Source organism: Leptospira hartskeerlii, from assembly GCF_002811475.1.
Taxonomy (GTDB): Bacteria; Spirochaetota; Leptospiria; order Leptospirales; family Leptospiraceae; genus Leptospira_B; species Leptospira_B hartskeerlii.
The window spans coordinates 1-230,686 of the sequence record NZ_NPDL01000008.1; the positions used below are offsets into that span (position 1 = coordinate 1).

General features: G+C 41.1%; 211 protein-coding genes, 1 tRNA gene, 1 pseudogene and 1 riboswitch (1 of these 214 cut by a window edge). Of the genes and pseudogenes, 94 read left to right on the top strand and 119 right to left on the bottom strand.

The genetic code is table 11. The features are described 5' to 3' along the window. The first annotated feature begins 337 nt into the window (after positions 1 to 337). Complete coding sequence (carA, locus tag CH352_RS14475) at positions 338 to 1,426, top strand: glutamine-hydrolyzing carbamoyl-phosphate synthase small subunit (RefSeq protein ID WP_100706820.1); 1,089 nt, start codon at positions 338 to 340, stop codon at positions 1,424 to 1,426. Positions 1,427 to 1,467: 41 nt separating this feature from the next. Here the strand turns inward: carA and CH352_RS14480 are convergent, their stop codons facing one another. The 15 genes from CH352_RS14480 to CH352_RS14555 all read right to left on the bottom strand — a co-directional run bounded on the left by CH352_RS14480 (position 1,468) and on the right by CH352_RS14555 (position 16,448). Then, entirely contained in the window at positions 1,468 to 1,950 is a 483-nt protein-coding gene (locus tag CH352_RS14480; protein WP_100706819.1) for an SRPBCC family protein, read from the bottom strand. Then, the gene (locus CH352_RS14485) at positions 1,937 to 2,266 is read right to left on the bottom strand and encodes a metalloregulator ArsR/SmtB family transcription factor (RefSeq protein WP_100706818.1); all 330 of its coding nucleotides are present in this window, start codon (positions 2,264 to 2,266) and stop codon (positions 1,937 to 1,939) included. The genes CH352_RS14480 and CH352_RS14485 overlap by 14 nt, the downstream gene beginning before the upstream one ends. A 343-nt stretch (positions 2,267 to 2,609) precedes the next feature. After that, a complete protein-coding gene (locus CH352_RS14490; protein WP_100706817.1) occupies positions 2,610 to 4,844 on the bottom strand; it encodes a GAF domain-containing protein in 2,235 nt (744 codons plus the stop codon). Between the two features lie 2 nt (positions 4,845 to 4,846). Beyond that, positions 4,847 to 7,525, bottom strand: coding sequence for a hypothetical protein (locus CH352_RS14495; RefSeq protein ID WP_100706816.1), 2,679 nt, complete (start codon positions 7,523 to 7,525; stop codon positions 4,847 to 4,849). A 193-nt stretch (positions 7,526 to 7,718) separates the two neighbouring features. Next, positions 7,719 to 8,099, bottom strand: a complete 381-nt coding sequence (atpC, locus tag CH352_RS14500) for an ATP synthase F1 subunit epsilon (RefSeq protein WP_100706815.1) — start codon at positions 8,097 to 8,099, stop codon at positions 7,719 to 7,721. Between the two features lie 3 nt (positions 8,100 to 8,102). Next, the gene (gene atpD / locus CH352_RS14505) at positions 8,103 to 9,506 is read right to left on the bottom strand and encodes a F0F1 ATP synthase subunit beta (RefSeq protein ID WP_100706814.1); all 1,404 of its coding nucleotides are present in this window, start codon (positions 9,504 to 9,506) and stop codon (positions 8,103 to 8,105) included. A gap of 21 nt (positions 9,507 to 9,527) precedes the next feature. Continuing rightward, on the bottom strand, positions 9,528 to 10,388 hold the full coding sequence (gene atpG, locus CH352_RS14510; RefSeq protein WP_100706813.1) for an ATP synthase F1 subunit gamma: 861 nt from the start codon (positions 10,386 to 10,388) through the stop codon (positions 9,528 to 9,530). A 13-nt stretch (positions 10,389 to 10,401) separates the two neighbouring features. Continuing rightward, positions 10,402 to 11,916: a F0F1 ATP synthase subunit alpha gene (atpA, locus tag CH352_RS14515; protein WP_100706812.1), complete on the bottom strand. Its 1,515-nt coding sequence runs from the start codon at positions 11,914 to 11,916 to the stop codon at positions 10,402 to 10,404. Then, positions 11,906 to 12,466, bottom strand: a complete 561-nt coding sequence (atpH, locus tag CH352_RS14520) for an ATP synthase F1 subunit delta (protein WP_100706811.1) — start codon at positions 12,464 to 12,466, stop codon at positions 11,906 to 11,908. The genes atpA and atpH overlap by 11 nt, the downstream gene beginning before the upstream one ends. Before the next feature lie 3 nt (positions 12,467 to 12,469). Beyond that, positions 12,470 to 12,997, bottom strand: coding sequence for a F0F1 ATP synthase subunit B (locus tag CH352_RS14525; protein ID WP_100706810.1), 528 nt, complete (start codon positions 12,995 to 12,997; stop codon positions 12,470 to 12,472). A gap of 2 nt (positions 12,998 to 12,999) precedes the next feature. Further along, positions 13,000 to 13,290: an ATP synthase F0 subunit C gene (gene atpE, locus CH352_RS14530; protein WP_008595212.1), complete on the bottom strand. Its 291-nt coding sequence runs from the start codon at positions 13,288 to 13,290 to the stop codon at positions 13,000 to 13,002. Positions 13,291 to 13,335: 45 nt separating this feature from the next. Next, on the bottom strand, positions 13,336 to 14,385 hold the full coding sequence (atpB, locus tag CH352_RS14535; protein ID WP_100706809.1) for a F0F1 ATP synthase subunit A: 1,050 nt from the start codon (positions 14,383 to 14,385) through the stop codon (positions 13,336 to 13,338). Between the two features lie 482 nt (positions 14,386 to 14,867). Next, the gene (locus CH352_RS14545; protein ID WP_100706807.1) at positions 14,868 to 15,101 is read right to left on the bottom strand and encodes an AtpZ/AtpI family protein; all 234 of its coding nucleotides are present in this window, start codon (positions 15,099 to 15,101) and stop codon (positions 14,868 to 14,870) included. Continuing rightward, on the bottom strand, positions 15,102 to 16,100 hold the full coding sequence (lepB, locus tag CH352_RS14550) for a signal peptidase I (RefSeq protein WP_100706806.1): 999 nt from the start codon (positions 16,098 to 16,100) through the stop codon (positions 15,102 to 15,104). Positions 16,101 to 16,157: 57 nt separating this feature from the next. After that, complete coding sequence (locus CH352_RS14555; RefSeq protein ID WP_100706805.1) at positions 16,158 to 16,448, bottom strand: hypothetical protein; 291 nt, start codon at positions 16,446 to 16,448, stop codon at positions 16,158 to 16,160. Positions 16,449 to 16,633: 185 nt separating this feature from the next. On the opposite strand from CH352_RS14555, the gene CH352_RS14560 reads away from it, so the two are divergent. The 4 genes from CH352_RS14560 to CH352_RS14575 are packed head-to-tail and all read left to right on the top strand — an operon-like array spanning position 16,634 to position 19,746. Further along, positions 16,634 to 17,437, top strand: a complete 804-nt coding sequence (locus tag CH352_RS14560; protein ID WP_100706983.1) for an aldolase/citrate lyase family protein — start codon at positions 16,634 to 16,636, stop codon at positions 17,435 to 17,437. A 3-nt stretch (positions 17,438 to 17,440) separates the two neighbouring features. Then, the gene (locus CH352_RS14565; protein ID WP_100706804.1) at positions 17,441 to 17,992 is read left to right on the top strand and encodes a TetR/AcrR family transcriptional regulator; all 552 of its coding nucleotides are present in this window, start codon (positions 17,441 to 17,443) and stop codon (positions 17,990 to 17,992) included. Between the two features lie 43 nt (positions 17,993 to 18,035). Continuing rightward, positions 18,036 to 19,037: a magnesium/cobalt transporter CorA gene (corA, locus tag CH352_RS14570; protein ID WP_100706803.1), complete on the top strand. Its 1,002-nt coding sequence runs from the start codon at positions 18,036 to 18,038 to the stop codon at positions 19,035 to 19,037. A gap of 10 nt (positions 19,038 to 19,047) precedes the next feature. After that, entirely contained in the window at positions 19,048 to 19,746 is a 699-nt protein-coding gene (locus tag CH352_RS14575; protein WP_100706802.1) for an SDR family NAD(P)-dependent oxidoreductase, read from the top strand. Positions 19,747 to 19,922: 176 nt separating this feature from the next. On the opposite strand, the gene CH352_RS14580 is transcribed toward CH352_RS14575, so the two are convergent. Further along, positions 19,923 to 20,663, bottom strand: coding sequence for a LytR/AlgR family response regulator transcription factor (locus CH352_RS14580; RefSeq protein WP_100706801.1), 741 nt, complete (start codon positions 20,661 to 20,663; stop codon positions 19,923 to 19,925). Beyond that, a complete protein-coding gene (locus tag CH352_RS14585) occupies positions 20,660 to 21,625 on the bottom strand; it encodes a sensor histidine kinase (protein WP_100706982.1) in 966 nt (321 codons plus the stop codon). The genes CH352_RS14580 and CH352_RS14585 overlap by 4 nt, the downstream gene beginning before the upstream one ends. Positions 21,626 to 21,930: 305 nt before the next feature. Between CH352_RS14585 and CH352_RS14595 the strand changes: the two genes are divergently transcribed. Then, a complete protein-coding gene (locus CH352_RS14595; RefSeq protein WP_100706799.1) occupies positions 21,931 to 23,373 on the top strand; it encodes a hypothetical protein in 1,443 nt (480 codons plus the stop codon). Between the two features lie 10 nt (positions 23,374 to 23,383). Continuing rightward, on the top strand, positions 23,384 to 24,118 hold the full coding sequence (locus tag CH352_RS14600) for a FecR family protein (RefSeq protein ID WP_100706798.1): 735 nt from the start codon (positions 23,384 to 23,386) through the stop codon (positions 24,116 to 24,118). Between the two features lie 61 nt (positions 24,119 to 24,179). Here CH352_RS14600 and CH352_RS14605 read toward each other — a convergent pair whose 3' ends face one another. The 7 genes from CH352_RS14605 to CH352_RS14635 form a co-directional block, all read right to left on the bottom strand. After that, positions 24,180 to 27,386 carry an Ig-like domain-containing domain gene (locus tag CH352_RS14605; RefSeq protein WP_100706981.1) on the bottom strand — a complete coding sequence of 1,069 codons (3,207 nt, stop codon included), beginning with the start codon at positions 27,384 to 27,386 and terminating at the stop codon, positions 24,180 to 24,182. Positions 27,387 to 27,612: 226 nt separating this feature from the next. Then, on the bottom strand, positions 27,613 to 30,711 hold the full coding sequence (locus CH352_RS14610; protein ID WP_100706797.1) for an Ig-like domain-containing domain: 3,099 nt from the start codon (positions 30,709 to 30,711) through the stop codon (positions 27,613 to 27,615). Positions 30,712 to 30,743: 32 nt separating this feature from the next. Next, positions 30,744 to 34,382 (bottom strand): hypothetical protein, encoded by a 3,639-nt coding sequence (locus CH352_RS14615; protein ID WP_100706980.1) that lies wholly within the window; start codon positions 34,380 to 34,382, stop codon positions 30,744 to 30,746. Positions 34,383 to 34,843: 461 nt separating this feature from the next. After that, complete coding sequence (locus CH352_RS14620; RefSeq protein WP_100706796.1) at positions 34,844 to 35,422, bottom strand: hypothetical protein; 579 nt, start codon at positions 35,420 to 35,422, stop codon at positions 34,844 to 34,846. A 235-nt stretch (positions 35,423 to 35,657) separates the two neighbouring features. Further along, positions 35,658 to 36,728: a TMEM43 family protein gene (locus CH352_RS14625; RefSeq protein ID WP_100706795.1), complete on the bottom strand. Its 1,071-nt coding sequence runs from the start codon at positions 36,726 to 36,728 to the stop codon at positions 35,658 to 35,660. Positions 36,729 to 36,895: 167 nt separating this feature from the next. Beyond that, positions 36,896 to 37,648 (bottom strand): beta/alpha barrel domain-containing protein, encoded by a 753-nt coding sequence (locus tag CH352_RS14630; protein WP_100706979.1) that lies wholly within the window; start codon positions 37,646 to 37,648, stop codon positions 36,896 to 36,898. 4 nt (positions 37,649 to 37,652) lie between these two features. Then, positions 37,653 to 37,991 (bottom strand): STAS domain-containing protein, encoded by a 339-nt coding sequence (locus tag CH352_RS14635; protein WP_086446186.1) that lies wholly within the window; start codon positions 37,989 to 37,991, stop codon positions 37,653 to 37,655. Positions 37,992 to 38,065: 74 nt separating this feature from the next. Between CH352_RS14635 and murD the strand changes: the two genes are divergently transcribed. After that, positions 38,066 to 39,415, top strand: a complete 1,350-nt coding sequence (gene murD, locus CH352_RS14640) for a UDP-N-acetylmuramoyl-L-alanine--D-glutamate ligase (protein ID WP_100706794.1) — start codon at positions 38,066 to 38,068, stop codon at positions 39,413 to 39,415. A 2-nt stretch (positions 39,416 to 39,417) separates the two neighbouring features. Here murD and CH352_RS14645 read toward each other — a convergent pair whose 3' ends face one another. From CH352_RS14645 to CH352_RS14670, 6 genes are all read right to left on the bottom strand, one after another. Then, entirely contained in the window at positions 39,418 to 41,400 is a 1,983-nt protein-coding gene (locus CH352_RS14645) for an HD family phosphohydrolase (RefSeq protein ID WP_100706793.1), read from the bottom strand. 102 nt (positions 41,401 to 41,502) lie between these two features. Then, positions 41,503 to 43,857, bottom strand: coding sequence for a patatin-like phospholipase family protein (locus tag CH352_RS14650; RefSeq protein ID WP_100706792.1), 2,355 nt, complete (start codon positions 43,855 to 43,857; stop codon positions 41,503 to 41,505). 145 nt (positions 43,858 to 44,002) lie between these two features. Next, entirely contained in the window at positions 44,003 to 45,397 is a 1,395-nt protein-coding gene (flgE, locus tag CH352_RS14655) for a flagellar hook protein FlgE (RefSeq protein ID WP_100706791.1), read from the bottom strand. Positions 45,398 to 45,427: 30 nt separating this feature from the next. Further along, positions 45,428 to 46,147 (bottom strand): flagellar hook capping FlgD N-terminal domain-containing protein, encoded by a 720-nt coding sequence (locus CH352_RS14660; RefSeq protein WP_100706790.1) that lies wholly within the window; start codon positions 46,145 to 46,147, stop codon positions 45,428 to 45,430. A gap of 10 nt (positions 46,148 to 46,157) precedes the next feature. Beyond that, on the bottom strand, positions 46,158 to 47,627 hold the full coding sequence (locus CH352_RS14665) for a flagellar hook-length control protein FliK (protein ID WP_100706789.1): 1,470 nt from the start codon (positions 47,625 to 47,627) through the stop codon (positions 46,158 to 46,160). 122 nt (positions 47,628 to 47,749) lie between these two features. Beyond that, positions 47,750 to 47,947, bottom strand: coding sequence for a hypothetical protein (locus CH352_RS14670; RefSeq protein ID WP_100706788.1), 198 nt, complete (start codon positions 47,945 to 47,947; stop codon positions 47,750 to 47,752). A gap of 246 nt (positions 47,948 to 48,193) precedes the next feature. On the opposite strand from CH352_RS14670, the gene CH352_RS14675 reads away from it, so the two are divergent. Both CH352_RS14675 and CH352_RS14680 read left to right on the top strand, forming a co-directional pair. Then, positions 48,194 to 48,439, top strand: coding sequence for a DUF4160 domain-containing protein (locus CH352_RS14675; protein ID WP_100706787.1), 246 nt, complete (start codon positions 48,194 to 48,196; stop codon positions 48,437 to 48,439). Next, on the top strand, positions 48,420 to 48,686 hold the full coding sequence (locus CH352_RS14680) for a DUF2442 domain-containing protein (protein WP_100706786.1): 267 nt from the start codon (positions 48,420 to 48,422) through the stop codon (positions 48,684 to 48,686). The genes CH352_RS14675 and CH352_RS14680 overlap by 20 nt, the downstream gene beginning before the upstream one ends. Positions 48,687 to 48,741: 55 nt before the next feature. Here the strand turns inward: CH352_RS14680 and carB are convergent, their stop codons facing one another. The 5 genes from carB to CH352_RS14705 all read right to left on the bottom strand — a co-directional run bounded on the left by carB (position 48,742) and on the right by CH352_RS14705 (position 55,719). Next, positions 48,742 to 52,053: a carbamoyl-phosphate synthase large subunit gene (gene carB / locus CH352_RS14685; protein ID WP_100706785.1), complete on the bottom strand. Its 3,312-nt coding sequence runs from the start codon at positions 52,051 to 52,053 to the stop codon at positions 48,742 to 48,744. Between the two features lie 70 nt (positions 52,054 to 52,123). Beyond that, positions 52,124 to 54,385, bottom strand: a complete 2,262-nt coding sequence (locus CH352_RS14690) for a sulfatase family protein (protein WP_100706784.1) — start codon at positions 54,383 to 54,385, stop codon at positions 52,124 to 52,126. Further along, positions 54,366 to 54,959, bottom strand: a complete 594-nt coding sequence (locus CH352_RS14695; protein ID WP_100706783.1) for an RsmD family RNA methyltransferase — start codon at positions 54,957 to 54,959, stop codon at positions 54,366 to 54,368. The genes CH352_RS14690 and CH352_RS14695 overlap by 20 nt, the downstream gene beginning before the upstream one ends. Then, positions 54,956 to 55,558 (bottom strand): hypothetical protein, encoded by a 603-nt coding sequence (locus CH352_RS14700; RefSeq protein ID WP_165780183.1) that lies wholly within the window; start codon positions 55,556 to 55,558, stop codon positions 54,956 to 54,958. The genes CH352_RS14695 and CH352_RS14700 overlap by 4 nt, the downstream gene beginning before the upstream one ends. Continuing rightward, positions 55,528 to 55,719 (bottom strand): hypothetical protein, encoded by a 192-nt coding sequence (locus tag CH352_RS14705; protein ID WP_100706782.1) that lies wholly within the window; start codon positions 55,717 to 55,719, stop codon positions 55,528 to 55,530. Before CH352_RS14705 ends, CH352_RS14700 begins: the two co-directional genes overlap by 31 nt. Before the next feature lie 106 nt (positions 55,720 to 55,825). On the opposite strand from CH352_RS14705, the gene CH352_RS14710 reads away from it, so the two are divergent. Next, entirely contained in the window at positions 55,826 to 56,818 is a 993-nt protein-coding gene (locus CH352_RS14710) for a hypothetical protein (protein ID WP_100706781.1), read from the top strand. 4 nt (positions 56,819 to 56,822) lie between these two features. Continuing rightward, a complete protein-coding gene (locus tag CH352_RS14715) occupies positions 56,823 to 57,182 on the top strand; it encodes an LIC12806 family lipoprotein (protein ID WP_100706780.1) in 360 nt (119 codons plus the stop codon). Between the two features lie 2 nt (positions 57,183 to 57,184). Here the strand turns inward: CH352_RS14715 and CH352_RS14720 are convergent, their stop codons facing one another. Together CH352_RS14720 and CH352_RS14725 are read right to left on the bottom strand one after the other, a co-directional pair. Further along, entirely contained in the window at positions 57,185 to 57,595 is a 411-nt protein-coding gene (locus CH352_RS14720) for a type II toxin-antitoxin system VapC family toxin (RefSeq protein ID WP_100706779.1), read from the bottom strand. After that, complete coding sequence (locus CH352_RS14725; RefSeq protein ID WP_100706778.1) at positions 57,596 to 57,826, bottom strand: type II toxin-antitoxin system Phd/YefM family antitoxin; 231 nt, start codon at positions 57,824 to 57,826, stop codon at positions 57,596 to 57,598. A 235-nt stretch (positions 57,827 to 58,061) separates the two neighbouring features. Between CH352_RS14725 and CH352_RS14730 the strand changes: the two genes are divergently transcribed. Further along, positions 58,062 to 60,110, top strand: a complete 2,049-nt coding sequence (locus tag CH352_RS14730; protein WP_100706777.1) for an adenylate/guanylate cyclase domain-containing protein — start codon at positions 58,062 to 58,064, stop codon at positions 60,108 to 60,110. Between the two features lie 31 nt (positions 60,111 to 60,141). On the opposite strand, the gene CH352_RS14735 is transcribed toward CH352_RS14730, so the two are convergent. From CH352_RS14735 to CH352_RS14745, 3 genes are read right to left on the bottom strand one after another with little or no spacing between them, the layout of a single operon-like run. Continuing rightward, complete coding sequence (locus CH352_RS14735; protein WP_100706776.1) at positions 60,142 to 61,077, bottom strand: energy transducer TonB; 936 nt, start codon at positions 61,075 to 61,077, stop codon at positions 60,142 to 60,144. Next, positions 61,055 to 62,086 carry a Holliday junction branch migration DNA helicase RuvB gene (ruvB, locus tag CH352_RS14740; RefSeq protein WP_100706775.1) on the bottom strand — a complete coding sequence of 344 codons (1,032 nt, stop codon included), beginning with the start codon at positions 62,084 to 62,086 and terminating at the stop codon, positions 61,055 to 61,057. The genes CH352_RS14735 and ruvB overlap by 23 nt, the downstream gene beginning before the upstream one ends. A 9-nt stretch (positions 62,087 to 62,095) precedes the next feature. Beyond that, complete coding sequence (locus CH352_RS14745) at positions 62,096 to 63,235, bottom strand: S1C family serine protease (RefSeq protein ID WP_165780178.1); 1,140 nt, start codon at positions 63,233 to 63,235, stop codon at positions 62,096 to 62,098. A gap of 93 nt (positions 63,236 to 63,328) precedes the next feature. On the opposite strand from CH352_RS14745, the gene tmk reads away from it, so the two are divergent. Next, the gene (tmk, locus tag CH352_RS14750; RefSeq protein ID WP_100706977.1) at positions 63,329 to 63,922 is read left to right on the top strand and encodes a dTMP kinase; all 594 of its coding nucleotides are present in this window, start codon (positions 63,329 to 63,331) and stop codon (positions 63,920 to 63,922) included. Here tmk and CH352_RS14755 read toward each other — a convergent pair. Together CH352_RS14755 and omp85 are read right to left on the bottom strand one after the other, a co-directional pair. Then, the gene (locus CH352_RS14755) at positions 63,916 to 64,260 is read right to left on the bottom strand and encodes an LIC10421/LIC12816 family protein (RefSeq protein WP_100706773.1); all 345 of its coding nucleotides are present in this window, start codon (positions 64,258 to 64,260) and stop codon (positions 63,916 to 63,918) included. The two genes, tmk and CH352_RS14755, sit on opposite strands and share 7 nt — an antisense overlap. A gap of 110 nt (positions 64,261 to 64,370) precedes the next feature. After that, complete coding sequence (gene omp85, locus CH352_RS14760) at positions 64,371 to 65,813, bottom strand: Omp85 family outer membrane protein (protein WP_100706772.1); 1,443 nt, start codon at positions 65,811 to 65,813, stop codon at positions 64,371 to 64,373. Positions 65,814 to 65,956: 143 nt separating this feature from the next. Here omp85 and CH352_RS14765 point away from each other — a divergent pair. Beyond that, a tRNA-Arg gene (locus CH352_RS14765) sits at positions 65,957 to 66,028 on the top strand. Positions 66,029 to 66,211: 183 nt separating this feature from the next. Here the strand turns inward: CH352_RS14765 and vapC are convergent. After that, positions 66,212 to 66,613, bottom strand: coding sequence for a type II toxin-antitoxin system tRNA(fMet)-specific endonuclease VapC (gene vapC / locus CH352_RS14770; RefSeq protein ID WP_100706771.1), 402 nt, complete (start codon positions 66,611 to 66,613; stop codon positions 66,212 to 66,214). Then, positions 66,610 to 66,840 carry a type II toxin-antitoxin system antitoxin VapB gene (gene vapB / locus CH352_RS14775; RefSeq protein WP_100706976.1) on the bottom strand — a complete coding sequence of 77 codons (231 nt, stop codon included), beginning with the start codon at positions 66,838 to 66,840 and terminating at the stop codon, positions 66,610 to 66,612. Before vapB ends, vapC begins: the two co-directional genes overlap by 4 nt. 274 nt (positions 66,841 to 67,114) lie before the next feature. Here vapB and CH352_RS14780 point away from each other — a divergent pair, with 274 nt between their 5' ends. Genes CH352_RS14780 through CH352_RS14790 form a run of 3 tightly spaced genes read left to right on the top strand, consistent with a single transcriptional unit; the run spans position 67,115 to position 70,853 of the window. Further along, complete coding sequence (locus CH352_RS14780; RefSeq protein ID WP_100706770.1) at positions 67,115 to 68,758, top strand: DUF3556 domain-containing protein; 1,644 nt, start codon at positions 67,115 to 67,117, stop codon at positions 68,756 to 68,758. Next, complete coding sequence (locus CH352_RS14785) at positions 68,758 to 70,209, top strand: phytoene desaturase family protein (protein ID WP_100706769.1); 1,452 nt, start codon at positions 68,758 to 68,760, stop codon at positions 70,207 to 70,209. Before CH352_RS14780 ends, CH352_RS14785 begins: the two co-directional genes overlap by 1 nt. 2 nt (positions 70,210 to 70,211) lie before the next feature. After that, positions 70,212 to 70,853, top strand: a complete 642-nt coding sequence (locus CH352_RS14790) for a TetR/AcrR family transcriptional regulator (protein ID WP_100706768.1) — start codon at positions 70,212 to 70,214, stop codon at positions 70,851 to 70,853. A gap of 5 nt (positions 70,854 to 70,858) precedes the next feature. Here CH352_RS14790 and CH352_RS14795 read toward each other — a convergent pair whose 3' ends face one another. Genes CH352_RS14795 through CH352_RS14805 form a run of 3 tightly spaced genes read right to left on the bottom strand, consistent with a single transcriptional unit; the run spans position 70,859 to position 79,180 of the window. Next, positions 70,859 to 71,296 (bottom strand): TIGR04452 family lipoprotein, encoded by a 438-nt coding sequence (locus CH352_RS14795; protein WP_100706767.1) that lies wholly within the window; start codon positions 71,294 to 71,296, stop codon positions 70,859 to 70,861. Positions 71,297 to 71,339: 43 nt separating this feature from the next. Next, positions 71,340 to 71,987, bottom strand: coding sequence for a hypothetical protein (locus CH352_RS14800; protein ID WP_100706766.1), 648 nt, complete (start codon positions 71,985 to 71,987; stop codon positions 71,340 to 71,342). After that, positions 71,987 to 79,180 (bottom strand): RHS repeat-associated core domain-containing protein, encoded by a 7,194-nt coding sequence (locus CH352_RS14805; RefSeq protein WP_100706765.1) that lies wholly within the window; start codon positions 79,178 to 79,180, stop codon positions 71,987 to 71,989. Before CH352_RS14805 ends, CH352_RS14800 begins: the two co-directional genes overlap by 1 nt. A gap of 436 nt (positions 79,181 to 79,616) precedes the next feature. Here CH352_RS14805 and CH352_RS14810 point away from each other — a divergent pair, with 436 nt between their 5' ends. The 3 genes from CH352_RS14810 to CH352_RS14820 are packed head-to-tail and all read left to right on the top strand — an operon-like array spanning position 79,617 to position 82,446. Beyond that, positions 79,617 to 80,486: an LA_3334 family protein gene (locus tag CH352_RS14810; RefSeq protein ID WP_100706764.1), complete on the top strand. Its 870-nt coding sequence runs from the start codon at positions 79,617 to 79,619 to the stop codon at positions 80,484 to 80,486. Further along, positions 80,483 to 81,844, top strand: a complete 1,362-nt coding sequence (locus CH352_RS14815; protein ID WP_100706763.1) for a Kelch repeat-containing protein — start codon at positions 80,483 to 80,485, stop codon at positions 81,842 to 81,844. Before CH352_RS14810 ends, CH352_RS14815 begins: the two co-directional genes overlap by 4 nt. Continuing rightward, entirely contained in the window at positions 81,841 to 82,446 is a 606-nt protein-coding gene (locus tag CH352_RS14820) for a tetratricopeptide repeat protein (protein ID WP_100706762.1), read from the top strand. The genes CH352_RS14815 and CH352_RS14820 overlap by 4 nt, the downstream gene beginning before the upstream one ends. A gap of 32 nt (positions 82,447 to 82,478) precedes the next feature. Here CH352_RS14820 and CH352_RS14825 read toward each other — a convergent pair whose 3' ends face one another. The 3 genes from CH352_RS14825 to CH352_RS14835 all read right to left on the bottom strand — a co-directional run bounded on the left by CH352_RS14825 (position 82,479) and on the right by CH352_RS14835 (position 86,476). Then, positions 82,479 to 83,108 (bottom strand): ankyrin repeat domain-containing protein, encoded by a 630-nt coding sequence (locus CH352_RS14825; RefSeq protein ID WP_100706761.1) that lies wholly within the window; start codon positions 83,106 to 83,108, stop codon positions 82,479 to 82,481. Positions 83,109 to 83,212: 104 nt separating this feature from the next. Further along, complete coding sequence (locus tag CH352_RS14830) at positions 83,213 to 84,373, bottom strand: YncE family protein (protein ID WP_100706760.1); 1,161 nt, start codon at positions 84,371 to 84,373, stop codon at positions 83,213 to 83,215. Beyond that, positions 84,374 to 86,476 carry a TonB-dependent receptor gene (locus CH352_RS14835; RefSeq protein WP_100706759.1) on the bottom strand — a complete coding sequence of 701 codons (2,103 nt, stop codon included), beginning with the start codon at positions 86,474 to 86,476 and terminating at the stop codon, positions 84,374 to 84,376. It lies immediately after the preceding gene. A gap of 29 nt (positions 86,477 to 86,505) precedes the next feature. Beyond that, positions 86,506 to 86,681, bottom strand: a riboswitch (cobalamin riboswitch). A gap of 177 nt (positions 86,682 to 86,858) precedes the next feature. Between CH352_RS14835 and lsa26 the strand changes: the two genes are divergently transcribed. Continuing rightward, positions 86,859 to 87,599 carry a surface adhesion protein Lsa26 gene (lsa26, locus tag CH352_RS14840; protein ID WP_100706758.1) on the top strand — a complete coding sequence of 247 codons (741 nt, stop codon included), beginning with the start codon at positions 86,859 to 86,861 and terminating at the stop codon, positions 87,597 to 87,599. Positions 87,600 to 87,665: 66 nt separating this feature from the next. On the opposite strand, the gene CH352_RS14845 is transcribed toward lsa26, so the two are convergent. Both CH352_RS14845 and CH352_RS14850 read right to left on the bottom strand, forming a co-directional pair. Next, on the bottom strand, positions 87,666 to 88,712 hold the full coding sequence (locus CH352_RS14845; RefSeq protein ID WP_207766678.1) for a CapA family protein: 1,047 nt from the start codon (positions 88,710 to 88,712) through the stop codon (positions 87,666 to 87,668). A gap of 76 nt (positions 88,713 to 88,788) precedes the next feature. Continuing rightward, on the bottom strand, positions 88,789 to 89,271 hold the full coding sequence (locus CH352_RS14850) for a hypothetical protein (RefSeq protein ID WP_100706757.1): 483 nt from the start codon (positions 89,269 to 89,271) through the stop codon (positions 88,789 to 88,791). A 156-nt stretch (positions 89,272 to 89,427) separates the two neighbouring features. Between CH352_RS14850 and CH352_RS14855 the strand changes: the two genes are divergently transcribed. Beyond that, complete coding sequence (locus CH352_RS14855; RefSeq protein ID WP_100706756.1) at positions 89,428 to 90,297, top strand: class I SAM-dependent methyltransferase; 870 nt, start codon at positions 89,428 to 89,430, stop codon at positions 90,295 to 90,297. 17 nt (positions 90,298 to 90,314) lie between these two features. Here CH352_RS14855 and CH352_RS14860 read toward each other — a convergent pair whose 3' ends face one another. From CH352_RS14860 to CH352_RS14870, 3 genes are all read right to left on the bottom strand, one after another. Further along, positions 90,315 to 90,836, bottom strand: a complete 522-nt coding sequence (locus tag CH352_RS14860) for a hypothetical protein (protein ID WP_100706755.1) — start codon at positions 90,834 to 90,836, stop codon at positions 90,315 to 90,317. Between the two features lie 129 nt (positions 90,837 to 90,965). Beyond that, positions 90,966 to 91,697 (bottom strand): LIC_13076 family protein, encoded by a 732-nt coding sequence (locus CH352_RS14865; protein ID WP_100706754.1) that lies wholly within the window; start codon positions 91,695 to 91,697, stop codon positions 90,966 to 90,968. A 42-nt stretch (positions 91,698 to 91,739) separates the two neighbouring features. Beyond that, positions 91,740 to 92,234, bottom strand: a complete 495-nt coding sequence (locus tag CH352_RS14870) for a hypothetical protein (RefSeq protein ID WP_100706753.1) — start codon at positions 92,232 to 92,234, stop codon at positions 91,740 to 91,742. A gap of 106 nt (positions 92,235 to 92,340) precedes the next feature. On the opposite strand from CH352_RS14870, the gene CH352_RS14875 reads away from it, so the two are divergent. Together CH352_RS14875 and CH352_RS14880 are read left to right on the top strand one after the other, a co-directional pair. Next, positions 92,341 to 93,027, top strand: a complete 687-nt coding sequence (locus tag CH352_RS14875; RefSeq protein WP_100706752.1) for a hypothetical protein — start codon at positions 92,341 to 92,343, stop codon at positions 93,025 to 93,027. Positions 93,028 to 93,029: 2 nt separating this feature from the next. Continuing rightward, on the top strand, positions 93,030 to 93,953 hold the full coding sequence (locus CH352_RS14880) for a DMT family transporter (protein ID WP_100706751.1): 924 nt from the start codon (positions 93,030 to 93,032) through the stop codon (positions 93,951 to 93,953). Positions 93,954 to 93,963: 10 nt separating this feature from the next. On the opposite strand, the gene CH352_RS14885 is transcribed toward CH352_RS14880, so the two are convergent. Then, positions 93,964 to 95,694, bottom strand: a complete 1,731-nt coding sequence (locus CH352_RS14885; RefSeq protein WP_100706750.1) for a GAF domain-containing SpoIIE family protein phosphatase — start codon at positions 95,692 to 95,694, stop codon at positions 93,964 to 93,966. 138 nt (positions 95,695 to 95,832) lie between these two features. Between CH352_RS14885 and CH352_RS19060 the strand changes: the two genes are divergently transcribed. The 4 genes from CH352_RS19060 to CH352_RS14900 all read left to right on the top strand — a co-directional run bounded on the left by CH352_RS19060 (position 95,833) and on the right by CH352_RS14900 (position 98,125). Beyond that, positions 95,833 to 95,970 carry a hypothetical protein gene (locus tag CH352_RS19060; protein WP_165780177.1) on the top strand — a complete coding sequence of 46 codons (138 nt, stop codon included), beginning with the start codon at positions 95,833 to 95,835 and terminating at the stop codon, positions 95,968 to 95,970. A 74-nt stretch (positions 95,971 to 96,044) separates the two neighbouring features. After that, on the top strand, positions 96,045 to 96,656 hold the full coding sequence (locus CH352_RS14890) for a LemA family protein (protein WP_100706749.1): 612 nt from the start codon (positions 96,045 to 96,047) through the stop codon (positions 96,654 to 96,656). 15 nt (positions 96,657 to 96,671) lie between these two features. After that, the gene (locus CH352_RS14895; protein WP_100706748.1) at positions 96,672 to 97,565 is read left to right on the top strand and encodes a TPM domain-containing protein; all 894 of its coding nucleotides are present in this window, start codon (positions 96,672 to 96,674) and stop codon (positions 97,563 to 97,565) included. Between the two features lie 5 nt (positions 97,566 to 97,570). After that, positions 97,571 to 98,125, top strand: coding sequence for a TPM domain-containing protein (locus CH352_RS14900; protein ID WP_100706747.1), 555 nt, complete (start codon positions 97,571 to 97,573; stop codon positions 98,123 to 98,125). 5 nt (positions 98,126 to 98,130) lie between these two features. Here the strand turns inward: CH352_RS14900 and CH352_RS14905 are convergent, their stop codons facing one another. From CH352_RS14905 to CH352_RS14920, 4 genes are all read right to left on the bottom strand, one after another. After that, a complete protein-coding gene (locus CH352_RS14905) occupies positions 98,131 to 98,529 on the bottom strand; it encodes a SufE family protein (protein WP_100706974.1) in 399 nt (132 codons plus the stop codon). Positions 98,530 to 98,610: 81 nt separating this feature from the next. Then, positions 98,611 to 99,513, bottom strand: a complete 903-nt coding sequence (locus tag CH352_RS14910) for a DUF4349 domain-containing protein (protein ID WP_100706746.1) — start codon at positions 99,511 to 99,513, stop codon at positions 98,611 to 98,613. Between the two features lie 128 nt (positions 99,514 to 99,641). After that, the gene (locus tag CH352_RS14915) at positions 99,642 to 101,054 is read right to left on the bottom strand and encodes a jacalin-like lectin (protein ID WP_100706745.1); all 1,413 of its coding nucleotides are present in this window, start codon (positions 101,052 to 101,054) and stop codon (positions 99,642 to 99,644) included. A gap of 95 nt (positions 101,055 to 101,149) precedes the next feature. Beyond that, positions 101,150 to 102,055, bottom strand: a complete 906-nt coding sequence (locus CH352_RS14920; protein WP_100706744.1) for an aldo/keto reductase — start codon at positions 102,053 to 102,055, stop codon at positions 101,150 to 101,152. 134 nt (positions 102,056 to 102,189) lie between these two features. Here CH352_RS14920 and CH352_RS14925 point away from each other — a divergent pair, with 134 nt between their 5' ends. From CH352_RS14925 to CH352_RS14935, 3 genes are all read left to right on the top strand, one after another. Beyond that, positions 102,190 to 103,317, top strand: coding sequence for a TauD/TfdA family dioxygenase (locus tag CH352_RS14925; RefSeq protein WP_100706743.1), 1,128 nt, complete (start codon positions 102,190 to 102,192; stop codon positions 103,315 to 103,317). A 67-nt stretch (positions 103,318 to 103,384) separates the two neighbouring features. Then, positions 103,385 to 104,284: a bile acid:sodium symporter family protein gene (locus CH352_RS14930; RefSeq protein WP_100706742.1), complete on the top strand. Its 900-nt coding sequence runs from the start codon at positions 103,385 to 103,387 to the stop codon at positions 104,282 to 104,284. Further along, positions 104,284 to 104,886, top strand: a complete 603-nt coding sequence (locus CH352_RS14935) for a 2-hydroxychromene-2-carboxylate isomerase (protein WP_100706741.1) — start codon at positions 104,284 to 104,286, stop codon at positions 104,884 to 104,886. The genes CH352_RS14930 and CH352_RS14935 overlap by 1 nt, the downstream gene beginning before the upstream one ends. Here CH352_RS14935 and ygiD read toward each other — a convergent pair. Then, positions 104,883 to 105,650 (bottom strand): 4,5-DOPA-extradiol-dioxygenase, encoded by a 768-nt coding sequence (gene ygiD, locus CH352_RS14940; RefSeq protein WP_100706973.1) that lies wholly within the window; start codon positions 105,648 to 105,650, stop codon positions 104,883 to 104,885. The two genes, CH352_RS14935 and ygiD, sit on opposite strands and share 4 nt — an antisense overlap. A gap of 87 nt (positions 105,651 to 105,737) precedes the next feature. After that, complete coding sequence (gene trhO, locus CH352_RS14945; protein WP_100706740.1) at positions 105,738 to 106,787, bottom strand: oxygen-dependent tRNA uridine(34) hydroxylase TrhO; 1,050 nt, start codon at positions 106,785 to 106,787, stop codon at positions 105,738 to 105,740. 137 nt (positions 106,788 to 106,924) lie between these two features. Between trhO and CH352_RS14950 the strand changes: the two genes are divergently transcribed. The 3 genes from CH352_RS14950 to CH352_RS14960 all read left to right on the top strand — a co-directional run bounded on the left by CH352_RS14950 (position 106,925) and on the right by CH352_RS14960 (position 110,860). Further along, positions 106,925 to 107,683, top strand: coding sequence for a DNA alkylation repair protein (locus CH352_RS14950; RefSeq protein ID WP_100706971.1), 759 nt, complete (start codon positions 106,925 to 106,927; stop codon positions 107,681 to 107,683). Positions 107,684 to 107,851: 168 nt separating this feature from the next. Next, entirely contained in the window at positions 107,852 to 109,396 is a 1,545-nt protein-coding gene (locus CH352_RS14955; RefSeq protein ID WP_100706739.1) for a DEAD/DEAH box helicase, read from the top strand. Positions 109,397 to 109,507: 111 nt separating this feature from the next. Then, positions 109,508 to 110,860, top strand: coding sequence for a DNA recombination protein RmuC (locus tag CH352_RS14960; protein WP_100706738.1), 1,353 nt, complete (start codon positions 109,508 to 109,510; stop codon positions 110,858 to 110,860). 9 nt (positions 110,861 to 110,869) lie between these two features. Here the strand turns inward: CH352_RS14960 and CH352_RS14965 are convergent, their stop codons facing one another. Continuing rightward, positions 110,870 to 112,951, bottom strand: a complete 2,082-nt coding sequence (locus CH352_RS14965; RefSeq protein ID WP_100706737.1) for an adenylate/guanylate cyclase domain-containing protein — start codon at positions 112,949 to 112,951, stop codon at positions 110,870 to 110,872. 95 nt (positions 112,952 to 113,046) lie between these two features. Here CH352_RS14965 and CH352_RS14970 point away from each other — a divergent pair, with 95 nt between their 5' ends. Beyond that, the gene (locus CH352_RS14970; RefSeq protein ID WP_100706736.1) at positions 113,047 to 114,015 is read left to right on the top strand and encodes an LIC12353 family lipoprotein; all 969 of its coding nucleotides are present in this window, start codon (positions 113,047 to 113,049) and stop codon (positions 114,013 to 114,015) included. Between the two features lie 81 nt (positions 114,016 to 114,096). Here the strand turns inward: CH352_RS14970 and CH352_RS14975 are convergent, their stop codons facing one another. The 6 genes from CH352_RS14975 to CH352_RS15000 all read right to left on the bottom strand — a co-directional run bounded on the left by CH352_RS14975 (position 114,097) and on the right by CH352_RS15000 (position 119,698). Continuing rightward, entirely contained in the window at positions 114,097 to 114,546 is a 450-nt protein-coding gene (locus CH352_RS14975) for a MarR family winged helix-turn-helix transcriptional regulator (protein WP_100706735.1), read from the bottom strand. After that, positions 114,515 to 114,961 carry an EVE domain-containing protein gene (locus CH352_RS14980; protein WP_100706734.1) on the bottom strand — a complete coding sequence of 149 codons (447 nt, stop codon included), beginning with the start codon at positions 114,959 to 114,961 and terminating at the stop codon, positions 114,515 to 114,517. The genes CH352_RS14975 and CH352_RS14980 overlap by 32 nt, the downstream gene beginning before the upstream one ends. Continuing rightward, a complete protein-coding gene (locus CH352_RS14985; RefSeq protein WP_100706733.1) occupies positions 114,958 to 115,383 on the bottom strand; it encodes an SRPBCC family protein in 426 nt (141 codons plus the stop codon). Before CH352_RS14985 ends, CH352_RS14980 begins: the two co-directional genes overlap by 4 nt. A gap of 161 nt (positions 115,384 to 115,544) precedes the next feature. After that, the gene (locus tag CH352_RS14990) at positions 115,545 to 116,465 is read right to left on the bottom strand and encodes an esterase/lipase family protein (protein ID WP_100706732.1); all 921 of its coding nucleotides are present in this window, start codon (positions 116,463 to 116,465) and stop codon (positions 115,545 to 115,547) included. A 435-nt stretch (positions 116,466 to 116,900) separates the two neighbouring features. Next, positions 116,901 to 118,715 carry a translational GTPase TypA gene (gene typA / locus CH352_RS14995; protein WP_100706731.1) on the bottom strand — a complete coding sequence of 605 codons (1,815 nt, stop codon included), beginning with the start codon at positions 118,713 to 118,715 and terminating at the stop codon, positions 116,901 to 116,903. Between the two features lie 125 nt (positions 118,716 to 118,840). Next, positions 118,841 to 119,698 carry a pirin family protein gene (locus tag CH352_RS15000; protein WP_100706730.1) on the bottom strand — a complete coding sequence of 286 codons (858 nt, stop codon included), beginning with the start codon at positions 119,696 to 119,698 and terminating at the stop codon, positions 118,841 to 118,843. A 176-nt stretch (positions 119,699 to 119,874) separates the two neighbouring features. Here CH352_RS15000 and rplU point away from each other — a divergent pair, with 176 nt between their 5' ends. From rplU to rsfS, 10 genes are all read left to right on the top strand, one after another. Next, positions 119,875 to 120,186, top strand: a complete 312-nt coding sequence (gene rplU / locus CH352_RS15005; protein ID WP_008593635.1) for a 50S ribosomal protein L21 — start codon at positions 119,875 to 119,877, stop codon at positions 120,184 to 120,186. Then, positions 120,183 to 120,503, top strand: coding sequence for a ribosomal-processing cysteine protease Prp (locus CH352_RS15010; RefSeq protein WP_100706729.1), 321 nt, complete (start codon positions 120,183 to 120,185; stop codon positions 120,501 to 120,503). The genes rplU and CH352_RS15010 overlap by 4 nt, the downstream gene beginning before the upstream one ends. Positions 120,504 to 120,505: 2 nt before the next feature. After that, entirely contained in the window at positions 120,506 to 120,760 is a 255-nt protein-coding gene (gene rpmA / locus CH352_RS15015; protein ID WP_100706728.1) for a 50S ribosomal protein L27, read from the top strand. A 97-nt stretch (positions 120,761 to 120,857) separates the two neighbouring features. Beyond that, a complete protein-coding gene (gene obgE / locus CH352_RS15020; RefSeq protein WP_100706727.1) occupies positions 120,858 to 121,907 on the top strand; it encodes a GTPase ObgE in 1,050 nt (349 codons plus the stop codon). Next, positions 121,894 to 122,760 carry a glutamate 5-kinase gene (proB, locus tag CH352_RS15025; RefSeq protein ID WP_207766686.1) on the top strand — a complete coding sequence of 289 codons (867 nt, stop codon included), beginning with the start codon at positions 121,894 to 121,896 and terminating at the stop codon, positions 122,758 to 122,760. The genes obgE and proB overlap by 14 nt, the downstream gene beginning before the upstream one ends. Continuing rightward, positions 122,757 to 124,019, top strand: a complete 1,263-nt coding sequence (locus CH352_RS15030; protein ID WP_100706725.1) for a glutamate-5-semialdehyde dehydrogenase — start codon at positions 122,757 to 122,759, stop codon at positions 124,017 to 124,019. Before proB ends, CH352_RS15030 begins: the two co-directional genes overlap by 4 nt. Before the next feature lie 17 nt (positions 124,020 to 124,036). Continuing rightward, positions 124,037 to 124,645: a nicotinate-nicotinamide nucleotide adenylyltransferase gene (locus CH352_RS15035; protein WP_100706724.1), complete on the top strand. Its 609-nt coding sequence runs from the start codon at positions 124,037 to 124,039 to the stop codon at positions 124,643 to 124,645. Positions 124,646 to 124,665: 20 nt separating this feature from the next. Then, complete coding sequence (gene yqeK, locus CH352_RS15040; RefSeq protein WP_100706723.1) at positions 124,666 to 125,259, top strand: bis(5'-nucleosyl)-tetraphosphatase (symmetrical) YqeK; 594 nt, start codon at positions 124,666 to 124,668, stop codon at positions 125,257 to 125,259. A 42-nt stretch (positions 125,260 to 125,301) separates the two neighbouring features. Continuing rightward, positions 125,302 to 126,450 (top strand): LCP family protein, encoded by a 1,149-nt coding sequence (locus CH352_RS15045; protein WP_100706722.1) that lies wholly within the window; start codon positions 125,302 to 125,304, stop codon positions 126,448 to 126,450. Between the two features lie 2 nt (positions 126,451 to 126,452). Then, positions 126,453 to 126,830, top strand: a complete 378-nt coding sequence (gene rsfS, locus CH352_RS15050) for a ribosome silencing factor (RefSeq protein ID WP_100706721.1) — start codon at positions 126,453 to 126,455, stop codon at positions 126,828 to 126,830. Here the strand turns inward: rsfS and CH352_RS15055 are convergent. Next, complete coding sequence (locus CH352_RS15055) at positions 126,827 to 128,914, bottom strand: thioredoxin domain-containing protein (protein ID WP_100706720.1); 2,088 nt, start codon at positions 128,912 to 128,914, stop codon at positions 126,827 to 126,829. The genes rsfS and CH352_RS15055 overlap by 4 nt on opposite strands. 95 nt (positions 128,915 to 129,009) lie before the next feature. Here CH352_RS15055 and CH352_RS15060 point away from each other — a divergent pair, with 95 nt between their 5' ends. Then, positions 129,010 to 130,653, top strand: a complete 1,644-nt coding sequence (locus tag CH352_RS15060; protein WP_100706719.1) for a TolC family protein — start codon at positions 129,010 to 129,012, stop codon at positions 130,651 to 130,653. Positions 130,654 to 130,665: 12 nt separating this feature from the next. On the opposite strand, the gene CH352_RS15065 is transcribed toward CH352_RS15060, so the two are convergent. Continuing rightward, entirely contained in the window at positions 130,666 to 131,604 is a 939-nt protein-coding gene (locus CH352_RS15065) for a cytochrome-c peroxidase (RefSeq protein ID WP_100706718.1), read from the bottom strand. Positions 131,605 to 131,758: 154 nt separating this feature from the next. On the opposite strand from CH352_RS15065, the gene CH352_RS15070 reads away from it, so the two are divergent. The 4 genes from CH352_RS15070 to CH352_RS15085 all read left to right on the top strand — a co-directional run bounded on the left by CH352_RS15070 (position 131,759) and on the right by CH352_RS15085 (position 135,597). Further along, positions 131,759 to 132,946 (top strand): NAD(P)/FAD-dependent oxidoreductase, encoded by a 1,188-nt coding sequence (locus tag CH352_RS15070; protein WP_100706717.1) that lies wholly within the window; start codon positions 131,759 to 131,761, stop codon positions 132,944 to 132,946. Next, positions 132,943 to 133,938, top strand: a complete 996-nt coding sequence (gene sigJ / locus CH352_RS15075) for an RNA polymerase sigma factor SigJ (RefSeq protein ID WP_100706716.1) — start codon at positions 132,943 to 132,945, stop codon at positions 133,936 to 133,938. The genes CH352_RS15070 and sigJ overlap by 4 nt, the downstream gene beginning before the upstream one ends. 157 nt (positions 133,939 to 134,095) lie before the next feature. After that, positions 134,096 to 134,932: an alpha/beta fold hydrolase gene (locus CH352_RS15080; protein WP_100706715.1), complete on the top strand. Its 837-nt coding sequence runs from the start codon at positions 134,096 to 134,098 to the stop codon at positions 134,930 to 134,932. Between the two features lie 74 nt (positions 134,933 to 135,006). Continuing rightward, a complete protein-coding gene (locus tag CH352_RS15085; RefSeq protein WP_100706714.1) occupies positions 135,007 to 135,597 on the top strand; it encodes a Crp/Fnr family transcriptional regulator in 591 nt (196 codons plus the stop codon). Between the two features lie 55 nt (positions 135,598 to 135,652). Here the strand turns inward: CH352_RS15085 and CH352_RS15090 are convergent, their stop codons facing one another. The 3 genes from CH352_RS15090 to CH352_RS15100 form a co-directional block, all read right to left on the bottom strand. Further along, positions 135,653 to 136,816, bottom strand: a complete 1,164-nt coding sequence (locus CH352_RS15090) for an acyl-CoA dehydrogenase family protein (RefSeq protein ID WP_100706713.1) — start codon at positions 136,814 to 136,816, stop codon at positions 135,653 to 135,655. Positions 136,817 to 137,019: 203 nt separating this feature from the next. After that, positions 137,020 to 138,549, bottom strand: a complete 1,530-nt coding sequence (locus tag CH352_RS15095) for an FAD-dependent monooxygenase (protein ID WP_100706712.1) — start codon at positions 138,547 to 138,549, stop codon at positions 137,020 to 137,022. Continuing rightward, positions 138,546 to 139,139, bottom strand: a complete 594-nt coding sequence (locus CH352_RS15100; RefSeq protein WP_243396319.1) for a TetR/AcrR family transcriptional regulator — start codon at positions 139,137 to 139,139, stop codon at positions 138,546 to 138,548. The genes CH352_RS15095 and CH352_RS15100 overlap by 4 nt, the downstream gene beginning before the upstream one ends. Positions 139,140 to 139,625: 486 nt before the next feature. Here CH352_RS15100 and CH352_RS15110 point away from each other — a divergent pair, with 486 nt between their 5' ends. After that, positions 139,626 to 140,021: a DUF1761 family protein gene (locus CH352_RS15110; RefSeq protein WP_100706967.1), complete on the top strand. Its 396-nt coding sequence runs from the start codon at positions 139,626 to 139,628 to the stop codon at positions 140,019 to 140,021. Between the two features lie 97 nt (positions 140,022 to 140,118). On the opposite strand, the gene CH352_RS15115 is transcribed toward CH352_RS15110, so the two are convergent. The 4 genes from CH352_RS15115 to CH352_RS15130 all read right to left on the bottom strand — a co-directional run bounded on the left by CH352_RS15115 (position 140,119) and on the right by CH352_RS15130 (position 143,823). Further along, positions 140,119 to 141,060, bottom strand: a complete 942-nt coding sequence (locus CH352_RS15115; RefSeq protein ID WP_100706710.1) for an MBL fold metallo-hydrolase — start codon at positions 141,058 to 141,060, stop codon at positions 140,119 to 140,121. Between the two features lie 63 nt (positions 141,061 to 141,123). Further along, the gene (locus CH352_RS15120) at positions 141,124 to 142,296 is read right to left on the bottom strand and encodes a CaiB/BaiF CoA transferase family protein (RefSeq protein ID WP_100706709.1); all 1,173 of its coding nucleotides are present in this window, start codon (positions 142,294 to 142,296) and stop codon (positions 141,124 to 141,126) included. A gap of 86 nt (positions 142,297 to 142,382) precedes the next feature. Next, on the bottom strand, positions 142,383 to 143,249 hold the full coding sequence (locus tag CH352_RS15125; RefSeq protein ID WP_100706708.1) for a polysaccharide deacetylase family protein: 867 nt from the start codon (positions 143,247 to 143,249) through the stop codon (positions 142,383 to 142,385). A gap of 196 nt (positions 143,250 to 143,445) precedes the next feature. Further along, on the bottom strand, positions 143,446 to 143,823 hold the full coding sequence (locus CH352_RS15130; protein ID WP_100706707.1) for an SMR family transporter: 378 nt from the start codon (positions 143,821 to 143,823) through the stop codon (positions 143,446 to 143,448). Positions 143,824 to 143,967: 144 nt separating this feature from the next. On the opposite strand from CH352_RS15130, the gene CH352_RS15135 reads away from it, so the two are divergent. Continuing rightward, positions 143,968 to 144,795 (top strand): alpha/beta fold hydrolase, encoded by an 828-nt coding sequence (locus CH352_RS15135; RefSeq protein WP_100706706.1) that lies wholly within the window; start codon positions 143,968 to 143,970, stop codon positions 144,793 to 144,795. Between the two features lie 15 nt (positions 144,796 to 144,810). Next, a complete protein-coding gene (locus CH352_RS15140; RefSeq protein ID WP_100706705.1) occupies positions 144,811 to 145,593 on the top strand; it encodes a helix-turn-helix transcriptional regulator in 783 nt (260 codons plus the stop codon). A gap of 59 nt (positions 145,594 to 145,652) precedes the next feature. Here CH352_RS15140 and CH352_RS15145 read toward each other — a convergent pair whose 3' ends face one another. Next, complete coding sequence (locus CH352_RS15145; RefSeq protein ID WP_100706704.1) at positions 145,653 to 146,189, bottom strand: Mpo1 family 2-hydroxy fatty acid dioxygenase; 537 nt, start codon at positions 146,187 to 146,189, stop codon at positions 145,653 to 145,655. 156 nt (positions 146,190 to 146,345) lie between these two features. Between CH352_RS15145 and CH352_RS15150 the strand changes: the two genes are divergently transcribed. The 6 genes from CH352_RS15150 to CH352_RS15175 are packed head-to-tail and all read left to right on the top strand — an operon-like array spanning position 146,346 to position 150,927. After that, positions 146,346 to 146,525: a tautomerase family protein gene (locus CH352_RS15150; RefSeq protein ID WP_100706703.1), complete on the top strand. Its 180-nt coding sequence runs from the start codon at positions 146,346 to 146,348 to the stop codon at positions 146,523 to 146,525. Between the two features lie 2 nt (positions 146,526 to 146,527). After that, positions 146,528 to 147,352, top strand: a complete 825-nt coding sequence (locus CH352_RS15155; RefSeq protein WP_100706702.1) for a YdcF family protein — start codon at positions 146,528 to 146,530, stop codon at positions 147,350 to 147,352. 8 nt (positions 147,353 to 147,360) lie between these two features. After that, entirely contained in the window at positions 147,361 to 147,759 is a 399-nt protein-coding gene (locus CH352_RS15160; RefSeq protein WP_100706701.1) for a cytochrome c maturation protein CcmE domain-containing protein, read from the top strand. After that, on the top strand, positions 147,756 to 149,939 hold the full coding sequence (locus tag CH352_RS15165; protein WP_100706700.1) for a heme lyase CcmF/NrfE family subunit: 2,184 nt from the start codon (positions 147,756 to 147,758) through the stop codon (positions 149,937 to 149,939). The genes CH352_RS15160 and CH352_RS15165 overlap by 4 nt, the downstream gene beginning before the upstream one ends. Continuing rightward, positions 149,936 to 150,520 carry a cytochrome c-type biogenesis protein CcmH gene (locus tag CH352_RS15170; RefSeq protein ID WP_100706699.1) on the top strand — a complete coding sequence of 195 codons (585 nt, stop codon included), beginning with the start codon at positions 149,936 to 149,938 and terminating at the stop codon, positions 150,518 to 150,520. The genes CH352_RS15165 and CH352_RS15170 overlap by 4 nt, the downstream gene beginning before the upstream one ends. Then, positions 150,520 to 150,927, top strand: coding sequence for a zinc ribbon domain-containing protein (locus CH352_RS15175; RefSeq protein WP_100706698.1), 408 nt, complete (start codon positions 150,520 to 150,522; stop codon positions 150,925 to 150,927). Before CH352_RS15170 ends, CH352_RS15175 begins: the two co-directional genes overlap by 1 nt. 8 nt (positions 150,928 to 150,935) lie before the next feature. Here the strand turns inward: CH352_RS15175 and hisE are convergent, their stop codons facing one another. After that, on the bottom strand, positions 150,936 to 151,214 hold the full coding sequence (hisE, locus tag CH352_RS15180) for a phosphoribosyl-ATP diphosphatase (RefSeq protein ID WP_008593771.1): 279 nt from the start codon (positions 151,212 to 151,214) through the stop codon (positions 150,936 to 150,938). A gap of 120 nt (positions 151,215 to 151,334) precedes the next feature. Here hisE and CH352_RS15185 point away from each other — a divergent pair, with 120 nt between their 5' ends. Beyond that, the gene (locus CH352_RS15185; protein ID WP_100706697.1) at positions 151,335 to 152,156 is read left to right on the top strand and encodes a thioredoxin family protein; all 822 of its coding nucleotides are present in this window, start codon (positions 151,335 to 151,337) and stop codon (positions 152,154 to 152,156) included. 70 nt (positions 152,157 to 152,226) lie between these two features. Here CH352_RS15185 and CH352_RS15190 read toward each other — a convergent pair whose 3' ends face one another. The 5 genes from CH352_RS15190 to CH352_RS15210 are packed head-to-tail and all read right to left on the bottom strand — an operon-like array spanning position 152,227 to position 156,486. After that, complete coding sequence (locus CH352_RS15190; protein ID WP_100706696.1) at positions 152,227 to 153,537, bottom strand: UDP-glucose dehydrogenase family protein; 1,311 nt, start codon at positions 153,535 to 153,537, stop codon at positions 152,227 to 152,229. Positions 153,538 to 153,579: 42 nt separating this feature from the next. Then, a complete protein-coding gene (locus CH352_RS15195; RefSeq protein ID WP_100706695.1) occupies positions 153,580 to 154,782 on the bottom strand; it encodes an ABC transporter ATP-binding protein in 1,203 nt (400 codons plus the stop codon). Next, positions 154,779 to 155,531, bottom strand: a complete 753-nt coding sequence (locus tag CH352_RS15200) for an ABC transporter permease (RefSeq protein WP_423789701.1) — start codon at positions 155,529 to 155,531, stop codon at positions 154,779 to 154,781. Before CH352_RS15200 ends, CH352_RS15195 begins: the two co-directional genes overlap by 4 nt. A gap of 56 nt (positions 155,532 to 155,587) precedes the next feature. Next, positions 155,588 to 156,259, bottom strand: coding sequence for a JAB domain-containing protein (locus CH352_RS15205; RefSeq protein WP_100706693.1), 672 nt, complete (start codon positions 156,257 to 156,259; stop codon positions 155,588 to 155,590). 2 nt (positions 156,260 to 156,261) lie between these two features. Further along, positions 156,262 to 156,486, bottom strand: a complete 225-nt coding sequence (locus CH352_RS15210; RefSeq protein WP_010515858.1) for an LIC12298 family protein — start codon at positions 156,484 to 156,486, stop codon at positions 156,262 to 156,264. A 289-nt stretch (positions 156,487 to 156,775) separates the two neighbouring features. Here CH352_RS15210 and CH352_RS15215 point away from each other — a divergent pair, with 289 nt between their 5' ends. Then, positions 156,776 to 157,642 carry a hypothetical protein gene (locus CH352_RS15215; RefSeq protein ID WP_100706692.1) on the top strand — a complete coding sequence of 289 codons (867 nt, stop codon included), beginning with the start codon at positions 156,776 to 156,778 and terminating at the stop codon, positions 157,640 to 157,642. Then, entirely contained in the window at positions 157,643 to 158,941 is a 1,299-nt protein-coding gene (locus tag CH352_RS15220; RefSeq protein WP_100706691.1) for a hypothetical protein, read from the top strand. Between the two features lie 82 nt (positions 158,942 to 159,023). Here CH352_RS15220 and pssA read toward each other — a convergent pair whose 3' ends face one another. Genes pssA through lexA form a run of 5 tightly spaced genes read right to left on the bottom strand, consistent with a single transcriptional unit; the run spans position 159,024 to position 163,125 of the window. Next, on the bottom strand, positions 159,024 to 159,782 hold the full coding sequence (gene pssA / locus CH352_RS15225) for a CDP-diacylglycerol--serine O-phosphatidyltransferase (protein ID WP_100706690.1): 759 nt from the start codon (positions 159,780 to 159,782) through the stop codon (positions 159,024 to 159,026). Next, entirely contained in the window at positions 159,779 to 160,795 is a 1,017-nt protein-coding gene (tsaD, locus tag CH352_RS15230; protein WP_100706689.1) for a tRNA (adenosine(37)-N6)-threonylcarbamoyltransferase complex transferase subunit TsaD, read from the bottom strand. Before tsaD ends, pssA begins: the two co-directional genes overlap by 4 nt. Before the next feature lie 2 nt (positions 160,796 to 160,797). After that, positions 160,798 to 162,165 (bottom strand): S41 family peptidase, encoded by a 1,368-nt coding sequence (locus CH352_RS15235; protein ID WP_100706688.1) that lies wholly within the window; start codon positions 162,163 to 162,165, stop codon positions 160,798 to 160,800. Next, entirely contained in the window at positions 162,155 to 162,457 is a 303-nt protein-coding gene (locus CH352_RS15240; RefSeq protein WP_100706687.1) for an LA_1448 family UV-C exposure upregulated protein, read from the bottom strand. The genes CH352_RS15235 and CH352_RS15240 overlap by 11 nt, the downstream gene beginning before the upstream one ends. A 59-nt stretch (positions 162,458 to 162,516) precedes the next feature. Continuing rightward, on the bottom strand, positions 162,517 to 163,125 hold the full coding sequence (gene lexA / locus CH352_RS15245) for a transcriptional repressor LexA (RefSeq protein WP_086446331.1): 609 nt from the start codon (positions 163,123 to 163,125) through the stop codon (positions 162,517 to 162,519). A gap of 225 nt (positions 163,126 to 163,350) precedes the next feature. Here lexA and CH352_RS19175 point away from each other — a divergent pair. Then, positions 163,351 to 163,509 (top strand): annotated as a pseudogene (locus CH352_RS19175) (type II toxin-antitoxin system Phd/YefM family antitoxin); the annotation flags it as partial. 135 nt (positions 163,510 to 163,644) lie between these two features. Here the strand turns inward: CH352_RS19175 and CH352_RS15260 are convergent. The 4 genes from CH352_RS15260 to CH352_RS15275 form a co-directional block, all read right to left on the bottom strand. Then, positions 163,645 to 164,826 (bottom strand): efflux RND transporter periplasmic adaptor subunit, encoded by a 1,182-nt coding sequence (locus CH352_RS15260; protein WP_100706686.1) that lies wholly within the window; start codon positions 164,824 to 164,826, stop codon positions 163,645 to 163,647. A gap of 2 nt (positions 164,827 to 164,828) precedes the next feature. After that, complete coding sequence (locus tag CH352_RS15265; RefSeq protein WP_423789700.1) at positions 164,829 to 166,220, bottom strand: TolC family protein; 1,392 nt, start codon at positions 166,218 to 166,220, stop codon at positions 164,829 to 164,831. 145 nt (positions 166,221 to 166,365) lie between these two features. Next, positions 166,366 to 166,959, bottom strand: coding sequence for a hypothetical protein (locus CH352_RS15270; protein WP_100706685.1), 594 nt, complete (start codon positions 166,957 to 166,959; stop codon positions 166,366 to 166,368). A gap of 33 nt (positions 166,960 to 166,992) precedes the next feature. Next, on the bottom strand, positions 166,993 to 168,555 hold the full coding sequence (locus CH352_RS15275; RefSeq protein WP_100706684.1) for a tetratricopeptide repeat protein: 1,563 nt from the start codon (positions 168,553 to 168,555) through the stop codon (positions 166,993 to 166,995). A 292-nt stretch (positions 168,556 to 168,847) separates the two neighbouring features. On the opposite strand from CH352_RS15275, the gene CH352_RS19180 reads away from it, so the two are divergent. From CH352_RS19180 to CH352_RS15300, 5 genes are read left to right on the top strand one after another with little or no spacing between them, the layout of a single operon-like run. After that, entirely contained in the window at positions 168,848 to 169,150 is a 303-nt protein-coding gene (locus tag CH352_RS19180; RefSeq protein WP_243396318.1) for a hypothetical protein, read from the top strand. After that, positions 169,147 to 169,812 (top strand): ABC transporter ATP-binding protein, encoded by a 666-nt coding sequence (locus CH352_RS15285; protein ID WP_100706682.1) that lies wholly within the window; start codon positions 169,147 to 169,149, stop codon positions 169,810 to 169,812. The genes CH352_RS19180 and CH352_RS15285 overlap by 4 nt, the downstream gene beginning before the upstream one ends. Continuing rightward, on the top strand, positions 169,809 to 170,714 hold the full coding sequence (locus CH352_RS15290; RefSeq protein ID WP_100706681.1) for an ROK family protein: 906 nt from the start codon (positions 169,809 to 169,811) through the stop codon (positions 170,712 to 170,714). The genes CH352_RS15285 and CH352_RS15290 overlap by 4 nt, the downstream gene beginning before the upstream one ends. Continuing rightward, the gene (locus tag CH352_RS15295) at positions 170,711 to 171,058 is read left to right on the top strand and encodes a histidine triad nucleotide-binding protein (RefSeq protein ID WP_100706680.1); all 348 of its coding nucleotides are present in this window, start codon (positions 170,711 to 170,713) and stop codon (positions 171,056 to 171,058) included. The genes CH352_RS15290 and CH352_RS15295 overlap by 4 nt, the downstream gene beginning before the upstream one ends. Positions 171,059 to 171,077: 19 nt before the next feature. Continuing rightward, on the top strand, positions 171,078 to 172,034 hold the full coding sequence (locus tag CH352_RS15300) for a lysylphosphatidylglycerol synthase transmembrane domain-containing protein (RefSeq protein WP_100706679.1): 957 nt from the start codon (positions 171,078 to 171,080) through the stop codon (positions 172,032 to 172,034). Positions 172,035 to 172,051: 17 nt separating this feature from the next. Here the strand turns inward: CH352_RS15300 and CH352_RS15305 are convergent, their stop codons facing one another. After that, entirely contained in the window at positions 172,052 to 172,480 is a 429-nt protein-coding gene (locus CH352_RS15305) for an LA_2478/LA_2722/LA_4182 family protein (RefSeq protein ID WP_100706964.1), read from the bottom strand. Positions 172,481 to 172,695: 215 nt separating this feature from the next. Here CH352_RS15305 and CH352_RS15310 point away from each other — a divergent pair, with 215 nt between their 5' ends. Then, the gene (locus tag CH352_RS15310; RefSeq protein ID WP_100706678.1) at positions 172,696 to 173,982 is read left to right on the top strand and encodes a beta-ketoacyl-[acyl-carrier-protein] synthase family protein; all 1,287 of its coding nucleotides are present in this window, start codon (positions 172,696 to 172,698) and stop codon (positions 173,980 to 173,982) included. Positions 173,983 to 173,989: 7 nt separating this feature from the next. Continuing rightward, entirely contained in the window at positions 173,990 to 174,529 is a 540-nt protein-coding gene (locus tag CH352_RS15315; RefSeq protein WP_100706677.1) for a SiaB family protein kinase, read from the top strand. A 10-nt stretch (positions 174,530 to 174,539) separates the two neighbouring features. On the opposite strand, the gene CH352_RS15320 is transcribed toward CH352_RS15315, so the two are convergent. The 4 genes from CH352_RS15320 to CH352_RS15335 form a co-directional block, all read right to left on the bottom strand. Next, positions 174,540 to 175,304 (bottom strand): PP2C family protein-serine/threonine phosphatase, encoded by a 765-nt coding sequence (locus CH352_RS15320; protein ID WP_100706676.1) that lies wholly within the window; start codon positions 175,302 to 175,304, stop codon positions 174,540 to 174,542. Positions 175,305 to 175,455: 151 nt separating this feature from the next. Beyond that, on the bottom strand, positions 175,456 to 176,217 hold the full coding sequence (locus CH352_RS15325) for an SDR family NAD(P)-dependent oxidoreductase (RefSeq protein ID WP_100706675.1): 762 nt from the start codon (positions 176,215 to 176,217) through the stop codon (positions 175,456 to 175,458). Next, on the bottom strand, positions 176,214 to 177,092 hold the full coding sequence (locus CH352_RS15330; RefSeq protein WP_100706674.1) for a four helix bundle protein: 879 nt from the start codon (positions 177,090 to 177,092) through the stop codon (positions 176,214 to 176,216). Before CH352_RS15330 ends, CH352_RS15325 begins: the two co-directional genes overlap by 4 nt. Beyond that, positions 177,089 to 177,529 carry an acyl-CoA thioesterase gene (locus CH352_RS15335; RefSeq protein WP_100706673.1) on the bottom strand — a complete coding sequence of 147 codons (441 nt, stop codon included), beginning with the start codon at positions 177,527 to 177,529 and terminating at the stop codon, positions 177,089 to 177,091. Before CH352_RS15335 ends, CH352_RS15330 begins: the two co-directional genes overlap by 4 nt. 310 nt (positions 177,530 to 177,839) lie before the next feature. On the opposite strand from CH352_RS15335, the gene CH352_RS15340 reads away from it, so the two are divergent. The 6 genes from CH352_RS15340 (at position 177,840) to CH352_RS15365 (ending at position 188,574) form a co-directional block, all read left to right on the top strand. Next, entirely contained in the window at positions 177,840 to 179,651 is a 1,812-nt protein-coding gene (locus CH352_RS15340) for a CoA-transferase (RefSeq protein ID WP_100706672.1), read from the top strand. Positions 179,652 to 179,723: 72 nt separating this feature from the next. Beyond that, on the top strand, positions 179,724 to 180,701 hold the full coding sequence (locus CH352_RS15345) for a ketoacyl-ACP synthase III (RefSeq protein ID WP_100706671.1): 978 nt from the start codon (positions 179,724 to 179,726) through the stop codon (positions 180,699 to 180,701). 48 nt (positions 180,702 to 180,749) lie between these two features. Further along, on the top strand, positions 180,750 to 186,125 hold the full coding sequence (locus tag CH352_RS15350) for an AAA family ATPase (RefSeq protein WP_100706670.1): 5,376 nt from the start codon (positions 180,750 to 180,752) through the stop codon (positions 186,123 to 186,125). A gap of 32 nt (positions 186,126 to 186,157) precedes the next feature. Further along, on the top strand, positions 186,158 to 186,709 hold the full coding sequence (locus CH352_RS15355) for a SiaB family protein kinase (protein WP_008595640.1): 552 nt from the start codon (positions 186,158 to 186,160) through the stop codon (positions 186,707 to 186,709). Positions 186,710 to 186,711: 2 nt separating this feature from the next. After that, on the top strand, positions 186,712 to 187,086 hold the full coding sequence (locus CH352_RS15360) for a DUF1987 domain-containing protein (RefSeq protein WP_100706669.1): 375 nt from the start codon (positions 186,712 to 186,714) through the stop codon (positions 187,084 to 187,086). Between the two features lie 21 nt (positions 187,087 to 187,107). Continuing rightward, positions 187,108 to 188,574 carry an adenylate/guanylate cyclase domain-containing protein gene (locus CH352_RS15365; RefSeq protein ID WP_100706668.1) on the top strand — a complete coding sequence of 489 codons (1,467 nt, stop codon included), beginning with the start codon at positions 187,108 to 187,110 and terminating at the stop codon, positions 188,572 to 188,574. A 48-nt stretch (positions 188,575 to 188,622) separates the two neighbouring features. Here the strand turns inward: CH352_RS15365 and CH352_RS15370 are convergent, their stop codons facing one another. Both CH352_RS15370 and CH352_RS15375 read right to left on the bottom strand, forming a co-directional pair. Then, a complete protein-coding gene (locus CH352_RS15370; RefSeq protein WP_100706667.1) occupies positions 188,623 to 189,081 on the bottom strand; it encodes a VOC family protein in 459 nt (152 codons plus the stop codon). Between the two features lie 70 nt (positions 189,082 to 189,151). Continuing rightward, a complete protein-coding gene (locus CH352_RS15375) occupies positions 189,152 to 190,237 on the bottom strand; it encodes an endonuclease/exonuclease/phosphatase family protein (RefSeq protein ID WP_100706666.1) in 1,086 nt (361 codons plus the stop codon). Between the two features lie 146 nt (positions 190,238 to 190,383). On the opposite strand from CH352_RS15375, the gene CH352_RS15385 reads away from it, so the two are divergent. Beyond that, positions 190,384 to 191,409 carry a hypothetical protein gene (locus tag CH352_RS15385; RefSeq protein ID WP_207766677.1) on the top strand — a complete coding sequence of 342 codons (1,026 nt, stop codon included), beginning with the start codon at positions 190,384 to 190,386 and terminating at the stop codon, positions 191,407 to 191,409. Between the two features lie 18 nt (positions 191,410 to 191,427). Here CH352_RS15385 and CH352_RS15390 read toward each other — a convergent pair whose 3' ends face one another. After that, positions 191,428 to 192,378 (bottom strand): alpha/beta hydrolase, encoded by a 951-nt coding sequence (locus tag CH352_RS15390; protein ID WP_100706665.1) that lies wholly within the window; start codon positions 192,376 to 192,378, stop codon positions 191,428 to 191,430. Between the two features lie 252 nt (positions 192,379 to 192,630). Here CH352_RS15390 and CH352_RS15395 point away from each other — a divergent pair, with 252 nt between their 5' ends. Both CH352_RS15395 and mtnC read left to right on the top strand, forming a co-directional pair. Then, positions 192,631 to 194,025: an MFS transporter gene (locus tag CH352_RS15395; RefSeq protein WP_100706960.1), complete on the top strand. Its 1,395-nt coding sequence runs from the start codon at positions 192,631 to 192,633 to the stop codon at positions 194,023 to 194,025. Further along, on the top strand, positions 194,026 to 194,730 hold the full coding sequence (mtnC, locus tag CH352_RS15400; RefSeq protein ID WP_100706664.1) for an acireductone synthase: 705 nt from the start codon (positions 194,026 to 194,028) through the stop codon (positions 194,728 to 194,730). A gap of 50 nt (positions 194,731 to 194,780) precedes the next feature. Here the strand turns inward: mtnC and CH352_RS15405 are convergent, their stop codons facing one another. Both CH352_RS15405 and CH352_RS15410 read right to left on the bottom strand, forming a co-directional pair. Next, the gene (locus CH352_RS15405) at positions 194,781 to 195,548 is read right to left on the bottom strand and encodes an ABC transporter permease (RefSeq protein ID WP_100706663.1); all 768 of its coding nucleotides are present in this window, start codon (positions 195,546 to 195,548) and stop codon (positions 194,781 to 194,783) included. Positions 195,549 to 195,552: 4 nt separating this feature from the next. After that, positions 195,553 to 196,353 carry an ABC transporter ATP-binding protein gene (locus CH352_RS15410; RefSeq protein WP_100706662.1) on the bottom strand — a complete coding sequence of 267 codons (801 nt, stop codon included), beginning with the start codon at positions 196,351 to 196,353 and terminating at the stop codon, positions 195,553 to 195,555. Between the two features lie 145 nt (positions 196,354 to 196,498). Here CH352_RS15410 and CH352_RS15415 point away from each other — a divergent pair, with 145 nt between their 5' ends. Next, on the top strand, positions 196,499 to 197,776 hold the full coding sequence (locus CH352_RS15415) for a tetratricopeptide repeat protein (RefSeq protein ID WP_100706661.1): 1,278 nt from the start codon (positions 196,499 to 196,501) through the stop codon (positions 197,774 to 197,776). Positions 197,777 to 197,948: 172 nt separating this feature from the next. Here the strand turns inward: CH352_RS15415 and CH352_RS15420 are convergent, their stop codons facing one another. Further along, entirely contained in the window at positions 197,949 to 199,082 is a 1,134-nt protein-coding gene (locus tag CH352_RS15420; RefSeq protein WP_100706660.1) for a putative glycoside hydrolase, read from the bottom strand. Between the two features lie 93 nt (positions 199,083 to 199,175). Between CH352_RS15420 and CH352_RS15425 the strand changes: the two genes are divergently transcribed. The 6 genes from CH352_RS15425 to CH352_RS15455 all read left to right on the top strand — a co-directional run bounded on the left by CH352_RS15425 (position 199,176) and on the right by CH352_RS15455 (position 208,237). Next, positions 199,176 to 200,102, top strand: a complete 927-nt coding sequence (locus CH352_RS15425; protein WP_100706659.1) for a histone deacetylase family protein — start codon at positions 199,176 to 199,178, stop codon at positions 200,100 to 200,102. Between the two features lie 84 nt (positions 200,103 to 200,186). Beyond that, on the top strand, positions 200,187 to 200,417 hold the full coding sequence (locus CH352_RS15430; RefSeq protein ID WP_207766685.1) for a hypothetical protein: 231 nt from the start codon (positions 200,187 to 200,189) through the stop codon (positions 200,415 to 200,417). A gap of 324 nt (positions 200,418 to 200,741) precedes the next feature. Next, on the top strand, positions 200,742 to 202,781 hold the full coding sequence (locus CH352_RS15435) for a 6-bladed beta-propeller (RefSeq protein WP_100706657.1): 2,040 nt from the start codon (positions 200,742 to 200,744) through the stop codon (positions 202,779 to 202,781). Further along, on the top strand, positions 202,778 to 204,796 hold the full coding sequence (locus tag CH352_RS15440; RefSeq protein WP_100706656.1) for a tetratricopeptide repeat protein: 2,019 nt from the start codon (positions 202,778 to 202,780) through the stop codon (positions 204,794 to 204,796). Before CH352_RS15435 ends, CH352_RS15440 begins: the two co-directional genes overlap by 4 nt. Positions 204,797 to 205,427: 631 nt before the next feature. Beyond that, positions 205,428 to 207,836 (top strand): TonB-dependent receptor, encoded by a 2,409-nt coding sequence (locus CH352_RS15450; protein ID WP_100706654.1) that lies wholly within the window; start codon positions 205,428 to 205,430, stop codon positions 207,834 to 207,836. 8 nt (positions 207,837 to 207,844) lie between these two features. Continuing rightward, positions 207,845 to 208,237 (top strand): hypothetical protein, encoded by a 393-nt coding sequence (locus tag CH352_RS15455; protein WP_100706653.1) that lies wholly within the window; start codon positions 207,845 to 207,847, stop codon positions 208,235 to 208,237. A 1-nt stretch (position 208,238) separates the two neighbouring features. On the opposite strand, the gene CH352_RS15460 is transcribed toward CH352_RS15455, so the two are convergent. Further along, a complete protein-coding gene (locus CH352_RS15460) occupies positions 208,239 to 208,685 on the bottom strand; it encodes a methylglyoxal synthase (RefSeq protein WP_100706652.1) in 447 nt (148 codons plus the stop codon). A gap of 93 nt (positions 208,686 to 208,778) precedes the next feature. Here CH352_RS15460 and CH352_RS15465 point away from each other — a divergent pair, with 93 nt between their 5' ends. Continuing rightward, on the top strand, positions 208,779 to 209,585 hold the full coding sequence (locus CH352_RS15465) for an FcpA-related putative periplasmic flagellar protein (protein ID WP_243396315.1): 807 nt from the start codon (positions 208,779 to 208,781) through the stop codon (positions 209,583 to 209,585). A gap of 35 nt (positions 209,586 to 209,620) precedes the next feature. On the opposite strand, the gene CH352_RS15470 is transcribed toward CH352_RS15465, so the two are convergent. From CH352_RS15470 to miaB, 3 genes are all read right to left on the bottom strand, one after another. Continuing rightward, a complete protein-coding gene (locus CH352_RS15470; RefSeq protein WP_100706650.1) occupies positions 209,621 to 210,457 on the bottom strand; it encodes a hypothetical protein in 837 nt (278 codons plus the stop codon). Between the two features lie 73 nt (positions 210,458 to 210,530). Next, on the bottom strand, positions 210,531 to 212,300 hold the full coding sequence (locus CH352_RS15475; protein ID WP_100706649.1) for an LptF/LptG family permease: 1,770 nt from the start codon (positions 212,298 to 212,300) through the stop codon (positions 210,531 to 210,533). Then, positions 212,297 to 213,646 (bottom strand): tRNA (N6-isopentenyl adenosine(37)-C2)-methylthiotransferase MiaB, encoded by a 1,350-nt coding sequence (gene miaB / locus CH352_RS15480; protein ID WP_100706648.1) that lies wholly within the window; start codon positions 213,644 to 213,646, stop codon positions 212,297 to 212,299. Before miaB ends, CH352_RS15475 begins: the two co-directional genes overlap by 4 nt. A gap of 113 nt (positions 213,647 to 213,759) precedes the next feature. Here miaB and CH352_RS15485 point away from each other — a divergent pair, with 113 nt between their 5' ends. Next, positions 213,760 to 214,404 carry a J domain-containing protein gene (locus CH352_RS15485; RefSeq protein WP_100706647.1) on the top strand — a complete coding sequence of 215 codons (645 nt, stop codon included), beginning with the start codon at positions 213,760 to 213,762 and terminating at the stop codon, positions 214,402 to 214,404. Further along, positions 214,376 to 215,017, top strand: coding sequence for a hypothetical protein (locus CH352_RS15490; RefSeq protein WP_100706646.1), 642 nt, complete (start codon positions 214,376 to 214,378; stop codon positions 215,015 to 215,017). The genes CH352_RS15485 and CH352_RS15490 overlap by 29 nt, the downstream gene beginning before the upstream one ends. Positions 215,018 to 215,051: 34 nt before the next feature. Here CH352_RS15490 and CH352_RS15495 read toward each other — a convergent pair whose 3' ends face one another. From CH352_RS15495 to ribH, 5 genes are read right to left on the bottom strand one after another with little or no spacing between them, the layout of a single operon-like run. Further along, positions 215,052 to 215,690, bottom strand: a complete 639-nt coding sequence (locus tag CH352_RS15495) for a hypothetical protein (RefSeq protein WP_100706645.1) — start codon at positions 215,688 to 215,690, stop codon at positions 215,052 to 215,054. A 51-nt stretch (positions 215,691 to 215,741) separates the two neighbouring features. Further along, positions 215,742 to 217,058, bottom strand: a complete 1,317-nt coding sequence (locus CH352_RS15500; RefSeq protein WP_207766684.1) for a HEAT repeat domain-containing protein — start codon at positions 217,056 to 217,058, stop codon at positions 215,742 to 215,744. 20 nt (positions 217,059 to 217,078) lie between these two features. Continuing rightward, positions 217,079 to 219,151, bottom strand: coding sequence for a tetratricopeptide repeat protein (locus tag CH352_RS15505; RefSeq protein WP_165780176.1), 2,073 nt, complete (start codon positions 219,149 to 219,151; stop codon positions 217,079 to 217,081). Continuing rightward, entirely contained in the window at positions 219,099 to 219,563 is a 465-nt protein-coding gene (gene nusB / locus CH352_RS15510; RefSeq protein ID WP_100706643.1) for a transcription antitermination factor NusB, read from the bottom strand. Before nusB ends, CH352_RS15505 begins: the two co-directional genes overlap by 53 nt. Before the next feature lie 3 nt (positions 219,564 to 219,566). Then, positions 219,567 to 220,028, bottom strand: coding sequence for a 6,7-dimethyl-8-ribityllumazine synthase (gene ribH, locus CH352_RS15515; protein WP_100706642.1), 462 nt, complete (start codon positions 220,026 to 220,028; stop codon positions 219,567 to 219,569). Between the two features lie 47 nt (positions 220,029 to 220,075). Between ribH and CH352_RS15520 the strand changes: the two genes are divergently transcribed. Continuing rightward, a complete protein-coding gene (locus tag CH352_RS15520) occupies positions 220,076 to 220,879 on the top strand; it encodes a tetratricopeptide repeat protein (protein WP_100706641.1) in 804 nt (267 codons plus the stop codon). On the opposite strand, the gene CH352_RS19065 is transcribed toward CH352_RS15520, so the two are convergent. Then, positions 220,876 to 221,043, bottom strand: a complete 168-nt coding sequence (locus CH352_RS19065) for a hypothetical protein (RefSeq protein WP_165780175.1) — start codon at positions 221,041 to 221,043, stop codon at positions 220,876 to 220,878. The two genes, CH352_RS15520 and CH352_RS19065, sit on opposite strands and share 4 nt — an antisense overlap. Positions 221,044 to 221,119: 76 nt before the next feature. Here CH352_RS19065 and CH352_RS15525 point away from each other — a divergent pair, with 76 nt between their 5' ends. Together CH352_RS15525 and CH352_RS15530 are read left to right on the top strand one after the other, a co-directional pair. Then, positions 221,120 to 221,698: a hypothetical protein gene (locus CH352_RS15525; RefSeq protein WP_100706640.1), complete on the top strand. Its 579-nt coding sequence runs from the start codon at positions 221,120 to 221,122 to the stop codon at positions 221,696 to 221,698. After that, a complete protein-coding gene (locus tag CH352_RS15530) occupies positions 221,692 to 223,026 on the top strand; it encodes a peptidoglycan recognition protein family protein (protein ID WP_100706639.1) in 1,335 nt (444 codons plus the stop codon). Before CH352_RS15525 ends, CH352_RS15530 begins: the two co-directional genes overlap by 7 nt. Here the strand turns inward: CH352_RS15530 and CH352_RS15535 are convergent. Continuing rightward, entirely contained in the window at positions 223,007 to 224,218 is a 1,212-nt protein-coding gene (locus tag CH352_RS15535; protein ID WP_100706638.1) for a helix-turn-helix domain-containing protein, read from the bottom strand. The genes CH352_RS15530 and CH352_RS15535 overlap by 20 nt on opposite strands. A gap of 324 nt (positions 224,219 to 224,542) precedes the next feature. Between CH352_RS15535 and CH352_RS15540 the strand changes: the two genes are divergently transcribed. Next, entirely contained in the window at positions 224,543 to 226,846 is a 2,304-nt protein-coding gene (locus CH352_RS15540) for a hypothetical protein (RefSeq protein ID WP_100706637.1), read from the top strand. A gap of 106 nt (positions 226,847 to 226,952) precedes the next feature. On the opposite strand, the gene CH352_RS15545 is transcribed toward CH352_RS15540, so the two are convergent. The 3 genes from CH352_RS15545 to lon form a co-directional block, all read right to left on the bottom strand. After that, positions 226,953 to 227,420, bottom strand: coding sequence for a Dps family protein (locus CH352_RS15545; RefSeq protein ID WP_016543993.1), 468 nt, complete (start codon positions 227,418 to 227,420; stop codon positions 226,953 to 226,955). 177 nt (positions 227,421 to 227,597) lie between these two features. Next, on the bottom strand, positions 227,598 to 228,713 hold the full coding sequence (locus CH352_RS15550; RefSeq protein ID WP_100706636.1) for a DegT/DnrJ/EryC1/StrS aminotransferase family protein: 1,116 nt from the start codon (positions 228,711 to 228,713) through the stop codon (positions 227,598 to 227,600). A 96-nt stretch (positions 228,714 to 228,809) separates the two neighbouring features. Continuing rightward, positions 228,810 to 230,686: the 3' portion of an endopeptidase La gene (lon, locus tag CH352_RS15555; RefSeq protein ID WP_243396312.1), read on the bottom strand. 565 nt of this gene lie beyond the right edge of the window; 1,877 of the gene's 2,442 nt are visible here — the last part of the coding sequence; the start codon falls outside the window, past its right edge; its stop codon occupies positions 228,810 to 228,812.

Consider the following 230,686-nt stretch of genomic DNA (forward strand, 5'->3'; position numbering starts at 1 on the left):
CCGCGTTTCTTCTCTCGCAAAGTCGCTAAGATGCAAAGGGATTCCGTTTGTTTTCCATCTCTGTGTCCTCCGTGCCTCTGTGCGAAACTTTCTAAATTTTTACTTCGCACGGAGGACACAGAGATCACGGAGGTTTTGCATAGCTTCGTCCACCGACTCGCTTCGCGGTCGCTGCGGCAGGGATACGAAGGGCGCAAGTCCCGGTAGGGATGAGCGCGAATGCGCGAACCCGTAGTAGCCCGGTCCAAAGGAGCCGCCCAAATCCTTTGTTGGAGTTCCTACAAAATTCCGGGCGTTTCCACTTGACCCTTGCCTTCGGTGCGAAAGCCTGTCCTTAATGAAAGCGTTCTTGGTTTTAGAAAACGGGGACGTATACGAAGGCGAATCCTTCGGCTACGAAACCCAGTCCGTCGGGGAAATCGTCTTTAATACTTCCATGGCGGGTTACCAGGAAATTCTCACCGATCCTTCCTACGCCAACCAAATCGTAACTCTCACATACCCGATGATCGGGAACTATGGGATCCATCCTGAAAATATGGAATCTGGAAAGATCCAAGCATCGGGAATGATCGTAAAAGAATATGTAGATCGTCCTTCCAACTTCAAAGCGCAAAAGACATTATCTCAATTTTTAAAAGATTATAAAATTCCCGGGATCCAAGGGATCGATACTCGCAAGCTGACCCGTTTCATTCGCACGAACGGAGCTCCAAACGGTGGAATATTTGTAGCAAACGAATATTCCGATTCTTTTTTAGCGGAAGTGAAGAAGTTCCCTGGAATCGCTGACGCGGACCTCGCGAAGGTTGTCACAACCGATAAAAAATATGAGTTCGGAACTGGCGCGGGGAAAAAATACAAACTCGCTGTTTACGATTACGGTGTGAAGACAAACATTCTTAGGCTCTTGGACGCGGCCGGTTTTGCAGTTTCAGTTTATCCTGCTCAAACTCCAGCTTCCGAAATTATGAAAGATGGCGTGGACGCATTCTTTCTTTCCAATGGTCCGGGAGATCCTGCGGCTTGTACTTATGCAATCGATTCCACAAAAGCTATATTAGAAAATAATTATCCTCTTTTCGGCATCTGCTTAGGTCATCAGATCATCGGCCTGACACTAGGGAAGAAAACCGAGAAAATGAAATTCGGTCATAGAGGCGGGAACCAGCCTGTCAAAAGTTTGGAGACAGGAAAAGTGGAGATCACTTCTCAAAACCATGGCTTTGCTGTGGTAGCAGAGTCTTCCGAAAAAGAACCGATTTCTTTTATCAATTTAAATGATGATACCGTAGAAGGTATTTTGAAATCAGGTTATCCTCTTCTGTCAGTTCAATACCATCCGGAAAGTTCTCCAGGTCCGAATGACAGTAGATATTTATTTCAGAAGTTCTACAATTTAGTGGATTCTACTAAGAAGAAGTAAGCTTTGCTTACTTCTTTCCTTTTCGCAAAGCACTCAATATACTATTTTAGCTTTTCCAAATACTTGGCGAGGTTGCCGATATGTTGTTTTCCACCTTCAATCGCACCGTATTTTTCGTTCACTCTTTCTAATTCTTCCTTGCTCGGGAAGATCTGTTCCATTGTAAGATTCGTGCCTTCTCCAACTTCTTCAAATATGATCTTAGATTCGAAATGAACGTCATGATCGCCTTCTCCATCACCGAGATGTTTATAAATAATATAACGGGGTTCTTTGATATCTGTGAATTGGATCTTGTTTTTATAATCATGTCCATCAGGCCCATGCATGATAAATTCCCAAATCCCGCCGTTGGTAAAATCCATATTCTTCGTAGTTAATGTAAATCCGTCCGGACCCCACCATTCGGAAAGATGATCCGGCATTGACCAAACTTCGAAGAGAAGTTCTGCGGGAACATCAAAGTATCTCTTATAAATAACCTTGTTACCTTCGACAATTGTTTCTACGTTATTTTTTAACACGGGCTCTCTCCTTTTTTATCTTCATAACATATCGATCCAGTTTATCCAGACGCCTATTCCATAGATCGATTATATCCAGTATCCAATCTTCCATTTCATTAATACTTGATCCGTTGAGACTATAAATACGCTTTTGAGCTTCCTTCTTCATATTGAGGACTTTAGCGCTCTTTAATACTTTTAAGTGATGAGAAATGGCGGGTGGGGTAATTTTAAAATTTTGTCCGATCTCGGTTGAGGTAAGTTCGCCGTTTTTGGCGACTAATCTCACAATCTCCCTTCTTGTATCGTCTGCAAGTGCAGCAAAAGCATTCATAATCCATTATTTAAACAATTATTTAATTAAGTCAATGTTTAAATAATAAACTTGAAAAATAGATACATTGTTTAAAGAATAAAGGTTGAGAAATGCGTTTTCTGAAAGCAACGCCGGAATTCGAAGGATTGTTGGATTTGAGGTTGTTAGAGGTATTTTAAAGATATCGTCGATGTTGGAATTCCAACATACTGTTGGGAGAAGGGATCTAATTGACAGATTAGGGGATTTGTGATAGGCGTGTAAACGCTCTCCCACGGGCCACTCCCCCCACCCGAACTTGGGCGGGGGCAATCTTATAACCGCTGTAGGAGCTCCTACAGCTCTATCTTGACAAACAAAATCAGGATTCTTCTATCAGTTCCAACATTCTTTCTTTTTCTCTGGTATCTGCAGGATAACAAAGAGTTTGGTTGGCTGTAGAAGTCTGGAAGTCTTTGTTCTTTCTATCCAATTCTACAATTCTATTCCTGATCTTACGAACTACGATCTGCGTTTCTTCTCTATCTTTTCCATCCAGAACTACAACGTATTTTCCTTGGCCGACTCTGTAGCAATAATCCGTTTCTCCCAAATTTTCTTGGATGGATGCTCTGAGCTCTTCGCAATAATGTGCAAAAAATCCAGCTCCTTTTATACGCACCATTCTGGTTGCATTTTGGACTTTGAAAACCGTTAGGCTGAAAGGGGTTCCTATTTTAGAGGCTCTTGAAATAGCCTCATCTATCCTGGATTCCACGGGACTGAATGGATCCCTGAATACCGCATCTCTTTCCTCTAACATTAGTAAATTAGAAAGTACTGGAGAAGCTATTTCAGAAATTCCAACTGCGGTCTCTCGATCCGTATCCGTCCAAGGTCTTTCTGTTTCGTGGATGAATAACATTCCAACAAGCCAGTTCAGATTCAAGAACGGAAGAATGTCGAAATCATGCATAAGTCCGATCTCGTCATTGGATAATTGCGATAATAGTTCCGGGTTCTTTCTGAAATTAGCGATCCGGAATACTCCCGGCACATTAGAAACTATCCCGACTAAGTTAGAATCCAATCCCAATCTAAATTTTCCGGAAGTGTCCGGTGTAAGAAGGTTCGTTCCGAATACTTTGTATTCTTTCCTGGTACTTCGATCTAAAAGAAGGAAACTCCAGCGCCTTAATCCGAGTTCTTTCTTTAATACTTCTACAAGATAATCGTATGCCTCATCCATATCACGGACTCCGGCCAGGTCTCTTGCAGTCGCAAGTATTCTTTCGTTACTTTTGACTACTTGGTTCAGTCGATCGTTTTCCTGGTGGAGCGCCTCCAAATCCATGATCCTTCTCAATACGGATCCGGCCATTTCTCCAACGATCTTCAAGAACTCTAAGTCTTCGATCGTATAGTCTTCGCCCGCTACAGTTTTGCTTAATATTATAATTCCATAAAACTCGTCGTAACTACGGATTGGAACAAGCATCTCCGCTTCCGTTTTTTCCAGGATCTCTTTTTCCTTTTTAGGAGGAGAATGTTTCAAGATCTCTTTTGCATAAACGACGGAAGGAGTTTTCAAGGCAGCTTGGTAACTTTCGTCCCCTACTTCTAAAACCCAATCAGGATCAGCGCCTATTCCTTGAGCCTCCACAACTCTAAGTACGTCGTATTCTCCATTTGTGGACGAGAAGACTACTATGGATTCCGCGCCAATTTGACCTTGGATGGAAAAGCATAAATTCTCGAAGAAGTTAGTAAAATCTTTGGAAGCAGATATCTCTTTAGAAATTTCAAATGCAGATAGATAGTTCTCCAATTTTTTGCGAGACGCAATCTGCAGATCGATAGGCATTGTAGAATAATCGGAATCGTCATCAAATAAGAACTGAGCATTCTCCGTATCTTTTTGCTCCTTGCTAATGGAACGACCTGCTTCTTGACTTGCTTGGTTCTCTGCATCCTTGACCCAATCATCGAATGGATCTTTAATCGCATCCGGTTTGGAAAGCCCCGAAGGAAAATCCTCTTCTTTTGCTTCTTCTGCTTTAGATAATAATCCTTTACTATGAGTTTCTTCCGGAAGTTCCCCAAAGTCTGCACCTAGATCGGAATCTTCTAATCCTAATCCAAGATCGGGATCTACTTCAAAATTGGATTCATCTTCTGAAGAAGAACCGAAGTCTACAGACGAAAGATCGAAATCGCTATTAGTTTCTTCTCCGAAACTTTCCTCGCCAAAAGCGGAATTCGGAAAGGAAACTTCTGCATCGGGATCTTTTCCTCCGAATGTGTTACTCGAAGTGTCTGCTCCGAAATCGATATCTCCAAAATCCGCGGAAGGAGAATCAAAACTAAAATCATCTTCGGAGGAAGTAGTGGCGGTTGCAGGTTCAAAACTGGTTGGATCTTCGTAAGCGGAAGTTGCCTTCTCTTTTCTTCCGCCAAAATCCATAGCCTTTTCCAAAAGACCTTTGGCTCTTACGGCCATGGACTTTTTTAAAAGAGAAGGTTTTTCTCCTCCGGAAACTGCGACCGAAGATGTTTTAGCTCCGGATTCCAAATTCCCGGAACGAATGAGACGAGTGACCTTGTCCAGTAAACCCATCGTCAAACGCCGATTTGTTTCATTAATTTCTTATAAAGTTCGAAATAGTCGGAACGGGAGAAGTCACGGATCATTTCGTCCGGAAGATTTCCGAGTAGCTCATCCAAATAAAGAAGAATTCGTTTCATCTCATCTTGAGTCGGAATTGGCTCGCCGGTTTCCGGTTCTTCTGCGGCGGCTCCTGCTTGGCGGATCTCTTCCAAAGGAGAAAGTTCATCCTCATCTGCATACTCATCCAAGATAAAGTTCAGTTCCGACTCCGGAGCTAATCTTTCTATCGTTGGGACGATTTCCCCACCTATATTTTCTTCAAAATCTAAACCTGAAATTTGAATATCGTCTTCGAAAGAGCCTAACGCATTTAAGTCGTTTGCTTCAGGAGGAGAAGATAATAACGAATCTAAATCCTCAGAATCAACTTCCGGTGGAGTTTCGTCGGAAAGTAGGTTTCCTAATTCATCATTGGATAATGTGATCGGCTCGTCTGCTTCTTCTCCCAGATCCCAATCAGAAGGTGCAGATACTGCGCTCTCTTCTCCGGTTCCAAGATCGTTTAGGTCCGCAACAGGCCCGTCCCAGTCTATATCATACTCGGAAGATACGTCAGGCGTCCCAATATCGTCTAACTCGTTAATTGGAAGCGAGATTGGTTCATCTGAATCTTCCATTAGATCCGAAGCAGCAGTTTCAACTTCAGGCTCTTCTTCCAATAAATGTCCTAATTCATCTTCAGAAAGTGCGATTGGTTCATCAGCTTCCGTATCTAAACTGAAGTCTCCGAATTCTACAGGTGCAGCATCGTCATGTTCTAAAGGTGGAGCATCGGCAAATATATCCGCATCGGAAGATTCTTCTTCTCCGGAAGACAATAGGTCTCCCAATTCATCGTCTGAGAGAGCGATAGGCTCGTCTTCTTCCGAATCTAAAGAGGAAACCGATTCTTCTCCTCCGGAGAGCAAGTTACCTAATTCATCATCTGAAAGCGCAATCGGTTCGTTATCGTCTAAGTCGGAGGAAAGATCTAAAGAAGTTCCGGTATGCTCCGCTTCTTCTTCTGTTCCGGAAGATAATAAGTTTCCAAGCTCATCGTCTGAAAGTGCGATCGGTTCGTCCGGATCGGAAGTCTCGGAAAAGAAATCTTTTTCGGAAGTTTCCGTAGGAGAAAAATCCAATGAATCAGAGTCGGAACTTCCTAAAATATCCTCATCGCTCGCGGAAGTGAAGTCTCCTAAAGATTCTTCGAACGCTTTTTCTTCCGACCTGGCGTTGTCTTCGAAGTCTTCGAGATCTAATCCGGTATCGAGTGGATTTTCTTCTTCCCCTATTCCGAAATTATCAAAATCGGAAACAGGAAGAGAAATGGATTCTTCTTCCCCACCAAATTCGTCTTTAGTTTCCGCCGGCTCGGAATCAAAATTAAAATCACTTAGATCAAGCTCTGAAGAATCCGCGCCTTCTTCCATTCCAAACTCAGACTCTGCTGTAGGAGCTCCTACAGAATCTAGGTCGTCTAGTTGGATGCTTTCAATTTCATCCTCATCTCCTGAGGATAATAAATTACCAAGCTCATCATCTGAGAGCGCGATCGGTTCGTTGGCCTCTTCTTCCATGTCCAAATCGGAAGAAGTATGTTCTTCGGAGACGGAACCAATATCCAGGTCGCCGAAATCTCCCATCTCATCGAAAGAATTTTTATTTTCTAAAGAAGTGCCATCCCCTCCTAAGAGGTGATCCAATTCATCTGTGGAAAGTGCGATGTCTTTTTCTTCTTCGCCTTCGAAATTAATGTCTTCGGTCAATTCGGAAGAAGGCATAGAGATATCGTCTCCGCCCAAGTCCCCGAATCCTTCTTCTTCCATGTTCGGACTGAAGTCCTCTGCCATGATATCGTCTAACTCGTGTTCGGAGAGTGAAATTGGGCCTTCGTCATCGGAAACTATTTCGTCTTCGAATGTTTTAGCACTGGATTCTTCGGGAACGGAAGTTTCTTCCTCGTCCATGGAGAAGTCCGCCAGATTGGAACCTATATCAATATTATGTAATTCATCATCCGAAAGTGAGATCGGTGTCTCATCGTCCAAATCCGCGTCGGAAAGTCCCACTACTTCGTCTTGGTCGGAAGAATCCCCTCCCCAATCGAATGGTTGATCGTCTGAATGAAATGCGGAAGAAGGAACCTCTCCCGGCTGAGAAAAATCTCCCAAGTCTAAAGAACCTAGATCTCCAAATGCTTCCTCATGATTTTCAGAAGAAGTAGGAGATGATTCCTTCCAAGAAGGAGCAGAGGAAGAAGACGTTGGAGGAGAATTCAAATCATCGTCAATGTCTAGAAGTCTATCGATCTCAGCATCGATCATTGGATCTGTGAGTTCGAAATCGAAGTCCTCGTCCAAATGGACCGACTCATCTAACTGGCTTAGGTCGGAACCAAAATCGGTTTCTTCCGGTTCGAAATTAGGAATGTCTTCCGGATAATCGTCTCCGGATGAAGCGAGTAATTCTTCGAAGCCTTCGCTGTCTGGAGAATCTCCCGGAACGGAATCGAAATTAAAATCGGAGGAGTCGCCATCGCTAGCCAAGAGAGAATCTATTTCGTCCAAGCTCATTTCACTCGGATCAAAATCCTCTCCGTTTCCGGCCGGAAACCCCTCTCCCTCATCTATCGTAAAATCGTCCGCCATGCTTCCTACAGTATGCTAAAAATCCGTCTCTCTAATTCGGAGGATCTCCTAAGTTGCAGGAAATACAATCCGAAAAAATTTTGATACAGTCCTCTTATATTAGAAGACCTTCTCTTCTTAAATAGAACACTTCTTCGGGTTTAATCGATAGAAGTGTCCCTTTATAATTTTCGGAATTTGGAACCCCTAAATATTAGCGGGAAGCTGCTAAAATTCGGGTTTTTGCTTTTAGGACGAGAGTATTTTTCTCGTTGGAGGCAGGAAGAGCTTCCGCTTCTTCTAGGGCTTTTTGGGCGGAGGCCAGGTCGATATCTTCTTTTAGGCTACCGTGGTCCGTCAAAATTGTAACTTTATTGTCTCTTACTTCGAAAAACCCGCCTTCGATTGCGGCGATTTTGGTTTTATTTCCTTGTCGGACTTCCAACACGCCGATCCCGAGCAGGGAGACAAGAGAGGTATGGCCCGGATACACTCCGAAAAACCCTTCGCTTCCAGGCACGACGATGCTGTCCGCATCGCCGTGGAAGAGTAGTTTCTCTGGAGAGATTACCGATACGTCTAGCTTGGCTGCCATCGATTACGCTCTCAGGTTTTTGGACTTCTCGATCGCGTCTTCTATGGTTCCTACCATATAGAAGGCCTGCTCTGGAAGGTGGTCGCAATTTCCTGCGATCAATTCTTTGAAAGAGCGAACTGTATCGGCAAGTTTAACGTATTTTCCAGGAGATCCTGTGAATACTTCCGCTACGTGGAAAGGCTGAGAAAGGAATTTCTCGATCTTTCTTGCTCTCGCAACCAGAACCTTATCATCCTCGGAAAGTTCGTCCATACCAAGGATCGCGATAATATCTTGAAGATCTTTATAACGCTGGAGGATCCTTTGAACCTCACGAGCAACACCGTAGTGTTCCGCACCCAGAACTTCTGCGTTCATCACGCGGGAAGTAGAGTCAAGTGGGTCAACCGCAGGATAAATTCCTTTATCGGAGATTGCACGAGAAAGAACCGTAGTTGCATCCAAGTGAGCGAACGCGTTCGCAGGAGCAGGGTCAGTCAAGTCGTCCGCAGGAACGTAAATCGCCTGAACGGAAGTAATGGATCCCTTACGAGTAGAAGTAATACGCTCTTGAAGAGCACCCATCTCCGTAGAAAGAGTTGGTTGGTATCCTACCGCAGAAGGCATACGTCCGAGTAGAGCGGATACTTCAGATCCCGCTTGGGAGAAACGGAAGATATTGTCTACGAAGAGTAATACGTCTGTTCCGATGGAATCACGGAAATGTTCCGCCATTGTAAGAGCAGAAAGAGCAACGCGAAGACGAGCACCAGGCGGCTCGTTCATCTGACCATAACAAAGCACGGTCTTGTTGATAACTCCGGATTCTTTCATCTCTCTCCAGAGGTCGTTTCCTTCTCTGGTTCTTTCACCAACACCAGCGAATACGGAGAATCCACCGTGTTGTTTCGCGATGTTGTTAATTAACTCTTGGATAAGAACTGTCTTACCTACTCCGGCTCCTCCGAAGAGTCCGGTCTTTCCACCCTTGATATAAGGAGCGAGAAGGTCGATAACCTTGATCCCTGTTTCGAATACTTCCGTTTTAGGGGAAAGGTCTTCGTAACTTGGAGCTGCTCTATGGATAGGCTTACGTTCTTTCACTTGAATAGGAGCGCCCTCATCTACCGGCTCTCCAAGAACGTTAAAAATTCTTCCGAGGGTTACGTCCCCAACAGGAACGGAAATAGGAGCTCCCGTATCGGAAACATCCTGTCCTCTTACAAGGCCGTCAGTGGAAGAAAGAGCAATCGCTCTTACTGCACTACCACCAATATGCTGTTGCACTTCGGCGATAATTTTTTCCTTTTTGCCTTCTACGACCGCGTCGATTTCAAGCGCGTTAAAAATTTCGGGCAGATGTCCGGACTCGAATTCGATATCCAAAACGGATCCGATGATTTGTTTTACTTTACCTTTGCTCATCCAAGTACTCCAATACCAGAACTAGTTTAGCGAGTCCGCACCCGCTACGATTTCCGAGATCTCCTGAGTGATCTTCGCCTGACGAATACGGTTGTAACCGCGGGTCAGAAGTTTGATCATCTCGGAGGCCGCGTCCGTTGCGGATTTCATGGCCACGCGCTTTGCGATCTGCTCGGAACAATTTGCTTCCAAGATCGCCTTTAAAAATGCTGTCTTTACAACTAAAGGAAGAAGTGATTCCAAAATATCCGCCGGGCTCGGTTCATATAGAACGTTAGCGCCAACGTTGGATTCTCCTTGTGCTTCAAACGGAAGAACCTTAGTGACCTCAGGTTCTTGGTTTGCGGAAGAATGATAAACAGTAGAAATAATTTCCACAGAATCCACTTCTTCATTTGCAAAAAGAGCTAAGAAGAAGTCCGCGAACTCTTCCGCTTCCTTGTAACCTGACTTGTCGTCGATATGAGTGTAAGATTTTTCTATTTTCTCTTTTGCGAATTGAAAATAGGAAATTCCTTTTTTACCTACAACAAAAAGTCGAACGCTTACGCCCTGGTCTTTCAGTTCTTGGATGCGAGTTCTTGCTAAACGGATTGTCTTGGAGTTATATCCTCCACAAAGACCTCTGTTCGCGGTGATCACAAGAAGTGCTGCCGAGCGAACCGTATTCGGTTTTCTTAAATAAGGACTTTTTACTACGGAAGCCAGGGATGCAAGCGCTCCCACCAATTCCTTAATTTTGTTAGAGAATGGATGAGACGCGTTCACCCGATCACTCAACTTTTTGGATTTAGCCGTAGCGACCATTTCCATAGTTCGAGTGATCTTCCGAGTGTTCTTAACGGAACTAATCCGTTTCTTTATTTCCCGGGGTGTAGCCAAGATTTTTCTCCGCTTACTTCAGGTTCCTAACAAAGTCGGCTGCGATAGAGGCGATCACCTCTCCCAGTTTTCCTTCGTCCGAAATTTTCTTTTCGGTGCGGATTGCATTCAATACTTCAGGTTGTTGGGTTCGAAGAACATTTAATAAATGTGCTCCAAACTCTCTCACCTTAGGAACTGGGACCTTGTCCATATGTCCTCTGGTTACCGCAAAAATTTCTACTACTTGTTCTTCTACAGGATACGGGCTGGAAACAGGTTGTTTCAACATCTCAACGATGCGATATCCTCTGTCCAACTGGGCCTGAGTGATTGGATCCAAATCAGTTCCAAGTTGAGCGAATGCTTCCAACTCTCTGAACTGAGCTAATTCCAGTTTCATTTTTCCTGCGACTTGTTTCATCGCTTTGATCTGAGCTGCGGAACCAACACGAGATACGGAGATACCAACATCCACTGCAGGACGAACCCCTGATGCGAATAAGTTGGATTGCAGGTATATCTGACCGTCAGTGATCGAAATCACGTTAGTCGGAATATAAGCGGAAACCTCACCTTCTTGGGTTTCGATGATAGGAAGCGCGGTTAAGGAACCTGCTCCGTATTTTTCGTCCAATTTAGCGGCTCTCTCTAATAAACGAGAGTGAAGATAGAATACGTCTCCAGGATAAGCTTCGCGGCCCGGAGGTCTACGAAGAAGAAGACACATTTGGCGATAAGCAACCGCTTGTTTTGATAAGTCATCATAAACAACTAAAGTAGCTTTTTTCTCGTTATACATGAAGTATTCCGCGAAAGAACATCCTGAATAAGGAGCGATGTATTGCAGAGGAGCAGGATCAGCAGCAGTTGCAGAAACCACGATGGTATAATCCAGGGCTCCAACCGCTTTTAGTTTTTCCACGATAGTTGCTACTGTGGAAGCTTTTTGTCCGATCGCTACGTAAACGCAGATAACTCCGGAACCTTTTTGGTTGATGATCGTATCCAGAGCAATGGAAGTTTTACCTGTTCCACGGTCTCCGATGATCAACTCCCGTTGGCCACGGCCTATCGGGATCATTGCGTCGATACTTTTGATACCAGTTTGAAGAGGTTCTTCAACCGGTTGTCTTTTAGAAATACCAGGAGCAGGACTTTCTACCGCACGAGTATGTTTAGTATTGATTGGACCTTTTCCGTCAAGAGGCTCACCGAGTGGGTTCACCACACGTCCGAGCATTTCCGGTCCTACCGGAACCTCTAGGATCTTTCCGATCCTTTTTACGGAGAATCCTTCACGGATGTTTTTGTATTCTCCGTAGATGATCACACCCACTGAATTGTCTTCTAAGTTGAATGCCTGACCGCGAACTCCGTTTTGGAATTCCACAAGCTCTCCAGCCATCACGTTTCTGAGACCGAAAACTCGAGCAATACCGTCCCCTACTTCCAGAACAGTTCCGACTTCTTCGACACCCAGATCTTTTTTATAATTTAAAATTTCCTGTTTGAGGACCGACGTAATTTCGTCTGTTTTAATTTTCATACACCACTCCGACCGGTAATTTGCTGTCCAGCAAGGTTTGCCTTACTTTCTTAAGTTGGCTTTTCATGGAAGAGTCGATCGCCAAGTCTTGGAATCTGACCACGAAACCTCCGAGAAGGCTCGGATCTTCACTTGCTTCCAAGATGAACTCCGATTTGAATTTTTCTTTTAATACTTCCCTTAATTTGGAAAGAGAAGCCTCATCCATAGCGGGATAACTTTTGACTTTCGCGCGAACTCTTCCTGCTTTACGATCCAGTTCTTCTTTTAAAGCTTCGTGAATTTCGGAAAGAAATGAAAATCTTCCCCTGCGAAGAAGCACCTGTAAAAAGTTCAGAGTGATTTCCGAAATTTTACCCTGGAAGGTCTTTAATAGGACCGCTTCCTTATCTTCCCTTTTAACGGAAGGGGTATCGAAAAAATCGCGGAATTGTGGTTCTATTCGAAAAATACTTACGATAGAATCCAATTCCTGTTCGGCTTCTTCCGGAGAAGAACTAGCGTCCGCAAAAGCGGCCGCGTATGTTTTTGGGATCGCAGAATAGCTCATTTGTTACGCGCTCAGTTTCTTGATCTTGCCTAACTCGTTCTCGATAAAGGACTTATAATCGTCCGCTTTTAACTGTTTCTCCAGAACCAGAGCCGCGACTTGAACGGTCATGTCTACGATCTGTCCTTGGAGTTCTGCCAATGCTTTGGATTTTGCGAGTTCGATATCTTTCAGTGCAGTATCTTTAAGAGCCTTCACTTCTTTCGAAGCATCATCCAACATTTTGTTTTTCAGGTTAGTAGCGTCCGATTTCGCTTCCGCTACGATTCCGTTAGCTTGGTCTTTTGCTTGTGCGATTCTTTTTTCATAATCTTTCAGCAGAGATTCCGCTTCGGAACGTACGTCAGCAGCCTTACGAATATCGTTTTGGATGGTCTCAGCTCTTTCATCCAGAGCTTTGAGGATCACATCCCAAGCGAAAACTTTAAGGATAATGACGACTATTAGGAAGGTAATCAGGGTCCAAATGATCAGACCCGGATTAACGTCTAGTAGTGCGCCTAATCCCCTGTCAGCTGCCAAGAGAAACAAGATTATTTACCTTCAGCCGGTGCAGAAACTTCAGTTTTAGCAGCAGATGCTTTGCTAACTGCTGTGTTCAAAGTTCCACCTGCGAGGAACGCAATAACGATTGCGAACAGAGCCGCACCTTCGATAAGGGCTGCAGAGATGATCATCGCAGTTTGGATTTTTCCAGCTGCATCAGGTTGACGGCTGATTCCTTCAGCAGCAGAGCCACCGATTCTTCCGATTCCGAGTCCTGCGCCTAAAATAGCGAGTCCAGCTGCGATTCCTACTCCAATGTATCCTAGTCCGAATTCCATTTTATTACTTTCTCCTATTTGAAATCAAAACGCTTTAAATTAAAATTAGTGCCTGTGCATACTCGAGCCCACGAAGAGCGAGGTTAGAAGAGCGAAAACGTAAGCCTGTAAGAAGGCCACGAACAATTCTAAGAAATAGATCGCGGTAGCTCCGAAAATGGAGATCGGCGCAACTCCCCAAGATTGGAACTGGAAGATAAATCCGAGTAACGCTAAGATGATTACGTGTCCAGCGGTCATATTCGCCAAAAGACGCACAGTAAGTGCAAATGCTTTAGCAAGCGGAGAGATGATAAACTCCAATGGCCACATTAGGATGTATAAAAGTGCAGGAACTCCGTTCGGAACAGAGTGGATAATAAACTTCGGTCCTTGGTAAACGAATCCAGTTCCGTAGATCAAAAGTAAAGTGATGAGTGCAAGAGTTACGGTAACAGAAACATCTCCCGTTACTGTAATACCATTCCAAACTTTTGCGATCCAGATCGGTTCGTGGTGGCCAGATGCCGCATGCGCTGCTGCAGTAACTTCTTCGCCTGAGTTAACAGATTCGATCCCAAGTTGGATTACTTCCCCTACCGGAGGAATGAGTCCCATCAAGTTACAGAATAGAATGAAAAAGAATAATGTGAAAATATAATGATAATAAGAATGTCCGTGTCCGTCCGTGTTTGCGTCAACGACATCCTTTTTCAGGAAACTCACGAACGCTTCTACAGCGTTAGCGAATCTACTTTGTATCTTTAAAGGATTTTTTGCGATCAGACGAGCGGCAGGAATAAATACGATTAGAAGAAGGAAGGAAACGATCCACATCATCGTAACACGACGAGTGATATGAAGATCCAAGCCGCCAACAAAGTGAAATCTATGACCCGTAGAATGATCTACAAAAATGTTTTCTGCATGAGGATCAAAACCTTCATGTCCTTCGAAAACTTTTTTTCCGCCCACATTGAAAGGAAACTCAGCGTGGTCCATCAAGTGGTGAACCAAGACCTCATTCAAATCAAAAGGTTTGGAAGCTTCGCCCTCGGAAGCAAATAATGGAAGTGAGAACAATAATAATGCGGTTGCGAAGATTTGTTTCAACATACTTGTAAAAGGGTCCTCTCGTAAACGACAGGAAAGAAGAGTTTTGGGAGCACCACCCAGGGTTCTATTTCCCACAAAGTACCTTTAAAACGTTCTTTGATGCGTTTTAAGGGGTCACCTTGCGAATACCAATATTAAAAGGTTGGCGAAATGGGCAATAAAAAAACCGATCACAAAACCTTCACGTTCGCCTCTCCAGATAAACAGTACTAAAACGGCTAAATGAATAAAAAAAGACAGAACAGTCGTTCCAAATTGGTATAAAAAACCTTCTTTGGAATGTTTCCAAAGTAGATAAAATCTAAAATTGTAAATGAACAGAGATAATAAAAGAGATATTACAATTCCCTTCCAAAAGGCAGGGTCAGGAACCTCGTAGAACCGGAACCATAATCCGAAGATTAGAAGGAGAATAACAAAACCGAAATAATACTTTCTAGGCTGTAATACCCCGTTAGATTCCTTCATCCAAAAGAACCGAATTAGTCCTTTTTGTCGAACTGGGAAACTCTGGTGAGAAGATAATAAATCCCGTAACCGAATCCGAAAATCGCCCCGAACAAGATCCCAAAAGGAGACCAGCCGAAACGCCCATCCAGATATCTTCCTATAAAAACGGAAGCAATGATGATAAAAGCGAACTCTGTCCCTACGCTAGCAAGCTGCCAAGGAGAAGCATCTTTATTTTCAGGAGGTTTTTGATCCGGTTCGCTCATTTATTCTAATACGGTTCCGATACGATACCAACGGACCTGCATTCTAGGAATTCTATAAAATATAGTGCTCTTGAACCAATTCATATTAGAATCAATATCTCCACATTTCGATCTAAATTCTTCCGGATCGTATTTTTGGGCAAAGCGCCCGTTCATTCCAAGGTCCTCTGCATTTTTATAAGCACATACATGGTCTTTCCAGTTGATGGAGAAATAGATCAATGCAGCTTTTCCGAGTATATTCGCCCTAGGAACAAATCCCCAAAATCTGGAATCGGAAGAATTCGTACGATTATCTCCCATCATCATATAATGATCATCCGGGATCACACAACCCGTGGTTTGAAAACATTCACCATCTTTGAATTGGTGAGAAGAATATGAATGAGAATCTCCTTCGATCACATAATGTTCGAAGTCCGGTTTCTTTTCTTTAAAAAGATAAAATTGAACGGCTGCATCGTCGTCCATGTCGTCGAATTGGTTTTTCTTTTCTTCATCCTTAAAATCGTAAGCGGAGAAGTCTGTTTTTCCTTTTTCCATGTATTCTATTCTGCCATAGACCGTAGAAGATCCGTCTCTCTTATGATCAATCTTTACGATACGGATCCTATCTCCAGGAAGACCGATCACTCTTTTTACGAATCTTTTAGGGAACCATCCTTCTTTCTCTTCAGGCGAGACAGCTCCATCCGGAGGAATGAAAGTAACGATATCCCCTCTTTTAGGATCATCATATCTTTTAAGTTCTATATCCGTAAAAGGAAGTCGGAGAGAATATCTCATCTTATTTACGAACAGAAAATCCCCTATCTTCAAAGTGGGGAGCATGGATCCCGAGGGAATATTATTCGCATCCAAGACTGAGGATTTAAAAGCTAAAACTAATAAAACGATAAAAAAGAAGGAGAGAGTGGAATCTACAGATTCTTCTCCAAAGATTTCATGGATCCAAGTAGGAAGTTTTTTTAAAAAGGTACTGCCCTTCGGCTGGCTCATAGGTCTATTGATACGAGATCGGCATTTTCCGTCAATTCGGAAGACTGAGTACCCTCTTTACATACTTCCGGTTTCGGTAACTAGATAAGTTTCAGCAGTTCTATCGAAACAGAATGCCTCCACCCCACCACCTCCAGCAGTAAAATATTGAGGATCATTTTTCGTAATAAAACAATCCTCCCCTTGGGCATCTATGCAGGCTTGAGTGGAAGCTACGCAAACAATATAATTAGCGACCGGATTGAATTCTTCCTTCTTCTTTCCTTTGATCTCGTCTATGTCCTCTCCGGAACATCCGAAAAAAAAGAAGAAGCTTAGAGCCGGCAGCAAAGAAAGTTTTGAAAACACAAGATAGTCAGATCCTCGCGATCATACAATAAGTTCCACACCTCCCCCGCGAAGGATCGAACCGGGGTCAAAAAATCGCTTTTTCGATTTTTTGACCGGAGGTGAGAGCCTGGTCCGAGGACGCGGCCCTTCCCTTTTTTCCTAAAAATCCTTACTGTTTTTTTAAAAAGGACGATATTAGAAACGTGAAAGAGCAGATAGACCGCAAAATTATCGAACTTCGCCGCCACCTGATTTCTCTGAAACAGAGCTATCCTATTGTTGGATTGAAAGGAGGCACGGAAACGGAAGATATGGATTCGGACGAGATCCGAGCGCTTCATATCGTGGCTAAAGATTTGGTTCCGGTCACTGTTAAGATCGGTGGGCCCGAGGCCCGAACCGATATCCGTATGCTTGTTAAGGAAGAGATCGAAGGGATTTCCGCACCTATGATCGAATCTTCTTATGCTCTCAAAAACTTTATTTCTACTCTCAAAAGTATGCTTAGCCCAGTGACTTTTTCCAAAGTTACTAAGGCAATCAACCTGGAGACGATCACAGGTTATAAAAATTTACTAGAGATCGCTGACTCGAGCGCTTTCGAAGATCTGGATCAGGTTACTGCCGCAAGATCGGATCTTTCTTCTTCTATGGGAATGATCCCTGATGATAAAGAAGTGATGAAAGTCACTCGCACTATCATTGCTATATCCAAAGACAGAGGTAAAAAAACTTCCGTCGGTGGAACAATCACTAAACAAAATTTCAGAAAGATCGCTGAAGAGATCCGTCCTGATAAGATCAACTCCAGACATGTTTGTGTGGACGCCATGAAATCTTTGGAAAAATTTCCGGAAGAAGTAGCAGAAGTTATGCTCCAATTCGAGATCGAATTGTACGATCTGTTCTCTCTTTTAAAACCTGAGAAGGCTTACGGTTATAAGAATAGAATGGAAACCAATCGAGAAAGGATCGGATCCAGAAAGGTTCTCTATTCCATTCGGTAAACAATGGCCAAAGATACAAGAGACCTAATCTTAAGAACTTCCCTCAAATTATTTTCAGAACAAGGGTATCACGGCTCTACCATGAGGCAAATCGCCCAGAGAGCCGGTTTATCTTTGGGTCTTGCCTATCGTTATTTTGAATCCAAAGAATCTATTTTAGAAGGGATTATCGAGTCACATGATAAGATCTTAAAAAAATATCTCCCCGAAAAATTGAATTCTACGGAGAATAGAGCGGAACTTATTCAATTCTTAGGCGGGCAGATCATTAAGCTAGTAAAGGAGAATGAAGAATATCTCCGTCTGTATTGGAGTCTTATGCTCCAGCCAAAGATCCATAGATTAAAAAAACGAAATATTCATCTGGTGAATCTGATCTTTTACGAAAACTCCAAAAAGATTATCCTAGCTTTAAAGCCTAATTATACCGAATTCGAAGTGAAAAATCTTACATCTGCTATCATTGGTTATATGATCAATCATTTGACTAATAAGAGAGAATTTACTCTGGAAGATTTCCGTGCATATATAGTTTATGCATTGGAGAATACCTAAAGCTGAAGAAGCTCTCGGAAAAAAATCGTATTAGGACAATTAGATGATACGTTTTCTTTCCTTCCCCACTCCCAAAGAAAAAAATTCTACTACTAAAGCTGTTCCTCATAGAACCGATGCTCCTTTCTTTAAGAACTTCTCCCTCAAGAAGGCATTAAACAAAGAAAAAGTCTGGATCGATGTAGAAAATCCAACCTCGGAAGATCTAATCTTTTTGTCTAGGAATTGCGGATTCCACGATCTCGCGATAGAAGATTGTGTGAACAGAAACCAAAGACCGAAGTTCGAAGATTATGAGGACCATGCGTTTATGGTCCTTCATAGTTTTAGATCGGAAGGAGAACAGTCTTTTTCCACAACCGAAACGCATGTATTTTTCAATCGTAAGTTTATCGTTTCCGTTCATGAACATAAGGAACCTCTGATAGATTCCCTTTGGAACAGAACTCTTACAGAGCAGAATTTTGCCTCCAAGGGAACGGATCATGTTTTGTATTTGTTGTTCGATCTTTTGGTGGATTCCAATTTTCCGATCTTGGATCAGATCTCTGAACAAATCACCGATCTGGAAAATCAGATCCTGATCAGCAATATAGAACCTGACTTCATTACGAATATTTTATATGTGAAAAGAAATTTGGTGAGAATGAGGAGGGTACTTTCTCCCCAAAGAGAAGTGCTCAATTTGATCATGAGGCACGAGGACAAATTTCTCTCGGAAAGAGTTCGTTTCTATTTTAGGGACGTGTATGATCATTTGAGTAGACTTGTCGAAACTATTGATATGGATAGGGATCTGATCGGAAACTCTATGGATGCTTATTTTTCCATTCTATCCCAAAGAACCAACGATATCATCAAACGGTTAACCTTGGTTTCGATGATCTTTATGCCACTCACATTCTTGACCGGGTTTTTCGGGATGAATTTTACCGAACTTCCCTATGAGAGTAGGCTGATCCTGAGCGCTTCTTTAACCACTATGTTAGCCATTCCAGGCGTTATGATCTTATATTTTAAATATAAAAATTGGTTCAAAGATTAGTCCAAGTCTTATGGACAAAAAAATTGCAATCGTTACAGGCGCAAGCCGAGGTATAGGCGAAGAAGTTTCTAAACAACTTTCCAAATCTGGGATCCATATCATCTGTGCTTCCCGCAAAAAAGAAAACTCTGAAAAAACTGCATCCTTCATCCGAAAAGAAGGAGGTTCCGCGGAAAGTTTTGCCTTGGATGTTTCCGATCCGAATTCCATCCAAAATTTCCTGAAAGAAGTTCTCTCTAAATACCCCAAAATCGACATTCTTGTAAATAACGCGGGTGTGTATCTGGATAGCGGTCCAATCGAAAATACCACTTTAGAAATGTTGCAAGGAACCTTGGATACAAATCTGATCGGGCCATTTCTTCTTTCTCAAAAGATATTGGGTGTAATGAAAAAGAACGGCTATGGTAGGATCGTAAACGTAAGTTCCGGTATGGGACAACTTTATGATATGAGTTCAGGATATTCCGCATATCGTATCTCCAAAACTGCATTGAATGCGCTTACGAGGATTCTTCATTCCGAATCTTCCAGCAAAGATATCAAAGTGAATTCTGTTTGTCCAGGTTGGGTCAGAACTGATATGGGCGGTAAATCCGCAACTCGTTCCGTGGAACACGGCGCGGAGACAATTGTATGGGCGGCGCAATTGGATAAGAGCGGTCCTTCGGGAATTTTTCTGAGAGATAAGAAAGAGATCCCTTGGTAGGAATAAGTTCAGTTTGTAGGAATTCCTACAAGGATTTGTGGTGAGGGATTTTGTTGACGGAGGAAGGATTTTGTGATATTGCGTGTAAGCGCTCTCCCACGGGCCACTCCCCCCACCCAATGCAGGGCGGGGGCGGTTTTAAAGCCACTGTAGGAACTCCTACAGTCCCTTCCTCTTCACTTTCCGAATAACCCTTTCACACCATCCACGAATTCTCTTCCGACAGGAAGATTGGTCTCGTCCTCGTCTTTCAGATAAATTGTATAGGCGCCGCCCGCTTGGGATTTCGCTGCGGAGACAAGACTACGATTTACCATATGCTTTCTATGGATCCGTAAAAAATCAGTCTTAGGTAATTCTTTTTCTAAATCGCCGAGCAATTTGGCGGTTTCATAATCTCCGTCCTTAGTATGAAGAACGGAACGTTTTCCATTTGCGGTGAGATAGTATAGATCCGCATACAAAACTCTGTGGATCAGACCTCCATCACGAAAAACGAATACTGGATCAGGCTCGCCACTGGCCCTTGAATTAGAAATGGATTTTAACTGTAGATGATGAAGTGCTCTTTCCATACATGCAGAAAATCTCTTCTTCGTATACGGTTTTAAAAGATAATCGCAGGCTCCGACTTCGAATGCTTTGAGCGTATGTTCTCTGTATGCAGTGGTAAATACTAATACCGGAAGATTTTCACCTATCTCTTCTAAAACCTGTAGTCCTGTTTTTTCAGGTAGATTGATATCCAGAAAGACTAGGTCGAATTTCTCTTTTTTGAGAAGGTCGATTGCCTGGGAACCTGTTCTTGCGATCCCACCTACTTCAAATTGGGGCCAACTTTCCAAAAATTTACGTAGAAGGTCCCTGGCAGGGACCTCGTCCTCTATCACTAAAACCTTATATAGCGAGCTATTCATCTTGATGCGAATTCCAATCTTAATGTGGTGATTCCGAATTTATCTTTTTCTAATTTGAGTTCCGCTTCGCCGAAATTATACTCTAATCTGGATTTTATATTGTTTAATGTACGAGAAAATTCGGATTTCTTATATTCAGGTAACAAATGATGTTCTTGTTTTTCGTTCCCGTTATTTTTAATCTCTATTTTTATTCTTCCGAAACTTTCGGTCGCACTGATCTCTAATATCCCTGCCTCGGAACGATTTTCTAAACCATGCTTAAAACTATTTTCGACTAATGGTTGTAAGGTTAAAGGAGGTATCCTAAGTCTGGAAAAGTCCCCTACTTTCTTGATCTTGATCGTTAAAGAATCCGAAAATCGTATTCTTTGCAATTCCAGATAGTTTACTGTAAAGTCCCATTCTTCTGAGAAAGGAATGGTTTTTTCGAAGATCCTATCGGATAAAAATCTGTATGTTTCGGAAAGCAAAATTAAAGCGTTATCTGCCTTTTGAGGATCTGTTACAAGCAAAGAATGTATTGTATTCAAAGTATTGAACAGATAATGCGGATCCATCCGATTTTGAAAGGTCCTGTATTGGATATCCTTCAGTTCGCTTTCCATCTTCTTCCTTCTTTCTATCAGGATTTGCATGGATTTTTCTAAAAAGGAAATGAATAAGGCAAGTATTAAGCTGCTCAGAAGAATATTGTATGATCCTCCGTGGGGCCTTTCGACTCCTTCTCCGGCTAATAATAATACATGAATGATTCCGCCTGACGCAACTCCCAGGATGGATGCTATCGCAGAAGCGACGACCAAAAAGGCCCCGGTAAAGAATGCGCCTCTATTCAGTCGGTTCAAAAATTCTACGGAAAACTCCACTATGGAACATACACAATGTGTGGTTACCTGGGTGGCTAAGAACACCTTCCAGAAAGGAGCTTTGGAATTATGAGCGACTAACAACGAATTCATTGTGCCGATCACTGTGTTTATGGTTAACCAGAACAATATCTTAAAAGTGCGCATACAAAGAACGATCGAAAAATTTTTTCCGATTCCGACTCCACTGATCCTCTATTCTTTTAACCCGTCGATCCCCTTTTTACAATCTTATTCCAGGGAAAGTATCGTTTATTCCAATCGAATGGAAACTACAGAAATCGGATCGACCCGCTTGTTAAATACAAAGTCTGGTAGACAAGAGAGTAAGGATAGGTTTATCTAAACGAAATTTTTTCTTTACGACTTTTGTCGGCAAGTAATCGAGGGGGACCTCTTTGAAAAAGACATCTATTCGAAAACTGATCACCGCAGCATGTTTTATTATGGGATCTGTACATTTATCCGCAGAGGAAATCGTTACCGCTAAGAAAGACGAACCGGACGGTTTTTACGGTTTGAAGATAGGTGGTATTCTTTCCCCTTCTTATAACCAGAGAATGAGAGACGGTGGTTCCGGTCTTACTAACGCGTATCCGAATGAAGAGCCCGGCTTCTCCACCCCTTGGACACTCTTAACTATTAATAAAGAATTTAAAGAAACAGGGGTCAGCCTGGAATTATGGGGAGAATTATTACGTTCTGCTCAAGTAAGCGCGGACACAAGAATGGATGGAGGAGTTAAATCCAATCCTTATATTTTGGGGATCAGGAGGGCTCTTATCCGCAAAACTTGGGAAACAGGACTTGGAGAATATTCACTAACTTTCGGAATGCAGGAACTACCGCATACATATACCCAATGGAAAAACTATTGGAGATGGAGATATGTGGACAAAGGACCTCTTGAAAGTTTGGGATTTGCGCCTGCTCCCGCCGATATTGGGTTAGGCGGAACTGGAAAATGGGATACTGTATCCGCTCAAGTTATTCTTTCCAATGGAGAAGGTTACAGACAGACACAAAACACAGACTCATCCGGTTTCGATCTTTCTTCCAGAGTTTCTTATGAACCTAAGATAGGTGATGAGAATAGGATCGGTCTTCATTTCTTCTATAGATCGGCTAATTTAACAGGTGCCGCTTCATCCGATTGCAGGGAAGGCACAGCTTGTCTTGCGTCGGATAATAATCCTTCTACCACCCTCAGAAAAGATGTTCGTTCCTTAGAAAGTGACTCTTATGCTGTGGAAGCTAATTTTGATCGTAAAAAAATTCTTAACTTCGGACTAGGATATGTGTTCAGAAAACAAAAAGGCGGAGAAGTCAGAGACGTTTCCAAACCTTTCGGTGCTGTGACCCCGGGTTTGGATTCGACTGGAACAGCTGCTTACGCCTGGTTGTCTTTAGGATGGGGAGATTTTAGGATCGTGGGCAGATTAGAAGGAGGAAGCGGAAGAGACGGAGTGCTCGCCGCAAACCGAACTCAGATAAACCAGGTCATGCCAGGAAGTCCTGAATCGGATTATTGGAATATACAAACCAATACCATTGGACCTCTGGTGAATTCTTCGGGTTATTCCGTTCGTTCCTCGTTTAGAAGAGGTTCTGTATTCGCGGAATGGAATATTACGGATTCCTTACGTGTTTCTATCGGATACACAGAGTCTAGGAACAGGGACAAAGACGGTGACAGAGAACAATCCTATGTGGACGGGTCCGGAAATGAAAGGACCAAAGCGGAGTATTTACAACAATTCCAAGGCGGAGCAAATAACGGGATCGTATCCTATGGCCGCCTGACCAAAGAATTAACTCTTTGGACTACCATCGAATTTTAAGGAGAAGTTTATGAAACTGAAAGTTTGGATGATATTAAGCCTGGTGCTTTCCATCGGTTCCTTGGTTTTAGTTAGCCAAGAGAATAAGGAGAAGGACGCAAGAGTTTCCTTCCTTATTGGAAAAGTACAATTGCAAAAAGGCGGCAAGGGAAGCTGGAACATTCTAAAACAAGGTGACTATGTTTCAGAAGGAGATATTGTTTCTACAGGGAACGCTTCTAAAACAACACTACTCTATAAGGGTTCCGAGTTTAAAGTCCTGCCGAATACAAAATTAAAAATTTCCAGTCTGTATAACGAATCAAAAGACGGTAAACTGGAAGTACAGAGTGGATTTGCTTGGTTCCAACTCGTAAACCTAAAGGGTAAAAAATTCGAGGTCAGCACTCCTACTACTACTGCGGGCGTAAGAGGGACTGCATTCTCCGCATTCCACGACCATAAAACCAAGGATTCTTCCTTCTGCACTTGTGAAGGTAAGGTTTTGATGAATGGGACAGGTGATCCGAAAGACGGGACCATGCAAGAAAAAGGAAATGGCGGTTATTATCCTGGTGGCGGAGAAGAACCGAAAAGAAGCTCTTACGAAGGAATTATAGTAAAATTTAAATCTCTTCCTCCATTCAAGGATCTGATGAAAAAGAATATTTCCTTAAAGAATTGTTTATCCTGCCACACGCCTCAAGGCTGGACTCCGGATGACTCCGTTCCAAGCGATGAGACTTACGGCGGAGGAAAAATGTAAATCTTTTAGGACAATTTTGAAATGTATAAGAGGCTCGGAGTTCCGAGCCTCTTTTTTTATCTTAAGGGCAGACAATCGTAGAAGCAGGATTAGAAGCCGCTGCTCCTTGGAATTGTAATGCACCGAACAGATACGGATAAGGCTCAGAACCTGGGGTTACGTTGAAAGTTCTCAACATAAGATTATCAGTATCCGCCTTTATATTACAGGTAGTATTATTTGTAGGATGATACAAGGAACTGATCGTCAACGTCCTCGGTAAAGGCACTTGTCTTAAAACGTTATTCACCAAAGGAACGATCAAAGAACGTATCAACGGATCCACTACTTGGAATATCCCTTTCGGATCTAAACCGAATGGGTTGAATGAATTTCCTTCTAAGATATCCAGAGTATAGGACATCTTACCGACATCCTTGTTCAATACCAATTTTAGAGCGTTGAGCTTATCGTAAGTAGTGTTCCCGGTAGGATTCACAAATGGTACGAAATCAAAAACTCCGTCCGCCTTGATACTTACTCTTGCTTTATTCAAGAGATAACGACAACTATTCGCGGCAGTATCTGCAGCAGCACTGCTACAAATTACCGGAGCGGCATCTGTTCCTATATTGGTCCCATTTGGCCTTCTTCCGAAAATCCTTAATTCTAGATCCGTAAAGTTAACCACCAATGTAGGCTTCTGAGCCGCGCTCCCTACCCACTTAAATTCGCCATTCGGAGCATGGATTGCATACACATCTATATCCACATCGTCAGTAGAATTCACACTGCGTATAAGCTTAGTAGGATCGGTTGGATTTAATCCATTAAGCGGACGCCCCGGAGAAAGTACGTTCATCAAAGTTCCTACTTTCACTAGCTCCTGAGTCAGTTGGAAGAGAGGATCATCACCTGCATAAGCAACGATCGTATCTATGAATTGACGATTGATCCTTAAGTTCAATGCACCATTCTGCCAAAGACTGAACGCTGCTTGTGTGACAGTGTCTGCAGTTAAGGTGAGAAGTAAGCCCGGATTTGCGGCACTATTATTAAAAGCGTATTCTCCTGTTAGAGCTTGGGTTGTAGGCACAGGCCGAGTACTCACAAAACCCACTGCACCACTTTGGCCGTGATAGTTGGGATTCGTATTAAGAAGTCTGCTTGCTGCAGGAGTTACTAAACCTAGATCAGCTGAGGCAACGACTGCTTTATTCGATCCGCTCATCCTAACAACCGCATCCTGTTCCACTTGTAACTGAAGAGTTAAAGGGAAATTAGCAAGAGGGGCAGGTAAGTAATTCGGAAGTGTGATATCCAAACCTGGAGTTTTTAAAGATTGAACCACAGAATTCAATGCTTTAGGAGCCACACCTTGGATCACATCACCTAACATTGCTTGAGTGATCTTCGGAGCAAGAGCCGCCACCATACTATTCGCCAAATCGGTACCGATCGAAGTGATCAGGTTTGCCAACCAAGAACCGGAACTTCTTTGAACGATATCGTGAGTGGTAAGATTTACCGCCCATTCAGAAACATAAAAATTCCCAGTATCAGGATCCGTAGGAGAAAATGGTGTTTTGATCTGGATCACAAAATTTCCATTACTATCCACGCTGGAAGTAGTGCGTGCTTTTGAAGTGCGAACCGGTTTTACAGTCACATTATAGTTCAGATCGGAAGTCATACTAAAGGAAAATAAGGTTCCTGCACAAGAACCCGCAAGTCCGCAAAGAAAACCTCCAATATCTCCTTGGTTCCTTGCGACTACTATAAGCCCAATGGTTGCAACTTTTCCTCTCAAAGTTACGCCGAGGTCCCCATTTCCGTTCACTTTCAAACACGCTTTGATATTCTCAGTCGCAGTAATATCTAAATTATTACAATCCTTAGTCGTGCTTGCGCCAACAGTTGTAGGAATATTCACACTTGTGATATATACATCCACATCGAAGTTCATACAGTCGCTTAGAGGAGGACATCCGTATCCTGTAAACGCTCCTTGGTTACTTCCCGTTCCATTCGGTCCACAATATCCGTCTTGGAAAGTAGCGATGGTATAGTCACTCGCGTCTCCATAACTTCTAATGAAGTTGAAAGAGTCGTAGTTCATACAATATCCGGATCGTTTTGTACCGGAAGTAGGTGCATTCGAAAAGTTCGCGAAAGTTTTTACCACATTATCAGCCGAATCTTTGATCCTAAAATCCCCTCTAGCAAAACGTTCCAACACTCCGCCAAATAATCTTAATGTCTGGGCCTCGTCCAAGATCGCCGCGGCCCCTTTGGTGAGAATATTATAAGGATTCGAATTTACTTTTCCGTAATTAAAGCCAAAACTTCTTTGGAATAACTTACCTGCAGAATTGGTGATCTCGAACACGTAGGAATTCCCACCTTGAAAAGGTTTTAATCCATCCGAGAGGCCGTTCAGATTCAAAGAAGAAGCAAGAGCATTCGTCATATCGCAAGGAACACTAGGTGCATTACATATATCGTAAGTAACTGAAGACCCCATATGTTTCAGTTTGATAGATTTAATATAATTCGTTCCTGCTACAGGGTTTGTAAAACTTGCTGTCAAGTTCATTGATAAGGTTCCAGGAAGCGCATCCGCAAATGTAAGGTCGTTTACCGTATTACCAGGTCCCACAGATTTTCCGTTCAAACTCATCGTAACATAATAGTCCGGTTCGGTAGTAAACTCTGTAGTATAAGCAGTTAACGTTCCTCCTTCGATCCCTTTGGCATCTGAGGTTAAAGATAATTGGTAGGTGGTATTCGATTTAAGTTCCCTGTACGGATCAAAGATTAACCTCCCGCCTGATTTCCAATAAAAGACTCCCCCCTTACTTTCCGCAGCCGGAGAGCTAGGGCCTGGCAAAGGAGCAAAACTAGAAGGCCCAGTTTTTTCTCTTAAGGAGAAACTGGTAAACACCGTGTTCCGATCCATAGGTTCGGAAAAAACAATCTCCAAACTTTTGTATCTATCCACTTGATCGAATGCTGCAAGATTTAATAAAGCTTGGGGACCGGTAGTACCAAAATCCACAGGCAATGTGGCTGGAGTATCAGTTTCAGTATAATTGATATTATTGACGGTTTTAGGAACGGAACCGCCTCCATCTACTGGGATCCCAATAGAACTAAAGAATGAATCCAGTGCGCTTCCTGCTTTTTCAGATTCTTTACATCCTGAAAGTATAGGAAGGACCGCCAGACAAGTTATAACAACCGTCCGTTTAATAAAAATTCTATCTCTTTCACCAAATCCGGTAACCATCTTTTTTTCTCCAGTCTTCAATCGCATGATATCGTTCGAATTCGGCCGGAATCGGCACTCGTCAGTGCCTATCCAACCTCGGACTGGACCTTCTTCTTTCGTAAATCGGTCCCGCCCTTAAGAGTTTATTTTCAATTTTGGAGAAAACTCTTGGTTTAGGATTTATTCTATTTTTATAATATTAAATATTTATACTATCCTCTTATATTCTTATTTATATAATTCCTTAAGGACATTGGACCACCGTTCCAGGATTAGTAGCAGCCGCTCCTTGGAACTGAAGACCTCCGAACAGATACGGATAAGGCTCCGTATTCGGGATCGGAATAGTGATCAGTTTCAACTTATCCGTAGTGGACTGAAGATTACATACTGCACCCGAAGAATAATTCGTAATCGCAGAAACATTCAGGGACTTAGGTAAAGGCACCTGGCGTAATACGTTATTCACCAAAGGAATGATCAGAGATCGGATCAAAGGATCCACCACTTGGAAAATTCCCTTAGGATCCAAGCCGAATGGATTCACTGAATTTCCTTCCAAAATGTCCAGAGTATAAGCCATGCTGGTCTCATCTTTTTTGATCACAAGACTCATAGCGTTCAAATTATTATACTGAGGTTTTCCGATCGGGTCCGGATTATCGAACGGGATAAAATTGAAAGAACCATCTCCTTTGATACTGACTCGCACAGTGTTCAGAAGATAGCGACAACTGTTGGAAGCTCCATCCGCAGCGGCAGAAGAACAGGTAATCGAACTCAATGTAGGATATCCTATCTGAGTTCCGTTCGGCCTTCTTCCATAAATTCTCAATTCCAAATCCGTAAAGTTCACAACAAGCGCAGGAATAGCACTTGCGCCACCGAACTTGAACTCACCGTTAGGAGCATGGATCGCATACACATCTATATCCACATCATCCATAGATTGTACGTTTTGGATAAGTTTGGAAGAATCGCTCGGATTCAAACCAACTAAAGTTTTTCTACCCGGAGCTAAAATATTGAGAAGAGTCCCAACTTTCACAAGTTCCTGTGTCAACTGGAAGAGAGGATCAGAACCTGCATATGCAGTGATTGAGTCGATAAACTGTTTATTGATCCTTAAATTTAAGGCACCGTTTTGCCAGAGACTATAAGCCGCCTGAGTAACAGTGTCTGCAGTCAGAGTTAAAAGAAGTCCAGGGTTTGTGGAACTTTTCGAGAATGGGAAAGTTTTAGTGAGAGCATCCGCAGAAGGAATAGGACGAGTACTCACAAAACCGGAAGTCAACTGATGCCCGTGATAATTCGGATCAGTATTTATGAGTGGATTTTTAGCCACCAAAGCTACAGAAGCAGAACCAACGAGTCCTTTGTTCGCTCCTGAAACAGTAGGAACCACATCCGTTTGGAATTTTAACTTTAAGGAGAGCGGAAAACTTTGGAGTGGCGCAGGAAGATAATCCGGCAATATAACATCCAACCCAGGATTTGCAAGAGAGGTCACGACTGCGTTCAATGCGTTAGGCGCAACCTTCTGCACGATGTCCTTTAGCATAGACTGAGTGATCGCAGGTTTTAGCGCAGGAACCATACCGTTCGCGATAGATGCAGTTACTGAGGACAGAAGGTCCGCAGCCCAGGAAGTAGAATCCACATAGTCTACTGAATCCAGATCGCCGGCATTATTTTTTACACGCAAGTGGTCAGACCATTCTTTAGTATAAAAATTATCTGAAGTAGTGTTCGCAGGAAGAGCAGCTAATGTTAACGGAGTTTTAATAGCGATATTAAATTCTCCGTTAGTATCAACCACAGTATTCGTGTTTGCAACAGCAGCACGAGGATTCGCAGTTTCATTCAAATTCACTTCCGCGATGGTGGTGAAATAGAACTTACTTCCGGAACCTACCAGTCCAATACCTATGGCGTTTCTATTCCTTGCAATGATGGCAAGATTGATGATAGCTTTGCGACCATTTATGTTTATCTTCAGGTTATTGTTCGCAGGGATACTCAGACCCGCGGTGACCGTAGGGTCCGCTCCTGTAGTTGGAGGAATATTGACCCCCGTGATGTAAACATCCATGTCAAAGTCGGAACAGCCTAAGAAACATCCGTTACCTACGAACGCTCCTGGATTTACCCCTGCTCCACCACAATATCCATCGCCGTTTTCAGGGTCGGTGGAATCTCCGAAACTACGGATAAAATTAATTTCTGAATGATAATCTATACAATAGCTGGTTCTTTTCGCAGTACTCTTAGGAGTATTCGAAAAATCTGAAAAAGATTTACCTGTGATCTTATAATCGTTCTTAGTGAATCTTTCTAAAATTTGACCGAATAATTTTAAAGCTTGTGTCTCGTCTACGATTGCAGCCGCACCATTTGTGATCATCGCATACGGAGTAGTATTTACTTTTCCGTAATTGAATCCGAAAGATCTCCTAAATACCTTACCACTTGTAGTAGTGATCTCAAAGATATAAGCATTTCCGCCTTGGAACGGTTTCAGTCCAGCTTTAGCTCCGGAAAAAGTGTTCAAATTTAAAGAAGAAGCAAGAGCCGCAGTCATATCACAAGGAGGAGCAGCACAGATCACATGTTCTGCAGTAGAACTTAAATGTTTCAGTTTGATTGACTGAATAGAATTCGCACCACTGATCGGAGAAGTAAAACTAGCGTTCAAATTCATCGCGATCGTTCCGGGAGAAGCATCCGAATAAGTTAAATCTTTAGAAGAGTTCGCTGGACCAACTGCTGTTCCGTTTAACGTAGCGTTGATCAGATAATCAGGCTCGGTAGTAAATTCAATAGTATAAGCTTGAAGATCTCCGCCTTCTAAACCTTTAGAAGCGCCGGTTAGAGTGAGTTGGTAAGTAGTATTCGGTTTTAGTTCTTTGTATGGGTCGAAGATCAATCGCCCGCCGGATTTCCAGTAAAAGGATCCGCCCTTTTCGACGGCCGGACCAGGTAATAATGTTCCGGACTTTTCCTTCAAAATAAAATCACCGTTCACTGTAGATTGGGTCATAGGTTCGGAGAAAACAATCTCCAAACTTTTATAACGATCCACTTGATCGGTAGAAGAAAGATTTAATAATGCTTGGGGACCTGCAGTTCCGAAATCCACAGGAAGAGTAGCAGGCTCGTCAGTATCCTTATAAGGAGTTAAAGAGGCACTAGTCGGAATACTTCCACCTGAATCGGAAGCGATCCCGAGACTTGCAAAAATAGAATCGGATAGGCTTCCTTGTTTTTCTCCCCCGCATCCAATGGATACGAAGAGTAAAGCGAAACCGAAAATTAAAAATCCTTTGAATGTTTGCATCTTCATTTGTGTCGGTAGTCCCGTTATATATCTATTTTTCATCTTAGTGAGAATATCGCATTCAGATCGTCCCAGTACGTCGACGTGGGCTGTCCATTATTCCAATTGTCATAGAAGAAGGCATCGGATCCGGAGAAACGACGACCTCTTTCATAAATATCACCGAATAATCCAATCAAAGTTCCCGCAGAATACAGGAACGCCCTGTTATCCATCAGAGAAGTTTGGATCATATCGGATCTCAGAAGTACTTTAGTATTTTCGAATAGTTCTTCCACAGTGTATTGAGAAGACATGTTCGCATTCTTCTCCAAGAAACTGAAGAAGCTTCCCGGTTTACCCAATTGGTAACCTGTTGCATACAAGTTCCTTCCGTAAGGAGCCATAGAATCCAAAACAGGAGGAAGGCTTGTTGTAACAATATCCGAAATAGTATAAGTTCGAGTATCGAGAGCAGAATTGTTCGGATCACTCACATCTCCAACATAGAATAGAGAAGAAAGAAGATCCAAAGTATTCGTAATTTCAGAGGCTGTGAGTTGGATATCCAACAAGAGATCTAATAGGAAATCCAGGGATTTTACCAAAGACCAACCGGAAGATCTGGAAACGTAATCACGAATTCTTCTTACTAAATCGTCCACTTTCACCCAAGAAGGATCGTATAAATCATTACGAGGACGATCGTCGTATTTATCGGCAACACGGAAGACCAGCCAATCAATCCCTTCATCAATTGCAAATTGGTTCGGACAGTTGGTTTGGAAACTCGCTTCTCCACCACAATCCGACCAAAGTTTTGTTTGACCCAAGATCCCGGAGAGACCATCCATCACCTTGTCTCTTGCATCCGTTTTCGCAGGATCCCCGAGATTTGTAGTGAACTTAATCAATCCGGAAAGAATATCAGTTTTACTTAATAGATCCAAAGGACCGTCCGTCATACGATTACGATCGGTGCTTGTCGGAGTAGATGTCCCTTCGATTAAAACACTTAAGAGTGATCTGTAGTTTTTAGAAGGTTTGTATTCTACAGGAGTGGCTTTCGGATTTCGCAAACCGGAACTAATCCCAACAGTTCTGATTTGAACGAAAGAAGGTCCTGGAGAAGGTACTCCGGTTCCTTGGATCGGACTTACGTTAGAGTCATATACTCCATTAGGTCCATAGGTTTGATCCGGGCCATAGTAAACATAAGGACGAGAGAAGATCTCCGCAAGACCAGTAAATAGTTTATAAGGGTTTCTTGGATGCAGCGGGTTGGGATCACTTTTAGCATCATCCCCTAAAGCTTTCGCCAATGACACTATAAACGGAGTCAGACGATTTCTTTTGCTCCAGTTTGTGTTTACCTGAGAAGCAGAAGTATCCGTAGTTCCTAAGAAACCAAGCTGTTTGATCACACCAGCATTTTGGGAAATTACAGGAGGGATCATTCCATACACAGTCGTTGGATCAGGGATCAAAAGAGGGAATAATGCGGAATATACTGCAGTGACTTGGAAACCTTCATTACCTGCTAAACCGTATCCCCAACCTTCTACAAAGAATACCGAATCACCAGGCTCATTCGATAAATCCTGGAGATTTGTATCTAGGACAACCCAAGGACCTGCCTGTGTGCTTGAATCAAAAGATTTAAGTGGTGTTCCCTTTTTCTGCCAAAACCCGTTGAAATTTGTGCAGTCATCTTTTAAAGGACCACAATTCGGACTAAGGTTCATCATCCCCATGATCCCATTTCCGATCGCTGTGATGAATAATGCCTCTTGGTAGGTAACTGTTGCAGCTAACTTAGCCCTTACAGGAAGGACAGCTACGAATCTTTTTTCGTACAATAACCATTGTAAGTTTTTATAAAATGCCTCTTCTGCACTCGCAACTTGTATCGGTGCTGGCATTGTTTCAGTTATTGAATAGAATCCTTTATCCGGTAAAACGGCAGAAGCGGCAGTTTGATCCACTCCTCCGAGATAAATGCGCCTTTCACCGCCAGTTCCCGGATCGATCTGTACATAATATTTGGAAGTATTCCAGCTCGGCTGATATTGCAAAAGACTCCCGTTAGGAGCGATCGGTTGTCCTCCACCATTTGTTTGGCTGTAATAAGGGCCATATCCTTCTAAGGTAACTTTAACGATCCAATCCAACATCCAAGGGACTGTCTTATTATATAATTTATCGAAAGTTGCTTCACTTGCAGGATCTGTAATTTGTTGGGCTTCTCCGCGAGAAGCAGCTTCTAAAATAGATAAAACTCTAGTATTGAAACCTATTTTATAGACCGAACCGTCCCTAAACACCTTGGAACTTGTGCGGCTCAATTCAGTAATATTCTTAAAATTGAATGAGTCACCGGACCCGATAACAGATCCCATACTGAACATTGCATCACCCAGAGTTAACTCTCCTCCTGTAGTGAAAGGTCCTGTATCCGTTAGAGCATTATGAGTGGTTTGAGCCGGATTCCATCTGTAACCGTAATTATCAGCAAGAGTCAAAATAATGAAGAGGGTTTCAAGAGAAGAAACAGGACGGCTCTCCACGTCGGTCTGGCGATTACGTCCATCTCCATCTAATTGCAAAAGGTCCTTAAAAGTCTGGCTGGAACCGGAAGAATTACGCATAAAATCCAGCAAGTATGCATTCTTAGCGGTCTCTTTCAGAACGTTTACAGTTACATCTCCCTGCGCAAAAATTAGTCCCTTAATCGTTACAAACAAGTCTTGCAACATTGTTCTCAATTCAGCAGGTTTTAAAGAGCCTCCCGGAGAATTATAAGCAGTGTTTGTAGAATATTCGTTAGCACTAGGCTCGGCAGGAGAAACGGTATTTGCAGTAAAAAAGTTCTCTGCGTTTATTATAAAATTCTTAAATGAAGTTTGAGGAGTCATTTGATCCTCGAACCCGGCAGCCTTATACATCATCTCGCCGAAATCATAAACAAGGGAGATAAAACCTTCTTTTAAAGTACGATCCGTGAGTAGAGAAGGAGCAAAAAATCCTCCTAACAGATTCTCCACTCCCGTGCGGAATGTAGTGTTTTTACGTAATCCTTTATAAAGAAAATCTTCTATATCATGGAGAGTATCCACAGTATCAGGATCGACCAAAAGATCTGCAGTGTCGTGGATAGATGTGGCGACTTGATTCGCAGTCTTAGTATTGTATTCGATTAAAAGTTGGTTCGCTCCGATAGGCATAAGATTACGAACCACAGGTTTTTTATAATGACGGATCTTTTCGAAGACCGGCTGAATAGAAGAATATGCAGCAGGATTCGAAGTCTGCATCTTTTCGATCATATCCGCAAGACCCAAAGAAAGGGTTTGGACGCTAGTCCTACTCTGCAACATAGCGGATTCTAAAGCGCGAATCGTGCCTAAATTATCTGTTCTTGGTGCTTGAGAGAGTGCGTCCCCTAGCGCTTCATTGAAGCCAACTGGGTCCATAGTGGTGAAAAAGCTCTTCACCACTGGATAAGGATTCAAAAAACTGAATAAAGAAACGCCTTTGTAGTCGTCGGTATTATCTGAGAATTGAGAAATTCCGTTAGCGTCCGTTCCAGCGTGAGAGCAGGCTCCGGATAATGATAATATAAGAGAAATGAAAATTATATTTTTCTTAAAATCCAGGAGGCGAATGTTTCCCCCTGTAGTCTCCCCTATTGGCAGCATCTTCATCCCTTAAACCTCTCTGGGTCCATGTTCGCTTTTTTGAACAATTGTTATTTTTTAGAACCAGAACGGCCTCTATTTATACCGTGGTTCCAAAAAACCTTCAATCTTTTTTTATATCAATTGTTCGGATCGTGTATCGATCGCTATACTCGTACATATTATAACGGTATAGACAAGGACTTTTTTCACTATAATTGATGTTTTTTAGGATAACGTACGTTATTTTTAACTGTCTTATACGTCTCTTATTTTCTCAGAATTTCACTTAAAATCATGTTCTAAAGCATGATTTAATCTGTGTTTGGGAGATGAAGGAGCGCTCGCTTTGGAAAGTTTTTATTGAGTAGATATAAATATTCTGAATATGGCTTTTTAGATTTCATTATTAGTAAATATGAATCGGAAAGTTTTCATTCATTTGGAACTTATGTTCGAAAGTCTTACTCTCCTAATTACGATTAATACGTGCATTGAAATTCAGCTACTTTCGATGTCTCTCCTGGAATTCCATTTAATTTCAACATAAATGATTCATTCTCGAAGATTATCAGCATTCCTATTTCTTTGCCAGATTTAACCGGAAAACAAATGATACCATTAGATGCACATCCTAAACCGTCGAATGGTATCAAAGAGACAGTTTCTTTGAATATTACTTCGAAATTGGACTTTATCGTGTCGATTTTAAGGGTAGCATAATTATTCTCTAACGAACATGTATACTCACGAACAAATTTAGAGTTTAGATATGTTTTTGGATGCACGATCTCATTTAGTTCGATCTTTCCATCTTTGTTTGCGAATATTCTATATTTCTTTTCATTTCGAATATAGCGTAAACTATTAATGGCTTTGTTTTGAGCGAAGGAAATATCGATCAAATCCATATATCTTTCGAAAAGGTTAATCTCGCTGCAAAATGCTTCTTCATAATTGCAATGATAAGCTAGATAAATCTTATCTCCCGGAATAAAGTAAGGGTCTTTAGATTTTACGATTACGACATCCTTTGAATCCGAACTAATTGAAATCTTCATGTATTTCCCACTGTAATTCTTTCCGAATAAACAAATTGGAAAACAAAGCGTTAGAAGGATTATTAATTTGATCCTCAAGTTCATAAATTTCCTATGGAGGGAAAAGCCAGAGGCTCCTATAAAATTACTCTCATAAAATCCATTCGCATTCATACATGAAAGCAAAATTTCTAAAAACAAAAAAGGCCGAGAAAATTTCCCGGCCTTTTCTTTATTACATTTTCAATATGTAAAATTAAGCTGTTGCGGCCTTCTTTTTATAGATAGCGTAACCTATTGCAGCAAGTCCCAGTACCAGCCATATATACCAGAACTTCACAAGAAGAATGGTAATAGCGGTAATCACGAATGCCACAACCCCGAACACAATTGAAAGTGCAGCTTTTCCCAATTCTCCCACAAAAGGAACAAAACTTAAGAGAGAAAGTAAAGGTCCTGCGAGAAGATTAAAACTCACCCACATTGCGATCAAACAACCTGCTCTCATAATCCATTTAGTCGTGTTATCGTCGCTTTGGATATCCTTCATGGTAGTTTGGAAATCACCTACCGAAGCGTTTAAAAATTTATTACCTTCTTCGCTGGTGAATTCTGCTATGGAACTTCCACTCACAGATCCTACAAAAGTCATACTTTCTTCCGGAACTGGGACAAGAGATACACTTACCCTTTCGCAACCTTCAGTTTGATCAGTCGCGCATTTTTGAGATAAGTAGATATAATCTCCTTCAGCAATCCCTTTGGATAAATCACCTGAGCCAGGACTTATCGAAGGCACTGCAGACGTTAGATCCACTTTGCCCAAATTCACAGAGTATGTTTTGCCTTCGTCGGTTTTTACTTTTGCATCTGAAGCGACGGAACTTCTATCGTCTACGGTTGCTTTATAAAAAGGTTTGGACTTACATGCAGGATCTTTAAAATTTTTGGGATTTTTTGGAGAAGAGATCCAATCCAATTCGCAATCATAGACAGTTTTTTTGGTTTTAGAATCTTCTTTGCTAGTTTCTTCCCAAGCGTATACTTCGGAAGATTGAGAATAGGAAATATATTTTCCAGGTTTTACGAACTCACCGCCTAATGTATCGGCGCTCAATTTTCCCGTAACGTAAGATGCAATCCCTGGTTTTGCTTGCGCCGCAGGTAATGCACCTTTGAGAGCTGCACTCGCCTGTTCGCAAGTTTCTACTTGAAATATTAGAAATAAGGAAAGTGGGAATAACACTACCCCGGCCAGCATTCCTTTAAACGAATCGCCAATCGATCCGAATATACTCGAACTTTCTCCTGGTTCCTCAAACGCCATGTAAAAACCTCCCTACCGGCTTTAAAAAAGACGAAAGGGCATTTTACATTCCACACAATTCGTTAGGCAATATCTTTTTTCCAATCGAAAAGGAGAAGATCAGTTCTTCAAACATATGTTTTAGAAAAAGATAGAATGTGTTTTTAAAATAGAAGAGCTCGAAAGTATTAGAACAGTTCCAGCCAGGCCTTACGGATATCCGCCTTTTCCATAAAGTATGTCCCGATAAGTGCAGCGTCCACATGGGATCGAAACTCATCTAGATCGGCTTTGCTCTTGACCCCGGATTCGCCTACTTTCACTATATTGGGCGAAAGTTTAGAAGCAACCTTAGGAACCAGATCTTGATGAATGGTAAAATCATCCAGGTCACGAGTATTGATACCGACTATGTTTGCACCGGCCTTGGTGGCAATTATCGCTTCTTCTTCCGTATGGATCTCTGTCAGAACATCCATATTATATTTTTTGGCTTCTTTAATCAGTTCAGTTAGTTTTTCAGGTGTGAGGATACGGACGATGAGTAGAATTGCCGCCGCTCCGAATTCTCTAGCTTCCGCAATTTGCTTTGTATCCAGTATAAAATCTTTTCTTAATATAGGTATGTTGACCTGAGAGGAAACATTTTTGAGATCCTCTAGCGATCCGCCGAAATATTTTTTATCCGTAAGGACAGAGATCGCAGTGGCTCCACATTCTGAATAAGTTTTGGCGATGGAAACAGCGTCGTATTCTTGCCGGATGATCCCGGAAGAAGGACTCATTTTTTTACATTCTGAAATAATTGAAAATTTGCGGGAACGCAACGATTGCCACAATCCTACTCCAGAATATGGAGCAGGATTATATTCGGGAATGGTTTCGATTTCCCTTTTTTTTTCTTCTACGATTTCTTGGAGAACCCGATGTAATGCCATCATCGGTTTATGCACGAAAGGTTCGAAGCGCCTCGTCTTCCGTTTCGCGGATATCGAATAGAGAGGTAAGTTCGATCACGTCGAAAATTCTTTTAACCGCCGGTTTGATCCCGCAGATTTTAAGACCGCCTTCTTTCGCGTTCAATTTTCTGAGTGTGGAAATGCAAGCCCGGAATCCGGATGAAGACATATAGTCCACGTCCTGCATATTTAGAATAACCTTGGTATGTCCTTGGTTATCGATTAGATCGTTCAGATTTTCTTCCACCTCGTTTGCGATAGAAACGTCCAAACGTCCCTTGAGGTAAACTATGAGAACTCCGTCCTGTACCTTGTGATCGAGCAAAGGAACCTACCCTTAGCGATAATTTAGAGACAATTCTCGATGCAAAAAATAGCCTGTCAACCAAGTTCCCCAAGATGAAGAATTTTCCTACCTCCTTATTAGGCCAAAGAGTCCTGGTTCTCGGCGGGGGAGTTTCCGGCATGGCGGCTCTCCGACTCTTGAAAGAGAGACAGGCGAATGCTGTTCTTTGCAATTCGGAAGCTTTGCCGGATTCGAATGTGATGTTCGTAGGTGAAGATGTAATTTTAGCGGACCTTCTTCCTATCGCACTCATCGTAAAAAGTCCCGGTATTTCTCCTTCTCATCCGGTAATTTCCCAAGCAAATTCTCTCGCCATCCCGGTTGTTTCCGAAGTGGAATTAGCAAGAGCATTCTATTCCGGAAAATTGATCGGAGTCACGGGCACGGACGGAAAATCCACCACCACTTCTCTCACAACTCATTTGGTTTCCGTTGATTTTCCCGGGGCAACTGCGGGAGGAAATATCGGTTTAGCATTCAGCGATTTTTGTCTAAAACCGATTCCACTTTCTGTGTTGGAACTTTCCAGCTATCAATTGGAAGATTCAGGCCCTTTAGAACTTAACGTATCCGTAATATTAAATCTTGCCTCGGATCATTTGGAAAGGCATAAAAGTTTGGATAATTATTTTGCTGCAAAGACCAGGATCGTAGACTCTTCCAATCATAGTCATACTCTTGTGACTAGCTCCAAACTTTTTAAAGAAAGGATCCAAAATTTGGGATGGTCTTGTAAAATTTTAGTCTTCGGTAGAGAAGCAAGTAATGACGCAATCATCTCTGAAGAAGAAAAGACCATCAAAACTGCAAAAGTAATTTACGATGCAAAAAATTTCCCTCTTCCTGGAGGCCATAATTTAGATAATTTGGCGGCTTCCATCTTGGCAGCGGAAGCTATCGGTGCAAAACCGGAGCATATCCAAAGCTTGATCGGAACTTTCAAAGGGCTTCCTCATCGTTTCCAACACGCGGGTAAAGCGGCAGGGATTTCTTTTATAAATGATTCCAAGTCCACAAACCTTCACAGTATGCTTGCAGGTTTAAGCACTTGGAAGGACAAAAAAGGAACTTTTCTTATCTTGGGAGGAAGACCAAAAGCGGAGCCTTTGGAGCCTCTGAAAGAATTCTTAGCCTCGGGAATTGGCTGGGTTCTATTGATCGGAGAAGCAAGAGAAACCTGGACTTCAGTTATCTCTCCTATCTTAGGCTCTCACTTGATCTTAGCGGATAATTTGGAAGAGGGTTTTTCTCAGATCAAAACCGCCGTGCGTTCCGGAAGAGCTAGAGTATCTTCCATAGTATTTTCGCCAGCATGTGCGAGTTTCGATCGATATAAAAACTTTGAGGAAAGAGGAAAACATTTTCTGAAGCTTGTATCCGATTGGACCAAAGAAGAACCTTAAATTTACTTAATATGTCCTTGGTGGTTTAATTTTTCCCAGACCTTGGATTCTACGAATACTTTTAACAGATCTCCGTCCAAATGGTTTTCTTTGGCTTCCATTTCTAAAATGTCTAAAGCTCTATCTACCGGAACCGCTTTCTTGTAAGGTCTATCCTGATCCGTTAACGCATCGAATATATCTGAGATGGTCATGATCCGGGATTGGATCGGAATATCTTCGCCGGAAAGTCCTCTTGGATATCCTGTTCCATTTAATTTTTCATGGTGAGCATGCGCGATCGTAGGGACCATTTTCAGATCGCTTGTCCAGGGGATCTTACTCAAAAATTGGAATGTATGCTCCACATGGGACTCAATCTCTTTTCTTTCATCAAAATCCAAAGAACCTTTTTTGATGGTTAAAAATCCGAACTCATAAGGAGAGATCAGTTCCAGATTATCTCCTTCCGTGGTGATGTATTGCATCTTAGCAATCTCTTCTAAGAACTGAGAATTTGCCTCTTCCAATATAGAAGGTTCGTTACTCTGGCTGATGATCTGGAACATTGAACTGAGTCTTTTGCATTCTTCGTTAAACTCGAATTCTATCGCTTTTTCAAAATCAGGGTATCCCGCATGACCGTGTTTTTTCAAATATTCCACTTTTCTTAAGTTCAATTTGGATTCGAAATCTTTCTTTAAGTAGCGGAATCGCCAGTCGATCAGACTGATCTCAAGTTCTTCTAACTTTTTGGCTTTGACCAAAACCTTTTCTCTTACTCCTACTTTACCAAAATCGTGAAGTAAAGAAGCGTATCTGATCTCTTTGAGCTGTTCTTTAGAAAATTTTGTGTCCTGATATTTTCCAAAGTTCACTCTGTCCAAGGTCTCGGCAAGTCCAACGGTCAATATGGCTACTCGGAAAGAGTGACCGCTAGTGGTCGGGTCCCTGGCTTCGATCGCATTTACGGACGCGGTCACAAATCCTTCGAATAATGTTTCGATCTCTCTCAGAAGATAATTGTTCTGAATTGCCACAGCCGCTTGTCCCGCAACTCCAAGTACTAATTGAGTGGAATAATCGTCGAAAGGTTGGATCTCATCCCCTTTCATCTGTTCTACAGTCAGTTTCTGGTTAAAATTCCTTTTACGGTTGATTAGTTGAAGAACACCTACTACATCTCCCCGATGACCTTTCATCGGAACAACCAGCATGGACTTTGTATGATAAGTTGATAATATATCAAAATTACTATTGAAGGAGAATTCAGCATCCTCCGGTAAATCGTACACGTCTTGAATATTCAGTATTTTTCCGGTTTCCGCAACGTAACCAGCAATACTGGATTTATTGATCGGAAGAATGAACTCTTCCGTATCTATGCTCAATGCTGAAATTTTAAAACGTAAATTTCGAACAAACCCTATATCATCTTGTTCTACCAGATATAAGGAACCGGAATCCGCATTACAAATCTCTCTGGCACTATATAAGATCTCTCTTAACAGTTTATCAAAATCTTTTTCGTTCGCGAGACTGATACCGATCCGAGTCAATCGATTGATCTCGTATTTCGCCGTATTGATCTTATGTAATAGATCGAACTGATCCGTGATCATATGCAGATGTAAGAATCCGTTCGCGAATGTTTTAGAAAGATGTAGGTCGGAAGTAATCTCGGGCAATATCCCAAAGATCAGATCGTCTTCGATCTCGGTATTTTTATAACCTTCGTAACCAAGATCGGCATTCAAGATGAACCTGGCCAAGATCAGAGGATTCATTCTGAGCTGCTCTCTGATCTTAGTATGTTCTGATTCTAATGTTTTGTCGGAGATATAAAATAGAATGTCTACGAATTGAGGAGTATCCCTGATCTCTGCAAACTCGAAAAAGTTTTTTAGGTCGATCAGTTCTGCTTGGATCTTTGTACGGAGGATAGAAAGCCTTCCGGCAAGAGTAGCGGAATCCGTTACTATGTATTGCTTAAACTTGGATTCCATCCCGATTAACCCATCCTAAGCTTCTTTTGAAATCGTGAAAAGGAGTTTTTTTCAAGTTTTTTAGCCTTGGATATTCTTCGAAAAACGACCGTTTCTATAGGCCTAATTCTTCTTCCTTTCTGAATATACTTTATCTTTAATGATCTTTCCCCAATCCTTCACGAATTTTTGAGAATGTTCGTAACCTATCTCATACAATCTTTTATATTCGTCCCAATCGAATGTGGAAAAATCTCTTACTGGTAGCTCTACGAATATATCCGAAGTTTCTTTTGTTTTTAAAAGATTATTACGACTGGATAATAACATAGATCTCATAAACAGCTCTCCAATATGAGGGAATGAATATCTATCCTCCTTTTTCATAAATTGATTTCCCAAAAGTTTTAAGGAAGAAGGTCCTTCTCCTGGAAATCTGGACTCTACTAATAATCCGTAAGTTTGATCCTTATTCGGTTGAGAACCTGCTCCTAAGTCTACCGAGATCAATACATCGGCTCCTTTTCTTCTAACTAAAGAACCGGGAAGATTGTCCCAAAGTCCTCCATCCACATACAAAGCGCCGTCGCTATAGAACGGAGGAAAGATCCCTGGTATAGAAGTACTGGCCCTGATCGCTTTCCACACTTCTCCTTGTTCAAAAACTTTTGGTTTTGAATTCGTAAGATCACATGCTACCGCTAAAAAAGGGATCCATAATGTTTCTATTTTTCTGTTCCCAAAAAATTCTTTGATCGCTTTTGAATATTTTGCACCTTTTAAAATAGAAACAAATGGGAGGGTATAATCTCTTGTAAGTTTTGCTTCTATCCAAACTTCTTTGATGAGTCGTAAAGATTCGTCGAACCCATAACCCATCGCAAATAATCCGGCCATAATAGAACCGGCGCTCGTTCCTCCGATCAGGTCGATAGGGATCCCGGCTTCGCTCAAAGATCTAAGTAGTCCTAAGTGTGCGAAACCTTTTGCACCTCCTCCTGAAAGTGCAATGCCTACGGATCTACTTTCTAATCTTCTCGCGATACGATCGAATTCCCCTTCTCTATTCTTTCTCAAGATAAGCTTTTGGCCCGGCAATTCATGAAGAATATTCTCTAATTCTTCCCAACGAGTATAAGAATCCTCCAAATAGATCACGGATTCTTTCATTGTTTCGCCGAGACTCCCTCCCTGGATCAAGTTCCAAGAATAAGAATTTTCTAATATTGGCCGGCCTGTTTCAGCAAGAAGAAGGATACGATCTGCCTGCCTAAGGCTTGTTTCTGCCCATATTGGATCTCCGGCGGGTTCGACTTCGAATACTACATTGTCGTATTCTTTCTCCAGTCCGCCAAACCAGGACAGAAGGTCAGGTATCCCGAAACGTATTCCATTTTTTTGATGTATCTTCTTCTCTTTTAAGAATTTAGAAAGTTTTCCTTCGTTTACAGATAAAGTAGAACCGAAAGATTTAAGTGATTTAGAAAGTTCGTTAGAAAAGTCCCTTAGAGGAAATCCTTCTGTAACCGGGACCAATGCAATTGTATGGACTTTTCGTCCGAATCGAGAGGATTCCTTATTCCTTTCTCCCAACCGTCTCGCGATTGTTTCAGTCACATGGAATAACGCTTCCGGAGATTCGGAGATAAATTTTCTAAATCCGTTCCTGGAAATTTGGATCACTTGAGAAGATCGGACCGCATACACGGAAGCGGAACGTGGTTCTCCTGTTAACAGAGACATTTCTCCGATGATGTCCCCTTTTGCAAATTCTCCTTCGCCTGTTATATTTCCGTGATCGTCCGAAACCGTGTATCTGAATCTGCCTGATAATATTATAAAAAGTGAATTTCCAGGTTCACCTTGGAGCATCAATCTTTCTCCGCCTGGAACGTATAACCATCTTAAATATGGAGTCAATTCTCCGATCTTTTTTCGATCCACATGAAAGAGTAATTCTAAATTAGAAATGAATCCCAGGATTTCTTTTTCGCTTGGTTCATACGAAGCCATCCTAAAAAATCTTTTGGTCTCTAATCTTTCCTTCCAACGTTTAGAAGTCTCCGGATGTTCCGTTTCCCATTTATGCCAATTTTTAGAACTGATCCTCAAAAGTTTAGAGTCTGTTTCCGTCCTCACTCCAAACTTTCCTTCTTTCCAATGAAAGAATCCTGCCTCTCCAAAATGAGAACCCGGGCCTAAACTACGGATCATTAACTCTTCTCCGGAGGATGCCTTAGTGAATTCTTCACATTTTCCTTCCAAAAGAAAATAGAGCCATTCGGAAGATTTTTCGGGAGATAAAAGAACATTACCGGAATTTACGGATCTATATTCAAAAAGTTTGGTGAATGACTCAGTTTCTTCCTGGCTCCAATCTCTGAACATTTCTCGATTGGACAGAAGTACAAATCCGAACCATCCATCTCTTTCTTCTGCCCCGATCGTCGTTCCGGTCTTTTTCTTTTTTTCTCTCACGGTTTTAGTCTCTAGTATAACGCTATAGATCAGACTCGAAAAAAGTATAAGTATTACAATCTGAAATAATATCCAAAAAGAAAAACGCCCGGAGGAAAAATTCCCGCGGGCGCAAACAAAATGAATAGGAGATCTAAGTTAACGATTATCGTTTCAGACCCAGGACTTCCTGTAACATTTGGTCTGTGGTAGTGATCGTTCTGGAATTCGCTTGAAAACCTCTTTGAGTAACGATCATATCAGTAAACTGATCGGAAAGATCCACATTCGACATTTCTAATAGACCTGCGTTAATCTTTCCTCTACCTGCGATACCTGCTTCTCCGATCAAAGGTTCACCTGAGTTATTGGAGAATGCGAACATTGTATCCCCCGCCTTATCCAAACCGGCTGGGTTATTGAAAACTGCAGTTGCAATTCTTGCTAAAGGTTGCTTGATACCATTGGAATATACACCTGTAACAGTTCCTGAATTATCAATGGAGAAGGACTCCAGATATCCCATAGTATATCCGTCTTGTTTCACTGCTTTAGTAGTAAAGTCGGAAGAGAACTGAGTAATCCCATCTACCATCCCAGCCTCGCCTAGAGCAAGATCAAAACTTTGGACTTGTGGATTGCCAGGAAGTTTGAAAGAAACTTTTGCGTTCAATTTTCCAGTGTTCATCACGTCAGTTCCATCGGAAACATATGTGATCTTTCCATCAGGAGTGAATCCGAACTCAAGCTCGGTAAGTCCAGGCATCTGAGTGTTTTGTCCGCCTGTGGCAGCAACATCCACTGAAAGTTGAGTAGAATCAGTCAAAGACGTTCTTGCTTTCCATGTATTCTCACGTACTTTATAGAATTCCATTTTGAATTCTCTCTCAGCACCTTGGTCATCAAAAACCTTGATAGTAGTTACATGCCCTCTTCTCGCTTTAGGATCCGGATCATTGATCATAGCAGTGATCTCTTCTTGAGTTGCATCAGGCGGAACAGCTTGTACGGAAGAATTCAAGTTGGATCTAAAATCCACTTTGGAAGTAGCTCTTGCAGGCTCTTTAGAATATACCGGAATTATAATGTCTTCGATAGAAGCGGAAGAGTTGATATACTTATTTCCTTTTTCATCTAGGCGGGAGTTCCAACCTTGCACTTTTAAACCGTTTGCAGGGTTTACATAATAACCGTTTTTATCTAAGTTAAATGCACCGGCTCTTGTATAGAACTGTTTATCTCCGTCTTTTACGATAAAGAAACCTTCTCCGGAGATTGCAACGTCGGTATTTTTACCGGTGGTCTGTAAAGCACCTTGGGTCATGATCTTATCGATCGCAGCAATCAACGCTCCAAGACCAACTTGTTGAGGGTTGACCCCTCCAATGTTTTCCTTAGGCTCGGAAGCTCCTCTTAACTCTTGGGAGATCATATCCTGAAAAGTGACACGTTCCGTTTTAAAACCGTGGGTGTTCACGTTGGAAATATTGTTACCGATTACGTCCATCCGCACTTGGTGGTTTTTTAAACCGGAAACTCCTGAATAAAGGGATCTCATCATGGCGCTTATACCTCGAAATTTTCTATTTAATTAATAATTGCTATCGTTCGGTTTTCCGGGAAAACTCCATCCTGGAGCACCGGAACTTGTTTCTTCAAAAGCAGAATCATTCTGATTTTGTAATGTTTCTGGAAATTGTTGAGCCTGCATTGATTGCGATGTTGGAGTTCCTACAGGCGAGTTAAGAGCAGATCCTACGGCACCAATTGGAGCCGCGGCTTTTGGAGCGGGCGCTCCAGTTTGCCCTTCTTGCTGATTAATCACAGCGGGATCAGTGATCAAAGTGATCGCATCAATTTCTACGGTTCTACCGTTGACTCTTACGAAAGACTTACCTTCTCCGTCGAAGAATAATGCGCCTGCGGTTCCTACGACATTCTCTCCGGTCACAAAATCAGGTCCGGAAACAATTTTTCCTACAAGGGAGAAACTTTGGCGATTGGTCATCTTCCCAATTCCTTGGGAGATATTATTCATCTGCTCTAAAGAGGAGAATTGCGCCATCTGTGCGATAAAGTCTTGGTCTTTAACAGGATTTGTAGGGTCTTGAGAAGAAAGTTGAGTGATCAATAGTTTCAGAAAATCATCTTTTCCTAATGCTTTCGCAGTGGAACGAATTTCGATCCCTTGGAGCCCGCTTTTTTCTTCCTTCTCCAATTTATCAAAATGCTTCCTTAAATCGTAACTTCTGTCTCCTTCGAGATAGCGGCTACGTGTAGCTTCATTAGAAACTGCGTTTGCTTCAGGCATGATCCTCTCCTTAAACCAAGATGTTTAAGCGTTTATCAGTATTCTTTTCGGCGAATTCCGGATTTTCTATAGACTCCATTTCTAAAACTTCTTCCGAATCGGAAGAATTCGAAAAACCGGAAGTTTCAAACCCAAAACCTTCTTGGTCAAAAAAGCGGGAAGAATCTTGTCCGTCCCAACTCATGCGTAATGAGTCTTCTGACTCTACGATCAACGACTGAAGATCCAATCCTTGTTCTTTAAAATCTTTGCGTAGCTGTTCCAAATCTCCGGCGAATAATTTTCTCACCTGATCCGACTCTACTAAAATTTTGCCTTGGACCTTATCGTCTTCTACAGTGATGCGCAAGGAAACCCTTCCCAACTCTCTTGGATTCAATCTGAGAGTTGCTTCCGATTTTCCATTCTCAACTATATTCAATTTTGCTGATTGAACCAATCTCTGAAAGTTTTCCTTCATTTGAGAACGATCCATAGAAGATCCCGGATTCGTTTTGGAAGGTTTAGAATTCTGACCAGAAACTTCCTGGCTCTTCTCCACTACTCCAAGTCCTGCTTTTAAGAGAGTAAATGTGGTTTCGTTCCCATTTCTTTGGGAGAAGTCCTGGTTACCGGAACCTTTACCGGAAGTATCTGATTTAGAAGCCTCTTCCACCTGAACCGCTTTCGCTGCTTGGTTTTTGGAAACCATAGAAAGAGTTTCCTGTTTTTTCTCTCTGGTAATTTTCCAGTTCTCTGACTCAGGAATGAAATTTTCTTTATGAGAATCTTTTAATACGGTTAAGATCTTTTCTTCGTTTGCAGGTTTGGAGAATTTACGCGCTTCTTCCAAACTTTTAAGACCTTCATCCAGACTTTCTTTCTCTGGAGTTTTTTTGGCATCTTTAATAGAACGTTTTTCTTCCGGCTGATTCGATTTTAAATTGGAAACATTTCCAGTTTCTTCTTTTTGCTGAGCTTTAGGAGTTTCTTCTTTGGAATGTCTTTGGATTTTTTTGAATGATAGTGATTCTTCTTGGTTTGCGGCACTCGCAACTTCCTTTTCTTTTTTGGCCTCGAGTCCCGCCAAGAACACACTCATCTGTGTGATAAAAGGAGAATCTAATTCTTCCGATTCGAACTCAGTATCGATCTCTTCTTCCTGCTCGGAATCTGCTTCTCCCAGTTCTGCCTTTTGGACCTTCTTCTCGGAAAAACGTGCTAATTTTTCGTTCTCTTCTTCCGAATCAGTCTCTTTTACTTCTTCGTCTTCGGATCTTACGAATAATTCAGGCTCTTTGGACTCTTCCACTTCGGAAGATCTTTCTTCTTTGATCTCGGACTTCTGCCCTTCTTCTAAAACCTTTTGGGAGCGAAGCTGAATTGACTTCATCAGGTCCATAAAACTTACGGAAGGAGCGGAAGCTTTTTCTGAAACGTTAGATACCTTTGGCTCCGCCGAAAGTGAATATCCTTCTTGTCCTTCTGTTCTAATCTGCATAGTTCGCCCCTTGCAGTATAAGGATCGAAAGATCTGTGGATTCCTTGATATAATTATAAGATTATCTTCTTCCTTTATTGGATTATGTCGTATTGAATAAGATCAGGTAGGAACTCATACCCTCAATTATACCCGGCGAGCTCTTCCAAGATCCAAGCATGAGCGTCCTGGACCGTTTTATGTAGGTCCTCCAACTTATGAAGATCCATTTTCAGGGAGCCGTTCTCAAAGTGTAGATGCACATGTCCGCAATTGGCGCATAAATCCACTATAAAGTAGCTTCTTTCGGAGATCCGGATCGGGCGGCAGTATTCTTCCATGATTGTCCTCTTTCCCTCAGGATTTCTTTTTGTTGGAAATTGTAAAATTGATTTTGAGACTCAATTCTAATAGATCCAAATATAGACTAGACTAATGAAATATGGAAAAGATTCTGATAGGCAGTTCACTAATCTTGCTCGGGCTAAAGTTTGAGAATTGAAACGCTAAAGATTTCCCCTAATACAACTATACATATAAATAGTTTATCTATTGCTTTAAATAGTGTATTATTAAGCATTGATTGAATGCCAAAAGTTTTTGAAAGAGATGGTTATAAGTTTTTCTTTTTTGCAAACGAAGGAAATCCTCGAGAACCAATTCACATTCATGTGAGAAGAGGAGAAAAATTAGCAAAATTCTGGCTAAAACCAAGCGTAATGTTAGATGCTAACTACGGATTTAATTCCAAAGAATTAAATTGGATTGAAGGAGAGATTGAGAAAAATTTAATTCTCATAGAAGGCAAATGGAATGATTTCTTCGGTATCTGAAGCAAAAGCTCAAAAAATTTGGTTTGATGAAGATAATCTTTGGTTATCTTTATATGATGGCAGGACTTTATCAGTTCCACTTGCTTATTTTCCTCGATTAAGAAAGGCTAATAAAGAGCAACTTGAAAGATATGAAATTAGCGGAGGTGGTATAGGTCTTCATTGGGATGCTTTAGATGAAGATATTAGTGTTCCTGGTCTCTTGCTAGGAAATGGCGATCTCGCCTCATATAATAAAAAATTATAAATCCTTATGATGCTTCGCTGATTGAGCGGAGAGCGCGGTTCGAGAAGTCGCCAATCTATTTACTAGCATGGATCTCTTGTAGGGAACGAATGGTGAATCCTTTATCGGTCATTTCCACCATTCCTTTGATAAGAGCCTTGGCTGCGCTTGCTGTAGTCAAACAAGGGATCTTATAACGGATCGCTGCTTGGCGGATCGCAAAACTATCATCTCTAGTCACTCTGCTAAGAGGTGTGTTCAGTATAAGATGGATCTTGTTCTCGCGGATATAATCGAGAGCGGTCGGAAATTGGTTATCATATACCTTATTGATCTTAGAAGAAAGTATTCCATTTTCGGATAAGAACTTATGAGTCCCCTCGGTAGCGATCAGGATAAATCCTAAATCAGACAGATCTTTGATATACTTTAATAATTCTTTTTTATCCTTATCGTTTATGGAAACGAATACCGTCCCCTGAGAAGGAAGTTCCTCTCCGGCCATGTATTGGGATTTTAAGAACGCTTCTCCTGCAGTGTCGGCGATTCCCATCACCTCTCCTGTGGATCTCATTTCAGGGCCGAGGATTGTGTCCACTCCAGGAAATTTATTAAAAGGTAATACTGCTTCCTTCACGTTTACGGTCGGAAATGACATTTCTTTCGGAAGAGGAAGTTGTTTTAATGTCTCTCCCATCATGATACGCGTAGCGTATTTTACGATCGGATGGCCAAGTGCTTTGGATACGAAAGGAACTGTTCTAGAAGCTCGAGGGTTTACCTCGATCACATAGACAACTTCTTCTTTAACTGCGTATTGGATATTGATAAGGCCTTTGACTTGTAGTTCTAATGCAAGTGCTCTTGTTGCGCTTCTGATATCATCCAATACTTTTTTGGATAAGGATTGAGGAGGAAGAACACATGCAGAATCTCCGGAATGGATCCCGGCTTCTTCGATATGCTCCATAATACCTGCGATAAATACATCTTTGCCGTCACAAAGTGCGTCTACGTCCACTTCTACTGCGTCTTCTAAGAAGGAATCTATGAGTAGCGGCCTGTCTTCTGAAATTTCCTCAGCCTTCTCCATATACTTATCCAGCTCTTTTTCTTCGCTGATGATAAGCATCGCTCTTCCACCCAATACGTAACTCGGACGAACTAACACCGGATAGGTTATATTATTTGCGATCTTTCTAGCTTCCTCGGCCGAGGTAGCGATCCCGTTATTAGGAGAGATCAATTTCAGTTTTTCTAATACTTCAGCGAAACGTTTTCTGTCTTCCGCTCTATCAATGGAATCTGGGCTTGTTCCTAAGATCGGGACTCCCCTACTTTCTAAATCTTTTGCAAGTTTAAGTGGGGTCTGTCCGCCGAATTGAATGATCACTCCGTCCGGTTTTTCCTTTTTATAGATGTGTATCACATCCTCTAAGGTCAGAGGTTCGAAGTATAACCTGTCGGAAGTATCATAGTCGGTAGAAACTGTTTCCGGGTTAGAATTCACCATAATGGATTCCACTCCCAGATCCTGAAGAGCAAATGATGCGTGGCAGCAGCAATAATCGAACTCGATTCCTTGTCCAATACGGTTCGGCCCGCCACCCAGAATGATTACTGATTTTTTAGAAGTTACGTTTGTTTCGTCTTCTTCATCGTAAGAAGAATAAAAATAAGGAGTATAAGCTTCGAATTCTCCTGCGCAAGTATCGATCCTCTTATAGATAGGCTCTATTTTAGAAGATTCTAATACTTCTTCCAGGTTCTTTTCTTCTCTTTTGAGAATGGAACCTATCTCGGCTTTTTTCTTATCAGGAGTTTGGGAAGAAGAAAGAATTTTTTCTATCTCCGCTTTTTTAGAAAGATAAGCCAGCTGTCTGTTGGCAAATCCCGTTTTTTTCAATTTTCCTAATACAGAATTTCCTTTTTGTATGAATTCTTTTTCTAAATTCTGTAGATCTTCGAATTGATATAAGAACCAAGGATCTATTTTGGAAAGTTCGTGGATCCTCTCTACGCTGTAACCTTCTTCCAATGCTTTTTTAACATAGAAGATCCTTTTATCATTCGGTCTGCGTAAGAATGAATCGATCCTTTCTTTTTTCTGAGGAACGGATAAAGAGTGGAATTCGACTAACTCAGCAAAATTTCCATCTGAACCGAAACCGAATCTATCGATTTCTAGTGAGCGCATTGCTTTTTGGAAACTTTCTTTAAAAGTCCTTCCGATTGCCATGGCTTCACCCACGGCTTTCATCTGGACTCCTAGAGTGTCATCAGTTCCAGGGAACTTCTCGAAAGCAAACCTTGGGATCTTGGTCACCACATAGTCTATAGATGGTTCAAAAGAAGCAGGGGTAACTCTTGTAATATCGTTTTTGATCTCGTCCAAAGAATAACCAATGGAGAGTAACGCAGCGATCTTTGCGATCGGGAATCCTGTGGCCTTAGAAGCAAGTGCGGAAGATCTGGAAACTCGAGGATTCATCTCGATCACGATCACATCGCCGTCTTCCGGATTCACTGCGAATTGGATATTGGATCCACCTGTCTCCACTCCGATCTCCCGGATGATACTGATGGACATATCTCTTAAATTTTGGTATTCCTTATCGGAAAGAGTCTGCTGAGGAGCAACTGTGATGGAATCCCCAGTATGAACTCCCATAGGATCTATATTCTCAATAGAACAAATGATCACTACGTTATCTGCGAGGTCTCTCATGACCTCTAACTCGAATTCTTTCCAACCCAAAACGGATTGTTCTAATAATACCTGGCTAATAGGAGAAGCCTTGAGACCCTTACCAACTACTTCGTCGAAGGTCTCTTCGTCGTAGGCAATCCCGCCTCCGGTTCCACCCAGAGTGAATGCAGGCCTTACGATTAGAGGAAGTCCGATCTGAGCTTTGATCTCTGCCGCTTCTTTTAAATTATTCGCAAGCCCGGAACGAGGGACTTTTACCCCGATCTTCTCCATTGCTCTTTTGAAAAGTTCTCTATCTTCCGCTTTTTTGATGGCGTCTATTTTGGCGCCTATCAGCTCTACATTATATTTTTCTAATACCCCAGCGTTATGACAGGCCAATGCAAGGTTTAACGCTGTTTGACCTCCTACGGTAGGTAGGATCGCATCCGGCTTTTCTTTTTCCAAAATTTTTTGGACGACTGAAACGGTCAAAGGTTCCACGTAAGTGGCGTCCGCAAGATCTGGATCAGTCATGATAGTAGCAGGATTGGAATTGAGAAGAATGACTCGAATTCCTTTTTCACGAAGAGCTTTGGCGGCCTGGGTGCCGGAATAGTCGAATTCACAGGCTTGGCCGATAACGATCGGCCCGGATCCCAGGATCAGAACGGAGCGGAGATCTTCCCTTTTGGGCATATTATTTCCAGGATTTTTATTCTGGTCTGTACTTCAAGTCTTTCCGAAGCAGAAAGAAAAAACAGTTCGATCAAGGATCTGTTTTTGGTAGGAAATAGTCTCCCGCCTTCTTCCATTTTCCAGAACCTACCAGTAGGAGTTCCAACTTACGCTGCAAATCTCCACAATAAGAAGCCGGAAGCGGATTCGTGTTCCATGGATCGGAAATCCGATCGTAACAGACATATAAAACTCCATTTGGACTTGGAACATAGATCAGCTTTTTGGTCCTGGTTTGGAGCATTCTATGTTTGGAAAATAGGACAGTCTCTTTCGCGTAAGGATCGGAAACAGTCACACTATTCCCGTCATTCGGATCGATTGTATGTAGTTCCAAAATATTCGGATAACGGATCCTATCTTTTTGAAAAAAATGATCTCCCCGATCCGAAAACCAAATCCCAGTCTCCGAATAGACTGAGCGATCCTCCGCCCAATTATCTTGTTTAGGGAGTTTGGTTAGGTCCTTTCCCCGGAGAGATAATCCCTCGCCAGTAGGAACTCCCACAATTGACAAGATCGTTGGAAACACGTCTATGGAACTCGTAATTCCTTTAAAATTGCGAATTTCTTTTCTTTCGAACGATTTGGGAAACTTGATGATGAGAGGGATCTTGGTAACACCTTCTCCTCTCAAATGTTCTCCATGGCCGTGACTATGATCCTCTTCAAATAAGGACTCTCCATGATCGGAGGTAAGAATGATAAGTGTATCGTCGTATAAATTTCTACTTTTCAGTTCTTCCAAAATTTTCCCGACTGAAAAATCAAAAGCGGTCAGAGAGGCGGAATAGATAGAACGTATCTGTTCTTGTTCTTTTTTATCAGGCTTCTCCGAATTACTCGGATCCACGAAACGGAAATATTTAGAAGGTCCGTAATAGTGGCGATCAGTATTCTTATAAAAAGGATAAGGTGGACTATAAGGGAAATGAGTTACCGAAGAAAAATACAGAGCAAAAAATGGACGATCCTTTTTATCGAAGACGGAAAATAGATCGGGAAGAACGCGAGAATCGTCGCCCAGGCTCGGAAGAGATCGGATAGAAGAAAGATATTCGCCTCCTCCAAAAAAAGTCCCGGTCAAAACAGGAAGAAAAAAAACCTGAGACTCAATCGTTCTTTGTTGGGTCAATGTCTCCGCGCTGAAATTAGGAGCGTATACATTTTGGAACCCCCAGTTCGCTCTAGGAAAAATATCCCCCGCAAAAGAAGACACAGCAAATGTTCTATGAGATTTTCCTAAAATACCTGGAAGTGTGGGAACGGAATTCCCTAATTTAGAACGATCTTCTTTATCCGGGAACATATCCTGGATCCCATGTTCAAAAGAATATCTTCCACTTAGAAAATCCGCCCAAGAAGGAAATGTTCTAGGAATTGTAGAATGATGATCCAAAAACACAAGAGACTCGGAAGCCAATTGATCTATATTCGGAGTTTTATCTTTCTCACCTGTTACGAAGCCTAACTGGTCCTGGCGGACGCTGTCTGCAGAAATGATAAGCACATTCGTATTGGAAGAATGTTCCAAGGCATCTTTAGATATGGCATCCTTTGGCTGATATCCTGCAAAAAATGAAAATACAAAACCTGAGAGTGCAACAGCCGCAAAGATCAGATCCTTTTTAGAACGAGAAAATCGAATATCTAAAGTATAAAAAGCGGAGGCGCATAAAACACCCCAAGCAGATCCGAAAAGATGAAAGGAGAAGAAGAATATTATAAAAACAGTATATCTGATCGACGATACATAAGATTTGGATTTCCAAAAATACGATCCTGTCCGAGCTACTTGAACGGCTAAAAATAAAAATAGAACTGTTTTAAAGAAAAAGGGAAAAAAATGGTCCGTAATAAAATATAAAAAACCGACCATCCAAGAATGTCTATAATAGAAAAATTCTCCATATACTTGAGGGTATTCAGAAACGGATCCACAAAACAAAAGGAACAATACGGAAAAGAGAATTAAATAAATTTTATATATCTCAATCTTCTTTCCTTTTTTCCATTCCGAAAAATCAGGACCTAAAAATAAAATCGCCACCCCTACAAAAAATGCATAAGAAGAAACGAATACCCCGCCTAAGTCTCTCAGTAATAAAGGGATCAATCCATAGAAAAGAGAAATAAATTCGCTGATATCCACTCCCATTACATGCAAGGAAGTATTGGTAAGAAGACAAAGAAGGGTCAGAACAAACACGAAAATCCCCGAATGGATCCAAGGATTTCCGGAGTTAAACTCTGATCGGATGAGGTTTTTAAATTTAGGCCAGAACTCGGACATTCAAAGTATTCCTGCCGAAAGAACGAGGAGAAAATCCTTCCCAGTTCAAAGGAAGAGGAGACTGCACAATGATAGCCACCACACCTGGTTCGTTTTGGGCGATCTCTTCTACTACTTTTTTCAGTTTTTCAGTCTTCTTATCCCAGAAAGAATAAGGGGGATCCATAAAATACACTTTTGTTTTTTCAGGAATATCGAATCCTGAATAGAATCGAAACGCATCTTTACGTAAAACTAAATGAGGTTTTCCTAATTTATCCAAAACACCTTTCAGACTTTCGAATCTGTCCCAGGCAAGTTCCAAAAATACCGCTCTTGCAAAACCTCTACTCAAGGATTCGATCCCCATTTGCCCGGAACCAGCAAATAGGTCTATAAATGCGGATTCTTCCAAGTTAAAACGACCTTGCAGTTGTAAAGACTCAATGATATCAAATAATGATTTTTTAATGATTGCAGGAGTAAAATTACTCTTACCCTCAGGACTCACCGGAGAAGGAATTAATCTCCCCTTTAATTCCCCGGTTTGGATCCTTAAACCCTTTGAACCTTTTAATTTTTTTCCCGGTTTCATTTTTCCTCTTTTCTCTTTTCCAGACCTATTTCTAGGATCCGGATGCGCTTTCCCAATTTAGAATCCGCGGGCACAGATTTAAGTTTTGTCAAAACGGAACTCGCCGCCTCGTATTCCTGAGAAGAATACAATATACATGCATATGTGTAAACACCTTCGGAGTACCGAACAGAAGACTCTCCCTTATTCAGGAAAATTTTTCCCCAGCGAGTCCCTGATTCATAAGATTCTAAAACCAATGCACGCTCTAAAAATAGAAAAACGGAATTATAAAAAATAGAAGGTTGTTCCTTCGACCTAGAATAAATACTTAAAAGAGTTTTATCTATCTCTTCTAAACTGGATTCAGAAGCAACATATAGTAATAGGATCTTATAATCCAATTCTCCGGATCGAAGACCCGATCTGGAGACTTTTACTAAGGTATCGTAGTTTCCCTTTTTATAATATTCATACACTTGATCGAAATCAACCGAATGAATAGGGATCGCGAATAAAAAGATTACAGTAAGTATTAGGAAAGCGGCCCGAAACGATGCTTTAGAAAAAAAGCCGGACCGCAAAAAGATTAAAGCTCGATTACGTTTGAAGAGCCACACATGGAGCAAATATGATTTTCTGGGCCGTCATAGGATCCTTCCGTATCATCTTCCCAACGATGATCACAGTCCTCGCATACAAAAGTTACGGCGTCCTCGTCGAGGTAATCCTCGTCGCCACCTGTTTCGTAATCCTCGTCAAAATCATAATTATAAGGCATATTTACACGGAATCCAGGAGGGGTCCGAGAGTCAAGCTAGAGTAGGAACTCCTACCCCAAAAAATAAGTGAAAGGTCCGGGCTTTTTTTAGAATCTGACTTTATACATGCTCTACCAAGCCAACCACAGAAGTTACAGAAAAAAAGCGAATTACAAACCGTTAGTGTTCTTTTTGATCCTACTAGGTTTAGCGGGGATCGCATTTTTTTTCAGGCAAGATATCAAAAACCTGTTCGCAGGAGATAGACGTTTACTTCTCGAAAAGGAAAGAAAGCTACTCCAAGAAGGGATCGTAAAAGGTGAGCCAAAAGAAGGAGAGATCAAAGAATTCAAATCTACAGCCAAAGATTTTGTGACTTCTAATCCTAAAGAAGGGATCTCTTATCATTATGCGGCTCTTTCGGGATATTACGAATTTTTACTATTAGGTTTTAGGTTCGATTCGGTTACTCTTTCAAAAATTGCATACACAGGCTTCCAGGAATTTTTAGAGCAAGATAGTTCTTATCTTCCTCTTGTAGAAGATTCATATAGACAGGCATTAAGAGCGCAGGCAATTGATCCTGAATTTTTAGAATCGACAGACAATCGTTATTTAATCGCGTTCGGAGAATCTATCCGACAGAAATTGAGTCGTTCTGCATTAAACAAACTTCTGATCTCTATAGAACCGGAAAAATTGAGTCCTGAATTAAAGTCGGGCTATGCTTGGACCTGCTTGGTAGGAAGCGCACTTTCCGGGAACACGGAATTCTTAAAAAAAATACTCTCTAGGCAGGACATCTCAGGTTCCCTATTACTTTCTGCAAGAGAGTCCGATTTTCTGATCGCATTGTCTGAATTTAGAGCGGGACAATATGTTTCTTCTTTAAATTATCTAAGAAGGGTCAAGAACACTAACGACGATTTTCTAACTGGAAGTTCTAAAATTTTAGAGGCAAGGATATTCTATTACCAAAATCTTTCTCCGAAAGCGATCGTATTATTGGAAGAATATTATCCAAATTCTGGGGACAGAAAGGAAGAAGTTCTGCAACTTGCAAGAGAGATACTTTCCAAAAACCAAACCCTGAAGACCAAATTGCCCATAGAGGATTAAGAAAATGAAATATTCTCTCTCCCTAATATTTTTAGTCGTTTTAGGATGTGGAGTAAAACCGGTTCCGCCTCCTGCGGGAAAATTCTGCGAACCTATGCTCAAAAACACACAATGTGTATTTCTGGACTTCAGAAATTCTAAGGCGATCTTAGAAGATAAGGAATATCCAATGAAGTCCACAAGTACCTTGAATTTTTCCTATAAAGTAGACGAAGTCTTTTATGAAGTGGAAGTCCTGAATGAAAACCGGGTCAAGATCACAGGTACGAACGGATTCCAAAAAACATTATTAAAATTAAAAGATAAAGACGAGAGAAAAAAAGAATACGCTAAACTTTGGAAGGCAATCAAAGACCTTTTCTAAGCTTATATAGAAATTACTTTTAAGTTTCCCTTTTTGCCGTATTTAATGATTTCTTTATCCTTAGTGACAAGCTCTGCATTTAAAACTCTCGCAGTTGCCACGATCATTCTATCCGCTGGATCTCCGTGAAAGGAGTCTGGCAAGTTTACACTTTCTACAATTACTTCAGGACTTAAGCGATAAGGCTGGATGCCGGGAGCATTGTATGCATCTTGCAGCCATCGATTTAATGTTCCGGAGATCTGTATCCTTTTTTTGGAAACAAGCATCCCCACTTCCCAACCGGATATTTCGGAGATGAATATTCCTCTATGAGGAATATGTCTGTATAATTTCCTAAGAATGGGTTCTTTTTCCATTTTAGGATCTCCTTCCATAAGCCAAATCCATGCGTGAGTATCCAAAACGATCATCTATTTAAGATCCGCGTCCCAACGTAAACCTAGGCTCGGAACGATATCTTCGTTCTCTATGATCCGTCCTTTTAGATAACCGAATAAGCGGGCCGCTGTGCTGTCTTTTATAGTCACGAGTTTAGCCACTGGTTTTCCATGTTTAGTGATAATCACTTCTTCCTGGGTTTCCTGGACTCTGTCCATAAGACTCAGGCATTTGGTTTTAAATTCTGCTGCAGAAAGTTGCATGCCTCAAATCATAATATGACCAGTCACAGATGTCCAGTTTTTTTATCCGAATAAGACGGAATCTTTGTTCTCGAGAGAATTTTCAAAAATCTTTTTAGAAAAACCAATTCTGCTCGCACGCTACTCGAATGAGTGATGTCGACATTCTTCTGTGAAATAATTCCAGAAGAACCGACCGGATCGCAAAAAATGCTCGCTGGAACTTCTTTTTTCTCCCCTATTGATTTCTACGTATATGAGTGATTTAGGTCGACGGGCTCGTTTTTTCATTTTAGGGATCCTTATTTGTTTTCTATCCTTCTTCTCCTCCTGCGCCGAAGCAAAGGGCAAAGAAAGACCTAAGGCAGAGAATGGCACCTTAGATCTAAGCTCCTGGGATTTTGAAAAAGACGGAACAGTGGAATTAAACGGTGACTGGAGATATTATTGGAAGGAACTCATTCCTCCTAAAAATTTCCAAGAAGATCTTGTTTCAGATCCAAGCGGATTCATCTCCATTCCGGGTGTATGGAATGGTCATCTTTTAAAAGGAGAACCTTTACCGGCAATAGGATATATCACCTATCATCTAAGATTATACCTTCCTGAACACACTCCCGATCTTGCGATACGAATAGATGACGGCCAAGGTTCTGCATATTCCTTATATTGGAACGGCAAGTTAGTCGCGTATAATGGGCATCCGGGACCTTCTCCGGAAGAAGAACGTCCCGAGTATCTTGCACAAACCAGTTCCGTTCCTCATTCCAAACAAGTGGATCTAGTGATGCATATTTCGAATCATTACCATCGAAACGGCGGTTTTCAAATGCCGATCTTACTTGGAGATTCTTCCGAAATTTTTGCAGCGAGAGACAAGAATAGGATTACGAGTGCGTTTTTGGCCGGTTCTTTACTCATCATGGGCCTATATCATCTGGGTCTATTTCTATTCCGTAAAAAAGAAATGGAAGTGCTTTGGTTTTCTCTTACCAGTCTTGTGATTACTTCCAGAGTACTTACAAGCGGGGAAAGATTTATTGGTGAAATGTTCAGGGATGTTCCTTGGAATTTTATGGTCAGAGTAGAATATCTTTCCTTTTATTTGGGAGTGCCGTTCATGGTGATGTTTGTTAGAGCTTTGTATCCAGCTCAGTTTAGCAAAACCGCTTTGATCGTCATATTTACACTCTCCCTTCCCCCATGCTTATCAATTATAGTTCTTCCTCCGGCACTTTTCAGTTACACACTTCCTTATTATCAGGCACTGATCGTATTCTCCGGAATTTATGGGATGATCATGTTGACCATAGCGATATTCAAAGGTTTACAGGGCGCAAAAATGATGCTCTTAGGTTTAGGAATATTTTTCGCTTGTGTGGTAAATGATTTTATCTTTTACCAATTCCATATAGGACCAGGATATCTTACTCCAGCAGGTCTATTCCTATTGACGTTTGCTGACGCAGCTACATTGGGTAGAAGGATTGCAACCGCATTCAATACAAGCGAAGAATTATCAGTCGATCTGGAAAAGAAGGTTGTAGAAAGAACAAAAGAACTCGCGGAAGAAAGAGATCGCACAGATTTATTATTATTAAATATTCTTCCTAAACCTGTGGCTGAAGAATTAAAATCCAAAGGATCTGTAACTCCTGTATATTACGAATCTGCGAGCATCCTATTTACGGACTTTGTTGGATTTACTAAAATTGCGGCGGAGATGTTACCAAAAGATCTGGTAGAAGATCTGCATAATTGTTTTTCCGAATTCGATTCAATCGTTTCCCGCTTAGGTTTAGAAAAGCTTAAGACAATCGGTGATTCTTATATGTGTGCAGGAGGGATACCAAATACAAACTCCACTCACGCAGTGGACAACTGTTTGGCAGGTTTAGAATTTTTAAAATTCATGAATAAGATTGCAGAGACCAAATCACAATTAGGACTTCCATTCTGGGAACTAAGAGTGGGAGTTCATACTGGACCCGTGACTTCAGGAGTGATAGGCTCTAATAAATTCGCATATGATGTTTGGGGAGATGCAGTCAATCTTGCAAGCAGAATGGAATCCTCCGGTAAACCTGGACATTTAAATATTTCAGGTTCCACCTACGAATTAGTAAAAGATTTTTTTGTATGCGAACATAGAGGAAAGGTCCAAGCAAAAGGAAAAGGAGAAGTGGATATGTATTTCGTAAATTCTATTCGCCCTGAACTTTCCGTGGATGCAAAAGGAATTTCTCCGAACGAAAAATTTGAGACTTTAAGAAAGGAATTAAATCTAAAATTGAGCGCCGTTTGATCTTTGCTATACGGAAGGAATATTAGAGTGATTATCTTCTATAAATACGAGGGAAGATAAAAGTAATTCCGTAAATCATTCCTTGTGCTTTTACATCTTCAGGGACTTTTCCGAAATTTTGTCCTCGAAGTGCATCCACGCAGGATTGGTCTACAAGAGATTGCCCTTGGGAAGAGATTAGTTTTGTGTCGATTACCTGGCCTGCATCGTTTAATAAAAATTGCACTTTCGCTTCCCCGGGTTCGATCGCTTCTCGGATCACAGTTCCCGCTCCATCACGATATCCGAAGTTTCCTCCACCAGGAGGAGAAAAACTCTGTTCGATCTGGCGGAGCATTCTTTTAAAATATTCGTAGCCTACTAACTTTTTAGTAGGAACACTCATAGAAGAACTTCCGTCCCAACGAAATAGCATATCTTGTTGAAAACGATAATTGAACGGGATCTTTGTCATTCTTCCGGTGGCTGGAGTTTGTTCCGGAGTTTGTTCGTTCGGATTCGTAAATTCTACAGGGTCCTGTTTTAGGATAGCAACCTCGTATACTTTTTCTTCTTCCGTTTTCTTTTGAGAATTTTGAGGAGTGGCCTTGGAAGGATTTCTAAAAATATTTCCCATGACGAATTCACGGAAAGGGGAAAGTGTATGAAATCCTTTTTCCTTTGTGATCCCGCCTGAACCTGCGGACTCTACGTTAGACAGTGCTTTGTATTCGTCTTTGATCCTTTTGTCTACGAACTCCTGCTCTAATAGAACTTCGTAAATCTTTTCTCGTTCCGCTCTTTCTTTTACCTGAACGATCGGGTCTTCTCCCAGGATCTTAAATAGAATATTACGTGTGAATAAGTGAGCAACTAAGAATGAAGCAAATGCAAATACGAAAAACGCGGCGAATAGAAGACGACGATCGTCTTCTCCTAAATCTCCTGTGTTATCTATTTCGCTTTTAAAAAAGGCCGGGAGCCGCATCTTCTTCTATTCTTTTGCCGAAAGCCGGAGGGATTTTGTCCATCAGCTTATAAGCCTTCTCCGTGGCTACTCTACCGGATGAGGTTCTATTGATCAAGCCAACTCTTACCATATAGGATTCGTAATGGTCTTCTAGAGTCCTTTCTTCCTCTCCGATCACTGCGGCGATCGGTTTTAGACCTACAGGGCCGCCCTTGTACCGATCGATCATACATTCTAAGATCTGTCGGTCCATTCGATCTAGGCCCAGTTCGTCTATTCCCAGGCGGGAAAATGCCTCTTCGCAGGCTGGAATTTGGATCTTTTTTTCCCCTTTTACTTCCGCAAAGTCCCTCACCCTCTTGAGAAGGTGGTTTGCGATCCTAGGTGTTTTTCGGGACCTTCTTCCTATCTCGAAAGCTGCGTTCTCTTCAATCTCGTAACCCAAAATCTTGGAGGATCTTAGGACGATATCTTTCATTTCCGCATCGTCATAATACTCCAAACGGAAATGGATACCGAATCTACTCTTGAGTGGATCGGAAATGAGCCCACTTCGAGTAGTGGCTCCGATCAAAGTGAACGGTTTTAATTTGATCTGGATGGTTTGAGCGGTGATCCCTTCTCCCACGAGAAGATCGATCATGAAATTTTCCATCGCAGGGTATAAGATCTCTTCTACTTTGCGACCTAAGGAATGTATTTCATCTATAAATAATATATCTCTCTCTTCTAGATCGGTGAGTAATTTTGCAAGATCTGCTCCTCTTGTCAAAACAGGAGCAGAAGTAACTACGATCCGAGTACCAAGCTCTTGGGAAATAATACCTGCAAGTGTAGTCTTGCCTAGACCGGGAGGCCCGGATAAAAGTACATGATCCAGTGCTTGGCCTCTTTTTTTGGCGGCTCCTACAAAGACGCCCAGATTGGACAGGATCTCTTTTTGTCCTATAAACTCGGAGAATAAGGAGGGACGAAGAGATATCTCATCGTCAAATTTATCCTCCGGATTTAAGGTATGCCCTGCCAAAAGATTTTTTCACTCCGCCAGCTTAACGGAAATTTTTAGGATCTGGCCCTTTCTAAATACAACGATGGAGACTCTCTGGCCTACTTTAGAAGCTCTGATCTTAGAGACCACGTCATTCGCGTTCTTGATCTTTGCTCCGTCTATCTCCAGGATTACATCTTCTACATCGATACCTGCTTCTGCAGCGGCACTACCATTCTGCACTTGACGAACAAATGCACCTTCCGGTCCGGAAAGTTTGAGTTCCTTAGCTGTCTCTTCAGTGAGATCGTCTAACGCGACTCCCAATCGAGCACGTTTGACTTTTCCGCCTGATTTTAATTCTTCTACGATTGCCTTAGCTTCGTTGATAGGGATCGCAAAGCCTAAACCGATCGATCCACCGCTTGGAGAAACGATCATACGGTTGATACCAACCACTCTTCCGTTGATGTCTAAAAGTGGTCCTCCTGAATTCCCTTGGTTGATAGCAGCATCTGTCTGGATATAATGAACTCCGGAATTATCGATACCGCCTCTTCCTACTTTGGAAATCACTCCAACTGTCATAGATTGTTCCAAACCGAATGGAGCGCCAATCGCGATCGCCCAATCTCCCACTTTTACTGCGGAAGAATCTCCAATCTCAATAGGTTGAAGATCCTGGTTTGCATCCACTTTCAGAAGTGCAACATCTATCATCGGATCTGTCCCGATCAACTTAGCGGAAACGGGTTCTTTTACATTCTTAAAAACTACTTTAAATTTATCGAAATTACGAACTACGTGATCGTTAGTGAGAATGTATCCTTCTTTGTTTAGGATAAAACCGGAACCTAGTCCGCTCACTTTTCTTTTCTGATTTCTTACTCTACCCTGTGGTCCGTAAAAAAATTCCTGAAACGGATCTGAGTATTGAGGAACATTGACTGTTCCTTCGGTAGCGATCAACACAACGCTTGGAGAAACGTTTTCGTAAACTTCTTCGAATGCTTTTTGGATGGAGACTGCTGCTTTCGCAGATGCACTTGGCTCTCTATCTGATTTCGCGTTTAAAAATAAAGCGCTGTCATTTCCTGTTCCGCAATACAAGATCGGAGAAAGGATCACTCCGGCCATTACGGATATGCCTATCACCAGGAAATTTTTGAATCTGTCGGTTTTTTTCATGGATTCCTGCCCTCGGGAATGGGATTCCGGTAGATGAGCTTTCAGCATTCGAAGCAAAACTACTCATGTCAAGTGGCTTTCCAATCCAAACGCATGGCACAAATACCCGGATTTTACGTTTTTGAAGGTTTGGACGGAAGTGGTAAAAGTACCCTTTCTGTCCGAGTCTTAGACCTTCTCACCTCCAAACATGTTCCAGCAATTTGTTTTGCGGAACCAACTCGGTACGAATCCGGGCTCTACTTGCGAAAATTTTTAAGCGGAGAAGTAGAACTGTCTCCAGAGAAACAGATCGAAGCCTTTTTGGAAGATAGAGAAGTTTCTCTCCAAAGGAATATTTTACCTTCACTCTCCCAAAAAAAGATCGTACTACTCGATCGGTACATGTATTCCACCGCTGCTTACCAGTCGGGGGAATTTTTTTCCGCAAGAGAGATCCTGAAAAAGAATTTAGACAGAGGATTTCCGGAACCTGAAAAAGTTTTTTATCTGGAAATAGCGCCCGAAGAAGCTTTGGCGAGATTGCAGGGAAGAGATACTACAAAGGATAGATTTGAAACGATCAGCGCTTTGACTAAGATCAAAAAAGCTTATGAAGAAATTCTTCCGGAGAATACCGTCCGTTTAGATGCAAAACTCCCAACGGAAGAATTATTAAAATTAGTAACTGAAAAAATCTCTTATTGAACTAAGGATTGCTTCAGAGTTTTTAAGGTCTCTTCGTGGATAGAAGCTTCTTTGTCCAGTTGAGCTGCAAGTTCCACTAACTTCTTCTTTCGAGCCTGGGAAGAATGATGTTTCGGTTCGGTAGAAGCAAGCTCCCTCAGATGGATCGCCTCATTCCTTTTTTTCTTGGAAAGATTAGTCAGGTATTTTTGGAGCGCTTCTTTTTGTTCTTGGGTGGACAAAGTTTCCACCAGTGCCTTTTCGATCAGTTTTGTTTCCTCTTCTGCGGAGAAGGAAGAAACTGCAAATGGAAACAGGGATAGAATTGAAATTAGCCCGACAAGTGATTGGATCTTCATCTTGACTCTCTTTGATTTGTTCTAAGGCCGATCTGTATATTTGGTCCGGCCAAACTCAATTGTTTAGAAAGTACCAATCCTGAATAGCAAATTTCTATGTTCTGAAATTCTTAGAAAATCTGGCCTATATCTATAAATAGTTGGGAATCTTCTCTAGACTTGGCATAATCGATGAGTATAACTGTGGCCTGGTTCCAGATAATTCTCAAACCTGTTCCGTAAGAAAATTTATAACCTTGGGTGCTGATATCATGATATCCGTTCCATACTCTACCGAAATCATAAAATGGAACAAGACTCAAAGTGATCAATTGATCCCAAAATTTGAATGTTCCAAATCTCCAACGGATCTCTAAATTTCCGAAACCGATCATAGGAGCGATAAATCTTTCCTGTCTATAACCGCGTAGAGTTTGTAGACCACCCAATCCGTTGATCGGTCCGTCAATGGACCACATATAACGATATTCTGAAAAAGGAACTTCTCCTTTTGAATAATGAAGACCTGCTCTTCCCGCAACCACAAGTTCTTCGAAAAGTTTCGGAAAAGGCATATAGAAAAATTTGCCTTGAGTAAAAAATTTCTCAAACTCAAAATCCGAACCGGCACGTTTGGAAGAAGAAGAATAATTCATCTCCAATAGAACACCTGAATCAGGATCCGGTTCGAAGTCCCGAGTATCGTAAGCAAGTCCGATGTGGATGTAATTTACATTTCCACCATGATAACCATTGATAAGACCTGCTTGGTAGTCTTTGGTTAGTTTAGAAGTCCCATTCGGATAGGAAGAACCCCAGCCGGTTGAAGGATCTCTTGCTACGGAATAATAATCTCCGTTAGTCGCAATTCTTCCATTCGGATAATCATAAGTGCGAATGATATTCTGAGAAAACTCAGGAGCCACAATCCAGCGAAATGCCCCCCAAAAAGTTTTATCCACCGAAAATGTAGCAGTAGTAGAACGAAATTCGTAAGTATTATACAAAACATTACTTTCATACGGATATATAGATCCTGGAGAAGAAGGTCTGCGATAAGAAAGTGCATCTTCAAGATCGGAGAAGCTGCCTCCATTCTTCAATTCGCCTGTAGGTTGGTTCCGATCCCTATATTGGATTTCGCGTAACGTGTCAGTCCCAATCCCGAAATACTGAGAATTCTTGTTCGTGCTATAAGAAACACTTGTTTTCAATCTATAAGCAGTATCGAAAAGAAAAGGACTATCAAAAGTGAACTCATAATAGTCTGCACCTTTTGTAGTCTTATAAGCCTGAGCGCCGAATCTATATTTGTAAGGTTGGAATTCGAAATAAGGATCGGAACGATTTCCGTTCTGGTATAAAAATCCCCTCGCACCATAGCCTTGTCCTCTTACAGGATCTTCCGAAAAAACGGGAAGGCCAGTCGCATACCAACCGTTCCTTTTTTCTTCCAACTCTTGTTTGGAAAGACGTTTGGATTCGCTCAGATCGATTGCAACCTTCTCCCCTTCCGAAAAAATCGAAATCGGGAACAATATACAGGCTATAAAAAAATGCCGAAGAGAAAACAAATGCAGCCGCCTAAGGGCAAGTTGAATAAGAGCAGTAAAAAGTAAGCTAAAAACCTTTGAAACCCTTCAGACAATTATGCAAAATCCCTCCCCAAGGAATCAGATTGACTGCTTTGGCAAGTCACAAAAACTCACCAACATACGCACCTATAGCTCAACGGATAGAGTACAGGCCTCCGGAGCCTGGGGTCCGGGTTCGAGTCCCGGTAGGTGCAAAATTCCCAACAGACAAATCATTGGACTCGAAGCGAAAGCTGGAAAGCGATCTTAGCGACCCATAGGGAGCGTGAAAAGATCGCGCGCGAAACACAGGATGTGTTGAGCCCAGCTTGAGACGCCGTGGAGCCAAATCGAGCAGGATGCGAGATTGCGTAACGGCGAGTCCCGGTAGTTGCAGTTTATAGCCAATTCTCTATCTTTAACTCTTTAATCCTTTTGAACTCTTTTTCATTATTAGTCACAAGGATATGATCATTGGAAATAGCCTGAGAGGCTATTAATAGATCGAAGGGACCGATCGGTTTTCCCGATTTTTCCAGACTGAAACGTATTTTAGCAGTGATCGCAGATGAATTGCTATCAAAAGGCAAGATATTCAAATATCCAATGAAATCGGTTAACGCTCTTCTATTCTTCTCTTTATGAAGGCTTTTTTCGACGCCAAAATATAATTCAAATTCCGTAATAGAAGAGATATAGAGATTCTCTAAAGCTACTTTCTTAAATTTCTTATAAACCGAATCAGGTCTTTGATTTATGATATAGATGCAAATGTTCGTATCTAAAAGATACTTATTCATATAGGATCGCGCCTATCATAATCCTTAGGCTGATCCCTTTCTATTTTAAAATCCGTGGAAAACTCATTTAGAGAATTCCAAAGTCTATCGACAGCCTCCTGAATAGGAGTCAATATAACGACTTCTCCTTCCTTATGAATATAGACTTCTTTGCCTTTAAATCTATATTCTTTCGGAAGACGAACTGCCTGGCTGTCTCCATTTTTGAATATTTTAGCTCGATTCATATATATATATACTAGAATATATATTTTAGACAATGTCAAGACCTTTCAAAGAGAAGGTATATTCCCAAAAACTATGCGACAGCGATGCGAAGGGCTTTAGTCACGAAGTGACGAGGGCGACTGCCCGAGCCCGCAGCAGCGCGGTCCGAAGGAGTCGCCCAGCCCTTCCCCACTATAAAACACATTCTAAATGTGACCAATTAGTCATTTTTTCTTGACATTTCTCATGACTCTTGTATATCACACTCTCTAAATATAGAACACGGAGAGAAAGATGTTCCTTCCTAAAGCTCCCCCCTATGATGCCTTGGCCTGGGCGAAAATGTCGTTCGCGGACAGGGCCCGTTTGTCCTGCCAAGCCTGGGCAGTCCAAGGTTACGGTTCCCCTCTCGGAGCGTATATCATATATGTTTTAAAGATCGTAGGCTATATCGCGGGTTGGATCTATTTCTGCTCTTTTAGTCCAGGGCTCGGGACATGGGGAACTATCTCTTGGTGGCTTGTTCCGGTAGCTTTTCAAAAAGCAATCGTATGGAGTATGCTATTCGAAGTTTTGGGACTCGGTTGTGGAAGTGGTCCGTTAACCGGAAGATATTTCCCTCCTGTCGGTGGGTTCTTATATTTCTTAAGACCTAAGACCACCAAAATGCCTTTATTCGAAGGCGCTCCTATCATTGGAGGAAGAACTAGAGGAATTCTGGAGATCGTAGCTTACGCTTCAGTTTTGGTTTATTCTATTCTATGTTTGATACATCCTGCTCCAGGTTTCGAACAATTTTTACCTATCATCATTAGCTTAGTCATTGCAGGTATATTAGATAAAACTGTTTTTCTTGCAGCAAGGGCGGAACATTACTGGGTAACGATAGTTGTATTTGCATTCGCTCAGAACTGGATCGCAGGTGCGATGATTGTCCAACTTTCGATCTGGTTATTTGCGGGGTTCTCCAAACTTAATGCACATTTTCCGAGTGTAGTTTGTGTAATGGCAAGTAATAGTCCATTCACTCCTTTCTCTTGGTTCAGAAAGGCTATGTACAAAAATTATCCGGAAGATCTTCGTCCTTCTTCTACCGCTGTTGCAAAAGCGTACATGGGGATCGTTTTAGAGTTAGGAACTCCTATCGTTCTATTTACCGCGATCATGACTGGTTCTCAAACTGTCCTGATCGTTGGATTAACGATGATGGTATTCCTACATACTTATATCACTAGTAACTTCCCGATGGGAGTTCCGATCGAATGGAACTTCTTAGTAGTTTACTCGGGCTTCTTTTTGTTTAGAGCAAATCCAACCATTACTCCTTTCCAATTAGACTCCGCACCTGTGGCAGCGTTCTTATTCGTGTTCTCTTTCTCTCTTCCTTTGATCGGGAATATCAGACCGGATTGGATCTCCTTCCTACTCGCAATGCGTTATTACGCAGGAAATTGGGCGGTTAGTGTGTGGATGTTCAAGGATGATAGTTATAAAAAATTAGAGAAGCTAACCAAAACCTCCGGATGGCTATACGACCAGTTGGATATGTTCTACGAAAGAAAAGTATCCGTAGGATTAGTGAGTAAAGTAATGGCATTCAGACTCATGCACTTGCACGGAAAGGCATTCCAAAAATTAGTGCCAAAGGCAGTTAAGAATTTTGAAAAGTACGAATGGGTAGAAGGTGAACTGATCGCAGGAATGGTAGTAGGCTGGAACTTCGGAGAAGGTCACCTTCATAGCGAACAACTGCTTAGATCCGTACAAGCTCAATGTGGATTCAAGGATGAAGAGCTACGTTGTATCTTCATAGAAGGACAACCATTAGGAAAATCTACTATTAACTATAGGATCCACGACGCAGAAAAAGGTCTGATAGAAGATGGAAAGATTGAAGTTGCCGATTTGAAGGAACTCCAACCTTGGCCGACTAAATAATGGATTTCAGCTCCGAAGAATATGATATTTGTATCATAGGATCCGGCCCGAACGGATTGGCTGCCGCCTCCGTTCTGGCGGGGTCCGGACTTTCAGTTTTAGTACTGGAAGCTTCGGATACGATAGGAGGCGGTTTACGAACTAAAGAGTTAACCTTACCTGGTTTTCATCATGACGTTTGTTCCGCCGCACATCCTATGGGAATTTTATCCCCTTATCTAAAAACACTTCCTTTGGAAAAACATGGACTCAAATGGATAGAACCGGAAGCTTCCGTGGCCCACCCCTTGGACGGAGAATCCGCAGTTCTTTTAAAACTTTCTTTAGAAGAAACCGCGGAGAATTTAGGCTCGGATAAAAAGTCTTACATAAAACTGATCTCTCCATTTCTAAAAAATCCGGAAGGACTTTTGTCTGACGCGTTAGCTCCTCTTGGTATACCAAAACATCCCTTTTTATTGGCGAGATTCGGATTATTAGGTCTCCGATCCGCAAAATCGATCGCAAATTCTTGGTTTAAAGAAGAAAGAGCAAAGGCGTTATTTGCAGGCTGTGCCGGACATTCTATTTTTCCTCTGGAGAAGTTCTTAAGCGGAGCACTCGGACTTTTGTTTTCTTTGACTGGACATGTTCGTTCTTGGCCAGTAGTAGAAGGCGGTTCCGCAATGATCGCAAAATCTTTGGAATCTTACCTAAAAGGGTTCGGAGTGAAGTTCCAAACAAACTATAAAGTTTCCAGTCTATCGCAACTTCCTAAGGCAAAGGCAATTCTTTTTGACACAAGCCCGGACCAATTAGGATCAGTTGCAGGAGATATATTATCTTCTTCTTATATTAACAGGATCTCTTCTTACAAATACGGTCCCGGAGTATTCAAGATGGACTGGGCATTGGATGGACCAATTCCTTGGAAGGACCCTCGCTGCCTGGAAGCATCCACGGTTCATGTAGGCGGAAAACTTTCCGAGATCGCAAAAGCTGAGTCAGAAGTCTGGGCGGGGAAACATCCGGATCGTCCTTATATGTTGGTAGTTCAACAAAGCCAGTTTGATCCTACGAGAGCACCGAAAGGAAAACATACTGGATATGCGTATTGCCACGTGCCTTCCGGCTCAACAAAAGATATGACTGGAATTTTAGAAAACCAGATCGAAAGATTCGCACCCGGATTCAAGGAACGGATATTAGCCAGACATTCTATGAATACAAAGGAATTTCATTCTTATAATTTAAACTATGTGGGTGGAGCGATTACCGGAGGAGCGGCAGATCTTCCCCAAGCTTTTTTTAGACCGATCGCAAAAATGGATCCGTACACCACTCCAAATCCTCATATATATATTTGTTCCGCTTCCACTCCTCCAGGAGGAGGAGTGCACGGGATGTGCGGATATTACGCAGCCAAAACAGTATTAAAAAAAATTCATAAACTAAAATCGATTCGTTATTAAAAATGAAATTAGAAACTTCCGGGTCCAGAAGACAGGACAATAAAACAAAAAATAGGAACGCGATCTTAAACGCAGCCAGAAGGGTTTTCGCGACGATCGGATTCGAAGCATGCTCCACAAGGGAAATTATCCGAGAAAGTGGTCTCGCTCAAGGCACATTCTATAATTATTATAAAGATAAAGAATCCGTAATGCAGGATATTGCGGATGAATTAGCGGAAGGTATCAGAAAAGGGATTAGAGAAGCCAGAGCGAAAGCGGAAACTCCTTTGGCTTTCTTAAGTGACGCTTACTTTGCGGTCTTTCATGTGATGATGCAAGATAGAATTCACTTGGATCTATTGACCAGGAACAGGGATATCATTCGAGGTTATCTTTTCCAAGGCGGTTCCATGACTTACATCTTGGAAGAATTGGATAGCGACTTGAAAAGAATGGTGGAGTTAGGAGGTTTTCCAGCGCACCCAATCCGGATCACTTCAGTAATGATGGTGGCAGCCGGCTTCGAAGCAATGGTACTTTTGGCAAAAGAAGACGGCTACAATCTCAGAAAATTATCCGATTATCTAGGCCTTCTTTTCCAAGGAGGGATTACTAATGTTTCGAGGGTAATCCAGGAAGATAGGGAGTTGCAGGGAGGTTAAGCCGTTCAACTCCCGCTATTCGAACTTTTGCCAATATTCTTATCGAGAAACATATCGTTCGGGCTTAAACGGCAAGTTCGATTGGTCATGTATGTAGTAAAAGAATCATAATCCAATGCAACTCCTAAAAATTGGATCACTTGAGCGCAATTGTCTACGTCCTTCTTTTTATAATATTTGGATTCATCTAAATTAAAGACTGCCTCGTCTATAAAGGAAGCCAATATAACTTGTGTAGCCACAAAAGAATCCAACTGCGATCCTGTATAACCTTGATCAGTAAAATAAGCGTTTGCTGTCAAATAGTCTCCAATTTTTGCTGCGGCTAACAATTTATTCTTAGCAACGTCTCCCTTATAAGCATCAGTTAATCCTAATGTATCTACTGCGACACAGTTCGCGATAGAAAGAATAATCAGCATTGTCATACAGATTCGTTTCATTGTTTTCATTTACCTTTGTTGATTTAAGTTTATTGTTTTTGATTTATTTTACAAACTCGCAACCTGGCTTATCCATCTGCAAAGGAGAAGACTCTATAGAGAATAAAATTCGATCTCCCTTGGTATATTTTATGTACTTATTAGGATCGATTTTTTCTTCCGTTAAAGTTTCAGGATTTCTAAAATGAATGCGAGCGGATTGACCAGGTTGCAGCTCGACAAATTTCGTCATACTCCCGCTGCCAATATTCGAACGATTGCGATTATAGCTAAATATTGAATAGTTATACTTTCCAACAGGAACAGGTATGTAATATTCACAACCTGAAATATAATTGAATCTAGGATCAGATTTAACAATAGGAGGTAAACTTTCCCAATTTGAATAAAACTTTTTCCAATACCATTCTTCAGGTTGTAAACTACGGTTTGGCAACCAATCGTTCTCTAAAAAAATCGTAAGATAATAAGTCTTTTTATCTCTTTCCGAAACAAAGAGACCGGGTGGAAAATATTGAGATTCAGGTCCAAGATCTGGAAAATTAAATCTCAAGTAAGTGCTATCAAAACTTTCTATATCCCAATAATTATAATTTGGACCAATCGGACCGCAGAACGAGCCACTTGCAAAACTCCATATAATTAGGAAGCGAATGAGCATTCGTTCATAATGAAAACCTAAACTACCCATTAGAGACTTCCCCCGCAAGCCCCATGAATAGCTCCACCGGCTGTATAGATTGTACTTAAATATTTTATTCCCGTGTAATAGGAAATCGTATCTAATACGATACTTCTCCAGTCCCCGGTGATTGCACTTTTGGTTGTGCCTGCCATACCGATCCAATACAATGCATCTGCACTGAGAACTTGAGAAATAGCAGGTATTCCCAGAGCAGGTAATCCTGCGTAACCCGCAAATGCGCCAACCGCAGCTACCTGTCCAGCTACGGAATAACAAGCAGCGATCCGAGCATTCTTCTCATCCCAATGTATATTATTAAAACTTGATTTAGAATATCCACCTGCTATATATCCTTGTAGAGTGAAAGGAGATAGTGTAGCACCTGCGAGCCCTAATCCAACCCCAAGCCCTGTGGATGCAAGAATAGGGATAATAGCACTCACAAGTAGAGCAGTTCCGACTGCAACGGCAAGGGCTGTAATTACCAAAACGGACGCGACCGCCAATGCTCCAAGAGCGACAAGCACTGCGGCTCCTGCAGCGGAGGCTGCCGAAGCTGAAACCAAAGAAGCAGCTGCAATCCCTGTAGCAGCAGCCACAGTTGCAACAGTAAATCCTAATGTAACTGCAGCTGCACCGGCCAAAGCTGCCGCTCCGATAGTAGCTCCTGCCAAAGTAGTTGCAGAAATCGATCCTATAGAGGAGGCACCTAAACCTAATCCCATTAAACCTACTGAATTCATTGCGAGGATCGTAGCTACGGCACTTGCCCCCATCCCTGCTCCTAACGCCAATGCAAGCCCGGTAGCAGCTGCAGTTGCCACACCCATAGAAGCCACAGCCCCCGCTCCCAAAGCAGTTCCGATTACTCCCATCGGGTTCAATGCCATGGCAATACCTGCACCCGCATCGCTCCAACGCTGAGAACTTACGTAAAGTGCATTACTGAAGAATGTACTTAAGGAAAGATTAAAGTTCAAGAATCCGAGTCCGTTCCTTTCCAAGAAACTACTCAAGATACTGTTACCGCTTGGATCCGTGTATCTGATAGGATTTCCTTCGGTATACATGTACAGGTCCATTCCCATTGGTCTTGTTGTATCCATGACCGAGTCTGCCTGCAAAAATCTCCCGATAAGAGGATCGTAATATCTTGCTTTGAAATAATAGAGACCTGTTTCTTTATCTTCTTCTTGTCCGTTGTATTTATAACGGAACACGTCCGGTCCGGAGGAATCGTTTCTTTGGATCTCTCCATATGGTTTATAAGAAATATGTGATGCTCCTCCCTGATCTCCGCCGGCAATCCGGTTTCCATTTCCGTCCGTTGCCATCGTGATGGAACCTAAATGATCAGGATGAAGGAATAAGAAACCACCTACAGGAAGTCCTGCTCCAGAGCCAGATCCTCCGGGTTCGTAAGGACTACTCACATTCGGAGTATTTGAATCGAATTGAGGAGGGACTAACCAAGGCGGATTTCCATTACCGCCAGGCATTAGAACGGAACAGTTTGAAAAAGAAACGATCAATACAGGAGAAGTGAACTTTAATACAGATCTCCAAAGTCCTTCTTTAAAAGAAAGAAGTCCGAATCCTAACCCTAATAGGATCGTTATATACAAAAATCCTAAATTAGTTCCGGGAACTAAGAATAGATATTTAATTCCTCGGATAGAATTATCTTTTGCCACCCAGGCTAATGTCTTCCAAGTAGTTTCTAATCCGTATATTCCGGAAGAAATACTTTCTCCTTGGTAACTTACAAGTACAGCATCCGTTCTGGTCCATTGTGCCACCAGATCTCCTGAGTTTCCTCGGAAGTATAATGTATGTTGAGTTGATTTTCCGGGAGAGATCGAAACCTCATACAATCCTCCTAAGCTGATTATCTTACTAGAATCGCTGGATCTAGTTTTTCGGATCCTGGTTCCTGAAAAATCGTAATCGAATCGAATGCTATCCTGGTCTTCAGTTTGGATCTCTTTTAATTTCTGGAAAGGATTGTAATGAAAACTTTCTCCGTTCCTGGAGATGATATTCCCGGAACCATCATACGAATATTGATAAGAATTATTTTGCCCCGTTACCTTTGTGACCGCATTCTTATGAGAAGGATTTTCATAAGAATAGAATAAATTTCCTTTTTGAAGTAATTTTCCGGAATCTGAATATGTATATTCTTCAGTCCCGTAAACTCCGGAAGCTGACACTAACCTATTGACTGAATCGTATTGAAAATTTTGAGTTCTAACCGGGTTCTTTTTATCCAAAATAGAAAGATAATTTCCGAACTGATCGTAATTATATTCGATACTTTGGTAAATTTCAGTATCTTTAACCGAAACAAACCGACTAGGCCTACGCTTTATTAAATCATAATATATGTCCGTTCTAACACCGTTCCCCAATTGTCTTTGGATCTTAAGCTCTCCATCCTCTAAGATAGGGCCTTGGTATTGAACAATAGGAAAATCAGAACCGCTTCCGTCCCCGGGAGTTAAAGTGATCCCGGAAAGAAATCCCGCTTCGGAATATAAATTTTTTGCGATACTTCCATCGGGATAGATAGTCTCTTCTATCTGGTTTTGTTGATTATATTTTTTACGGATTACAAACTCTAGATCTTCCTCCGGTAATTTTTTTACGATTAGGTTCTGGTTCCCCTTTAGATCATATCCAAACTCCGTAGTTCCGAGCGGATCCGTAACCTTGGTCAATCTTCCGATCCCGTTCTCTTTTTCAGGATCATCATATTCATATGTATAATATATCGGCCCGGTTTCGGGAGAATCTCCTTTGACCTGAGAAACTCTGCCTAAGCTATCGTAAATGTATTGGATATTAGAACCGTTTTGATATTTCTGCTTAGATAATTTTCCTGAATTAGGATCGTATTCATATTCTATCTTGCCTGAATCAGGATTGATAACCTTGGTCTTTCTTCCCCCAAAGTCCGTCTCTATCGATGTGGTCCCACTTTCAGGATCTATAATCTCAGAAATCCTTCCTGCGGTATCATATGAATAATGTGTGGTCTTTCCTTGCTGCGTAGAAGAAATTACCTGACCGAGTGTATTTTTCTCTTCAACGGTTTCCTTAATTAGATTTCCGTTAAGAAGTTCCCTGGTTTTGGAGATCAAACCTGTAGTTTCAGATTCGATTACAGTGCCATCGTTTCTTTCACTTTTAGTTTGGTTCCCTTCCTGATCATATGTATAATCCGTCCAGGAAAAAGGATTGGATCCTTCCAGGTATGGGTCGATTTTTCTGATTACCTGGCCTTCCAAATTCCGACGAGTCTCCTCGACCAGAACGGTTCCGTTTACCAGGCTACTTCTTCTTTTAGAGACTTTGGTAATATTATTACTCAAATCTTCCTGCCAAGTCTCTCCATTACTTCTGCGGAAGATTTTTCGGACAAGCTGATTCTCTAGGTCCCCGGTGTTTTCATATTCGATTTTTTCGGACCAGTCGCTTTCCCCCGGTAGATAACTTTTTGACGGCCTTCCTTGAGAATCGTATTCCGTTCTGGAAATTCCCCCGTTTTCGTCAGTGCTGGATAATTCTAAACCGTTCGAAAGATCGTAGGATTTTAAGGCGACCTGACCCAATCCATTGGTCATCTTAAGGGGAAATTTATGTAGAATATTATCATATTCTATAGTGATCAAATTGCCGTTAGACTCTTTTACAAGGCTCGGATTCCCATATGAGTCGTAAGACTGAATTGCCTCAGTTTTCCAAACGCCGGGGTTCATCTCTTCCTTCACCGCAGATATTTGAAAATTAGAATATTCTATTACTCTATGTGAGACTAACTCTCCATTCTTCAAAACTTGAATATCTATAGGTTTTCCGAGTACACCCTCATTCCAATCATTCAGATAGGAGACATTTTCACTGGCCGTGGCACCATTGATACTCGTATCTTTTTGGACAATATTCCCGTAACTATCATAAGTTTTAGTTACTGTAGAAGATTGAAACAATTGTCCTCCACGATATACATTCTCTAAACTATCCGTTTCTAAGATCTGTATTCCACCGTTCGAGGAGAAAGATTTTTGGAAGTTCTTGCAAGATTCCGAAAGTTTGATCCCATTTCTTGATCTTACTTGAGCTGTAGGAATTCCAACAGACTCTAAAAAAGAAGAATCATATTTCGTTTCCGTAATAGAGCTGGAGATCGTATTTTTCTCCTCTATCTTCTGGAACCCCAAATATCCGGAATTTCTAAACCCACCTCTATAAAATCTAGAGTAGAAATACTTATACGAATTTTCCCCAAAGACCGAGGAACCTGCCTTCTGAGAGAGTTTAACTGTGAGAAAATCAGGAAATACTAAAGGAAAAATTTCAGGATGACTTGGATCATATAAACTCAGACCATTTGCAGTCGGGTGATCTTTAGAAAGAGAATATTCCAACTGGACACTTACATTTCCGTCGGAAACATAAGAACCGTTTTCGATCTTAGTCAAAATCCCTGCAGGAACTTCGGAACGAAATCTCAAAAGATGTAATTCTAAATTGGACTCGTAAGGAAACTGACGATAGCCGACTGTATTCACAAATGGAATACTGGAAGCCACTGAATACTGCAGAGGTCTTTTATCTCCATTCAACCCTAACAGCTCAGGCTTACCATCCTCATTGATATCCAAGGGTAAAAGATATCCTCCAGTCACCCAGGATTCGTCCCCGTCAGCGGAATAAAACAGATTTCCATCGGAGTCCGTTTTAGAATATGAGACAATCAACTTAGATTCTGAAGAATCATATCGAACAAAGTCGGATCTTCCGTCGCCATTTAGATCGATGAATTCTTTTCTATTCCTCCAATTAAAATAGGCATTATCCGAGGAACTTCCGGAGATGTTTGTAGAAGGAAGATAATCTTTCAGATCTATGGAAATTTCATAATATGTAATATTTGTAATGTTTACAGAAAAATTCCGAATAGTTACGGTTTGAGGAAGAGAATCCGAATCCTCATTGTCAGGTTCTTCCGTGGTGCTCACGTTTGCTCTGAGAATATCAGGAACTCCGTCTCCGTTCAAATCCTGCGTAAAATCCTGATTCCAATACAAAGAAAAACCGGGAAGATAATCGGAAGCGGAAGTATCGTAAACCTCTATCGTAAAATACGGATTTGAAAGATCAGAATAATTATAAGTAACCTTATCTCTGATCCCATCCCCGGTAAGATCAATTTCAACATATACCTGGCTGGAAGAGGAGGAGTTTTGTTTTTGTTTGGAAGGAAAAGCACCATTCACACTTACCGTTTGAAATGCAGCGCCTCCATTCGTTCTAAACTTTCTTCCATCAAATGGATAATAATGAATGATTCCTTGGCTTGTAGCTCCTGAAAAAAATGCAAAATCAGGATAACCATCTCCATTTAGATCTGAAATGAATTGGTCTCCATCATTTCCGAAAGATGATCTGGAAATTTCGGTTTCCTCCAATTCGATCAAATTTCCATTCTTAAAATCGTAGAATGTTAAGATCAATCTTGGATCGGAGGTCCCGCTGATCCTTAACAAATCAGGGATCCCGTTTTTATCCATGTCCACAAGTCCTTGGAAAGAACTTCCTGGATCTGTAATATTCAATAATTGTGATTTTTGGAAACCCGAACCTGTAGAAAGATATATTTGGATTTTGGTGGAAGTTTTTGCCTGTAAAAAATCAGTCTTACCATCACCATTCACGTCCGCCAAAAAATGCGATGGTTTGCTTTGTTGTAAATTTTCTGCAATCAGTTCGGAATATTCTACCGAGCTTAGATCCGGACCGTAATACACGATACCCTTGGCACCGTTCGATTTCAGAACTAAGAAATCCGTTTTACCATCTCCGTTAAAATCTCCGGGAAAAATCCTTCCCTCAGTGGTGACTCCGATCGGATTTCCTTTCGGCTCTCCGCTCACTGAGATCGGATCTAAGTTTTCAGTATCCCAAGAAGAAAGCTTAGAAACAGAAAATCTTTGGCTGTCCATATTTCCCAAAACGCGGACCATTTCAGGACTTCCGTCTCCATCAACATCCGCAGGAACTGCAAAAGACATTTCCACTCCGTTTGTGCAAATATCCTGATAATTCTCTATTCCAATCTGGCAAAGAGAAGGAGCGCTGTATTTACTTGCAACTATACAACCCCAGTCTGCAGTACAGGCGCAGAATGCAGCAGTAGTCTCGCAGGCGGACTTTACACTCGGATCGGAAGCTCTATAAGAATTTTGGAATGTTTTTCCGGAAGATTGGACATATTGGGCCTGATTGGACCGACTCGAATAAGAAAAAACGATTGGTTTATAATTTTTGCGATGAAAAGAAGAAAGAAACGTCTCTCCACCTACAATATCATAATCAAATTCGTAGACTTCGCTTAAATTTTCCGAACCTGAAGGATCTTTTGCATATACTTCAACTTTTTCTAATCTTTTCTTGCGAGAAAGTGATTTGGTCAGAGAGAAAATTTTCTCTCCGAATCTTTCAGAGTGATCCTCATAGATAAAAAGTATCCTGGCATTTCCTCTGGCATATATGATCTCTTTTGGTAAAACATCTGCAGATTGTAAATTTTCAGGATCGTATACAATATCATAACCATTTCCGAATCTATCCCTTACCTTATCCAAATAAAATGCGATAGGCACTCCATCGCTATCTAATCTGGAATTTGAACCTCCGGAAAAATTTTTGCCGTATTCATAAATAATCCCGTTTTTATCTCGGACCTTCCAAACGGAACCATCGAATTCAGCTTTGGAAAAACTTTCAAACTTGAACTTATAATTCCCATTTGTATCGAAAATCATCTCACCAAATTGAGAAGATGTGTATCCATCAGAAGATACAAAATGAACTCCCAAGTTTGGATTCTTTGAGATCTGAGGAAATCCACCCAAGGACCAACCTTTCCCTAAGATCCCTGAACCCGAACCGGAATATTGTATATTGATCGCAGGAACTATATCGCCGGTTCCTGGAGGAACTTGGATAGAAAGTGAAAACCCCGGTTTACCGTAAGAATTTACGCTAACGTCCGGAAATGGAAGAGGGATCTCGGTCTCTAATCCGAAGAATGTGGAGAAGAAGGAGTAAATCGGGCGCAGGGGATTCCAGGCTAAAAGCAGGATTGCACTACAAAATATAAGAATTACATAATATCTTCCGGTCTTAAACATTAGCTTGCCAAATCCTTCTGTAAATTTTCCGGATTTTTTTCCGGAAGGAATTAGCCGAGCTGTGAGCGATTCACCTAAAGGTGATTTTTATATCTAAGAGCACTTACACGTTTAAAATTTCCAATGTCAAACATAAATATCCCATTTTAGGATATTAAAGTCACAATATTCACATTCTTTTTTCAAATATCCTGAATTTGGATTCACGTTATTTGTATATTTTGGAATCCGGAATCCAGATTCCGCAAGAATTCTATCATTTAAAGAAAAATAAAAGATCACCAAAGGAACATACAATATTTAAAATATACTAAATTGGGATATTTTAATCGAATTCAAAATAATTTTCTTTCTTTTTACTCTAAGAAGTCACATCCCATCCATATAAGGCTCGGTCCTAATCTCTATTTCGACCTTCCTCATTTGAAATCTATTTATGTTTAAAAAGTTTATATTCGTTTTTTACGGGATCTTCTTCTTCCCTTATTATCTTTTCTCCTCAGAAATATTATTCAAGAATGGAGATGCTTTTATCGCGGAAGAAGTCTCGGAAGAAGCGGAATACATTCTTCTTTCCTGGAAGGATAAAAAATACAAAATCCCCAGGTTGGAACTCCAACGAATAGATCCCAGAAAGAAGGGACCTGATTCTTCATATCGATATTCGGAATTCAAACTAACCGACGGAACCCAGCTTAAAGGTATCTTGATCGAAAAGAAGGAGAACAAACTTATCTTAAAAACGGAACTTGGTTTTGTTGAATTAGAGAAAAGTAAAATTCCATCTCAAAATTTTGAGGAAATCTCTTCCGAGTCCCCTATACTCCCGGAGAAATACATATTAGAAACTTCTAAACAAAGAGAATGGAGGATCGGATTTTTCGGTTCCGGATATTATTCCTTGGGTGTATGGGCGCAGGCGTTTCCCCTCACATATGGAGGAGGTGCATTTTTAGAAAGAGATGCAAACTCTAAGTTTTGGTTCTATGGGCTCTCTTCCGAGGCATCTATCGGAAAGGGTAAAAACGGAAACCTAAGTGTATGGAGCCAATCTGCGTATTTTGGAAAATATTACGGAATATCTTCTCCTTATTGGCTGCTCGGATCCGGTTTCAGCAATACAGCCCGGTCCGGAGACGAAAAAACATCTGCGATCAATCCGGATCTAATTTTTGAATTCGGCTGGAATTGGCAGATTGAATCCGGATCTTCCATCCGAATAGGTATCCGTTCTCAATGTAGCATAGAAGAAGGTTCTAATTTTTGCAGATCCGGATTTAAGTTCTCTTGGGGGTTTTCTATATGAGAAGAATATATTCTGTTTTTATAATTTTCTTTCTAACCTTACATTTTTGTCTCTGCACAGCTTCCGGCCTCTCTGAAATTTTAGGAGAAGAATCTGCCAGGGCGGAATTTGCATTTGTAGCTAAATTAAGTCCGAATTCCGCAGTTTTTTCTTGGAATTGCTCGAAAGCCTCAAAAGGTACGATGTATACGAACGATGGGATCTTTCCTAACGTCCACTCTTCAAAAACTCATTTTTCAGAATGGAAAAACTTAAGTCCAAATACATCTTACAAAGTGATTTTAACCTGTGGATCACAAAAGTTAGAAGAAGGTAGTATTTTAGAATTTACCACTTGGATCTCGAATGATCCTCCAAAAACAAGAGGGATTTGGATCTTAGGAGGAATCGGGAATGACGGACTTCCGATCAGAGAAGTGGATCTATTCGATCCCGTGACGGATATTTGGTATTCTTCCATTACATATGTTCCAACTCCTCGGGCATTTGCCTCTATCGTTCATCATAAAAATAAAATATATGTGATCGGAGGAATGGAGAATGTATCCGGAACTTATGTTTCTTCTTCCAAGATAGAAGTGTATGATCCTTATGCGGATCTATGGGAAACAAAGGCTTCTTTGCCTTCCGGTTCTATCGGAGCGGTGGCAGGTTCCGTTGGAGATGAGATCTATATTCTCTCCGGATCTAATTCTACGGATATGACAAATGGCCCGGTATTTAATACAATTCTAAAGTTCTATCCGGAGCTTGGAACAAACGGTCAATGGATCTCTTTTTCTTCCGCATCTACGATATTCAGCAGAGTGGATATGTCAGGTTGCGCGATCAATGGTGTCATTTTTTATACTGGTGGTAGGACTTACAACAGCGGAAGCGCAAACTCAAGCACCGATGGTTTTGCTGCTTCTGCAAATACCACTACTTCTTTCAGCGAGCCTAGTTTGGGAGAATCCAAACATGGGGGAGGAGGAGTTTGTATTTTACCTTCTTCCCAAGATCTTTTTCCCGCAGACGGAGTTTACTTCGCAGTTGTAGGAGGTTCAACAGGTTCAGGAAATGTTTTCCAACCAGCGACTTCTATTATTCCAACAAATCGAACTGAGTTTTACCAATTAGGTTCTGGCTCCTTTTCTCTAGGCCCGAGTCTTCCTGCTTCTCTTTATTTTCCTGCAGCCCAAACTTCTTATGAGACTCGTAAAATTTTCTCTTTCGGCGGAGCTTCTTCCATTAATATTCCTGAAGATACTGTGTACTTTTTAGATTCCGGAAATCCATTGGGTTCTGCTTGGGTAACTCACACTTTGCCTATGCCTAGAAGAAGATATGCTCATAAAGCGGTTCGGATCGACAGATGAGATTACTGTTTTCGGAATCTGCAGTTTTTAGAATATTCGCATTTTGTATTCTTCTACTCTCTCCTTTATTTTTACTTTCAGAAGAAGATTCGTTAGAAGATAGATGGATTCAAGAAGGAAACATTCTATTGGAATCCGAACAATTTGAAGAAGCTGAGCTATTAGCTAATTCCATTTTAGAATCGGATCCCTCCAACTCTAAGGCAGAATTTATACTAACCCGGGCGTGGATCGGAATCGGCAAAGAAGAAAAGAAAAAAGGAGATTTCTTAAAAGCAAAAGAATATTTTGAAAAGGCCTACGAAAAATGGCCTCTGAATGAAAGTATCCGAAAGGAGCTTTCAGAGTTGAATGAGGCTCCTCGTCAGTATAAAAGATCGCTTGCGTCATTTAGAAACAATTCTATCTCACAAAGTGCATCCAATAAAAGCATAGAAGATCTAACGATTAGTATGAACGTTCTACGCTTAGAAATTGAAAAACTAAAAATCGAATTAGAAACAGAAAGATTAGAACGAACGAATGAAAACGGTTGGAATTGGACTTATTTACTTTTAGGAATACAAATCACAGTCTTATTTGCAATATTTAGAAAAATATAATATTCAGACCGGCCGGCGGAACTCTCTAAAATCTAAGCACTAAACGCAATTCCTCTTTCTGCTGCGATCTCTCTAGCAGTTTTACCGTCCTCTGTTTTTAGTTCCGGATCTGCACCTTTGTCCAATAGTAAAGAAACAATCTGTTCATTTCCTTGTCTTGAGGCTGCGATATGGAGCGGAGAAAAGCCGCCATCTTGCGTAAAATTAGGATCCGCACCATTTTCCAAAAGTAATGCAACGGCATCCGCTCTCCAAGAAGCAACAGCAGAATGTAATGCAGTATTACCGATCGATAATTTACTTTTGGATTTAGCGTTTATGTCCGCTCCCTTCTCCAACAAATATTGGATAATAGAAAGTCTTCCGAAGTGAGAAGCGAGATGTAAAGGGGTCCAACCGTCAGGACTATAAGAATGAACGATATTTGGATTGGAATCTACGAGTTCTTTAACACGATCTGAGTCTCCCAAAGCGGCCGCTTCGAATAGATTGAGCGGAATTCCTAAGGTAAGATATGAATTTACTATCTCCTCTTTGCCGTAATAGAGAGCGAATAGTACAGGAGTGATCCCTTCCGGATTTTGTTTAGAAGCAAGATCCGGATTTTCTCTCAATGAATAGATAACTTGGGCTTTATGACCGGTAGCGATCATTTGGAACATATCGGAACTCAAATGTTAGGCCTCCGAAAAACAACGAAGGATCATCCATTCTTTTAAGGCTTTGTCAATCCGGTTTCGACCTTACGTAAAGAATTCTATTGGAATTATTCTTTGAGCTGTATCAAGTCGAAAGGTTGGAGGTCCACGGAGATCGGTGCAGGAGTTAAAAGTCGATTGTCTCTCGTATCGAACATCGTAACGCCAGGCTGAGTGAATTGAGTATTAGAAACGTAAAGTATCTCGTCGTCCGCAAGCAGGATTGTGGTCAAACTCGCATCATAAGAAGAAGGGATAAAAAGTAAACTTGCCAGTTTCTGACCTGTGCTTGGATTAAATACTTGTAATGTTTTATTGAAAGAAGCATCCAGAACGCTTGCATAACCCAATTGTTCGTCTTTGATCTGTACTCCAAGTATATCCCCGCCCGCAGCAGTTTCCGGAAATAAAAAGCCCGAGCGAAAAGTCCGGGTGGAAAGACGAAATGCCACTACCCCACCGTCAATCTGGCTTAAAAAACCCATTCTATTTGCTGCGGCAAAGACCAAATGAGTCTCTCCGAAAAGTTCCAACATCTGCGGTTTGCCCACAGGATTCGGCACCGGAAATGTATAAGTAGAAATAATAGAATCTGTTACAGTATCTATCTCCAACAGAAGCGATCCCCAAGCCCCCGGAGGAAAATATCCGCTCGGATCATTTCGATCCAATCTTTGTAATACTACAAAAAGACTGGTACCTACAATCTGCATTCCGGACATTTCAGGTAGATTATCAGGAATTGCGCTTGGTTCAGAATATCCACCTAAATCGATCTGTCCTAAATTCGCTCCAGTTAAAGGATGAATAATCCTTAATATTCTAGATCCATAAAGTGATACATATGCCTTGTTTTGGCCTACAATCGCAATGTCCGTAGGATTTGTCCCGGCCCCCATGGACCATTCCGCCACTGTTTGGAAACCGAAATCCGGATCCAAAACTTGGATACTATCCCTATTTAAACGATTTAGAATATACACTCTATCATTTCCGAATCTGGCAACAGCATCGGAATGAATAGGTGTCAATCCGGGATAAGAAAGAAGAAGCTCCGGATTTAAGACCTTAAACCTTCCTCCACTCGCAAAATCAGTAGTAACAACTCCGATATTATTCGGAAGATTTGGAGTTAAGAATAGAGTGTATAAAGGTGGTCTTTCAATATCACCGCAGAAGGAAAAGAAGATAATGAAGAAAGGAAGAATGATACGTGTTTCGAATCTCACTTAAAACCTCCCACTCAAGGTGATAAACCAATTTCTTCCCGGCAAAGGATATCCTACAATATCCTCCACTCTCTTATCTCCCATATTCCTAAGATCTATGCTTAAGAGCAGTTCTCTGGGAGTCTTTTCTCCTTTTTTACTAGGATCTTCTTCTTCAGGAGAAGTATATAGTACAAGTGTAAGATATGCGTTCCAAATCTGACGTGCAGGTTGGTAATTTACATATTCGTTTGTCCTATCCTTGAAGACAGCTCCCACATATACACCTTCAAACCCAAGTTCCCAGGTTTTTCCTCTGTATGCGATCGTTCCTGAGATCTCATGTTTTGGTCGAAGAGGAAGATATTTACCGTTCAAATAAGGTGCAGGAGAAGTGTTAATCGCTTCCTGATAAGTATATTCTAATAGAAATTTCCAGCCTTTGTATTCGGTTTTATGGGAAACTTCCGCGCCATCAATTCGTGCAGAGTCCACATTTTCTGGTCTCAAAGTGAATTGAGAATTCGAAATGAATAGGATCATATCCTTGATCCTTTTCCTAAAATAGGAAATTGTAATATTAGATTTAAGCTCTCCGTTTTTATATCTTCCTGTAATACCTGCGTCCCCATTCTCACTTCTTTCAGGTTTAAGAGAATCGTTCGCGATGATCGTTCCGACTTCTCCGAATAATTCTAGGAAACTTGGGATCCTGTATTGCCTTGCGATATTGGATTTGAATTCCAAAGAATAATTTTCTTTTTCCCAAAATCTCCAGAGAAGTCCTGTTTTAGGATTCGAAAACTCGGTGGTTTTTACTGCAGAAGCGAACGGGTCTTGTTTTCTATACCAAGGTTCGTCGGATTGGAATTTATCCCTGTAAGAGTCCCAGGAAACTCCAGGAGTCAGAACTAACTTTCCGTCCAAAAACCGGAATTCGTCCTCTACTTGAAAAGTTGTGTAGGTCCTTGTTTTTCCGGGTTCGTATTTAAGATCTATATTTTGAGGAGTACTTCTGGATCTTTCAAATGTTTCTCTTTCTACCCCTGCATGGAATTTCAAAATTTGATAATATTCTAATAAATAGAAAGTAGGAGTGACCTGGAACCCGGACTGTCCCATATGCGCAGTCGAGTTAGGAGTTCCTTTTGAAAATTCAGATTTTGGATCGAATAGATCGTCGTTCGTAAATGAAGTAAAAGTCCGAGTTTCTAATCTTAATAACCCATCGAATAAACCCTTTGTATCCGTTCCCAAAGAGGATGTATTTCTAAGATATCTACGATGGACTTGCTGGGTTTGGTTACTTGCAGGTCCAGGAATCCCGTGAAATCTATAATTGAGATCATTCCAAAATTTGATCTTGGTAGCTCCGATATCCCCGCTAAGTCCGATCATACCGGAAGTCCTTTCGTACTCCGCATTTCTTCTTTTGTCAATCGTGTCGTCCAGTGGATTGACAAGCACGGTCCCGTGATTATTTAGATAGGAAAAGTTTTGGTCCGATTTTTCTCCCAACAAGAACACGCTAGTCCCGATCCCGCCATAAGTTCCTGTATGCGTTATGCTACCCTTTCCGGTATTAAAACTCCCTGCTCCGATATTAACACGAGTTTTAGGAGGGCCCGATCCCGTTCTTGTGACTAAGTTTACACTTCCACCGATCGCTGAACCGGAAAAGCCGACAGGAGCACCACTTCTATATACTTCTATACTTTGTAGATTATCGAAGGGAAGATCCGCGAGGTTTACTTCTCCTCCTTGCGCATTATTAAAAGGAACTCCATCTATAAAGATCCTGGTTTGGTTCGGGTTCGTTCCTCGAAGAGAAAGAGTAGAATAAGAACCTAATCCTCCATATCTTCTAATCCTAACCCCTGCTTCTCTTTCTAAAACGTCCGGAAGGTTCGTATAACGTGCATTGTATTGGTCCAAATCGATCGAAGTCTGAAAACCTGTTGGGTTTTTTCTGAAATTTTCGGGTTGAGAATTTGAACTGGTCTTCCCCACCACTTTTACTGTGGAAGTTTCGGTCTTCTGGGATTCTTGGGAAAATATTTGGAAGGAAAATAAAAAGAGCCCTAGATGAAGTATCTTACCGAATCGTTTGGGTCTTTTATACATTGAGGCCTTAACTCCCGAAAGCCAGAGAATTGAAAGTAGCTCGGATAGGTTTTCTGACTCACGCCAAGGTTCGGACCCTTCCCGTCTTTCGACAGTGGTCTTGTCCGACCGTTTAGGCGTTTACAGCTGCGGGTACAGTTCCGGGTTTTCACCGGATTCCCTTTTCAGATCTACTTGCAAGACCAGGTTCCCAACCCAAGTCGGAGGGGCAATCTGAAAAAGGAGACTTTGGAGAGGCCAGTGTGTAGGAACTCCTACATTTTCGAATTCTCAAAGAAATATTTTCTTGATGTAAGATAAAAATCGGAAAGGATTCACGAATTCGTGGCCCAAAGGGAATTCCCTTCGGGTCTACCTACATAACAGGGAGCACCGAACTCGAATGAAACGATTTTCATCCTTAAGATTTCTTTTATTAGGGATCTTTCTTTTAACTACCTCATCCTTATCCGCAGCCGGAACTTATTCCGAGGGTTGGACTGTTGCAAAATTGATCCAATTCGAAAGCAGAGGGGTCATCTTTGAATCCTACGAAGGTTTGTTAGAAGTTTATACTATAAACGATTCAGAAGCTTGCGACGAAATGAAAGACGAATGTTTTGTTCCAGCGAAACAAAAAATCGAATTCAGTGTTCGTCCTGAAAACGCAGATGTGGTGAACTTCTTAAGCAAAAGTTTAAACCAAGAAATTTTGGTCCAATACAGGATCCATAGATTCGAACCAATCGCTTTATCTTCGGACTACGAAGTGATCGGAGCACAACTCCAAGAAAGATCACTTCCTAAGGGTCTGCCTGATAAGATCGTAAGCAAAAGCAAATCCGGAGGAAAACGAAATTTTTCCGTTACTGGACGTATTCTAAGTTTGGAATATAAGGGAACCATGGTAGGGACTTGGGAAGGATTATATCTGGATGAGACCAGAAATAAAGTACACCCATTCTCAGTAACAGACGAAGAGATCGCGAACTTCGCTACTAACACTCTTAAATTCGGACTTAGGTACTTCATAGGAGTTTCAGTTGCCTACGTGACCGGTTGGAGAGATTCTCGTTACGATATCTATGAGATCAACTTTAAAGCACCAGCGGGAGCATTGGAACCTACCGGAAAGACCGAATAATTCACATTAACGTTTTATTAAATAGAAAGCCGATGCTGGAGTTGTTCCTGCATCGGCTTTTTTATTCTAAGGGTGGAAATTTCCATCTAACTGGATTTTAGGTCCTTTTCCCGGAAAATCAGATTTAGTTAAAGACTGGATCAGTTCCGTAGTCTTAGCATCCGGATCAGGCGCAGGGATCCCATTTTGGCTTAATTGCAATGGATGGATCTTACCTTTGATAAAATTCCCTTGTTTGTCGAGGTCCGCTTCCAAGACCAAAGAATAACCGCCATATCCTTTCGTGGAGAATACTCTATATCCTAAAAAGTTCCCTAAAGAATATGCTATCAATTTTCCTTTATACAATTCGAATGCTCTTGGTAAGTGAGGACCATGTCCAATGAATAGATCTGCACCTGCATCGATCAAAGCGTGAGAAAGTGCGACTAGGTTTCCTCTATATTCTCCGTAAAATCTTTCCTGCTCATTTTTTACGTGTAAGGCCGGTCCACCTTCCGCTCCGCCATGAACGGATATAAAAACCAATTGAGCTTTTTTCTTGGCTTCTTTTACGAGAGCAACGCCTTCTTCAATTTGGTTCACATGATTATGAGCGCTTTCCATATGACTGAATCCGATCCAAGCCACTGAAATTCCTTTTACGTTCATATATGTGATCGCACCTTTTTTTCCGGTGAATCTAACTCCCGCTTCGGAAAGATTTTTACCTGTATCTTCGAAACCTTGTTGGTGAAAATCTAAACTATGGTTGTTCGCGATGGAAACTATATCGAACCCAACATCCTTTAGGATTTTTGCATATGATGGAGGAGTTCTGAAAGCGAATATAAGAGGGCGATTGATATTTTTAGCACAATGAGGATAATCAGTCAGAGTGCTTTCAAAATTCGCAAATAGTATATCTGCACCTCTTAAACTCGGTTCAACCTGAGAGAACAAAGTGTTTTTAGGATCGGACGGAAGTTTATTCTCCGGATAATTGGTTCCCATTACCAAATCTCCCACCGCTTTGATCTTCAAAGTTTCCGGTTCTACGGATTCGATCGGCTGGCATTGAGAAAATAAAAGAGAGAGTCCCAAAAGAGAGGACAATGCAAGGATTCTATACATAGTGGAAGGATTTTAAAAACCCTATCCCTGGAAAAGCGGTTTTTCTAAGTTCGGGACGGCTTCAATTACCTACATTCTACTGAATCGTCAAAGGAAGAAATCCAGCGTCCGCACCAATTGTCAGACCGGATGTTTGGGAAGTCACTTCTCCACTCACGCTATAACGTATTATGCAAGATCCAGGATTAACCGTACTAAAATTCAAATTACTTATTGGATTATACGGAGGACTAAAAGTAAAAGGCCAAAAATTCGGAGAAGTACCGGAAGGACAAGAAGATACGTCTATATCAAAACCGACTGTCACATCATTGCTTGTCCAATCTGAGGGAACCGTTCTAAGACCTACTTGGTACGTTGCAGTTGCGCCCGCAGTTACGGATAACACCACCGGAGTAAATACGAGTAATGAATTACCTCCTCCTGTTACTAAGGAAAGTAATGCGACTGCTGCCTTCTCAGGATCCTTTTTATCTTCTTCCGAAAGACCTAAGAACTCCTTACCTACATCTGTTCCGGTAAGCACAAGCCCACAACTTATGTTATGGGCAATGAGCATAAGGAATATAAAGCTCGTAATAAATTTATTTCTAAGGCAAAGAGAGATTCGCATGATTTATGTTTAATAATAAATTTATTGAAAAAGCAAGCCTTAAAATCGGATCAGGTTCCCATTTTATGTCGGAAAACCTCGTAAACCACCGATCCTTATAGTATGCAATCTATTCCCTGCAATACTTGTTCTAATTCTGAATTCACTCCGCTCTTCTCCAAAGCCAGTCCCAAAGGAGAGATCTTTCAAATAGTAGAATGCAAAAAATGTAAATTGGTTCAGGTCAATCCTCAACCTAGCTTAGAAGAAGTTTCCAAGTATTATGAAGATTCTTACTTCACCCAAAGAACGGACAGAGGTTACGATAATTATTATTCAGAAGAAACTAAAAAGGAGATCGCAAGAGTATTTAATCTGAATCTGAAAGATCTAGGATTTTTCGATTGGGAAAGAATGTTAGGTTCCGAAAGATCCGCGTTAGATGTAGGATGTGCTGCCGGTTATTTTTTAGATTATCTAAAAAACAGAAACTGGAAAACAAAAGGTTTAGATATCGCAAGCGGACCTGTTCGTTTTGCAAAAGAAACTTTAGGTTTAGATGTGGAGCAAAAAGATTTTCTGACCTGGGACTTGGACGGAAAAGAAAAATTCGATCTGATCACTCTTTGGGCAAGTATAGAACATCTGCATCACCCGAAAGAAACACTTCAAAAAATCCTAAGACATTTAAAGCCAGGAGGAAGAATGATCCTTTCTACCTGTAGATACGGAGTTCTTGCAAAATACCTGGGACCGAAGTGGAGATATTTGAACGTTCCGGAACATCTCTATTATTATAGTTTGCCAGGCATTATTTCTTTAGGAAATGAATTGGGTTATATTCCGCTCGGCCATATCTCTTACGGGAGCGGTCTGACTGCAAAAAAAGGATCCGGGATCTTTTATAAAACTTCTAAGAAGTTTGCAGATTGGGCGGTCAAAAAATTTGACCAGGGTGATATGATGGCAGTTTGTTTCGGAGTGGCGAGGTAATTCTCTTGGAGCCCGGATTATGGGGTTACGGTTACGCTTAAATTTCCGAGGTTAGTTCCTACACTCGGAAGTCCGGATCCGATGGCCGTATCCACAATATGCGATACTTCGCCCGTTCCGGTAATAAAACAGTTAAAAGAAACATCGGCAAAAGTCACAGGGTACTGGTCGTCATTAAATACAGCGAACACTCCTTCTTGTGGAGCGCAAGACATTATCCCATTCCAGACCAGATCGATACGTAACTCCCCTGTGCCTGAACCTGGCCAGTAATGAACAGTAATATCATATGCTGCTTTTCCCGTTGAGGCGGAAAACGTCAAAGGAGAAGGAGAAAAACTAAGTAAACCGCCCGAATTCCCGGTTAACAAACCTAGGGTAACCAACATCGAATTGTTATTATTATCTTGAGATGCCTTAGCAACCTCTTCTTCGGCTTGGTAGCCTAAAGCGAGCCCACAATCCAAAACCAGGATCGCAAACAATAATATTATAAATTTATAAAGTATAGAATTGAATAAAAGACGGCAAGATAACATTTGCGAATTCCCTTAGCAGTATGATAAGCGAATATAAGGTCTATACACAAGTAGGATTTTTGTAACGGTTAAATTTATTGACCGAAAACGAGAAGCAGCATCCCTCGAAGGAGGGATGCTTTCATATTATTAATGTTTTTCTTTGCCGGGTTCCTTTGCTGGAGGAGTATCTTTTACTTTGATAATCTTAGTGGCGAAGATCACCTTATATACTTCCTTTTTTAAAAGAGTAAACTCATGCTTTTGCCCGTTTGAATCTTCCGTTTCCAATTTAAGAGAGTCCACATCTTGTCCCACTACTCTCGCTTCGGTTGTTTTACCGGTTCTCAGAATGATCATACTGTAATTTTTGCCGGCATGTTCCGCTGGACTTGTTTTATCCAAATACTTACGTAGAGCATCTTCTAATTCTCTTTCGGTTTTGGAAAAGAACTCAGCATGAGCCTTCGTTCTTTCTTCCTCGAAGAATTTTTCGTATTGGTCTCTATGAACGAATCTGGTTCCCAAATCACATTCGTTAACTGTTACTTTATAGAATACTATAGTGCTGAAAAAACCAGTAAGCACATTCGCAGCTGCCTGCCACCAATTTACGGAATGTTCTGCGAAGTAGACCTTACCTTCTTTCTTTTCTATTTCTATATCCCTCGAACCGGGGATACGCCAGAGACCATAGACAGCGAACCAACGATTATAATGAGTTAGTTCCTCGCAGGGTTTACTTCCTGTTTCCAGGCCTAGTTTATCTTCTCCAGCGAATTCTATTCTTTTATCTAAAGTACAGTTTTGGAGAAGTAATGCGGTTATACCGATCAGGGTAATAATTTTACAAAAATTCGAATATCGTCTACTTGGAAGCATACGACATGTTCAATACGCTATAATAACGTAATCAAATCTATTTTAATTCTGTCCGATTTTTTTTGGGGAAAGCGTAGAAGTTTTTCTGCTCTTAGGATCTGCGGTTATAGCCACCGGCCATAAGGCCTTCTTCTGAGGTTTGTCCTTGAACAACCTTACGAAAAAGTAAAATGGTACTGCGATTGCCAAAAATAGAAAAAGGTATCTGGGAAGAGTGGATTCTAAAATGGATTCGCGTATTAAGCCTAAGGCACGTCCCTCATTTTCCGGGATCTTATTGCGATAATCGGAGCCGTATTCATAGGCATATACTTTTAACTTCAGGCCTCTCCAAGCCTTTTCGATCGGATTCAATCTATTCTCGTATGCAAATTCCGAACTAACCCGATCTAATTTTAATACGCTACCGAGCATTGCGCTGATCAGAAAAAAGCAGAATGGAATTCCCACCAGAAGCAGGAACAAAGGAGAAGAAGATCTTTTACTTGAAGGGACCTTCTTCACTTGTTTTTTATTCTTCGGATTCACTGAACTCATCACCTAAAACTTTGACTGTGCAGACACACTGTCCTTCTCTATTAGTATCGAACGAAAGTCCTTGCTTTTCCAAGGAGTTTTTCTAAGGTTCTAAAGAATTGCAAACATGCGACATATTCGTTTCCTTCTTCTAATCTTATTAGCCTCCTGCACCACCGTGGGATTCCATAAAACTTCAGTGAGAGATACCTACGAATACGGAAAAATGAAATTTATCCGAGTATGCGTATGGAAAGATGAAAACGTCTCGGCAGAGAGAATGGACTATCTATTCGATTCTTGGAATGAAGAATTAGTCCTCTATAATCTACAGGCAAAGGTCGCTCAAGTAAAAGATTGGAAAAGACCTGGATGGACCGGAAAAGCGATTATGGAAGAACTCTATAAAGCGGAATTGCCGGACGGTTGCGATCGTATCTTGGCATTGGCAGGAGTTAGAGTTTCGGATATCGCATACGAATTTGCCTCTTATATTTTAGCATTATTCTTTATTCCCACATTCGAAGTTTTAGGAGCAGTGGATAGCCCCACAGGAAGCAGAGGATTTGTTCTAGCTCATACTGCATCTCTTGGACATTTGCTCGTAGGTGGCGCCGCGAGCACTATGGTTCACGAAGGATACCATTTACTAGGATGTGGACACGCATTCTATCTTTCAGAATGTTACGGACAGATCCGAGATCTAAAAGCAACTTCCGAAATCGCGGGCGATTCCTTTTTTCCAGTCACATATCCTGGCGGAGGATTTATCACCTCTCGAAAACAATTGAATTATTTCTTTTTAGGACGTTAAACTTGCAGTCAACTCTTGTTTCTAGATTTAGTGAAGAAACCTTAGGGTATCTATACGCTCTGGCAGGAACAGTATTATTCTCCTCTAAAGGAGTGATCGTTAAACTAGTTTATAAATTTGGAATAGACTCAGTCACTGTTTTGGCACTCAGAATGATATTTGCCATTCCATTTTTCGCATTTGTTCTCTACCAAGAATCCACTAAAAATTCGGACAAGCCTATTACTAGAAAAGATTACGGCATTGTAGTTTCACTTGCATTCATAGGTTATTATATGGCCAGCTTTTTCGATTTTTGGGGACTGGAATACTTATCGGCCTCCATGGAAAGACTGGTATTATTTACGTTTCCAGCGCTCGTTCTTCTTTTAGGATCTGTTTTTTTAAAGAAGAAGGTTCACAAGATCGAGATCTACTCTGTGGCGCTCACATACTCAGGCATCTTATTGGCATTTTTACCTGATGCAGAAGCCCAAGGAAGATCTGCTTGGATCGGGGCTGTCTTAGTATTTCTTTCCGCACTGGCCTACGCAGTTTATCTAATAGGAAGCGGACAAATGATCCCTAAACTGGGTTCTCGAAAATTCACCGCACTTTTGATGATCTGGTCCGGAATTTTTGTGCTCATCCATTTCTTTTCTACGAAGAATTATAAAATCCTAATACACCAACCGTGGCAAGTCTATGGCTACGGATTTGCATTGGGATTTTTGACCACAGTCGTGCCTGCATTCTTAACCACCGCAGGGATACAAAGAATAGGTTCGAATAAGGCGTCCATCGCTGGAAGTGTCGGCCCAGTATTTACTTTATTTTTAGCGGCGATTCTTTTGGGAGAGATCATCACCTGGGAGAATATTATCGGAACTGTAGTAGTTCTTTCAGGAGTTTTTCTATTAGGAAGAAAGAAGAAGGTCTTGGAGTAGTTAGGGATCCTCAGCCGTTAATATCGATCACTAACATCGCCATATCGTCTCCGAACACTCCTTCTGAAAATTGAAATACTTCCGAAACAACCTGATCCAAATATTCATCTAAATTCCCAAGATCTCTATGTTGAAGCAGAATGTCCTGGAATCCTGGAAGATCTAATATCCTACCTTCCGCATTGAATACTTCGTACATTCCGTCAGAGTAGAATACTATTCTATCACCTTTTTGTAATTTAATAGATTCGTTAAAATATTCGATAGAATCGAAGATCAAAAGAGGAAGATTCATACCTTTTAGTTCCATCTTCTCTTCTCCCCTAAACAGAACGATAGGAGGATGCCCCGCATAAGAATAGACCAACTTTTTTTCTAAAGGAAAAAATCTAGCCCAGACCGCAGCGATATGATGCTCCACCACCATCGGCTTTAGATCTTTCACAAACTGTTGGATACCTTCCGCTGGAGAAAGACCTGCTTTCGCGTGATGTCTAAATGAAAGTACTGCCATCCCGGAAACCATAGCTGAAGAAATCCCGTGACCGGAAACATCTCCGAACAATATATCTAGCACACCATTCTCATGTTGGATATACGTTATGATATCTCCCCCCACTTTTTCAAAAGGCCGGAAATAACTATCCATTTTATAAAAAGGTGAAGTAGGAAATTCTCTCGAAACCAAGGATCTTTGCGTGAGTCGCGCCAATTCCAAATCGTGATTCATTCTTTCATAAAAATCATTCAGATCGGATTCTCTTTTTTGTCTATCGAATGCCAGGACGATCAGGTCGCCAACTAATCTCAAGATATAAATATCTTCTTCCGTCCAAAGTTTTTGGCCTTTTACCGAATCGAATCCGATAAAACCGAGCTCTTCATCTCTAGAAGAAAGACCTACCACCACCAAGGAACGAGTTCCTCTTCTTTCCAAAAGATTTCTCAAGGAAGCATGTGTAGATGGAACATTATCCAAAGAATCATAAACGACATGGCCTTTGTTGCTAATTGTGTCGTAATCCGATTTAGGAAATGTTTCTATAGGAAGATTTTGTAATAGATGGATCCTATGTTCGATTCCATCCGCGCACCATTCATTTGTGTTAGAGATGGTCAAGCCGGCGTGAGTGTATAAAAATAAAAATGCTCTGTCCGCTCCGCAGAATTTTCCAAGTTCGCCTAACGCATGGTTCACTGCGTCCGTGGTATTCCCAGGTTCTACACTTAAAAAATATCTAGAGAGTTGGGTGAGTAAACTTTCTAACGCAATTGTTCTTTTGAGCCTGGACTCTGCGGCTCGAATGGAGGTTACGTCCTTCTGCACTCCCCAAGCGCGGAGTAAGAATCCATTCTCCACCACTCCCAAAGCTGTGCTTAGAAAATATTTACGTTTTCCTCTTAGATCTATCTCTTCGGATTCACTGTCGTGAATCTTATAACCGGAACGAATGAATTCGTTAATTCCGAATATATTCATCTTGTTAATCGGCCCAACAAGATCTTTTAATAGAATACCTTTGATCTCTTCCGCATTATGATACCCGTAGATCCTGGCCATAGTATCATTGCAATGAGTCAGTCTTGCATTCTCATAGATCAGCCTACACTGTTCCTCAATGGGAAGAGCAATGTCTAGAGGAGAATCCAACTCGTAGGACCAGATCCCTTCCGGGGACCTACGAAAATAACCGTCTACCTTCTCGATCTCATCGAGTCGGGTTTTGTAATCCAATTCCATTCGTGCCAGGTGGCCCTTGCCATTTTTCTATTTATCGGTTGAGGCAGCCGGGGAATTTTCCCGGTTTTTTTATTTTCTGCCCTCCCAATTTGTCCGGGGCCCGCTGTATTTTTATATCCGGACCACAAGGAGGCGCCAATGAAAACCGAATATAGGAACTCGATCAACCAAGAAAAAATATCTGCTCTTGCCGAAATGCTCGCAGACAAACTCATCGAAGAAATCCGCAAAAGAGCCTTGGAAAAACACGAAAATTTCCCAAAAGAGGCGGCATAAAACGGAATGTTGTCAGAAAAAACCGATTGCCAAGGGACATTTTACTTACAGAATTCCGCTGGTCGGAGGTGGGAATGTCCCAAGGCGATTTTTTTCGGATCCGTAAAAGTTTTCTGATCGGTTTTACCGGTCTGACACTGTTTTTCACAAATTCATGCGGCTATAACACGATCCAAGTCCAAGACGAACAGGTAAAAGCTGCCTGGTCAGAAGTAATCAATATGTATCAGAGAAGAGCGGATCTCATCCCGAACCTGGTCAACACAGTCAAAGGATACGCCGCTCAAGAAAAAGAAGTATTGATCGAAGTGACTAGAGCTCGTGCCAGCGTTGGTTCCGTCCAAGCCACACCTGAAGTATTAAATAATCCTGAACTATTTGCAAAATTCAACCAGGCACAAGGGCAAATGACCTCTGCTCTATCCAGATTGATGGTAGTGGTAGAAAAATATCCGGACCTGAAATCGGACAAAAGTTTTATCGGATTACAAGCTCAATTAGAAGGTACTGAAAACAGGATCGCTGTTGCAAGAAACCGCTATATCACTTCTGTCCAAGAGTATAATATCACAGTCAGAACATTTCCGAACGTGATCACCGCTAAAATTTTCGGCTACGACGTAAAACCGAATTTCAGCGTAGAAAACGAAAAAGAAATTTCTAAACCTCCTCAAGTCCAATTTTAAAACCTGGATTTTCAGATGAGAAGGCTGTTCTTTCTTCCAATTTTACTATTCTGCTCCGGGATTTTCGCAGACCAGATCCCTATACCCAAATTGGCCCACAGAGTCACTGACCTGACTTCTACATTAAGCGAAGAAGAAGTTTCGAATTTAGAAAATAAACTAAAAGACTTCGAAAAACGTAAAGGAAGCCAAGTGGTCTTGGTCATTATCCCGACAACCGGAGACGAGACTATAGAGCAATATTCCATCCGCTTAGCTGAGGATTGGAAAATAGGAAGAAAAGGAACAGCCGACGGAGTTATTTTCTTAGTCGCAAAAGACGATCGAAAAATGCGTTTCGAGATCGGACGAGGGTTAGAAGGAGCAATACCTGACGTAACCAGCAAAAGAATACAGGTAGAATACGTTAGGCCCTTATTCAAAGAAGGTAAGTATTTCGAAGGGATTGACCAGGGAATCGAAAAAATACTCGGTCTTATTGAAGGAGAACCTCTACCTGAGCCAAGCTCTACCAGCTACGAATCATCTAGTCCGGGAACCGAAGATGATAATTTCGGACTTTATATAGGCGCATTGGTTGTTATAGGGATCGTAATAGGATTTTTATTCAAAAAATTGTTCAGCCTTCTCCAAGCAGGACTTGCTACATATGTAGGATATTGGGTGGGAGGATTATTAGGTTTTTCTTTAGAAGTAATGCTTCCACTTTTAGTGATCTTCTTTATACTTCTCTGTATCATCTACATTGCAGCCAAAAATCCAGGCTCCGGAGGTGGTGGGGGATGGTCCGGAAGTTCTTGGAGTTCCTATGGTTCCAGCGATTCGGGTTGGAGTTCCTCATCCTCAGGCGATTCTTTCAGCGGCGGTGGAGGAGATTTTAGCGGAGGGGGGTCCTCTTCGGATTGGTAATTCTTATGAGTAAAAATCCTTCTTTAACCGAAAGACTAGTACGCAATATTTTTGCAGGATTCTTGGACCTATTTAGGATAGGGAACGGACCTCTATCAGGTTTCACTTTATTACGAAAATATTTTAGCTCTAAAGATCTGAGAGAGATCACATCTGCCGTTGCTAATTCTGAAAAAACTCATAGAGGAGAATTAAAAGTCGCGGTCGAAACGAAGATCCCATTCTTCCAAATATTCTCCGGTAAAACTGCGAGGGATAGAGCATTAGAAATGTTCTCTTTCTTAAAAGTTTGGGACACGGAAGAAAATACAGGAATACTGATCTATATTCTTCTTTCCGAAAAAAAGATCGTAACCTTGGCGGATCGTGGTATTTATAAAAAGATAGGACAGGAAAGATTAAATCTAATCTCTTCTAAAATAGGAGAAGGTTTCAGGTCCAAGGCTCCGAAAGATGCTATCCTTACAGGGATCAAAGAGCTGACCGAAGAATTAAGCAAACATTTCCCTGCCAGAAAGAAAAATCCGAACGAGATCTCGAACGAACCGTATATAAGTTAAGAATATTAGAAACTTCTAATTTTATTCACCATGGAATAGAGACCGTTCCTCCGGCTCATAGAAAGATGTTTGTCTAAACCGATCTCTTTTAAAAATTCCAAGGATGCGGACTTGATCTCATCTTTTGTTCTTCCCGAGAAAACCCTTAAGAGCAATGCAATCATTCCTTTTGTGATCGCAGAGTCACTGTCCGCTTGGATAAATAATTTTCCTTCCTTTTCTTCCGGGACAACCCAGACCCTGGACTGGCAACCTGGAACCAGTCTATCTTCCGTTTTTAATTCAGGAGCCAAAACAGGAAGCTCGTCCCCTATCTCGATCAGCATCTGGTATCTTTCTTCCCAGTCTGCCGCCTCCGAGAACTCGGCGATAATTTCTTTTTGCGCTTCTTCCAGAGTAGGCATCCTTTTCCCCAGGTTGTTTTCTTCTAGGCTAAAAACCATGGTTTCCCCGGAAACAAAATAATTTGAACGCGAGGCATTCTCTTATTTTAGACGATTCTTCAAATATTTAACCAGATAGAAAATCCCGACAGCAATCAACGCTAAAGGAATAATATAGATCAAAGAAAGTATCAGCTTTAATCCAAGACTTGCGAGATCGATAAACGCATCTCCAAAACTAGGGACTTCTACAGCCTTCGGTTTTTTAGGGCCGTACATATGAATGCTGATCTTTGCCCAGTTGACTCTATCCATAATTTTCCATTTTTCGAATTCGGCAGAATCGGCTGAGTCTTCAGATTGTCCTAATAATTCTTCAATTTCTGCCGCGTTTTTAGGCGTGGATCTGGCTCCAAGATCAGTCCTTCTTGCGATCCTGATCTTCTCTCTTTTGGCATGGATCTGTTCTAAAGTATAATTTTCAGTATGATCTTCTACTTGGATATTTTCAGAAGTAAGTGTACCGATCTTCTCTAATTCCATCAAAACCTGATATAGATCGGAGGACTTTACATGAATGACAGCTGTCATACTCGGCTCAGTATCTCCTCCCCAATTCTGAAGACTTTCACTCTGCACGAATCCATACTTGCCGGAAAGTTCTAATAGGAATTTTCGAGCCGCAATAAAATCTTTGGTCTCGAAATTGAGATCTACCTTATATTCTAAAAGCCGACCTATCTTTAGATTTCCGATCTTTGGAGTTGCAAAGGTTTTGATCTGATCCTCTGGAGCTTCTTCTTCCCTTTCGCCTGCCTTGTCGGAAAGTTTTTTCTCCGTTTCCGGCATTGACTTTCCATCCGCAGAAGCAGAAGGCGTAGGAGCCGATGCGAATCTTGAATTGGAATCTAAATCTGAAAGTTCTCCAGATTGTTTTTGGGAATTTTCGGCCTTACAGACCAAAAGTGAAGATATGATTAAGATTGATATTATAAAGCGAAACATTCATTTCTCCTAATAACCCTATACATCCCGCATCAAAGCTCGGACATACTTAGGAGAAACAAATGGCTCTCTTTATTTTTTTTCGATTTTTATCGAATGTTTGGGCGAAATACTTTCCGGATTATTTATTAAAACGGAGCGTAGATCACTCCTAATTTGTCGACTTCATCGCCGCTTCTTCCATGAAATCCTACGATTCCCCAGCCGCTAGGTGCTGTGTATGTAGTACAGGTAGAAGTTGTAGATCCGCCAGTAAGAAGTCTAGATAGATTCGTATGGAATTGCGCATAAAAAACTCTAGTACGGCCACTTTTTACGCCGCTGCAAAGTTTAACTTGGTCTACATATTCTCCAGATCCCAAGGTCAAAGTTTGTAAAGTTCCACCGGTACCTCCATGGCTTAAAACAGTTCCATTCGTTAATTGTAATGAAACCGCATCAATTCTAGATCCGGATCTTAAGCTTATTTTAGATGTGCGAGGAGAAGAAGCTATCGAATTCACATCATTGAATGGAGTCCCATGCGGCCCACCTATTGAATCACTATACACTAAATTCTTCAAAATAGAATAATTGAATGTAGAAGAAACAGCATAATGGTCAGAAAGCATAACTCCTGTCACAGGATGAACGAATCTTGCTTCTTCGATCAGGTAAGTGCTAGGAGATAAGGAAAGATATGAATTTCCACGGTAGAACATTTTATCCACTACCTCACAGCCAGCGCTTGTTCTATGACCGTCGCAATCCATCAAAGCATCTGCGCCTTGAGTAGGATAAGATCCTCCTCGGATCAATTGGATCCAAACATCTGTAAATCCATGATTGCTAAACTCACGGATATTATCTCCAGATCTGGTGTATCTTGTATTTGTATCACCCATCACAATCACTGCGTTCCCCGCAGAGTTTGCTTCTATAAAACTTAGAATTTGTAATACATTCGATCTTCTGGAAGATAGATCCGCGTCTTCTGTACCTGCATTCGTATGTAAATTATAAACATCCAGAAATATTCCAGGTGCTATCGTATGTCTTGCTAAAGTAAATCCTTTAGGAGTTAGACAATCAGTTCCATTACAAGCATCCCACTTATCTCTTTCGAAATCAGTAAAAGGAAAATAAGAAAGAGTATTTAAACCGTCTCCAAATCCCATTCCTCCGCTTGTAGCCGTTCTGTATGGATGCACATCATTTGCATACAAGGCTGCATGATAATTGAAATCTTCTTGTACTTGGACCAGATCGAATGGGGTAAGCAATGGTCCAATATAAGGAGTGTTCTCACTTGGATTTGAACTGGAAAAAGGTTCCAGTAGTCCTGCCACATTATAGGTAAGCAGCGAGAATGTTCCAGACCCGTATACAGTATCACCTGCTGCGAGGCTTGAATAATTTGCGCCAATTTTCGTTTGGTCCGGTTTCTGGATCAGTCCCAGTAAACCTTCCGTGTTTATGCCCTTCTCCCCATTACAATTGAATAGGAATAATAAAATCCCTATCAAAAGGGGGTATCCCTTTTTACTTTGCTCGATTTTCATTTTTTTGGATTCTCTCCGTTTTTGATATCGAACGAGTAGTATAAATATAAGTATTATATCCTAATTAGAAATTCCTTATATGGTCATTTTTTTTATTAAGGAACTCTTTTACCTGTTCCGGCTTCTAAAATTTGGAACCATTCCTCTCTTTCCAACTCTACTTGAAATGATTTTGCGGCGGATCTGATACGGTTCGGCTCATTCGTCCCTAAAACTGGGATCAATTTCGCAGGATGAAAAAGATACCAAGAGAATAATATCGCATCCGGTGTTGTATCCTTCTTCTTTGCAATGTCTTCTAACGTTTTATGTAGGATGGACTCTTGTTCTGTTTTAGGTCGGAAGACACGTCCGCCAGCAGTCGGAGACCAGATCATCGGTCGTATTCGTAATTCTTGGGTCTGATCAAATACCCCATTCACTAAAGGATCAATATGGAAAGGATGGAATTCCACCTGATTCGTAACCAAAGGAAAATCCAATCTAGACTGCAGAAGTGAAAATTGAGAAGGAGTAAAATTAGAAACTCCGAAATGGTTAACTTTGCCGCTTTCTTTCAAGGAGCGAAATACTTTTGCAACCTCGTCCACATTCATAAGAGGATCAGGTCTATGAATCAGAAAAAGATCTATTTTATCTATATTCAGTTTTTTTAATGAATTTTCCGCTGAACGGGTTAAATATTCCCCGGACGTATCGTAGTGTTTTACTGAAATTCCGGTACGATTCGGACCAGGGAGTTGAATTCCCGCCTTAGTGATAATCTTGATCTTCTCTTTTAGATCTGGCCTGGATTTTAATACCGCCCCAAATCTTTTTTCATTCCCATATTCTCCATATAGATCCGCATGATCGAATGTATCTATCCCTGATTCCAGACAAACTTCTACCTTTTCTAAAATCCTATCGGAGCTTACTCCTTTTGGATCGGTATGTAATCTCCAACAACCGTATACCAGTCTGGAAAAACTGGGACCTTCCTTAGAAAGGGCAATATTCATCTTCCTTCTCCGATACAAAAACTCATGGTATACGTATTTTAGAAGAAGCAACCGGATCAAGGCGGAAATGAAAAGACTTGCCTTTCCATTCTATAGTTTTATAAAAGTTTTCATTCTCTAACGGGAGAGCCTCTATGAAAACAAATACAATTTCCCGATCTGGCAAATCCGCAATTAAGAAAGTTTCCCTTAACAAAACTAAGCCGAAAGGTATAGGCCGGGTAGAAAGATCTTTTTTCCCCGGAAAGGAACTCCCCAGAATTTACGGTCCGGGAGACACAAACGCTTTAGAGTCTGGCTTTTTACCAGCATGGATCTCTAAAAATAAAAAATCAATCGAGGCTGATCTTTTAGAATACGGCGCCGTATTATTCAGAGGTTTTCAAATTTCTTCCGCCCAAGAATTCGAAAACGTTGCTCTAAGCTTGGATAAAAATCTGAAGACCGACTATTTGGGAACTTCTCCCAGAAATAAAGTCACTCAGTTTGTTCATACAGCGAGCGAACTTCCTCCTCATTATCCGATCATGCAACATGCGGAGATGAGCTTTTTGGACAAGCCTCCCCGTAAACTGATGTTCTTCTGTGCTGTTGCCCCAAAGGAACATGGAGAAACTCCAATCGCGGACCTTAGGAAGATATACGAAGACTTGGATCCGGATCTATTAAAAAAATTTGAAACTAAAGGAGTCAAATACATCCGCAAATACGACGGACCTAACGCTTCTCGTTATAATCTTTGGAAAACAAAACGTTGGGATGAGATGTTCTCCACCAAAGAAAAAAAACAAGTGGAGAAGATTGCGGCACAACAAAGATTCCAAGTAGAATGGCTACCCGAAGACGGATTAAAACTCACTAATAAACAGGTTGCAGTGCGTAAACACCCTATCGCCAAAACAAAGGCATGGCATAATCATAGCCAGGTATTCCACCAAGACGCAGCCAGATTGGAATATGCAAAAATTCTAAAACAGCAAGGAACTATCCGAAGCTTGATCCTAGCGGGAGTTTTGTATGTTCTCACATTCTTAAAGAAAAAGTTAGTGGAACCTAAGGATCAGGACACGAATGTGATCTTCGGAGATGATTCAGAGATCAGTGTTTCCGAAATAGACAAGGTTAGCCAAACATTCTGGAAACATTTATCCATATTCTCCTGGCAAAAAGGTGACGTTCTTTTGATAGACAATTATTCCGTTTCCCATGGAAGATTACCATTCTCCGGACCAAGGGAAATTTTAGTCACCTGGACGGACTAAAATATAGTTTAAAAAATCCTAAAATATTAAACAGCAGCGGGCGACAAATTCCGCATTAGGGAAACACATGCAAGATTACGATTTAGTTAGATTGAATTTCAGTCCAGGGGGTCTCCTTGTCCTGAATATCTGCTTGGGACTTATCATGTATGGGGTCTCTTTAGAATTAACCGTTGCCGATTTTACGAATTTAAGAAGACAGCCTAAAGCAGCGATAGTCGGTCTATTTTCTCAATTGGTATTATTGCCCGCTCTCACAGTGGGATTACTTTATATTTTGAAACCTCATCCCGGTTTGGCTCTCGGAATGATCCTAGTGGCAGCTTGTCCCGGCGGGAATATGTCCAATTTTATCAGCCTTCTTGCAAAAGGAAATGTCCCACTCTCTATTTCGTTAACTGCAACTACGACAGTTCTCGCCTGGTTCTTTACTCCGTTTAACTTTTTCTTTTGGGGAAAGTTATACTCTCCCGCGGCAGACAGATTAAAAGAGATCCATTTAAATCCTGCGGATGTATTTCTTTCTATTTTTCTAATATTGGTTTTACCCCTAATTTTAGGCGCTCTCACAAATCATTTTCTTCCTAAGTTAGCGTCTTCTTTAAAAAAGCCGATGAGAATTGGATCCACAGTTCTACTCGGAGTATTTATACTTATCGCGTTCGTCGGGAACTGGAGATCTTTCGTGGAATTCGGACCCGTTTTGTTTTGGCTCGTACTTCTTCATAACGGTTCCGCTTTAATAATAGGATATCTTGCTTCTTGGCTTGCAGGTCTTGCGCATAAAGAAAGAAAAACAATCTCCCTGGAAACGGGACTCCAAAACTCAGGACTTGGTCTCATCTTAATTTTTACATTCTTCCAAGGAATAGGATCCATGGCTCTCATCGCAGCTTGGTGGGGAGTGTGGCATTTGATTAGCGGCCTCTCCTTGGCCGCAATCTGGGGGAGAGAAAAAGCAACCTAATGTCTAAACCTACTCTTTCTTTTTGGTTCGAATTTGCGAGCACCTATTCTTATTTAACTGCAGGAAGAATTAAATCCTTGGCGGAAAAGGAAGGTATCTTAATAGAATGGAAACCATTTTTGTTAGGACCAATTTTTAAAGACCAAGGAATGTCCGATTCTCCATTTAATCTTTTTCCTACAAAAGGAAAATACATGTGGAAAGATTTAGAAAGAAGGACCGAAAAATACGGACTTCCTTTTTCTAAACCGGATACTTTTCCGCAAAACGGTTTAAAGGCGGCGAGGATCACAATTGCAAATCTGGATAAACCCTGGGTTCATCATTTTATATTAGAAACATATAAAGTAGAATTTTCTCAAAAACAGGATATCTCAAATGTTTCGGTCCTTTCCCAAATCTTAAAATCCTTAGGACAAAATCCTGAAAATATAATCTCTACTTCCGAATCGGATGAGAACAAAAACAAACTCAGGGAAAACACCGAACAAGCCAGGAAACTTGGGATTTTCGGAGCGCCCAGCTTTATCGTAAATGGGGAATTATTTTGGGGAGACGATCGTTTAGAAGATGCGATCGAATTCCTAAAAAGTAGATCTTAACTGATCTTCATACTAGTCAGAGATACTGAACTCTGGATGATATCATTATAAAAATGGATCTCTTCCTTCTCCTCCGCCAATGCCAAAGCATATAACATAGGAAAATAATGTTCCGGAGTAGGAATGGCAATCTGCGCTGCTGTTCCCAATTTTTGATAATTAGCCAGACTCTTCCAATCTCTCTTTTGGATCAGATCTTTGAACGTCTCGTTTGCATCTAAAGCCCAGTCATGCGCTTTGTCTTGGTTTTTCCAATCATAAAGACGTAAGTTATGAACCAAGTCTCCGCTACCCAAAACCAGAACACCCTCCTCTCTTAGCTTAGATAAAGACTTTGCAAATTCGTAATGCCATTCTCCGGACTTGGTAGCATCTAAACTCAATTGGACTACAGGAATATTTGCCTTAGGATACATGTTCCTAAGAACACTCCAAGTCCCGTGATCCAATCCCCAGGAATCATCCTGAACCACTTCCGCTTGTTTAGATTTAGAAAGTTCTTCCGCTAGTTTTGGATCTCCAGGCGCAGGATATTGCACATCGAATAATTCCTGAGGAAACCCGTAAAAATCATGAATCGTAGGCGGGTGTTGGTTTGCGGTTACGTATGTTCCCCGTGTAAACCAATGTGCTGAAATACTCAAGATTGCTTTGGGTTCCGTGAAATCTTTCGTAGACTCCGCCCATGTGTCGGCTAACGGATTTGGTCCGAGAGCGTTCATTGGACTTCCATGGCCTACAAAAAATACCGGTAGTTTCTGCATAATTCCCTTCTTTTCTTTTAGACTTCTTGTAATTAAAACAGTTACAAGATATTTCAATTTTTCTCAGTAAAATTGAAAGGACCTAAATTATTTTCCTTTGTAAAGTTCGAAAACCTTGGGCCTGATCTTGGATTTAGAAAAATGTTTGTTGGAAGCAGCTTTACCTTTTCTTAATTTTTTCTGTTCTTCCGCAGGTAAAGCTGCGATCTTTTGGCATTCTACCGAGCAACAATTATCGAATTTTTCTGCGCAGGACAAACATTGGATGAATAGAATATGGCAGGCAGGATTTGCGCAATTGATATGCCGAGCTGATTTTTGATCGCATTGGTGGCATTCGCTCAGGATCTCTTCTCCTACGGTTTCCTGAAGTCTCGCGTCGAACACGAAATTTTTCCCTTTAAACTTGGAGTCCAGTCCCTTCTCTTTAATCTCGGAAGCGTAAGAGATGATTCCCCCATGCAACTGATACACATTTTGGAATCCATGATGTTTCAGATAAGCGGAAGCCTTCTCACATCGGATCCCTCCGGTACAGTACATTACTATTTCCTTATCTTTCTTATCTTGTAAAAGATCTATGATTAAAGGTAATTCTTCTCGGAATGTATCCGCCTGCGGAAGCAATGCACCTTCGAAATGTCCTATCTCAGATTCATAATGATTGCGAACATCCACTACAATTGTTTCAGAAGATTCTAATTTTTTATTAAATTCTTCCGCGCTTAAGTGAGTCCCCACATTGGTTACATCGAAAGTATCATCCGCCAGACCGTCCGCTACGATCTTGTTCCTAACTCGTATGTCTAATTTTAAAAAGGAATAAGACTTTTGTTCCACTGCGATCTTAAACGGAACGTTTTTAAATTCCTTCCTTGCATCTATCGCGTCTCTGAACTTTTGAAAATTAAATTCAGGCACGGACAATTGAGCGTTGATCCCTTCTCTTGCGATATAGATCCTTCCGAGCACTCCTAAGGATTCCCATTCTCTGTATAATTCGTTACGGAGAAGGTCGGGATCTTCTATGATCACATATCTATAAAAAGAAATAGTAGTACGTTGGAAATCCTCTGCTTCTATCTTCTTTCTGAGAATATCCTTACTATAAATATTATGAAGAGGTTTATGTTTCATATGAGAGCAGATCTTTCCTAAAAATTAGGATTTGTTGGACCCCCTAACTGGCAAGCCCAAAAACCGAAATTTAGAACATGACATTTGTCCTCCTATAATGCTTGCCCTCCCCTTCTATTAAATTTACATTTTGTCCCATGCCCAAGTCTAAATCAACCGCTCCGAAGAAACTATTAGGAGGAGAAAATTCCAAAGCGGAAGATGTGATCCGTGAAGTCCGAAAAGTTGCCGACCCGAAAGCGGTGGAAATACTTTCCCGATTTTTCAAAACAGGAAAGGGGCAATACGGAGAAGGTGATCTTTTTTTAGGAGTAAAGGTGCCACCTTTAAGAAAAATTTCCAAATCATACAAAGGTCTTCCGTTATCCGAATTACAAAAGATCGTAAAATCCAAATATCATGAAGAAAGACTCTTAGGATTTTTTATACTATGTGAGAAGTTCCAAAAAACTCCTGAAGAAAATCGTAAAGAGCTACATCTATTCTATTTAAAAAACTTAAAATACGTCAACAATTGGGACATCGTAGACCTAAGTTCCAGAGACTTGATCGGAGATTATCTTTTAGATAAGAAAAGGGACATCTTATACAAGCTTGTTAAGTCGAATAACTTATGGGAAAGAAGGGTTGCAATCATCTCCACTTATCCTTTTATCCGAAAAGGAGACTTTAAAGATACCTTAAAGATCTCTGAAATCCTCTTAACGGATAAAGAAGATCTTATCCATAAAGCAGTCGGTTGGATGCTAAGAGAAGTCGGCAACAGAAACCTCAAACCTGAGACAGACTTTTTAGATAAACATGCACACACGATGCCCAGGACCATGCTTAGATATGCGATTGAAAAGTTCCCAACTAAGCTAAAGTCGAAATATATGAACGCAGGCAAGGAATAAAAGACCTTTAATGCTATGCCGCCCAAGCAGCTTTGAATTCATGGAAGAAACGATACCAGAGCCTAAATCTTTCCTTTATGTTTAAGTAGGACCATTCTATAAAGATCCAAGCTCTTAGCCAGACAGGCGCAATCGTGGGGATTCCACGTGATATCCCAGGAGCAATCTTTGAAACCCAAAAAAACATTCCATGAACTCGGACTATCCGAGGATGTCTTAAACGCAGTATCCGATCTTGGATTTACTGAACCTTCTTCCATTCAATCCGAAGCGATCCCACTTATTCTTTCCGGAAAAGACGTAATCGGTCATTCCCGTACTGGAACCGGTAAAACGGCAGCATTCGCAATTCCAAGTTTAGAAATATTGGAAGAAGGAGAACAGTCTCCGCAAGTATTAGTACTCTGCCCTACCAGAGAATTGGTAGTTCAAGTCGCGGAAGAATTTAGAAAATTAGGAAAATATAAAGAAGATTTCCAAGTAGCCGCAATCTATGGCGGAGATGATATCACCAAACAATTCAAAGCATTAAAAAGAAAACCGCAAGTGATCGTTGGAACTCCCGGAAGGACAATGGATCATATGGACAGAAAAACTTTGGTCCTAAGCGGGATCAAAATGGTCATTCTGGACGAAGCAGATGAAATGTTGGACATGGGATTTTTAGAGGATATGGAAATCATTCTCGCAAAAGTCCCTGAAGAAAGACAGACGATTCTATTCTCTGCTACTCTTTCCGGGAAGGTGATGGGAATCACCAAGAAGTTCCAAGATTCTCCTAAGATCGTAGACGTCACAGGTGGAAAAGCAGACAGACCTAAGATCCGCCAAATCTATTTTGAAATGAGAGATGGCCTCAAATCGGAAGCATTGGTACGTCTTTTAGAATACCATACACCCAAGGCCGCATTAGTATTCTGTAATACTAAGGTTAGAGTAGACGAATTAGTAGAATTTCTTAAATCCAAAGGTATATTCTCGGAAGGATTACACGGAGATCTTTCCCAAAACCAAAGGAACAAGGTAATGTCCGGATTCCGCGCGGGACTGGTAAGTGTTCTTGTGGCAACGGACGTAGCAGGAAGAGGAATAGACGTAAGCGATGTCGAAGCAGTATTCAATTACGATATTCCAAGAGATTCAGAAGACTATGTTCACCGTATAGGTAGAACAGGTAGAGCAGGAAGAAAAGGTCTCGCACTTAGTTTCGTTTCCAGTAAAGAATTCAGAACATTACGCAAGATCAGAGAAGACCACGAATTCGAAATGGAACTCGGAAAAATCCCTGATATATCGGAACTCACTGAAAAGAAATTTTTAGAATATTCTAACATAGTTAAGGAAGTTGCGGAAGAAGGAGACGTTTCCGAATATTCCAAACTTGTAAAGAAACTCACCTCGGAAGGGGTTCCTGCAGAACGTCTAGCGGCAGCACTTTTTAAATTAGCTCTCGCAGATAAGTCCGAAAAATTCGACTCGGATGTACGTTTCGACCAAGACCAAAGAGGTTTTAGAGAAAAAGAAGGTTCTTCTCGCAATGACCGTAACGACAGACGTTTTGGTGGAAGACCAAAACAGAAAGGAAAACGGGACCATAAGGATAAAAACCGAAACTCAAATCAATTCAACCGTGGTGGCAATAGCGGCGGTAAAAAAAGTTCCGGCTCCGGAGGCTCCAGTTCGGGCCCTTCTCGCAAAAAAGGAAAACGCTAATTTCTAAATTTTAACAAAGGACCCCGAATTTGTCCGGGGTCCCCATAAAATGGAAATTCTATCCTGGAAATAGGTATCCTGAATTGTACCGAATTCCAAAAAGGAGTCAAAATGGAATTTGCAATCGTATTACTCACAGGTCTTCTTATAGGTTTTGGCCTTGCCTTCTTCTTGGCAAAAGCTCTTTATTCCAAAGAGTCTGGGATCAGTCCAAGTGAGCATGAAAAGTTAAAATTAGAAAGAGCAGGACTTCTTACATCTGAACAAAGATCCAAAGAAAGGATCCTTCAGTTAGAAAAAGAGTTCAAAGAGAATTCTGAAAAAACAGAAAAAGCGATCGGCTATTACCAAGCAATGAAAAAGGAATCCGATCTTTTGAAAGAAAGATTGGAGAACCAAAAAAAAGAATTCGACGATCTAATGTCCAAACTGGATGAAAAGTTCAAACATGCAGCCAATCAAGCTCTGTTAGATAATTCCCAAAAGTTCAACCAGCAAACTCACGAAAAAATGAACGATCTACTTCGTCCTTTTAAGGAAGAAATAGAAAAGTTCGGAGTCAAAGTAGAACTTTCCCATAAAGAGCATAAGGATGATACAGCAAACTTAAAGGCTCAGATCAACAATCTATTAGAAATGAATAAAACACTTTCGGAGGACGCCAAAAGTTTGGCTTCCGCTCTGAAAGGAAATTCTAAAACTCAAGGAGATTGGGGAGAAGGAATCCTAGAAAACATCCTTCAAAATAGCGGCCTAGTCAAGGGGAGAGAATACACCGCTCAAGAATCCGTCCAAACGGAAGACGGAAGACTGAGACCTGATATAGTAGTTAAACTTCCTTCCGGAAAATCAATCGTGATAGACTCCAAGGTCTCCCTAACTGCGTACGTAGAATATGCTTCCGCAGAAACGGAAGAAGTAAAAAAGGCCGCTCTACAAAGACATCTCAAAAGTTTGTATGAACATGTTTCCGGGCTATACAAGAAAAATTACCAGTCTTTGTATGGAATAGAATCTCTGGACTTCGTGTTGATGTTCCTTCCGGTAGAACCTTCTTATTATGAAGCTGTTCGAACGGATCCTAAATTTTTAGAGGATGCTTACGCTAAGAATATCCTCATAGTTACTCCTTCTACCCTAATGGTTTCCTTAAAGATGGTGGCCAATCTTTGGAGAAAGGAAAAGCAAAACAAAAACTCGGAACAGATCGCAGAAGAATCCGGCAAGATGTATGACAAGATCGTAGAGATCGTAACTGCGTTAGAAGTTCTTGGCAAATCCATAGATAAATCCAAAGACAATTATGATGCAGTGCTTGGAAAATTAAAATCAGGCAGAGGAAATCTTTTAGGAAGAGCGGAAAATATTCGTAAATTAGGAGCTAAGGTCCGCAAGTCCTTAGAGAGCGCTTCAGAAGATTCTGGGGACGATGCGGAAGAGACTCTGTTTTTAAACGGAGAATGATCTGAAAATTTAAGCTAGATCCGGACCGGGCTGCACTTTTATAGTGGAAGAATAAATTTGTTCAGTGCAACGTTTTAAGTATAAGTTCGCGGCCCTGTCTCCGGAATAAATCCTCAAAGCCTCTCTAAAAGATTCTCCTGAATCCAAATATTTCCCATACTGAAACAACTCCACTCCTCTTTCAAAATTACTTTTGGATCTAAGGAATGCTTCTTTTTCAGTCTTGCTTAAGTGATCTCCTAGCTCATAGATTGCTCTAGGCTCTACTTTTCCTCTGAACTTAAGTTTGTCCAATTTTCTAAGTAAAAATTTTTCAGGAGATTTTAATCTAGAATAAGTATCTTCACTAATCAATATACTGGAGCCGTAATATTTATTCAACGCTTCCAACTTAGAAGCAAGATGAACCGCATCTGAGATCACAGTACTTTCCATACGATCTCCTGAACCGACTAATCCCATCATCAAGGAGCCGGTATGTATCCCGATCCCAACTCCGATCGCACGATTTCCTTGGTCCATTCTTCTTTGGTTATAATCTAAAATACGATTTTGCATGGAGATAGCCGCATTTACTGCATCGTCGGAACTTTCAGGGAACAACGCCATGATCGCATCGCCGAAATACTTATCCACAAAACCGTGATTGGAATGAATAAGAGGCTCCATCTCGGATATATAAGAATTTAATAATTCAAAACTTTCCTTAGAGTCCAAACTTTCTGAAATTTCAGTGAAAGATCTGATATCGGCAAATAGGATTGTCATTTCCTTTTTGATCTGGTCCCCAGGTCTCATGTCCTCCAACTTTCCTTTTCCCAAAAATTCCAAAAAGCTGATAGGAACAAATCTGCTGTAAGTCTCATTCAAACGTTGCAAGCGATCCGAAAGTTTTTCCTTCTCTCTATACAAGTCCCTATATCTGGACGAAAGAATGAATGTTTGGGTGAGAATGGCCACAAACAATCCGATCGGAATAATAAACCTTGCGAATATGATCTGTCTAGCTGCAAGCATATCGAAAATCCCTGCGACAATAAGCGCTAAGATCGCAAAGCCGATAACGAGCGAATATTGTTCATTGTGGATAATCGCCCTAAAAAGCACCACAATTGCAAATACCACACCGCCTAAAAAGACAAATTGAAAATAAGGAACGGGTATAGAAGGGATAGGAAAAGGAAAGAGAGTACTTAAAGAAAATGTAAATGATATCAAGTAAAATAATAACATCCATTTTATAGGAAAATACGCCGGAAAAGAATGCCGAAGAAAATGAAGCCCTAAAGGCAAGGCGGCATACATAGTCAGATATTCCAAGTTCATAGAAAGCGGATAATCTGCCCAAGGGAAATAGAATTGGATCAGCTTCTCCTCCGTTACGAATATACGAAGAAATAAACAAAAACAGAATAATGCGAATACTAAAGGGGTGCGATCCTGTCTTCTTAGAAAAAACAGTCCGAGATGATAAATGGTGGACATGAAAAAAAGGCCGGAAAGAAAAAGATCCCAATCCCTAAGCATTAGAGTTTCTTTATAAAGTGCACTTGCATCCCCGAAACGGATATCGAACCAAAGTCCGGTTAGCCTATGGTGAAAATTAGAAATTTTGAAACTAATATCCACTTCCTTTGTGGATTCGTTCCATTCATAATAGACCGGCCTATTGTCCGGAGCACTAGTCTCGAAAGAAGTTCCCGGCTCTCCTGAACTACCCGCAGAAACACCGTTGATCAAAATTTCAAAAGCAGTCGCCTGGTGTTTGGAATAGATCGCCAAGCGCCCATGTTTTTCCGGAAGAAGTATTTTTAATTTAAGAAGCGCATAGCCAGAGCCAGGCCATACGCCGGGGATTTTACGAAATTCCGGAGACTTTTCGGAACGAAGATTAGGCTCGAAAGTATTCGGAAAAAAAGACCAATCCCCCTGTAAATTGAATGTGGGTTTAGATCTGTAATCCCAATGGGTTAAATCCAAGATCCCTTTTTGAGCGACTGGTGTGTCCGCAGATGAGCAAGAAACTAAGAAGATACAGAAAATTATAGAAAGTAAATATTGAAATCGGAAAGCTGTCGGCTCAGGGTCCATCGTTTTTATCGCTCATTGATCTATGAAAACAACAGCTTTGTCAAGATTTCCTTTTTTTTCTTTACCCTTTTCAGTAGAAAACTAACGTAATTCAAATGTTTCGAAACCGTTTCAAAATAACCGTAATTCTCTTAATCCTCTTTAGTATTCTCATCAACTGCGGAGATAGTTTAAGAGGTAAACCCACTCCGGCAATCCCGGAACTGGCAGGATTTTATGTGAACGAAAGATCTAAAGAATGGTTCGAAAACGGAAAAATCAAAATACAAACTCTTTGGATCCGACGTACTGCAAAAGGAGAGATGGAATTCAACCATCAAATATTGATTAGACTCCAATTCAGCGTGAGCGAGAACAGAGAAGAATTAAAAGTTAAATCCGGAAAACTTCAGACTAGCGATAGAGAACTTTTATTTTTCGAAACGAATGTTAAAGAATTCCATCGCAACTACCACGGCCTAAATACGAAAGATCCTAAAAGTTGGGCAGTACGTTCCTTCGGGCCTTTCATGAAGGTAAAAGATTTTAATAAATTAATAGGAGAAGGAACCGGAAGATCCGCCGAACTTTCTCAAGATAAAAACTCAATCGTATTTTCTAACGGAGACGTATACAGAAGGATAGGAAATCCACTCTTAGGTAGGATCTCCGTCAATATGGGAAAATTCAGGAAGACAATGGATAACGAAATAGCAGGAGTAATATTATTTCCTTTAGATGCGGAAGCATTTCCCCAAACGGAAGGAAAACAAAACTTCTTCGCACTATTCTCCACTACGGATAACGTAGCTGCAGGAACCCCAATCAAGATTGCTGAATTTCCGGGCCAGATCCAAGAAATTTTCGAACATGTGGCTGTTGTAGAATTAAATAAGACAAAACCCGGGATCGCAGCTCCCACGATCCAAAACTTTTCTTCTGTAATTTTAGACGGGGCTGTGGATACTAAAACAATCTCTCAAAAAGAGAGCACTGACGAATTGATCCGAAGACTAAAACAGGATCCTAACGTCTCCAAAGAAGAGCTGATCCGAGAACTGGAAAAACTTAAAAACAAAGAGTAAGCTCGGCTAACTCGCTTCAAGGCTCGGCTAACTCACTTCAAGATCTGGACCTTTAAAAGGTTCTTAAGATACTTTTCCGGATCATTTCCGGGAAAGTATCAGCAGCCCACTGACCATATCCTTTCTTTTTCCTCCTAGAATGGAAAAGAAATCCTCATCAAAATCTTCCACAACTTTGACAGCCTGTTTTAGAATCTTCTGACCTTCGGAAGTGGTCTTCACTAATTTTGCACGGGTGTCAGTCTCATGAGAGATACGTTTTACTAACCTTTTAGATTCTAAAGTCCTAAGTACCGTAGAAGTAGTCATAGGATCCGTTTTTGCTCTATCCGCAATTTTGATCTGAGTGGTCTCTTCTTCGTGGAGTTCCAACCAATGAGTCACTGCAAGAAGAACAAACTGAGCATGAGTTAGATCCAAAGGCTCTAAAACCTTTCGGATCTCTCTCTGCCAAAGATTCGTAACCTGCCATAACAAAAATCCGGGACTATCGTCGGATTTATCGTATCTGAATATTTTGTCCTTGGACATTTAAACCCATCCTCTTCGAAATCAGCCCGAAATCCTCAGATCCAATTTCCAAAAATCCGAAACGAAACGGAAAACCCCAGGACTTTTTATTTTGAATGAATTCTAAAGAATCTATCAAAGGAAAAATATCCGTCTCTTGTACAGGAAAATATTTTACGCTTCTTCGGAAAGCACAGAAGTCCGGACTCATTTGAAATGAATAGGCAGAATCATCTTCTATCTGTCCTAGAGAAGTGAATTTACGATACGGAATTTTAGAACCAAAGACCTCTTTAGAAGAATATACCAAAACCCAATCTCCCTTTTTCATTCTGGCCAGAGGAGCTTTCTTACCGTGGCAGGCCTGAACGATTCCCTGGGACATTCCCAAAAGGGAATGCTCCTTGGAAGCGACTACGATCCAATATCTACTCACCCGATTTCTTCCCTAACTAGTTCGGCAAACCTACGGATCTCTTCTTCCATTCCTTTTGCTTGCTCTTCCCCAATGATCTTTTTCCAGAGAAATCCTAACGGCCCGGAAATACTCAGCTCCACTCTGATTTCTGTTCCTTCTTTGTTCGGCTTAAAGAAATGTATAAATTTCATTTTAGCTCCGGGAAGACTGGTTACGTCTCCGAATACAAAAGGTTTTTCGGATTCCGTGATCAAAACCTTACAGGCAAATCCTCCCTTCGGCTTCAGAACAAATTCCTTACCTACGGAAACTTCTCCCTCTATCTTGGTCCATTCAATATCGGAATCCCATTTGGACCAATTGGAAACGTCAGATCTGGCCTCCCAAAGCGATTTTGCATCTATTCCTTTTATTGTAGTATTATACTCATACTTCCACATTTTATTCCTCCAGATAATAAGCATACTTATTATCTGGTTCTCTTATATAGTAAGTGCACATATTATGCAAGCAAATTAATAAGCACACTTACTATTTAGGAACAAAAAAAAACGCCTCCCGACGGGAGGCGCATCCTATTTTACGAGATCGAAACTGACTTCTATTGATTACTTTTTGCGTTGGAAGCCATTTTTAAGTAATAACCGTTAGTATCATACCAGGTTTGTCCTAGATATAATGCGTTGGTTGCCTCTAAGTGATCCACACCAGTGGTAAGGATCCCATAAGAAGGACCACCTTTCCAAGTTCCCCATCTTTGAGAATCGTCCGGAACCACACCGTCATTCCATATGCTTTGTCCGTAGAAAGGAGCTCCAATGGAACAAATAGGCGCAATAAGTCCCATAGCAGGGTGTTGGATCAGATCGTTACCGATCATATAAGATCCGTAAGAAAAGTATTTAACTCCAGAAGCATTCGGAGTGTTTGCGTTGAAAGTAGTAGCTCCGCTTACTGTTAGAAGTTTTAATGCAGCAACTACGTTTTGGCTAGATTGTCCGTAAACCACTCCGACCAGTGCGTTAATTACTGTTCCAACGTAAGGTAGCGCCCAGCTCGGGATCACAGCTTCTATCACGCTCGCAACCGGACTTCCTTTATGAGGAGTATTGATTGTGGTGAGAGTTGCGACTTTACTTGCAAAACTAAGATTTGAAACAAGATAACGAGCGTCCAGTCCACCTTGGGAATGTCCGAGGATATGGACTTTTCCAGTGTAGTTATTTGCTGCCATTGCAGTTTGGATCGCTGTTTTCAATTGAGAAGCTCTCGATGCAGAAGAATTTGTAGCAGTCACTGTAGGAGTAAGAACAGTGGCTCCTTGGGATTGAAGATAAGCTGCGTTTCCGCCCCAATAATCAACAATACCAGTAGATTTACCCCAACCGAAAATTCCATGAGTCAATACGATCGGATAAGATCCAGCTAGAGGTTTAGTTGAAGAACCTCCACCAGACGCGCTCACTGCTCCCGCTGCTAGGAATAGAACCCCAGCTACCAATAACTTTGTACTTTTTAACATTCTCCTTAACCCTCTTCTTTTAAACTATTCTCTCTACGGATCTCTCTTCCCTGGCTTTGCCTTTTTGGAAGGAGTTCTTTATATATAACAAACAATCGATTTAGTTATTTAATTTCGAACGTTTGCTATTTGAACCTTTGTCCATCTCATTTGGACGCGAGCTCACAAAGTTGATTATAGAACAGCGTTAAATTGTCAATTGAGAAAATAAGAGAATTATAAGTGAAAGTGAAAAAATAATCTTAAATCGATCGTTCAATTAAAAATAAAAGAGAGGAATATTCTAAAATTATAATATGTTTTAGATCGTTTGGTTTAGAGATAATTCTGTAACGATCGATACAGCGCCTTAAAGAAGAACTCACTTTAGCGAGGCGCACAAAAAAAAGCCCGCCTAAAGCGAGCCTTCTTCTTTAAATAGTTTTTAGGAAACGACTATTTGGCAGCGCGCTTTCTTGCGTTTGCATCCAAATGTCTTTTACGAAGACGCATGCTCTGAGGAGTTACTTCCAGAAGTTCGTCGTCATCCAAGAATTCAATATTCTGCTCTAAGCTGAACTTGCGAGGAGGAACAAGTCTAATTGCCTCGTCCGCTCCGGAAGATCTTACGTTAGTCAGTTTCTTCTCACGGACTGGGTTCACTTCCAGATCATTGTCTCTAGAATGGATGCCTATGATCATTCCCGGATAAACTGCAGTTTGAGGATCGATCAGTAATTCTCCCCTCTCTTGGATTTTCCAAAGTGCGTATCCTGTGGTTTCTCCGGAGTCCATGGAGATAAGGGCACCGTTCTTTCTTCCAGGAATTTCTCCCTTATAGGTGTCGAATCTCAGGAATCGGCTAGATGCAACTCCTTCTCCCTTAGTCTCAGTTACGAAATAACCTCTGAACCCGATGATACCTCTGGTAGGAATTACGAATTCTACTCTGGTCATTCCGGACGGATGAGCATCCATTAACTGAAGCTCTCCTTTTCTACGGTTTAGCTCCGCAATAATACTTCCGGTAAATTGGTCAGGTAGATCCATTACGAGATACTCGTAAGGTTCTAGTTTTTCTCCGTTTTCTCCCTTCTTAATGATTACCTCAGGGCGGGAAACTTGTAGTTCGAAACCTTCTCTTCTCATGGTTTCGATCAATACGGAAAGATGTAATTCTCCACGACCTAATACCTTGAAACGATCTTTATCTTCGGTTTCTTCCAAACGCATTGCTACGTTTGTTTCTAATTCTCTGTCCAAACGTTCGCGGATATTTCGGGTAGTTACGAACTTACCTTCCTTACTCGCAAAAGGAGAATTGTTTACCATAAAATACATGGACACTGTCGGCTCTTCTACTTCGATAGCGGGCATTGGAGCGGCTTTGCCAGGCTCACAAACTGTGTCTCCGATAAATACATCAGGTAATCCCGCGATAGAAACGATATCTCCAGCTTCGGCTTCTTCGATCTCATTTCTTTTGAGTCCTTCGAAGTTATAAAGTTTAGTGATCTTTAAAACTTGAGTTTCGTCTCTACCATTCGGCTTAGGAGAAACTTGAATTACGCTCATTCCCTTTTGGAGTTTACCGTTATAGATCTTGCCGATCGCAATACGGCCTACATAATCATTATAATCCAAGGAAGTGACTTGGAATTGTAGAGGTGCTTCTATATTCGCTTTTACAGGAGGTACATGAGAAAGTACAGTATCTAAAAGTGGATCCAAATTGGTTCCGGGAGCGTCCTCTAATTTGCTGACCGCCCAACCTTGTTTTGCAGAAGCATAAACGATCGGAAAATCCAATTGTTCGTTTGTTGCGCCCAAATCGCTAAACAAGTCGAAAACCATATCGACTACAGCATCGGGACGAGCTCCATCTCTATCTATCTTATTGATCACTAAGATAGGTCTGTGTCCTAATTGTAAGGACTTTCCGAGTACGAATCTAGTTTGAGGCATGGGTCCGTCGAATGCATCTACAAGAAGAAGACAAGAATCCGCTGTGGAAAGAACTCGCTCCACCTCTCCTCCAAAGTCCGCGTGACCTGGGGTATCTACTACGTTAATGCGTGTGCCTTTATAAACAACTGCTGTGTTTTTGGCCTTGATCGTGATCCCTTTTTCTTTTTCGAGATCGTTATGATCCATGATCCTTTCCCCGTCTTCTTTTGCAGTAACTGCGCCTGTTTGGCGTAAAATACCGTCTAGAAGGGTTGTTTTACCGTGGTCAACGTGTGCTATAATGGCGATATTGCGGATTTCCATGCTATGACCAAAATTTACGTAAGGGCCAGGGTGACAAGGTGGAATTTTAGGAAATTCTTTTCAAAGAGATTAAAAAGAATCCATTCAATCGCTATTAATAACCGGTTTTAAACGATCCGGCACTTTTAATGTTCAGGTAATGGGATCCTCTCAGTCTCTCCGGGAACATGAGCAAATCGATCTTCTTTCCAATCTACTTTTGCTTGCTCAATTCTCTCTAAAGAACTGGATACAAAGTTCCAATACATATGCCTTGGGGTAGAAAGCGGGGTCCCGCCTAAGAGTACAATCCTGGAAGTTTCTTCCGCTCTGAATTTTACAGCCCCACCTTTAGGATAGATTGCCATATCTCCGACAGTTATGATCTTTCCTTCTGCGTCAGCCTTACCTCTGGCAACATAAATGCCTGCTTCTTGGTCCGTCGGCACAGGCAATTCTACTTCTGCGCCGGCCTCAACCTCTATATCAGCATAGAATAAAGGAGAATATACTTTAACCGGAGAAACTTCCCCCATAAAAGAACCTGCGATCAGTCTGAGTTCCCAACCTCCGCCACTGACAGTGGGCAATTCTTCTCTTTCATGATGAAAAAATTCGGGAGAAGTCTCTTCGAATTCTCTGGGTAATGCGACCCAGGTTTGGATACCTTCTAAGATATTAAATTCAGGATCTAGTTTGGATCTTTCGCTATGTACGATTCCGGAACCTGCAGTCATCCAATTCACTTCGAAGGGGCGGATATCTTCTACCTTTCCTATACTGTCCCTATGAGTGATCACTCCATCATACAGATAAGTGACTGTGGCAAGACCTATATGAGGATGAGGACGAACTACAATTTCTGCTCCAGTCTTAATAGGAAGAGGACCCATATGGTCCAAAAAAACGAAAGGTCCAACTTGTCTGGCTTCAATTTGAGGAAGTACCCTTCTTACAAAAAAACCGTCTCCCAAATCTTTCTTCTTAGCGATAAGATATCTCATAATAGTATAGACTATTAGATCTGATTCCCAGAAATCTAAGCAAGATTTAAAACCCGAATAACGGAAGGTGACTGGCGAAAGCAGACCTTCTTCCTTGCAAATCGTACCCCAAAACCCTTGACACCGGCCTTGACCGATCAAAACTGGTCAAAACTCGAGAAACTAGGCCAGTAATCATGTTCGCGATCATCTCTGTCGGCAACCGACAATTCAAAGTAACTCAGGATTTAGAATTCCTGACTGAAAAGACCGGTAAAAATGCCGGTGATACCTTCGATGCAAAGGTTCTACTATTCGCTGAAAATAATAAGGTCCATATCGGATCTCCGGAACTCAAATCCGCTAAAGTCTCCCTGAAAGTATTGGAAGACGTAAAGGGAGAAAAAGTAAGAGGATACGTTTACAAAAAACGTAAAAACTCTCAGAGAACCTGGGGACATAGACAACAACTGCAAAAAGTTAAGGTAGTTTCTCTTTCGGCAGTTTGATCCGGGTTAAGATACTCCGAAAAGGAGAAGAAATCCTAGGTTTGGAATCTTCCGGGCACGCTTCTAAGATGCACGGATCCAAAGGACAAAATCTTCTCTGCGCCGCTGTCGGAGTACTCATCCAAACTCTTTACCTGCATCTAAGCAAGGAAGGTTTGGCAGAAGAAGCGGTGATCGGAGATGGACTCTTGGATTTCAAGACCGTCTCCGGAAAAACGACTGATCCAATTGTTAATACGAGTTTCAATCTCGTGATAAGTGGATTGGTTAACTTGAAGGAACAATATCCTTCAGAAATAGAACTCATAGGAGAATAAACATGGCACATAAGAAAGGTGGCGGTTCATCCAAAAACGGACGTGATTCCCAATCCAAACGTCTTGGTGTAAAACGTTTCGGAGGAGAGCTGGTTTTAGCGGGCAATATTCTTGTTCGTCAAAGAGGAACCAGACTAAACGCCGGAAGAAATGTGGGTGTTGGTAAAGATCATACACTTTACTCTCTGATCGAAGGTCACGTTAAATTTGAACAAGTTTCCAAAACTAAAGTTCAAGTTTCCGTTTACCCGAAATAAGCATTAGATCTCAGATTTAGTGCGTGGAAAAAGAAAGGCCTTCCGGGGATTTTTTCCTCGAGCCTTTCTTTTTTTATTTTTAGGGTCTTGAATTCACATGGAAAAGTTTTTAGATGAAGTACTGATCGAAGTTACCGCCGGACATGGCGGAGCCGGATCTATGCATTTCAGAAGAGAGAAGTATGTGGAATTCGGGGGACCTGATGGTGGTGACGGGGGGATCGGCGGTAATATTATCATCCGCGCTAACCTTTCCATGGTTACCCTAGATCGTTATCTTACTAAAAGAAGATTTAGGGCACAGGACGGATTTCCTGGAGAAGGTAACGAAAGATCAGGCAAAAAGGGAGAAGATCTAATCCTTTTTGTCCCGCTCGGAACCCAAGTTTTTGACGAAGAAAGCGGTGAACTACTTTACGATTTTGTAAAAGACGACGGAGAATTTTTAGTCGTCAAGGGGGGAAGAGGAGGAAAAGGAAACACCCATTTCAAATCTTCTACCCACCAAACTCCTAAATTTTCTCAACCTGGAGAAGATGGAGAATATAAACATCTGCGTCTCAGCCTAAAACTACTCGCGGATGTTGGAATTGTAGGACTTCCTAATGCAGGTAAGTCTACATTACTTTCTAAAATTACGGAAGCGCACCCTAAGATCGCAGGATACGCATTCACTACCCTTTCTCCCAACCTAGGTGTGGTGAAAAGAAAGGGGGATATCTACCGTTATACTTTGGCGGATATTCCCGGGATTGTGGAAGGCGCAAGCAAAGGGATCGGCCTTGGACTTTCTTTTTTAAGGCATATAGAAAGAGTAAAAGGTATATTATACGTTTTTGATGCAGCTGCGTTGGACATCCAAGAGGATTTCAAAATGCTCCAAGCGGAGTTGAAATCTTATAATCCGGAACTTTTGAACCGACCACATTTGATCGTTTTAAATAAAATAGATATCTGGGAAGACCAAAGTTTTACGGAAGAGCTACTCAAATCTGTTTCTGCTCTCGGCAGGGTGATCCCAATCTCCGCACAAGAAGAACTCAATTTAGAGGAATTACTTTCCGTAATGGATTCCACATTCTTCCAAAAAGAATTGGAAGAATTACATTTGAACGAAGAAGAACACCGGGAAAATTCAGATGAATAGAAATGATCTGAACGAGAGAATCAAAACATCCAATAAAATAGTAATTAAAATAGGCTCCGCAAGACTTTCAGGCTCGGAAGAGGAAGTGAACGATTTCCTTTTTAGTCTGGTTTCGGACATACGACATCTAAGGGATCTAGGAAAACAAGTGATCTTGGTTTCCTCTGGAGCAATCGCAAGAGGAAGAAAACTTTTATCCACCCTTCCAAACTCTGCAGAAGCAGGAGAATCTCTTCCGGAAAAACAAGCTCTGGCTGCAATGGGCCAAAACCGCTTAGTGAATTTATACGATAGTTTTTTTTCTAAGGTAAATCTTCCGATTGCTCAGATCCTATTCGGCGTCCTGGATATGGAAAATCCGGAAGGATTCAAAAATCTGAAAAATACTTTCGGACAACTTTTGGATTGGGGCATTCTACCAATCGTAAACGAAAACGATTCAGTCGCCACAGAAGAAGTAAAATTCGGAGATAATGACGTTCTATCCGCAATCGTAAGTCTAATTGTAGAAGCGGATCTTCTGATCATTCTCACAGGTGTGGAAGGTTTTTTAAAAGACGGAAAACTATTACCTTTCTTGGAAGAAGTAGGAAAATCCGAACTTTCTCAAGCTGGAGGCCCAAGCGGTCCAGGCACAGGCGGAATGTATACAAAACTCAAGGCGGCTTCTATTTCCAGTGAAGCAGGAATTCCTTGCGGGATCATAGACGGAAATCGCAAAAATTGCGTGCGTGAGTTTGTAGAAAAGAATACACTCGGGACATTGATTGTCTCTAACGGTAAGAAGAAAAACTTTACGGAGGATGAAATTAAATCCATTCTCCGAGCCAAACGTAACGGAGGTCAGGAATGATCCAAAGATCCGCAGAATCCATCTACGTGGACGAACTTTGTAAATCCGCGAAAGATGCTTATAGACAAATTCGATCCATTAATACTTCCAAAAAGAATAATGTTTTGGAAAAGCTAGCATCTGCTTTGGTCTCCAGAAAATCCGAAATTCTAAAAGAAAATGCAAAGGATTTAGAAGCAGGAAAATCAAAAGGTTTATCTTCTGCACTTTTGGACAGATTAACTCTGGACGAAAAAAGGATACAAAGCCTGTCTAACGCAGTTTTAGAGATAAAAGCTCTTCCTGATCCGGTGGGAGAAACTGTAAGAGGCGCTACTCTTCCGAATGGGATTCGTCTGAATACAAAAAGAGTTCCTTTGGGCGTAGTCATGGTGATCTACGAATCCAGACCAAATGTTACCATCGATGTGGGAGCTCTTTCTTTTAAATCAGGAAACGCATGTATTTTACGCGGCGGTTCTGAAGCAATCCACTCCAATACGATCCTTGCTAAAATTTTTCAAGATTGTTTAAAAGAAGAAGGCCTGTCCCCGAACGCAGTCACCTTTGTGGATAGAACGGAAAGAGAATATATGGTCCCTTTCTTAAAACAAACTTCTTATATCGATATAGTCGTTCCTAGAGGTGGAGAAGGTCTGATCCGTTTTGTTTCTGAAAATTCTTTGATCCCGGTAGTAAAACATGATAAAGGAGTGGTGAATCTTTATATAGATAAGTCCGCAGATCCTAAAAAAGTTTTACCGATCGCGATAAACTCCAAGGTGCAAAGACCTGGAGTTTGTAATGCTGCAGAAAACTTAATTATACATTCCGAATATCCTTATATTGCAGAATTATTAGAAGGACTTGCATCTAAAGGTGTACAACTTCTTTTAGATCCAAGATCTCTTGCGATTTTCCCTAAGGGCCAGCCTGTTAAAGAAGAAGATTACCTAGAAGAATTTTTGGATCTAAGATTCTCCGTAAAAACCGTGGATAAGATAGAAGAAGCGATCGAATTCATTGAAGCAACTAGCTCAGGTCACACGGAAGCTATCGTAACAGAAAACGTGAGCGCTGCGAATTTTTTCAGTCGTTCCTTGGACTCAGCTGCTATCTTCGTGAATATCTCCACTCGTTTTCATGATGGAGGAGAATTCGGTCTCGGAGCAGAAGTCGGGATTTCTACAGGAAAATTACATGTAAGAGGTCCGATGGGTCTAGTACATCTTACTACTACAACTACTTATGCGGAAGGAGAAGGACAGGTCCGAGGATAAGGGACCTTCTCCATCTAATGAACTCTTCCAATCTGGTCGGAGTTTTCGGAGGGAGCTTTGATCCTCCTCATCTAGGTCATGCAGAAGTTGCCAAAAGTTTTTGGGAAAATTTTCCGAATGCTCAAGAACTTCTGATCGTTCCGAACCATACTTCTCCCTGGAAACAGAATAAAAAAACCGCGCCGGAACTCATCTTAGATCTTGTCCGAGTACAGTTCCAGAGCTTTCCGAATACAAAAATTTGGGACTGGGAAATCAAAAGAGAAACTCCCAGCTATACGGAAGAAACTATTTTAGAACTTTTGAAAGTTCAATCTGGTGCCGAACTTGCCCTTTTGATCGGAGAAGACAATTATTCCGAATTCCATAAATGGAAAAACTGGGAAAATATTTTGGATAAGGTCCATTATCTGTTAGTGTTCAGAAGATTTTCAGAATCCATTCCTCAAAATAGGAATCTGCAAATATTCCAAAATAAGATCGTATTTCTTCGGAACCGGATCATAGAAGCTGCTTCCGTAAATTTAAGAGAAGAACTTCCTAAATGTATTTTGAACAATAGGAAACCGATTGCATTGTCGGATGAAGTGTGGGATATCATACTTAAGAATAGATCTTACACTTGAACAACCAATCATACTCACCGATGCTTCCAAATACTACTCCAGAGCAAATCATATATTTTACAGAAATTGTTCCGAAGGAAATCACCAAGACCCGCTGGGAACATAGCCTTAGGGTGGCCGAGATCGCAGAAGAACTTGCAACTGTTCATTCTCCGAATGAAACCAAGGAAGCTTATTTAGCAGGTGTAGTTCACGATATTACCAAACAAAAAACCAAAGAATTCCATTTGGAACTCTTTGCAAAATCCGGTGACTCTGAATCTCCAAAACTTCCAGAAGCTGCCTGGCATTCCAGGTCCGCCGTATATTATCTGGAAACGGAATACGGTTTAAAAACAAGAGCCGTTTTAGATGCAGTGAAACATCATACGCTTGGCGGAGAAGACCTCAAACTTTTAGATCATATATTGTACGCAGCCGACTTTTTAGGTTCCGAGTTTGCAGAAAGGCATAAGGAATATTCGGAATGGAGAAGCAAGGCCAAGGAAAATCTTTACTTTGCCGTTTTAAATAAGGCAATCCATACGATGCAGGGACTTTTTGATCATAAAAGAGAAATCCATAAAAGGACCATCTCTATGTATCATTTCGCCTTGGGGAAATTATCCAATTGACAGGGTTATTTTTTCTTTCTGAATGGAATCCGAGGCTTTGATTTGAGTCCTAACAAACCGATTCGACCTTTTAATCTTTTTCCATTATGGATCGCGGCAGGCTTTCTATTTTTGGCATTGTTATTTTTTCTATTTCGTAATTTCAGAAGGACCGGCTTGGACGAAAAGATCAGTTCAGGTAAACCGATCCATATTCTTTTCCATGCAGTAGGAAATGACGACGTATACGAGTTCGGATTTTTAGCGACGATCTTCCCTTCTCAAGAAAGAGTCGGCTTATTTTTCTTTCATCCGATCACTACATTCGAAGATCCGGAAGATAGTTTAGAACAAATTAAATCCAAAGCAACATCGGCAGTAAAAGATGCTGTTCAGGATATCTTAGGCTCTAAGCCGAATTATACAGTAAAGATCAACGCTTCTTCCTTCATTAAGATTGTAGATATCTTAGGTGGAGTGAATTTATACACTGATAATCGCACTAATAGAGTTTCTCCTTCCTATGTGAGAGAACCTGGTTTGTATTCTTATTCAGGAGAAGATGCGTATGATTACGTTTCTTATATGGATAAGAAGGAAACCTTGGACTATTTGGATCGTATCAGCAGGCAAGAAAGCGCTGTTCTATCTATTTACGAAACTTTGTATGAAAACAAAGAACTTCTGAATTCATTTTGGTCGGAGATGGTGTTCAATCTGATAGATTCCGATTTTTCCAAAGAGGATTTTTACACTCTTCTAAAATTTGCTACTTCTCATAGACTGGCATTCGGGATCACTGAACTCCCTGGGGAGCCAGCTTTAGATCCAAAAACAAGGCGTTTGTTCTTAACCGCAGACCCTGCGAGAGCTTCCGTTGCAGTTCGAAAATTTCATAAAGATGTATCTGCTGAAATTTTCACCGACGGAGAATACGCCAGAACGGAAGTATTAAACGGAACTGATGTAGCCGGTCTTGCAAAAGATGTTAGAACTACTTTAGCGGATAAAAGGATTAAGGTCCTTTCTGTGGACAATGCCTGGACAAAGGATATCAAAAAAACGGTCATCTTAGATCGTTCAGGAAACACCGCAGTAGCGGATAAAATTTCATCCATATTAGAAAAAACAAAAGTATACCATGTATTAAGAAAGGACCTAGGATTGGACTCTACCGTTCTCTTAGGATCCGATATAGAGCCTAAAAAATAAATATGAGTCCTTCTCCCAAAAATACCCCGGAAAACACGATGGAAATCCTGAAAACTATCTATAAGATCATGCAGGATAAAAAATGCGAAGAGATCGCGGTTCTAAACCTTGAATCCGTGCATTCATACTTAAGCTTCTTTTTGATTTGCACTGTGAACTCCGCAGTGCAAGCAAATGCAGTAGCGAGAGAGATCAAAAAAGCATTAAAAAGTTTTAAATTACCTCATAAAGAAACGGATAAAACAGGAACATCCGCTTCTTCCGGTTGGACATTGCTGGACTATGGCGAATTTATAGTCCATATCATGACCCCGGAAAAAAGAGAATATTATAATCTAGATAGACTTTGGAGAGATGCAGAGCGAATAGAACTCTCTTAATCTTCCACCAATTTTGCTCTTAAGCTAGACCAGTCCGACACTGGGAGTTCGCAGTGGAATCCTACGCAGACGTATGCTTTCACTCCTCCTCCTGAATTTCTATTTCTTAGAAGTAAGAATTTTTCTCCATTCTCCTCCGCTTCCTTATCGTTAGCCCAAACAAGTACCGTTTCAGGTAAGAATAAGGATCCAACACCTTTCCATATCGGTAATAATTCTTCTTGAGAGGAATATACTACTGCAAGTTCTCTTCCGGGAGATTTTCTAAGCCATAAAGCGGAAAGCATACACGGATAATTCATCGGATAAGTTTCCAATTCAGGTTTGAAATACGAAAAGATTGAATCCGCATATTGTAGATATTTTTCCGAATCCACCACACCTAACTTGGAAAGAAGAACGAATACATTCGCAAAGGAACTATTGGCAGAAGGTTCGACTCCATCATATCCATCTACTGTTCTTCTAAGTAATGATTCTCCATCTATACCCGAATCAAAAAACACACCGGAAGGGCTTCTAAAAAGCCGGATTGCTTCCTCTGTATAACGGATCGCATTCTCCAAATATCTAAACCCTTTTCCGGCTTGGAATAGGTATAAGGAAGCCAATACGAATTCCGCATAATCAGTGCTATACGCTAGGAACCTGGCCTCTCCTTCTCTAAATCTTCTAAGTAATCTTCCGTCCTCTCGGATCAGATTTTTTTCTAAGAATTTATATGTTTCTTCCGCTTCTCTTAATAGATCTCCGTCTCCGAATGCCATTGCGGCTTTTGTCAGTGCCTTGATATACAAACAATTCCAAGAGAATAGGATCTTATCGTCTCTAAGAGGTCTGATCCTTTCAGAACGTTTTTCTAAAAGTTTTTTTCTATTTCTGGAAACGATCTCTTCTAACTCGGAAGGCTCCAAACCATGAAGCCTAGAAAAATTCATCCTGAATGATTCATGCAGAATATTTTTCTCTTCGAAATTTCCTTTTTCGGTAATATTCCAAAATTCATCTAAAAGAGAAGAGTCTTGTCCACAAACTTCTCTCACTTCTTCTTTTGTCCATAGGTAGAATAGTCCTTCTTCTCCTTCCGAATCCGCGTCTTCCGCACTTGCAATTCCGCCACCTGATAATCTCATATCACGATGAAGATATTCGATCACATCGTAGGCATAGTCCTTGTATCTTTCTTCGCCTACCGCTTGGTAACATTCTACTAAAGCTTCCAAAAAGAGAGAATTATCGTACAACATCTTTTCGAAATGAGGAACCAACCAATGATGATCGGTAGAGTATCTACAAAGGCCTCCACCGATCTGGTCGTAGATCCCACCTTTCTTCATCGCAGTTAAGGTCTCCTCTACCATTTCGAGAGCTTTCGGTTCGCCGGTAGATTTATGATAACGTAATAAAAAGCTAAGCCCCATGCTAGGTGGAAATTTATTTACGGAATTGGATTTGAAGCCTGCATAATCCGGATCATACAATCGATCATATAATAGAAATCCATTCTCGAATACTTCCGATCCTGGAGAAGACATCTCGGTTGTTCCCGCAAGCGCTTTAGCTTCTTCAGATTCTTTCAAGTGTTTGGTCAGATCTTCCGAAGCCTCGAGTAATTCTTCTTTTTTATCTTTCCATAAACCGGATAGAATTCCCAAAACTTCCGTGAAACTTTTTCGACCATACTTGGGAACTGGAGGAAAATAAGTACCACCTGTAATCGGCTTGCCTTCAGGTGTTAGGAACATATTCAAAGGCCAGCCTCCTTGCTGTCCCATGGCATGTAACGCATCCATATAGATCCGATCCACATCCGGTCTTTCTTCCCGATCTACCTTAATGGAAACGTAATCTCTATTTAAAACTTCGGCAGTCGTTTCATTCTCAAACGATTCCTTCTCCATTACATGGCACCAATGGCAGGTAGCATAACCGATGGATAAGAAGATCATTTTATTCTCGGATTTTGCCTTTGTAAATGCCTCTTCTGACCAAGGAAACCAATCCACTGGATTGGTAGAATGTTGGAGTAGATAAGGACTTTTTTCAGACGCGAGTCGGTTCAATTTTTTATCTGGAGTTTTCATCGATTTTAAGCTGTCTAGACTTTTACTTTAGATTTTTCGATTTGGCAAATTCTTCCGAACCAAAAACCATGCTCCGTAGGAAGACCAACGACACTATGCTTAGGCCTGCAAATATTCCTTGGTTAAGGAAATTTTATCTGCGACTCTTGCTTGTCGGAGCTTTTGGTTTTCCAGCTTCACAGTTCGCCCAAGAGTTAGACCCTTCCCTTCAAAATAGACCTAGAGTTCTTAAACTCACGTTGAAAGAAGCGGTCAATTATGTCCTAGCGAATAATATCACAGTTAGAAACGCTGGGATGGAATTCGTGAAAGCGGATACTGCCGAGTTAAAAAATCTATCTCAATATGCATGGACGCTGGTCGGCGGTTTTTCGAAAACAAAAACTAATCTTCCTCTGAATAATAATAACGTTCTCTCCGGGACAAAGATCTCAAACGATCGGGTAAACGTAGGGATCCAGAAAAACTTCCAAACTCTGACTTATTTTAGCTTAGAACTGAGCCATACTAGATTTGACGCGGACGCATTCGAGACTCAGGCAGCTGCTGCGAGGCTAGGTGCAGTCGGTTCTTATTTAGCAGCTCCTCCTCAATACACGGATGCATTGACTGTAACTCTTGGTCAGGAACTTTTAAAGTATTCTTTCGGCCAAACTGAGAAGGAAAAACAAAAAGTCTTACAACAAAACGCGGTCATTCGTAGGGATGAGTTAGTTAATATTCTCGCACAGCTTGTAGTAAAAACTCTGGTAGATTATTGGAGTTTGAGTGTTTACGATTCTCAGGTAGAAACATTCGATAGATTAGAGAAGAATACCAAGAATATTCGGGATCTTACCGTAAGGAAACGTAATCTGGGTCTTTCCGAAGGATTCGAAGTCAATCAATGGAATAGTGCTCTCACTCAAACTGAAAACAGTTTAGAAAGAGCAAGACTTGCTAGATCGGAAGCAGAAAGAAATTTGATCCGAGTTTTGAACGTAGATCCAAGTTCTAAAATTTCAGGAATTACGGATCTCCAAGAAAGAGTACCGAACGATATTAATCCTACCAAAGATTATCAATACGCATTGGATCATAGAATTGATCTAAAAAATTTGATCCGCCAAAGACAGATCGCAGAATTAGAACTGAAGATCAAAAATGCGGAAGATATGCCTTCTTTAAAGATTACTGGAAGTTATTCCACGAGAGGACAGACATTCTTAAATCCTCAGACAAACTATGTGAATCCTGATACCGGGATGATGTCTTTTAAGTATCCGGAAAAAACTTTAAATTTCGCATTATCTTATCCTTTATTCGATACAGGGATCCAAACAGATATCAGAGATGCAAAACTCAAACTGGATATCTTGTCTAAACAAGAAACAGAACTTAGGACTCTGATCAAAGAAGAGTTGGACAATAGATATTATGCAATCGTTGCAGGACAGGAACTTTTAGAAACCGCAAACACTCGTAAAGAAGAAGCGGAGAAGTTCTACAGAGGTGTCCAAGCGCGTTTCAATCAAGGAAGGTTTACCGCAGTATTAGTTAAGTCCGCTCTGGATGGTTTGATCCAAGCTGAGTTGCAAGTAGCTCAAGCAAGGATTAACTTTAATGTGGACATCATCCGCTACGAACTAGCGAGAAATTCAGTTTTCGAAAAGTTCGGAGTGAATGTGGATGAGATCGTAGACACGATCATCAAAAACGAAGTAGCTAAAGCACAACAAGCTACTCCATCTAATAACTAACAATAATATCTATTAAGCTTTTGGAATAGAAGGGATTTCCAATTGGATTGGCTCCCCTTCTAACGCTTTTAAAAATTCGATCAAATCCTTTTTGTCCTGATCGGAAAGTTCCGCAGGTTTTAACATTGGATCATGCACCGCTTTGGAATGGCCACCTTCCGCAAAATGGTTCACTGTATCTTCTATCGATCCGAAAATCCCATTGTGCATGAATGTTTTCTTTTTGGTGACATCCCTTAATGTAGGAGTTCTAACCTTATCTTTGATCCCTGCAAGACCTGTCGTATGTAATTCAGAATCGGAGAAGTTTGGACCTTGGTGGCATTGGATACATTTTGCCTTGTTCTGAAAAACATTCCAACCTCGGATCTGAGCCGGAGTGAGCGCTGTATCTTCCCCCATTACAAATTTATCAAAGCTAGAATTTTTACTTACGATCGTTCTTTGGAAGGTGGAAAGAGCTAATACGATCCTTTCTGCTGAAATTTCAGGATCTCCATATGCCTTTTCAAATAGTTCCTTATAACCTTGGATAGAAGAGATCCTTTGTACAAGCTTTGTTTCATTCTGGAACATCAGTTTAGAATGTACTTTGTCTTTTACAAGATCTTCTAATTCTTTTGCTTCCGGATCCTTAAACACATCTTTATACAATGCTACATTGGTAAGAGAAGGAGCAGGATTATGGATCTTAGTACGAGGAAAACCTTCGGAGGGAGAAGCGGTATTATGACAGCTCGCGCAACTTACATCTTGGTTGAAAGAAAGTCTAGAATCGAAATATAAAGTTTTGCCAAGCTCCACCTTTTCTTGATTGAATGGGTTATTGCTAGGATGAATTACACTTTTAACAACAAATCCTTCCAATTCACGGATTGGTTTCTTTTCCTTACATACAATCAATCCTAAGATCGAAACAAAGAAAAGGATCAGGAAAAAAATACGCTTCATAGTTCCTAATCCAGGATGCTTAAAAGAATGCCTCTGTCAATCTCCTAATCAGAACCATTCCAAAAGTCGCCTGAGACCATTTCTCAAAGAAAATTCAAAACAATGTCACAAGATATTACCCGCATTCGTCTTGCCTTTAGAACCGGAGGCAAGTATGTCAAAGAAAAAGGTATTGATCGTAGGTGGAGGTTACGCAGGGATCGCAGCGGCAAACAGATTGGCGCGCAAAAGTTCCGGGGTAGAAATTACTCTGATCACTGCAGAACCTACTTTTAGAGAAAAGATCAGAAACCACCAAGTGATCGCAGGAACCAAAGGAAAAGATTTCCAGATCCGAAATTTATTGAATCCGAAGGTAAGTCTTATCATCCAAAGAGTAGAAAGAATATCTCCGAAAGAAAACAAAGTTCTCTTAAATGATGGAACCACTTTCGAATACGATTACCTGGGTTATACAACAGGAATGAGAGCAGGAGATCCAGGAAGTAAGGGGATCAACTATTTCTCAGTAGCAAGTTTCCAGGATTCGGAAAGATTGCGAAAAGAATTAAGCAATCATCCTAATGCAAAAATTACCGTATTAGGTGGAGGACTTTCAGGGATAGAAGTAGCTACAGAACTCGCCGAAAATTATCCATTTGCAAAAATAACACTTTTGGATTCGGATAAGATCGGGAAAAATTTCTCACCTGGTGCAGTTCTCTATATGAAAGAAGTCCTGAAAAATCTACATGTGAACCTGATCGAAGGAGAAAGAGGAGAATATCTATTGGAAGATAAGATCAAAACTTCCAGTGGCACACAAGTCCTTCATGATTATTGCGTGATCTCCGCAGGTCTCATCGCCTCCGATCTGGGAAAAAATTCAGGTTTGGAATCCAATAAAATCGGCCAGGTTTACTTGAATAGGTACATGCAAGTTCCTGAATATTCCAATATTATCGGAGCAGGAGACGGAGTAAAGATCCCGGGAGAAGAATATTCTTATTTGAGAATGGCCTGTGCAACAGCTCTTCCAATGGGAATTTACATGGGAGAAAGGATATCAAACTTATTAGGAAATAAATCTATAATAGGACAAAAACCTTTCGAATTAGCGTATGTAGGGCGTTGTGTAAGTTTAGGGAGAAAAGAAGGCCTGTTCCAATTCTTGAACTATGACGATAGTCCTAAGGACAAATTTTGGACTGGAAGATTAGGAGCCTTCGTGAAAGAGCTTATTTGCAAATTCACAGTCTTCTCCTTTAAAGCCGAAAAATATTTCGATTTTTATGCGATCCCTCAACCTAAAGAGAATACTTTAGTCAAACAAAACGAAAGATTAGCGACGATAGAAAAATGAATACCCAGGAAAGACTAGATCAATTTATAGAAAACAAAGGTTTGGTCTTTGGGATCGCCTATAAGATGACAGGAAGCGTTGTAGAAGCTGAGGATATAGTGCAGGAGACTTTTCTGAGATGGGAAAAATCCAAGGAAGAAAAAATTAGATCTCCAAAAGCATTCTTATCCACTGTTGCAGCCAGACTCTCCCTGGATTCTCTCCGAAAAGCAAAAAGAAAAAGGGAAACGTATATAGGTCCCTGGTTACCGGAGCCATTGGCTCCGGAACCTATGGAAGAAGAGCTAGATCCTGAAACATTGGATCTAGCATTTTTGCATCTATTAGAAAAATTGAATCCGATCGAAAGAGCGGTATTTCTACTCAGAGAAAGTTTCGAGATGGGATACGATTCCATTTCTAAAGTTGTGGGGAAAAATCAGGAGAACTGTAGGCAAATTTTAAAACGAGCAAAAGAATCACTTAAATCGGATCGCAAAAAATACGATGCTCCCTCCGAAAAAAGGAAAAAGATTTTCCGTGATTTTTTACTCGCTTCTTCCAAAGGAAAACCGGAACTACTGGTTCCTTTTCTAAAGGAAGAGATCGTTCTTTGGTCGGATGGCGGAGGAAAAGTAAACGCCGCAAGGATCCCGATTATTGGAAAAGAAAGAGCTTCCCATTTTTATATTCGAACCGGAAGTAATAAGCTCAAATACACTTTGGATTTCTATTTTGGAATGGTAAATGGTGCGGAAGCTTTGATCGGTTATTACAAAGATCAACCCGCTTATATGCAAAATTTCTTAATAGACGAAGATGGAATTTCCAAAATCTATTCAGTCCTAAATCCGGATAAATTAAAATCGATGGAGAACAAACAAAAGTTAATTGATGAAGGATTGATCTATCCTCTCGAAAACTTTTTATTATTCCCCCATACCTATCGCAAGAAGGTAGCAAAATGGCTAAACCCGGTTGCCAAATTAGTAAAATGGGCAATCGTAAGGTGAAAAGCAATTAACATAGGATAATCTGTTTATCTATAGATACCTTTCTTCCTTTCTTGACTTGGACTCGTTTTGGGTAGAAGATCCGAGTATGAAACGAATACTAACGACAAATCTATTACTTGGTTTGTTACTCATTCAATGCAGTGGAGGAGAGAAGATGGAAACAGTTTTAGAAAACAAAAAACCATCCCCAAAATTACCGGACGGATATTATACTTCAAAGTTAGGAAAGATCGCCTATTGGATAGAAGGAAAAGGAAAACCGATCTTTCTACTCCATTCGGCAGGGCATGATCATAACGATTTCGAATCGATTGCACCAAGTTTATCAGAAAAATATAAAGTAATTTCATTGGATTGGCCAGGTCACGGTTTATCCGAGAATCCTCAACCTGCAGCCTCCGCTTCTGCAGTAGAATATGCGGAAATATTGCCTGACCTAGTCAAACAGCTCGCTCCGGAAGGAGGGATCTTTATCGGAAACTCACTGGGAGGATTCGCTTCTATGAATCTTGCCCTGAAAAAACCGGAACTTGTAAAAGGACTAGTAATCGTGGATAGTGGAGGCTTAAATGATCCGGACTGGATCACTAAAAGTTTTGCAGGATTAAAATCCAAAGTTTGGTTTACCGGACTCGTTTGGAACTTCTTCCCGAATCATTATATAAAAATAAGAAACAAATATACTGAGTCCATCCTAACAAGGATCAAAGAGAGAGAAGACGTAGAAGGCGCAAAAGAAGTGAACGCTTCGATCTGGAAAAGTTTTTTGGACGAAAGACATGATCTAAGAGAAAAGGTATCCCAGATACAAGCTCCAACCTTGATCGTATGGGGAGAATTTGACCCGGTCATAGATCCAAAACTCGCACTTAAACTTCATGAGAAAGTGAAAGGCTCCAAACTCGCCTATCTAAAGACTGGACACGTCCCTTTTGCAGAAAATCCAAAAGAATTCTTAAAGGTAACCCTTCCCTTTTTGGATTCTATCTAAACGTTTTTGGATTTTTCCAATAATTAGATTTGTAAAATTTCCGTTTGCGGGCTAAATCCGTAAACGGGAATTGTATGGATCAGAAAGATCATCCTTGGGAAAAAATTTACCAAACCGTGAACCGGGTCTCTCCCATCCCTAAAGAAGTCTGGAAAAAATCAGAACAATTATATACGATCCGCAAATTAGAATACGGTGATTTCCTGATCAAACAAGGCGCACAACCCACTGAGTTTGCATTCGTATTCTCAGGCGTCTTGAGAGAATATTATCTCACCGACCAAGGCAACGAGTACATCAAAAGTTTCAATTTCCCGGGAGACTTTACAGGGTCTTATTTCGATCTACTTACCGAACAACCTTCTACTTGCAATATCAGAGCAATCACCGATTGCGAACTCGCAGTCGCAAAATTTTCAGAATTTAGAAAACTATTCTCCCAAGACATCGCCTGGGAAAGGCTCGGAAGAATATTCGCAGAGAACTTATTCTTAAAAAAAGCAAGAAGAGAATATGAACTCTTAGCTTTAAGTGCAGAAGAAAGATATGATCTTCTATTAGAATCCAGACCTGATATAGAAGAACTTGTTCCTCAATACCATATCGCCTCTTATTTAGGGATTACACCCGTGTCTTTAAGCAGGATCCGAGCGAAGAGAAAATAAAAAAGGCGCCGGGGAAACCGACGCCTTCGTAAAGCTTTGCAATATTAGAAAATTCTTATTTTGCGGAAGCTGCTTCACGGATCACATAAGCTGCGATCTCGTTTTTCTGAATTTGAGTAGTTCCTTCGAAGATACAAAGGATTTTCGCGTCTCTCATCAGTTTTTCAACTGGATACTCTTTAGTGTAACCATATCCGCCGAAAATTTGAACCGCGTCAGTAGCCGCTTTCATAGCAGTCTCTGAGCAATAAGCTTTCGCGATTGCGGAATATTTCGGAAGACGAGGATCCTCAGCGTCAGACATACGAGCAGAAAGATAACAAATCTGACGTGCAGTTTCTACACCGATAGACATATCCGCAAGCATGTGCTGAACAGCTTGGAAGCTGGAAATTTTAGAACCGAACTGCTCTCTTTGGCGAGCGTATTTAGATGCGTGATCTAAAGCAGCTTGAGCAACACCCACTCCCATAGCAGCAACGTATGGACGAGATGCGTTCAGAGTTTGAAGTGCGTAGATGAATCCAAGGTTTTCTTTTCCGATCATGTTAGCTTCTTCAACTGCACAATCTTCGAAGATGATCTGACGAGTGTCAGATGCACGAATACCGAGTTTATCTTCTTTTTTACCAACGATCAAACCTGGAGTATCACGTTTAACGTAGAAGCAGGAAACTCCACGAGTTCCTCGGCCTTTATCGGTATAAGCAAAAACGGTATAAGCTCCAGCGCTTCCACCACCGGTAATCCATTGTTTGGTTCCGTTGATGACCCATTTGTCGCCTTTTTTAACTGCAGTAGTGCTCATACCAGGGACGTCGGAACCTGCGCCAGGCTCGGAAAGACAGAAAGAAACTCCGTATTCTCCATCAACGACTGGTTGAAGCCATTTTTTCTTTTGTTCGTGGCTTGCACCTTTCATGATTGGAAGGATACCAAGGCCGGTATAACCAAAACAAAGGCTGATACCGAGACATCCTCTGGAAAGTTCTTCGGTAACTAAACACTGCTCTACGGAACCAAGTCCCCATCCACCGTATTCTTCAGGGATAGTGAGTCCGTTGACTCCTAACTCGGTTCTCATTCTATTGATAAGTTCTTCTGGATGTTTATTTGCTTCGTCCCAATGGATAGCAACTTCATGGGTGATCTCTTTCTTAACGAAAGAACGAATCGTGTCCCTAATCTCGATCTGCTGCTCAGTCAGTTCCTGATACATTTTTTTCCCTTCTTGCGAGAGTTTCTAGTCCTAATTTTTCGCCAGGGTCGATTCAAGCAAGAAAAACATGGCTGATTAAACGTTCATTTTAGCCCTAATGGGACAGAATTCCCGGAAATCTCGTTATTTTCCTAGATTTTGGCGATCCGAAAGCATATAAAAAACAGAACGTTCGTTCTGTTAATGTTTCTTACGTATAATATTCAGGAAATAAATTGAGTAAACCATAGAGAAGCGGCTTGTCTGATAGATTGCCTATCCGGTTTGCCATCGGAAGCCCAGGCAATCATTCCATCCGGACGGATGAACACTGCGCTTAAACCCAACTGCTCTTTCGCCTTTCCAGAAACATACTTCACTTGATCTCCGTATTCATTCGCCAAGGTTTTTAGTGAAGTATTCGTATCGAAATCAAGAAGTATCCCTTGGCTGTCCCGCATAAATTCGCCAATCCTTCTACCGTCTTCAAACTCGAAGTTCGGAACACTATAACCGACTAAAGGATGAGCGTTACCTAGATCATAATGGGTGAAAATTCCCCACACTCTTCCCGCCATATAAGTAGCGACATCGCGAGTTTCCATAAGATCTCTAATAATTGAGTTCAATGCACGAGCTTGCGGGTTTGGCTTCATGATCGTAACCTGAGCTCGCGACCAATCCAAAACCTGAGCACCAATTGGGTATCTTTCTGTATAATAAGTATCCAGCAAACCTTCGGGCGCCTTTTTATGAATCGTTGCTGCAAGTTTCCATCCAAGATTCATAGCATCTCCCAATCCAAGATTCAACCCCTGTCCTCCTAAAGGAGAATGAATATGCGCTGCATCGCCAGCTAAAAGAATCCTTCCATTACGGTAGCTTGTCGCCTGTCTTGCTCTGTCCGTCCAAGTAGTTGCGAAATGAAGAGCATTTATTGTGACATCTGTATTCGAAATACGACGTAGGACTTCCTGCACATGTTCCAATGTGATTTGCTTTTCCGAACTATGGAATGCCCCTCCGTCAAAATCCTGAATCACGATGAAGCCAGGTTGAGATTGCAAATACATACCTCTATCAGTCAGATTCCGTCCTGGACTAAGTTTCTCCGGATCGGCGATATCAACCTTAGTAGAATAGCCTGTAAATTCCGGTTCGGTACTTTCGAATTCAAAGCCTCCCAACTTGCGAACAACACTTCGAGCTCCGTCGCAGCCCACAAGCCAATGACCTTGAAAGGATTGTTCGCCCGATTGAACAATTACTCCATCTTCGGTTTGATGAAAGGAAGTTAATTCAAATCCTCTCTTGATCTCCACGCCTAAGACTTCTGTTCGGCGAGTCAGCACAGTTTCGATCTCTTCCATTTCCGATATTAGATTGGTTTCGGTAGAACTTGTTAGGCGATGTTTCCACAGAGAAGTGTCGATATCACCTTCATGAAATGGGATGCCCGCAAAATGCCCTACCTGACGACGTGGTCCTTGTTGAACAGAAGTTGCATGAGGATTCTTAAGACGTTTATGTATTTCAAGTTCTTCTAATAATCCTCTGCGATAAAGAGCTTCAATACTTGGGGCGGAAAGTCCACGTATTCCGAAAGGAAGTCGTTTGAATGGGGATTGAGGACTCTTAGCTTTTTCTAATATCAGAACTTGGCATTTAGCTAAGGCAAGCTCGCAGGCTAAAAAAAGTCCGACTGGCCCTGCTCCAGAAATAATTACATCGTAAATCGGTTGATCGTGTTTCATTTATTCCACCCATTCTTCAAGACTTTAAACGTGAGATTTAACGCTTCCTTTGGAGATGGCGAATTACATGCAAAGCTCACACCCTCTAAAATCAACTTTGCAATACAGTCCGCCTCCATTTTGTTCACACCGGAATCGCTTTGAATTTCTTTAGCTAAAGTATTTTCATAACGAGCCCATAATCCTCGCAGATAGGAAGTAAGTTCAGGCGTAGATCTGATAAGCTTTCCGAAACCGGAAAAGGTTTTCTTATCTGGCGGATTAAATAACTTACTTGAGAAAAAATATTGATAGAGAGCGTCCAGAATGGATTGGCCTTTCTTCCGATCTCTAATCGCTTTCAAAATATCTGAATCTATCTCATCCTCAAGATCGAAGATGAGAGACTCTTTGGTCGGAAAATAATTGAAAAGTGTAGTAACGGCAACTTCGGCTTTCTCGGCTATTTCAGCAATAGTAACGGCATCGTATCCTTTTTCGATAAATAGATCACGAGCAAGATCCGAAATAAGCTTTCGAGTTTTGGCCTTCTTTATTTCACGCAATCCCATACTGGAGCCTCTTCTATAACCGAGATCAATATTGAGCATACGAGACTCTAAAAACAATATCAAGTATAATATTGTAGTAACTACATTTTTATATTAAGACCAATAATTAAGAATGATAGAAAAACGCAAACCTGTGACTTTGTGGTATTTGGGCACTTCTCGACCGCGCGGATCGGTTTTTTTGTAAAAGTGCGCCCCACCCTACTCTGGGTGGGGGCCGGTGCGGTGGTACACAAAAAAAAGCTTCGATCCAATCGGATCGTTTTGATTTCATCTGTAATCTCGTTTGACCTCGATTCTCTCGGTCACCGACTCAAGCACGCTGGTCGCCTTCTCACTCTTGCGATCGTTGCGAAGGGGGGCCGGTTCGGTGGTACACAAAGGCCCGCCATAACATATTTCCCTCCACTTGGCGAGAAAAATTTATCGCTACTTCTTATGTTGGAATTCCTACAATGGAATCTTTATTCGGAAATTTGTTTACTTTAGAAAGTAAAAATGAATAAATATTTCGGGAGAGACTTCATGATACAAAGCGTAGTGGCACCAATCGTTTCTGGAATAGCTGGATTTATTTGTGCCTTTCTTTTTAGCGGCCCTCTTTATTTCGGCCTTTCTAAATTCCTAAATTTACCTTCGCAGGAAGAGAAGAAAAATCTTGGGCTTCGAATATTTTTAAATTTCTGTGTCTTCTTGGCCACTGCATTTTCTATCTCATTGATCTTACAATATATGAGCTTACAAAATAAAGCTCAAGGCCAATCCATTGCTTTTATTTTATGGTTCGGTTTTATATTTACATCCAGTTCTATCGATGTGATCTGGAAAGGGAAACATCTGAAGTTATGGATTTTTGAATCTATATCATCCCTGATCACAATCCAAGTCTTAATGTTCGTTCTATTACTATTTTATAAATAAAACAAGCTCGCCTTAGTCTTACAGTCGATTTTATTTGAAGTTAGATTCGTTTTGACTCAGTGCACACCGACCCATCTCGAATACCATAAGTAAAAATCTATTTAACAGGAGTAGAAATACTTTGGTGTCCTGGATGGATCTGAATTTTCGGGAACTTAGCCGCAACCGTTTGCAACAAATCTAGACTCATTTTATTCCTTTCCAAGTCCTTGCTATAATCTCCTGGAGTCACGTTATTAAGCCAACCCCAACTTGTATGACAAGTATCCCCTGTAATTAGTTGTACACCGTTCGTGGTTTTTATCAAAAATGCAATACTACCTTCCGTATGTCCTGGAACGGAAATTATATAAAGAGATTGGTCGCCAAAAAAATCTAAAAATTTAATTGGTGCACCTTCTCTTCCGAAGAAGTTTAATTCTGAAATGGTAGTATCCTGTCCGAGTAATGTATCCGTACTTCCTTGTACAAAAAGGTGTAAAAAACGAGAATCCCCCGGCTCGTTCTGCCCGGTATACACGGAAGTTCCTACTGGAAAATCTTGAGTGCCCAAAATATGATCCAAATGCAAATGAGTAATGAAAATACCTGCTACGTTTTTCGGTTCTTTTTGCAGCCACTCCTTAATCGTCGTATGAATCTTAAGCTCACCTAACTTCATTTGGGAAGCAACTATACCTGCTACGGGCCATTCTTTTTTATCTTTGCGAAATATATCGCCAAGTCCGGTATCTATTACATATCTGCCGAACTTAGGATGATCCATTACATAAAAATAAATTTGGATCGGTTCCAGGCCGGATTGCAAACTCGCAGCAACGGCCTTTGGATCCTTTAAATTGATCAAACCTGCACGTTCCGCCACCCAATCCGCAGCTACAATTTTTTTCAGGACGATCGGCCCTTTGTCGGAAGAATTTATATCTTGGATACCTACTGGAGTTCCTTTATTCACTAGAACAGAGCGATTGGAAGTAACTGCACAAGCGGTTAGGATCCCGAAAGAGATAAATGAAAAAATGATTCGTTGGATTTTCACAAGAGATAGTCCTTATACAGTTAAGATAGTTCGAAAAGAATTTTGAAGTCCAGTGTCTTTTAACTAAATTACTTTATCTTTTTTTAGCTCTTCTATCTCTGAGTCGGTATAACCCAAAGATTTTAGAATCTCCTGATTGTGCTCTCCATGATCAGGAGGGTCCGTTCTGTAGGTAACCTTGCTTTCCGAAAAAGGAAAAGGAGAACCGAATTGTATATAGTCACCGTATTGTTTATGTGTACGATCCAGGATCATACCCTTCTCTCTTAAAACTGGATCTTTGGAAACTTCGTCCAGGGTTTTGACAGGAGTAAGACATGAATCAGGATTTTGGAATATAGGTTCAAGGTCGGCAAAAGTTTTAGAGGAGAAGTGTTCAGTCAGGATCTTCTTCCATTCTGCAAAATGTGTCTCTGCTATCGGAACTTTTTCCAAATGTGTATCAAGCCCGGACTGTCTTAAGAATGTTTTGAAAAACATTTCTTCCAAGGCACCGAGTGCAACCCAACGTCCTTCTTTGGTTTTATAAGTGGAATAGTTAGGAAGTTTTCCAGATAATAATTCGTTTCCGCCTTCCGGATTTTTTCCTGTAGCAGAATAGATCCCGCCATACAAAGAGATGAACTGGAGAGAAGCTTCCATCATGGAAATCGCGATCTTTTGACCACGACCAGTTTTCTCTCTATAATATAATGCTGCCAAGATAGATGAAAGTGCAGTTAACGTTCCGCCGCCTATATCCGCCAACTGGAATCCCGGAGCCTGAGGATTTTTTCCTGTTTGGTCCAATACTCCGGAGAGTGATAGATAATTCAGATCATGTCCCGCAAAATCTTTATAGGCACCGGAATCTCCATAGCCGTAGATCCCGCAGTAGATCAGTTTTGGGAATTTTTCCTTTAGATCATCGTAACCAAGACCCATTTTCGAAAGTCCGTCCGGGCGAAATCCTTCCAGCAATATATCAGCATCTTCTAATAGTTTAAATAAGATCTCTTTTGATTTTTCTCTTTTCAGATTTAGTGTGATCGCTTTTTTATTTCTGTTTAACATCAGATATAAAGAAGGTGCGCCATTTTCTTTTTTGAACATCACTCTAGTTGCATCCATTGCTCTTGGATTTTCTATTTTGATGATCTCGGCTCCCATATCTCCCAAATACATGGAGCATAAAGGGCCTGGTAGCAATAAGCTTAAATCTACTACCTTAACTCCAGAAAGTGGACCTTTGTTCATTTTTATATTCCTGAATAATAGACTTCGGACCTGTTTAGATCCAGAATGTGGGATGAAAAGTGTTTTTTGTTATTAAAAAACGGCGTTCAATCAGAGGCTTCTTCGCTCAACTCTTCGCTGCTCTTTCCCCAACGCCATCTTGTATAATCTTCCGCAGTAGCGAAAGTATACCCTTCTGCTTTCAATTTTTCTATGATGTACGGTAAGACTTCTTTCGTAGTAGGATGGGTATCATGGAATAAGATCACTACCCCTTGTCCCTCCGTTTTATATACTAACGAGTTATAGATACGATCCATTTTCTTTCTGAATTTTTCGTTATCCGGATTGATCCTTGAACCTTTTTCATACCATTCTCCCTTTACCCATTCTTTGGAATCTGTCGAATCGAATTCTTTGGTCCACATGAATACGAAACCTTTTCCTTGGAGCGCGGAGCTAACCCTTTTCCGGACTGTTTCGTTTTTTGTTCTAATATATGGAGAACCGAAAGGAGGCCTGATCCATATTAATTTTCCAGAATATTCTCCCAGCTCATTTTGATATAATTTTTGGTTTTCTTCTAATTGGCTTTCAATTCTTTTCGGAGACATATATGCGAAGTTTTGGTGACCAAGAGTGTGATTTCCTATCGTATGACCTTCTTCTTTCATTCGGATCAATACTGTTTTGTATTTTCGGAAACTATTTCCTCTTGTACTCGCCTTAGGCAACCAAGCGCCGCATACGAAGAATGTAGCTTTCACGTTTTCTTTTTTGAGTACATCCAATACCTCGGAGGTCCAGTCAGAAGGTCCGTCATCGAATGTTAAAAATGCAGTTTTAGGAGGGAGTGGATCTCCTTCATAATATCCGATAGGATTGTTTTTACGATCTGTTTGGATATTTGTAGAAGTTTCGAAACTGGAACAGTAGATTAAAAATAGTAAAGAAAAGGATAAGGCGGTCTTCATAAAACTCATACCATCCTATAAAGTTGAAAAACTTTAAGCTTGGACCGGTTTGAATTTTAGCTTATAGTCCTGCTACCTGGGCTTCAGGAGCGAAGCGACTATCCTCCTGCAATTAGACTCCAGGAGTAACGATCTCGGTCACGATTTGAGTTCGAGATCACTACTCTATTCGGTTTATTATTTATTAACTTTACGACTATGCGAACATTTCCGCAGAGGTCAACCATACGCCTGCAAGTATTAAACCTATCCCTGTCCATTGGGTCCAGTTTAGTTCTTCTTTAAAAAATATCGCGGAAGCTACAAGCACGATGATAAATCCTGCAGATGTGAAGAGCGGATAAGCTAAAGATAATTTTAATCCATTACCTAAAACCCATCTATAACCTAATAACGCGATCCCGAAAGAAGCAAGTCCAGCAAAGAACACCGGATGTAAAAATGCTTTGATCAATCCTTCTATTCCGGAAGCCGTATTTGTTTTATCTCCTAAAGAACTTGCCTTGATTAAAATATTTGCTAAAGCATTGAAGAATAATGCGACTACGAAAATGATTATCACCGTTAATTTCATCTATCTCTCTCAAGAATTCGATTATTGTTTTCTTGTAATCTCCCGTTAGGAAGAGTGTATTATCCCTCTTTTGGGATTCGGTCGAAACTCCGAATTCCTGTCCATCGAAAGCAAAGGGAAAGAAATAGCAAGGGCAAATCTTGAATGGATAGAAAAACATTTAACTTCCGTGGGATCAAACTTTCTTATATAGATGCAGGTAATAAATCTTCGGATCCAATCTTGATCGCTCATGCTAATGGATTTTCTGCAGGTTGTTATTCTTACTTTATCAAAAAACTTTCTGAAACTCATAGGGTTCTTGCTTTAGATTTCTGCGGTCATGGCGGATCAGAACCGAACATGGAATGGAAAGATTGGTTTTTTTTCCGAGATCAAGTTTTAGCTCTGATTGAAACGGAAGATCTGAAAGATGTTGTGGGAGTTGGGCATTCTTTGGGAGGAGCAAGCATTCTTCTTTCTTCTTATAAAAGACCGGATCTGTTTCGTAAAATTTTTGCAATGGATCCTGTGATCTTAAATTTTGCTTATGCTCTTCTTGCCTTAGCTTTCGATAATCCATTAGCGAAAGGTGCTATAAAAAGAAGAAGAGAATTTAAAGACCTAACTCTTGTCAAAAAAGCATTTAGAAAGACTCCTACATTTGTGAATTGGTCGGATGAGGTCTTCGAAGATTATTTAAATTCATGTTTCAAAAAAGAAGGAGATAAATGGGCCTTATGTTGTCCTCCTGAATTAGAAGCTAAAATTTTTAACTCAGTCAGTTTCTTAAGTTTGTTACAATATAGAAGGATCAAGACGGAAACTCATATCACAATCCCCAGAAAATACGAAGTATGTTCTCCTTCTGCAGCAAAAAGGATCGTGAGCGGAAATCCGAACTCAAGCTTAGAGTTATGGGATGATATTTCCCATTTTTTTCCATTTGAACGTCCTGAAAAAACCCTGGAAAGAATCATTCAAAAATTATAATTCGGTATTCGGGAAATGGAAGAATCTCAAATCGGAACATTATTCTATTTCGGAGCCAGGGTGTTCTTGGCCCAGAAAGGACTGACCACAGATCCCCACTCTCACTATGCGGTTTCAATCCTGATATCTTTGACTTCTAAGTTCAAAGTGATCGAAGAGTCGGGCAATGTATTAGAATTCCAAGCAGTGGTTTTGGCTCCGAATACATATCATACTCTTTCTGCAGAAAACTCCGATCTAATCGTTTTACAAATCGATCCGTATGGAATCGACTATGCTTCTGTTGCTGCCAGGTTCGGAAGAAAGGGAATCTCAGAGATCCCTTTCGAAAACTTAGAACCCGTTCTTTCCAGATGTAAAAACCTATTTCACGAAAAAGTAAATTGCCATACTGCTAAAGAACTTTTCGAAGATATCCTTGCTTGCGTTGGAACGGAAAAACCTTCCAGAGTTTCTCTAGATCCCAGGGTTTTATCTGCAACTCTTAGGATGAAATCGGCACTCCCCGGCTCCATCTCCGTTCCGGAACTTGCAAAAGAAGCAGGATTTTCTGAAACTAGATTTATGCATGTTTTCAAACTGCAAATGGGTTTACCGGTCAGACAATACCAACTTTGGTTAAGACTTCACGAAGCAGCAAAATTATTGAAAGAAGGTGGAAATCTTACGGAAGCCTCTCATGCAGCAGGTTTCGCGGACCAAGCACATTTAAGTCGGACTTTTAAAAGAATGTTTGGCGTGCAACCTTCTAAGTTTTTAGGTGCAAACACAAACGTCGCAGTTCATTTTTGTGTTTAATATTATAAGAAAGAAAAAGCCCGCGTACGGCAGGCGTTTGATGAAAGTAAAAGAGAATGTTAGTGAGCAGTGCTGAAGTTTTTGAGTTTGCCTTGTGCCGCTAATTCTTTACGAACCGCTTCTTGCACATCTTTTCTGTATCCTAATTCGAAGAACACGTCTGCGATTACGAAAATAGGAGCAGATACTATCGCTTGGAATAAATTATCGAACAATGCAGGACGGCTTTTTTCAAAGATAAAATGTCCGTAAAACTGAGCTCCCCAACCTACTAACTGAGCGATCGCAAAGATGCTCCATGCAGCGGTCGAAGTCAATGACAGTGTAATGTATTGAGCCAGAAACATCAAAGACCCGAACACTACAGTAGTCGCAAGAGCGAAAATAAGATCCAAGGTGAAATAGTAAGCAAGCACGACGAGCCCGAATACGGTAGCCGCAGTCACTGTATAACCGAAAACATTAACTAACTCTAATCTATTAAGCACCAAAAATAGGGTGAAGGTGATGGTAGGAACTCCTAACACGTGGATCCACACGTTTCTTTTTTCTTGGTGGTACGCAGAATAGAATGCCATTTCCTTAGCGAATTTCATGGATAAAACTCCTCACAATTTCAGCTCCAGTATATACCCGAATTCCCGATTTCGGCTTGAACGAACCTGCCATTTTTAGAAAAAAAATCCGTTGCGTAATACCCGTTCGAAATAAACCATTGAGTCGTTCGTTTAACCTTTTCGACTAGGAAACTTATGCCTTACATTAATTTAAAAGTAGCCGGACCACTTACAAAAGAGCAAAAACAGCAAATAACTAAAGAATTTACGGAAACTCTTACAAAAGTTGCTGCAAGACCTCCTGAATCTACCTATATCGTGATCGACGAAGTCTCCAGAGAGAATTGGGCTGTAGGCGGAAAACTCCTAGAATAAAAATGGATACGATCTTTTTCGCGGCCTCCAAACTAGCGGGGGCCTTCTTATTTCCATTACCTGCATCCTTACTTCTGCTGGTATTTTTTGGCCTCAGACTTCCTAAATTCAAATATAAGGTCTGGATTTTAGTTCCAACACTCGTTATCTGGGTGGCTTCTACGGATAGCTTTTCTCAATGGCTGGTTAAGGGCCTGGAAGAAAAACATCCTCCAGTTCGTTTGGAAACTTTGGAAAACTCGGATGCGATTTTAGTTTTGGGTGGGGCAGTTGATAACTTGGCCTTATACGACGGGCAGGTCCAGTTAACTTCTGCTGCGGAACGAATGACTGACGCTGTGCTATTATTCCAAAAAAGAAAAGCGCCTCGTATCGTTTTTACCGGAGGTTCCGGGAATTTATTCTTCCAAACTAAAAAAGAATCTGACTTTGCTCTCCAGTTCTTTCAATCATTAGGAGTTCCTACAAAGGCAGTTTTTCTGGAAAATGAAAGCAGGAACACTAAAGAGAACGCGGAAAAAACGGCAGAACTTTTTCGTAAAAACAAATGGAAGTCTGCGATATTAATCACTTCCGCTTTTCATATGGAAAGATCCTTGCTGGTATTTGCAAACACTGGAATTAAGATCCATCCTTGGCCAACGGACTATAGGTCCAGGGTCAAAATTCTGACTATTGACGATTTTATACCTTCTTCCCAAAGTTTGGAGAATACGAGCATCGCCTGGAAAGAGAGAATAGGCCTATTCGTTTACGGGTTGAGAGAGAGTATTTCCACTTTTCTTCCCCTCCGTATCCGATATCCTTGGTCTAAGGACTGGAATTAAACATATACATGAACGTGAAATTTACTGTACTTGCGAGTATCATCGCACTTTCCTTAGGAACAATCGCATTCTTCTCCTCTAAAGAAACTTCTTATACATTATTGGATGCTTCCGATTTAGCTGCGAATACCACGAAATACGAACCGGACGATCTATTAAGAGTAAGAGGATTCGTAAAATTAGGTTCCTTGGTTCGAGAAGGAAAAACTGCCAAGTTTGTTCTCCAACTAAACGAAAAAGAAGTGCCAGTTTTTTTTACCGGAGCTACATTATTACCGGACGCATTTAAAGAAGGTACCAGAGCAAGAGTGGACGGAGTTTGGAAAAACGGAGTCCTCGTCGCCGATAAGGTAGAAGCAAAATGTGCCTCTAAATACGAAGCAGGTTATAAAGAAGAAGAACAATGAACGATTTAGGCGCAGTTTGTCTCATCTCCTCCTTCTCCATTTTATTATTTTCAATCATCCAAACAAGTTACGGAATTTTTAAAAACGATTCCAGGGCATTAGAATTAGGCCGTTATACTTTAATGGCCAATTTTGCGGTCATTCTTCTTGCCTTTATTGTGTTGGTTGTCCAACTAATGAGAACGGATCTATCCAACTATTACGTTGCGATGCATTCCAGTGAACATCTTCCTTTATTCTATAAGATGACTTCCGTTTGGTCGGGATCTTCCGGTTCACTTCTATTCTGGAACTTGCTACTCTCAGGATTTACATTCGTTGTTCTTTGGCAGACCAGAGATCTTTTGAATGAAAGAATTCCGGTAATGCATCTTTCTTTAGCAGTGATCGCATGCTTTTTCTCCTTTTTAGCGATCTTCTTTCCTGATGCACAACCTTTCCGTGAATTCCAACCTGCTGCAGTCGCTGGTAGAGGATTAAACCCGCTCTTACAACATTGGGCGATGATCATTCACCCCCCTATTTTGTATGTGGGTTATGTAAGCTTTGCGATTCCGTTCGCGATCGCTTCTTCTGCATTGATCACCGGCCAATTATCCGAGAACTGGTTCAGGTTCGTAAGAAGATGGAGCATCTTCTCTTGGTTCTTCTTAGGAACCGGAATACTATTAGGTTCCAAATGGGCTTACGAAGAATTGGGCTGGGGCGGTTATTGGGCCTGGGACCCTGTAGAAAACGCAAGTTTGATGCCTTGGCTTTTATCAACAGCATTCTTACATTCAATGATCATCCAAGAAAGAAGAGGAATGTTAAAATTTTGGAATATGCTTCTGATCATTCTAGCGTTCCATTTTTGCTTACTCGGGACTTGGATCACTCGAAGCGGAGTTTTAGAAGGACCGCACTCTTTCTCCAAATCCAGTATCGGAACTCCATTTATCGTTTTTATTGGCGTAAGTTTCTTCTTCTATCTCGGAATTTTAATATATAGAAAGGAAAAACTCAAACCGGAAAGAAACTTAGAAGCGATCACATCTAAAGAAGGAAGTTTCTTACTAAACAATTTCCTTTTAGTGATCGCGACACTTTCCATTCTATTGGGAGTATTCTCTCCTCTATTGTCCGGTGTAGAATATAAGGCCCCTTGGTTCAATTCTTGGGGAGTTCCAGCAGGGATCCTTCTCATTCTACTAATGGGAGCTGCTCCATTACTCGCATGGAGAAAAGGCGCCGACCAAATATTTTTCACTACATTATTAAAACCTCTGATTGCAGGCGTTATCGGAGCTGGGATCTATATCCTATATTATAGAAGCAACTTCTCTATCAGTGATTACAGCCTTGGCGATGTTGTAGGGGAAATTTACAGCGTTTTAACAGTAGGACTCGGGATCTTCACGATAGCCGGGATCGTACAAGAATATCATAATGGTATTCAAGCGAGAAGGTCCGCTATACAGGGAGAAAATTACTTCCAAGCCGGATTCAGAATGCTTCTGAAAAACAAAAGAAGATACGGCGGATATTTGGTTCACCTGTCCATGGTGATCTTGTTTATTGGTCTTGCAGGAAACGCATTCAAACAAAACACATCCGTAAAATTTTTCTATTTCTTAAGATTCTCTCCTACGAATGAGCTTATCTATACAAGTGACGATACTGCAATCTTAGGAGATTATACAATAGGTGCGACCACTCTTAAGATCAAACCGATCGTAAACGGAGATCCGGAAGCCGGGCTCAATCATAGAAACGTAATCGTTTCTCATGAGGCCACATTCGAAGTCAAAAAACAGCTGAAAAGTTTTGATACTATGGTGACAGAGAGAAGATACTATCCTCAAATCTCTCATTTGAGCGGAGACTTTGAGACACATATTCCTACCAGTGAACCTTCTATCTCTTCCACTCCTAAAGAAGATCTTTATATCCAATTGGGAGCAATAGAACATGCTGATCTTTCGGACGAGAATCCGGATCTTCCAGGAATGTTCTTGGACTTCTTCTTTACGAGAGATCCGGCGATCAAGGCTGCAAAATATCTGAAATTCCCGAACCAGATCGTAGCAAATCTAGAAGTCTGGGTCAATCCGATGGTAAAATTTATATGGGCAGGATCTTTGATGTTCTTCTTGTCCGGACTATTGATCCTATTGCCTATAGGAGAAGATAAAAAATGAAAGTTTTGATCTCTTCTAAAATATATAAGAAAATCCTAATTTCTCTTTTTGGATTTCTTATTTGGGCAAGTGCAATCAATGCGGATTCTACTTTCACGAATCTAACCGACCAGGAACAGATCCGCACTTTCCACAACGTGACCGAGAGAATTCGATGTATTTGTATCCCTTCTATTGCGATCAAAAGTTGTTCTTTCAATAACTGTACTGTTTCCGCAAAACTCAAACTTTTCATAGAAAACAGGATCAGAGCAGGAGAATCAGCGGATGTGATTGTGGACAAGATGATCCATGGCTTCGGTCAAGATGTGGTCTCAGATCCGATCATCGCAAAGTTTATCGAAACGGGTAACCAAGGAATGGCCCAAGGCGTTATCATGGGCTTCGGTCCGGATATTCTGGCAAAACCTGATTCTTCTTGGATCGATCTAAGCATTGCCGCTGCTGCAGCGTTCGGAATACTTTTGATCTATTTGTATCTCAAAAGAAGGACCGCTCCTAAAGCTGCTATCGCAACAGAATCGGAAAATCATTCTTCTTTCGATAAATACATCTCCGAAATAGAGGAGAAACAGAAATAATGGATTTTCTATTAATTTTCTTTTATATAGTTTTAGTCGCGATCGTCGCGGCGCCGTTCGTTTATGTGAGTATATTTGCAAAACATATCCCGTACGAAACTGATCCTAAAAGTTCCGAGTTATTTGATAGAAGGGACGTTCTTCTGGATAACTTGAAAGATCTGAAAATTGAATTCGATACGGGGAAATTGACCGAGACAGAATTCAAATCCATCTCTTCCGGTTTGGTAAAAGAATTAGAAGAACAAGATAAAAGGATTAGCCTAGGAACTCCAAGCTCAACTTATAAAACTGAAACTTCCGCCAAACCTCAACTTGGCGGAAAGTTCTGTCATAACTGTGGATTTAAAATAGAGATTTTCGGAGCAAAGTTTTGTCCTGAATGCGGGACAAAACTACAGGTCTGAACCGATTATTAAGAATGTCTTTTTTTAAGTTCTTCTACTATGTCGGAAAGAGAAAGTCCTCTTTCCACAAGAAGAACTTGCAAATGAAAAAGTAAGTCCGCAGATTCGTGAGTGAGTTCTTTTTTGTCCGCGTTTTTTGCCGCGATAATCACTTCTCCAGCTTCTTCCCCAACTTTTTTAAGGATTCGATCCACACCGCCTCGAAATAAGTCCGCAGTATAGGATTTTTCGGGAAGTTCTTCTTTTCTTTTTTTAAGGATTTGCTCTAACTGAAGCAGGAAGTCCATCGTTACCACCGGAGATACTTCGAATATCCGGACCTATTCTTGACGGTAAACAAAAAATTCCGTATTTCTGCGTTTCCTTAAAAACGAAACGGAGAAAAAAAGGTCGAAGAGATGAGACCAATGCTCCCTTTTTCAAAAATTCGATCCATCCTAATCTTGATCTGCCTCACACTCGCGTCCGAAATGAGCGCCGAGGTTTGGGAGACTTCTGTTGAGACAGCTTTTAATAAAGCGAAGAAGGAAGGCAGACCCATCTTTATAGACGTGTATGCAGATTGGTGCGGGTACTGCAAGACCCTTAAGAAGGAAATCTATCCTAAAAAAGAAGTGAAACAAGAATTGTCCAAGTTCGTACTTCTTTCTTTGGATGGGGACAGATTTCCCAACTTAAAGAAAAAATACGATGTAACAGGGTATCCTACTCTTCTCTTTTTAGATAAGAACGGAAGTCTCACGGAAAAGATCGCAGGAATGCCGGATCATAAAATGGTGATCAAAACCTTAAGGTCGGCCTATTCCAAAAGAGACAAAGAAGTTAGTCTGCTTGCCGACCTGGAAAAAGATCCGGAAAACAATCTTCTTCTTTTAAAAGTAGGAGAATATTACTTCGAAGCAAAAGAATACAAAAAAGCTGCGGACTACTTTTACAGATCATTTGCATCGGAAGATCCAAGAATGCCGGAAAATAAACATAAGGCATTATTCAATTTAGGACTTAGTTTTTCAGAATTAAAAAACTGGGAGAAAACGATCAAAACGTTTTCTTTATATTTGGACAAATTTCCAACCGGACATTCCAAAGCGGCACTGTATTACAGAGGGGGAGCTTATTCTTCTCTCGGCAAAAAAGCAGAAGCAAAAGAAGATCTGAAAAAAGCCCTGGAACTCAGCTCTGATCCCGAGGAAAAGAAAGAGATCCAGGACTTATTAAATCGGCTATAGTCGCTTCGCTCCTGAAGCCAGGCAAATCTTCCGTAATTTATGAATAAATCCGAAAAAGGCCTGACTATGACTAAACCGATTGTTTACCTATAGAGAAGTATTTGAATCCTTCTTTTTTCATATGATCCGGGCGATATTGGTTTCTACCGTCAAAGATGACGTGGCCTTTCATTAATTTTTTAATTCTGGAAAAATCAGGTTCTCTGAATTCTCTCCATTCGGTAAGAAGAAGAAGTGCATCTGCACCTTCCAACGCATCATACGCATCTTTAGCATATTCTATCTTGTCTTTGAAATAATATTCGGAAGTTTCTTTAGAGACTGGATCGAATGCCTTGATCTTAGCGCCTTCTTCATGCAATTTTAATAATAAAGGAATTGAAGGAGCCTCTCTCATATCGTCTGTGCCCGGCTTGAATGCGAGTCCCCAAACTGCTAGAGTCTTTCCTTTGATCTGACCTTTCCCGAAAAAGTCCTCTATCTTTGTATATAAACGGACCTTTTGATCTTCGTTCACTCTTTCTACTTCTCTAATAATACGAAGAGAAGAAGAAAAATTTTCAGAAGTGCGGATCAATGCGCGAACGTCTTTCGGAAAACAAGAACCACCGTAACCGATACCAGCATACAAGAATTGGCGACCGATCCTGGAATCGGTTCCCATTCCTTTTCTTACATCTTCGTAATCTGCACCTACGGTTTCACATAAGTTTGCGATCTCATTTGCGAATGAGATCTTGGTAGCTAAGAATGCGTTACATGCATATTTAGTCAGCTCCGCAGAAACAGTCCCCATTTTGATGATAGGATTTCCGTTCAATACGAATGGAGCGTAAAGTTGAGCAACTAGATTTCCAGCTCTTTCGCTGTCTGCGCCGATCACAACTCTTTCAGGTTTCATGAAGTCGTCGATCGCAGCACCTTCTTTCAAGAACTCCGGATTGGAAACAACGTCAAATTCGTGTTTGGTGTTTTTGGAAACAATTTCTTTTACTTTGGCAGCGGTTCCAACTGGAACGGTGGATTTATCTACGATTACCTTATAACCGTTGATTGATTTTCCGATCTGTTCTGCCACTGCAAACACAGCGCTTAAATCAGCAGATCCATCTTCGGATGTTGGAGTTCCTACAGCGATAAAAATGATTTCTGAGCCTTCTACACCTTCTTGGATAGAAGTACTGAAACCCAGTCGATTTTCCTTATGGTTGTTCAAAACCAACTCGGACAGACCAGGTTCATAAATAGGTATGATTCCTTTTTTCAAGTCCTCTATTTTTTTAGAGTCCTTATCCACGCAGATCACATGATTTCCATATTCCGCGAAGCAAGCTCCGGCCACAAGGCCCACATAGCCGCTTCCAATTACGCAAACTTTCATACGAAAACCAGAATCCTTTCAAAGAGGAGGCTGGGAAGGAATTTATCCGGAAAAATGCCCTTTTTTCGCCTCTACTTTGACCGGGATCCAAGCGGCGCCTTCAAATTTAGGAACATCCAATCTTTCCAATTCGAATTGAAGAACCCCATCCTTCCAAAGATAGGAACCTTCTGCATGACTTTCACCTGAATGTAATGCGATCCCCAATGAATATTTACCCGGAGAAAGATTCATAGGAAAACGAAAATCGATCCAAACCGGTTCCTTTGGTCTTAAATCTTTTTGGCGACCACCTATATGGAATGTATTCGTTCCGAAAACTCGGATCCCTCTATGATCGTCGATATGAAAACCTACAGTCAGATCTTCCAAAGAGGAACGGAATGTTGCCCCTACTCTTAATAAAACTTCTGCACCTACGGGCAGGACAGAAGGATTGGATTTGCCCGCGTATTGGATCTCCACATCTAAAGATTCCACCAAAGAATCCTTATCTTGGATCTTAGTATTTCCTTCCAAAGAAGAAGATGCAATAATCTGCATATATTCCCTAAAGCCGTCTATCGGATCTCCGTCGAATACCAATTTTCCTTTTTCTAAAACAATAAGTCGAGTGCAGACCGATTTTAAAAGTTCCAGGTCGTGGCTGACTATCAGGGTCAGAGTTCCTTCTTCTGAAAACTTACGGAACCTGTTTAAACTTTTCTGCTGGAAGCTGGCATCTCCTACGGCCAAGGCCTCGTCTACGATCAAGATATCCGGACGTTTTGCAGTCGCGAGTGCAAAACCCAATCTCATCGTCATTCCGGATGAATAATTTTTTAAAGGGCTTTTACGGAATTCAGACAAACCGGAAAAACGAAAAATTTCTTCCGAAGATTGGATCAACTCTTCAGGATCTAATCCCCAGACCAAACCGTTATAGTATAAGTTTTCTTCTCCGGAAAGTTCCGGATTAAAACCGACACCCAATTCTAAAATGGAACGGACAGTTCCCTTCTTATCCAATTTTCCGGAATCCGGTTTGGAAACTCCGGTTAGCAACTTTAGTAAGGTAGATTTTCCAGCGCCATTGCGGCCGATGATTCCGATCACTTCACCCTTCTCCGCAGAAAAAGAGATCCCATCGAGCGCTTTGTATTTTACATCTAAGCCGAAATAACCGAATGTCATCGCGCTTAAAAGCCGATTCCAAGGTTTGCTATAACCTTGGTAGGTCTTGGAAATATTCTCTATCCTGATCAAAGGTGATCCAACACTATCTGATTTAATTTGGTACGACTTAAAAGAAAGATCCCCAGGAAAATTCCAAGGAAGGGAAGAAAATCCAAAATCCCTGCTTGAGGAATATATCCGACTAACAATGCGGATCTAAAAACTTCTAAAGGAAAGAAGAATGGATTAAACACATTCAATTTTCCTAAAATACCTTTAGATTCATAAAGAATTGGCAATCCCCAGAACAAAAACTGGGTCAATAGTCTCACCAAAGGAGAAATATCTCTTAGAATGATATTCACACGAGCCAAATAACTTTGGAGACAGGCCAGAAATAATCCGGTGCAGAACATGGACAAAAAAGAAAGAGGTAAACTCCAAATCCCAAGCTTACCTGCCCAGGCCAAAAAGATAAATATAGGAATAGAAGTTACAAGCCAATGCAGCAAAAACTGCACAAATGGGATCCAAAGAAAAATTTCAGGACCAAGAGGAGATCTTTTGATCAACTGTCTATTATCTGTCAAAATTCCTGTGCCTCTGATCAGATATTCCTGAAGAGGTATCCAAAACAAAAGCCCGCTCAGTACATTAGAAAAATATTCTATGGAATTTTCGCCCTGGGATCTGATCCCGATAAAATAGAATACGATCGTATAGATCAGGATCAGACTTACGTTTTGTAGGAACATCCAGGCCAGGCCCAATGCGGAACCTGCGTACTGCAATGCATAATCCCTTCTTACAAGAACCGATAAAATCCTGAGATTACGCAAAAAAACAGAGAGGGGCACTCTATAACCTATGATTGGAATTTAAGAGGAGAAATAGATCAGTTCTCTTCTAGTCGAGTAGATTGTTTGCAGGAAAAGATCCCGTCAATTCCAAAAATCCAATGGTCTAAGAGCTCTACATCCAAATTGCCAAGCAGATCCTTTAAGTTGGTATAAACTTCCCAATCTTCTTGGCTAGGAAAACAGATCATACCGGGATGATTATGGGCCAGTATTGCTTGAGACGCCTCGTCATTCAGCACAATCCGGACCAAGTCTCTGGGAAGAACTCCCACTTCTTCCAAACTACCTTTAGAGACTATCTCTACTCTTAAAAGATCTCCTGCGGGAGAGATGGTAGCTAAAACAAAACATTCTCTTTTCAAAGGGGAGAATAAACCCTGCAGATAAGAAGAAAGTGTAGTCGGGTTATAACCCTTCATTCGGATCGATTTGTATTTTAGCCTTTTAGCGAGTTCTAAGGCGGCGAGTAAGGTGCTGATTTTTGCCTTACCCAAACCATTGATCTGAAAATTTCTAGGAATATTGGATGAGAGAAGTCCTCCCAGTCCTTGGGACTTTTTGAGAATATCTCGGCTGAGATCTTCGATAGGAAGGCCCCTGCTACCTTTGCCCAAAAGAACGGCAATCAGCTCCCAGTCTTCTAGATTGTCCGCATCGTTAAAGATACGAGATCTAGGATCCGGGCCTGAGCCCCAGCGCTCAGCCAAGTTTAAATTTTTCTCAGGTTCTTCTTGCTCAGCTCAGAAAGTGTTTCAGAGAACCAATTTCCGTCCTGGACCAAGTCCCCTTGGAAAGATTCTTCCAAATAATCCGCGAAGGTCTTAGAGTTCGGTTCAGAAGAACGAACTTTTTCCCTCCAATCGAATCCTGCTCCAGCGAGACCTTTACGGTTTCTCTCGTAAGCACCTGAATCTTGTAGAGATCGAATCATCATAACTTTCTCTCCCTCGTCTATCTTTAGACGACATAAATTGAATTTATTACACCAATAATCTACTAAACGGTTATTAATATACTATACGAATTTATAGTTACCGTCAAGCGTTTACCGTGTTTTTTTAGAGAAATTTCCGAACTTCTTGCCCGGCAGTTCCTCACTCACAAGATCCATTCTACCTTAGACCCGGACAAATCCTGAATTCGGATGGGTTTCAATTTGGAAAAAATACTCAAATTTCCTAAAAAACGCACTCGTCTCTCGCCTAATTTGACCCGTCTCGGAAATGAGGTTCCTATATTTAGTCTTCCTTCTTCTTCCCACCGCTTTTGTTTTTGGATCCGATAGAAACATACCTGCGGAGGTCTGGTTCCGTCCCTGGTGGAAAGATAGAGAAATATCCTTTTTTGGAATATTAGAAAAAGAAGAAGTTCCGCTTTCGGGAATTTCTCTCCAGCTCCCAGTCTCATTCGATCCTAAAGAAGAATATAGACTCTCCTATGTTCGTACGAGCCGAAACAAAGAAGGGAAATTTTTCGAAACAGTTTCCTTAGGTTACCAAGTAGCGCTAACTCACGATATAGGTCTCCGATTTAGATTCGGAGCGGGAGGTTATGAACCTTCTTCTTATTTTACTTCTCTTGGTCTCTATAATTCTAATCTAAGCTGGGATCTTTTTGGAAGAAAGAATGAAGAAGAAAATTCATTAGGGATCTTACTCAACTCTTCTCGCGATTCAGAATTTAGGATCGGTTTAGGTTTCGAAAGAATACGGAGTAGCCATTTAGATCCTGAAGATAGAATTTCCATCGCGGTCTACGGAAATTGGGAAGGACTTTTAGGACAAGTAGAAGGATTCGAATCAGAGAACGATCCAATCGAATTTGTCGGATTCGGATATTCTCCATTTTATAAAAAAGAAGAAAGCCTCAGATCTACAGTTGTATCAAAAGCACCTGTCGAAAGAACAAATATTTATCCTTCTCTTGAACCGGAAGAACTTTTGAAACTTGGATTTTCATTACAAGAATCCATTTCCATTTCTTCTTTTTCCAAAGGCCAAGCTGAAAAATTCGAAACTTATATAGGATCTTTTCCCGACTTAAAAAGAAGAAAAATTGAAAGATTAATACGGACCAAAAGGGGTTTTTAAATGAAAAGATCCCTTTTGGCGGTATTCTTTTTTTCGAATATTCTTTCTGCGGAAAGTATACCTTCACCTTTTTCCATGGGGGTTTCTTTTTCAGGATATGATTCCAGATATTATACAAAAAGACAAGAGACTGTTTGGCTTAGGGGAGAAGTATGTTTCAAAAATTTTGTTTTAGTCTATCCGGAAGGAGAATGTTCTAAACACAAAGTTTTTATAGAAAAAAGAGGAGAATCTTACTTAGGTTCTTATTTATTCGAGAATAAAAATATATATATTTCATACGGAAATCGATTCAGGCCCCTAAATCATTTTTTCTTTTTGAGAGAGAAGTTCGATTTTTCTTCCTTTTGGTTTTTAGAACAACCGACTGTAAGGACCGGCTTTTTAGGACTAAAATTTGGAGAAAGTGTATTAGGAACTTATTATGCAGAGAACTCTGCAGACAAACAGCCAGGGTTCTTCTTCAAACCGTATAAAAATTATCTAGAACTTGCATATTCTCCTCAGACGAAGGAAGGATTTTTACTTTTAGAATTCCCTTCTTCTGAAGAAAGAAAGTCAGAAAAGAAGCCATATTGGTTCAGAACTGAAATTTTCGGGACCAAAGACGATCCACAGGGAATTGTATCCGTTTCTTGGTCGGAAAGAGAAAAGGACAAAAGAATATTCGCTTCAGGATTCAAAGGAAGATCAGGACAATTATTCCAACTTTCAGAAAGAACAGACCCGGAAGAAAAAGCCCAACTATTCAGATTCATTTGGGAACCAGGTCCTTATAGAAGGTTACAATTCGCAGAATCGAGTCGATATTCTTCCGAAGGAAAAGAAATCTACTCTGCTCAATCCGTTTTAGGAAGGATGGAAATTTTAGAATTTCCTTGGTTCGCAATTTTAGCTCAAGGAAGAGCTTATTCTTTTTCGGATCATTCTTCTTGGGTTTTTGGAAAAGGTTTATATCTATCTTACCAAAAAAAGTTTTGGAGATGGGAAATAGGACAAGAATGGAGGAAGAACGGAGATAGACTCACTGAAGCGGGTCTACAAATTTCTGTAGGTAAAAACTGGAAGATCTACTCAAGCCTCATCTATGCGGAAGAGAAAAATTTACTTCCTGCATTTGCGGAAGAATCAATCACTCCGGAAGAAACTGGGTTAGTCGTAACTGATAAATCTTTTTATTCTTTTTTACGTATCTTTCATCCTTATTTTGCAATTCATATACGCCACACGAGAGAAAAGGAAGGAAAAGGTGACGGCTTAAGCATGAGATTTCAAGTGTATATTCCGCTTTTTGATTGAAAGCACCCGGCAAAAATAAAAAAGAGAAGCTGCCTTTTGACTGCTTCTCCCTTTACGAAAACATAAAGTTTAAGGTAAACTTTTAGTCCAATTTTACTCTCAACTCTTGGAGAATATGAATGAGGAAAGTCAAAATCCCGGAGAAGATATAAAGACAGATCAGTCCATAAACAAGCCAAGGCCAACGAGCAAATCCTACAAAGAACAATGCAATCAACGCTGCGCCAAGCATCAAACCTGCGCGTAATGGAGTCAGCTTAGAGCGAATTGCCACCTGAGGTTTTCCGTAACGAATATTAGAAACCATTAAAAAAGCGATCAGAATAAACAGAGGAATTCCTAACCAATGAGGAAGAGTATGATCTTTTCCTAAAAAGATCGGAAGAAATCCGATGGTAATTCCTGCAATCGGCGATGGTAATCCCGTAAAAGAAGAAGGGTCGTGAGCCACATTAAATCTTGCTAATCTATAAGCAGCACAAGCAGGAAAGATCGCTGCGATCAACATTCCGATTGGGAAAAGATCTTCTTTTCCGAAAACGTCAATCTTGTATTCTCCCAATACCATACTATAAAAAAGAAATCCGGGTGCGATCCCAAATGCGGTAAGGTCTGCAAGACTGTCCAGGTCTGCGCCGAGTTCGCTTGTTGCGTCCAAGGCCCTTGCAACCATTCCGTCCAATCCGTCGCAGATCGCCGCGAGTAAGATAAAAAATCCGGAGAGTATATAGGATTGAGGTCCGTTGCCTGTAGCCTCGGCAGCGATGAGTATTGAAACAAATCCCATACTCAAGTTCCCGAGGGTGATCATATTTGGAATCCAATGTATCCTGCGATTCATATATAGGTCTCCTGCCTTACCGGACTTACAGTGAAGTCCAAACTCTTAGAATATCCCTGCTTAAATAGATAATAACCGAGGGCGGCAACCATCGCGCCGTTATCTGTGCAGTAGATCTTTTTTTGGGGAGCAAAAAATTCCAGGGAATTTTTTTCTGCGAATTGAGATAATCTGTTACGAAGTGTAGAATTCGCCAAGACCCCTCCCCCCGCAACAATTCGTTTAATCCCTGTAATGGAAACTGCACGTTTTAGATTTCTTTCCACGAGCTCGAAGGCTGTCTTTTGAAAATGATAACATACTGCCTGAGTAGACAGTTGCGGTTGTTTTGCGATCAAATGAGAAACCGCAGTTTTTAAACCTGAAAAAGAAAACGCAACACGATCCTGCTCCAGATTTCTAAGCAAAGGTGGTAGAAGATCTTTTTCCTTGGATCCAGGAACATACTTAGATGCTTCCTTTTCGATTGGAGGTCCACCGGGATAAGGCAGAGATAATAAACCAGCCACCTTATCGAATGCTTCTCCCAAAGCGTCGTCCATCGTATCCCCCACTACTTCCATTTTACCGAAATGAGGGATCTTATAGATGGCGGAGTTCCCTCCGGAAAGTAGTAAGCCTAATACTGGAAAGACAGGCTCCACTTCTTCCAAATGTAAAACTGCAAAATGGGCCTGCAAATGACAAAGTGGAACAATAGGTGTTCCATAAACTGCATGAATGGATCTCGCGAGTTGTGCTCCAATCATAAGCGAACCAGTTAAACCCGGAGATCTAGTCACAGCCACGTAGTCCAGATCGGCAAGTTGAAGTTTAGATTCTTCCAATACTTCTGAAAGCAGAGGATTGATCTTTTCCAAATGAGCGCGGGAAGCAATCTCCGGAACGATCCCTCTAAAAGGTTTATGAAGATCTATCTGGCTGAAAATTTTGAGGGAAAGTAATTCTTTCCCATCTTTTACAATTGCTAGACTGGTTTCGTCACAGCTAGTCTCTATTCCAAGACCGATCATAGTTAAGATTTGGAAGAAAGTAGATCCACTGCTTTTTTCAATTGAGGATCCAATTCCAAATCGGTCATAGTTCTGTCTTTTTCGGCTTGAGTTTTATTTTTAAAAACTGCTCTGGCAACATCAGAACTAAGTTTGATCCCTTGTTCTTTGAGTGCCTTCTCGAAGTTCAAAAAATTCTGTTCATTGTATTCGGGAAATTTAGAAGCAAGTTGATCTAGTAGTTTTTTCTCGCTCATCTTTCTAAGATAAAAACGATCATCTTCATTAGGTTCTATTCCTTTCACAATCACGTCCGGTTGGATCCCTTTTCCATGAAGTGATTTGCCAGAAGGAGTGTAATACTTTTGAACTGTGAGTTTTACTGCCATTCCGAAAGATAATGGATAAACGATCTGTACGGAACCTTTTCCGAAAGAAGTAACTCCTACGATTTTTCCTCGCTTATGATCCTGAATCGCTCCGGCAAAAATTTCAGAAGCGGAAGCAGAACCTTCGTTTATCAACACAACTAAAGGTATGGTTGTGTATTTATCTCCCTTGCCTGTTGACTTGGAAACATCCGCAAGTTCTCCCCCTCTTCCTCTTACGGAAACTATATCCAATCCTTCCGGAAGAAAAATATCGGATAATGCAACAGATAAAGGTAATAAACCACCGGGATTCATTCTTAAATCCACGACGAGCCCTTCCGACTTTTTATCCGCGAGTAACTTCAGATGTTTTTTAAATTCTTCTAATGTGTTTTCACCCATGAACTGGTTCAAACGGAGATAACCTACTTTTTCTTTTTCGAAGAAGTAGGAACGAACATAACGTATCTTGATATTCTCCCTAACCAGAGTGAACTGCAGAGGTTCTTTGATATTTTTTCTTTCTACTTTGATGCTTACGGAACTTCCTGGCTTTCCACGCATCAGTTTAATCCCTTCTGCATAGCCCAGATTTGCTGTACTTTTTCCGTCTATTTCTATGATCCTATCTTGTGGCAAGATCCCCGCTTTCATCGCAGGAGTATCTTCGATAGGAGAAACTACTACTATGGCTCCATCGGTATAAGCCACTTCCATTCCGACTCCACCGAATGATCCACGAGTTTCTTCTCTCATCTGTCTATATTCTTCTTCTTCCAAAAAAGAAGAATGAGGATCTCCGAGAGATCCTAACATACCTTTGATCGCACCTAAAAATGCTTTTTCTTCGTCGACGGTTTCTACATAACCGTTTTGCATGAGTCCGAAAACTTCATGGAATAATTGCAGATATTTTTCGGCAGTTTCTGAAACCGCTTTTGCATGGACCGGGCGAAATACGAGTGTGGTAAATAGGATCAGAACCAAACTGGCCCATGCGAATCTTTCCTTATTCTTCATTTTTGCCGACCAATGCGAAGTAAGTCTTCGGATATTTGATTCGAATTTGTTCCATTACGGAATCCTTATCTAGTTGGTATCTTTCGCAGGCCGCTTCCAAAATTTCGGGATCCTTTCGAATGGTTTGTTCGGAAGCGTAATTCAATCTCTCCGCAAGGCGGGCCTCAGTCAGATATTCAAGGACTAGTTTTAAGTCCTTATCTCCGATCTCTTTTTTTCGGGAGGCACAATCGAATAGTAGAAGTAACAGGAAAAAGGTCGCGAATACGCGGAAAAAGGAAAGATAGTTCACTCTTTCAAAATCTTTCCTCTCTCAAGGGCTAATGTCAACTCCGAATTCCGGAGCGTTTATCAATAGGAACGGTAGAGACCGATCAACTTTCCTACGATGGTTACTTTTTTACTACGGATCGGTTTGTATTTTGGATTTCTAGCTTCCAAACGAATATGATCCGCTTCTTTAAAATACACTTTTAAAGTGGCTTCGTCCTCGATTAGTGCGACGACAATCTCTCCATTTCGAGCGATATCCTTTTTCTGGATAATCGCCACATCTCCGTCATTGATACCAGCTTCGATCATGGAATCACCTTGCACTTTCAGAGCGAAGGTAATCCCTTTAGAGGCCATCTCTTCCGGAACTGGGATATAAGCTTCTATATTTTCTTCGGCCAGGATGGGGAGTCCGGCGGCAACTCTACCTAAGAGTGGGATACTTGGGGTGGGAACTGGTAAACTTTCGAATGGACTTTGGCGGGTAAGCTCTATGGCTCTGGATTGGTTTTTGGAGGTCTTGAGGTATCCTTTTTTCTCAATGGCTTTTAGGTGATCATAAGCCCCTTTGGCAGTGATCCCGAACTCATCTCCAATCTCTCGGATCGTTGGCGGAAAGCCTCTTTCTTTGATCACATTGGTAATAAACTGTAAAACAGCGAGTTGCTTTTCCGTTAGATCTTTCATGCTTAACAAGTTATTAGTGAATAAATGTTGCGCAAGTACTTTTTTGGTGATATGGTTTTTAAATAAAAAGCCAAGGTTGGAGGGCAAAGTGACTGAAAAACAATTGCTCCATTTAAAGACTAATAGTAGTCTAAAAGTAGACTACTTTATGAAAAAAGTAAATCTAAGTGAAGCAAAGGCCCATTTGGGCGTTATTTAAAAGCCGCTAGCGCGGGCGAAAGAGTCGTCATATCTGAACGAAACCGCCCGATAGTGGAACTCGTCGCAATCTCAATGCCCAAGGCAAAAAAGCTGAAACCCGGGATCTTGGCCGGCAAATTCATCTTGCCTGATGATTTCAATTCCTCACTTGTAGAATTCGAATCCGATTTTTACGGGGAATAGTTTGAGAGTAGTTCTATTAGATATACAGAGATCCTTTTGATAGACTTCTTCTTTCCCATGCGATGGTAAACGGCTGGGAATTCGCTACTGGCGACGAGATACTAAAAAAATATCCGGTTAGAATATTATAAAATCTTAAAACTTAAGGAATTCGCTCTTTAACACGAAGGAACCCTTGGAGACAACTTCCGAGCCGTCAGGAAGTCCGCCTAAGATGATGATATCATCCTCTATCGTGTCCCCCACAATAACGTTAACCGCTTCGAAACTACCGTCTCCATGAGGAACGAATACAAAGGATTTTCCTTCTATCTCATGAACCGCTTCTAGAGGGACCATCTTACGTTTTCCTCCCCCAGCGCTCACTACAAGACCTGCAACTTTTGCGGTAACTGTCTGGCCAGGCTTTAATTTGTTTCCTTTGTTGGAGACCATGATCCTAAGTTTTGCGGTACGTTTTACGTTATCCAAAACTGTTCCTACATAACCAACTTTTCCTTGGATCTGGACAGCGCTATGTTCATCCCCGAGAGGAAAGATAGTTGCCTGTGCACCTTCTCTCACTCCACCCAAATCTTTTTCGTATACGTCGAGTAAGACCCAAAGATGATTTAGATTGGCGATTGTGAATAATTCTTCGTTACGAGTTACTTGTTGTCCTAGGATCGCTTTCCTTTCGGTAACTTCTCCGTTGATGGGGCTTCTGAGGATTAGGTTTGAGGAAACATAGATCCCTCTTTCAATACCTTCTATTTCGGAAGGGGTCAGACCGTAATTGTCCAACTTGATACGTGTGGTTTCCACTTCCGTTCTTGCAGTCTTATACTGCATTGTTGCGAACTCGTATTCCTTTGCAGAAGTAACTTTCATCTCGAAAAGTTCCTTAGCACGATCCGCTTGCATCTTTAATGCATCCAAAGATGCTCTTGCTTTTACATAAGCCGCTTCTACTTCTCCCAATTGGATAGAAGATAAAATTGCAAGAGGAGATCCTTGGCTAACCTTATCCCCTTCCTTAACCAAAACTTTTTTAATCCTGGCTTCGACCTGGGATCCAACCTTTGCCATACTTTCCGGATCGTAGGTGATCCTTCCAGGTAATGCTAATTCTTCAAATTGGGAAACTTCTTTCAAGCCAACATAAGTAAGAGGATGTCTTCTGATTACATCTTCTGGAACTGTGAATACGTTTTTGTTTTCTTCAGTGATCTTTTTTTCAGGCTTTTTTTTGGAGAAATATTTGAACCCAAAAAATGCGATCGTGATTCCCAAGGCTAAAACGATCAGAACTTTATATTTTTGGAATAATAGTTTCATTGTCATTCTCCCTTCGCCCTATTTGCCGAAGAAATTTCCGCGATTTTTCCGGTTGCGGCTTTGTAGTTTTCTACCGCGTTAAAATATAAATATAGTAGGTCGTAATATTCTCTGAGGATGGTGAGGTAGTTTTTTTCTGCTTGGAGGAAGGTTACTTGATCGGAGGCACCGCGGACATACGCAATCCTGGACTTCTCCTCCAATTGTTTGTTTTTCTGGAGAAGGTTGATCCTTTCATATTTGGTTAAGAGTTCTTCTCTTGCCAATAATTCTTTTTTAGCAGCTTCTATCTCTGCGATCACTTCTCTTTTTTTTGCATCTAAGGCCAGTTCGAACTTTCTATATTCTTCTTTTGCAGAATATACTTTTCCTTGTCCTCTATCGTTCAAAGGGATCGGGATAGAAGCGAATACTCCTCCGTAATTTTCCCCTCCTTTGACCCTCCATTCTCCACCTAACTGCAACCAGCCGAAGGACTCCCTTCTTTGCAGTTCTATGTTCATCTTCTTCTCTTGGAGTCTTTGTTCCAATGCGGTAAGATCAGGACGTTCTATCGAAGGGAAGTCCTCTTTTAGGTGGAGGCCCATTTCTTCCAAAGGTCTGAACTTCATTGAGTCCACTTTAAATGCGAATACACCTTCTTCTTCAGATAAACCGGAAAGGATACGTAGATCTTTTTCGATAGATTGTCTACGAACGATCGCGTCACGGTAGAATTTTTCGACCTGTATCCTTTCTAGCTCCAGACGTTCGAATTCTAAAGGAGAGATATCTCCCTTCTGCACTCTAAACTTTGTGAGTTCTAAAAGGTCGCTATAGTTTTCATAGAATTCTTTGTTTGTATCTACAAGAAGTGTAAGAAAGACGAATGCCCAATAATTTTGGCGAAGCCTCATCCGGAAGATACGATCGAAATTTCGGAAATCTTGTATGGAAGCTTCGAATCCTTTTTTGGCGACTCTTGTTCTAAGAGGTACGACTCCATACACGTCCACCTCTTGGTACATTCCTGGTGCAGTTTCCGGACTTCCCCCTTGGGAGTTAGGAGTTCCACCAATGAACTGCTGTTGGAATTGAACGACCGGATTTCGATATAAGGAGGCAGTGATCACCCGTCCTCTTTCGATCCCCATATTTTGTTTTTCAGATAAATACAGCGGGTTATTGGAGATCGCATATTCAGTTAAACGATCCACGTCCCAGTCGATGACCTTACCAGCAATCGGAGTAGTTGTTGTAGAAGTGCTAGTAGTCGGAGTGATATTTTGGTTCGGTTTATTAAACGTGCTTCCCTTTCTATCTTCGCTAGTCGTTTCGAAAGGAATCGTTTCAGGAAAAACAAGCGTCCCAAAAGGAAATATAAATGCAGAAGCTGCAAAAATAGAAAGAAGGATCCAACTTCTATTCTTTTTGTAGGAAGTTTTATCGAGTAGATCTTGTTCGTGTCCCGATTGGAAGTCTCGCATCTCTTTCCTTATGGCTATTTCAATACCAAGCCCTGGTACCGCAAGTCCGTTTGCCTTTTTAGAAGGTTTCATTTTAGAAAAGCCGGAATAAGTACCATTTCCCGTCCTGCTTTATGAAATATGGATTGATCAGTTCCCTTTCTAGTTTCTGGTTCTCTTTAAATTTGAGTTTTAACTCGCAAGCGTTCTTGCTCTCGTAATAAAAATCGACCTCGACCCCACCGGAAGAAAGTAACAAATCACGGACCGTTCTAACTTCTTTGGAGTTTTTCTGTTTTTCTAATAGTTCTCTATCGAAGAAGTATATGCGAAAATAATTATCTGCGCTGGAAAGCTCTTGGATGAGTTGTTCTCTGGTCCAATTCCCTTTTATGTCCAGATAGATCCCATCTTTCTTGGATACGATCTCTGGTAAAAAATTCAGATCTTTTGAGATCGTTCCGGAAACAAGTCGTTGTACTAATTTTAGGATCTCTTCCGTGTCCTTGGAATGTTCTCCCGTGTGTCCCGCTAAAAAGACTTTTCCTTGAGTGACAGTTGGAGGGATTTCGGGACTTCGCTTAGCAGAAAGAGGAGATTCTCCTCCTGTAATGCAAGAAATTTGTAATAATATTAGAAGTAATAATCCTCTGAACAAAACAGATCCGTAGAAAGATAGATGGAACATGTATAGGACCCCTGCTAAGACTGAAAGTTCCCTTTAACCTTGGGATTTCAGCGCCTTTTTTAAAAGTTCTTCTAAGTCTCTTCCATAAAGAACGGAGAGTCTGGACGGATTATCCGCCAAAAATCTGCGAGCACCTTCAGTGAAGTCCGCATCTCCTATAATAAATGCCTTGTCTAGTCCTAGATCTTTTACCTGGCCCAAGGTATCTCTTAAGAATATATCCGAAATTTTGGCGTCCTTCCATTTTCTGAATTTAAATAGAGCCCTTGTTTCCTTGTCCGTTTTATTCAGACCTTGGAAATTTACCCCATCGCCTTCTTTGTTCGGGATCTCTCTACTCACCGTGTAATTCAGGGCCAGAACTACTTTTACACATAAGTTTTTAAAATCCACGCCCTTTAAGGATCGATAATGATCCATTGCGCTGATCCCGATCTTATTCACATCGATTACGATCTTATTCCCTTCTTCGTCTATGATCCCTTTGATATGGAAGGATTTGGAAGATTTTAAACCGGAGATCTCATAATAACGTTCTACCGGAAATAATTCTGTGAATAATTTTCCGAGTTCTTGCTCAGGCAGAAATCCACTCTTAGAAACTTTTCCGAGTTCCAATCTTTTCGTTTCTACTTGGTATTTATAATTTGCAAGTTCTATGATACGATCATCATCGACTCTTTCGGATTCCGCTTCTATCAGATATTCGCTGGCATCTTCCAACCTTCCCATGTTAACGGCGACAAGAGCAAAGTGGAAATCCGAGTCTATCATCTCCTGTTTCCATCCGTTATTCCTTGCGATCTCCATACAAAGTCTGGCGTGTTTTAAAGCTTCATTCCAATTTTCTTTGAGTATAAATTCCAACATAATAAATTGGAATAATGTGTAGCGAACATATTCATCTGTGACTACATCTACCACAGAGTTTGCGACACGGATCGCCTCATCATGTTCTCCGGCTCTAGACAAAGAGATTGCGTATAAAAATCCACCTACGGAAGAAGTTGGATCTTCTTCGAATGCTTTTTTGAAATAAGTTTTCGGATCTCCTTTTCTCAAGATCCCTGCGATCACACCTTTTCCCAAAAGTAAAGCAGGCATTTTGATATTCTCATCCGGGATCCTAGAAAGGAATTTATCTGCGATCCCGAATTCTTTTTGACCGATTGCCATAAAACCGATCCGAATACAAGCTTCTAGATTATTAGGGTCAACGGAAAGAGTATCCGAGTAATGGAATACCGCTTCTTCATATAGATCTTGTTGGTAATATATATCTGCGATCCGATTAGAAACTGCTACTTCCGAAATTTCCTTATCGAAGTTCCCGATCTTTTTGATCTTATCTAAATGTTTCGCTTCGTTATTATAATCACCTTCCATGGCATAAATTTTCGCCATGATAAAATGAGCCCTAGTGTTAGATGGATTGGAATCTAGAATGTCTCGGATGAGGATCCGAGAGTCTACGTAATTTCCCATAGCCGCCAAAGCTAGAGCCTTCTCAAACGAATCCTTTTTGGATTGAATGAGAAAAGAACCTGCCGCGACGATCAGGATGATTCCAGCTGCTACGAGAATTACAAAGATCATTTTTCGGAATTTCTGCTATTAACTAAATAAATGTTGGATAAAATCAAACGTTTTCAATATCCTGCTACCGATGGGAAGAATCACTTACCTGAGGTTTGCATTTTCCCTTTTTCTCCGGGACTGGATCACCAGTGTATTGCACGTCGTATTCTCGACGTTTTTCGCCTACGGATTTCTATTCGGATTTTTTTCCCTTCGTACGGAAAAAAGACCCACGGACGTTTATAGTATCGATCTATTTCTGAATTCTCCGTACTTGGTTTTATCTCTTTGTGGCCTTGCTTTAATTTTTATGAGCATAGTTCGGGTGATGACTCGCTCCGGGGATAACGGAATTATGATGGCGGTAGGAGGGAATAGACAGGGGGTCGTGCTCCTACAAACCGTCGAACTTTGGATCATCCACGGGATCGGGTTCTTATTCTCCTTAATTTTAAGCGTTTTTATCCCTATCGGAAAGTCCGAATTGGTCTCTCCTCTGGACTATATCGGGAGCTTAGGCTCCGAAGCCATTCTAATCGGCGGAGTCAGCGCATTTATAGCCTATCTATACACCTTAGTTGATCCTTACAGATCGATCCGGAGGGGAAAATGATCCTTAGGATTAATAATCTCTCCAGGCATTACGGTTCCACCAAGGCAGTTAACGGGATCTCGTTCGATATCAACCAATCCGACTATGTCGCGATTGTAGGGCCTTCCGGTTCCGGGAAAACCACACTACTTTCCATGATCACCGGTATGTTGTCCAGCAGCTCCGGAGAAATTTACTTCGATACATTAAAACTTTCCTCCATGACCAAAGGGGAACTCGCCAGGTTTAGGGCAAAAAATATAGGATTGATCTTCCAATTTTCCGAACTAGTTTCTCATCTAAATGTAGAAGAGAATATTCTTTTACCGGCATTGCTCGTAGGAAAATTCGAGGAACAGGAATACAGAGAAAAATGCGAGTATCTTATCTCAAGCTTGAATCTTCATACGATACGAAACCAACTTCCAAGTAGTCTTTCCGGTGGGCAAATCCAAATGACTGCGATCGCAAGGGCACTCATCAATGAGCCTGAGATACTTCTTGCGGATGAACCTTCCGGTGACTTGGATCCAGAAAACAGCGAATTAGTACGTAAACTTCTCTCCGATTTTAATTCCAGAGGACTCACGATCCTGCTCGTGACCCATGATATGAATCTTGCATTCGATGCTAAGACGATCTACGAAATGAGAGAAGGAAATTTTACCAGAGTCGTTAAATGAGTTCTATTATAGGCGTGGATATCGGCGCCCAAAGTATTAAAGCCTGTCTTACGGATCAGTCCGGTAAAATTTTTTCGCATTCCGATCGAAAGACCGGACCGGAAATGGATTCTAAACATTTTTTGTCATCATTGGAGGAACAGATCTCCAAACTCATCTCGGACTCTAAAGATCCAGTGAAAGGTATTGGACTCGGAAGTCCCGGTCCAATAGATAAAGAAAATGGAATATTGATCTCTTCCGCAAATCTTCCCTTATTAAAAAATGTTCTCTTAGTTGATTTCTTAAAGAAGAAGTTTAACATTCCTGTTTATTACGATAACGATGCAAACTGCGCGGCACTAGGAGAGTATTGGTTCGGAGAAGGTAAAGCTTCCCCCAATCTGATCGTTATCACGTTAGGGACCGGACTAGGCGGAGGATGGGTTTTCGAAGGAAAATTATTCGACGGTTATCTTGGAAATTCTATGGAAGTAGGACATACTACAATTCATCCAGGTGGCGCGCTTTGCGGCTGCGGGCAAAGAGGATGTGCGGAAGCCTACTTCAGTGCCAGCGGATTCTCTTCCAGATTTTTAGAAAAGACAGGATCCAAACTTTCGGACGTCGAAACTCTATTCGATCTTGCTTCCAAACATCACAAAGAAGCAAACGAGATCGTAGAAGAAGGAATAGAAAGTTTAGCCCAACTCATTCGGAACCTAATCCATCTACTCAATCCTGAGCATATCGTATTGTCGGGAGGGATAGCTAAGTCCTATTCCTTTTTCGGAAAACGACTTGAAAACAGAGTGAAAGAAATCATATTTCCAATATTCAAAGAATACGTAAAGATCGTTCCAGGAAAATCGGTCACCGGCGCCCTGGGAGCAGCAAGTTTATGTTTGGACAATAAAACATGACAGATTCGTGTATATTTTGTAAACTTATCAATAAAGAGATCCCAGCTAAGATCATTTTCGAGGATGAAAATCTATTAGCTTTTCATGATATTTCTCCGCAGGCTCCCACTCATTTTCTGGTCATTCCTAAAAAACATATAGTGGATATAGACAAAACTAACGCAGAGGACAAAGCACTTCTCGGAGAAATTTTATACAGAGCCACTGAAATCGCAAGGTCTCTCGGACTCAATCAAGAAGGTTTCCGTATTGTGAATAATATGGGGTTACTCGGCGGCCAAACAGTATTTCATCTTCATTTCCATATACTTGGCGGAAGACAAATGAAATGGCCTCCGGGTTGATCTGGAACGAGGATCTATTTTGAAAAAGTTATTACTCGGTTTCGGGATCAGTGCTTTATCTCTAGGTTTTCTATTTTGGAACCTGGATCTTTCCGGTTTTACTTCTATTTTAGAAAGATGGAAACCTATCTTCTTAGTTCCATTCTTCTTCGCGATTCTTTGGGGATTACTTCTATTCTCATGGAGATGGTATTTACTCTTAAACAAAAAAGTTCCTTTCAGAACCGCTCTTCTCTCAGCTTATATCGGAGTAGGAGCGAATCAATTTTTACCCGCAAGAGGAGGAGATATCTTTCGTCTATATCTCTGCAAAAAGGGAGAGAATATCGGTTACGGAAGTTTAGTAAGCGGGATTTTTTTAGAAAAGGTCCTGGACTTCTCCTTTATATTCTGCGCCGGTCTCGGCGCTCTATTTATTTTAGGAGTCAACGGATCCGAAACCAAAATCCTATTTCCTTTACTCGGAATATTAGGGATCTTTTCTGCACTCGTAATTGTACGTTTATTTCACAAACGCCTGATCGCTTTGGGAGAATTTTTATTCTCTAAAATAGGAAAGAAGAACTTCTTTTCCGAAAAGCTCGCTCCCCAAGTCGCCGAATTGGGAAGTTTTTTAACTTTTCGTAATGTTTCCAGTTATGGAATTCTGACTGCCTGCACTTGGCTTTTAGGATATGCGATCCATTATACCCTTTTGCAATACTTAGTCGGGATCCATTTAAGTCCTTTAGAAACCGTATTTATCATGTTCTGCGGAGCCGTCGGAGTAATGGTACCTTCTGCACCATCCGGAGCAGGAGTATATCATGCTTCGATCACATCAGGATTTGTTCTTTTAGGTAGAGAAAGTTCAGAAGGTTTGGTGTACGCAACCACAGTCCATTTAGGACAGATGACTGCGCTCGGGATCTTAACGGCCATACTTTACGTGTATTGGTCTTTTACTGAAAAAGAAAAGGCCCAAATAAAACCGTAGCCGTTTTTCTTGGGTGATTACGGAGAATCGGGTTTTGAGATCTTTTCCAAATTTTCGCAGCCTGGTACTCCCAGTCTTGGGCCTCTTTGTCCTTTAAAAGGTTCGCAAGTGGTACTTTCCAATCCAGCGATACAAGCTTCGAAAGAAGCGACAGTCTCCGCAGTCAATTCCTTCTTTTCGGACTTTCTTTGTTCTCTCGCCTTATCGAAATTTTCCTTAAAATAAGAAACACATCCCTCTTCGGATTGCATAAAAGCAGGAAGAGTCGCCCTATATTGAGGAGGTATCTTTGCAATATCGTCCTTGCTACATTCTATCATTTTCGAACAAAGAGCTTTCTGGAACCGAGGAGCTAATTCCATAATTTTGTCTTCGGGAGATTTCGAACAAGAAGTCATAAGAACGATTCCAGAAAGGAATAGTATTAAAACTCGAATATGCATCATCAGATACCTCAAAATAAATTTCCAACAAAGTAAAAAAACCGCTCCGTTCGAAAATCCTTTTTCTATTATTCTATGAATTAATGAAAATCTAAAATTTGCCCGTCTATTTCCTGTTTTATGAGCTTTTTCTACCTTTTTTGCGTCCAATATGTTTCGGAATGATTTTTTTATTTCCAAAACAAATCCACCTAGGTAATTTCTAAACCCGCTATTCTATGGATAAATCTAAAAACGGAAAAAACTCCCGGGTAGTCATCACCGGTATCGGAGTCATTCTTCCGAACACTTTTTCAGTACAAGACTTTTGGACAAATCTTTCTGAGGGAAGATCCCAACTGGATTTTATCACCCGTTTTCCTACGGAAGACTTCCCGATCAAGGTCGCGGGGGAAATGAATACGTTCGATTGGAAAAAACATCTGCCTGATCTGAGCGATAAATATTCCAAGAATTATAATACGGAAACTCTGGCATTAATGGCCGCTATGGAAGAGGCAAATAAGGATGCTGGTATCACGAAAGGAGATTTACATCCGAGTAGAGTCGGCTTTATAGACTCTTCTTCCAGAGCATCTATGGCTTGGTGGGATTTTGCTTGGAGGAAATATTTAGAAGAAAAGGATCATAACGTGTTCGATCGTTATTCTGTTCTTACTTCTATGGCTTCCAATCCCACGAACTTAACCGCAATCAACGCAAATATCCAGGGTTTTGTGACCACAGTGTCTGCTGCTTGTGTGGGTGGACATCATGCGATCAGCTTATGTTACCAAGCTATTCGCAAAGGTAGAGCGGAAGTTATGTATGCCGGTGGTCATGAATTTCCCATTCTCAAAACTCTAATGATGATGTATTCCGATCCTATGAGCCGGGTCATGTCTTTGGAAAAAGATAATCCTAAAAAAGGGATCCGTCCTTACGATATAAATAGGGACGGGTTTTTATTGGGAGAAGGCGCAGTCGTTCTAGTGATGGAAAGATTGGACAGAGCATTACAAAGAGGTGCTAAGATCTATTCGGAAGTTCTAGGAACTTATAGTTATAATGAAGCGGACCATGCGATGAGAATGGACTTAACCGGCAAAAAAGCCACCACCGGTCTTAGACATTTGATGAAGATCAGCGGACTTCGTTTGGGAGATATAGATTATTTCTGTGGGCATGGGACCGCAACGCATAACAATGATTTGGCGGAAAGTCGTGCAATCGGTCATTTGTATGAGGGTCGTCCTAAATTCCATTGGGCACCTGTCGGTTCTATTAAACCGATATTCGGTCATACATTCGGAGCGGCTGGAATTATCAATGTGGCCGCAACTTCTCTTATGTTGAAAAATCAGACCCTATGTCCTACAATCAATCTGGAGAATCCGGATCCTGAATGCGATCACGACCATGTCGCAGAAGGAGCCAGAAAGGCGAAAATCAGATATGCAATTTCCATGGCATTCGCGATCGGAAGCCAATCTTCATTCGTAAGTTTGGCAGCTCCGGAGTTTTGAGGGGTATATGCAGTTATCAAAACAATATAATGTTCTTAAAAGGACCGGAGTGGCTCTTCTTTATAAGGGGCCATTTTCCGAGACTACCATTTCTTCTTTAAACGATCTTCTAAAAGAAAAATTAGAAGGAGAAAAGAAGAAGAACCGCATCCTCACCGTATTCGTGGAAATGGCGCAGAATGTTGCCCATTATTCCGTAGAAAGAGATGAAAAAAGCGGAATAGGCATTTTAGTTTTAAGAAGAAAGGCCCATAATTGGGAACTCAATTGCGGTAATGCGATCACTCCTGAGCAAGCCGCATTCTTAAAAGGTAAATTAGAAGAAACTAAAAAACTTTCCCAAGAAGAACTCAAACAAAAGTATAATGAGCAGATCCGTTCCGACAGGCCCGAAAAAAGTAAAGGTGCAGGTTTAGGTTTTTTTGAAATAGCAAGAAAGTCGGATTTACCCTTGGTGTTTCAATTAGAGGAGGCGGACAATGGGGATTTATTCTTCCGATTGACTGCCCGATTTCTGTTAGAAGGCGCCTACTCTTCCGGTCTTTAAGACAATCAACTTAAACTGAGTCTATTTTTATAATTACAATCGTGTGATTGTCTCTAGTAAGTCTGAGATTTGCTTCTTCCGAAAGGATCCTACAAGTTTCTCTTAGATCTTCATGTTCTCTCATGATCTTTTCTATTTGGTCAATGTTCAAAACTTCAGTAAGACCATCTGTGCAGAGTAGTATAAAATCTCCGGGAGACAATTTTCCGGAATAGTCGAACGTATCAACTTCTATACTTTTTGTTCCGCCGCCAATACAACTGGTTAAAAGATTTCGGCCGTAACTGGAACCTAACTCTTCTCCAATATTATGATCTACTGTTACTTTGCTGAGACCGTTTTTTGTAAGGTGATAAAGTCGGCTGTCTCCTACGTTAAAGACCCAGGACTTTCTTTTTCCCAAAAGACAACCTACTAAAGTGGTCCCCATCTTAGGTTTTCCTATAGATTCACCGTAGGCGTTTACTTCGTTATTAATTTTGCGGATTAGGTTCTTCCAACCGGAAGAAGGCAATTCTTCGATGGGACGGATCGCTTTTTCCATCCAAGCAAGTTTTTCTAATGCAACTCTACTTGCGATCTCTCCCGCTTCATGTCCGCCTAAACCGTCCGCCAAGGCAAATAGTCCGGAAAATTCTTCCGTATCTAATTCGCGAACTGTATCTGATTCTCCGTGAGTTTGGCCACATACCAAACTATCTACGGATAAAAAAGAATCTTCGTTATGAGAACGAAAGTTTCCCTTGTCCGTGATTGCATAATACCGGAGTTTCATATTTTTTTTAGCCGGGAAAACCGTTTACTATTCTCGAAACGGAATTACGCAATTTTGACTCATCCAAACTTTCCTTCAAGAAAAAAGATTACGTTTTCTATATAAGAAAATAACGAAATTTTGATGGATTCCCGAGAAAAATCTTTCCTTTTTACTTTGCAGTATAGCCGCCATCTACGGGAAGCGCCACGCCGGTAATGAAGGAAGCCTCGTCGGAACATAACCAAACTGCCGCCTTTGCCACTTCACTCGGCTCAGAAAGTCGATTGACTGGATGTAATCTGGTGATTTTTTTCTCAGCTTCTTTAGGATCAGACGAAGAATGAAACAGTCCTTCTAACATTTCCGTGCGAATAAATCCCGGACAAACTGCGTTCACTCTAATCTTTTTTTCCGCGTATTCTAACGCTGCTGATTTTGTGAGTCCGACTACTCCATGTTTTGCTGCAGAATATGGAGCCACTTTCCAATCTGCACCGACTAACCCTGCGATAGAAGATACATTTACGATAGAACCCCCTCCTCTTTTTAAAAGAAGTTCTAATTCATGTTTCATACAAAGCCAAGTGCCTTTTAGATCTACCGAGATCACTTTGTCCCAAACTTTTTCCGGGTATTGATGTAGATCGGTTGCAAGTCCGCCGACCGCAGCGTTGTTCACCGCGTAGTCTAAGCCTCCGAATTCGGACTCGGCTTTTTGTACTAATTCTTTTACTTGAGAATCGTCTGACACATCACATCGAAAGAACTTTACTTTTCCGCCTAGTTTGGAAATTTCCTCTTCTGCTTTTTTTCCTTCTTCTTCTCTTCTTCCGCAGAATATTACCTTCGCACCTCTGGAAACAAATTCCAATACGATTGCTTTTCCGATTCCTGCATTCCCGCCTGTGACTAATGCGACCTTATCTTTCATCGGATCTTTCTAGTTTCTCCGGTCCTGACTTTGTTCAGATATTTTTTGAGATGAGAATTAATCGTCTGAAGGTCATCCAACTCTTGGGAAGGATCCACTTTTCCAAGATCCGCTACTAAGATCAGAAGATATCTTAATTCTTCCAAATGCACTTTTGCTCTTAGTATATTTTTTACTTTTTCTGCGCGAATTCTGGTTCCCCAAGCACCTGCAATTCGAACAGGCAATAAGGAAGAAATGGATCTGATATGTTCTAATAGACTCGGCTCTACTTTTCCTTTCCAACTCTCACAAAGTTCGTATAAATGAAGAAGGAACACATGCGATAGATTCCACACTTCCAGTTTACGAAATCCGAATACGAATCCATCGGGACCGACGGCGCTTGAGACCTCTTTTCCGATCTCAGGACTTTGCATCTTGATATACTTACCGGTATCAAATTTCTGTTTGAATTCGGAAGGGATTGGAACTACTTTTCTTTGTTTATAATCGAAGAACAGAACTCTGATCTTTACGACGGAGACCTTCTCCGCTCGATTCCTTTTAGAAAGCCTAAAGTATAGATCAAAAGACTTCTCCCCGAAATTATCCAAGGAAACATCTATAATCACTTTATCTTTATATAATAATTCTCCCTGATATTGTATGGAAGCATTTGCAAATATGATGCTGTTTCCGTGTATATCGGTGACCGAATAACCTAAGTATTGAAAGAATTGAAGGTGAGCTTCCATCACAAGATCCAAGACGCTTGCGAAAGAAACATGTATGTCCAAACTCAGATCGATCTTACGGATCGGTATCTCCGTCGAAAAATAATATTCCGAAGGAAACTCGGCTTCCGCCTGAGAAGTTTGGGCCTTGGAATTCATACTTCGAATTTCGCCCTGAATGCGGACGGGATCTCCAATGTTTTTTTAGAAACATAGTCGAAGAAGACTAGAGAAATTTTTGCGAGTCCTACTTCTTCTTTAGAAACTTTTTGAGAAGCGGAGATATATAGCTCGCAAGACTTCTTTCCTAAATTAAAAACTCCGGCTGAAAATTCCAAAACATCTCCAGCTTTAGCTTCGGACTTATAATCGACTTCCATTTTAGGAATGATGATATTGGCGCCTGCAATATTTGCCTTGGACCAAGAATACGATTCTAAGAATGCATCGAATACTTCGTTTATGAGTGGAATAAATGTTTCGTATGTTAGGTGAGAAACAAAAAGTCCACCTACTACAGTGGCGCTCCGAGTGTCCGATCTGCGGACAACTAGTTCTGTCTTGAATGTAAAAGACTCTTTGGGAACTTCTGACATTTAGCTTCTCTTTCTCATCTTAGTATCGGAGACTGGAAATCCGATCTTAAAGCCTTGAGTCTCTTGTATGAGTGAGAAAGAGGGAAGATCGTCCATTTTTTATACCTGGGTCAGGTAAAAAAGAGAGACCTAATCCTTCCTATTTAGCATTAAACGATGTTAGTCTTTAAATGCGAAATGTCATTGGCTTTAAACTCACGATTTGGCGGTATTTTCACATTGATTTCGTATGAATTCGGCCTTTTTTCCGTCAAAAATTTAACCTTTGGTGAAAATGCCGTTTGTCCGGGCTTTTCTACAAAATAAACGAATGCCACAAGAATCGAAACATAAAACTACTAAGATTCTTTCCGATCCCGATTCTCTTGTACGAGAATTCGTTAAGCCTGGCATGTACTTACACTTGGCCACTACCATGTCTAGGCCAAATGCACTTATCTATTCTCTCTCTAGAGTTTTTGAAGGAACAAATCCTGAGTTCACTATCAGTGTTGCGGGAATTCATTCTAGTGCTCATTGTCTAGCTCTTTCCGGCATCGTAAAAAAGATAATTACAGGTTTTGCCGGAGATAATTATCCTAAGCCAAGTCCAAACAGTCTGTATAAAGATTTAATGAGAGGGAAACCTTTCGAGTTGGAACTTTGGTCCCTTCTCACATTGGTGCAAAGATTAATGGCGGGAGCCATGAAACTTCCCGGCTTTGTTTCTAATTCTTTGGTAGGGTCTGACCTAATTACGGACAAATTAGGAAAGACTGCGTTCTTATATCATAAACCTACCGAAGGAAGTCCTTACGGAGAAGCAGCAAGTCCTCATCTAGATTCCGAAAGTAGAGGAACAAAGAAGAAGGACATGGTAGTCCTTCTTCCACTTTGCCCTGAGATCACATTGGTTCACGGAGTAGTAGCGGATGAAGATGGGAATATTGTACTTTCTCAGCCAGGCGGAGAAGGAGCCTGGGGTGCACTTGCAGCTACAAAAGGTGTAATCGCTACTGTCGAGAAGATCGTACCAAGAGGAACAGTTCCTCCTGAACTAGTACATATACCCAGTACGAAAGTTTTAGGGATCGCTCCAGCAAGATTCGGGGCACATCCTCAATCTTTAAGGGTACAAGGTTTTCCAGAGATCCCTGCATTCGAAGGTGTGGAATCTTATTTGGATGATTACGAATTCCAAATGGAGGCCAATAAGGCGGCAGGCATTCCCGCTAAGGCCGAAAAATGGTATAAAGAAAATGTAATATTATCAGGAGGTCACGAAGAATATCTGGATCTGATGGGAGAAGTCAGGCTCAGACGTTTGAAGATGACTCCTCCGGAACATTCTCTTTCTTCTCCCGAAAATCCTAAAACAGTAAATGATTCCGAGCAGATGATCATTCTTGCTGCAAGAGCGATCATAGAGAAAGTCAAGACAAAAGGATACAAAACGATTCTCGCAGGGATCGGAGCCGCTCATATGGCTGCCTGGACAGCAGCCAAACTTCTAGAAAAGGAAGGGATCCATATCAAGATCATCGCCGAACTTGGGTTTTATGGAATGAAACCTTTTGCGGGTGATGTTTTTCTTTTCAGCCAACTCCATACTCAACACTGTTCCATGTTATCCGATATCATAAGTGTATTGGGAACAATCGTACCGGATGATTGTTTGGGAGTGATCGGCGCTGCAGAAGTGGACTGGTTCGGAAATATCAACTCAGTCTTGGACGGAAAAGGAAACTTCTTAGTAGGTTCAGGAGGAGCGAATGATATCGCCTCCACTGCTGATACAATCGTAGTAGCAAAGGCGAACCGTTTTCGATTCGTAAGAAAAGTAAAACATATCACTTCTCCTGGAGACAGAGTGGTAGAAGCGGTGTGTCAGTTCGGTAGATTCCAAAGGAGTTCCTTTTCTGACCATCCTTTCGAATTAAGCTCATGGCTTACTCCCGCATCCGACGATGAAATGGAATCGGAAGAAGCTGTTCTAAGATATACTCTCTGGCTCCCTCCTGACGAAGATCTTCCCATTGCGCAAGAGCCGGCAGTAAATTCGGATGAATTGACTGCCCTCAGGGAATTGGATCCGGAAAGAATTTATACAGAACAATTTATGGTGTATACCCGTTTGCCTTAAGTGTGATAAAGATGAAGCAAAAGATTGGAATTATGACTGGAAATTTATTATGGACCAAAGGAGTATTGATCCATGGCGAATTCTAAAAATCTAGTTTCGAACGGGGTTCGAATCACCGGGATCGGACATTATCTCCCGGAAAGGATCGTCACTAACGATGAAATTCGGCCTAGATTAAAATATCCAGAAATGCACCCTGCCGAAAAAGCAGTCATCGGCAATATAGGTGTAACGGAAAGAAGAAGGGCAAACGAAAAAGAAACCGCCCAATTTATGGCTGCGGAAACCTCCAAAATGATCCTGAAAGATGCAGGAAAAAAAGCGGAGGATGTGGACTTATTCATTTTAGCCAACTGGACTGATAGGCTTTATCTCCCGGATTTGGCGCCTCAGGCTTCCAAACTTGCAGGAACTTCCAACTCACTAGCATTCGATATTTCTACTGCTTGCACCGGATTTGTTCATGGAGTGCAAATGGCATCTGCATTCTTAAGCAGCGGTAAATTTAAGACCGCACTAGTGATCGGTAGCGAAAGATTTTCCGTTAGAACCAAAATGAACGGCTATGGAGAATTTACTGCAGGTGATGCAGCAGCAGGAGTTCTGTTAGAATATACCGGAAACAAGGAATTCGGCATCATTGATTCTTTTTTGAAAGATGACGGAGATCTTTCTAAGATCATAGAGTTAGGACCAGGACCGAATTTTTATATAAAAAGTTATCCTGAGCTTGTGACCAACGCCGCAGATCTTACACTTTCCGCCATGGACGGTCTATTAAAAAAGAATAATGTCGCATTAGAAGATATAGATTGGGTAATACCCCATCCGGGCACAGACGTGGTCGTTCAGGATGTTCTCAAAAGAACAAAATTCCCTAAAGAAAAAATACTTTTTAATTTCGAAAGAGTAGGAAATACTTCCGCTGCATCCATCCCAATCGCATTATCCGAATATTATTATAAAGGGATCGTCAAAAAAGGCGATTTAATCCTTTCCCCAGCGGTTGGAGCCGGATTTTATTGGGGCGGTCTTTTGTATCGCCTCTGAAAATTCGATATTTAGAATATAATATAAAAATAAAGGTGAAGTAGAAGGATGATCGTAACAGGGTTCGAACTAAAAGAAAGACTAAATGCCGAATCTGCGTCCGAAGTTTATAAAGCTGTTCGTAAAGAGGACAGCAAGTCCGTTATCATCAAATTTCTTCCGGTTTTGGACGAATTACATCCTTCCGTGGTCAATCTTAGGAACGAATTCGAGATCCTAAATTTACTTTCTTCAGGCTATTTTGTTAAACCTATCAAGTTCGAAAAACTCCAAGATGGGTTCGCTCTTTTTATGGACTTCGTGCCAGGAGGTTCCTTAAAGGATTTTATATCCAAAAAGCCGATGACTCTCTCGGACTTTTTCCCTATCTCCATCCAACTCGCGGAAAGACTAAGTGAGATCCATTCCAAAAAGATCATACACAAAGACTTAAAACCAGAAAACATCATATTCAATAAGGATGAAAAACAGGTCCGGATCATAGACTTCGGGATCTCAACAAGACTGAACAAGGAAGAAACTTCCTGGTCAGCTCCGAATATTTTGGAAGGTTCCATCCATTACGTGTCCCCGGAGCAAACAGGAAGGATGAACCGTTCCGTTGATTACAGAAGTGATTTTTATTCGTTAGGGATCACTTACTACGAGATGCTTCTTGGAAAACTTCCATTTGACGGGGACGATCTTTTACAATTAGTACATGCTCATTTAGCCAAGATCCCTGTTTCGCCAAAAGAAGCAAGATCCGAGGTCCCTACAGTACTTTCAGAAATTATAATGAAACTTCTCGCAAAAAACGCAGAAGATAGATACCAAACGGCAAGGGGACTCCAAGGAGATCTAGAAAAGGCATTCACTCTATGGAAAGAAAAGTCTGACTTCCCTTCTTTCCCTTTGGCCCAAACCGATTTTTCTACCGAATTCAAGATCCCTCAGAAACTTTACGGAAGGGATGAGTATATCAAAACACTTTTGGAAGAATTCAAGTCCGTTGCAACAAACGGAAGATCCAGAATGGTTTTAATCGGAGGTTATTCCGGCGTAGGAAAATCGTCACTTGTAAAAGAGATCAACAAACCTCTCACAGAATCCAAAGGTTATTTTATCTCCGGAAAGTTCGATCAGTACAATCGTAACCTTCCCTTCTCCGCTATTATCCAAGTATTTTCCAGCTTGGTAGAATTGATTCTAACCGAATCTCCGGAAAGGATCGAGGCCTGGAAGAGTAAGATCAAAAAAGCGATCGGCGCCAACGGAAAAGTGGTCACTGATGTGATCCCGGAACTCGAGATCATTATCGGAAAACAGGATCCAGTTTCCGAACTTGGCCCGCAAGAGAATGCAAACCGTTTTTATATAGTATTCCAAAACTTTATTAAGGTTTTCGCAAGCCCCGAACATCCGCTTGCAATCTTCTTAGATGATATGCAATGGGCGGATACCGCTTCCCTAGAGCTTCTCAAAAATCTAATGGAAGACGTAACCGTAAATTACCTTTTTATCATATTGGCTTACAGGGACAACGAGGTGGATGCCTCTCATCCTTTCCAAGTATTATTGGATACTTTGGAAAAAGAAGGATTAGATCCTTACAAAATCGTCTTACAACCTTTGGCCCTAAAAGACGTAAGACAATTACTTTCTGACAGTCTTTATATTTCGGAAGATAAAACCACTGAACTCGCGGAGATCGTCCATTCTAAAACAGGAGGTAATCCGTTCTTTATCGGGGAACTTCTAAAACAACTCGCAAAAGAAGACTCGGTCTATTTCGATCAAGGTTCCGGAAAACCTGGAGAAGGCGTTTGGAAATGGGATATCGCAAAGATCCGGAACACCAAAATTTCGGATAACGTAGTAGAACTTTTAGTAAACAGGATCCGTAAACTTTCTCCTAAGATCCAAGAGACTTTGGAATTGGCTGCATGCATCGGAAGCAGCTTCGATCTGGCACTTTTAACTAGAATTTTAGAAACGGATTATAAAACTGCACTCTCTTCTTTGCAGGAGACAATCGCAGAAGAATTGATCGTTCCGATAGGCGAGAATTATCGTCTTGCGGAATCCTTTGAAGAAACTGCAGCAAATAAAGATAAAAATTATCAAACTGCAAAAACAGTTACCTTTCGATTCCAACACGACAGGGTCCAACAAGCTGCTTACGAAATTATAGAAGAAGAAAAGAAAAAGAAGATCCGCCTACAATTGGGAAGATTCCTGATAGAAGGAGCGGATCCAAAACAGATCGAAGACAATATTTTCGATATTGCAAACCATATGAATATCGGCTCCGGTCTCATCACTGAACCTGCAGAAAAGTTAAAACTGGCCCAGCTAGATCTAATCGCAGGAAAGAAGGCCAAAAATTCCACCGCTTACAAGCCTGCTCTATCTTATATTGCAAAGGCGAGAGAACTACTCTTCCTTCTTCCGGAAGCTTCTCAAGGAGACGATGCTCTTTGGAATGCAAAGTATGAACTTTGTTACTCTATCTTCAGAGAGTTAGGCGAAACTCAGTATCTTACCGGGAATTTCGATGATTCTCAAAAGACTATTGATACTCTTTTGAAATACGCAAGATCCCCGATCGAAAAAGCGGATGCTTGCAATCTACTCATCATTCAGTATTCGGCTCTTGGAAAATTCGACTTAGCTCTTCCGATGATCATTAAGGCTCTCCAACCTTTGGGTGTGGATATTCCTGAAAAAGATCATGAAAAAGTTACGGGAGAAGAAATAGAGATCGTAAACAAGGCTCTGGAAGAAAAGACAGTAGACTCCTTGTTGGACCTCCCACTGATCCAAAAACAAGAACAGATCATGGCGGTGAATCTTTTGATCAGCGCCATTCCTACCGTTTACAATTTTGCATTATCACTCTTTCCGATCGTTTCCTTAAAGATGGTAAACCTATTCTTGAAGTACGGAAACCTTTCCGATCCATACGGATATTCAATGTATGCGATCCTTCTCACTTCAGGATTCCAGCAGTATAGAAGAGGTTACGAATTTGCGGAACTTGCCGTCAAGGTGAGTGAAAAATATAAGAACCCGAGCGGGATCACCAAAGCCGCGAATATTCTCGCAAACTATACCACTCCTTTCGTAAGACATTTAAAATATTCGGAAGAGATCAATCATAGAGGGATCCAAGCCAGTTTAGAATCCGGGGAATTCTTACATGGCGGCTACTGCGCTATGAACGATGCAGTCAATGTGGTTCTCCAGTCTAAAAATTTAGAATTAGTAAAACCTAAAATAGATGGTCTATTAAAATTCACTCGCAAGGTAAAAAACAACTTAGCGATCGATACCGTTCTCGCATCCGCATTAGTAGTTTCTAATCTAAGAGGAAAGACCGCTTCTCACTTGGAATTTTCCATCGAGGAAATGAGTGAGAATGATTATATAGAATTATGTAATTCTCACCAAAGTCCTTTCCCTGTTTGTCTCTTCAAGATCATGAAAGCAAGAACGCTTCTCAGCTATGGGGAATCGGAAACCGCATTAAAAGAATTAGAAGAATCCGAAAGTATGCTGGGATTCATTTCCGGTCAGATCGCCGTTGAAGAACATGCTTATTTATATTCTCTCGCGATGGCAGCGAATTATAAACTTTCTACGCAAGAACAAAAAGCAAAATTCTTAGAAAGGATCAAGAAGAACCAACAGAAACTAAAAGTCCTTTCCGAAAACGCTCCTGAGAACTTCGAACATAAGTATCTTTTAGTAGAAGCGGAACTTGCAAGATTAGAATACAAAAATTGGAAGGCTGCTAAAACATACGAACAAGCAGTGCAACTTGCGGGCAAAAACGAATATTATAATGACGAGGCTTTGGCAGCAGAACTTGCATCCAAATTCTGGTTCTCCAAAGGAAGCGCCAAGATCGGATCTCAATACATAGCGGAAGCCTATCAAAAGTATGGAAGATGGGGAGCTACTAAAAAGCAGGAACTTCTCAAAACCAAATTCCCGGAATTTATCCGAGAAAAAGGAAGAGATACTTTCCGCACTACCCGCACGATCGGGACCTTAAGCACAAGAACTGCATCTGCGACAGAAGTATATTCAGGCCAGACTTTGGACTTTCAGTCTATTCTGAAAAGTTCCACCGCAATCTCCGGAGAGATCAAACTAGAATCCTTATTGGATACTTTAATGCAGATCTCCATCGAGAACGTGGGTGCGGAAAAAGGAGTCATGATCTTAAGAAGGGACGGAAAACTTTTTGTAGAAGCCGAAGGAAGCACTACCGACGACGAGATCAGAGTGCTTCAAGGAATTCCAATCCAAGAAAGTAAAAATATTCCGATCAGCGTTATCTATTATGTGGAAAGAACCAAAGAAGATCTGGTGCTGCGTAACGCATTCGCGGACGAGAAGTTCAACAAGGACCCATATATTAGAGAAAGGAAAACAAAATCCGTTCTATGTTCTCCGATTATCAAACAAGGAGAACTGATCGGTATATTATATTTGGAGAATAATCTTTCCGAGGCCGCATTCACTTCGGATAGATTGCAGACTATCTCCATTCTATCATCGCAGGCGGCGATCTCCATCGATAACGCATTACTTTATGCGAATTTGGAAAGCAAGGTCGCAGAAAGAACTAAAGAATTAGCTCAAGCCAACGACGATCTGGCATTAAAAAACCAGCATATTACGGATAGTATTACATATTCATTGAATATCCAGCAGGCCATTTTACCTTCTTCTGAAGTACTGGGAAGTGCACTTTCCGATTATTTTGTGGTATTCCGCCCGAAAGATATAGTATCCGGAGATTTTTACTGGTTTTCAAAACAGGAAGATGCAATATATATCGCATCCGTAGATTGTACAGGCCACGGAGTTCCGGGAGCTCTTATGTCCATGATCGGAAATACTTTGCTCAATCAGATCGTGAACGAAATTGGTATTACAGATCCAGGTTCTATTTTAGAACAATTACATAAAAAGGTAAGGCAAGCCCTCAAACAGGACATGGACCAAACAAATTCAAGAGACGGAATGGATCTTTGCCTATTAAAGATTGAAGGAAACAATTTATACTTTGCGGGAGCAAAACGGCCTATTTTTATTGGAAAAGGCGGAATCTTGACCGAAATTAAAGGTGATAGATTCTCGATCGGCGGCAGGCAAAAAGAAGAAACGCGAAAATTTACTACACACTCCATTCCCTTGGAAAATGGAATACGTACGAGTGTTTACTTAACCACGGACGGCTTTATGGACCAGCCGAATCCGGACCGACAAAAAATTGGTACCAAAGGATTGTTAAACTTCTTAAGCGGGATAGAACATCTTTCCTGCGAAGAACAAAAAGAACGTTTAGAATCCTTCCTGTTAGCCCACCAAAATGGAGAAGCTCAACGGGACGACATAACACTTGTCGGTGTAATACTGGGGGGAAGATAAGGAGATGTTTCTGGAAAAGGAAGATGCTGAAGATGGAAAATGAAGTCATAAATCTATTTAAGACTTATCAGGAAACCAGCGAATACAATCTGCTCGTATCCTTTAAGGGCAGACTGTCTCAGGAAGTTCTAACCGAATTAGGATCTATGATCCGGACTTCTTTGAGCACGGAATCCAAAATAAAGAAAATTTTTGCGGTATTTATTGAACTAGCGCAAAATATGCTGCACTACTCCGCTGAACGAAAAATTAACGAAGAGCAGAAAGATGCAGGCGTAGGGATCCTCATAGTTAGGGAAAATTCGGTTGGCTACCATGTTGCTTCGGGAAATTTGGTACTAAACGAGAAGATCGAATTTTTGACCGAAAGGATCCAAAAAATCAACTCCATGAGTAAGGACGAATTAAAGTCCTTCTACCAACAGCAACTTAGATCGGAGAGGCCGGAAGATAGCAAAGGAGCAGGTGTGGGATTAATCGATATTGCTAGGAAGTCAGACGGACCTCTGGTGTTTCGTTTCGACAAATTAGATGGCAAACTATCCTTTTTTACAATCTCCGCATTCTTTACGAAGGAAAACTAATCATGGAATCCTTACACATACAACAGACTAAAACTTCACCGGAAATCATCTTAGAATCGGACAAGGGGCTCGCGGAAATTATCGGAGAATCTTATCCGGAAAACGCAATGGCGTTTTACAAACCTGTCTTTGACTGGTTGGCTGCTATCCAAACTGCAAACAAACAGATCCAGTTCCGTTTTCAAATGGATTATTTTAACACCAGTTCTTCCAAAGTGATCATGGATATTTTGGACAATCTCCAGAAATATCATGACAAAGGTGGAAAGGTAGAAGTCGAGTGGCTCTATAAAGAAGACGACGAGGACATGCAGGAAACCGGAGAGGAATTCTCTTCCGACTTGTCCCTGCCTTTCAAAATGAAATCTTATAAATAAGATTTCATTCGTGCGGAACAAGTGGAAAAGAACGAAACTTCGAAAGAACAGAATACTTTTTTCGAGCAGGAATTTAAACTTCTCTCGGACGCTCAGTCTTTTTTAGAAGACCCGAATACTAAAGAGGATCCTAAACAAAAATTAAAAACTCTCGTAGGATCCTACGAGTCCCTTCTCAAACAATCTTCAAAGATCATGAAGATCGGGGACTCTACCCAACACAGACTTCTCAAAACTCAAGAAGCATTAACCGATTCTAATATAATGTTAGAGGCCGCTTATATGGACCTCAAACTTGTAACTGAGATCGGAAAGATCATCACTTCTTCTCTCGAGCCTAAAGTTATCATACAATCCGTTTACGAAAATACAAAGTCCATCGTTCCGATGGATGTGCTCGCATTCGGTACCTACGACGAAGAAAAAAAAGAGATCAAATATAAGTTTTGTGTAATAGACGGACGATATGTTCCAGCGCCTTCCGTAGATTCTTTAGAAGAGGATAATCCTTCTTCTTATTGCGTAAAACAACAGAAGGAACTGATTACATTAGATATCGAGAAAGATTTTCCGAATTATTTATCGGATATCAGAAAACATTTCGGAGAGAATTCCCAATCTGCATTATACTTCCCTCTTAAGGTAGAAGAACGTCTGATAGGGATTCTTACGGTTCACAGTTATTCCAAAAATGCGTTCCAACCCAACCAGTTAAATATCCTTAGGACCTTGGCAAACTATGTGGCAATCGGTGTGGATAACGCGGATGCTTATAGGACTCTTTCCAAAAGAAACAAAGAATTAAAAGACTCCTTGGAAAAAATCGAGGTCCTGAACAAGAGTATAGAAGAAGAAAGACAGAAGTCCGAAAATTTACTCTTAAACATTCTACCTAGAAGTATTGCTGATCGTTTAAAAGGAGGAGAAGGTGTTATTGCGGATTATTTCCCTTCTTCTACCGTTCTCTTTGCCGATATAGTCGGATTTTCCAAGCTTACCACTAAGATCCAAACTCCTACGAGATTAGTTGAGATCTTAAACCGTATTTTTACAGAATTCGATGTGATCGCCGATAAATATAAATTAGAAAAAATTAAAACAATAGGCGATTGTTATATGTTGGCCGGCGGTATTCCTGTGCCAACGGAAGACCATGCTCATAAGGCTGCCCAGGCAGCATTGGATATGATCCATCGTTTGGATGAATTAAAACCGGAGCTGGAATTCGAGTTTAATGTTCGAATCGGCCTTCATACCGGAGAGGTTGTTGCCGGAGTGATCGGAAAGAACAAATTCGTATACGATCTATGGGGCGATTCAGTCAATACCGCTTCTCGTATGGAATCTCATGGAGCCACCGGAAGGATCCATGTTTCTGAATCCGTTTATCTTTCCTTAAAAGATAAGTATAATTTCGAAGATAGGAATGTGATCGAGGTAAAGGGAAAAGGCCCGATGCACACTTACTTCCTGCAGGGCATTAAATAATTATAATATAAAAAAGGATCTCCGAAGAGATCCTTTTTTATTCGATCTTCAACTTAAAGCTTCGATCACTTCTTTGGGAGCCTGAACGAGTTCGATAAGAACTCCCTCTCCACAAAGTGGAAATTCTTCATTTCCTTTAGGATGAATAAAAGTCACGTCATGACCACCTGCACCCTTGCGGATCCCGCCTGGAGTAAAACGAACTCCTTGCGCACTCAACCATTCTACTGCTTTATGAATATCATCTACCCAAAGTCCAATATGATTCAGTTTTGGATCATTTACTTTCGGACTCTTGCTTGGGTCCACAGGTTCCATGATATCTACTTCTACAGCGTAAGGACCTTTGCCCATCTGTAGGATGTCCTCATCTACGTTCTCTTTTTCACTTCTAAAAGAACCGATGTTTTGCAGTCCGAGAGTATCCACCCAAAATTTTTTGAGTTTATCCTTACTGTCTCCGCCGACTGCGATCTGCTGCACTCCCAGAATTTTAAACGGTCTCATAATGCCCTATCTTTCGTTTTTTTCCAAATTCTTGCCCTTATAGAAAAGAGCAAGGATTTGTCCGACCAGATTAACGAGATTCCAAGGAGAAGGTTGCCTCTAAAGGAAGATGGTCGCTGGATTCCAAGGCCTCCCCTTCTCTTAATACGATATACTCTTTTTTAGTTAAACCTTTTGAGTAGAACATATAATCTATAGTTCGATCCGGTTTTGCGATCTGAGGATCGTTAGGAACATGAGTGTAGAATTTTTCCTGATTAGGACCGTTCAATTCTTCCAAACTTGCAGTTGAATTCCATTTTTTGAATAAAGGAGAAATTTCCTCATCGTCGCTATAAAAGTACGCTCCGTTAGGATGTAAATGTTTCCTGGAAAATCCAGGAGGAAGAAGATTAAAATCTCCAGCTAAGATCCATTCAGACTTTTCAGAATCCAATTTATCCAATAACTGACCTACGAATGCAACCTGTCTCTGCATAGTATCCGTTCCCATGGAGAATGCGTCAAAATGTGTATTTAGAAGCACTAAAGGTTTTTTATCTTTTACGTCTACCGAAGCTTCTAATACGGCTCGTTTTAACTGTAATTGTCTGGTAATCGGATCAGCAGGAGGAGTAGGAAGCTGATGGCGAGAAGCGGAAAGAATTTTATATTTACTGAATATAGTCAGCTTCATCCCAACGGAGCCCATGATCTTCGGATGAGGGACAAATCCTGCCTTCCAATAAAATGCTTCCGTTTGGCAAGGATACCTGTCCGAAAGTAGAGGAAGAATTCTTTCCGACTGATTTTCAGAGTACGTTTTTTTAGCTCCGTCATCCACTTCTTGGAATAGAACAAAATCAGGATCTCTCTCTAAGATCACATTCGCCACTTTTTTGAGAGTGGACTCTATCTCTACTCTGGATGGTCCGACATCCGGTCCGGTTTCATCCGGAACATCATACCAAAATACTCTATTCCTACCTGCGAAATATTGTACATTCCAAGATAATACCTTGATCGGCTCTGAAGATTCCAAGCTTGGAGCACCTTCTTCACATTTTACTTGTACTGATTCCAAGTCGGATGGATGGAATGTGGAAAAATAAACGAGCAGAAGTAATAAAGCGAAAACACTTAATAGCACCAGAAGGATTCTTTTGAATAATTTCAAGGCGGCCTCTTTCTATTTATTGGTTCTTGGCCTTCCTTTCTAACGAAATTCCCCACATTCGTCCACAATTTTAGAGTTTTCGGATACAAGAATCAGAACGGAAAGACTTTCCCTTTTTCAGGGGATAAGAAACATTGGAATCGTCCATGCAGAAGAAATTTCTAATCCTATTCTTTTCTCTTTTTATATGTTTTAGCCTATCTCCCTTGTTTGGGGAGGAACTGGAACTTCAGATTGTCCTTAAAAATGGAAGTACGGGCGGACCGGGCTCCGCAGAAGGAATTCGGCTCTTCGCTTTGGAAAGACAAATGATGCCTTTACCTCTTCCTGAGCAAGGTCCAGTGAGAGGAACTTTTAAACTTCCGAAGATCAATGCTCCTGATGGACTTCCGATACTTCTTCAAGTGACTTATAACGGAGTAAATTATAATAAGATGATCCCCCCGGTGCCCATGATGAGGTCCCGTCCACAAGAGGTAACAGTTTATGATAAAACCCTGGATCGCTCCGTAGTAAAAACAAAGTCTCTACTACAAGTAGTAAGAGAAAAAGACGCATTAGTAATTTCTAAAGTATCTATTCTTACCAATAATACCATCCCTCCTAAAAGTTTCCAGAACCCGAACGACCCTTTAGAAGTTTATGTGCCCGAAGAAGCTTTAGAAGTAAGCGCTCAGTTGACCCAAAGCACAAATAAAATGGCGATCCCTATCCAATTGACTAAAGGAAAAAACGGTTGGGTGATCGATAGGGCAATTCTTCCTGGAACTTCTCAGTTATTTGTGAGTTATGTAATCCCTTCTACCAATCTATCTCCTACTCAATTCAAAGATAGATTATTATTCGAGAACCAGGAAGGAGAGAAGGTGATCTTCTCTAAACCTAAGGACATGCAGGTTTCTTTTATCGGTCAGAAAGGAACGCGCCCCGTTTCCGTAGACGCTCCTCCCGATGTGAATTCGAATATAGTTAGTTACGCGGGACCGCAGTATGAGATCACTCTTTCCGTAATCGGAGGAGAACCGATCAACGAAACTGCAAACCAAGAAAGAGAGATTAACAACGGAAGTATATTCGTTTCGACGGAAAAAACGATTTATGGAGTGATCGGGATCCTTTCCTTCTTATTCTTCCTTTCGTTTACGATCACATACAGACTCAGGAAAGAATAAAAGAAGAAGCGGGCTTAGTTACTTCTTCTTTGCTGCTACTTTCTTTTTGGGAGAAGGTTTAGATTTAGAGGCTTTCTTAGGGCTCAGTTTTTTATCAGAAGACTTTGCTCTTTCCGGAACGAGAGAATCCATAAATTCTTTGATATCCTTTAGGACCTTCTCTCTTTCCCCCACAGGTTCGTTCATAAGTTCATGATAGAAACCTTTATAGGTCTTCATTCTTTTATTCTTATAAACTAAATGATTATAAAATTCCAGACTTCCTGCAGGATCAGCGATCCCGTCTGCCAAACCGTGGAGAATAAGGATAGGAGTCCTTAGTATCCCAGCCTTTTTATTCGCAATTGCTCCCTGTTGGAACAATTCGTAGCCCATAGAGAACGAAACCTTACCGTGGACCAAAGGGTCATCAATATAGGCCTGGACCACTTCAGGATCTCTGCTCACCAAATTTGTATCCAGGTTTGCGTCGAGAGTTGTAGAAGGTGCAATCTTACGTAAAAAACCTGCCACTGAGATCTGGAATCTTTGGAATGGAGTAGTAGGGATTTTTAATGCGGAAGAACAAGCTACAACTCCGTAAATATAATCCTGATTAATCCCTTCCAAAGCGTAGCGGATGACAACCACTCCACCCATAGAATGCCCTAAAAGCAGGATCTTGTCCCTGTGTTCCCTTTTTCGAACTTCTTGCACAAAGTCCGCGAGATCATCTACAAACGCTTCGAAACCGGAAGCATGACCTCTTTTACCGTCCGATTTACCATGACCTCTCAAATCCAAACCGTAAAAGTTTACATCACTGTCCTTAAAATATTGGATGAGGTTGGAATACCTACCGCTATGTTCTCCAAATCCATGACAAAAAACAATTACACGATTAGCTCCGGATTTGGTCCATGCCTGGGCGTATAATTTGGTATTGTCTCTGGAAGATTGAAAGAAGAATTCTTTATGTTGGTAGGCCATGCTGTTTGGCTCCATGTAGGTTAGAGGCGTAGTCGGACCGAAGCTATAGACAAGTAAACGTTGGGTCAAGTATTTATTCCAAAACAGAAGAAAGAGGATGTTCTAGGACTAAAAACCGACCTTTCTTTCTCTCAAAGCTCACAGAGTAAAATCACATTTTCGTTGCCGATTCCTTTTCCTCTCACCAATCTGTCGCTTTACGTGCTTCTTATAGAGGCCGACATCAAACAGAAACACAGTGGAGAGAATTGGATGTCTCAACCGACCTCGGAAAAAAGCCTGCTTCGATATTTCGGATTAGGCGAACTTGCCGCCCATGGAGGAAACGCGATCCTCGCCTTTTGGATGATCATGGGAATGGCCTTCTTTCTATTCGCGGACCAAAACCTGATCGCGCCGAACCTCAGAAATATAGCCGGCTCTTTTGGGATCACAGATCAAAAAGAGATCGATTGGAAATTGGGAGGACTGATCCCGATTTGTTTCTTCGTTTTAGGAGGATTGGTTTCGGTTTACATGGGTTATCTTACCCAAAGATTTCCTAGAAAACCTTTAGTCATCGGAACAGTATTATTGGGAGAGATCCCTTGCCTTCTTTCCGGATTCGCGAGAAACTACGACGAATTTTTAATCCTCAGAACTCTAACAGGCTTCGGCTTGGGGGGAAGCTTCCCTCTTCTTTTCTCTCTCGTCGGAGATTATTTCTCGGACAAGTCCCGCTCCACAGCAGCAGGTTATCTTTCTCTAGCCATTGGGCTCGGAGTCGGAGTCGGCCAATTGGTAGGAGGGACCTTAGGCACCGAGGACCCGATCAACGGATGGAGACAAAGTTTTATTTATATGGCTGCTCCTTCTTTCTTATTCATGCTTGTTTACGGATTATTCTGTAAAGAGCCTGTTCGTGGTGGAAGTGAGAAGGAACTGGCAAGCCTAAATCCGGATTCTCTAGACGTAAACTCGGAAGCGGTCCGTTTGACTTGGAAGGATATCAAAAACATTTTCCAAAGTAAAACAAACGTAGGGATCTTTATGCAAGGAATTCCAGGATGTGTACCTTGGGGTGTATTCTTCGTATTTTTGAACGACTATTACGAATTCAGTTACGGCTTACCTAAAGACCAAGCTTCCGCATTAGTGATCTTTGCAGCTTTAGGGATCTTCGCAGGAACATTTTTCGGGGGAGTGATCGGACAAAAACTTTATGATACTAACAAAAAGTATCTGCCTATATTCTGCGGAAGCTCTATATTATTAGGTATCATTCCTACATTATATTTGCTTTATGCAAAGGATATTGCAGGAAGTCCAACATTCATTTTTATCAATATTCTCGCGGGTATTATTATTTCCGTAACCGGTCCGAATGTTCGGGCATTGATCATAAACGTCAATCCACCTAAAAGTAGATCTTCTATGTTTGCTTTATACAATCTCACGGATAATCTCGGGAACGGACTCGGACCTGCAATGGCAGCGTTGATCCTCACAGTATTACCAGACAGAACCCAAGCATTCACGATCGCGATCCTTTTCTGGATTCCTTGCGGACTCGCGTGGTTCTATATCCTGAAAAATTTCAAACACGACGAACAAAAGATGCACGAAGAATTGGCGGCCGAAGCCGGCAGGATCAAAAGGACAGCTTAATTGGAAGAACAAAACGCCGAGTTATATTTATTTGATATAGAAGGTACAACCACGCCGATAGAATTCGTGCACAAGGTTTTATTTCCTTACTCGGTCCAAAACTTTATTACATTCTTCTCTGAGACCTCGGCAGAAACTGGCTTCGCCGAGGAGCTCATCCTCGCTTCCAAAAATGAAAAAGAATATACCGAAGAAGTTTCCAACTCTCCGGAGTCACTTGCCAAATTTTGCAACTACCTAGTATCCAAAGATCGTAAATTAGGGATTTTGAAAGAGATCCAGGGAAGGATCTGGAAGAAGGGATACGAATCAGGTGAACTAAAAAGTACAATTTTCTCAGATGTTCCTCCCTTTTTAGAAAGGATCAGAAAATCAGGCAAACGTGCGGCCGTATATTCTTCTGGAAGTGTAGAAGCTCAGATCTTGATCTATAAATATTGCGAAGCAGGAGATCTAACGGTATATTTCGAAAATTATTTCGATACCGCGGTAGGTGGAAAAAAGGAAGCCTCAAGTTATACTAAGATTTCTGAAAAACTTTCGCTGCCGCCAAGTTCTATCGTATTCTTCACCGATATAAAAGAAGAAGCGGACGCCGCCACAAAAGCGGGAGTCCGGTCCATTCTACTTTCTCGCCCTGGGAATCACCCGCAAGCGGAACATAAATACCAAGTGATAGAGAACTTTACTAGGATCTTGGCGTAGATACATTTCTAATTTTTAATATATCAGTAAATATCCGGAATGCGGACCAATTACATCGCCACCCTTTTGTATAGGATAGCACCGATCGAAACGGCAACGCAGGACGAAAAAAACAAAATACCGAGGTCAAAGCCTAGATTAAATGCGGCAGGAGTTCCGAGCATAAAAGTCCTAAGTCCGTCGATCACGTATGTGAGGGGATTTACATGTGACAATACCTTTAGCCAGTCCGGCATTATCTCTATCGGGTAAATGGCATTACTTGCGAAAAAGAGAGGCATCGTGAGCAATTGTCCGATTCCCATAAATCTCTCCCTTGTTTTTACGAGGCAGGCAATGATAAGTGAAAATGTGGAAAAGAAAATGGCCCCTAATAAAACGAAACTTAAAACTCCGAATATACTAAACAAATCCCAACGAACCGAAACTCCCAAAACGAAAGCCAATATATAAATGATCAAAAGGATAGGCAAAGTCCTAAGTCCAGCGGAGATCGCTTTACCTAAAACGATCGAGGCCCTCGGAGTGGGAGTAGTAAGCATCTTTTGGATTAAACCCAGATCTTTTTCCCAAATGATCGCTATTCCGGAAAAGATCGAAACGAATAAAACGCTTTGTGCAAGAATTCCGGGAGTCATGAAGGATATATAATTTGTTCTTCCCGCCATCATTGGCATCTTTGCAAAAACCTGACCGAAAACCAAAAGCCAAAGAGCCGGTTGAACGGATCTAGTCAAAATTTCTGTTGGATCGTGTATGACCTTTCGAATTTCGAGTTCAGTTATTACGCAGGTCTTTTTTAAAAAATTTAAGATCATTCGTTTATCCCAATCGTCTCGCTGTCTTTCTTTCCTGACTTATTGCATGTAAGTTTTCATCGGAGTCGCTCAGATTCTCCTGCGCATAATGAATAAAGACATCTTCTAGAGTTTTTGCGGATCCTCCGACGGATTTCTTGAGCTCTTCGGGTGTTCCAACAACGGCCAATCTTCCCCTTGACATTAAGGCGATCCTATCGCAAAGTTTATCCGCCTCATCCATCAAATGTGTCGTCAAGACGATCGTGCTTGAATATTGCTTTTGTAAATCTATAATATGTTCCCAAACAACGCTCCTACCTATCGGATCCAAGCCCACTGTAGGTTCGTCCAAAAAGAGAACTTTCGGTCGATGTAAAGTCGCCTGAGCAATCTCAAGTCTTCTAAGCATTCCCCCCGAATAACTTTGTAATAGAGCTTTTCCATAGGCATCTAGTCCCATAAAATGAAGACTTTCCTCTATTCTATGTTTTCGCTCGGAAGAAGGAATATCATAAAGTTTAGCAAAAAGCATAAGGTTTTCGTATCCGGTCAAACTTCCGTCCACTGAAATCATTTGAGGAACATATCCGATCATCCTGCGGATTTTTTCAGTTTGTGTTTTAAGATCGAAACCACCGATAGACGCGCTTCCCGATGTTGGGGGCAAAAGTGTGGTCAACATTTTGATCGTAGTAGTTTTCCCAGCTCCATTGGGCCCGATCAAAGCGAAAATTTCACCTTCTTCGATAGATAAGTCCAGAGAATCAACTACGGTAATTTTACCGAATGCTTTAGTTAAACGATTTGTTTCAAGTATTGCCATTAGAAAAACGGTCCTGTACCAAATGCAAAGTCTCCCTTCGCCATCCGATTTCGTCTCTCGAAAACGATTTCGAGGATGCTCTTTTTACATAAAAACCCTTAAAATTCGGATACTGCCCGACTCTAATCCGACCGAAAATAAAACCATGGCCCTAACCCGACCTGTAATCATCCTATTACTCTGCACTTTTTCCTCTTCTATCTTCTCCAAAGAATTTGTGTATGCTTTCCGAGATGTTGGAATGCCTAAAAACACGGGAAAAGATGGAATGCCCAGAAAAGAAAAAATGGTCTTAGTCGGGGAGACCATTATGTTCGATAAGGTCAAACCGATCGAATACGAGGGAAAATACAAAAGTTTCGAATTAGGATACGATACAAGACCGGATATAGTCACCGTAAAAGTGCATTACGATCCAGGCATACGTCCAGGACAGATACTCTACTTGATCGAAAAAGATTTCGATCATGAAACATTCAAAGACGGAAGTATCGTAGGTCAGATAGAAGTTAAATCCATCTTCCAAACCGCATTCGCTGGAAAACAATTAAGAGGTGTCGGATATTTAGGAATGGCAAAGGAGAAGGTACTAACCGTCGCCTATCCGGTTTCCTCCGAACTAAGCGGACCTGCGTTAGTAGAGCGTAAGACTGGAGATTATCACTTTACAAGAGATGAGATCCCGGAAGCAATCCAATCTTATCGTAAGGCAATTCGTTTAGATCCAATGTCTCCGGTGCCACATTACAGATTAGGAATGTTATATTTGAACGAGGCCGGAGTGGATTCTAAAGAACCTGTGTGTTCAGGAATTCTTCCGATGAGTGCTGGCGCAGAGTTCTCTTCCGCATGGAAAAAAAGATCCAGATTCGATTCAGACCAGGACTTGATCCGATTCTCCAGAGAATATGTTTCCTTTTTAAATTGTAAGGCCGACCAGGCTCCAAGTTTTCCTAAGAACAGTTTTGTTCCGGAAGAATTAGAAAGAGCACAAGAAGTTGCCAGAGAAGGATTTAGACTTTCCAAAACAGATTACGAACTTTTGATCAGAAGTGCAGAGACTTATTATAAATTATATGTTTCTTATTCTTCCGGAAAAAGGCCTAAAGGAAGTATCTCTCCGGAAGAAGAACCTAAGCTCAGAAATCGTCAGGAAAAATCTTGGGAAATCTCCCAAAAACTTTTAAAAGAAGCCGGCCTGGATAATATCACGGACTACAGGCTTCATCGATTGACTTCCCTCCTCTATGGGAAGAGATATATGGAACTTTCAGGTGGGGCAAAGTCCACTACGCTCAGTGAAGAAGCAAATTTCTTGAGAATGAAAGCGGTAGAATCCATTCAGGCTTATAAGTTACACAGGCCGAAGAATGTTCCGGGAGATAAGGATCTCTTAATATTAGAAAAAGATATTGGACTTTAATTCACGTGTTGGAACTCCTACATCGCAGAGGCGGCCCCCGCCCGAATTTTTGGGTGGTGGGGAGTGGCCCGTGGGAGCACCCCGTCCCTATATCATAAAACTCTAATTATTGCAACCGATTTTTTCGCGCAAAATTCGTGTTGGAATTCCAACACGCATAATCACAATAATTTTATTCCTCTAACTTCAGCTTCCCGCTCTGGATACTTTCTTCAATCGCCCGAAAAGTATCCCCATATTTCCCAACGATATTCCATACAACAAAGCCATCGCTATCGCTGTCCACACTGGCTTCAATCTGAGCTTTAATATAATCTTTCAGAGATTTACCGGAAGGACCAAGACTCATCCCGAAACCTTGTATCCAACCGACCACTTTCGTAGTGGATAAGGATCTTTTTCTAGTATTCTTCAGGCCATCGTAAACAGTTTGGTAAGGATTTGCAATACGACCCGGTTGGCCGTAAAAATGAGAAGGATACAACATAGGATAGATCACATCCACAAGCTGAGCGAAATTCTCCACCTTCTGCCCGATCTGATCGTCCCTATTAAAAGGAATTCTACCAAAAATATCCGCACCTAAGTAAGGAAGTTTTTCACACTGATTTGCTTCTCCGCGGATCCGATTCACAATCTCGTTTATATTATTATATTTTTCCTTCAAAGAAAGATCAATATCGGTGACATCTGCATACCGTATATAATCCAATTGTACTTCCGGAAATCCGGAAAGACATGCCTTGCGAACATAACCGAAGATGGAATTTAATTTTTCCGTACTAGGATATTTAGTCTTAAGGCCCCCATCAAAATTTACGAGCCTTCCCACAGGATAAAACCCCATTCCCTTAATACGAGAGATCTCTTCCACAGGAGGAGTTTTAGGCTGAAGATCGATTACCAAAACATTTACCCCGTAATCGGAAGCATCCTTTAATAAGGACTCCCATTCATTCTTACGGGACTTATCTGAAATCAAAGAATTATTCACATAAAGACCGCGATAGAATTTAGGACGGTCTCCATAAGTCCCCTTGTTCGTAGGTCTTGTAAAAAACTTTTTAAGTTTCTCTTTTGGAGCTTCCTTTTCGCTTTCCTCTGAAACGTTTCTGGAAGAAAGTCGTATCTCCTTCTTCTCCCTTTCCTTGGAAACTGACTGGGGTTTGTTTTTGGCCTCAGGAGAAGATTCCAAAACAGGAATTTCCTTCTTATTAGAATTGTCAGGATAAGGAATCGTGAACTCTGCACAGACCGGAAAAGCGGTGAGAACTAAAATAGGAAAAAGTGAAAACGGTTTGCGCACAAATTTACTCCGGATCTATATTAATAATATCGAACCGAAGACCTCGGTACTTGTCCTCTTTGTAGGACTTCCAACAAAAAACGGGAGAAGAAAATGAAACTCGGTTATGCCTATGACGATACTTTCTTATTGCATGATACCGGGACATTCCACCCCGAGTCCCCCAAAAGATTAGAATCCATACTCAATCGACTTCATAAGACCTCTTATTTTAAGGACTTACATTGGATCAAGCCCAACAAACTGCCATTAGAACTAATCGATTCCGTTCATAATCACAGACATAGAGAAAGATTTTCAGTTATCCAAGGTAAACGAGGAAGTTTCGATGGAGACACTCCATATTCGGAATCCAGTTTTGATGCGGCGCTCTTAGCTGCAGGAAGCGGAATGGATCTTGTAAACAAGATTACATCCAATGAAATAGAATCAGGGATCGCGCTCGTCAGACCACCTGGACATCATGCGGAAACAGGAAGGTCTATGGGTTTCTGTTTGCTAAATAATATAGCTATCACAGCAAACTATCTGCTCACCCAAGGAGTAGAAAAAGTTTATATACTGGATTGGGATGTACACCATGGGAACGGAACCCAGGAAATATTTTATGACTCAGACAAAGTATTCTTCACATCACTCCACCAATATCCTTATTATCCCGGAACAGGTTCTGTTCATGAAAGAGGAGAAGGAAAAGGACAAAACTATACATTAAACATCCCATTGGCGATGGGTTCAGGAGATAAAGAATACCTGCATTATTTCCAAGAAACGATAGTGCCTTCGATGTTGGAATTCCAACCAGAGTATGTATTAATCTCTGCGGGGTTTGATGGGCACAGAAGAGATCCATTAGCGGGAATGAATCTAAGCACGAACGCATTTGCAGAATTCACGCGTTTAATATTATCCGCAACAAAACAAATCGGTGCCAAGACAGTGTCCTTCTTAGAAGGAGGCTACGACCTGGACGCCTTAGCAGAAAGTGTAGAAGCCCATATAGCCGTCCTTGCAGGCTAACACACCCCGGTTTCTTTTTTATTTCCCGCCAAAAATTCCGAGAAAAAATGCCTCTTCCCACCCCCTCCGGCCGATATGAAAACCATGCAGGAACTTTCCTCAAACACCGACCTGGCCCTGCGATTCAGAAACTATGTGATCTTATTGGACCGATTGATGAGAGAGGTCGAAGAGGAACTCCAACAAAACCAATCCGTGCGCAACGAATGGTCCGAATGGCATTCCAACTGGAAAAACGCCTGGCTCTCTCCCACGGGCAACTCCCCTTCTTCCAATCTAAAGGAAAGATTCTCAGTTAAAAGAAGACTCGGTTAATTTTCGAGGCGGCTCTGAGCTTTGCTCAGCTACCCTTCGCGAATCTCACTCCTATGGTTCGTTCGATTTGTGGGAACTCCAACATGGATGCGAATCGGGCCCCGCCCGATTTGGGTGGGGGCCGGAGCGTAGCGGTGGCGAAAAACGGACATTTTCACAAAACGCCTATTTCTACAACTGGATTTATTGCCGGTTAGCTTGTAGGAGCTCCTACAAAATCTTTGCTTTTAATTGCTTGCAAGAGTGGTAAAACCCATATAGAAGGCTCGAAAAATAGGTTGAAATTATGTCTCTTAAGCTGTTCTATCGACAGAGAGGATTAGAATGGGGAGACGTGCGCAAACAAAACTTTTCGTTTTATTTCTACTCTTAGGAATTCTCACCCAATCTGGATGGTCCGAACCCCTGCCGAACTTCGGACTAAAAGAAAAAGAAGCCAGGACATTCTTCAAACGAGGCCTCGCCTATTATAATAAGGGAGAGTTCTCTGCGGCCAGAGAAAATTTTGTCCGTTCCCTCTCTATCAAACCTGATTTCGTTCATCCTAAGTTCTTTCTTTCGGAAGCGTATTATCTTAGCGGAGACTGGCAAGAGAGCCTTTCCGAATTGGAACAATTAGAATCTTCTAATAAACTAGACTTGATTAGCAAGAACCGTTTAGATGCGCTTAGATATAGACTAGGTGGCGGAAATAGAAAGGATAATTTAGAATATTATAAATCAATTCTCGGAGATGATCTAAGAAGATTCCGTTTTAGAAACCCCGCCGACTTAGCAGTAGACGAAGAAGGATATCTTTACGTAGTAAGTTTCGACACGGCTAACGTGGTCAAGTTCGATGCTAACGGTTTTCCAGTGGAAAATTTCAAAGGCTCCTTCGGTAGAAATTTAGAAGGACCAGTCGGTATCAGTATCCGAAGCAAATCCATCTTTGTTGCAGATTATGCAGGAGATAAAATTTACGAATTTGATACCAGAGGAACTTACATAAACCGTTTCGGTTCCACCGGCAAAGACCCTGGAAGTTTTCACGGGCCGGCAGGACTTTATTTTACGAAGGAAGGATTTTTGTATGTTTCCGATATGGGGAATAATCGGATCCAAAAACTTTCCAGAACGGGAGAGCCTCTCCAAGAGATAGGCGTTGGTATCTTAAAACAACCTGCAGGCATCAAGGTCAATAATCGCGGAGAAATTTTCGTAGCAGATCGAGGAAACAAAAGGATCGTCGTATTCGATCATGAAGGAAATTTTTTAAAAGAGATCAACAATCCTTCTTTCAAAAGGCCCAGAAATCTTTCCATCAAAGACAATAAGATAGTAGTCGCGGACGAAACTGCAGGACTTTTCATCTACGATTCCGTTTCTAAAACTTGGTCAGGCTTTGATAACTTTAAAGATTCTAAAAATAAAGTCCGAAATTTCGACCAAGCGTTTTCTGTTGCTTTTGATTATACGGGCTCCATGTTTGTTGCAGATTTTAATAGACATAGAATAGAATCTTTTTCTCCCAAAGGACAACTTTCCTCCAACTTAGATTTGATTGTTGAAAGAACTATCAGTTCCGATTATCCTGATATCTCTTTAGTTCTTCATGCGAAAGATAGACATGGAGTTCCGGTGAAGGCAATCCCTCGGGATTCTTTCCGCATCTATGAGATGGACAATCTTTCCCCTTTGATCGGCTTGACCGATATGAAAAAATACAATAATAGAGTAAGTGTTTCCATCGTTGCCGAAAATTCCCAGATCGTATCCGATTCTTATGCAACAATCGAGAAGGCGATCCGTCCGTTTTTGTCGGAGATCCGGGTAGAGGATAAAGTTCAACTTCTTCGCTCTGGAAGAGATACACAAACCGCCTATCCTTTCGGAAAAAGTATGTATGATATTCTGAAGGCGTTACGCTCCTTTGTTCCGGAAGAAGAATCTCAAATTGGAAAATCACTCCAAAAAGGTATTACGGATTTATTAGATAGTTTAGGCCCTAGAGCAATCGTTGCGATCGTTTCCGGAAAAGATTCTAAAGCTGCATTCACGCAATTTTCTCCCACTAAGATCATTCGTTTCGCGGTATCCCACGATATTCCGATTTATTTCCTATGTCTGGGAGAAAGCGGAGAATCCGTTTCTGTGTATAAAGAAATCGCGGAAAAAACAGGAGGGAAATTTTTAACAATTCCTTCCGGTGGAACGGAGAAGAACCTGAGAAGCTGGATAGATTCCAAGAAAGACAGAAGGTATCTTCTTTCCTTCAAAAGTAGGATCAATCCTAATGGAATGGACGTCTATGTCCCAGTAGTCGTAGAAGCTATTTTCAGAAATTCTAATGGAAAAGCGGAGACCGGATTTTTTACGCCATGATCGGTTCCAAAATCTCAAATACACATCTGAACTTAAAATTTCTTTTCAGGAATTTCGCGGTTCTTTTTGTTTTATCTTTTTCATTCTCCCTTTATTCCAAACAAACTATTGATTGGATAAAAGAAGGAGAAGGTGCATTAGCTTCCAGAAATTATCCTGCCGCTTATGATTCCTTCAGAGAAGCGGTAAACTTAAACCCACTTTCTGTTCGTTCCAGATTGGGACTCGCAGAGGCTGCACTAAAACTTCATAAAGAAAAAGAAGCATTACAATCTTTAGATAAGGTCCTCGAGTTAGAACCTAAAAACAAAAAAGCAGTCCGAGAAAAAGCGATCACACTAGCTAAATTGGGACGATATGAAGAAGCATTTTTAATCCTAAAACCGTTCCTGGAAGAAGATAGATACGACTCCGATCTATTTCCGATCTATATTGAAGTGCAACTCGCCTCCGGAAAAACCCAAAAAGCAAGTTTTGAGTTTCATTCTGCATACTCTAGGATCCCTAAAAGTAAAGAAGTAAAAACCTTAGAAGCAAAAGTAGAAGCATTCGATGGTAACTTTACAAAAGCTGCATATCTCAGAAATCAATTAGAAGCTGAAGCTTCCGATGATCCGGCGGTGTTTTTAGAGTCAGGAAAGTTCTTATTGATCTGGGCCGAAAAATCTCAAGGAAGCAAGCGAGATTCTAAAATTGCAGAAGCAGCCGAAAAATTCGAGAGGTCCGTTTCCTTACACCCAAACGAGGAAGAAGCACTTAAATTATTAGCAAAGACCAGGATCTATTTCGGAAGATACCAAGAAGCGGAAGAATATCTAAACCGCTTATTAGGTTTATTCCCGAATTCCACAGAGTATTTATATTTGCGTTCTTATTCTAGACTGAAGAAAGATCCTACCTCTAAAGACGCTAAAACCGATCTGGAAAAATTGATCTCCTTAGATGATTTGGATCCTATCGCAAGAAATCGGTCGGAATTGTATGCATTGGAAAATTTACCGGAGGGAAATTCACTTAGAAGGACCTTAGGAGAATATAGACTTCAAAGATACAGAGCGAATAAAAATGCATTCTTATATGATTTAGCTTGGTATCACTTGATACGAGCTAAGGAACTTCTCCCCAATCGTCCCGAAATTTTAGTATTAACATTAGAAGAATACAAAAGAAGAGGACTCTTCCCAAGTTACTTCAACCTTCTACTGCTTTTAAGAGATAAATTTCCGGATAATAAAAAATACGGATATTCCGTGGAGAATAACTTGGAAGGTTTTAAAACTTCTTTAAGTTATAGAGAAGGCTTGGTTAAGATCGGAGAATTCGGGATCCAAGAAGATTACGGCAGAACTCCTCCCGAAGTCCTCGTCTTTGATCCGGATGGAGAAGATTTTTTAGCAAAACATACGGACCTTCCCGCATTGGCAGGCAAAGTTCTTCGCCATTTTTTAAATTCCGATCCAAGAATCCGCAATATCGATCTGGATAATATTAGAAAATCTGAAAGTTTAGAATCGGAGCCTTATTCCGGAGCCATTCATAAAACTGAAAAAAACTATTCTTCGATAAAGAACTCCAGAGGCGAAAACGCTCGTTTCGTTGTGAGCGGAAAAATTTCCTTCCAAGACGATAACTTACGTATTGAATGGAGTCTTAGAGATCATAAAGAAGAGAAAATTTTAGGCAAATTTAGGATCTATGCAAAAGGTAGAGATGCTTTAGCAGAAGCTACTCTAAGAGCAAGAGATAAGATCCTCGCCTTAATTCCTGCCAGCGGAAAAGTGCATCGAGTAAAAGAAGATTCGCTAATCGTAAACGCAGGGATCATAGACGGACTCAAAAAAGGAACGACTGTTTACTTCTTCAATTCGGCAACTCTACTCGGTGAGGGAACTGTAACCGAAGCGGATCTTTACACCGCCAAAGTGGTTCCTAAAAACCAGGATGCTGTTTTAAGAAATATCGCAGTAGGAAATAAAGCTTACTGGAAAAAGACGGAAAACCCTGCTTCCAATTAAATATATTCTGATTTTTTAATATTTTAGGAAATCCTGTGATATTCATTTGTCGTTCTGAATTCGATTGTAAGGTCTCTGAATTATTCGGATTCCATGCCGGACCAGACGGATTTGCAGGAAAGCTAAACCTTACTCTACAAGGAGGCGGGCAAAAAAATCACTTGCTTATTAATAACGATTTATCATTATTGAAAAAATGGAATTTTCAGTGAGAGGACAGAGAAAAGGACTTAGGTCCTTCTTTGCGTTGTTCGCGTTTTGCGGCGGACTTCTGCTTACAAGCGTACACTCTCACTCGGATATATCCGAAAAGGGGATATTTTCCAAACATTCCCCGAAAATTTCCTTGGAATCCTGTTTCGTTTGTATTCACACTCAAATCAATTCCGGAGCGAACCTTGCCCAAAGCCCGAGATCAGAACAACCCGTTCTGGAATATAATGAATTTATAATTTTCGATTTAATTCCTGTTCAAATTTCCCAATCAGGGATCTTGAGAGGACGCGCCCCTCCTTATTTTTCCTAATTTATCTGCATCTACTGTTTTCAGCGGCTTTTGCATTCGCGATCCGCTTTGAATTATATTTTGTATATGAAGACCCGACCTCAAGAGGTCTGGAGTTTAGGAAGAATGAAAAGTATTTTATATAAATTTAATTTATTACCTGTTTTTTTAAGTTTATTTTTGCCTTTTTCGGAAGTTTTTTCCCTGGATGTGAATGTCAGAGGGATCCTCAAAGATTCGGAAGGACGTCCCATTTCAGGCGCCAAACTATTCCTGACGGAGAACAAGTTTGTATCCAGGTCGGGCAAAGATGGTAGTTTCGAATTCCAGCATGTTTCTCCGGGGAATTACACTTTAGTTGTATCTGCTCCGAACTATGAGCTGAAAACAGAACGATTCGAAATAAAGGATTTGGACAAGGTTTTAGATATCGTTTTAAAACCTTCTCTCTTAGAAGGTGTGGCTATCAATGTCACCGCTAAAACTGTGGCTTCCGATTTTTTATCCACCCCACAGCCTACTACGGTTTTAGAAGGGAGACAACTGCAAAGGTTGAGGGGACAGAACGTTATGTCTGCTTTGGAAAACACTCCGGGAACTGCAACCTTAACTACCGGTGCAGGGACTTCTAAACCGGTGATCCGAGGTTTGACAGGCCAAAGAGTTTTGGTAATGACCGACGGAGTAAGGCAAGAAGAACAGCAGTTCGGTGATGATCATACTGTTGACTTAGACGCGTTTAATGTGGATAAGATGGAAATTGTTAGAGGTCCTGGATCCGTTCTCTATGGCTCTGATGCATTAGGCGGTGTGATTAACGTGATCCGCTCTAAGGCACCGACCGCGAAGGATGGTGCTCCTCTTCTGGGTGGAGCAATCTCTACGAATAGTTTTTCGAACAATAAACAAGATGCAGGTGCGATCTCATTATTCGGTTATCACAAAGATACCAACTTTGGCTATAGAGTGCAAACGGATACTCGAAAGGCAGGAAGGATCACTACTCCAAACGGGACTCTTCCAAATACCGGCTTTCATGAAAGAAACGTGAATGCTTCTTTGGGAACGGATGGTTCTTGGGGAAACTTCTATGTGGATTCTTTCCAAAGATACCAAGAACAGGATTTATACGACAACCCGAATGAATCTCCCGGTGCGACTGCTTACCAAACTGTTCTTCATCAAAAGACTCATGCTCATGCTTTCTTCATTCTTCCTTTTGTGAATGTGGAATTAGATGCGGCCTATCAAAGAAACAATCGTAGAGAGATTGAAGATAAAAATAGATACATGCCTATCAAAGACACATTGCTGGACCCTTCTATCGATTCTTTCAGCAAGGCAGCTTCCGTCTATCAAGTGAATAAGTACGATTACAAGCAGGGTTTAAATCTTTCATTGGATACTACTACTGCTGATGCAAAAGTTCATCATAAAGAATGGAAAGGTTTGAAGGGCACAGTCGGCATTTCCGGAATGCAGCAGAGAAGTAATACTATAGGAACTGAACCTTTGATCCCAGGTTACGGTTTAAGCAATATAGGATTTTTCTTATTCGAAGAATGGAAATTGGGCGACTTCAGTTTTTCCGCAGGTGCCCGAACTGACAAAAGAAGCATGGATATTAGAGCTAATGCAGATCTGGGAAATTTGGAGCAAACCCGAAATTATTCAGCAAGCACAGGAAGTCTCGGAACTGTTTGGAGATTTGCAAAAGATTTTTCTTTAGCCTTGAACGCAGGTAGAGGTTTTAGGGCCCCAACTCCTTTCGAATTATTCGCGAATGGTGTTCATGAAGGAAGTGGTAGATTCGAGATCGGTAAAGATAGTTTAAGACCGGAAACTTCTTTGAATTATGATGCTTCTGTCCGTTTTGCTAATGATAAGTTTCAAGCTGAGTTGAGTGTTTTTAGGAACAAGATAGATAATTATATTTATTCTGTAAGTGCAGGTGCTATCGATCCTGATTCTGGCCTTCCCGTTTATAGATACAGACAAGATGCTGCGAAGTTAGAAGGTGGAGAATTCAGCTTTCAAGCTCAGGCAGCTTCCTGGCTTGTGCTAACCGGTGGTATCGATATTCTAAGAGCCATCATTCAAAAAAATGTTCCGCCAGAAATTCTTCTAAATCCCGGAGGAACAGATCCTAATTCAGTATATTCTGATATTAAAAATAAGTATCTTCCTAGGATGACCCCCAATCGAGCCCGCTTAGGTCTTAGATTCACTACGAATAAACTTTTCGGGATTTCAAAACCTTATATTTCCATGAACGGCACTTTTGTTCAATCCCAGTATAAGGTAGATAAATTAGAAACTCCAACCCAAGGTTATAATTTATACGATCTTGGCTTCGGAGGAGAAATTCCAGGATTAACAAATGGAACTGAATCCGCGACCTTCGACGTTGCTGTTTTAAACATTTTTGATAAAGAGTATGTGAATCATCTAAGTCGATATAAGGAGTATGCCTTGAACCCAGGGACTAATCTCACTTTCAAGACTACGATCCCATTTACTTTAATATCTGAATGAGGAATTTTATGAATTTTAGATACTTTCCACTTTATATATTTATAATATTATTATTCTCCTCCTCCTGCACTTCTGACCCTCAAACGAAAAAAGAGAAGGAAGACTATCAAAACCAGTCACTGATCTCTGCTGCATTGAATGGGAATCAAAGATCCGATTGCGTTTATTGTTCCGATACAAGAGCTTTCGAAGGAAATTGTTCCTGTTATAAGCAGATTCCAGTTTTTTCCTGCACGGGCATTCCGTCCGGCAAAGGTAAATCGAATTCTTATAATATTTCCTGCGACGAGTTGCTGCAGTTAGGGGCTTGGACCCAGGCTTCTTCCGATTCTTTTTCCTGTAGTTATTTGACCTGCCCTCCGGAAGCGTACAGGGCAGCGTTTACCGAAGAAGGTAAATAACTCAATAAATAGGCAGTCCTGTATTATAATCGATTGTAGTCTTTTTATAAGAACTCGCGAGAAGGTCGGATGAGATCAAATAATCAGCAGACCTTCTATTATTTGCTATTGGAATATTATAAAGCACTGCAATTCGCAAAAGAGCCTTAACGTCCGGATCATGCGGCTGAGCGGTCAATGGATCCCAGAAAAAAATGACCACATCTATCTCTCCATCCACGATCTTTGCACCGATCTGTTGATCCCCACCGAGTGGACCGGATAAAAATCTATGAACAGGTAGATCCGTTTTGTCATGGACTATTTTTCCCGTGGTTCCCGTTGCATAGAGATGATGTTTAGAAAGTATTTCCTTATGAAGCTGCACCCATTCCACTAGATCTTCTTTTTTATTATCATGTGCAATGAGCACGATACGTTTTGTTTTTGGGACTTCGGGGCTTTGCATATTTTGCTCCTAAATCAAATTCATCGGAAGGCTTTCCGAATGAAACCATTTTTATGGTTTATCTCCCGAAGCTGTTTCCCGATCCTAGTGCTAATGAAACTCGTTAAGCTTTCAAGCTTAAGATCCTTGTTCTTATTTATTCTGATCGCCTGGGCCCCCTATCTATTTTCCCAAGAAGATCCCCATGATCGTCCCAAAAAACTGGAGATCTTGATCCCTGAATCTGCAAAAGACGGCCCTTGGAGCGAAGACCCCAACGAATTTAAAGACATTGATTTCTTAGGAGATTTTTCGGAAGGCAATTCAAAGCAAGCTTTAGAAAGAACGGAAGAATACTTCTCCACAGCCATGGATGGTTTCAGAAAAGTTTCGGATAATATCAAATCGAAAAGGGAAAAAGAAGAAGGTAAGGTCCTAGATTCGGAAAGATTCCCTTGGCAAAGAAAGACCAGACTGGAAAACGCAGAAAGAGTCTGGAACAGAGAACTCACCAGGGCAAGATTAGATTCAGTTAAAAATCTCTCCCTTGCGATGAAAAACCTGGACAAAATTGCAAATCCGAATATTAGAAAGTCTGAATCTTTTTTAGAATTGCAAGCCGGAGTTTATAGGGAATTTATCAAGCATCAATATGCTTTAAAGAACTTTAATCAGTCTGCGGAGTTTTTGGAAAAATATATCTCTTTAGATCCTAAGTTTAACGACGAAGCTGAGCCACATCGAATTTTATCTCATTGTTATGAAAGGCTTTATCTTTCGGCTAAGAAATCCGGCCATCCTGAAGGTATGGACTATTATAAGGATAGAAGAAAAAAACACGGGATCTTATACGCGGAAAAAGCTTACGGTAGGAATTCCTACGAATTCAAAAAAGTTTTGGAATTGTTTGCTAGAGAATAAAACGGCCCGGTTTGTTGGAATTCCAACACTCTATTCTAATTATTCTCAGGAAGTCCTAGCTCTTTTCTAAGGCGTTTGTTTTCCTCAACTAGCTCCTTAATTTCCTGCTCAGTGTATTCAAACAGTTTAGTATGAGCTTCGAGGATATTTTTCATTTCAATTTCTTCTATGCTGGAATACTCCAAGGCTCTTTCAGTGGCTTTTTTTAGCTCGAGCGCATGTTTTAATTCCATTGTTTTGAGATTGTCTATGATCTCGGAAACTTTTAGCCTTTCATGAAGAGTTAATAGCTCTTGATTTTTAAGCTCATTCACTCTTTCGATTGCTTTATTGATATCTTCGTTATTCTTTTTGATCTTTGCTTCGAACTCAAGAATGGCGTGAAGAGCAGCATTCGCCTTATGTGCATCTTTATATTCTTTGTTAGCGAGTTCGAAAACTCCTTCAAAAAATCCTACATTTGCAAGACAACTATTCCCGATCTCGTTAGCCACCATCTTGAAAAATTCGGTTTGGATCACTCTATCTAAAATGATCCTTAAAGCTCTAGGCTGCACCGGATTTTCTAAAACCTCGGTTTTACCTTTTGGGGAAAGTTTATTGTAAATTTCTTCCGCTTCGGGAGAAGAGATAATGGTAAGTGCAACGAATGGATGAAGTTCAAAACGTTTTAGGAAATCTTCCTTAATTTCTGTCCATTCTTTCAAGTTAGTATTTACATAGAATACATTGATATCCTGGGCATCTAATTCTATCGATCTGTAATCCTTTAACTGGACCTTACGCAGTTCGATATTAATTCGCGGATGTTTCCATATATGTATGGGGAATTCAGCTCCGGAAGTTATGTGCCAAATATTCGCGGTTTTCAAAGCCGACTCTCCCCCTTACTCGACGTCATAAAAGGACGTCGAAAGCCGATCCCGTCCTTCTAAAAAACGGAAATCAGTATCGATTTCTCCATAAGGATAATTTTTTGAGTCCCTCTGTCAATTTTGTTTTTAGGGAAGAAAGGGGTCCTTCTATCCGGGCAAAAACGCGGGCAACGGGGGAAAAGAATTTAGCGAGGATCTGAAAGAAATTTACTACAGCTGGCGGAAAACGCATATCGGTTCGTTTTAACATAACTACTGAGCCAATGATTGCTATTGCGATGTTTCCACTCCAAGGTCCCAGCCAAACCGGGAACTTAGAATTTTCAGAAATATTCGATCCAAATGTGAAAAGTGCCCAATACACGATGATCAAAACCACAGCCATGGTAAAACTCATCCCTTTTCCGGAACGTTTTACTACGAGACCTAAAGGCAAGGACACCAAGGAAAAAATAATACAAGAAACAGGAATTGCATATCTTCTTTGGATCTCTACATCGAACTGAGAGACCCTTTTCTTAGCTTCTTTTAATAAAGTAGTCAGCTGAAGAACGATTGTAACGCTTTGAGATTTCTGAGCATCCGAGATTGTAGGATCATTCATGATATTCGGCAATTCCAATTGCAACCGCAGAACTCTGTCTTTTAAATTTTCAGATCCGTCAGAAGGTATTCCCATCTCTTGCAAAATTTCGAGTCCAGGGATCTTTTCCAATCTTCCCGCTTTAATATTATTTCTGATATCGATCAAGGTCAAAAGGGTGAAAGAACCTGGATCTACATTGATGACTAAGCTTTTTTTCTCTTCCGTTTTTGGAATATTATAATCCATCTCCCCTTTTCGAAGATCTCCGACCGAGAACTGATGCTTGGCCCTGTCCCATTCTAGTATCCAAGCATCCTTCAATCGGATGGATTTTTCGAATTCACCGTCAGGCCCCTTCTTCTCGACTAACGTTCCTTTTTTAGCGGATATGATCTGTGTAATATAAGATTCTCCTAATTGAACGGGACGACTCGCAGCCCCCATAGAAAGAAGAAGTGGATCTTGGTTCTGTGGAATAAACACAGTCCACTCACGGATCTGAACTCCCGAAAGTTCTCCCGTTTTAGCGTTCACACCTTCCGTATACATCGCGATCGCTTTTTCGGAGCCCGCATTCTGCACTTGGTCTCCAGCAAACTGTCCAGGAGTTAAAGCAAGTAGAGGATTATAAGCCAAAACCCATTTATTGAACTCAGTCATTTTTCGCGTATTAATAGGAGAAAGGTAGAAGCAGAGGTATGCAACGATAGCAGCTAAGAATACCCCGAACCCTACAAACACTACGTAAATTCGGGAAAATCCTATACCTGCAGAACGTATCGCAGTGATCTCCGAATCGCCTGAAAGTCTTCCCGCTGCCATCACGCCACTCATCAAACATGCAAGAGGCGCAGTTGTAGGAAGAATATTCCCCAATAGATATCCGAAGTAATCCAAAAGTCGAAAAGGATCCACACCCTTGCCCACAAAAAGGCCGATCATACTTTTAAGAGCGATGGCCATATAGATACTTGTGAAAAATAAAAGTGCTACGAAGAAGGAAGGGACAATTTCAGAAAGAATATAACGATCCAAAATTGGAAGCCATCTCCAAAACTTCTCTCTATCTGTATGGACAAAAAAGCCAGGAGGAAGGTCTGAAACGTTATGTACCCTTACCGAGCGAAGGTCTTTTCCTTCCGATACTTTTCCGGCGGCTTCTGTTCCGAAACCTGTGGTATCAGTCCGGTGCACTGCCTTGGACTTTTTTTTAGGAGAGGAATCGCCTCCCGAAGCACGGGAGTTCTTCTTCACTCTATCACCTCTCCTTTGAGAGTAGCACTTGTGGCGAAATTGATCTTAACGGAGACAGTTTTTCCGATCAGAGAATCAACATTAACATTCTCCGGTAATTTGAAAACGGTCATTCTTCCACAAGGAGTGCGGCCGCATGCTTCTTTGGAAGATTTTTTAGATGCACCTTCCACTAAGATCGGAAAAGTTTTGCCGATCCTTGATTTATTCTGCTCCGCAGAAATAGAAGTCTGAAGATCGACTAACTTAGTGAGACGTTCTCCTTTCACTTCTTCAGGCACATCGTCCGGATATCTTTTTTGCGCGATCGTACCTTCTCTCTCAGAATACTTGAACATGAATGCCATATCGAAGCCAACTTTGCGGACCATGTCCAACGTATCTTCGAACTGCTCTTCCGTTTCTCCGGGAAAACCTACGATAATATCCGTTGTAAGTCCAACATTTGGAACAATCGTTTTGATCTGATCCACTACTTCCAAAAATTCCTCTTTGGAATAAGTTCTTTTCATATTCTCCAACACATCCGTATTCCCAGACTGTAATGGAAGATGAATATTTGGACAGAATCTAGGATTCTCAGCCATAAGTTCCAAAAGATGCATTGGAAAATCTTTCGGGTGAGGAGAAGTAAAACGAATTCTCTCTATATCAGTTTCTTCTAATAGAAGTCGCACAAGTCCTGCAAAATCGACGCCTTCCGACTTATAAGAGTTCACATTCTGTCCAAGCAAAGTAAGTTGTTTTACGCCTTGCGCAACAAGATCACGAGTTTCTCTTACAATAGAATGAGGATCTCTACTTCTCTCTCTTCCTCTTGTATAAGGGACCACGCAGAATGTGCAAAAATTATTGCAGCCTCTCATGATCGTGACGAATGCTTGGATGCCGTTTACAACTCTAGGCTCAATCTCATCATACGTTTCGATCTTAGAAAGACGGGTCAAAGAAACAGGTTGTTTATCGGAACGAATTGTTTGGATGAGTTCAGGAAGAGTTCTATAATTATCAGGACCAACAACCAAATCCAAAGGTAATTCCTGATGAAATAGATCATCACCCAGGTTTTGGGCCATACATCCGAGAACACCGATGACGAGGTCCGGATTTCTTTTTTTCAGATATCCAAGGCCTTGGAGCCTGGCGTAAATTTTTGCATGAGCATTCTCTCGGATCGCACATGTATTTAAGAAAATAACGTCGGAAAGTTCCGGATCTGAAACTGTCTCGAACTGAGCGCCTTGCATCAAACTGGACACGATACCCGAATCGTATTCGTTCATCTGGCAGCCATAGGTCTCTATATAAACCTTGCCTGTCTTTTTTTCTACTTCAAGCACGCTCATAGGTCCAGTTTTGGAGAAGGAAAGGCCCTGTCAACCCGCTCGAAACCTTAAAAAAAAGTTTCCTTTCCTGCAGGTATCGGATCATAATCAGAATTCTTCTAAAGACAAATCAGATGAATCGATTCGGAACAGGGCTCAGCCGTAAAACAGACTATTATGTATTATTGGGCCTTTCCAGAGACGCCTCTTCCAAAGCTGTAGAAGAGGCCTTTCATCGATACGTACAGAATTTAAAAGAACATTCTTGGGTGCCTTGGAAAGATGCAGAATTAAGAGAAGGCGCGGAAGCATACTATCATCTATCGGATCCTCTCAGACGAAAACGTTATGATTCCTCCTTGGATTATGAATTGGTTCTTCCTGATCCGGAAGGTGTGCCGGAAGAATTCGAACAATATTTCGAAGTCCAAAAAATTTCCACACCCAAGGAATATGAGAGACTATACAAACAATTCCTAATGCTAAAGTACGAGAGAGAAGATAAACTTTGGATCTTCAGGGCCACGATATATTTTATTCTAGCCTGCTTTTCCGCACTGGTAATTTCTTCTCTTGTTTTTGTAGTATTCCAGAAAAACGGCTGGCTCTCCACAAGCGCCGACCTTTTCTATCGTAGATGGGGACTCTTGTTCTCCTGTACGTTTATGGGAACGGCATATACGCTGTTCCGAATATTCTATCTGGAAAGAGAGATCTCCCTTAGAGAGAAAAAAAGAGAAATAGAGCAGAATGAAGAAGTCTCGGACATCGGACCCTAAAGCCTTAACAGAGGACGAAATACAATATTATTATTCACTTCTTCAAGAAGAAGTTACAGAATACAACTGCGGAAGTTTATGTGCTCCTTCCAACGGAGGGATCCCAGTTTGTTGCCAAGCAGACAATGCGCTCCCTGCATTATATAAAGCAGAATATGAAATGTTATCCAAAAGAACGGACTTATGGAAAGCATATGTTCCAATGACCCGGGAAGAAAAAAAAGAATTCGCAGTATACGATCATAGGAAAATTACGTTTTGTGAATGTAAGGGAGTGGCTCATTGTGAAAGAGAGAACCGCTCGATCAGTTGCAGGACTTTCCCATTAGAACCTTATTTGGATACGCGGGGCGTTTTAGTGGGGCTAGTTTTCATGCAAGAATTCCAAACCAAATGCCCACTGACATCTAGAGCAAAAGATGTACGACAAGAATTCATAGATAATCATTTTCTATTTTGGGAAAAACTTTTGTTTAGAGTTGAATCAGAATATGAAGTATATACTGATTCCAGTAAGGCTTACCGCAGAAAGAGAAAACGTACTGGTGTCGAATTTCCGATTTTATATCCGAGTCATCTGAAAGGGAAAGAATACCTGAAGCAGTATATTTGATTGGTAAGCGATGTTGGAATTCCAACACACAATTTTAATAATCAAACAGAAATCTAAATGTAAAAAGTTCATATCCCAAAATCTGGACTTCCAATGGATTTGGGCCTTTTTGAAAACAGGATTCCGGGAATGCGGCCAAAACCTTTTTGGTTTCTTCTTCATATGAATTCTTATGTTTCAATTTTGTTGGAGAGGAGGAAGGATTAGAATTTTCGAATTTGTGTTTTGTAATCTGACTCTTACCGTCTCTTTCCCCGCCCTGCTCGACCGGAAAAAAATAATAAGTATAAGGAAATTCAACCTTATCCTTCCCTTCACATTCTCCTAAACGGATCCCGATCTCTCCCAAAGTATCCACAGGACGATAAATTGTATTTGGACGAATATCTACTAAGAATACCCTCTTCCCTTTCGGGTCCCAACCCAGATCCGATTCCAACAGGCTTTCTTTAGACTTAGATATAGTTGTATTATTATTAGGATCTTCTAATATATTCTTTAAGATCTCGCCTCTGACTTCCCACACCCGGACATCATAAGCGATCCTTTCTCCATTCGATCGCTCCGCTCTTCCTTCCTTTTTATCCCAGGAAGTCTCAGGTAAATATTTGCGCTCTAAGGTCGTCTTGCAGGATGACATGAGAAGTATTAAGAAAAGAAGAATGAATTTCATAACTTATTCTCTTTGCTCTCCGTGTCTTCTGTGCGAAAGAGTAAGCGCTTTCTACTTAGATACCTTAATAGAAATGATCTCTCGAACTGCTTTTTCCATTTCGGATTTTACTTCTGGAGTTTTTTCTATCACGTAGGCATCGAATAATGCAGGTAAACATTCAGGATCACCGATGATCCGAACAGTATCGATCGCCTGTAAACGAAGGGGAAGATATTCTTTTTTATTATTGGAAGTAAATGAGATCAGAGCCGGAACGGAGGTTTTATCCTTCAATTCTCCCAATGCCTTTAAGAGAGAAAGTTTTACTTCGTTTACTTTTTCTTTTTCGAAAATACGTTTGAGTTCATTCGTTCCAGGATTGAATCCTAGTTTTCCCATTACTTCTGCTGCGCGAGAACGAAGACCCGGATCCTTATCCCCATCTAAAATGGTCAGTAATCCCTGCCCGCCTCCGTGAGCACCAAGATCCAAAAGTAGATCGATCAATCTAGCCTTCAGTCCTGGCACGGTTTCTTTTACCAATTGTTCCGAAACCGATTTGGCTCCTTGTTTATCATTCAGATAAAATAATGCTTCGGTGCAGATCTTTCGTAGATCAGGATTCGGTTCCGTGATCCCCTTATAGAAAAGAGAAATATACTGCCTGCTTTTTCTATTTTTCAAGATCTCCAAACCGTGAAGACGAACATCCTCATCCGGGTCGGAAGCAGCCATACGAGGAATATTCCCACGATTATCAGGAATATTATTTTTATTTAATACTGTAAAAAATCTTCTGCGAAGAGCCGGAATATCATCCGTGGCGAACTTAGCTATCAGATTCTGGACTCTTTCATCTTTGATCCAGATGGCAGATTCTAAAAAATATTCTCTATATACCGGATTATTGGAAACGGCAAGATCCAAAACATGAGGCATTGCCCTGTCATCTTTGATCCCTTGCACATATCTGTAAGAAGATTGTCTCACTTCAAAATCAGTATGAGTGAGCCCCGCGATCACCGCATAGATCAGTCTTTTTTCTTTTTTTCGATCTGCGAGTTCTAAGATCCTAGTTTGGATCTCTGTGCTTCGAGTGGCTTTAAAAACGTTGTCGAGTTCGTTTGCCCAGGTTGGAGCAAGAGTGTCTAAGTCTTCTAATTCGGAAAAAAGTGCCAGGGTAGCGAAGATACTATCTTCTCTCGCGTCCTGCTCTGAAATAATTTTGGGAAGTTCTTTTACCAGATCCAAACGATTCTTGGATTTGATCTCGGAAATTGCTCTGGCTTGGGATCTTCCTTTGGAAAGAACGGATTCCTTTAATGGATCCTTTTGTTCTTCTGCAAAAATGCTTCCGCTAAAATAGAAAGTGAAGAATAGAACCAGACAAAAGAATGGAATTCTTTTCAGAAAAGACCGTCCCTCTTGGAGGAATCCTCCAATGCGGCCGTCGCGGCACGCTTATTATCGTAAGCTTCCGTATTGGACGGATCTAAGTCTATTGCATTTTGGAAGGAACGAACCGCCTTTTTATATTCTCCGTTCTTGTAAAATGCGACTCCCAGATAATTATAAGCTGTAGATGCAGTCTTAGGTTTTACTTCTGATCTTACGATCGCAGTCAATTCTTCGATCGCTTTTTCGCGATCCAAAACCGAGTTTGAATCCAATAGAATTTTAGAAAGAACCAAACGGCCTTCATAATCTTCCGGATCCATATGTGCAGAACGATATGCTTCGTCTTTAGCCCTGTTTTTCATATCAGGATCTTTGGATTTATTGTATAGAAGTGCGAGCTTCTTATGAGCCTGCTTGATCTCATTTGAATTTCTGGATCTATTCAGCACTTGGAGTAATATCTTTTCAGCACTGGAAGATTCTCCTGTGCCCATATATGCTTCCGCAAGTTTTAAGGCTACTTTGTAGTAATCTTCCTTTTGTTTAAAGAGTGCAGTGTATTCTTCGATAGCTTCTCTATAAAATTTGTTTTCGAGATAATAATCGCCCAATGCTTCCTTAGGCTTGATATCATCCGGATCCAAATAAGATGACTTACGAAAATTCTCGATTGCTTGTGTGCCATTGCCTGTGTGTTTATATACAAGGCCTAAATTATAATATGCTTTTGCATTTTTAGGATTTAGATCCAGGACTCGGTTTAGATATGTAATTGCTTCTCCATATCTTTCCATTTGGTCGAGAACCACGCCCAAGTTTAATAAAGCAGTTTCCGTAAAACTATCTCCTGGAGTGGAGTCTACGATCCTTCTGTAAGTTTCTTCCGCTGCGAGAAGGTCCCCTTTATTATAATATGTTTCTGCGAGTTGGAATAATAGATCCAAATTGTTTGGATTATATTTCAGGCCCTTTTGGAGTGCATTGATAGATTGCTCTCCTTGATTCAGCTGCTCGAAACCTTCCGCAATAGATCGAAATAATTCCGGATCGTTAGAACCGGCTTGGTTTGCAAGTTCCAGATATTTTACAGATTCTTCTAATTTACCGTTCTTCTTCAAAACGATAGAAAGATTGTATAATGCCTTTGCATCGTTAGGAGTGATAGTTGCCGCTTCTCTAAAATAATGTTCTGCGGAAACATAATCTCCCCTATTATAGGAAATATTTCCCAGATAAGAATTGGAAAGTGCTGCGAGTTTTCCGCCTCTTGCCCTCATCACCACAAGTTTGAAATGTTCTTCTGCCTGCGGGATCTCTCCTTTTTTAAAATAACTTAATGCTAGGTTATAAGTTAAATAAGGATCATCCGGAGAAGAAGAAAGTCCCTGTTTATACGCATCAATCGCAGCATCCGGATCGTTAATCTCGTTGAAAAGATTTCCAGCCATAAGAGCGATACGTGGATCGTTAGGCGCAATCTCTCTCGCCTTCAACGCGGTACTTCTTGCAGCAGAATTTTGGCCGCTATGAGCATACGCTAAAGTTAAATTATAGTATGCGTATACATTATTTCCATCCAGAGTGATCGCCTTCTGTAAAGAATCTATCGCCTGAGGAAATCTTCCGTCCTCGTCATAGATCACTCCGAGCACAGTCAAGGCTAAGGACTTCTCCTGGCTTGTAGCAGGCCCTGTCAAAAACTCAGTACAATAATCGAATGATTGCTTTCTATAATTCTGTTTATATAAAGTAACACACTTGGTCAGAAGTGGATTGTTCGTTCCGTCCGGAAGATAAGGTCTTTGTAATTCTTGAGCAAGACTTCCCTTTGGCATGAGAGGAGACTTACCATCTGCAACTCCATTCGCACCGAAACCAGGTCGACCTTCTCTGAAAAAAGAATACCAAATCGCAAGACCGATCAAAAGAAGAAGGGAAGCAGCGAGCGCCCCCCAAGCAAATGCAGTCGGATTATAATGACGTCTGGGACGAAACTCTTCCGGTTCGTCTCCATAATAGTAAGAAGGTTTAGGTTCTTCCGTCTCCAGGAAGATTCGGTTCTTGCGGATCGGGTTTTCCATATCGGTTCGTCTCGTACTGAAGGATGGAATCCAAAATCCCATTGATAAAGGGGACCGAATTCTCGCTTTCAAATTCCTTAGTCAACTCGACCGCCTCGTCGATGGTGACCCTGGGCGGAATTTCCTTGGAATGCAATAACCCATAAATGGACAAACGTAGAATACATTTATTCACCGGGGAAATTCTAGCAAAATCCCAATTTCTCGAGTATTTCTTGATGAGAGTATCGATTGTTTCCGCGTTTTTCACAACACCATTTATGATAGAAACTGCAAAATCCCTTTCTTCCGTTTCTATCTTTTTGTCGTACCAACGGAACTTTAGGACCTCCGACAAGGCGGAATCCACCAGTTCTAACTGGTATAATGCCATTAATGCGATTTCGCGGGACTTCCTTCTGGAAGAAGACATAGATTAGAGAAGCTTGAGCAGATTTGTCATTTCCACCGCAGTGAGAGCAGCCTCGTAACCCTTGTTACCTGCCTTGGTGCCAGCTCTTTCGATGGCCTGCTCAATTGTATCTGTGGTCAAAACTCCAAAAATCACAGGCACGCCATGTTGCACTCCGATAGAACCTACTTTTGCAGATTCTCCGGCAACAAAATCAAAATGAGCGGTAGCTCCTCTGATCACTGCGCCCAAACAAATGATAGAATCGTATTTTTTACTTTCTGCAGCTTTAGAAACCACAATCGGAAGTTCGTATGCTCCCGGGATCCTTACCACAGTAATATCTTTATCTTCGACTCCTGTCATGCGGAGTCCTTCGAGTGAACCTTTCAAAAGGCTTTCGACTATGAATTCGTTAAAACGGGAGACAACAATACAATGTTTTTGTCCCTTTCCGTCCAGCTTGGCTTTCAATTCTTGAGGCATTTGTTTCCTGGTTGCTTCTTATATCGAGAAAACACAAGTTACCCTGAGTGGCAACCGGAAAAGAAGCTTCCAAATCCAAATTCTGCATATTCCTGATCCTGGCAGGAGTCCAAGTTTTCACCCTTTCTTCCTGTGAGACTATCCGATCTTTTTGGAAACCAAAAGACGCATTTATAAAAAGTTTAGATCTACCTGACTGGGTCTTAGAATCCTCCATCAAGTTAAGAATATTCAACGATTCTCCCAATGTGATCAACCCGGAAGACGCGATGCCGGAAGATGATATCGCCTCATACGGAAACCAACTCAGAGTATTACTCGCTGTTTCACCTGCAGCAATGAGAGACATATACGAGATGGCTGGATGTTTGGATGGAAGCGATCTAATCAAAGTTCGCGGAAACAAAATGACGGATAGCGGAGAAGACATCTGGTTCGGAGTATGCAAGAGCGGAGCGCAGGACGCGATCGTGTTCAGAGTATTGGAGATGGGAAACAACCAACTCTACTATTTATATGAAGAAGAGCTGGTAAAAACTTGGGACGAATCCAAGAAGAATGCAAAAACGAATCCTGATAAATCCATGAGGCTCGCCACAAAGATCATAGAGCATGAACCAGCTCACCCAGGTGCCAGAAGATTACTCGGAAGTTTATATTTAAAGAACGGATATTGTCCGGGAGCTGTTCGTAATTATAGGATCTATCTTCGGATACTTCCCCACTCTGCCGAAAAATCTAAAATTGATTCATTAATCAGAAAGAGTTGTGGAGAAACTTTGGTCCCCAAAAAACCGGAGCCAAAAGAGTTTTCGGATGAACTGCCTACGATTGAGGAATCTGCACCTTAATCCTTCACTCTCAGCACTAAAGTGATCTTGCCGTCCGCTTTTTCTACTACTTCGAATCCTTCTTCCCTAAGAGTCTTTTTGATCCGATAAAAGCCAAGATTTACGACTTTAGGTGGGTCGGATTTGCGGGAGGAAGAAGGGAAACGTTTCGCAGAAGCATCCATCACTATTTAGTTTCGGCTCCAAGAAGGTTCGTCTTGACCTTGACAGAAAGAAAACCTTTTCCTAAATGAGAAAGAGATGAGGCGAATTCTTGCTCTCGTATTATTTTTAATCCTATTGGCCTTAGGGACTTGCGCCTTCTATTTACAGGAATGGTTCGATTCTCCCGGATTCCGTTGGGTCATTTCCAAGTTTTCCTTCTGGGTCTTCCTATCGGTTCTGATACTTTCTGCTTTGGCAATGCTGCGGATTTTCAGGAGAGCCAAAAAGGCAATCCATACACAACGGCAGGCCATTGAAAAACATTTAAGTGGAATTTTAGAAGAACTAGTCCAGGACTCCCAGGCATTGAGCGAATTCCTAAAGACAGACCTTCCTCAGATGGAAGAACGTATCAAAGTTTCCAGGGACAAACTTCCTAAAGAAATCTACTCGTCTTATACTGCGAACTGGACCAAGATCAGAACGGATGCCGAGGCATCGCTCCGAGATCTGGAAACACTTCCTTTAGAACCGGACTTCGAAGAACAAAAAAGTCACGCAGTCTTAGAATATAAAGATCTTCTAAACAAACACACTAAAGCGAAATCCATTTTAGAAAGAGTCAGATCGGACCTTTCTCTATTAAAAGAGAGACTAACGGAGAAAGGATGTTGAAAGCTATCCTTCTATTACTCGTCGGCAGTATTATATATAGTTGCAGTTCCCTTCCGGAGACAAACTTTTCTATCGCTGAGCTAGCTTCACCCATCCATCCGCTTTCCCAGCTATTGCCTAAGGATAAAAGTGCCACTTCTCTCTCCACTCTCCGCAAAAAAACGAAGGTAAGCGGAATACTGCTCCATCATACCAAGGGACTCTCCAGCGAAGAATATATTACAAAAAGTGCAAATTCCGGATGGTTAGTACATTACATCGTAGATAAAAAAGGAAAGATCTACGGTGTAGAAGATCCAGGAACTTTGCTCATCAAGGCAGCACCAAAGACAGACGCAGGTATGATCCATATTTCTTGGGAAGGAGATAAGGAAGATATACTCAAACGCCCTATTCAGAAAAAATCTTTACTTTACGCAATTGCCAAGACATCCCAAGAATTCGGGATCCCGGTTACAAATTTCGACGTGGGCTCCCGTTCCGGAATATTCACACATAGTCAGGCCAAAAAGAAATTCGGCGGCTTCTTGAATGGAAGCGATTGCGGAAATGAGAATGTCCTAAAAGCACTACTCGAAGAATTAAAAGGTTCCTACTTCTCAGAAATGGATTGGAAGGATAGATACGGAGAATGGGTTCTCCGAAAAGAAAAACCTTTTGTGGGACAAAACGGAGAGATCAAGGAGCCGAGCTACGATAAAGGCAGAAGTGTCACTCCTACTCCAAAAGCGGAATTAGAGAATATCGAAAAAACTGCAGACGGACTTCTTCCGGAAGAAAAAAGGATCAAATACAATTATAGAGGGGCAATCACAGCCGACTGTGTTGTATTACATTTCACCGCGATCAACGATTATGATGGAACTCTAAGAGTATTAGAAAAACGGAATTTAGCAGCCACATTCCTTGCGGACAAAGACGGTAAGATCTACCAACTATTGGATTCTCCACTTCATATGGCTGCAGCCGCTACAGGCACGAATCGAAATTGTTTTCAAATAGAGATTGTAGGAAAGGATACCGAGATGTTACTTGCAAATCCTGCACAGACTGCTGCGGTTTCCAAACTTGTATACGAACTCTGCCAAAAATACCAGATCCCTTTGAATAACCAAAGGATAGAATCTTTGAAAGGTGTATTCTCCCATACTCAGGCAAAGAAAAAATGGGGAGGCTCTATCTTTTTGGATGCGCAGGATTTCGATCCGGGCGAACCATATATGAAAAAAGTAATAGAGACCTTAGGTGGTACTTATTATTCGGAAAAAGATTGGTACGATAGAACTGGAGAAGAATGGATCCTTCTCTTTACCGATTTTCAGCCTTGATCGGACGATTTTTCACAGAAATTCGATCTGAATCTCCAAGCTCCACCATACCACCTAATCCTTTTCCCAAAGGAGGGACTCCTGTGCGAGCAGTATGTTTTTCAGGAATATCCGACTTCTTCTGACGAAGTTGTGTAGGCGTTTTACCCGTAACCTTACGAAAAGCATCATTAAAAGAGGATTTGGAATTGAATCCCACAAAATAGCAGATGGAAAGAATATCCTGATCCGGCTTTTCTTCCAGAAGATTGACCGCTTCTTCTATCCTGAAACCGTTGATATAGTTATGAAACCCGGTTTGTAGATGCTCATTTAAAAATTCAGTCAGCTGATATGGTTTGATACCCAAGTCTTCCGATAAAGAATGAAGAGTCAGCTCCGGATCTCGATACAGTTTATCTTCTCTCATCAATTCTTGGATCCTAAGTTCTAACAGATTTAGATCCAAACCGATCAGAAGAGATTTTTCATACTTCTTCTTTCTTACTTCTCTAGTCAAAGGAGCAAAAAAATCCGGATATCTGGAAGGAGCCAAGAATAGAAGGGTCACAATCCCAGTCACAAGAAGTCCGCCCACTCTGAATAAAATATCCAGGCCGAACATAAACCCGAAGACCAGAGAATACATTGCAAATACGGTGATGGTCGCCAGAATAAAAATGAATCTTATCTGCGACTTTAGCTCCGGGATTGAGAACACAGTTAATAACATTCTATATCTAAATCCGAAGTAGGCAGTAGTGAGTGCTGTTGTTAGAAAAAAACCCCAAGAAAGATAATGTTTATATCTAATATTTCTAAAGTCTCCCAGGTCGGAGATGATGGAATCCCAAGGCCTTCCAAAAAAAAGCATCTCGCCTAGTAAAAAAAGACCAGGCACAAGAAAGTGAAGTCGAATGTCCCTGTACAAAGTCTGGTTTGGGTATATCAAAGAATGCGTATATAGTAAAGATAAGGGTCCGATAGCCGAAAAAGAAGTGAGTAATAAGAAGATTGCATGTGGATAAGTCCTGTCTATTTCCAAGACCACATTCGCAACTGTAAATAGTATGATCCCCAACGAAAGAAACAGAAGGGCTCCAATCCTGTCTTCTCTGCGTTTTATAGGTGGAATTAACTTTTGGACCACCAATAAAAAGGAAAGGCCACTTCCGAAGTAGAATATAGGAGTTACCACTTCGGGATTTAACATAGGCGGTATATTAAGAAAATCCCTAGGCTTGTCAAGTGTTCTCATCTGAAACGAATCATAGAACGATTTGAGATCCAATAAAATAAGTGAAAAATTTTTATTTCGAACACTTGCATTTTCCTTCCTTTTCAGAAATCAAATCCCCTCTTCTCTTATATTTTACTTATTTTCCAAATCTTGATTTTTACACAACTGTTCGAATAATGAAACTCGAACGTTCGAATTCCGTGGCTCGGACGACCTAATTTTTATTATGGAGTATTCTTCTTTGCCAGAACTGATCCGGGATTTTCGCATTCCGGACTAGGGAGCGGAAAAATGGAAATGCAAAGAATACGTGCCGCAAAACGTTATTTGCGGTACGCCTTGTTAGGGATGGCTGTGTTAGCTGCGGGTTGCCCCGTAGGAATTTTTACAGAATTCCCCAACCAGGAAGAAGTATGTAAATTTGATCCGATCCGAGAAGGAATTCGCGCAGTGTCCGCATCTTCTTTCCCGGAGCCGGTACTACAATCAGTGTTGGTAAATGGAAATCTTGTATGGCAGGATGTAACGGATGGGCCGGCGTTCCCAACTCCTACTCTCAGCCCGGGCCAAACCATCACACTTAGAGGAACAGGTTTCGGATCTGGACCAGAAATCGACTTTTCTAAAATTATGATAGGTAACACCAGAATTCTGGAAACCGATCTGAAAATGTTCGAACAGAGACTGGACATCACCAAACAGGTGAACTTCGAAGTGAACGAATCTTTGGATAGTTGGAGCAAGTATATTCTTGCTTGGACCGACAATCAGATCCAATTTAAAGTTCCAGAACATACAACCTCAGGACCTTTAGTCGTTCAGATCCAAAAAAGGGTCGGATATAACGACTCTTTACTTCATCCGGGACAACCGCATAACGTGATTGATGCCCAAACTAGAAGAGTCACCGACGAAGACTTCAAACATAAATGCGATGTTGTTTCTATCCTAAGTGATGCAAAAGGAACTACTCCTTTACAAGTAAACGTGAACAACCCTGGATTCTCTTCCATTCTCGCACTGGGCGAAAAAATATTCTGGTCTTATGACTTCAATATCGGAGTGGCTCACGCGATCCGAAATCTTGATTGGAAGAAAATTTTCGCATACCAAGCAACAGATCCGGTAACCGGATACACTGCGGACCCACTTCTTCTGTTCGGAGCTTATCAAACAGTTGCAGGCCAAGTTCCTTCTGCAGCGATTGATAACGTTTACTTTGACCGTTATCCGCAACCGACTCCAATTCCAGGGTTTTTGGGAGCAGATCAAAAATTCAAAGGGAATACCAAGAATAGCGGTTGGGCAGGATATAGATATGCGGAAGCATCTCATCCATATACAGGCAATGGAGAATGGATCGGATTCAACTGTGCTTCTTGCCACGGTTATAAGATCACCTATGAAGCTTCTCCTGGAAACACTGTAACTAAAGTAATTCCTGGACTTCCTAACCCAAAATGGTCCATGAAATGGTCTCTATTAGGAGATTTTAAAGGGATCAAGGAGAATGAACCGGGACCAAGTTTCGATTCTTCTGCCAAAGACGTGGATAAAACGATGCTCATCTACGCAATGCCTCAAGGCGCCGGTGAACATGCTTTGATCCGTATCAAAGGAGAAGGTAGCGAAACTGATAACGATTATGAGTTCTCTCCGATCGCAATTCCGAACGTTACCAATTACATGGGAGTCAGAAGATCTCTTTCTCACTCTGAGTCATATGTTGGATTCGAAGGTTCTTATATCCATTCTGAAGAACCAGATGGAGCAACAGGCTCAATGTATGCGAAAGAACTGCAAGCTCTTACCGCTTATATGACTAAGCTGGACCAAAATGATAAAGCCCTCAGACAAGTCGGAATGTATCGCTGGTTAAAATCCAGAGGTAAACTGATCGCTCAAGCTGGCGCAGATTCAGGAGAAGGAGCTTTCGTCCAAGCTGGATGGGAGAACCAACCTGGTATTGCTGCTGCAGTTGCAAGAGGAAAGGCTACTTACCAAAGAGATTGTGGGTCTTGTCATAATGATAAAGTAGGTTTGAACTCGAACGAGAAGATGTTCAAACTGAACGAAGTGGGAAGATTTTTCGCTCCTACTATCTATCAAAAGGCTCTACAATCTATTCGTGCGACTTTCTTAAGAGACATGTATTGGGTACAGCATAGAGGTTTATTGAGCGACGGTCACGTTCGTAACTTAGAAGATCTGGTCAATCCTGCTCGATGCACGGAAGGATCTGCTCTTTATAATCAGTATTACACTCTTCACGCTCCTGCGTCTCCTGCTTTAGGTGGACCGGACCATCCGGAACCTTATCCTTCTCAAAACAGAAAGTCGGACGTTTTCAGAGCATTCAAATCTCCTAATAATGATACAGGGACAAAAAGAAACAGATTCATCGAAAGACATAAATATTTCGTAACTGTTCCTTGGGATCCGGATTATTATTATTGGGATTACCAGAAGATGAGAAGAGAATACGGCGTTCAAGAGTTGGGAACGTCCCAGCCAATCGGAATGCCGGCAGCTCCTCACCCATGGTGTTCTGCCTCTGCTTCTGAGGTGGATGATCTAGTGGAGTATATCCTCACTCTCTAACTCTCTACGACCCGGGGAGAAAGATCGAATACCAGGTCGATCTCTCCGGGTTTTTATTTCGGGGAATTCTCCCCGAAATATTTGTTTTTCAGAATATTCTAAAATTCTACTCCAGCATACTCCTAAGCATCCAAGCAGTCTTTTCATGGATCTCCAATCTTTGGGTAAGAAGGTCTGTTGTCACCTCGTCCCCGCCTGAATCCGCAGATGGAAGTATTGCTCTCGCAGTTCTGATAACTGCTTCATGTCCTTCTACAAGATTTTTAAGCATATCTTCCGCTTTAGGAACTCCGTCTTCTTCTTTTAAAGAAGTTAAAGAAGAGAAAGCTTTGTAAGTTCCAGGCGCCGGATAACCAAGAGAGCGAATTCTTTCCGCCACCAGATCCAAAGCGTTCCAAAGCTCTGTGTATTGGGTCATAAACATCAAATGTAATGTATTAAATAAAGGTCCGGTAACGTTCCAATGATAGTTATGAGTTTTTAAATATAAAAAATACGTATCTGCTAAAAGTTTTTGCAGGCCCTGGTTGATGGCCTCTCTATCCTTCTCCGGGATCCCTATATTCGGTTTCATACTTATCTCCTTTCAAGTTTGGTTAATTTAGAATCATTCTAAACTTAAATCTTAGACAGTGGCAATCTAATTTCTTTCGGAATAATTATGATTTTTTCCGGATTTTGGCGAGAAAGAAAATGAAAAGGCCGCTGTTTCCGGCGGCCTTTTTCTATCTTTCAGCTGATCTAAAAGATCTTACTTTTTGTATTCCTTGATCGCGGCAAAAACCTCTTCCAGCTCGGAATCAGTCATATAAGGAAATAAAGGAAAATTTAATATTGAATCACAGATCCTGCCGGTTCTATGTTCTTTTCCGAATTTACCTACGATGTAAGGTTTTGCTCCAGGCTGATCGCTCATTGCTCCTGGATAGATCACCGCGAAACCGATCCCTTTCGATTTTAGGACTTCTTGGATTTTAGGTCTTTCTGTAGGATCAAAAAGAGTAACGTTACAATATCCGTTTTCTTGAAAGTCTTTTGGAGGATGGATTACATTCACTCCTAGACCTGGAAGCGCTTGGTAATATTTTTCAGCAGCTTTTCTGCGGGATACGATTCTTGCATCTAAGTATGGAATATTCAAATTTAAGAATGCAGCTTGCAGGGTATCCATTCTGGAATTCCAGCCAACATCTCCGTAACCGTAATGTGAAGTTCTTCCGTGGTTTCCGAGCATCCTTACTTTGTTTGCAAGCTCTTCGTCGTTTGTGAATACTGCTCCGCCATCTCCTGCCCCACCTAAAACTTTCGCAGGATAGAAAGAAGTAGTAGTGATCAATGCATCTTGGTAGACAGGTTTTCCCTTGTATAAAACTCCGAATGATTGTGCACCGTCTTCTAATAAGAAAACTCCCTTTTCTTTACAAAGTTTGCGGTAGTCTTCTAACTTAGAACTTCCCCAACCGTAAAGGTGAACGATGATCGCTGCTTTCGGTTTTACCTCTTCGAGCGCTTTTTTGAATTCTTCGAAATCCATTTGTAGATCGTCCGGATTTGTATCTACTGTAGCAGGATCAGCGCCTACGTTTACTACCGATTCGAATGTTGCCCAGAAGGTAGAGTCTGGAACTAATACCTTGTCTCCCTTTCCTACTCCTAAGGCTCTCAGCGCCAATTGAAGCGCGTCAGTTCCGTTCGCACATGCGATCGAATATTTGGTCCCGGCGGCTGTTGCCAGATTTTTTTCTAATAATGCGACTTCTTCTCCTCCGATAAAGGAGGCGTTCTTGCTGAGAGTTTTTACTTTATCTTCCCAAGCTTCTAGTAATCCCGGCTCGAATCTTTTAATATCTATGAAAGGTACGCCCATTATGGTCTCCTCCGAACAGGGTCGGAAACGGGTCCTAAAAAGCAAATTATTTTGATCTACTTAAGGACCCGCCATAAAGGGCCAAATACGGAAGATTTACTTCTTCTTACGAGAAGCCGCCCTCTTCTTTGGAGAAGGTTTTGTATTCTTTGCAACTGCGACCTGTTCCGTTTTAGGTTTCAAAATTCCCTCGATCGTTTTCGGCTCGAATAGAATTTTAGCAACCTCTTCAAATTTAGTAACAGGATAGAATTCCATTCCCTTCTTAACATAGTCCGGTATTTCGTCTAACTGAGGTTTGTTGTCGGAAGGAAATATGATCTTATGGACTCCGACTCTTTTTGCAGCCACGACTTTCTCCCTTAGACCGCCGATCGCTAAAACTTCTCCGGTCAGAGTCAATTCGCCGGTCATACCGAATCCAAGTTTGATCCTTTTATTCAGCACTAAAGAAAGAATGGTAGTCGCCATTGTGATCCCGGCACTCGGCCCGTCTTTTGGAGTGGCGCCATCAGGAACATGAAGATGGATCGTTTTTTCCGTGAACAATTCCTCACTACCTAAGAAATTCTTAATATAGCTAAGAGCAATACTGGAAGATTCTTCCATCGATTTTCCGATCATCCCGGTCAGAAGGATCCCACCTTTTCCTTTTACGAATACCGCCTCGATAAGTAATGTTGCTCCTCCTACGGAAGTCCAAGCTAGTCCCAAAGCAGTTCCGGGAACCGTAGGTTTGGTCATCCTATCATCCACGTATTTAGGAACTCCTAAAAGTTTTTCCACATCGGAAGGCTCGATATGTTTCGGATAAGATTCTCCTTTTACGATTTGAAGTGCGAGTTTTCTTGCCAGCTTATCGGATTGTTTTTCCAGACCTCTCACTCCCGACTCTCTGGAATAATGATCTATTAGAGTGACAACGGCCTTTTTGTCTATTTGGATCCCGTATGGTTCTATTCCGTTTTTCTCCAGGACCTTCTTCCATAAATGTTTATTGAAGATTTGGACCTTTTCATCCGTGATATAACCGGAAAGATTGATCACTTCCATACGATCTAAAAGTATTCTACTAATAGAATCCAATGTGTTTGCCGTAGCAATAAAGAATACTGAAGAAAGATCGAAAGGAAGATCCAGATAATGATCTCTAAATGTTTTATTCTGCTCCGGATCCAATACTTCCAAAAGTGCAGCCGCAGGATCTCCCTGCATTCCGAGGCCAAGCTTGTCTATTTCATCCAAAAGGATTACAGAATCTTTTTCTTTAGTAATTCTTAATGCAGTGATGATCTTGCCCGGCATCGCGCCGATATAAGTCCTACGATGTCCTTTGATCTCGGCCTCATCTCTCATTCCGCCGACGGAAAATCTAAAAAACTTTCTGCCCATGGCCTCCGCGATAGATTTAGCGATAGAAGTTTTTCCGACCCCGGGTGGTCCAACCAAAAGAAGAATGGAACCCTTTTCGGTCGGCTTCAACTTCTTCACCGCCAAAAATTCTAAGATCCTTTCCTTTACATCATCCAGTTTATAATGATCTCGATCCAAAGTTTTTCTGGCTTTTTCTAGATCGATCTCTCTGGCAGGAGCAGCCTCCCAAGGAAGACTTTCCATAATATCCAAATAATTTCGAATAACGTTATAATCCGCGGTATTCTGGTCCGTATAGGAAAACTTTTCCATTTCACGTTCCACTTCTTCGATCACTTCCGGATCTGCAGGAATAGCTTTTAGTTTCTCTAAGAATTTTTCGTATTTCTTCTCGTATTTACCTTCTTTCTGACCAAGTTCAGCCTGAATGGCCTTCAACTGTTCTCTTAGAAAAAATTGTCTTTGCTGTTTATCGATTTTGTCCTGGATATTCTCCTGGATCTCTCTCTGGAGGCTAACAAGATCAATTTCCTTTTTCAAATAGAGCAGGACTTTTTCGATCCGATCCTTCAAATTTACCGATTCTATTACGGATTGAT

Excerpts from the sequence above, each read along its gene's own strand:
- CH352_RS15425 (WP_100706659.1), top strand. The coding sequence starts at position 199,176 with ATGAAACTCGGTTATGCCTATGACGATACTTTCTTATTGCATGATACC.
- CH352_RS15390 (WP_100706665.1), bottom strand. The coding sequence starts at position 192,378 with ATGGCCTACCAACATAAAGAATTCTTCTTTCAATCTTCCAGAGACAAT.
- rsfS (WP_100706721.1), top strand. The coding sequence starts at position 126,453 with ATGAGTCCTTCTCCCAAAAATACCCCGGAAAACACGATGGAAATCCTG.
- CH352_RS14745 (WP_165780178.1), bottom strand. The coding sequence starts at position 63,235 with ATGAAAAAAACCGACAGATTCAAAAATTTCCTGGTGATAGGCATATCC.
- CH352_RS15060 (WP_100706719.1), top strand. The coding sequence starts at position 129,010 with ATGCTTAGGCCTGCAAATATTCCTTGGTTAAGGAAATTTTATCTGCGA.
- CH352_RS15530 (WP_100706639.1), top strand. The coding sequence starts at position 221,692 with ATGTTGAAAGCTATCCTTCTATTACTCGTCGGCAGTATTATATATAGT.
- CH352_RS14585 (WP_100706982.1), bottom strand. The coding sequence starts at position 21,625 with ATGAATTCGTTGTTAGTCGCTCATAATTCCAAAGCTCCTTTCTGGAAG.
- CH352_RS14985 (WP_100706733.1), bottom strand. The coding sequence starts at position 115,383 with ATGTGGAAGTATGAGTATAATACTACAATAAAAGGAATAGATGCAAAA.
- CH352_RS14905 (WP_100706974.1), bottom strand. The coding sequence starts at position 98,529 with ATGCCTACTCTGGAAGAAGCGCAAAAAGAAATTATCGCCGAGTTCTCG.
- CH352_RS15220 (WP_100706691.1), top strand. The coding sequence starts at position 157,643 with ATGAAAAGATCCCTTTTGGCGGTATTCTTTTTTTCGAATATTCTTTCT.
- CH352_RS14890 (WP_100706749.1), top strand. The coding sequence starts at position 96,045 with ATGTCCCAAGGCGATTTTTTTCGGATCCGTAAAAGTTTTCTGATCGGT.
- CH352_RS15305 (WP_100706964.1), bottom strand. The coding sequence starts at position 172,480 with ATGATGCATATTCGAGTTTTAATACTATTCCTTTCTGGAATCGTTCTT.
- CH352_RS19060 (WP_165780177.1), top strand. The coding sequence starts at position 95,833 with ATGAAAACCGAATATAGGAACTCGATCAACCAAGAAAAAATATCTGCT.
- CH352_RS15260 (WP_100706686.1), bottom strand. The coding sequence starts at position 164,826 with ATGAAACTATTATTCCAAAAATATAAAGTTCTGATCGTTTTAGCCTTG.
- CH352_RS15140 (WP_100706705.1), top strand. The coding sequence starts at position 144,811 with ATGGAAGAATCTCAAATCGGAACATTATTCTATTTCGGAGCCAGGGTG.
- CH352_RS14735 (WP_100706776.1), bottom strand. The coding sequence starts at position 61,077 with ATGCGGCTCCCGGCCTTTTTTAAAAGCGAAATAGATAACACAGGAGAT.
- CH352_RS15540 (WP_100706637.1), top strand. The coding sequence starts at position 224,543 with ATGCAAAGAATACGTGCCGCAAAACGTTATTTGCGGTACGCCTTGTTA.
- CH352_RS15295 (WP_100706680.1), top strand. The coding sequence starts at position 170,711 with ATGACAGATTCGTGTATATTTTGTAAACTTATCAATAAAGAGATCCCA.
- atpA (WP_100706812.1), bottom strand. The coding sequence starts at position 11,916 with ATGAAAATTAAAACAGACGAAATTACGTCGGTCCTCAAACAGGAAATT.
- CH352_RS15085 (WP_100706714.1), top strand. The coding sequence starts at position 135,007 with ATGGATCAGAAAGATCATCCTTGGGAAAAAATTTACCAAACCGTGAAC.
- CH352_RS15535 (WP_100706638.1), bottom strand. The coding sequence starts at position 224,218 with ATGTTAAATCCCGAAGTGGTAACTCCTATATTCTACTTCGGAAGTGGC.
- vapB (WP_100706976.1), bottom strand. The coding sequence starts at position 66,840 with ATGAATCGAGCTAAAATATTCAAAAATGGAGACAGCCAGGCAGTTCGT.
- CH352_RS14960 (WP_100706738.1), top strand. The coding sequence starts at position 109,508 with ATGGAATTTGCAATCGTATTACTCACAGGTCTTCTTATAGGTTTTGGC.
- CH352_RS15275 (WP_100706684.1), bottom strand. The coding sequence starts at position 168,555 with ATGATCTTTGTAATTCTCGTAGCAGCTGGAATCATCCTGATCGTCGCG.
- CH352_RS14910 (WP_100706746.1), bottom strand. The coding sequence starts at position 99,513 with ATGTTTCGCTTTATAATATCAATCTTAATCATATCTTCACTTTTGGTC.
- CH352_RS14900 (WP_100706747.1), top strand. The coding sequence starts at position 97,571 with ATGAGTAAAAATCCTTCTTTAACCGAAAGACTAGTACGCAATATTTTT.
- CH352_RS15000 (WP_100706730.1), bottom strand. The coding sequence starts at position 119,698 with ATGAGATATCTTATCGCTAAGAAGAAAGATTTGGGAGACGGTTTTTTT.
- CH352_RS14580 (WP_100706801.1), bottom strand. The coding sequence starts at position 20,663 with ATGAATAGCTCGCTATATAAGGTTTTAGTGATAGAGGACGAGGTCCCT.
- CH352_RS14915 (WP_100706745.1), bottom strand. The coding sequence starts at position 101,054 with ATGAAAATCGAGCAAAGTAAAAAGGGATACCCCCTTTTGATAGGGATT.
- CH352_RS15170 (WP_100706699.1), top strand. The coding sequence starts at position 149,936 with ATGAAAGTTTTGATCTCTTCTAAAATATATAAGAAAATCCTAATTTCT.
- CH352_RS14850 (WP_100706757.1), bottom strand. The coding sequence starts at position 89,271 with ATGCTCATTGCCCATAACATAAGTTGTGGGCTTGTGCTTACCGGAACA.
- CH352_RS15160 (WP_100706701.1), top strand. The coding sequence starts at position 147,361 with ATGAACGTGAAATTTACTGTACTTGCGAGTATCATCGCACTTTCCTTA.
- vapC (WP_100706771.1), bottom strand. The coding sequence starts at position 66,613 with ATGAATAAGTATCTTTTAGATACGAACATTTGCATCTATATCATAAAT.
- CH352_RS15290 (WP_100706681.1), top strand. The coding sequence starts at position 169,809 with ATGAGTTCTATTATAGGCGTGGATATCGGCGCCCAAAGTATTAAAGCC.
- CH352_RS15080 (WP_100706715.1), top strand. The coding sequence starts at position 134,096 with ATGGAAACAGTTTTAGAAAACAAAAAACCATCCCCAAAATTACCGGAC.
- CH352_RS15330 (WP_100706674.1), bottom strand. The coding sequence starts at position 177,092 with ATGAATTCCAAGGCCCAAACTTCTCAGGCGGAAGCCGAGTTTCCTTCG.
- CH352_RS15175 (WP_100706698.1), top strand. The coding sequence starts at position 150,520 with ATGGATTTTCTATTAATTTTCTTTTATATAGTTTTAGTCGCGATCGTC.
- CH352_RS14725 (WP_100706778.1), bottom strand. The coding sequence starts at position 57,826 with ATGCAACTTTCTGCAGCAGAATTTAAAACCAAATGCCTGAGTCTTATG.
- CH352_RS15065 (WP_100706718.1), bottom strand. The coding sequence starts at position 131,604 with ATGAAGCGTATTTTTTTCCTGATCCTTTTCTTTGTTTCGATCTTAGGA.
- CH352_RS14715 (WP_100706780.1), top strand. The coding sequence starts at position 56,823 with ATGAAATATTCTCTCTCCCTAATATTTTTAGTCGTTTTAGGATGTGGA.
- obgE (WP_100706727.1), top strand. The coding sequence starts at position 120,858 with ATGGAAAAGTTTTTAGATGAAGTACTGATCGAAGTTACCGCCGGACAT.
- CH352_RS14705 (WP_100706782.1), bottom strand. The coding sequence starts at position 55,719 with ATGCCTTATAATTATGATTTTGACGAGGATTACGAAACAGGTGGCGAC.
- CH352_RS14990 (WP_100706732.1), bottom strand. The coding sequence starts at position 116,465 with ATGTTAAAAAGTACAAAGTTATTGGTAGCTGGGGTTCTATTCCTAGCA.
- CH352_RS14630 (WP_100706979.1), bottom strand. The coding sequence starts at position 37,648 with ATGATGGCATTACATCGGGTTCTCCAAGAAATCGTAGAAGAAAAAAAA.
- CH352_RS15315 (WP_100706677.1), top strand. The coding sequence starts at position 173,990 with ATGCAGTTATCAAAACAATATAATGTTCTTAAAAGGACCGGAGTGGCT.
- CH352_RS14860 (WP_100706755.1), bottom strand. The coding sequence starts at position 90,836 with ATGTTATCTTGCCGTCTTTTATTCAATTCTATACTTTATAAATTTATA.
- sigJ (WP_100706716.1), top strand. The coding sequence starts at position 132,943 with ATGAATACCCAGGAAAGACTAGATCAATTTATAGAAAACAAAGGTTTG.
- CH352_RS15385 (WP_207766677.1), top strand. The coding sequence starts at position 190,384 with ATGCAGAAGAAATTTCTAATCCTATTCTTTTCTCTTTTTATATGTTTT.
- CH352_RS15190 (WP_100706696.1), bottom strand. The coding sequence starts at position 153,537 with ATGAAAGTTTGCGTAATTGGAAGCGGCTATGTGGGCCTTGTGGCCGGA.
- CH352_RS14605 (WP_100706981.1), bottom strand. The coding sequence starts at position 27,386 with ATGGTTACCGGATTTGGTGAAAGAGATAGAATTTTTATTAAACGGACG.
- CH352_RS14950 (WP_100706971.1), top strand. The coding sequence starts at position 106,925 with ATGCCCAAGTCTAAATCAACCGCTCCGAAGAAACTATTAGGAGGAGAA.
- CH352_RS15395 (WP_100706960.1), top strand. The coding sequence starts at position 192,631 with ATGTCTCAACCGACCTCGGAAAAAAGCCTGCTTCGATATTTCGGATTA.
- CH352_RS14805 (WP_100706765.1), bottom strand. The coding sequence starts at position 79,180 with ATGTTTAAGACCGGAAGATATTATGTAATTCTTATATTTTGTAGTGCA.
- CH352_RS15325 (WP_100706675.1), bottom strand. The coding sequence starts at position 176,217 with ATGAAAGATAAGGTCGCATTAGTCACAGGCGGGAATGCAGGAATCGGA.
- murD (WP_100706794.1), top strand. The coding sequence starts at position 38,066 with ATGAAGAATTTTCCTACCTCCTTATTAGGCCAAAGAGTCCTGGTTCTC.
- CH352_RS14710 (WP_100706781.1), top strand. The coding sequence starts at position 55,826 with ATGCTCTACCAAGCCAACCACAGAAGTTACAGAAAAAAAGCGAATTAC.
- CH352_RS14895 (WP_100706748.1), top strand. The coding sequence starts at position 96,672 with ATGAGAAGGCTGTTCTTTCTTCCAATTTTACTATTCTGCTCCGGGATT.
- CH352_RS15495 (WP_100706645.1), bottom strand. The coding sequence starts at position 215,690 with ATGAAATTCATTCTTCTTTTCTTAATACTTCTCATGTCATCCTGCAAG.
- CH352_RS14925 (WP_100706743.1), top strand. The coding sequence starts at position 102,190 with ATGAAAACAAATACAATTTCCCGATCTGGCAAATCCGCAATTAAGAAA.
- CH352_RS14810 (WP_100706764.1), top strand. The coding sequence starts at position 79,617 with ATGTTTAAAAAGTTTATATTCGTTTTTTACGGGATCTTCTTCTTCCCT.
- CH352_RS15110 (WP_100706967.1), top strand. The coding sequence starts at position 139,626 with ATGATACAAAGCGTAGTGGCACCAATCGTTTCTGGAATAGCTGGATTT.
- CH352_RS14930 (WP_100706742.1), top strand. The coding sequence starts at position 103,385 with ATGCAAGATTACGATTTAGTTAGATTGAATTTCAGTCCAGGGGGTCTC.
- CH352_RS15525 (WP_100706640.1), top strand. The coding sequence starts at position 221,120 with ATGAGGCGAATTCTTGCTCTCGTATTATTTTTAATCCTATTGGCCTTA.
- CH352_RS14795 (WP_100706767.1), bottom strand. The coding sequence starts at position 71,296 with ATGAAACGAATCTGTATGACAATGCTGATTATTCTTTCTATCGCGAAC.
- CH352_RS15465 (WP_243396315.1), top strand. The coding sequence starts at position 208,779 with ATGAAACTCGTTAAGCTTTCAAGCTTAAGATCCTTGTTCTTATTTATT.
- CH352_RS15090 (WP_100706713.1), bottom strand. The coding sequence starts at position 136,816 with ATGTATCAGGAACTGACTGAGCAGCAGATCGAGATTAGGGACACGATT.
- CH352_RS15055 (WP_100706720.1), bottom strand. The coding sequence starts at position 128,914 with ATGAAAACTCCAGATAAAAAATTGAACCGACTCGCGTCTGAAAAAAGT.
- CH352_RS14600 (WP_100706798.1), top strand. The coding sequence starts at position 23,384 with ATGAAACTGAAAGTTTGGATGATATTAAGCCTGGTGCTTTCCATCGGT.
- CH352_RS15070 (WP_100706717.1), top strand. The coding sequence starts at position 131,759 with ATGTCAAAGAAAAAGGTATTGATCGTAGGTGGAGGTTACGCAGGGATC.
- CH352_RS14565 (WP_100706804.1), top strand. The coding sequence starts at position 17,441 with ATGGCCAAAGATACAAGAGACCTAATCTTAAGAACTTCCCTCAAATTA.
- miaB (WP_100706648.1), bottom strand. The coding sequence starts at position 213,646 with ATGAGCGTGCTTGAAGTAGAAAAAAAGACAGGCAAGGTTTATATAGAG.
- typA (WP_100706731.1), bottom strand. The coding sequence starts at position 118,715 with ATGGAAATCCGCAATATCGCCATTATAGCACACGTTGACCACGGTAAA.
- ribH (WP_100706642.1), bottom strand. The coding sequence starts at position 220,028 with ATGCCTCAAGAATTGAAAGCCAAGCTGGACGGAAAGGGACAAAAACAT.
- CH352_RS15155 (WP_100706702.1), top strand. The coding sequence starts at position 146,528 with ATGGATACGATCTTTTTCGCGGCCTCCAAACTAGCGGGGGCCTTCTTA.
- CH352_RS14865 (WP_100706754.1), bottom strand. The coding sequence starts at position 91,697 with ATGCTTCCAAGTAGACGATATTCGAATTTTTGTAAAATTATTACCCTG.
- carB (WP_100706785.1), bottom strand. The coding sequence starts at position 52,053 with ATGCCCAAAAGGGAAGATCTCCGCTCCGTTCTGATCCTGGGATCCGGG.
- CH352_RS15095 (WP_100706712.1), bottom strand. The coding sequence starts at position 138,549 with ATGAAACACGATCAACCGATTTACGATGTAATTATTTCTGGAGCAGGG.
- CH352_RS14820 (WP_100706762.1), top strand. The coding sequence starts at position 81,841 with ATGAGATTACTGTTTTCGGAATCTGCAGTTTTTAGAATATTCGCATTT.
- CH352_RS14730 (WP_100706777.1), top strand. The coding sequence starts at position 58,062 with ATGAGTGATTTAGGTCGACGGGCTCGTTTTTTCATTTTAGGGATCCTT.
- atpH (WP_100706811.1), bottom strand. The coding sequence starts at position 12,466 with ATGAGCTATTCTGCGATCCCAAAAACATACGCGGCCGCTTTTGCGGAC.
- CH352_RS15360 (WP_100706669.1), top strand. The coding sequence starts at position 186,712 with ATGGAATCCTTACACATACAACAGACTAAAACTTCACCGGAAATCATC.
- CH352_RS14970 (WP_100706736.1), top strand. The coding sequence starts at position 113,047 with ATGTTTCGAAACCGTTTCAAAATAACCGTAATTCTCTTAATCCTCTTT.
- atpB (WP_100706809.1), bottom strand. The coding sequence starts at position 14,385 with ATGTTGAAACAAATCTTCGCAACCGCATTATTATTGTTCTCACTTCCA.
- CH352_RS14870 (WP_100706753.1), bottom strand. The coding sequence starts at position 92,234 with ATGAGTTCAGTGAATCCGAAGAATAAAAAACAAGTGAAGAAGGTCCCT.
- CH352_RS14935 (WP_100706741.1), top strand. The coding sequence starts at position 104,284 with ATGTCTAAACCTACTCTTTCTTTTTGGTTCGAATTTGCGAGCACCTAT.
- CH352_RS15210 (WP_010515858.1), bottom strand. The coding sequence starts at position 156,486 with ATGATGATTCGATCTCTACAAGATTCAGGTGCTTACGAGAGAAACCGT.
- CH352_RS14670 (WP_100706788.1), bottom strand. The coding sequence starts at position 47,947 with ATGGAAGAATACTGCCGCCCGATCCGGATCTCCGAAAGAAGCTACTTT.
- CH352_RS15430 (WP_207766685.1), top strand. The coding sequence starts at position 200,187 with ATGCAGGAACTTTCCTCAAACACCGACCTGGCCCTGCGATTCAGAAAC.
- CH352_RS15135 (WP_100706706.1), top strand. The coding sequence starts at position 143,968 with ATGGATAGAAAAACATTTAACTTCCGTGGGATCAAACTTTCTTATATA.
- pssA (WP_100706690.1), bottom strand. The coding sequence starts at position 159,782 with ATGAATCGCAGGATACATTGGATTCCAAATATGATCACCCTCGGGAAC.
- nusB (WP_100706643.1), bottom strand. The coding sequence starts at position 219,563 with ATGTCTTCTTCCAGAAGGAAGTCCCGCGAAATCGCATTAATGGCATTA.
- CH352_RS15235 (WP_100706688.1), bottom strand. The coding sequence starts at position 162,165 with ATGAAGAATAAGGAAAGATTCGCATGGGCCAGTTTGGTTCTGATCCTA.
- flgE (WP_100706791.1), bottom strand. The coding sequence starts at position 45,397 with ATGATGAGATCCCTTTATTCAGGAGTTTCCGGTTTAAAAAACCACCAA.
- CH352_RS15415 (WP_100706661.1), top strand. The coding sequence starts at position 196,499 with ATGGCCCTAACCCGACCTGTAATCATCCTATTACTCTGCACTTTTTCC.
- CH352_RS15165 (WP_100706700.1), top strand. The coding sequence starts at position 147,756 with ATGAACGATTTAGGCGCAGTTTGTCTCATCTCCTCCTTCTCCATTTTA.
- CH352_RS15270 (WP_100706685.1), bottom strand. The coding sequence starts at position 166,959 with ATGTTCCATCTATCTTTCTACGGATCTGTTTTGTTCAGAGGATTATTA.
- trhO (WP_100706740.1), bottom strand. The coding sequence starts at position 106,787 with ATGAAACATAAACCTCTTCATAATATTTATAGTAAGGATATTCTCAGA.
- CH352_RS14485 (WP_100706818.1), bottom strand. The coding sequence starts at position 2,266 with ATGAATGCTTTTGCTGCACTTGCAGACGATACAAGAAGGGAGATTGTG.
- corA (WP_100706803.1), top strand. The coding sequence starts at position 18,036 with ATGATACGTTTTCTTTCCTTCCCCACTCCCAAAGAAAAAAATTCTACT.
- ygiD (WP_100706973.1), bottom strand. The coding sequence starts at position 105,650 with ATGCAGAAACTACCGGTATTTTTTGTAGGCCATGGAAGTCCAATGAAC.
- CH352_RS15130 (WP_100706707.1), bottom strand. The coding sequence starts at position 143,823 with ATGAAATTAACGGTGATAATCATTTTCGTAGTCGCATTATTCTTCAAT.
- CH352_RS15410 (WP_100706662.1), bottom strand. The coding sequence starts at position 196,353 with ATGGCAATACTTGAAACAAATCGTTTAACTAAAGCATTCGGTAAAATT.
- CH352_RS15440 (WP_100706656.1), top strand. The coding sequence starts at position 202,778 with ATGATCGGTTCCAAAATCTCAAATACACATCTGAACTTAAAATTTCTT.
- CH352_RS15405 (WP_100706663.1), bottom strand. The coding sequence starts at position 195,548 with ATGATCTTAAATTTTTTAAAAAAGACCTGCGTAATAACTGAACTCGAA.
- CH352_RS15125 (WP_100706708.1), bottom strand. The coding sequence starts at position 143,249 with ATGAAGACCGCCTTATCCTTTTCTTTACTATTTTTAATCTACTGTTCC.
- CH352_RS15335 (WP_100706673.1), bottom strand. The coding sequence starts at position 177,529 with ATGTCAGAAGTTCCCAAAGAGTCTTTTACATTCAAGACAGAACTAGTT.
- CH352_RS14920 (WP_100706744.1), bottom strand. The coding sequence starts at position 102,055 with ATGAATATTGCCCTTTCTAAGGAAGGTCCCAGTTTTTCCAGACTGGTA.
- atpE (WP_008595212.1), bottom strand. The coding sequence starts at position 13,290 with ATGGAATTCGGACTAGGATACATTGGAGTAGGAATCGCAGCTGGACTC.
- CH352_RS15145 (WP_100706704.1), bottom strand. The coding sequence starts at position 146,189 with ATGAAATTCGCTAAGGAAATGGCATTCTATTCTGCGTACCACCAAGAA.
- CH352_RS14790 (WP_100706768.1), top strand. The coding sequence starts at position 70,212 with ATGAAATTAGAAACTTCCGGGTCCAGAAGACAGGACAATAAAACAAAA.
- atpC (WP_100706815.1), bottom strand. The coding sequence starts at position 8,099 with ATGGCAGCCAAGCTAGACGTATCGGTAATCTCTCCAGAGAAACTACTC.
- CH352_RS15505 (WP_165780176.1), bottom strand. The coding sequence starts at position 219,151 with ATGGAAAACCCGATCCGCAAGAACCGAATCTTCCTGGAGACGGAAGAA.
- CH352_RS14690 (WP_100706784.1), bottom strand. The coding sequence starts at position 54,385 with ATGTCCGAGTTCTGGCCTAAATTTAAAAACCTCATCCGATCAGAGTTT.
- CH352_RS15150 (WP_100706703.1), top strand. The coding sequence starts at position 146,346 with ATGCCTTACATTAATTTAAAAGTAGCCGGACCACTTACAAAAGAGCAA.
- CH352_RS14620 (WP_100706796.1), bottom strand. The coding sequence starts at position 35,422 with ATGAAGATTTCAATTAGTTCGGATTCAAAGGATGTCGTAATCGTAAAA.
- CH352_RS14965 (WP_100706737.1), bottom strand. The coding sequence starts at position 112,951 with ATGGACCCTGAGCCGACAGCTTTCCGATTTCAATATTTACTTTCTATA.
- CH352_RS14845 (WP_207766678.1), bottom strand. The coding sequence starts at position 88,712 with ATGTATAGAATCCTTGCATTGTCCTCTCTTTTGGGACTCTCTCTTTTA.
- CH352_RS14575 (WP_100706802.1), top strand. The coding sequence starts at position 19,048 with ATGGACAAAAAAATTGCAATCGTTACAGGCGCAAGCCGAGGTATAGGC.
- CH352_RS15450 (WP_100706654.1), top strand. The coding sequence starts at position 205,428 with ATGAAAAGTATTTTATATAAATTTAATTTATTACCTGTTTTTTTAAGT.
- CH352_RS14675 (WP_100706787.1), top strand. The coding sequence starts at position 48,194 with ATGCCAAAAGTTTTTGAAAGAGATGGTTATAAGTTTTTCTTTTTTGCA.
- CH352_RS15120 (WP_100706709.1), bottom strand. The coding sequence starts at position 142,296 with ATGAACAAAGGTCCACTTTCTGGAGTTAAGGTAGTAGATTTAAGCTTA.
- CH352_RS14665 (WP_100706789.1), bottom strand. The coding sequence starts at position 47,627 with ATGCAGATTAGAACAGAAGGACAAGAAGGATATTCACTTTCGGCGGAG.
- rpmA (WP_100706728.1), top strand. The coding sequence starts at position 120,506 with ATGGCACATAAGAAAGGTGGCGGTTCATCCAAAAACGGACGTGATTCC.
- tmk (WP_100706977.1), top strand. The coding sequence starts at position 63,329 with ATGGCACAAATACCCGGATTTTACGTTTTTGAAGGTTTGGACGGAAGT.
- CH352_RS15030 (WP_100706725.1), top strand. The coding sequence starts at position 122,757 with ATGATCCAAAGATCCGCAGAATCCATCTACGTGGACGAACTTTGTAAA.
- CH352_RS14835 (WP_100706759.1), bottom strand. The coding sequence starts at position 86,476 with ATGTATAAAAGACCCAAACGATTCGGTAAGATACTTCATCTAGGGCTC.
- CH352_RS15460 (WP_100706652.1), bottom strand. The coding sequence starts at position 208,685 with ATGCAAAGCCCCGAAGTCCCAAAAACAAAACGTATCGTGCTCATTGCA.
- CH352_RS15340 (WP_100706672.1), top strand. The coding sequence starts at position 177,840 with ATGCCACAAGAATCGAAACATAAAACTACTAAGATTCTTTCCGATCCC.
- CH352_RS15355 (WP_008595640.1), top strand. The coding sequence starts at position 186,158 with ATGGAAAATGAAGTCATAAATCTATTTAAGACTTATCAGGAAACCAGC.
- lsa26 (WP_100706758.1), top strand. The coding sequence starts at position 86,859 with ATGAAACGATTTTCATCCTTAAGATTTCTTTTATTAGGGATCTTTCTT.
- CH352_RS14625 (WP_100706795.1), bottom strand. The coding sequence starts at position 36,728 with ATGGCGTTTGAGGAACCAGGAGAAAGTTCGAGTATATTCGGATCGATT.
- CH352_RS15370 (WP_100706667.1), bottom strand. The coding sequence starts at position 189,081 with ATGAGACCGTTTAAAATTCTGGGAGTGCAGCAGATCGCAGTCGGCGGA.
- CH352_RS15435 (WP_100706657.1), top strand. The coding sequence starts at position 200,742 with ATGGGGAGACGTGCGCAAACAAAACTTTTCGTTTTATTTCTACTCTTA.
- CH352_RS15455 (WP_100706653.1), top strand. The coding sequence starts at position 207,845 with ATGAATTTTAGATACTTTCCACTTTATATATTTATAATATTATTATTC.
- CH352_RS14885 (WP_100706750.1), bottom strand. The coding sequence starts at position 95,694 with ATGGAATTGGATTACAAAACCCGACTCGATGAGATCGAGAAGGTAGAC.
- CH352_RS14780 (WP_100706770.1), top strand. The coding sequence starts at position 67,115 with ATGTTCCTTCCTAAAGCTCCCCCCTATGATGCCTTGGCCTGGGCGAAA.
- CH352_RS15485 (WP_100706647.1), top strand. The coding sequence starts at position 213,760 with ATGAATCGATTCGGAACAGGGCTCAGCCGTAAAACAGACTATTATGTA.
- CH352_RS14615 (WP_100706980.1), bottom strand. The coding sequence starts at position 34,382 with ATGCTGCCAATAGGGGAGACTACAGGGGGAAACATTCGCCTCCTGGAT.
- CH352_RS14495 (WP_100706816.1), bottom strand. The coding sequence starts at position 7,525 with ATGGCGGACGATTTTACGATAGATGAGGGAGAGGGGTTTCCGGCCGGA.
- CH352_RS14755 (WP_100706773.1), bottom strand. The coding sequence starts at position 64,260 with ATGAAGATCCAATCACTTGTCGGGCTAATTTCAATTCTATCCCTGTTT.
- hisE (WP_008593771.1), bottom strand. The coding sequence starts at position 151,214 with ATGGACTTCCTGCTTCAGTTAGAGCAAATCCTTAAAAAAAGAAAAGAA.
- CH352_RS15215 (WP_100706692.1), top strand. The coding sequence starts at position 156,776 with ATGAGGTTCCTATATTTAGTCTTCCTTCTTCTTCCCACCGCTTTTGTT.
- CH352_RS14975 (WP_100706735.1), bottom strand. The coding sequence starts at position 114,546 with ATGTCCAAGGACAAAATATTCAGATACGATAAATCCGACGATAGTCCC.
- CH352_RS14825 (WP_100706761.1), bottom strand. The coding sequence starts at position 83,108 with ATGTTCCAAATGATCGCTACCGGTCATAAAGCCCAAGTTATCTATTCA.
- CH352_RS15345 (WP_100706671.1), top strand. The coding sequence starts at position 179,724 with ATGGCGAATTCTAAAAATCTAGTTTCGAACGGGGTTCGAATCACCGGG.
- CH352_RS14610 (WP_100706797.1), bottom strand. The coding sequence starts at position 30,711 with ATGAAGATGCAAACATTCAAAGGATTTTTAATTTTCGGTTTCGCTTTA.
- CH352_RS14720 (WP_100706779.1), bottom strand. The coding sequence starts at position 57,595 with ATGATCGTTTTGGATACTCACGCATGGATTTGGCTTATGGAAGGAGAT.
- CH352_RS15490 (WP_100706646.1), top strand. The coding sequence starts at position 214,376 with ATGAAGAAGTCTCGGACATCGGACCCTAAAGCCTTAACAGAGGACGAA.
- CH352_RS14800 (WP_100706766.1), bottom strand. The coding sequence starts at position 71,987 with ATGGGTAGTTTAGGTTTTCATTATGAACGAATGCTCATTCGCTTCCTA.
- yqeK (WP_100706723.1), top strand. The coding sequence starts at position 124,666 with ATGCTTCCAAATACTACTCCAGAGCAAATCATATATTTTACAGAAATT.
- CH352_RS14645 (WP_100706793.1), bottom strand. The coding sequence starts at position 41,400 with ATGGAATCCAAGTTTAAGCAATACATAGTAACGGATTCCGCTACTCTT.
- CH352_RS15545 (WP_016543993.1), bottom strand. The coding sequence starts at position 227,420 with ATGAAACCGAATATAGGGATCCCGGAGAAGGATAGAGAGGCCATCAAC.
- CH352_RS14545 (WP_100706807.1), bottom strand. The coding sequence starts at position 15,101 with ATGAGCGAACCGGATCAAAAACCTCCTGAAAATAAAGATGCTTCTCCT.
- lexA (WP_086446331.1), bottom strand. The coding sequence starts at position 163,125 with ATGAAAGATCTAACGGAAAAGCAACTCGCTGTTTTACAGTTTATTACC.
- CH352_RS15035 (WP_100706724.1), top strand. The coding sequence starts at position 124,037 with ATGAACTCTTCCAATCTGGTCGGAGTTTTCGGAGGGAGCTTTGATCCT.
- CH352_RS14680 (WP_100706786.1), top strand. The coding sequence starts at position 48,420 with ATGATTTCTTCGGTATCTGAAGCAAAAGCTCAAAAAATTTGGTTTGAT.
- CH352_RS15310 (WP_100706678.1), top strand. The coding sequence starts at position 172,696 with ATGGATAAATCTAAAAACGGAAAAAACTCCCGGGTAGTCATCACCGGT.
- CH352_RS15100 (WP_243396319.1), bottom strand. The coding sequence starts at position 139,139 with ATGCTCAATATTGATCTCGGTTATAGAAGAGGCTCCAGTATGGGATTG.
- CH352_RS15320 (WP_100706676.1), bottom strand. The coding sequence starts at position 175,304 with ATGAAACTCCGGTATTATGCAATCACGGACAAGGGAAACTTTCGTTCT.
- CH352_RS14660 (WP_100706790.1), bottom strand. The coding sequence starts at position 46,147 with ATGCCTGAAGCAAACGCAGTTTCTAATGAAGCTACACGTAGCCGCTAT.
- CH352_RS14695 (WP_100706783.1), bottom strand. The coding sequence starts at position 54,959 with ATGAAACCGGGAAAAAAATTAAAAGGTTCAAAGGGTTTAAGGATCCAA.
- CH352_RS19065 (WP_165780175.1), bottom strand. The coding sequence starts at position 221,043 with ATGGATGCTTCTGCGAAACGTTTCCCTTCTTCCTCCCGCAAATCCGAC.
- lepB (WP_100706806.1), bottom strand. The coding sequence starts at position 16,100 with ATGAGCCAGCCGAAGGGCAGTACCTTTTTAAAAAAACTTCCTACTTGG.
- CH352_RS19180 (WP_243396318.1), top strand. The coding sequence starts at position 168,848 with ATGAGCATAGTTCGGGTGATGACTCGCTCCGGGGATAACGGAATTATG.
- tsaD (WP_100706689.1), bottom strand. The coding sequence starts at position 160,795 with ATGATCGGTCTTGGAATAGAGACTAGCTGTGACGAAACCAGTCTAGCA.
- carA (WP_100706820.1), top strand. The coding sequence starts at position 338 with ATGAAAGCGTTCTTGGTTTTAGAAAACGGGGACGTATACGAAGGCGAA.
- CH352_RS14815 (WP_100706763.1), top strand. The coding sequence starts at position 80,483 with ATGAGAAGAATATATTCTGTTTTTATAATTTTCTTTCTAACCTTACAT.
- CH352_RS14785 (WP_100706769.1), top strand. The coding sequence starts at position 68,758 with ATGGATTTCAGCTCCGAAGAATATGATATTTGTATCATAGGATCCGGC.
- CH352_RS15350 (WP_100706670.1), top strand. The coding sequence starts at position 180,750 with ATGATCGTAACAGGGTTCGAACTAAAAGAAAGACTAAATGCCGAATCT.
- CH352_RS14855 (WP_100706756.1), top strand. The coding sequence starts at position 89,428 with ATGCAATCTATTCCCTGCAATACTTGTTCTAATTCTGAATTCACTCCG.
- rplU (WP_008593635.1), top strand. The coding sequence starts at position 119,875 with ATGTTCGCGATCATCTCTGTCGGCAACCGACAATTCAAAGTAACTCAG.
- CH352_RS15285 (WP_100706682.1), top strand. The coding sequence starts at position 169,147 with ATGATCCTTAGGATTAATAATCTCTCCAGGCATTACGGTTCCACCAAG.
- CH352_RS14490 (WP_100706817.1), bottom strand. The coding sequence starts at position 4,844 with ATGGGTTTACTGGACAAGGTCACTCGTCTCATTCGTTCCGGGAATTTG.
- CH352_RS14875 (WP_100706752.1), top strand. The coding sequence starts at position 92,341 with ATGCGACATATTCGTTTCCTTCTTCTAATCTTATTAGCCTCCTGCACC.
- CH352_RS15550 (WP_100706636.1), bottom strand. The coding sequence starts at position 228,713 with ATGGGCGTACCTTTCATAGATATTAAAAGATTCGAGCCGGGATTACTA.
- CH352_RS15185 (WP_100706697.1), top strand. The coding sequence starts at position 151,335 with ATGCTCCCTTTTTCAAAAATTCGATCCATCCTAATCTTGATCTGCCTC.
- atpD (WP_100706814.1), bottom strand. The coding sequence starts at position 9,506 with ATGAGCAAAGGTAAAGTAAAACAAATCATCGGATCCGTTTTGGATATC.